The organism is Pasteurellaceae bacterium RH1A (genome assembly GCA_012221805.1).
Lineage (GTDB): Bacteria > Pseudomonadota > Gammaproteobacteria > Enterobacterales > Pasteurellaceae > RH1A.
In genome coordinates, this window is the sequence record CP015195.1 from 457,799 (window position 1) to 688,484 (window position 230,686).

Below are 230,686 nucleotides of genomic sequence, written 5' to 3' on the forward strand. Positions count from 1 at the left end.
GCTCGTTCATTGAGGGCCTCGAAGCCCTTTTGGGGCATAAATACCTCGCCCCGCACTTCTAAGCGTGCAGGCGGGGTGGCGGTATTAAGTTTCAGCGGAATATTGCGAATGGTACGAATATTTGCCGTGATGTCCTCGCCGGTTGTGCCATCGCCCCGGGTGGCAGCCTGGGTCAGGATGCCATCTACATAAAGAATACTGACCGCCAGCCCGTCTAGCTTGGGTTCACAGCAAAATTCCACTTCCTCCAGTTTGACCAGGGCCCGCTCGTTAATGCGGCGTAGGAAGCCGTCCAAGTCCTCATCGGAAAAGGCATTATCCAGCGACAGCATGGGGATTTCGTGGGTAATCTGGGCAAAGCCGTCAAGCGGTTTGGCCCCTACCCGCTGGGTCGGTGAATCAGGAGTAATGAGCTCAGGATGCTGCCATTCCAGGCTCTTGAGCTCGTTCATCAAACGGTCGTATTCGGCATCGGGCACCAGGGGATTGTCTAGCACATGGTAGTGATATTCATAGGTCCGCAGGCTTTCCCGCAGGTTGGCGATTTGCTCTTCAATCATCCTAAGCCTCTAACACACGTTCAAGCAGGTTGATACTGAGGAAGGCCAGGCTGAATTTCTGCTCATCAGCCACCGACCAAAATTGCAGGGCATTCTCGTTATGGCTTAAAAGTTGGCTGATTTGCAGGCTATTGTCCTCCTCAGCCTCGCCATTTTTAACTGGGGTAATGACCTCATTTTCGTTGAACTTGACCCAGTCTTGAGCCTGCCAGGCCTGGCTGAGGGCTTCTAGATCGAGAGGGTATTCACTCTGGACCGAAACCATCTGCGATACACCATAAAAAACCGGCACCTGTACCGCATGGAAGCGGGTGCAAGCGGCCAGATTTGGCAGGATTTTTGCAAATTGTAGCTCGAACATTCTAGAGAAAGGCAGATTTTTTTCATCGCCCTGAACATTGGCTGGCACAGCGTCAAAGGCCACCCGAGGCTTGTCACTGTCTAGCGGAATGCCGTTTAAAAGTTGGGCGGTTTGGCCGGCCAGTTCCCGCACCTTTTCATCGCCAAAATAGGCCGATGGCAGAAGCGATGTGACAAAAATCTGTTGGATAGGTTGCTCCAAAAGCGGCTTGAGGGCCAGGGCCAACTGGCTGATTTGCGGGTTGGCCAGGGCCACGATATTGTGTTCCCGCAGGTTGGCCAGGGCTTCATCATTGATGCCCGGTACCACCACAGGCACATTGCCGATCAGGGCGGTAATGCCGTAGAGATCCAGCACCACACAGCCGGCCTGCACGGCCTGGGCCAGGACTTCTGCCTGGGCCATCTTGCCAGCGAAGAGAACATGGCTAAAGTTAGACCAATCCACCTCGTCTAAGGCGATTTGGGGTACAGCATGGCTACCAAACCGCAGGGAGTGCTCCTCCCCAAAACTTTCCAGCTCCACGGCTGAGATGTGATCGATTTGAAGCAGGCTCTGTTCCAGGGCTTCCAATAATTTTTCTGCCAATAAAAAATCAGCAGCGATTGCTAAATGAATATTTGCCATTGTAGGGTTTTCCTTTCAAAATAAACGCCTGAATTGTACTGATAAACCAAGGATAAAGCAAAATGGCATGGGGATTAAATTAGCCTGCTTATGTTTTATTGAACTTCATATAAAAGACAGTTACAATGTAATGTAAATTACTTAAGCGAGAGGTTTATGATGGACTACACCAATTTCAATATGCGTTTAGACAATAATTTGCGGGGGCGGGCCTACCCTATTTTAGAGCAATATGGCTTAACCCCTAGTCAGGCGGTAAGAATGTTCTTTAACCAGATTGCAAATACAGGCAAAATCCCCCTTTCTTTTGATTGGGCAGCAGAGCAGAATTTAGAGGTCTCGGATAGGGTTCAGGCTATTCTGGCTCAAAATCAAGCCGAACAAGCACAGGGCAAATCCACCAAGTATGCCAATTTAGATGAAATGATGGCGGATCTGGCCGATGACTAAACCCAGACAAATTGAAGTGTTTAACTCCTTCAAACGCAATGCCAAAAAGCATTTTGAACACTTAATTTCTGCGGAGTGGGCGGAGGTTATCACCTGCTTGGTTAATCGTGTGGCCTTGCCTGAAAAATATAAGGATCACCAATTAACGGGTAATCTCAAGGCCTTTCGAGATTGCCATATCAAAAACGATTTAGTCTTGCTCTATAAAATTTCAGAAGACGATGAAAGGTTAGAATTGCACTATTTGGATACCCATTCCGAAATTTTTAAAAATGCTGGGGCAAAATAAGTTATAACCCGCAACTCACTCAAGGACAAGCCAATGACACCCGCTATCAACCTCCTTAAAAAACAAAAAATCCCCTTCACCCTCCACCCCTACGAACACGACCCAAACAACCACAATTTCGGCCAAGAGGCTGTGGATAAGCTGGGCCTCAATGCCCAACAGGTCTTTAAAACCCTTTTGGTGGCAGAAAATGGCGATCAGAAAAAATTAGCCGTGATGGTTGTGCCGGTTTCCAACCAGCTTAATCTCAAGCAGGCTGCCCAGGCTTTGGGGGTGAAAAAGGTTGAGATGGCTGACAAGGAAATGGCTCAAAAGGTTACGGGTTATTTACTAGGCGGAATTAGTCCTTTGGGGCAGAAGAAGCTATTGCCAACTGTGATTGATGAACAGGCCTTGGGGTTTGAAACCATCTTTGTGTCAGGTGGCAAAAGAGGCCTGGATATTGAATTAAAGCCGCAGGATCTGGCAGCTTTGCTCAAGGCCAAGTTTGCGGAGATTAAGGATGGAAGCCAATAAAAACAAAAAAAAACCGCAGTAAAAACTGCGGTTTTGAATGCTTAAAGCAAGTCTTAAAGGGTTGATTGATCAACCGCAACACCTGCACCCATGGTGGTAGAGATGCTTACTTTCTTGATGAAGATACCTTTAGCTGTGGTTGGTTTAGCTTTAGTTAAAGCAGCCAATAAAGCGTTTAAGTTGTCTTTTAATTGCTCAGGAGAGAAGTCTGCCTTACCGATAGTGGTATGGATGATACCATTTTTATCGTTACGGTAGCGGATCTGACCTGATTTTGCATTTTTAACCGCTTCAGCAACGTTTGGCGTTACAGTACCCACTTTCGGGTTTGGCATTAAACCACGTGGGCCTAATACTTGACCTAACTGACCAACCACACGCATTGCATCTGGAGAAGCGATAACTACGTCAAAGTTCATTTCGCCTTTCTTGATTTGGTCTGCAAGATCTTCCATACCTACGAGGTCTGCACCAGCAGCTTTAGCAGCTTCTGCGTTAGCACCTTGGGTGAACACAGCAACACGGGCTGTACGGCCAGTACCGTGTGGAAGAACGGTTGCGCCACGCACGTTTTGGTCTGATTTACGAGGGTCGATACCGAGGTTTACGGCAACATCCACGCTTTCAACGAATTTAGCCGTTGCGAATTGTTTTAAAACGGCAATCGCTTCGTTGATTTCATAAGCCTTGGTAGAATCTACGCCAGCCTTGATTGCTTTCATTTTTTTAGTCAATTTAGCCATCGTATTATTCCTCCACCACTAAGCCCATTGAACGAGCAGTACCAGCGATTGATTTCATCTTAGTTTCGATAGTCGCACCAGTCATATCAGAGGCTTTAGTTTCAGCGATTTGACGGATTTGATCTAAGGTTACTTTACCCACTTTATCTTTGTTTGGTTTACCAGAACCAGACTTGATACCGGCAGCCTTCTTAAGAAGAACAGCAGCTGGTGGCGTTTTGGTAACGAAAGTGAATGAACGGTCTGCATAAACAGTGATAACAACTGGAATTGGTAAACCTTTTTCTAGGCTCTCAGTACGAGCGTTGAATGCTTTACAGAATTCCATGATGTTCACACCTTGCTGACCTAGAGCAGGACCAACTGGTGGTGATGGGTTAGCCATACCCGCTGCAACTTGCAACTTAACGTATGCTTGGACTTTTTTTGCCATTTTAGTTTCCTTTTATGGGTGATAACGCTGAACTTCAGCTCCCCGATTGATAAAAACAAGCACCATGTGCCTTCATAAAAATACGCACAGTTTAAGGTGCGTAAGAGGCGTGTATTCTATAGAAATAAGGCTGGCTTTTCAAGCTATCTTCTCGTCTTTTTGTGGTTAATCTTTATTCTTTTTATAAACCCATAATTTTTTTGTTGATTTAAGCCTGGGTTAGGGATAGGATAAGGTATAACCATTATAATTTTAAGGCTTTTTAAAAGGATGAAAAAAACAACCCTCTCTCTTGTGATTGCAGCCCTGATGGCCCAGGCTGCAAGGGCTTCAGAACAACTGGCCCCTGTTATTGTCTATGCCAACCTTCCCCAAAATGCCAGCCTGATTTCAGCTAAGCAGCTGCAAAATGCAGGCATCGGCAATAAGAATATCAATGAATTGCTGACCACCCTGCCCAGTGTCAGAACCTCATCTAGTAGTGGAAGCGGCCAAACATTGGGCGAAATTGCTCCGCAAAACCTGTCTTTCTACGGCGAGCGTTACTATAACAACAACTTTATGGTCAATGGTATTTCCACCAATGATAATATCAACCCCATTGGTTTGGGCGAAAATGGCGTGCTCAGCCGTGATAGAACCCTGACCATCGATCCTGAATGGCTGCCTTCAGGCCATCCGCAGGCCTTTTGGTTAAACCCAGATCTGCTTAAGCAGGTAAAAGTCTTTGACTCTAACGTGCCAAGCCGCTATGGCTACTTTACGGGTGGCGTGGTGGATGCTGAATTAGATGATCCTGATTTTTCCCGCCCATCGGGCTTTATTTCTTATCGTACAACCCGCTCCGCCTGGGTGAAATTCCACCTAGATGGCCAATACCGTGATGCCTTCCATCAGGCTCACTCGCCGCTCATGCAGCCTAAGTTTGTAAAGCATCAATACAGCCTCAAACTCAACCAACCCTTGAGCAACCATTCGGCCTTGCTCTTTGCCTATGAACGCCAAACAGCAGAGATTCCCCAGCATCATCAATACCTCAAATATTGGGTGGATCAGAAACGCCGCAATGAAACCTTTTTAGTCCGTTATAAAAATGATTGGAATGACAATAACACCCTCTTGGCCACCCTTATGTATTCACCGCATATAGGCGATTACCATATGGATAATGTCAAAAATGGCGGCTTTCGGGAAAGCGGTGGAGGCTTTTTAGGTTCGCTTAACTGGAAGAACTACAATAGTTTGGGCTTATTGAGTACTGAGCTGGCCTATCGTCAGACCAAAAACCAAACCAAATATGCAGCCAATTTACTGGAAAACTATGCCCTGACCCCAAGCATTGACTGGGTTAGCGATCCTGATCCTGACTACGGCTTTGCCCGCCGAGGTGGCATTGGTAAGCGTTATACCACCCAAGAAAATGTGCTTTTGAAACAGGAATTGGCTTTCAACGCCCTACAGTTGGGCAATCATCGGCATAAATTTACCCTGGGTTGGGAATATCACCATAATCGTTCAGCCTTAAAACAGCCTGAAATGGCCATTCAGTATTCAGGTGCAAGACAATATTATGGCCAAGATGAGCATTATCGCCCCTTTGATCTGGCCGATTGCACAGACTGTATTCCTAAAGAACAATACGCAACGGGTAAAACCATCTATCATCCGCTGACAGGCAAGGTAAAACATAATAAGTTTGCCCTTTATCTTGAAGATGAATGGAAATGGAAGGACTTAACCCTCACCCCAGGCCTGCGGTTGGATTATGGGCAATTTTTAAACCAATTTAACCTGGCCCCTCGCTTCCATCTGGACTATGACCTAAAAGGCCAAGATAAAACCCATTTTATAGCCGGCCTAAACCGCTATTATGCCGATGATTTGTTGGACTATCAGCTGCGTTCCAGCTTTAATTTCTATGATGAATATAACCGCTATGACTATGAAGATGGCTGGAGCCACAGTGAGTCCAAGTTAAACATCAAATATAAGGGTGCCAAACTCAAAACCCCTTACAGTGATGAGGTCAATCTAGGCCTTAGCCACAAAATAGCCAATAGCCTGTGGAAGCTCAAATGGGTGCAGCGTCAAAGTAAGCAACAGTTTATGACCCGCATTGATTATGAGGCCAGCCCACAGCAGCGTTGGCTAAGTAATGGCGGCCGAACCACTACCAACAATGTGAGCTTATCGGCCCAAAGCCTGACTCCTTGGAAGACCCGCTGGGCAGAGCTGGGTTGGGAATTTGCCATCTCTTATCAAAAGAGCAAGTCTAATCAAACCGTGGATTACACCCAACGGGATTGGCAGGACTATGACATCGAAAAAATGCTCTACAAGGGCAAACTTCAGCCTATTAGCCAAATGCCTGCCCAACGCTTTAACCAACCTTGGACGGCAGCCCTGAAAATCAACACCTACTTCCCAGGGCTCAATCTGGCTTGGCTCCATGTGGTAAATTACCAATCAGGCTCCCGCCATTTTTCTCGCACTGGCACACGTTGTAGCGCAGACATTGCTGCCTGCGGCGACTATCGGGGCCTGGTGGCCAGAGTGACGGAGGTCAAATACCCACGGGAAATTACCCTAGACTGGAATTTTATCTGGAAAAAACGCCTAACCGACACCCAAGCCCTTTCGCTTAATCTTTCTGTCTTAAACGTCCTAAACCATGTGGCCAAGGCTGAAAGGGTGACAGAAGATGCTGGCGACAGCTACTACCAAACCTACAAACCCGGCAGACAATTCTGGCTGGGGGCGAAGTATGAGTGGTAGGTTAGCTTAAGCAGAATGCAAGCGGTCAAATCTGGCCTGATTTTTGCAAAAATCAGAGAGGTTTTGGCCGCTTGTATGCCCTTATGAACATAAAAACTAACCTATTTATTGCCTAGCACGGCAGAGTCGTACTAGGTTACGCATAGTTCAGCCCCTTTGGGGCTGGGAAATCAAGAGCAGCAAAGCTCCTCAAGATGCTTAACTTAGTAGGCTTGACGTGCTGAGGATAGGGGAGTAAAAAAGATCACTGTACAATAAGTGCTTTAATTGAGGCACTTTATTTGGCTAGAAAAAAGGGGCTTACGCCCCTTAATATCTATCTGATTACATCGCTTAAGTAAAATGTGATGGCTTTATTTAAACCGTCTCATCATACTGCAAGTAAACCACGTGGGTTTGGAGATATTCTTCCAAGCCGTGTTTGCCGTCTGCCCCACCAATACCTGACTTCCGCCAGCCAGCGTGGAAGCCCTGCATAGCTTCAAAGTTTTCACGGTTGATATAGGTTTCACCAAACTTGAGGCGGGAGACCAGCTTCATCGCCTTGTTGATATTTTGGGTGTAAACCGAAGAGGTCAGGCCGTATTCGCAGTCGTTGGCCAAGCTGATGACCTCATCAATGGTATCGAAGGTGGCCACTGGAATCACTGGGGCGAAGATTTCAGAGCGGAGGATATCCATCTCGTTGGTCACGTTATCAATCACGGTTGGCTCAAAGTAGAAGCCCTTGCCCGCCACCTTGTTGCCGCCTAAAAGCAAACGACCACCCGCTTGAAGGGCGGCATCCACCATTGCCTTGGCGTGATCCTGGCCCTGTTGATTGACCATCGGCCCCATATCCACGGTTTCATCTTCCAGCGGGTTGCCCGATCTGACAGCCTTCATTCTTTCCACCAATTTGGCTACAAAGGCCTCTTTGACCTCACGTTGCACATAGACCCGTTCGGCACAGTTACAAACCTGGCCTGAGTTAATCACACGGGAAGCCACAATGGCCTTGGCCGCCAGATCTAAATCAGCATCAGCTAGGACAATGGCTGGAGCCTTACCGCCTAACTCCAAATTGACCTTGGTGATATTTTGGCTAGCAGCCTCCATCACCTTGCGGCCGGCAGGTTCGCTGCCTGTGAGGGATACCAAACCGACTTTCGGGTTGGAAGCCAATTCCTGGCCAATTTCCCCGCCTGAGCCGTGTACCAGGTTAAAGACCCCTTTCGGCAGGCCAACTTGGTGGACAACTTCTGCAAAGAGCACGGCATTGATAGGTGAGTCCACACTTGGCTTAATCACGATGGTGTTGCCCGTGACCAGGGCTGGAGCCATCTTGCGGGCGATGAGGAAGAAGGGGAAGTTCCAAGGCAGGATGCCGGTAGTCACGCCAATGGCCTTTTTGTAGAGGAAGATATGTTCATTGGGGCGGTCGCTCTGGATAATTTCGCCCTCATAACGGCGGGCCCATTCGGCCATATAGTCCATATAATCAGCGGTAAAATTCACTTCCACACGGGCCAGCGGCAGCACCTTGCCCATTTCAGCCGAAATGGTGCGGGCAATTTCTTCACTCCGCTCCCGAATGCCCTGGGCAATACGACGCAGATAGCCTGCCCGCTCAATGGCTGGCAGCTGCTCCCAGGCCTCCTGGGCTGCCTCGGCCGCATCAATGGCAGCCCGGGTTTCTTCCACCGTACCCTTGGTGACGCTGGCAATGACTTCTTCAGTGGCAGGGTTGAGCACCTCAAAGGTTTTGCCGCTGCTAGAGGTCAGGAATTGTCCGTTGATGTACATTTGTAGGGTTTGCATAGCCTTCTCCTTGTGTAAATTTAGCCCAAAAACCAACCGCTTGTAGGTTGGCGTTCAGGTTTATTTTTGAACAAAAACGGGCAAAAGGGTAGGGATTTCGTGTTAATTGTTAAATATTTGTGAAATAGATCACAGAAAGGTTTGCTGAGGAGGAGAAAAACCTGCCCGATTAGGCTGTTTTAGCGCCAAATCGGGCAGACAAGCGGGGGAATTTTGCAGATTTTTTGCAAATTCTCCCCGCTTGTGAGTGAGAAACTACCACCGATAACCAACTTTAACACTAGCCAGTTTTTGGTTGCCGATTTCGTTCCCTTCTAGGTAGCCCAGGCCTAGGCTGGCCTGCCAGTTGCCAAGCTGGGTGGTGATACCTGCTTCATAGTGGCCATAGCGGCCAAATTTTTGGCTAAGATGGGCCACTTGGTTGAGCGTGATGCCTTGTTGCTTGTGGGAAGCATCGACATAGTGGGCGGACACACTTGGGCGAAGGGTGATGCCATCTAAGTCAAACCTATAAGCTGCCTTCACGCCTGCTTGGTAGCTGACCAAATCAAGGCTATCTGCTCGCACGGCCGTGTCTGCCAGATGATAGTCCACGCCAGATAAGCGGTGGTATCTTACCCCCACTTGCGGCTGGAGTTCTAGCCCCTGCCAGTCCCAGCTTTTGCCAAGATTTGCCCCAAGGCTTGCCACGGTGCGGTCAAAACGCTCGGTTGTACCTTCTAGGCTAATCTTGCTCTTGGCCTTGCCTAGGCTGCCATCTAAGCTGACAAAAGCACCGTTTTGCCACTCATGTTTGCCAAAGACGGTCAGGCTGGTCAGCTTGCTGTCATTTTTGCCGCCTTGGTCGAAATCACTCTCGCCCTTGTTGTAGCTAAGGATCAGCCCCAATCTGCTATTTGCACCGACGTCCATCTCCGCCCCCACTTGTTGCAAGCGGTTATCTTGCTCATAGTGGCGGTAGCGATCTGACTGGTTTTGGGTGCGTTTGATTTCGCTGCTTGCCCAGACATTTGGTCTTTGGGTGTTTTTATTCGCCAGATGGCGGCTGATGCTGCTGCCAATTTGTTCTAGGCTGTTGAACTGGCCAGAAAGCTCAGACAAAGCAAGGTTGGCACGCTGGCTGACCCAAGCTGCTTGGGTGTTTGGCAGATCAAGCAATAAAGTGGCTGTATCTGCTTGAGCATCTGGGTTATCAGCCGTTACTGGCAGGGCGGTATCAAAGGCGCTATCATAGGCCAAGCCATTGCTGTCATAGCTGCTGATGCTGGCAGGTTCAGCATTATTGATCGGCAGTTTTACCAGCCCTGTATAAGGGTTGGCCTGTGCCAGAGGCTGGCTTGTGGTGTTGGCAGCACGGTAGCTACTTGGCATGGCATTATCCCGCACCAAGTTATTATAAAGGCGATAACCCCTTGCATCTTGCACCAAGGTATAGCGATAGGCCCCTAAATCCACATAGTTGGCCCCATTTAAGCTAACATTCACCGCATAATTGGCCTGATTTGGGTGATTTAGCCCAAACAGATAGTAGGATAAGCCCTGTCTGCCCAGCTCTTGACCGCTGTTTTGAATATGCAGGCGATGATTGCCCGTGGCGATGCCGTCCACCTGCACGCTGTCGCCTTGGTTTTGGGCCAGATTGGTGCGGTAGTAGAAATTACCTTGACCTGATAGGTTGCCCTTGATACGCAAGGTTTGATAAGGCGAATGCGCTTGGCTAAGCCAAATTTGTCCGTTATTGATGGACAAATGCCCCAGTTGGCTGTTGCCTGTCATCGTCCAGCCACTGTGCTGGCTTAGGCTAACTTGCGTATTATCCCCTGCCTGAATATGGCCTGTCAGATGTGCCTTGCCCAGTGTGAATTGGGCTTGGTCATATAGGGCGACATTGCCCTGCATTTGGGTGGTTGGCAGGCTGGCCAAGGTGCTGGCGGCAACTGCGTTGGTGCAAGTGGTTGTGCCAAAATCCAGCGAATAGCGGCAGGTTGGCGTAAACCCATTGATAAAGCCCACATTGACATTAGCCTGATGGTAAGCGGTCAGATTGGCCTTAAAATTTGCAACATTACGGCTGACGGTGAACTTAGCTTGATTTTTAACTTCCACATCATTGAAGGCAAAATCACGGCTGATCCAGTCATTTTCCACCACCACTTCCTTATCATTGATGTAATCATAGGCGTGTGGGGTCGGCAGGCCTGATAGCACCACCGAACCGCCATTGATGCTAAACTTACCATTAAGATTGGCACCACCATTTAAGAGCCACAAGGAACGGTTATCATTAGGGGAGAAATTGACATTCAGCTCGCCATTGCGTTTGGCGTTTTCTCTTGCCAAGATGGTCTGAACTGCCCTTGCCCTATCACTGCCCAAGAACTCCCAGCTGTTGCTGCTGTTTTGATCCAGCGGATAAAACTCCCAAGGGTTGCCGCCTGCTTTTAGCACAAAATAATCAGTGCGGTTGTTACGATGGGTGTTAATATACTCATAAATGGTGCCTGTGCTGCTGCCCCATCTGCCCCAGACCAAATCGCTTTCAGTCAGCGCCTTGGCATCTGGCACATTGCGATGGTAATCGGCATTGGCGGCCACACGCTCGGCATTGAGCCGAGATAGCACGGTTTTAACCGCCTTAGCCTTATCGCTGCCCAGATATTCCCAGCTGTAGTTGTGGTTGGCATAGGCTGGGAAAAAGTGCTCTGGGTTGCCATCTGCCTTGAGCACAAAGTAGTCTTTGCGGTTGTTTTGGTAGATATTGACGTATTCATAGATATGGCCGCCAGCTTGTCCCCATCTGCCCCAGCTTAGGTCTTTTTCTTCCAAAAGCGGGGTGTAGCTTGGGTTGCCCACGCTTGCCAGATGGTTTTGTAGGATTTGCTCATTTTGGCGGGCCAGCACAGTTTTGACTGCCATTTCTTTATCACTGCCCAAAAACTCCCAGCTGTTGCTGCTGTTTTGATCCAGCGGATAAAACTCCCAAGGGTTGCCGCCTGCTTTTAGCACAAAATAATCGGTGCGGTTGTTACGATGGGTGTTGATGTACTCATAAATCGTACCAGCATTGCTGCCCCATCTGCCCCAGACCAGCTGATCTGCCGTCTTAAGCGAAACCTGCCCACCAGCCCCCTTTTCGCCCAAAAAGCCGTTAAAGGTTTGGTTTAAGCCTTGCTCATTTGCAAGATTTAGCGCAGTTTGCACCGCTTGTTGGCGGCCTGAACCGATGTATTGCCAACTGTTGCTGCTGTTTTGATCTAGCGGGAAGAACTCCCAAGGGTTGCCGTCTGGCTTGAGCATAAAGTAATCAGTGCGGTTGCCCCTGTGGGTGTTGATGTATTCATAAATATGGCCACCAGCCTGCCCCCACCTGCCCCAGATCATCTCACTCTCACCCAAGGTTTTGTTGTTGGTAACGGTAATGCTGGCAGGACTAATACCGTGATTGACGATGCTTGCCCCATCATCAAGGTTGCGAATGCGGTTGAAGGTGAGATCGTTGCCGTTTAGCTCCAAACGCCCGCCCCGATAGCCAAAAGAAAGCCTGTCGGTGTTGATTTGCTTATTATCGGCCAGCACCACAGTTGGGCGACCGCTGACAATGCTTAGGTTATTAAAGGCCTGCACATCGGCATTGTTGGCGTTGCTGGCCTTTTGAGCCAGCACGGTTACGCCATCGCCAAGGCTGGCATCGCCTAGGTTCACACCCTTGCCACTGACCACGAGCGTGCCTTGCCCCAGTCTTGAGAGCCTGTCGCCCTGTGGGTTTTTGACCTGCCAATGAACCGTCTTGCCCTTATCAACAGAAATGCCGCCGCCCACCCAGGTCTGATCTGCCTGCGGTTTGACCGTGAAATCTGTGGCGAAATTTAAGATCCCCGCCCCTTGGTTGATGTTGTTATTCAGTACCAAAGTGCCAGGGCGACCAATCACATTAAAGCCCTGACCTGCCGCCAAGGACGGACGTTCAAGATTGCTATCATTTAGGCTAGGATTGGCCAGATTGACGTTCAAGCCGTTATTGCCGCTGCTAATGCGGCTGGTTTGGTTATTGGCATTCCAAGTAAACGTCGCCCCTTGGGTTGGGTTGTACAGATGCCCTGCCACGGTGCTGTTAATCAGCGACTGCACCCAGCTTGGGCGAACATTGGTAAAGTAACTGGTGGTGTCAGAGCGGGCGTGATAGATACTGGCCAAGACCCATTTGCCCTGCTGGGCATCGTAGGCAAATAAGGGGGAGCCGCTGTCGCCTGAATAACCCACTGTTGCCATCGGTCCATAGGTGGTGTCAAAGACCTGCCGAGGGCTGGCCAGAGCATTTTCAGGCTGGGAAGAAATGCGGGGAATATTGCCGCCTGTCATATAAAAGTACGCACCTGCCACATTGTTTGAATTGCCAGGCAAGACATAATCTTGGCTGTCGGTAACAAACTGCGTGCCCGATCCCATACGCACAAACATCGGGAAACGGGTTCTGTCGGCATAGACATTGGCCTGATGCCCCACTTGCGACATGGCAGCAGGGGCAACTTCAGTGACCATCTTATGCAGGCGTGGGGCGTGGTAGTCAGCACCATCAAAGTTATTGCGAGCGGTGATAAGATAATCAAAGGCGGCAGCATCAGGATTTTTGCGGGTGCGATGGCCAAAGGAAACTGCGCCATAATGGCTGTTGTGGGTAACGCTGTTGATGTATTGGGGATTAACGAGGGTGGTGATGCCATCACGAGAAACGGCACTAAAATCAGGCATGGATTGGGCGGTAAATAAGGTGCCTAGGTGCTGATTTGATTTATTATAAATGGGAATATGGCTGGCTCCTGCCACAAATATCCCCTTATTTTCGGCGAAATCTCGAAAATATTGGTAGTCTATATCATTGCGGACAAAAGAAGCATGTGCAGGAGGAGGTAAGCCAAGGGCGACGAGTACCGCAAGGGCGGAAAGTTTTAAGTGAGACATAAGCAGCTCCGAAAAAGCGTAAAAAACACAACAAGATCAATTAGCTATCCATACTCAATTTAATTCCATATGATGTAAATCACCTCTTTTATAACCGATCTTTATATGAAAAACTACTCATATAAAATGAAAAACACTCTTTCCTTTTAGTAAATAAAAGAGGTTATTTTTTGATCATTACCTTCATAAATCACAATAACTTAATCTACATCATAAAAAACAAAAAAAGCACGCCACCTTGGTGCAAAATTTGCTACACTTAGCCCGTTATTTTTTCAATTTCTTATAGGAGAAACACTATGGCACGTCGTCCCCTCGTAATGGGTAACTGGAAATTAAACGGCAGCAAGGCCTTTACCAAAGAATTAATCGCAGGCTTAAAAGCAGAGTTAAGCTGTGTGGAAAACTGTGATGTGGCCATCGCCCCGCCGGTTATGTACTTAGCGGAAGCGGAAGCCGCCCTGCAAGGCTGTGGCTGTATCGCCCTGGGTGCACAAAATGTGGATGTGAATGTGCAAGGCGCTTTCACAGGCGATATTTCAACTGCCATGCTCAAGGACTTTGGCGCCAAATACATCATCATCGGCCACTCAGAACGCCGTACCTACCATAAGGAAAGCGATGAGTTCGTCGCTCAAAAATTTGGTGCCTTAAAAGAAGCGGGTTTAGTGCCTGTGCTTTGCATTGGTGAAAGCGAAGCAGAAAACGAAGCAGGCAAAACTGAAGAAGTTTGTGCCCGCCAAATTGATGCCATCATCAAGGCCCATGGTGTAGAAGCCTTTAATGGTGCAGTGATTGCCTATGAACCAATCTGGGCTATCGGCACTGGCAAATCTGCCACCCCAGCCCAAGCTCAAGCAGTTCACGCCTTTATCCGTGGCCACATTGCTAAGCAATCCCAAGCGGTTGCTGATCAGGTTATCATCCAATACGGCGGTTCTGTAAACGATGCCAATGCGGCAGAACTCTTTACCCAGCCAGACATTGATGGTGCCCTAGTTGGTGGTGCTTCCCTCAAAGCCCCTGCCTTTGCAGTGATTGTGAAAGCGGCAGCAGCGGCCAAGGCTTAATTCCCTTTCTTCCTCCCAAGCACACCCTTCAAGGTGTGCTTTTTTTGTGTCTCAAACAATATCCATAAAAAAATTATAGCCTTTTTGCGAAAAATCATTAAAATTGACCCGCTTGTATTGATTCATCCTAGGAGACAAGAATGTTACGCAAAACCGCACTCGCACTTACTGTGCTTTCCGCCACCAGCCTGGCCAACGCTGATGTACTCACTTCCATCAAACCTTTGGGCTTTATCGCCTCGGCCATTACTGATGGCGTAACTCAAACCCAGGTCTTACTGCCGGCCAGTGCCTCACCGCACGACTATGCCCTCAAACCGTCTGATGTCAGCAAGATCAACCAGGCCGATTTAGTGATTTGGGTGGGCGAAGATATGGAGGCCTTTTTAGAGAAAAGCCTTGAGGGCAAATTGCCGAAAGAGAAGGTCTTAACCCTGCAAGAGGTACCTGCCCTAGAGGAACTGGTGGAAGCTGCCGAAGAGGCCCACGATCACGATGATGATCATAAGCACGGCCACAAACATGCTCATAAACACGAGCATAAGCACGAACACAAACACGATCATAAACATGAACATAAACACGCTCACAGCCATGATCACGACCACGATCACCACGGCCATAGCCACGATGAAGACTGGCATATCTGGCTCTCGCCACAGGCAGCAGGCATTATTGCTGAACAAATTGCTGACCGCCTAGGCCAACAGCTGCCAGATCAAAAGGCCAAAATTGCCGACAATCTAGCCCAATTCAAAACGGCCTTGGCTGCCAAGAACGAGGAAATCAGCCAACAATTAGCCAGCGTGAAAAACAAGGGCTACTACACCTTCCACGATGCCTATGGCCATTTTGAAAGCGCCTATGGTTTGAAATCTTTGGGTTCTTTCACCATCAACCCAACGGTCGCCCCGGGTGCAAAAACTCTGGATAAAATCAAGCGTGACATCAGCAAAAACCAGGCCGCCTGCCTCTTTGCCGAGCCGCAATTCACCCCGAAAGTGATTGAGAGCTTGAGCAAAAATACCAAGGTCGGCGTGGGCCAGTTAGACCCGCTAGGCGAAAAGGTCGAGTTGGGCAAAAATGCCTATCCTGAGTTTTTGCAGGGCTTGGCAAACGACTTCCGTGCTTGTTTAGCTAAGTAGCTCTTGAGGGTTGTTGATAATTCAAGAAAAGTGCTTGTTGGAGAAGAAAGAGGAAAGTGAAAACCTTTGAGATCTACTCCCCTCTTTAGCAAAGAGGGGCAGGGGGAGATTTGGCAGAAGATATAGCAAAGAGAGGGCTATTTTCGGAGAAAAACAAACAAGATAATTTTTGGCTAATCACTCTCTCACTTCGTTGTCACTTCTGCCAAATCTCCCCTAACCCCTCTTTGCTAAAGAGGGGAACCACATCTCTAGGTCATCAAAGATCGCGACAACCGCAAATGTTTCCGAATTATCACCCCAATAATTCTTGCAAAAAAAGTGCCTGATTGCCCCGCTTGTCGGTATAATATCAGGCACTTTTTCTTTTTTAAGGACTTCTCATTATGCAATTTGTCACCGCCAATTTCCCAGCCCGCCGTCTGCGCCGCCTGCGTAAACACGACTTTTCCCGCCGCTTGGTGGCTGAACATAAACTAACCGCCGATGATCTCATCTACCCTGTCTTTGTGATTGAGGGCCAAAATCAGCGTGAAACTGTGCCTTCCATGCCTGGGGTGGAGCGTTTAACCATCGACCAACTCTTGCTTGAAGCAGAACTCCTAGTCAAATACGGCGTGCCTGCTGTGGCCCTTTTCCCAGTGGTAGGCCAGGCCAAAAAATCCCTGATGGCTGAAGAGGCCTACAATCCCCAAGGCCTGGCCCAACGTGCCGTGCGAGCCTTAAAAGCGGCCTATCCTGAATTAGGTGTGATCACCGATGTGGCCCTAGACCCCTTCACCACCCACGGCCAAGACGGCATTATTGATGAAGAAGGTTATGTGCTTAACGACATCACCACAGAAGTCCTCGTGAAACAAGCCCTGTCCCATGCAGAAGCGGGGGCAGACATTGTGGCCCCGAGTGATATGATGGATGGCCGGATTGGTGCTATTCGTACTGCTCTAGAAGAAAAAGGCTTTATCAACACCCAAATCATGGCCTATTCAGCCAAATACGCCTCCAACTACTACGGCCCCTTCCGTGATGCGGTCGGCTCGGCCGGCAACCTCAAGGGCGGCAACAAAAAGACCTACCAACTAGACCCTGCCAATAGCAACGAAGGCCTGCATGAAGTCGCCTTGGACATCCAAGAAGGAGCAGATATGGTTATGGTTAAACCGGGTATGCCTTACTTGGATTTGGTGTATCGGGTCAAACAAACCTTCGGCGTACCAACCTTCGCCTACCAGGTTTCAGGCGAATACGCCATGCACATGGCCGCCATTCAAAACGGCTGGCTCAAAGAAAAAGAGTGCATTATAGAATCCCTGCTCTGCTTTAAACGGGCAGGGGCAGATGGGATCTTAACCTACTTCGCCAAGCAAGTGGCCCAGTGGTTGTATGAAGAAAAGCGAGCTTAGAAGGAAAGCCTATGTCCATCACCCTCTACCACAACCCCAAATGCAGCAAATCCCGAGAAACCTTGGCCCTGATTCGGGCTAAGGGGCTGGAGCCTCTTATTGTTGAATACCTAAAAGATCCGCTTTCAGTCAGCCAAGTGGAGCATCTTTATCGGGCCAGTGGCATGAGCCTTGACGACCTCCTGCGTAAGGAGCAAGAGGCCTATCAAACCCATATTGCAGGCAAAAACCTCAGCGAGGCGGAGATTTTCGATCTTATAGCTCAATTCCCAAGCCTACTTAACCGCCCCTTTGTGGAAAGCGACAAGGGCGTGCGTTTCTGCCGGCCACCTGAATTAGTTTATGAAATCCTGTGAGGCAAGATGAAAAAGATCCTTCTCCTAAACGGCCCCAACCTCAATATGTTGGGCAAGCGGGAACCGCAAATTTATGGTTCCCAAACCCTGGCAGACATTGAGCAGGGCCTGCAAAAACTGGCCCTCGCTAGAGGTTATGAATTAGATTACTTCCAATCCAATAGCGAAGAGGCCTTGATCAACCGCATCCACCAGGCCTTCGGGCAGGTGGATTTTATCCTGATTAACCCCGCCGCCTTTACCCACACCAGCGTGGCCCTAAGAGATGCCTTGCTTGCCGTGGCCATTCCCTTTGTGGAAATTCACCTGTCCAACGTGCATGCCCGTGAACCCTTCCGCCATCATTCTTACTTGAGCGATGTGGCCAAGGGCGTGATTTGCGGCCTGGGGGCCAAGGGCTATGAATATGGGCTGGACTTTGCCATCTCCCAGCTAGAACAGTAGGGTGGCCTTATGATTTTTGTTACCGCAGGCCACGTTGATCACGGCAAAACCGCCCTCCTTCAAGCCCTCACAGGCACCCATACCGCCCACCTGCCCGAGGAAAAAAAACGGGGGCTGACCATCGACTTGGGCTATGCCTACCTGCCCCTTGAAGATGAGGTCTTGGGCTTTATTGATGTGCCTGGCCACCAGCGTTTTCTGTCTAATATGCTGGCCGGCCTGGGCGGGATTGAGCACGCCCTTTTGGTGGTTTCCAGCGAAGAGGGCATTAAGCCCCAAACGGTTGAGCATTTAACCCTTCTCAACCTGCTTAAGATCAAAAACATCATCCTGGTGCTGACCAAGGCCGACCGTGTTGAAGCCGAGGCCATTCAGGCCTTGCTTGGCCAAATCCAGCAGCAGTTTCCTGCCCTCCAAACCGCTCCAAGCTTTGTTACTTCCGCCCATACTGGCCAGGGGATTGAGGACTTAAAAGCCTACTTGATTAGCCTCAACCAAGCCCAGACCACCAACCAGCCCTTCCGCTATGCCATCGACCGTGTGTTTAACATCAAGGGATCGGGCTTGGTGGTCACGGGTACTGCTCTGGCAGGCAGGGTGGCTGTGGGCGATGAATATTACTTATCCACAGGCAAGAAGGTGCGGGTTAAGGGCATTCACGCCCAAAATCGGCCGGCTCAAGAAGGCCTGCGGGGTCAGCGTTTGGCCCTGAACCTAGCCAGTGTAAATAAAGCAGAGCTGGAGCGGGGCGATTGGATCACCGCCCTCCCACCCCAGGCCTGCGATCGGATTACAGTCGAACTTGAGACCCATCAAGCCCTCAAGGAAAATAATGCCGTCCATCTCTACCACTTTGCTCGCCATATTACTGGCAAGCTCAACCTCTTGACTACCCAACAAGCGGGGCAAAAAGGCCCAGTTTTTGCAGAAATCCTGTTAGATGATGCCCTGTATATGGCCGTAAACGACCGCCTGATTATCCGCAGCGGCGATGACAGCCAAACCCTGGCAGGGGCAAGGGTGCTAGAAATCCATTCGCCTAAACGCCACAAGCGGACAGAAGCCCGCTTAAATTATGTGGATAAGTTGGCCCAAACCGCAGATTATACACAGCGTCTTCCCCTTTATCTGGCAGACAAGGCCTTATTGTTAGACGATCTCTGCTGGGCCGAGCAAGTTTTCCCGCAAGATCTGGATAATCTTGGCCTCAACCAAAGGGGCGACTGGCGCTATCAGGCCGATTTTCAGGCCAAGGTGGAAGCACGGATTTTAGACAAACTGGGCCAGTACCATGCCGAGCATAATGATCAGCTGGGCGTCACCAAGGCCAGGCTTTACCGTATGGCCTGCCTCGACCTGCCCCAAGCCCTGGCCTATGGCCTGATTGATGAGCTGGTGGCCAGCCAGAAATTGGCCCAAACCCGAGGCTGGATCCACCTGCCTGATCACCGCATTGAACTCAATGCCGCCGAGTTGCAAATTTGGACGCAAATCCGACCGCTTTTTGAGCGTACCAACCAGGCCCTTTGGGTGCGGGATGTGGCGTCAGAACTGGCCGTGGACGAAGGCCAAATGCGGAATTTGATGTATAAGATTGGAAAACTGGGCTATCTGGTGCCTATTGTCAAAGACCGTTTCTTGCTCAACGAACAAATCGAGGCCTTTGCCCAGCTGATTAAGGACTTTATTGAAAAAGAGGGGGAGATCTCGGTCAATCAGCTGCGAGATCAGATCCAATACGGCCGAAAATTGACGGTTCAGCTGATTGAATACTTTGACCGCATTGGCTTCCTCCGCCGCAAGGGCAATGTGCATTTGCTCCGAGATCAGGGGGTTTTTTAGGGGAAAGGCACTGGGATCAGTGCCTTTTTCTTAGATAGCCTGGCCACTAAACAAGGCCACGCCCGTCCGCTTGCTCATGTCTTCCACATAAGCCTGAAGTTTGGCAGGGAAGCTCAAGCCCTTGACGGCCGTGAGGCTACGCAGGGTTGGGAAGACCAAAATATCTTCAAGGGAAAGGCCTTGGTTGAGGCTGCCCTGGCCCAGCATCAGGCCTTCCAGCTCGGCCAAGTCTTGGTCTACTTGCGCTACCAATTCAGGGGTTTGGGCCATAAGGCCTGCAAAATCGCCGAACCGCTCTGTCTTGCTTTCAATATAGTAGCGTTTGGCCGATGGGCTTTGGTGTTCTGGCAGGTTGAGTTCGACCGAACGAGGAATATAGAGCTGGAAGACATAGCCCATTTTATCAGCCCAGGCCTGGACAGCTGGGCGAACCTGGTCAGTCAAGAGGGGCTGGCCGGACAAGCCATCAACATAAGACACAATATCCAAACTTTCAGGCATAACTTGCCCATGGTCAGTTTCTAAAATCGGCACAGTTTTCTTGCCTACCAGCTTGACAGGCAAATCATCATCTTGCTGCAAGATAACCAATTCCACCGGCAGGTTTTTCAGGCCAAAAATCATTCTGGCCCGCACGCAGAAGGGGCAGCCTTCGTAAATATAGAGTTTCATATAAGCTCCTTGGTTTTGCAAAAAATGGGCGGTTTTCCCCGCTTGTCGGTCGCCATCATAGGCCGAGCAGGCGGGAAAGGCAAGCCACCATAATGACAAGCCCGCCCAGCTTGGGTAGAATGAGGCAAAAACAAGAGGAGTAGCCATGAGCATTTCTATCCAGCAAGCACAATTTCCCCTGAAACAGAAGGCCTTTCAAATCGAGAGCCTCCAAATCAACCCCCAAGACTACTGGGTGGTGGTTGGCTCCAACGGCTCGGGCAAGTCCCTCCTGGCCCAGATTTTACAGGGCAAGATCCCGCCTGCAAGCGGGCAGTTTTCCTCTACTTTTTGCAAGATTGCCTCGCTAACCTTTGAGCACCAGCAAAAGATGCTGGAGGCCATTTTTAATGATCGCAATAACGATGCCGTCAGCCCTGATGATTTCGGTTGGACAGCCGAGCAGGTTATTCTCCACCTCAATCCCCAGCTAGACCTGGCCCGTTTTTATGCCCAAGAGTTAGGCATTGAACACCTGCTCAATCGCCCCTTTATGCAGCTTTCCACCGGCGAGAGCCGCAAGGTACTCTTCTGCCAGCTCTTGGTCAGCCAGCCCGATTTACTGATTTTAGATGAGCCCTTTGAGGGCTTGGATCAGGCCTCTGTCGCCAAGTGGCAGGCACTTTTTGCCCAACTTTCCCAGAAGATGGCCTTAGTGCTGATCGTGAATCGCATGGGTGATATTCCCCCAGAGGCCAGCCACCTGGCCCTCTTGGACAATCTCCAGATTATCCTCCACGGGGAGCGGGAGGCGGTGCTGCAGGACAGCCTCTTCCAACAGCTGCAATATGCCGAAGAAGCAGTGAATGTGCCCCTGCCCCAGGCGGCCGCCCCCCTTATCCAACTGCCTGCGGGCCAGGCTCCCTTTGAGCTTAAGGACGTGACCATTCAATATGGCGACAAGAAGATTATTGACGGCCTGTCCTGGCGGGTGGAGGCCGGCCAGCACTGGTGGATCAAGGGGCCTAACGGGGCGGGCAAGTCCACCCTGCTGTCTATTTTAAGTGGCGATCACCCCCAGGCCTTTGCCAACCATGTAGTCCTTTTCGGCCGACAACGGGGGTCGGGCGAAACCATTTGGGACATCAAAAAGCATATCGGCTATGTCAGCAGCCAGCTCCACATGGACTATCGGGTCAATTGCTCGGCCTTAGATGTGATTATTTCCGGCTTTTTGGACTCCATCGGGGTCTATCAAAAAGTGCCTGAAGCCCTGCAAATCAAGGCTCGGGAATGGTTGGCTCGTTTAGGCCTAGAAGCCCTGGTCAAGAAGCCCTTCCGCTCCCTCTCTTGGGGCCAACAACGCCTGCTACTCATTACCCGGGCCATGGTCAAACATCCGCCTATTCTGATCTTGGACGAACCCCTACAGGGCTTGGATGGCCTCAACCGCAAGGTGGTCAAGCAGTTTATCGCCCAGTTAGTTGAAAATTCCCAAACCCAGCTGCTCTTTGTTTCCCACCAGGATCAGGACGCTCCAAGTTGCATTACCCACCTCTTTGAGTTTGTCAAAGCAGGGGAAGGCTATGTCTATCAGCAGTCGGAATGGAAAAATCATGTCTAAGGGCTTTCAGTTCAAGCAGTTTTTTGTGGCCCACGACCAAACGGCCATGAAGGTCAATACTGATGGGATCTTGTTGGGAGCGATTGCGGATATTCGAGAGGCCAAGCAGATCATTGATATGGGTACCGGCACGGGCCTGATTGCCCTGATGCTGGCCCAGCGTTCAGCAGACGATTGCCAAATCACCGCCCTGGAACTAGAACCCAAGGCCTATAAGCAAGCGGTGGAAAATGTGGCAAATTTTGCAAAGGGTAGGCAGAAGATAAGGGTGATTCAGACCGATGTTTTGAATTTTGAGCCTGAGCAAAAGGCGGACTTGGTGGTGGCTAACCCGCCCTATTTTGCCCATTCACCCAAGAGCCGAAGCCTAGAGAGAGACCTGGCCAGACAGGCCTGCCAAAGCCATTTGGACTGGCTCAATCAAGCCCAAGGCTGGCTTAAGCCCAATGGCAAAATCAGTCTGATCTTACCTTATGAGGCGGGAGAGAACCTCTTGGCCCAAACGGATTTGGCTTGTATTGAGCGTTGGGAAATCAGCACCAAGGCCGGCCAAGCCCCCAAGCGTTTGGTCCTGACCTTTAGCCCCCAGCCACAGGCCCTTGCTATCCGGCAACTGACTATTTATGACCAAGCCAATCAATATACGCCCCAGTTTAGAGCCTTGACCAAGGATTTTTATCTGAATATGTAATTTGACCTGGCCTAGTCAAATTTACCTTTGATGGCGCCAGCCTCCAGGCTGGTGCCTGAATATTGATGAGTTATCAGCACCAGCCTAGAGGCTGGCACTATCAATACTTACACAATCAAAGGCAAGGTAACCGCAAAACAAGAACCCTTGCCCACTTCACTTTCAATTTCCAATTCCGCATTGTATTTGGCTAGGGCGAACTTTGTGATGGCCAGGCCTAGGCCGGTGCCGCCGTTTTGGCGGGAGCGGCTGTTGTCCACTCGGTAGAAGCGTTCGGTCAGCCTTGGGATATGTTCAGGGGCGATGCCGACACCGGTGTCTTGCACGCTGAAACGGGCTTGTTTGTCGCCTTGGCGTTCTAAGCGAATGGTGATTTTGCCTTGTTCAGGTGTGTAGCGAATGGCGTTGAAGACCAAGTTACTCAGGGCGCTGTGTAGCTCATTTTGAATGCCGTAGAAGGTCAGGTCTGGGGCGATGGTAATCTCAAAAATATGCTGTTCCTTGGAGAGATTGCGGCCTTCCTGGGCAATTTCTTTAACCAATTCAGATAAATTAAAGGATTCAAAGGGCTGAACACCACCCTTTTCCAGGCGGGAGAGCATGAGCAGATCAGACAGGACGCTGAGCATTCTCTGCCCTTCTTGACGCATCAGGCTGATAAATTGTTGCTGCTGGGCCGCAGGCAGGTGCGGATTGTCGGCCAGGGTTTCTAGGAAGCCGTTGACCACCGTTAGGGGCGTGCGGAGTTCGTGGGAAACGTTGGCCACAAAGGCCACTTGGTTGGCGTCAATCTGGCGTTTTTCACTGATGTCTTGGGTGACTAAAAGTTCGTTTCGGTTTTCAAACTTAAAGCGTTCCACCCGAATGGTACGGGGCATAAAGCCACCATTGGGCAGGGAGATTTCCACTACAAGCGGGGCAGATGGCCCTCTTTTTTGCAAAAATCGCTGGAAGTCGGGCTGGCGAACCAGGTTCTGCAAAATGCCGTTTTGGTCGTCTTGCACATTGAGATTAAGGTGCTTGGCGGCCAGTTTGTTAAACCATTCCAGGCGGCCTTCTTGATTGAGAATCAGCAAGCCATCAGGCACGGCTTCGGCAATGCGGTTGAAGCGGTCTAGGCTGGCGCTGATCTTAAATTTCTGCTTCTTGCTTTCCTTGGTTTGGGCCAGGAGTTGGCTGAAGATATGATCCCACACGCCCACGCCTTCTAGGCTCTGTTTAGGGTCTTTAAGCCACTTGATAAGCTGGGCCAGATAGCGCAGTTGCAGGCCAATCCAGCCGGCTAGGGTCAGGCTGATGGCTACCCACATAGCGTAAGCACCCGAGGCCAGATAGGCAATGCCGCCCACAAAAACTAGGGCCAGCCCTAAGCGGAGCAGAACAGACAACAAAATAGACATAGGCATTCCTTATTCTTTGGCGCTGAAGCGGTAGCCCGATCCTCGCACTGTTTGCACCCACTTGTCCAGCCCGCAGACTTCAAGGGCCTGACGCAGGCGGCGGATATGCACGTCCACCGTGCGTTCTTCCATAAAAACGTGATCGCCCCAAACTAAGTCTAAGAGCTGCTGGCGGCTGTAAACCCTGTCGCTGTGGGTCATAAAAAAATGGAGCAGCTTAAATTCGGTCGGGCCAATGCTGATGGGTTGCAGATCATATTGGAGGAACTTGTTTTCAGGGTCAAGCTGCAAGCCCTCAAAGCTGATGGCCTGTTGAGTTTTGTGGGGGGAATGGCGGCGTAGCAGGGCCTTAATGCGGGCGACCAGCTCCCTTGGTGAGAAGGGCTTGGTCACATAATCGTCAGCCCCGATATTTAGCCCCTGTTCCTTGTCTAGCTCCTCCGAACGGGCGGTCAGCAGAATGATGGGCAGGTCTTGGGTGCGTTTATCATTCCTCAAGTGCTTGGTTAGCTGCACGCCTGACATATTCGGCAGCATCCAGTCTAGAAGTGCCAGGGTCGGTAATTCTTGCTGAATTAGGGTCAGGGCCTGCTCGGCACTCTCGGCCGTTTTTACCTCAAAGCCTGCTTGCTCTAGGGTAAATTGAAGCAGCATGGTGATGGCGACTTCGTCTTCAACAACTAAGATGGTGGCTTTGGTCATTTTATTCTCCTTATACTTCGCTCCCCCGCTTGCGGGGGAGCTGCCGAAGGCTGAGGGGGGATTGTAGCGAAGCTACAAGAATACAAGCGGTAAAATTTTTAAGAAAATTTGCAAATTTCTAAATATTTTGCCCCGCTTGCTGCTAGCTTTCCCCCACCCTAACCCTCCCCCGCAAGCGGGGGAGGGGATCAGATTAGTTTAGCCAAACTTCCCAGTAATATAATCTTCGGTTTCCTTGCGGCTTGGTTTGGTGAAGATCTGTTTGGTTTTGCCGATTTCGACCAGCTCGCCCAGGTACATATAGGCCGTGAAGTCGGACACACGGGCGGCCTGTTGCATATTGTGGGTCACAATGGCGATGGTGTAGTCGTTTTTCAGCTCAGTGATCAGCTCTTCAATATAGGCGGTTGAAATCGGGTCTAGGGCGGAGGTCGGTTCGTCCAAGAGCAAGACTTCGGGCTGGTTGGCAATGGCTCGGGCAATGCAGAGCCGCTGTTGCTGGCCGCCTGAAAGGGAGTTGCCCGATTGCTTGAGCTTGTCCTTGACCTCGTTCCAGAGGGCAGCTTTTTTCAAGGCCCATTCCACACGGTCGTCTAGCTCGCTGCGGCTGAGGTTCTCATAAAGTTTGACCCCGAAGGTCACGTTATCGTAAATGGACATAGGAAAAGGTGTCGGTTTTTGGAAAACCATGCCCACCTTAGCTCGTAGGAGGTTGAGATCCACATCGCTGTCTAAGAGGTTCTTGCCATCTAGCAGTAACTCGCCCTCGGCCCGCATACCAGGGTAGAGGTCGTACATACGGTTGAAGGTGCGAAGGAGGGTGGATTTACCACAGCCTGACGGGCCGATAAAGGCTGTCACGCTTTTTTCGGCGATGTCCACGTTGATGTTTTTCAGGGCGTGGAAGTCGCCGTAGTAGAAATTGAGTTGGCGGGCGGAAATTTTGCTATTCATCTTGTTTTCCTTTTCTAGTGTTTCTTGCGGCCTAAGATACGGGCGGCGATGTTGGCCAATAAAACGGTCAGGGCAATTAAGAGCGCACCTGTCCAGGCCAGGGACTGCCAGTCTTCATAAGGGCTCATGGCGAACTGGTAGATCACGTTAGGCAGGTTAGCCAGGGGCTGGTTCATGTCCGAGCTGAAGAACTGGTTGTTAAGGGCCGTAAAGAGCAGCGGGGCCGTTTCACCTGAAATGCGGGCAAAGGCTAGCAAGACACCAGTCAGCACGCCTGTTTTGGCCGACTTGAGCGAGACCATCATCACCATCTTCCACTTAGGCGTACCTAAAGCATAGGCGGCTTCCCGCAGGCTGTTTGGCACCAGTTTGAGCATATTTTCCGTGGTACGCACCACCACAGGAATCACCAGGAGGGAAAGGGCCAAGGAGCCTGCCCAGCCTGAGAAATGGCCCTGCTGCACCACGATAATGCCGTAGATAAAGAGGCCAATCACGATAGACGGTGCGGACAGCAAGATATCGTTCATAAAGCGAGTGAGTGCCGCCATCTTGCTTTTGCCGCCAAATTCGGCCAGGTAAATGCCGGTTAAGATTCCAATGGGCGTGCCGATAAAGAGGCCGAAGAAGGTGATCATGAGGCTGCCCCAAATGGCGTTACGCAGGCCGCCTTCCATACCTGATGGGAGAGTGTCGGCACGGAAAACCTGCATACTGAGGCCACTAAGCCCCTCACCAAAGAGGGTGTAGAAAATCCAGCCCAACCAAAAGAGGCCAAAGCCCATCATAACCCAGGCCAGGGTCAGGGAAATGCGGTTGGTCCACTTGCGGCGGCGGTATAAGGCCGCATTCATATTGTGTTTTTGCATCTTAACGCCCCTCTTTTTGGCCCATTTTGAGCAACATAAGTTTAGAAATACAGAGCACCACAAAGGTAATAATAAAGAGGATTAAACCTAGGTAAAGCAGGGAGGACAGGTGCATTGGATCGACCGCCTCGGCAAATTCATTGGCCAGGGCAGAGGTAATGGACACGCCCGAGTTGTTGAGGCTGGCACTGATGTTGAAGGTGTTGCCGATAATAAAGGTCACGGCCATGGTTTCGCCCAAGGCACGGCCCAGGCCTAAAATAATGCCGCCGACCACGCCCGCCTTGGTGTAAGGCAGAACGATATGGCGAATAACCTCCCAGCGGGTGCTGCCCAGGCCGTAAGCCGATTCTTTGAGCATTGGCGGGGTGACTTCAAACACATCCCGCATCACCGAGGCGATAAAAGGGATAATCATAATGGCCAAGATCAGGCCTGCTGGAAACAACCCAATCCCCATCGGAATGCCTTGGAAAAGCACGCCAATCAGCGGAATATGGCCGAATTGTTCAATCATAAAGGGCTGGATGGTTTCCGAGAAAATAGGCGCAAAAACGAACAAGCCCCACATACCGTAGATGATAGAAGGAATACCAGCCAAGAGTTCCACCGCAATACTAAGCGGGCGGCGCAGGAAGGTTGGGCAGAGTTCGGTTAAGAAAATGGCAATGCCAAAACTGACTGGCACGGCAATAAGCAGGGCGATGGCGGAGGTGACTAGTGTGCCGTAAATGGGCGCCAGCGCACCGTAATTACCCTGCACCGTGTCCCAATCGCTGGAGGTAAAAAAGCCAAAGCCGAACTGCTGCATACTTGGCATGGCCCCGATGATAAGCGAAACCAAGATGCCACTTAGGCTGATAAGCACTAAAAAGGCAAAGAGGCGGGTGGTGTTGATAAACAGCAGATCCCACAGGGCTTGGCGCTTTAGTTGATGATGAAGTTTGTCCATATTTGCAACTTTTTTGAAGAAACTAACCGCTTGTGATTAGCTGAACTTGATAGCGCCAGCGTCCTCGCTGGTGCTAATACGTTTGAGGCACCAGCGAGGACGCTGGCGCCATCTTTACAAGAACTTAATAAACCTTCTGCCCCTTGTCGTCGGCGATTTGTTTCCACTCATCACGCACAAGGTTTTTCACGCTGTCTGGCAGAGGTACATAGTCCAATTTCTGGGCTTGTTCGTTGCCCTTATTGTAGGCCCAATCGAAGAAGTTGAGCACGGTTTTGGTGTTTTCTGCCTTAATAGCGGTTTTCGGCACCAAGATAAAGGTGGCGGCGGCTAATGGCCAGGCCTCTTCAGCAGGTTGGTTGGTTAGCACCAGGCTAAAGCCCTTCACGCCCTTCCAGTCCACATTGGCAGCAGCCGCAAAGCTGGCTTGTGATGGTTGAACAAACTTGCCGGCCTTGTTTTGCAGTTGAACGTGGGACATGGCATTTTGTTTGGCATAGGCATATTCCACATAGCCGATGGAGTTTTTCACACGGTTTACATAAATAGACACACCCTCGTTACCCTTGCCTGCGGCACCCGTGGCAGAGGTGGCCCATTTCACCGTGTTGGCCGCACCTACTTGGTCTTTCCAAGCTGGGGAAACCTGGCTGAGATAGGTGGTGAAAATAAAAGTGGTGCCGGAGCCGTCAGAACGGAAAACGGTGGTGATTGGGGCATCTGGCAGTTTCAGATCTGGGTTGAGGGCGGCGATTTTGCCATCATTCCAGCGGGTGATCTTGCCCAGGTAAATTTCAGCCAAGAGTTCGCCGGTCAGCTTTAACTCGCCTGGCTTAATGCCTTCGACATTGACCACTGGCACCACGCCGCCAATCACGGTTGGGAATTGAACAAGGTTATTTTTCTCTAAATCTTCACTTTTCATTGGGGAGTCAGTCGCCCCGAAGTCCACAGTTTTGGAGACGATTTGCTTCACGCCACCTGATGAACCGATAGACTGATAATTCACACGATTGCCTGTTTCTGCTTGGAAGCTCTGCGCCCACTGGACATAAATCGGTTGTGGGAAAGAAGCACCCGCACCTGTGACATCAACTGCCTTGGCAGTGGTGGTAAGGGCAAGGCCTGCAAGGAAAGCAATACTTAATTGACGAAGTTTCATAGGTTTTCTCCTGATTGTTTGGCTGATTTTTCAGCCTCTACAAGATAACAAATCAATATTACAGAAAGATGACAGTTTGAAATATTTCTGTTTTAAGCCAAATCTTGTTTGAGCTGGTCTAACTGCTTGTGGCGAATATCCACGCCCCGCACCAGATAAACCACGTGCTCGGCCACGTTTTTGGCGTGATCGCCAATGCGTTCAATGGCCTTGTTGATCATCATTACATCAATCCAGGTGCTGATGCTGCGAGGATCTTCAATCATATAGCTGATGAGAATGCGGGCTTGGTTACGGTAGTCGGTGTCAAGTTTGTGATCGGCCTCGGCAATTTCCAGCACGGCGGTTTCGTCTAGGCGGGCAAAGGCATCCAAGGCACGGCGCAGCATTTGCACGGTCATCTCGATTAGGCGGTGGGTGTCGTAAAGGCCAGTGGTAGAAATGCGGTTGTTTTGCAGGAGATCGTGGAGGTATTGGGCGATTTTTTTCAGTTCATCGCCAATCCGCTCCAAGTCCACAATCACACGGCTGACCGCCAACACAAAACGCAAATCGCCTGCGGCAGGCTGGCGGCGGGCGATGATGGTTTGGCAATGGTCGTCAATTTGGACTTCAAAATCGTTGATGATACGGTCAGCCTCAATTACATCGGCTAAAAAACCGACTGAACCCTGGTTAAGGGACTGCTGAACCCGCTCTAATTGTTGCTCAACCAAGCCGCCCATTTGCATGACTTCGCTGCGGACACTTTCGAGTTCTTGGTTGAAATGAGATGAAATATGTTTTGCCATAAATGCTCCTTAAAAAGTAGGAGCAGTGTAGCAGATAAATGTGACAGAAATATGACAGAGTGAAATATATTGAGGTAGGGTGCGGTTTACCGCACCGTTTTACGCTTGATTAGCCAACCAGCCCTCAACCTCTTCCCGAATTTGTTGAGAAACCAGCCCAATGGGTTGTGCGGCATCAATCAAAATGGCCTTGGGATTGGCCTCAACCAAGGCCAAATAACGGGCTCGGGTGCGGTGGAAGAAATCGATATGCTGCTGTTCAATCCGATCCAGCGCCCCTCGGCCCTTGGCTCGTTCCAAACCAATAGCAGGATCTAAGTCCAAATAGAGGGTAAGATCAGGCTCAAAGCCATCTAGAATAACTGATCCAATTTGCTCTACCAAGGCTTGTAGCCCCCGTCCTCCGCCCTGATAGGCCTGGCTGGAGAGATCGTGCCTGTCGCCAATTACCCACTTGCCTGAAGCTAAAGCAGGTTGGATGACGGTTTCAACCAACTGAGTACGGGCAGCATACATCATCAGGACTTCAGCCTTGTCGGTGGTGTGTTCCCCATCCTTGCCCTCCTTCCAAAGGCTGCGAAGTACCTCCGCAATGGGCGTGCCGCCTGGTTCACGGGTGGTAATAAAGTCGATTTTGTGAGCTTCTAGCACCTGGCTAACCACTCGCACCGCATTGCTCTTGCCGGCCCCTTCCAGGCCCTCAATCGTGATAAATTTTCCCTTCATTATTTTGCCTTATTGTTTTCTCGGTACCATTTTAAATAGGCCTGCACCGCCCGATTATGTTCGGCCAAGGTGCGGCTAAACTTGTGCCCACCCGTGCCATCTGCCACAAAGTAGAGGAAGTCGGTTTGGGCAGGCTGGGCCACAGCCTGAATAGAAGCCGCACTAGGCATGGCAATAGGGGTTGGCGGCAGGCCGTCAATCACATAAGTGTTATAAGCCGTGGCCTCTTGTAAATCTTTTTTACGGATATTGCCATCATAGCGGTCGCCCATGCCATAAATAACTGTTGGATCGGTCTGTAATTTCATTTTGAGTCTCAAGCGGTTAATAAAAACTGAAGCCACCTGTGCCCGCTCGTGAGCCAAGCCTGTCTCCTTCTCCACAATGGAGGCCAGGATCAGCATTTCATAAGGGTTGGCCAGTGGCAGATTGTCTGCCCGCTTGGCCCAGGCCTCTTCTAGGGTTTTAAGTTGCTTTTGGTAGGCCCGTTTAAGCAGGGCCAGATCGCTGGTATGGGGCACATAGCTGTAGGTGTCAGGGGCTAGCCAACCTTCGATTTTTTCATGGGCAATGCCCAGGGCTTTTGCAAGTTCTGCCTCCGATCTGCCCGCTTGGGTTTGATCTAAATAAGGGGCCTTGGCCAGCTGTTCCTGCCAATTTTTGAAGGTTCTGCCTTCAATAAACTGGACGGACAGTTGCACTTCCTTGCCGCTGTTTAAATGCGCCAAGAGATCCTGGACGGTCTGGATATTGTCCAAGGAATAAACACCGGCACGGAACTTGCTGTATTCAGGTTTGAGGCGGATAAAGTAGGGCAACCAATCGCTATGTTCTTTAATAATGCCTTTTTCAGCTAGAAGATTGGCTAATTTAAGGCTGGATGTGCCTTTTTCGACCACAAGAAATTTATCTTCAGGAGGGTAAACTATTTGTTGGCCAAAGGCCTCAAGTTTTTGGTAGGCATAAAAACCAAATCCTGCAAGTAAGAGCAGCAGGGTAAAAAAGAAGGAAAGAAGTTTTTTTAGCATATAGGAAAAATCATTAGAAGATTAGGCTTTCACTATAACAAACAAGCGGGGAAATTTTTAGAATTTTTTACAAAATAAGGCTAGGGATTGAGCTGGTGGGTCGTGAAGGGCTCGAACCTTCGACCTACGGATTAAGAGTCCGCTACTCTACCAACTGAGTTAACGACCCGAGAGAGTAGTTTAAATGGTGGGTCGTGAAGGATTCGAACCTTCGACCAACGGATTAAAAGTCCGCTGCTCTACCGACTGAGCTAACGACCCTAAAAGGGAATTTCTAAAGTGGTGGGTCGTGAAGGATTCGAACCTTCGACCAACGGATTAAAAGTCCGCTGCTCTACCGACTGAGCTAACGACCCTTTAGAAAGGCTCGCAATTAAGTGGTGGGTCGTGAAGGATTCGAACCTTCGACCAACGGATTAAAAGTCCGCTGCTCTACCGACTGAGCTAACGACCCTTAATTGCGTAACGGAGGCATATAATACGGATTTTTAGGCCTTAAGCAACCTTTTTTTATGGAAATCCGTTTGATTGCATAGTTTGCAAGCGATTTGGTTGGATAAGAGGGTTTTCGTGCTATGGGGTATTTTGCCTCTAAACAAATTTTAGTCTATTCCTTGACTTTATAGGCTAATTTCAGTATTTTTAATCCCAGTGGAGATTCGCTACCAGAAGTGCGAGACTTAAAAGTGGAGATTCGCTGCCAGAAGTGCGAGACTTAAAAGAGGTGCTTCGCTGCCTTAATGCGAGCTTTAAAAATAACAAAAGAGAGCATAATGCTCTCTTTTGTCATATATAGAAATGAGAAAGAGAAATTTAAAGCTGTATCATATAAATGGAGATTATGTTAATTACCTCAAATCATTCGATAGTCATGTTCAACATAACTATGATAGTGAAAGGAATCAAAAACCTTATGTAGGTATTGTCTTAAGCGTGAACGGTAAGCACTATTTTGCTCCTCTTACTTCACCGAAAGAAAAACACCTTAAGATAAAAAACTCAGATCCTACAACCTTTAAAATTAAAGATAATACTAAATTTTATGGTTCAGTCTTGCTGAACAATATGATACCTGTGAAAACCTGCCATTTAATTGCCTTTGATATTTCTGAGATTAAGGACCTAAATTATAAGAATCTTCTCAACAGAGAATACCAAATTATTTCAAAAAATGAAACTCTTATTAGAGCTAAAGCAAACACGTTATACAATTCCGTGATTTCTAAATCTAATGCTTATTTTTGCAAGGTTTCGTGTGATTTTCAGCAATTAGAAATCGCTTGTGATCATTATTCAGAGTAAGTTCTAGAAAAGCCTCTGCCTCGCTATAGTGGAATATCTATGATTAAAAATAAGGCGCACAATATCAGGGGGAGTATGAAATTAGTTTTTGACTGTTATCTTAAAGATAACAATTTGGAACCAACTTGTTATTCTTTAGAAGAAAACGAACTTAATCCTTTAACTGGCTATCTGACAGATACCACAGGGGGAAGCTATGGAGAGTATTTGAAGTTTCTAAAAAAATCTTTAGATATATTAAATGATGATGAAAAAGATATTGACATCTCATCAAACTCATGGGGAGTTAATGTCTTTGATACATATGTGGAAATATATTTTTTGTACGATGAAAACAATGAAAACTATAAATTAAAGATGAACAAATTCGCTTTTTCAAGCATTATAAATGAATGGATTTTATTTTTACAAGAAAAAGGATTTGATACTAATCCCATCCAAGATTAAAAAGGGGCGAATATAATTCGCCCCTACAAATTACTCATCAATCGAACGTAAAAGTTCGTTAATGCCCACCTTACCACGGGTTTTGGCATCCACTTTTTTCACGATAACCGCACAGTAGAGGTTGTACTTACCGCATTTAGACGGCAGGCTGCCTGATACCACAACCGATCCCGCTGGCACACGGCCGTAGTGGATTTCGCCGGTTTCACGGTCGTAGATCTTGGTGGATTGGCCGATGAACACGCCCATGGAAATGACCGAACCTTCTTCTACGATCACGCCTTCCACGATTTCAGAACGGGCGCCGATAAAGCAGTTGTCTTCGATAATGGTCGGGTTGGCCTGGAGTGGCTCTAAAACGCCACCGATGCCCACGCCGCCTGAAAGGTGAACGTTTTTACCGATTTGAGCACAAGAACCCACGGTGGCCCAGGTGTCCACCATGGTGCCTTCGTCCACATAGGCACCAATGTTGACATAAGATGGCATAAGCACGGTATTTTTGGCAATGTAGGCCCCTTGGCGAACTGTGGCAGATGGCACGACACGGAAGCCTTCTTCTTTGAAACGGGCTTCATCGTAGGCAGCAAATTTAAGCGGAACCTTGTCGTAGTAGTTGGTTTCTGCCCCATCAATGATTTGGTTGTCACGGATACGGAAGGAGAGCAGCACCGCCTTTTTCAGCCATTGGTGAACCACCCAGTCGCCACCCACTTTTTCGGCCACACGCAGCTCGCCGCTGTCTAGTTTGAGCACGGCTTCTTCAATGGCAGCTTTGGTCGCAGCATCAACCGTATTTGGAGTAATGTCTGCACGGATTTCCCATGCAGCTTCGATGATAGATTGTAAAGACATTTGAACTTCCTTTTGGGTATAAAAAAATGATGGACTTTTTAACACACAACAGCGATCATTTCTAGCTATTTATGCAAGCGGTAGATTTTGTCAGAAAATTTGCAAAAAAACGACTAATTTATACCCCTTGTTGAGCTGATAGAGAGAAAAACATGACAACAAAATTAACTCCCGATGAAGCCATTGATCTGGCTTACGATATTTTCTTAGAAATGGCCGGCGAAAATCTGGATCCTGCCGATATTTTGCTCTTTAACCTGCAATTTGAAGACCGTGGTGCGGTGGAAATGGTGGAAACCAGTGAGGACTGGGATCAGGAAATCGGCACCCTGATTGACCCTGAGGCCTTCGCCGAGGTTTGGGTGGGCTTGGTTAATGATGAGGATGTGATGGACGATGTCTTCGCCCGCTTCCTTATCTCCCACGAGGCGGAAAACCGTGAATATCATGTAATTTGGAAGGAGTAAGTGATGGCTGAAATCAATCAATTCGCCCAAGATTTTCGCAATGCCATGGCTCATTTGTCTTCGGCGGTCAGCATTGTGACCAGCCAAGGCCCTGCCGGCAAGGTGGGCCTGACGGTTTCCTCGGTCTGTTCGGTGACCGATTCGCCGCCAGCCCTGCTCTTTTGCGTGAACCAGTCCAGCGATCTGCACGACATCATCAAGACCAATGGCAAGGTCTGCATTAACGTGCTTAACCATGAGCAAGAGGAACTGGCCAAGCACTTTGCTGCCATGCTCAATTCCAGCATGGACGAGCGTTTTTCCTGGGATATCTGGAATGAGGGAAAGGACGGCCAGCCCGTTTTAAGAGAAGCGATTTCCGCCCTAGAAGGCCAGATTATCGACAGCCACACAGTGGGCAGCCACAGCATTTTTATCGTGCGATTAAGCCAAATTGATGTCGCCCCTAAGCCTGGCTTGGTTTATTTTGGCCGGCAGTTTAAGGCGCTTGAGATCTAGCAAGCGGGTTGGAAAAGCGGATTTTTTGCAAAAAAGAAGCTGGAAGATGATTGGTGAGCTTGTCGAACCATAAATCTTCCAGCTTTTTGTTTAGTTATTCCTCTACTCTAAAATGTCGCTGGCTCTTGGTTTCACTGCGGCTTTCAATCAAGCGATGGTAGTTTTCAAAACGGACGGGATCAATCTTGCCCTGCTCCACAGCCTCCCGCAGGGCGCAGCCCGGATCGGCCTTGTGTTTGCAGTCACGGAATTTGCAGGTGCCCAGCACGGCTTGGAATTCCCGATAGCCCTGAGTGATTTGCTCGGCCTCCAAATGCCAGAGGCCAAATTCCCGAATGCCTGGGGAATCAATCAGGTTCCCGCCTTGGGGCAAATGATAAAGACGAGAGGCTGTGGTGGTGTGTTGGCCCAAGCCTGAGTTATCGCTCACTGCCCCCGTCAGGGCATTGACGTCAGGCAGGAGCTGATTGATGAGGCTAGACTTACCCACCCCAGATTGGCCGACAAAAATTGAGGTGCCTTGGGATAAATAACGGTCTAACTCGGCCATATTTTCGCCCGTATTGGCGGATAAGCACAGGGTTTGATAGCCGATTTTTTGGTAAATAGCTAATTGTTCTTCAGCCGCCAAACGCTCGGCTTCATTCAGCAAATCAATTTTATTGAGCACGATCAGGGCTGGAATGCCAGCGTTTTCGCAGATGACCAAGTAACGATCGATAATATTAAGCGACAGGGTAGGCAGGACGGCAGAGACGATAATAATCTGGTCAATATTGGCCGCCATAACCTTAATGCCATCATAATAATCGGGGCGAGATAGCTCATTCTGGCGGGGATAAACCGCCTCAATCACGCCACTAATCCCTTGTAACTGTTCGTTGCCCTGACGCCAAGACACCAAATCCCCCACCACCACATTTTTCAGGGTACGGCGAAGATTGCAACGCACGATTTCCCCGCCAGCAGCCTCCACATCCGCATGCTTGGCATGGCGGGTCACAACCACACCCTCTTGCGCCTCTCCCAACATCTCATCCTGCCATTCCAGCTCTTTTTTATGGATTTTCTTATGGTGGTTGGACTGGATCCGCCGCTTTTGGTTTTGGGTTAGTTTAGGTTTGCTCAAGGGCTTGTTCTCGTTGGCTAAAGCTAGATAAGAAAAAAGCCTTGAAATAATTTCAAAGCCTTTAGAATTTGGTGGAGCTGGGGGGAGTTGAACCCCCGTCCGAAATCACTCAACCTTCAGTACTACACGTTTAGTCAGTCTTTAATTTCACCTAAGCATGCGGACAGACACGCTAAACTTAGGCTAGTTTGATTCAATTTAGTGCTTCGATCCTCAAACAGCGGCTTCCACACGATCTCGTTTGGGTTTGACTCCGCTTGATCCCCGTCTTACGAGCGAAAGCTGGGGAGCGAAGGCGATGAGCAGGTTATTAAGCTGCTAAAGCGTATTGTTCGTCGTTTGCGACTATTGTTTTGCGGTTTGTTTACGAGGCCTACCGCACCTCGACGTGCACCTTGGGCATCATTAATCCCGTCGAATCCAGAATCAGCCCCAAAAAGTCCTGCGATCCTACTACAAGCGGCTGGCTTTGTAAACTTTTTTGCAAATTTGTACTCTATCTAAATTAGTGTTATAAAGAGCGAATTTTGAGAAGATGAGATAGCCCATGAAAGAAAATCACGATGATGAGATTGAAATCATCGAGCCAGATGAAGTGGAATTGATTGAGACAGACCCGCTAGAACATAAGGCCCTGGCAGCCAATACCCTGCCCATGCCCCAAGGCGGCAACCTGGAAAGCTATATCCGCATGGCCAATCAGTACCCGATTTTAACCCCAGAGCGGGAAAAAGAGCTGGCCGAGCGTTTGTATTATGATGAGGACATTGAGGCAGCTAAAGAGCTGATTATGTCGCATTTACGCTTCGTCATTCACATCGCCCGAGGCTACATGGGCTATGGCCTGCCACTGGCAGATCTTATTCAGGAGGGCAATATCGGCCTGATGAAGGCGGTTAAACGCTTTAATCCTGAAGTGGGCGTGCGGCTGGTTTCCTTTGCGGTCCACTGGGTTAAGGCGGAGATCCACGAATATGTGCTGAAAAACTGGCGGATCGTTAAGGTGGCCACCACCAAGGCTCAACGCAAGCTCTTCTTTAATTTGCGGAAAAATAAACAGCGTTTGGCCTGGTTTAATGAGGAAGAAATCCAGCAGGTGGCCAAGGACTTGGGCGTGTCGCCTGAAGAGGTTAAGGAGATGGAGTCCCGCATGACTGGCCAGGATATGGGCTACGACCTGCCTGTGGGCGATGATGGTGACGATGCCTATGTGCCGTCCATGTACCTGGAGGACAATGGCTCCAACTTTGCTGAAGAAATTGAGGACGAGCAGTACAACGGCCAGGCCACGGCCCAGTTAGCCTACGCCTTGGCTACCTTGGATGAGCGCAGCCAGGACATAATCAAGACCCGCTGGTTAGATGAAGAGAAGGCCACCCTGCAAGACCTGGCCGACAAGTACGGCATTTCGGCCGAACGAGTACGGCAGTTGGAAAATCAGGCACTTAAGAAGATTAAAGAAGCCATTACACTTGAATAAGATCAAGGGGTTGAAATCTTGCAAAAATCTGCAAATTTTCAGGCATATAGGACAAAATAGTTGGTAAAAAGTGGCTTAAAGCCTTATAGTACAAGGCTTTAAGCCCTCTTTTTGAAATATGCACAAAAAACTGTCCTTTCTGCCAACATTCCCCGATCCAGAAGTATGGCAAACAAAATAATGTACAGCGTTACAAATGTCTTAGCTGTAATAAAACATTTACCTTTAAGAATAAATTAGATCCTGAAAAAAATTGGCTTGATTATTCATCTGGAAAACAAACACAAGTACAGTTAGCAGAAAAATATTCTTGCTCTTCTCGAACTATTCGAAGATATTTAGAGAAGCACCCTAAATCCTCCTTAAATAAACCTCAAAATACATACTTGAACTTAATTATTGATACAACATTCTTTCACCGAGATTTTGGTGTAATGGTGTTTATTGATAGCTCTACAAAAAAGGTGGTTTATCACCAAATAGTCAAAACAGAAAAAGATATCTATTACAAGAAGGCCATGAACCGTTTAAGGGAAAGAAATTATATTATTCAATCAGTTACCTGTGATGGGCGTAGAGGCCTCTTAAAAGATTTGTTCAATACACCAACACAGATGTGTCAGTTTCATCTTGTAGCAATCGTAATGAGGGCATTGAGAAAGAAACATCAATCACATGCAGGAAGAGAATTAAAAAGTATTATTAAGACGCTTAAAACCAGCTCTAAAAATGAATTTTATTTAAAAATATATGAATGGAAGAGAAAACACCAGGAGTTTTTAAGTGAACGGTCAGATAAACCAAATGAAAAAGGGAAATACCCTTATAAACATCGAAGTGTAAGAAGTGCTGCTGCGAGTATTAAGCGTTATTATGAATATATTTTTACTTATGAGAAATATCCTGAATTAAATATTGAAAAGACAACAAATAGGATTGAAGGTTTATTTAAGGAACTAAAAGACAAATTACGTCCGCACAGCGGTTTAACAAGAAAGCATAAGATCTTGTTTATACAGGACTTTTTGAACAAAAAGAGTTGGTAAGGATCTGTTAAAATAATCTTTACCAACTTTTTTGTCCTATAGAGGCATAAAGTGCAAAAAGACCAACTATTTTGTCCTATATGCCAATTTTCAACCCCTTGTCTTTTAGATCTTGGCCAGCTCCTGCCGCATTTGGTCGATGACAGCCTTGTAATCTGGCTGGTCAAAAATGGCCGAGCCTGCCACAAACATATCAGCCCCTGCCTGGGCAATCTGGGCAATATTATTGACCTTGACCCCGCCGTCCACTTCTAAGCGGATATTATAGCCGCTCGCATCAATCCGCTTGCGGGCTTCTTTGAGCTTGTCCAAGGTGCTTGGAATAAAGGACTGGCCGCCAAAGCCAGGATTGACTGACATGAGCAAAATCACATCCACCTTGTCCATCACATAGTCTAAATAGGTCAGTGGCGTGGCTGGGTTGAAGACCAGGCCAGACTTACAGCCCTGATCCCGAATAAGCTGGAGGGTGCGGTCGATATGTTCAGTCGCCTCTGGGTGGAAGGTGATGTAATCCGCCCCTGCCTTGGCGAAATCAGGGATTAAACGTTCCACAGGCTTGGCCATAAGATGCACGTCAATGGGGCAGGTGATGCCACAATCCCGTAGGGCCTGGCAGATGGCTGGGCCAAAGGTCAGATTAGGCACATAGTGGTTGTCCATCACATCAAAATGAATCAGATCTGCACCTGCCTCCAGCACCTTTTGGACATCATCGCCCAGGCGGGCAAGGTCGGCAGATAGAATGGAAGGAGCAATTAAAAAGGGTTGTTTCATAGGGCCTCACAACTGAATTCAACACAAAAGGATCGCGCCAGCGTCCACGCTGGTGCGGATAAGCTCTTGATTTATAAGGCACCAGCGTGGAGGCTGGCGCTATCATATTTTAGTGCATACCGTAACACAAATTACTTTTTCAAACTGCGACCTAGATCACGGTTTTGACTAATTTTGCATAGAAGAAACCATCGCCGCCCAGCTCGCTTGGCAAGAATTGTTTTTCCAGCACCTTTTCACCCCCAAAATCCATCTCAACCAGTCGGGCAGTTGGCTCAACCTCCAAAAAACGGGCGATTTGTTGGCTGTTTTCTTCTGGCAAGATGGAGCAAGTGGCATAAAGCAGCACCCCGTTTGGCTTGAGCCTTTGCCAGAGAGCCTTGAGGATCTTGGCTTGCAGGGCGGCCAGCTCGGCAATATCTTCTTCCTTGCGTAGCCATTTAATATCTGGGTGGCGGCGGATCACGCCCGTAGCGGAACAAGGAGCATCCAGCAAAATGCGGTCAAAGAGCAGGCCTTCTTCTAACCATTGGTCAGGCCTTGAGGCATCGCCACAAATGACTTGTGCCTGCTGGCCCAAACGAGCCAGGTTTTCTTCCACCCGCTTGAGGCGGTTAGCCTCAATATCCAGGGCAATCACACGGGCCTGGGGGGCATTTTCCAGAATGTGGGTGGTTTTGCCGCCAGGAGCAGCACAAGCATCTAAAATCAGCTCGCCATTTTGGGCCTCAAGCAGCTTGGCCGACCACTGGGCATGGGCATCCTGCACCGTGGCCCAGCCCTCTGCAAAATGGGGCAGTTGGCTGACGGCCAAGGGTTTTTCCAAAAGCAGGGCGCAATCTGGCAGGCAAGCGGTCAAATCTTGTGGATTTTTTGCAAGTCCCTCTCCCAACAGGGCCTGATAGCCGGCCACCGAACTATGCTGGGGATTAACCCGAATCCACATAGGCGGCTTTTGGTTATTGGCGGCAATAATCTCCCGCCAGTTGGGGTAAACCTTCTTAATCTTGTTCACAAACCAGTCTGGGTGCAGGGTCAGCCAATGTTTATCTGCCACCGCCAGTAGAGCCTCTTTTTCCCGCAGGAAACGGCGCAGCACCCCATTGACCAGGGCCTTGAACTTATCCACCTTTAGGCTATGTGTCGCCTTGACGGCCTCATCCACCACCGCAAAGTCAGGAGAGCGCAGGTAAATCAACTGATAGAGGCTGACCAAGAGCAGACAATGCACCAGGCGGGTCTTGCCCTTAAGCGGCTTTTCTAAGAGCCTCCCCAGCACCTTTTCCAAGCGGGGAAGGACACGGCAGACCCCAAAGGTAATTTCTTGAAGCAGGGGCAGATCCTTGGCTTCCAGCTGGTTTTGGGCCTCGGGCAGGAGGCTGGACAGGGACTTACCCCCATCTAAGACCTCAAGCATAATCTGTGCCGAAAGGGCACGGGCAGAAAGTTTTTTCATTATTTATGTGCTAAAACATTGAGTGATAAAGTAATTTCAGGTAATTTAACAACATTTCCTGCTTAAAAGCAAAGACTAAGGAGCCTCCCATGAATATTCCACTCTGCTTACCTGAAAACATCACGCCTGAACAATTCCTGCGTGACTACTGGCAGAAAAAGCCCCTGCTCATTCGCAATGGCCTGCCGCAGATTGTCGGCCAGTTCACCCCTGAAGACATCATTGACTTAGCTCAGGAAGAGGAGGTAACCGCCCGTTTAATCCAAACCCAACAAACGGCCGAGGGCGAGAAATGGGCGTTGAAACGTAGTCCCTTGGCGGCAGAAGATTTTGAAAACCTGCCTGAACAGTGGTCGGTTTTGGTGCAGAACTTGGAGCAATGGTCGCCTGAATTGGGCGAGCTGTGGCAGGCCTTTAACTACATTCCCCAATGGCAGCGGGACGACATTATGGTCTCCTTCGCCCCAGAAGGCGGCTCGGTTGGCCGCCACTATGATGAATATGATGTCTTCTTAGTTCAGGGCTATGGCCACCGCCGCTGGCAGCTGGGCAAGTGGTGCGATGCCAGCACGGAATTTAAGCCTAATCAGCCAATTCGCATTTTTGATGATATGGGCGAGATCATTTTTGATGAAATCTTAGCCCCAGGCGATGTGCTTTATGTGCCATCCCGCCTTTCTCATTACGGCGTAGCCCAAGATGATTGCTTGACCTTCTCTTTCGGCCTACGCTTCCCCAATGCGGCCGATCTCTTGGAAAATCTTTGCAAGACCCTTGAGCACCAAGGCGAAGTGTTTGAAACCAGCCACTTTCACCTGCCTTTCCGCCTCTCACCAAGCGAGCAACCTAACGCCCTGTTAGACCCTGCTATGGTGGCCAGCTTCAAGGCACGACTGATTGAACTTTTGCAACATTCCGACCAATTTGACCCGCTTTTCACCCACAGTGTGGCAACAGCGGCCAGCACCCGCCGTTATGAACAACTGGAAGTTGAGGGCGAAAATTATCCTGATGAAGTCCAAGAGATCTTAGAAGAAGGCGGTTGGGTACAACAAGATGCCAATGTGAAGATCCTCTACACCGAAAACCCTCTGAAGGTTTATGTCAATGGCCAATGGATTGATGAACTCAACGAGGCCGAGGCCAATCTTCTGGTTCGCATTGCCAATGGCGATGCCATTTCTTGGAACAAGCTGGCCTCCAAGGCTGCCAGCCAAGATGAGTTGGAACTCCTCTTAGACGTGCTGTGCGACTGGCTAGACAGCGGCTGGGTCATTTTAAGAGAAGCAGAGTAATTTCTTTGCTTTTGGCTTGCCTTTTGATTTACAAGCTGTTAGAATTGCGTCCTCTTTTTATGGCTCTTATTTGGTTCTTGAAACCAAGCAATATTTTTAGGTAATAACGATGAAACGTACATTTCAACCTTCTGTATTAAAACGTGCTCGTACACACGGCTTCCGTGCTCGTATGGCAACAAAAAATGGCCGTCAAGTATTAGCACGCCGTCGTGCTAAAGGTCGTAAAAGTTTATCAGCTTAATTTGCATTAAGTGAATAAGCAAAACTTTTCTCGGGAGCTACGTTTGTTAGCTCCCGTTCAATTTAAAGCTGTCTTTGAACAGCCCCTTCGTGCTAGCACGCCCCAACTCTCACTGCTTTCTCGCCCTAATCAACTCAACCACCCTCGTTTAGGTTTAACCGTGGCCAAGAAAAATCTTAAAAGAGCCCACGACAGAAATCGCATCAAACGCATTGTGCGTGAAAGTTTCCGCCAGAAGCAACATGAATTGCCTGCCCACGATTTTGTCTTCCTCACCCGCCCAGGCATTGGCAAATTAGACAACAAAACCCTGTTTGAAACCCTGGAAAAACTATGGCAACGCCACATTCGCCTAAGCAAACAAGAGAACAGCCCAAGATCAGCCTAATGGCTAGACTGGTACTGCTGCCCATTTATTTTTACCGCTATTTCATCAGCCCCCTAATCGGCCCCCGCTGCCGTTTTTATCCCACTTGCTCAACCTACGCTGTCCAAGCTATCCAGATCCATGGGGCTTTTAAAGGCTCTTATTTGGCGCTTAAGCGTATTTTACGCTGTAATCCACTAAGCGAAGGTGGGGAAGACCCGGTACCGCCTAGGTGTGGTTGTCAGGCACCTCAAAAAGAAAAAGGGAAATAACAAGCGGTTATTTCCCCTTAAAAATTTGCAAAAAAGATCTATTTTAGACCCGCTTGTTGTAAATTTCTACCAATCAAACTCCAACAAAATCGGTGTATGATCCTGACGAGGGCCTGAGCTAATCATTTCTGACCGCTTAACCTGATGGGCAACTCGGTTGCTGGTTAGCCAGTAGTCAATTCTCCAGCCCGTGTTTTTGATCTTACTGGTGCGGCTACGCTGTGCCCACCAGCTATACTGATCGGGAATATCGCCGTGAATATGGCGGAAGGTATCGGTAAAACCCTTGGCCAAGAGATTGGTAAAGCCTTCTCGTTCCTCATCGGTAAAACCTGGTGAAAAACGGTTGCTGGCAGGGTTGGCCAGGTCGATTTCCTTGTGGGCAACGTTGTAGTCGCCTGTGGCCAAAACAGGCTTGATCTTATCCAGTTCCGCCAAATAGTTAGCATATTGAATATCCCAAAGTTGGCGGTCAGCCAGGCGTTTAAGCTCATCGCCCGCATTAGGGGTGTAAACTTGGGTCACGAAATAGTGTTCAAACTCCAAGGTAATCATCCGCCCCTCGCTGTCCATGGTGGATGGCGCCCCAATTTCAGGGTAGGTGATGATAGGGTTCAAGTATTTTTTATAGAGGAACATGGTGCCGGCATAGCCCTTGCGAGCCGGCTCAACGGAAGAACGCCAGGTGTTGAGATGATCAGGGAAAAGCTCCTCTAAGATCTCAAGGTGCTTCTTGGTCGGCCCAGTGCTGGCCAGCTTGGTTTCTTGAATGGCGATAATGTCGGCATCTTCTGCGACCAAGGTTTGCAGCACCTGACGGGAAAGCAGAGCGCGGTCGGAATCGCTGGTTAGAGCCGCGTTGAGGGAATCAATATTCCACGAAATTAACTTCATATTTTTCCTTTGTTATCAATCAATCGGGGCGCAGTTTACCCATTCTCAGGCCTGCTTGCTAGGAAAAGTTTTCACTTGCAAAAATAGGGAAAAGTTTTACCGCTTGCTATCTTCCAAGCACTTAATTTGCCCTTGATCTACTTTGAACATCTTGTCCTCTTCGCCCCCCTGCAACCACTGCATTTGGTTAAGTTGCTCGGGGTGATGGCGGTGACAAAAACCTGGGAGCCACTTTGGCGTAGGCGGTGGGCCAAAAGCTCCCGCTTGGTTGGGTCGAGTTCAGAGGCAAAGTCGTCCACCAGAAAGAGGCACTGGCGTTGCTTTTCCTGCATGAGGTATTCGCCCTGAGCCAGCCTTAGGGCGCACATGAGCAGTTTAAGCTGGCCTCGGGAGAGGACATCTTCGACTGGCAGGCCCTGGGCCTTGAAGCGGAAGTCGGCCTTTTGCGGGCCAATCATGGTGTAGCCCATGGCTCGATCTCGCTCAAAGCCCTGGGCTAAAATCTCGGCATAATCTGCCCCTTTTTCCCAGCCTTGATGGAAGCTGACCCCAATTTCTAATTCTGGCAGAAAGAAGCGGCAGGTTTTTTCGATTTCAGGCCGTAGATCCTCAGCATAGGCTGATCTGAGATCACTGACCACTTGGGCCAGGCGGGCCAGTTCCAGATCCCAGGGTTTGAGTCCGGCATAGGTTCTAACTTGATTAAGCGCCGCATTACGCTGCTTGAGCAGGCGTTTGAGGTTGGCCCAGTGGAGGAAAAATTCCTTGTGCTGGTGGAAGAGGCCCCAGTCTAAAAAGGCCCGGCGGTAGGTCGGCCCGCCGTTGAGCAGGGTTAGGCCTTCAGGGGTAATCACCTGCATAGGCAGAAGTTGGGCCAGGTCGGCAATTTTATTACCATCTTCCCCATTGATTTTCAACACCGTATCACCCTGGCGTTTCTTCTGAATGCCCACCGACCAGCTATGCTGGCCCTCGTCAATCTTACCGTGCAGGACAAAATCGTCCTTGTCGTAATGAATAATCCGATTGCTGATATGGCTTTTGAAGGAACGGCCGTGGCCCAGGTAGAAGATGGCTTCCAGCAGGCTGGTCTTGCCACTGCCGTTGTCGCCTACCAAAAAGTTAAACTTGGGGCTGAGATCCAAATCGACATCAGTCAGGTTGCGGAAGTTTTGTATGATCAGGCGGGAAAGGGACATAGGAAATCAGGGTGGGCAATCGCCCACCATTGGAAAAAGACCGATTATAAACGCATTGGCATAATCACATATTCTGCGGTGGAATTGTCGCAGTCCTCAATCAGACAACTGGAGGAGGCATCCACCAGACTGATACGAACCCGCTCACAACGTAGGGTGTTGAGCACATCCAGCAGGTAGCTAACGTTAAAGCCCACTTCCATATCAATGTTTTGGTAGGCCACATCCACGATTTCCTCAGCCTCTTCCTGCTCTGGGTTGTTGGCGGTGATCTTAAGTTGGTTTTGGCTTAAGGCCAAACGCACCCCACGGAAGCGTTCATTGGAAAGAATGGCCGCCCGCACCAAGGCCCGTTTGAGGACTTCGGCTTCGGCCTCAACAATGCGATCGGCATTGCGAGGTAAAACACGGCGGTAGTCTGGGAAGCGGCCGTCAATGAGTTTGGAGGTAAAGACAATCCCGTTCATAGAGACCCGCAGGTTGCTGGTGCCGATTTCTAAACGCACACCTTCATCGCCATTGCCCAAGAGGCGGGCCAGTTCCAGCACGGCCTTGCGGGGCACAATGACTGAATGGCTTGGCAGTTCCTGGCTAAGTGCCATGGTGCAGACCGCTAAACGGTGACCATCGGTAGCCACAGTGCGGAGTAGGTTACCCTCGGTTTCAAACTTCATCCCGTTGAGGAAGTAGCGGGCATCCTGGTTGGCCATGGAGAACTGGGTGGCGTCAATCAGGCGGGCCAGGGTGGCTTGATCCAGATTGAAATCCACTTCAGGCGACCAGTCCATCAAATTTGGATAGTCCTCGGCCGGCAGGGTGGCTAGGGTAAATTTACTGCGGGAGGCCTTGATGAGAGCCTTGTCCTGCTCAAATTGAACCGAAATCAGGCTGTCGTCTGGCAGGCTCTTACAAATATCTAAGAACTTCTTGGCAGGTATTGTAAATTTTCCTGAAAAATCAACCGCTTGTACCAATTCTGCCTGGGTGGTCAGTTCCACTTCCAAGTCTGTTCCTGTGAGGAAAACACGATCGTTTTGCACTTCCACCAAGATATTGCTGATAACCGGCAAGGTCGGGCGGCTACTTAATACGCCACACACCTGTTGGAGGGGTTTGAGCAACTGCTCACGGCTAATAGTAAATTGCATAGGGCTTCCTTAGGACGATAGTTTTCGGGTTAATAAGACGTAATCTTCTTGGGTGGCGCTGTCGCTGTCCCGTAATTTGTTGATGGCCTTGCAGGCGTGCATGACCGTGGTGTGATCCCGCCCGCCAAATTCACGGCCGATTTCTGGCAGGCTGTGGCTGGTCAGCTCCTTGGCCAGAGCCATGGCCATTTGGCGAGGACGGGCAATGGAGCGGGTACGGGTTTTGGATTTAAGATCCGCAGGCTTAATATGGTAGAACTCGGCCACCACATTTTGAATATTCTCAATGGTAATGAGCTTGTCGTAGGAGTCTAGCAAGTCCTTAAGCGACTCTCGGGCCATATCAATGGTAATTTCTCGGCCAGTAAATTTGCGAAAGGCCACCAAGCGGTTCAGCGCCCCTTCAAGCTCCCGCACATTGGTGCGTAATTTTTGCCCCAGGAAGAAGGCCACATCCTCATTAAGGGCCTCACCCCGTTCTTCAGCCTTTTTGATCAGGATCTTAACCCGAGTTTCTAACTCAGGCGGCTCAATGCCAGCGTTGATCCCCCAGGTTAAGCGGGATTTGATCCGATCTTCAATATTATCTATATCTTTGGGGAAACGATCCGAGGCCACAATGACCTGCTTACCCTTTTCAAAGAGGGCGTTAAAGGTGTGGAAAAACTCTTCTTGGGAGGCCACCTTATTGGAGAAAAATTGAATATCATCCACCATCAGCACATCTAGCGAACGGTAGAATTTCTTGAAATGATCGATGGTATTATTTTTAAGCGCCTTGACCATCTCCTGCACCAGGTTTTCCGAGGTCTTATAGACCACCCGTGCCTTGGGGTTTTTGCTCACAATGGCATTGCCGATGGCGTGCAAAAGGTGGGTTTTGCCCAGGCCTGTGCTGCCATAGAGGGAAAAGGGGTTGCAGTGGCTATCGCCTGGATTTTCAGCGATTTGCTGGGCAACCACCTTGGCCAGCTGGTTGGATTTGCCCTGCACGAAATTATCAAAGTTCCAGGCAGGGTTGAGGGTGTTGCGGATCTGGCTTGCAAATTTTTCTACTTTTTGGCCCGCTTGTTGCGGATCCTGGGCTTCCGCTGGCTTATCTTCAGGCTTGCTGCCCACCCGCACCATAACCTTCAAACCATCATCCTTGCCTAAAAAGCGAGCAAGGCCGACAATTTCCGCCAAGAACTTATCCTGCACCCAGTTGGCGACAAATTGGTTTTGAGCATAAAGGGTCAATTCCCCATTGGCAAAAGCGGCCTGAAGAGGGCGCAGCCAGGTATTGTAGTCTGCTGACGACACTTTTGTTTGTAGATGATTTAAACAATCAGACCAAAGGGAAGACACAGGTTGCTCCAAAATAGACAAGTCAAAAAAGGCTTTTATGATACCCGAATTTAAGGCAGATTTCTAAGGATTTTCAGAGGATCTTGGGGAAAAAATGTGGATAGGTTCTTTGTTATACAGACAAAAAAGATCGGGCCTAAACCCGATCTTTTCTTATGCTGGCCTCACCGACAGGAATCGAACCTGTATCTTACGCTTAGGAGGCATACGTTCTATCCGTTGAACTACGGCGAGGTAAATGTTCTCTTATTTATTCTCTTCTTGTGCCTTAACCGCTGCATAGGCCACCATATTGATGATACGGCGTACCGATGAGACTGGGTTGAGAATGTGGGCCGACTTGTTAATCCCCATCAGGATTGGGCCAACGGTGATGGCTGTGGTGGTCGCACGTAGGAGGTTGTAGCTGATACGGGCAGACTCTAAGTTTGGCATCACAAGGAGGTTGGCTGAACCCTTGAGCGGGCTGTCTGGCATCACATCTAGGCGGCGGGCTTCGTTAAGGGCCAGGTCGCCGTGCATTTCGCCGTCAATCATAAGGGCAGGATCACGTTCATTAACCAAGGCCAAGGTTTCACGCATTTTCGGCGCACCCAAGGCATCAGAAGCCCCGAAGTTGGAATGGGAAACCAGGGCAACCGCAGGCTCCATACCGAAGCGGCGGATTTCGCTGGCGGCCATTAGGGTGATTTCGGCCAGTTCTTCAGCACTTGGATCTGGATTAACATAGGTGTCGGTCATAAAGACGTTACCCGTTGGCAGCACTAGGCTATTGAGAGCCGCCGGGGTCTTAATACCTGGTTTGAGACCCAAGACTTCCTTAATTGGCGCCAAGTGCTTGCTGTAGGTGCCAAAGAGGCCGCAAACCAAGCCATCGGCCAGGCCTAATTCCACCAAGACAGAGGCAATGGCGGTAGTGTTAGACACCAGCACCCGTTTGGCAATGGCCTCGGTAATGCCGCGGCGTTTCATGATTTCATAATAACGCTTCCAGCACTGCTCGTAGTATGGGTTGTGTTCGTTGTCGATAAGGTCGAAGTCCTTGCCCACTTCTAGGCGTAGGCCTAATTTCTTGATCTTGGCCTCAATGATATTTGGGCGGCCAATTAAGATCGGGTAGGCCAGGTTCATAGACACAATTTCTTGGGTGGCGTGCAGCACCTTGTCCTCTTCGCCTTCAGCCAAGACAATGCGTTGCTTGTTGGCCTTGGCCTGGTTGAAGATCGGACGCATAAAGAGGTTGGTTTTGTAAACGAACTGGGTCAGTTGCTCGTTGTAGGCCTCCCAGTCCTCAATCGGACGGGTTGCCACACCAGACTCCATAGCTGCCTTGGCCACGGCTGGGGCAATACGCACGATAAGACGTGGGTCGAACGGGCGTGGAATCACATAATCAGGCCCGAAGGTTGCCCCCTCGCCGCCGTAGGCAGAGGTCACCACATCGCTTTGTTCAGCCAGGGCTAGATCCGCAATGGCATAAACCGCCGCCCGCTTCATTTCTTCGTTAATGGTGGTTGCGCCTACATCCAAGGCACCCCGGAAGATGAATGGGAAGCAAAGCACGTTGTTTACTTGGTTCGGGTAGTCAGAACGGCCGGTACAAACAATGGCATCAGGGCGAACCGCCTTGGCTTCTGGTGGCGTGATTTCAGGATTTGGGTTGGCTAAGGCCAAAATAAGTGGGTGAGCCGCCATGGATTTAACCATCTCTTGGGTCAGCACACCAGCAGAAGAACAGCCTAAGAAGATGTCAGCATTCGGAATGGCATCGCCCAGGGTCCGCCAGCCCTTATCGACAATGGCATAGTCTTTTTTGGTCTGATCCATCTTGTCGTCACGGTCTTTGTAGATCACACCCTTAGAGTCGCAAACCACGATATTTTCCCGCTTCATACCTAAAGAAACTAAGAGGTTAAGACAGGCAATGGAAGCCGCCCCAGCACCCGAGGCCACTAAACGCACATCTTCAATTTTCTTGTTCATAATGCGTAGGGCGTTGATAACCGCTGCTGCACTGATAATGGCTGTGCCGTGTTGATCGTCGTGGAAGACAGGAATCTTCATGCGTTCACGCAGTTTTTGCTCAATATAGAAGCACTCTGGAGCCTTGATGTCTTCCAAGTTTACCCCGCCAAAGGTTGGTTCAAGGGCGGCGATAATCTCAACTAATTTATCTGGATCACGCTCATCAATTTCAATGTCGAAGACGTTAATGCCCGCAAATTTTTTGAAGAGCACGCCCTTTCCTTCCATAACCGGCTTGCCGGCGAGGGCACCGATGTTGCCCAAGCCTAAGACGGCAGAACCATTGGAAATGACCGCAACCAGGTTGCCACGGGCGGTATATTTGTAGGAGTTTTGTGGATCTTTGGCAATTTCTAGGCAGGGTTCAGCCACACCTGGAGAGTAGGCCAGGGCCAGGTCTCGTTGGGTGGCAAGCGATTTGGTTGGGGTCACTTCAATCTTGCCCGGGATGGGAAATTCATGGAAATCCAAGGCGGCTTTGCGTAATTGTTCGCTCATACAACAGTCCTTCTAAATAAGTGTAATCAAGGGTTAAACGGAAACATTCTACTCTAAATTGATTTCTTTTTTTGTGAACTAGCTAACGATTTTGAAAATTTCTTGAAAAAATTTTGCCTAAAGGCTGATTAAGCCCACAAAGTCCTCCCCACAAAAAATCAGCGGAGTACGATCCCGCAGCCAAACGGGTAGGCTGTGGGATTGGAAGATCTTTTTAAGATCTTCCCGCTGAGTTTTGCCATAGACCTGAACCTTGCCAGACCAACCCAGTTTAAGGGAAAGGGGCTGGTGGCTGAGAGCCTGAGGCAAGATCAAGCGGGGAGTATCAGGCGATTTTTTGCAAAAAATCTGATTTTTTGACCGCTTGATCTTCCCTAAGTTAGCAGGTAATTCCAGCCATTCATCGTCTTTCAAGTCAGCCGAAAAAGGCTCAATGGCCTCAAGGGGAGCAGTTAAGTAAAGGCAGGCCTGATAGCGGCGGATTAGCTTGTCGCCTAACTTAAATTGCGGGTTTTTATCGGCCTGGGCAAAAAGGACATCTTTGATTATCTGCTCCAACTGGACTTGTGAGGGCATGGCCTGCCCCTGCTGGGCCAGCCAGAGACGAAGCAGGGCTTGCTGCTTGGCCGGGGAAAAATGGCCAAAGCCCTCAATTTGCAAATTTCCGCTTAAATCCAACCGCTTGTTGAGTTCCTCAGCCAGCAACTCTTCCAGCAGGGCCTGATCTTGGCGGCAGAGCTGGGCGGAACGGGCTACCATTTGGCTAAAATGGGGCCAGCGTTGGGTCAGTTGGGGCAGGATCTGGTTACGCAGGAAGTTGCGATCAAAGCGATCAGACTGGTTGCTTTCATCGCTGATCCAGTTGAGATTATGGGCTTGAGCATAGGCCAAAAGCTCCGTCTTACTCACATTTAAGAGCGGGCGAATAAGCGGGAAACCGTGGCTTTGGCTCTGTTCAGCCATGGCAGATAAGCCCTTAAGGCCACTGCCCCGCTTAAGGGCCAAGAAAAAGGTTTCGGCCTGGTCGTCTTGGTGATGGGCGGTGACCAGGCTTTCATCAGGCCAAATAACCTCTCGAACGGCCTGATAGCGGGCCTCTCTGGCCTGGGCTTCAAGATTAGCTGAGGAGCTTAACTGCACCTTTTTTAGTAGAAAGGGAATTTGATGGGTTTGGCAAAGTTCCCGGCAAAAATCGGCCCAATCATCGGCATGGGGGCTAAGGCCATGATGGACGTGAATGGCCCGAAAGGGGCGTTTGAGGCCCAGCAAGAGATGAAAAAGCACCACCGAGTCCAGCCCGCCACTGAGGGCAAGAAGGAGCTTGGATTGATGGTTTAGATGGGTTTTAAGCTGTTCAGGAAAAATCATCTATCTTCATATTAATGGTGCCAGCCTCCTGGCTGGTGCCTGATCTATCGCAGGATCAGCACCAGCCAGGAGGCTGGCGCTATCCTAGGCTCTATTAGAGCTAACGGAATTTGCTTTCTTTTAGTTCTTTTTGATAGGCCTTGTTGAGGAGCGGGTTAAGCTCTTGCCACATAAAGTCTAATTCAATTTCCCCTTCGGCAAAGGAGCCTAGCTCATAGACTGAATAGACAAAGTGAATGCCTGTATCGCTAAAATAGAAGTTATCAGGCACACGGAACTCGGCTTTTTCAACCCAGGTATTATGCATTTGCCCATTGTCATCGCGGCTGCGAGCTTCATAACTTTCCCATAAACGTTCCTTCAGCTTGGCCTGATTGTCCTTGGTAAACAAATCATCTAGGCTGATTTTCTTCTTATTCTTGAGATCCACCACGATGTAGTTGGTCGAATAAACCCCGTGGGCACCGCCTGCATAAGTGTGGCTGAAGAGAGTAAAGGTGGCCATGTTCTCTTTTTGGTGGAGGAAGTTCAGATCCAAATCGAAGGTTTGGCCGATGGAGCGAAAGGCCTTAGCCTCTTCCACGGCATTGGCCACCCATTTGTCTAAGAGGCTGGTGAGTTGCTGCTTATTTTGGATCTTGACCTCAGGGTTGCCCTCTGATCCTGCCACAGAAAAATAGTCAAAAACCTGATCGATTAAGAGCTTATCCAGCCAGTCAATCCCCGTTGTGAGGCTGGAAACCTGGTATTCAATCGGGGTCTGGGTTTGCCATTTCCAGTCATCGCTGTTTTTATCCGTAATTTCCTTCTCTAATTCGGCCAGTTGTTCCTTATCCTCCAAGAGGCCCACGACGCTCTTTTCAAAAAGGATCTGCTCCTTTACAAAAATGGCAGAAAGGTTGTCGGCTGCCGCCAGTTGATTGGCCTTGAGTTCAGCCTTGAGCTTTTCCACCTCACTTTTCAGGGCAGTCAGCTCACTGTTTAATTTGGTGATGGTTTGGTCTTTTTGGCTGATTTCTTGGCTTAGTTGTGTATTTTGGGCTTGAACTGCCTTGTCATCACAGGCCGAGAGGGCCAGGCTTGAGGCAATCAGCAGGGTGAGCAGGGATTTTTTCATGGGTGTCTCCTTAAAGGGAACTCCCCCAAAAATGAGGGGGAGGAAGGGCTGGGCCTAGTTCATGTAGAGGCCGCCATTAACGTGCAGGGTTTCGCCGTTAATGTAGCCCGCATCGTCAGAAGCCAAGAAGGCAACCGCCTTGGCAATGTCTTGCGGAGAGCCTAATTGGCCGGCTGGGATCTGGCTTAAGATAGCCTCTTTTTGGGTGTCGGTCAGCTCATCGGTCATATCTGTTGCGATAAAGCCTGGGGCGACCACGTTTACGGTAATGCCACGGGAAGCGACTTCCTTGGCTAGAGATTTAGAAAAGCCAATTAAGCCAGCTTTGGCAGCACAGTAGTTGGTCTGGCCTGGATTGCCTGAAGAACCGACCACAGAACCGATGGTAATAATGCGGCCACCTTTTTTCATCATAGGGCGCAGGACGGCTTTAGAGAGGCGGTAAACAGAGGTCAGGTTGGTTTGGATAATGTCGAACCAGTCGCTGTCCTTCATCCGCATGAGCAGGCCATCACGGGTGATGCCAGCGTTGTTTACTAGGATGTCCACATCGCCAAAGTCGGCCTTGATTTGGGCTAAAACTGAGTCAATGGATTCGGCTTCAGTAACGTTGAGAACCAGGCCCTTGCCATTCTCACCTAGATAGGCAGAAATAGCTTCTGCCCCTTTTTCAGAGGTGGCTGTGCCGATAACAAAATTGCCACGGGCGACTAATTCTTCTGCAATGGCGCGGCCAATTCCACGGCTGGCGCCAGTAACTAATGCGATTTTTTTGGTCATGATTGTCTCCTAAAATCTAAATTTGATAGCGCCAGCGTCCTCGCTGGTGCTGATGAGTTATTGAAATATGGCACAAGCGAGGACGCTTGCGCCATCAAACCAGAGGGTTATGATTAAGCAAGAACAGCCCCAAGGCTGGCCACATCATTCACAGCCTGTGCCTTCACCTCTTTCACAATACGGCTAGCCAAGCCCGTTAAAACCTTATTCGGTCCGATTTCATAAAGCTGGCTTACGCCCTCTTGGGCCATTTTCTCGACTGTTTCTGTCCAGCGTACTGGGCTGTAGAGCTGGCGAACCAGAGCCAAACGAATACGGGCTGCATCAGTTTCCACTTCCACATCCACGTTATTAATAACCGGCACTTGTGGAGCGAAAAATTCGACTTTCACCAAGGCTTCGGCCAACTTATCGGCCGCAGGTTTCATGAGAGCACAGTGGGATGGCACGCTGACAGGCAAAGGCAGGGCACGTTTAGCACCCGCTTCTTTACATAAAGCACCTGCACGTTCCACGGCCGCTTTGGAGCCAGCAATCACCACCTGGCCAGGTGAGTTGAAGTTCACGGCTGAAACAATTTCTCCCTCAGCCGCTTCACTTTGGGCCTGTTCGCAGGCCTTGATAATGGCCTCATTGTCTAGGCCGATAATGGCATACATGGCCCCAGTGCCTGCTGGCACGGCTTCTTGCATAAGCTGGCCACGCAGTTCGACTAGCTTAACCGCATCCTTAAAGCCCATCACGCCTGCACACACCAGGGCAGAGTATTCACCCAGGCTGTGGCCGGCCATCACGCTTGGTTTGAGTTCAGGGTGCTTTTCCTGCCAAACCCGGTAGATGGCAACGGAGGCGGTTAAAAGAGCAGGCTGGGTGCGTTGGGTCTGGCCTAGATCTTCGGCTGTGCCGTTTTGAACCAGATCCCAAAGATCATAACCTAAAGCTTCTGAGGCTTCTTTAAAGGTGGCTTCCACCACAGGATAGGCACTTGCAAGATCGGCCAACATACCAACCGCTTGCGAACCCTGACCTGGGAAAACCATGGCGAATTTTGTCATTGTCTTCTTCCTTATTGGCGTTAAAAGTGGGGCCATTATACTGTAAGAGCCTGGTTTTACTAAGAAAAACTGCTCCTACCTTTCTTTAGACGCAAGGCATTGGCCAAAACTGACACCGAACTTAAGGCCATGGCTGCCCCTGCAATCACAGGGCTAAGTAGGCCAAAGGCTGCCAGAGGAATGCCGATCACATTATAAATCAGGGCAAAAAAGAGGTTTTGCTTGATGTTGGTTAGTGTTGCTCGAGCCAGATTGAGCCCTGTTACCAGTTGGCTGACCGAGGCCTGCATGAGGGTGGCGGAGGCGGTCTGTTCGGCCACATGGGCCCCGTTTTTCATGGCAAAGCTGACATCTGCTTGAGCCAGGGCCGGGGCATCGTTAATCCCATCGCCCACCATGGCGACAACCCTGCCACTGGCCTGGAGCTGGGCGATTTTCTCGGCCTTGTCCCGGGGGCTAAGCTTGCAGTAGGCCTGTTTGATCCCTAAATCCTGGGCGATGAAATCGACAACACTTTGCTGATCACCACTGAATACCTGCACCTCAATTCCCATCTTTTGCAGGGCTTGGACGGCCTTGAGGCTATCGGGCTTGAGGCTATCGACCAGAGCAAAGGCACCGATTGGCTCATCGTTCACTGCAACTGCAACAATCGAGCCTAGCTGCCAGGCAGGATCCAGCTTATCCGGCAAGACCAACCCACAATAGGCCGCTTGGCCAACCTTAACTCGGCCCAGATCTGGAATGTCCCCTTCAAGCCCCTGGCCGGCCTGGCTTTCCACCCCGCAAGCGGTCAATAAGGGCAGATTTTTTGCAAGGGCTTCCGCCACTAAGGCCTGGGCTAAGGGATGATTAGCGTGTTGTTCCAGGCTGGCAGTGATTTGTAGGAGCTGGTTTTCATCATAAAGTTTAGAAAGCACCAGGCTGGCTGCCACTTGGGGCTTGCCCTCGGTCAAGGTGCCGGTCTTGTCTAAAATCACCGTATCAACCTGGGCGGAACGCTCTAGGGCAGCAGCATCCTTAAACCAGATCCCAGCCCGGCTGGCCCGGCCCATGCCCACCATAATGGAAGCGGGCGTGGCTAATCCTAAGGCACAGGGGCAGGCAATCACCAGCACGGCCACGCTATGCACCAGGGCCTGGACAGGGTCGGCTGCCAGCCACCAGGTCAAAATAAAGGTCAGGAAGGAAAGGCTCATCACCACCGGCACAAAGACCCCTGCCACCTTGTCGGCAAAGCGGGCAATGGGGGCCTTGGAACCTTGGGCCTGGGCCAAGGCCTGGGTCAGGTCGCCCAAGAGGGTTTGGCTGCCCAGGCCCTGGGCTTGATAGGTAAGGGAGCCATCGCTCACCAGGGAACCGGCCAAGACCCGGCTGCCAGCCAGCTTGTTTTCAGGCCGGGATTCGCCAGTTAAATGGCTCTCATCTGTCCAGCCTGAACCGCTTAAGACCAGCCCATCGGCACAGATCCGCTCCCCCGTATTGGCCCGCAGTACATCACCGATTTTAACCTCATTCAAGGCCACTTCCTGCCAGGTTTCGCCGACTTGTTTGCTCACCTTCTGTGGGGTCAGTTCCAGCAGGAGGCCGATACTGTTAAGGCTCTGACGCTTGGTGCGGGCCTCCAAAAACTTGCCCAGGCTGACAAAGCCAATCACCATCACCGAGGCCTCAAAATAGATATGGTGCAGGGCCTGTTCCCCATGGAGGAAGAGCATGGCGGTGGAATAGAGGTAGATAATCAGCGTGCCGGAACTGACCAAGACGTCCATATTGGCCAGGCCGCCCTTGATGCTGGCGATAGCACTGCGATAAAAAGGCAGGGCCAACCAAAGCTGAACCAGGCTGGCCAGGCCAAACTGCCAGAGGGGCGGGAGCATAAGGGCATGGGAGTTGAAGAGCATTCCTAACATGCCAATGAGGAAGGGAATATTGATGGTCAAAAGCAGGATCAGCCGCCAATTTGCAGCTTTTTCAGGTTTTTGAACCGCTTGCTCTTGGAGCAGGCTGGCCGAGAAGCCAGTTTTTTCAATGATTTCAATCAGTTGCTGGCTAGAGGCCTGCTCAGAATTAAAGCTAATCTGAGCCTGTTCCGTAGCAAAATTGACACTGGCTGTTTCCACAAAGGGCTTTTTATTTAGTACCTTCTCAATCCGGCTGGCACAGGCCTGGCAGTGCATGCCAGCAATATTTAGGGTGATGTTTTGCATAGTTTTCTCTGATGGCGCCAGCGCCCTCGCTGGTGCCTTAGTTTATTTAGAAATCTAAGGCTAAAAAGCAGCACCAGCCTGGAGGCTGGCGCTATCTTAGGGGCAAACCTTCCTTAGGCTATTATTTGTTATGTTGGTGGAAAAACTCCCATTCTTCTACTACACGGCCATCTGGCAGGTGGCAGAGGGCGTATTCATTGCCTTGGGCATCTTTTTTGACTTCCGATTTGCCGCCCTGCTGCTGGCAAAAGACAGAAGCAGGATTGGCCATGCCGACTATAGGCGCTGAGTTTTCTTGGTTGGAACAGGCCGCTAAAGTTAGGCTGCTTAGAGCAGCCGCCGTGAGGGTTCTTTTCATGCTTTTTCCTCCAGTTTGTTGAGGAGTTTTTGGTGGATTCCCCCAAAGGCCCCGTTACTCATAACCAAAATATGATCGCCTGCCTGGGCGGCTTCTGCCACTTTTTCCACCAGCTCCTCTAAATTGGCCGACCAGTAGGCTGGCTGGCTGAGGCTGTTGGTAATCTGGCTGACCTGCCAAGGAATGGTATCAGGCTGGTAAACAAAGACCTGATCGGCATCAGCCAAGGACGGGGCAATTTCGTCCTTATGTACGCCCATCTTCATAGTATTAGAGCGAGGCTCAAGTACGGCTAAAATGCGGCTATCTGGGCCAACCTTGCCCCGAAGTGCGTCAATTGTGGCCAAAATGGCGGTTGGATGGTGGGCAAAATCATCGTAAACCGTAATGCCCTTCACTTCACCTTTCACCTCCAAACGGCGGTTGGCGTTAATAAAGGATCCTAAAGCCTCACAAGCACCTGCAACCTCCACGCTCGCATGGTGGGCAGCCGCAATGGCCATAAGGGCATTGTGCATATTATGGGCACCGACCAGGTTCCAACGCACTTCGCCGGCCTTTTCCTGCTGGTGGAAAACGGCAAAATGGCTGCAATCTGCCGACAGTGGCTGGGCATACCATTCCTTATCCTGGCCGATAAATTGTAGGTCGCTATAGGTGCCTAACTTGAGGGTATCTTGCACGTTCTGGTCAGATTCTGCTGATAAAATGCAGCCATTTTGTGGAATGGTGCGAATGAGGTGGTGGAACTGGCGTTGAATGGCCTTGAGATCGTCAAAAATATCGGCATGGTCGAAATCAATATTGTTGATAATCAGGGTTTTTGGTGAATAATGGACAAATTTTGACCGCTTGTCAAAGAAGGCTGAGTCGTATTCATCTGCCTCAATAGCAAAGAAAGGGCTGGAACCGAGACGAGCGGAAACCCCAAAATTACCGGCCACCCCCCCAATCAGGAAGCCAGTATCCAGACCGTTTTGGTCTAAAATCCAGGCCAACATGCCAGTCGTGGTGGTTTTGCCATGGGTGCCGGAAACGGCCAAGACCCAGCGATCCTTAAGCAAGTGATCGTGCAACCATTGGGGGCCTGAGGTGTAGGGCAGCTGGTTGTTGAGCACATACTCTACACAAGGGTTGCCCCGGCTCATGGCATTACCAATCACCACCAAATCGGGGGCTGGTTGCAGTTGGGCCACATCGTAGTTGGGGATAATCTCAATGCCAGATTTCTCTAAAAAGGTGCTCATAGGCGGGTAAACATTGGTGTCTGAGCCCGTAACCTTATAGCCCATCTCACGGGCAAGAATGGCCACGCCTCCCATAAAGGTGCCGCAAATGCCTAAAATATGAATGTGTTTTTGTGTCATGGTGTTCCTTATGAAGCAAGGCTTATTTGAAACCTAGTCTAGCGAATTTTATTAAAAACTCAATGCTTTATTTCCCCTTAAACTCCCTTCAAAACCTGAGATTTTAATAGCCAAAATCCCTCAAGATCGCTATACTTGCACGCCCGCTTGAAAGTGGGGGATTTTTTATTTGACCCTTTAATGAGGAATAAGAAATTGACCAAATTCGGCAAACTTTTTGCAAAAATGGCGGTAGTCGCCACCGCTTGTTCCGCGGTGATGGCAGCGGCCGCAGAAAAACTCTATGTCTATAACTGGACAGAATATGTGCCTTCCTCCTTGTTAGAACAATTTACCAAGGAAACTGGTATTCAGGTCATTTACTCGACCTTTGAAAGCAATGAGGAAATGTACTCCAAGCTCAAACTGGCCAATGGGGCGGGTTACGATATTGTTTTCCCCTCCAGCTACTATGTAGGCAAGATGGCCAAAGAGGGCATGCTGGCCGAGTTAGATAAGGCTAAGCTCAGCAACCTAAAAAATGTTTCAACAGAATTGATGGGCAAACCTTTTGACCCAGAAAACAAGTATTCCCTGCCCTATGTTTATGGCCTAACAGGTTTGGGCATAAACAAGAGCGAAATCGACCCAGCCAGCCTCACCAGCTGGGGCGACTTGTGGAAAAGCGAATTCAAAGGCAAGGTCTTGCTGATGAATGACTCTCGTGAGGTCTTCCATATGGCTCTCTTGTTGGACGGCAAATCGCCCAACACACAGAATCCAGAGGAAATCAAGGCCGCCTACGAGCGTTTATTAACCCTTAAGCCGAATGTGCTGGTCTTTAATTCCGACTCACCAGAAATGCCTTATTTGCAGGGCGAGGTGGCTGTTGGCATGCAATGGACTGGCTCGGCCCACCGTGCGAAGAGCGAGAATCCAGACATTGATTTCATCTTCCCCAAAGAAGGTGCCATTATTTGGATGGATAACTACGTGATTCCTAAAAATGCGGCCAATAAGGAAGCAGCACATAAATTTATTGATTTCTTGCTGCGTCCTGAATCGGCCAAAGAGGTGATCGAAACCATGGGCTTCTCCATGCCAAACGAGGGGGTAAAAGCAATTTTAAGCCCTGAATTGGCCAGCGACCCCTTGATTTTTCCACCTTTAGAAGAACTTGAAAAAGGTATTTTGCAGGAGGACGTGGGCGATGCCACCGAAATCTATGAAAAATACTGGACTGAACTAAAAACACGTTAATTTGAGGTTTGACTACAATGTCTCATTCTACATCTTTAACCGCCAACCCAGCCCCGCTTGGCCTGTGCGGTTTTGCTTTAACCACCTGGCTTTTAAGCCTTATCAATAACGGCACCTTTAGTGGTGACAATGTCGGCCTGGTGTTGGCCATGGGCTTTGCCTTTGGCGGTACGGCACAAATGATCGCCGGTATGTTTGAATTTTCTAAGGGCAACACCTTTGGCTTTACGGCTTTCACCAGCTACGGTGCCTTCTGGTGGTCTTTCGCCCTCTTCAAAGTTTTCTTTGCTGACAAGGTTTCGCCAGAATTTATCGGCTGGTATCTCGTGGTTTGGGGTACCTTTACCCTTATGATGTTTATCGGCACCCTGGCCAAGGCCCGTGCCCTACAGGCCATTTTCTTAAGCCTAACCATCACCTTCTACTTATTAGCCATCGGTGATTTCACAGGTAACCATTCTATTACCCATATCGGCGGTAACTTTGGTTTATTAACTGCCCTTTTAGCCTTCTACTTGGCTGCGGCAGATATCATCAACGACAGCTTCGGCCGTACTGTTCTGCCAATTGGTGAGCCTAAGGCCTAACAAGCGGTCAAAAATCCGCATTTTTTCGCAAAAAAATAGCCCCTCCAGCAGGGGCTATTTGTTTACTCAACCAGACTTTTTTACTCAATTCAATCTTAATTAATTACACCACAAGCCATACGAGGGCCGCCACCGCCTAATGGGGCTGGGTGGTCAGAGTGGTTGTCGCCACCTGCGTGGATCATCAAAGAACGGCCTTTGACATCTTCTAATTTTTTCAAGCGAGGTGCCAGCACAGGGTATTCAGCCTTGCCATCATGATCAACGACCAGGGCTGGCAAATCGCCTAAGTGGGCTTCATCAGACCACGGGAAGCCGTGTTTGCCTGCCTTGGTTGGATCCCAGTGGCCGCCTGCACCTAGGCCTGCAACTAACTTACCGTCTTTTTCTTTCGGCTCACAGCTTGGGTTTTCATGAATATGGAAGCCGTGCATACCATGAGCCAGGCTGTGTAGGTTTGGGGTGAAGACCAAACCATAGGCTGATTCAGTAATCACCACGGTTCCCACATCCTTATTGCCATTGGCCGGGTCAAGCTGTTGAACTTTGACCTCGATTTGTTTAGGCATCTCTGTTTGGGCCATTGCTGGTGCAGCAAGCAGGCTGCTCAAGGCAGCAAGGGCAAAGATTTGTTTTTTCATAAGATCTCCTTTGGGGTTGAAAAACAGGTCCATTGTAAAGTTTTTCATTGTTTATGCAATAAATAAGCATAAACAATGTGACTTAGGTCACATTTTGCAGTGGCTAACCCAGCTATTGACAAACCACAATCTTTACATTTTTGCTGACAAAGTTTATAGTAGTTCAACTTTTAGTCGGGGTGCTTGCCTGCAAGCTGAGAAATACCCGTGAACCTGATACAGTTAGCACTGACGTAGGGAACTAAAAAATAGCCCAAACTGCCGCTATTTCCTCTTTTTCGTTTGTGTTGGCTCGACTTTTCAACCCAATGAGGAAATGACGATGACCATCAGCACTCAACTTATCCAACATGCCGCCCCCTTCTGGCAGGCCTATACCCAGCACGAATTTGTCCGCCAATTAGGCGCCGGCACCTTGCCCAAGGCCTGTTTTCAACACTATCTCAAGCAGGACTACCTCTATCTCTTTCACTATTCCCGTGCCCTTGCCCTGGCTATTTACAAGGCCGAAAACTTCGCCCAAATGGACTATTCCCGCCGGGCCTTGGAGGTGATTTTATCCGAAGTCCAGCTCCATATTGCCTTCTGTAAGCAGTGGGGGATTTCCGAGAGCGAATTGCAGGCCCTGCCTGAATCGGCTGCCTGTGTGGCCTACACCCGCTATGTCCTAGACTGCGGTGCCAACGGCAGCCTGGCCGAACTCTATGCCGCCATCGCCCCTTGTGCCATTGGCTATGCCCATATCGGTAAACGTTTGGCTCAAACTGGCGTGGAGAATAATCCCTATCAAGCCTGGATCGACACCTATGCCAGCCCTGAATTTCAGGCGGGCGTGGCAGAATTAGAGGCCTTTTTAGACCAGCTCTGCCAAGGCTTGAGCGAGCAACAGCTGGCCAAAATCCAGACTATTTTTAACACCGCCACTCGTATGGAAGCGGCCTTTTGGCAGATGGGCTTGGACCTAAGCGAGTAGCCCGATGAAAGTCCAATTTTTGCAAAAAATCCGCCAAACCAACCCGCTTGTGCATAACCTAACCAACATTGTAGCCGCCAATTTTTCGGCCAATGGCCTGCTGGCTTTGGGGGCTTCTCCCATTATGTCGGCCTGTGTGGAGGAAATGGAGGAAGTGCCTGCGCTGAGCCAGGCGGTGGTCATTAACATCGGCACCCTTATGGGCAAGGACTTGGCGGCTATGCGTTTGGCTGGCCAAACGGCTAATCGCCTAGGCTTGCCTGTAGTGCTGGATCCTGTCGGCGTGGGGGCAACTAGCTTTCGCCGTGCCACGGTGGAAGCCCTCTTAAAAGATGTGCAATTTAGTGCCATTCGGGGCAATGCGGGGGAATTGGCCGTCTTAGCGGGGGCTGATTGGCAGGCCAAGGGGGTAGATGCAGGCCAGGGTTCAGCAGATTTGGCCAGCATTGCCCAAACCGTGGCTCGCAAATACCAAACCATTGCAGTCATCAGCGGGGAAACTGATTGGCTAAGTGATGGAAAACAAACCGTCAGCCTGCATAACGGCACGCCCCTTTTCCCTAAAATCACCGCTTCGGGCTGCCTGCTTAGTGCCGTCTGTGGGGCTTTTTTGGCAGTTGCAGAAAAAGGGGATTATTTGGCCGCTTTAATCGAGGCTTGCACAGCCTATGCCGTGGCTGGAGAGTTAGCCGCCCAAGGCCTGCAAGCCTACCAACACAGCCAGTTTATGATCTGCCTGCTGGATGAGCTGGCCGGCCTAACCCCAGAAGCCGTTGAGGCCTTGGCCAGGGTGAATTATGTCTAATCTTTCGCCTGCAAAAGTGGCCACTGCATCCATGGTCGGCACGGCCATTGAGTATTTTGATAACTATATCTACACCATGGCAACGGTCTTGGTCTTTAACCTTCAGTTTTTCAACAGCCAAGATCCCGTTTCCAACCAACTGATGTCCCTGTCGGTGCTGGCCCTGGCCTTTTTCACTCGGCCTATGGGCGCCATTCTCTTCGGCCATTTTGGCGATAGGTTCGGCCGCAAGCAGACCCTGATTGCCTCCCTGCTCTTGATGGGCTTTTCGACCGTCGCCATCGGCCTCCTGCCCACCTATGCCTCCATCGGTATTTGGGCAACCGCCTTGCTCTGCCTCTGCCGAATTGGCCAGGGCCTAGGTCTGGGTGGCGAATGGGGCGGAGCCGCCTTGGTGGCAACCGAACACGCCCCCGCCCACAAGCGGGCCTGGTACGGCATTTTTCCGCAACTGGGTGCGCCTATTGGCCTGCTTCTGGCCAACGGATCCTTTTTTGCTGTGTCCACCCTTTTTGGCGAGCAGGCCTTTTTAGACTGGGCCTGGCGTATCCCCTTTTTGGCTTCTATCGTGATGATTGCCATCGGCCTCTATATTCGCCTGAAAATCAGCGAAAGCCCGGTTTTCCTCAAAGCCCAAGAAAAGGGCAAGAACCGCCACACCCCGCTCAAAACCCTGCTGACCCAGCACTTCAAGCCCTTTGTACTGGGTGTCTTGATTGCCACCGCAGGCTATGTGCTTTTTTACATTTTAGTGGCCTTTACCCCCATTTTCGTCAAAAGCCCAGCCGCCCTCTCGGCCCAAGGCCACCCAACCGGCCTAGGCCTGCCCGCCAATCTCTACACGGGTTATTTACTCATTACCTCGGTCATCTTCGGCCTGGCCATCGCCCTGTCAGGCTACGGGTCAGACAAAATCGGTCGCCGCAAGCTCCTGCTTATCGCCACGGGCTTAACCGTACTTTACGGCCTGTCTATGCCCCTTTTTTTACTGAACGGCACACCCCTGTCCATTTTTCTCTTTTTAACCATCGGTATGATCCTGATTGGCCTGAGCTTCGGCCCTATGGCTGTGATCCTGCCTGAACTTTTCCCAACCGAGGTTCGCTACACCGGTGCTTCTTTGGCCTATACCACGGCTGGCATTTTAGGCGCCAGCGTCTTTACCATTATTGCGGTTAGGATCAACGAGCATTGGGGGCTTTTGGGCGTGGGCGGCTATTTGTCGGTGGCTTCACTTTTGAGCTTTTGGGCACTTTGGCAGGTGGAAGAAACCAGGGGCGTGAATTTGGAGGAGATTTAGGGATAAGAAGCAGCTAAATTGGGCAGAGAATTTGCAAAAAACTTTCTCAATTTGGCCGCTTGTAGAGTGTGATTTACCGTACTATTTAGCCTAACGATGCCCAATAAACATACTGCAAACCCTTTATCCCCATATAAGTCCGCTCAAGTTTGGTATAGCCTGCGGCTTCATAAACTGCTTGGGCATGGGTGTTTTTGTGATTGACCCCAAACACGATACTCTTTGCCATCGGCAAATGTTGGCGGCAAAAATTGGCCAAGGAGGCATGTGCCATCACAGCCTTAGCATAACCACGGCCCTGATAAGCGGGGTTGATGGAAAGGGAGCGGAGCAATACGGCATTGGGATCATCCGTGTAGTCAAATTTATCCTGCCCTTGGTCTAAGATAAAGAAACCAATCGCCTGTTCCCCCGCTAAAATCACTACCCTCATGGCCCCTGATTGGTCGTCAAACCAGTGCTTGGGCAGGGTGGTGAATTGGGCTTGTTCTTCATCTAAATCGTAGTTTAAATCAGCCTGATATTGGGCCTCATAGAGTCTTAATGTCAGCATAGGGTCTCCTTTTTTGGTCTATTTTCTCATATTTTCCCAACAAAAACGCCAACCTTGTTGTAAAATAGGCCCACGTCTTATTTTCAAAGGAATTATTATGAGCAAACCGATTGTATTTAGTGGCGTGCAGCCATCGGGCGAATTGACCTTGGGCAACTACCTGGGTGCCCTGCGCCAGTGGGCCAAGATGCAGGACGATTACGACTGCCTTTACTGCATTGTCGATCTCCACGCCATCACCGTGCGTCAAGACCCTGAAGCCCTGCGTAAGGCCAGCCTAGATGTGCTGGCCCTCTACTTGGCCTGCGGGATTGACCCCAACAAAAGCACCATCTTCATCCAATCCCATGTACCTGAACACACTCAACTGGCCTGGGTGCTCAACTGCTACACCTACTTCGGCGAAATGGGCCGCATGACCCAGTTTAAGGATAAGTCTGCCCGTTATGAAGAAAACGTAAACGTGGGCCTTTTCACCTACCCAGTCTTGATGGCGGCCGATATTCTGCTCTACCAGGCCAACCAAGTGCCAGTGGGCGATGACCAAAAACAGCACCTTGAAATCACCCGTGATATTGCCAACCGCTTCAACGCCCTCTACGGCCAAAAAGATGCGGATGGCAATGTGGTCTCACCGATTTTCGCTGTACCTGAAGTCTTTATCGCCAAGACTGGCGCAAGGGTGATGTCCCTGCTTGAGCCAACCAAGAAGATGTCCAAGTCGGACGACAACCGCAATAATGTGATTGGCCTCTTAGAAGATCCAAAATCGGTGGCCAAGAAGATCAAGCGGGCCATGACAGACGGCGATGAACCGCCTGTGGTCAAATACGATGTGCAAAACAAGGCCGGCGTGTCCAACCTCTTGGATATTCTAGCCAGCGTAACAGGCAAGTCCATTGCCGAGCTTGAAGCTGAATTTGAGGGCAAGATGTACGGCCACCTTAAAACTGCCGTGGCCGATGAGGTGTCTGCCCTTCTTACCCAACTCCAAGAACGTTATCACCACTACCGCAACAACGAAGCCCTGCTTGAACAGATCTTCCGTGACGGGGCGGCCAAGGCTCGTGCCAAGGCTCAAGAAACCCTAAAAGCGGTTTATCAAGCGGTGGGTTTTGTGGCATAAGTTGCAAAAGTCGAAAAAGAAAAAGGCCTTGAGTTTTCTCAAGGCCTTTGTTTTTAGCTTGGTTCCAAGACTTATGGATAAACTGGCAAGCGAGCGCAGATGTCTAAGACCTTGGCCTTGGTGGCGGCGATCACTTCTTCGTGGTTGTCCTTGTTGATGCTGTCTAACACATCACACATCCAGCCTGCAAGCTGCTCCACTTCTGCTTCCTTAAAGCCACGGCGGGTGACGGATGGGGTGCCAACACGGATGCCTGACGTAATGAACGGTTTTTGTGGGTCGTTTGGCACGGCATTTTTGTTTACGGTGATATTGGCACGGCCTAGGGCAGCATCAGCAGCCTTACCCGTTAAACCGTGGCTGACCAAGTCCACCAAGAAGAGGTGGTTTTCAGTGCCTTTAGACACCACATTGTAGCCACGCTCGTTAAAGACCTTAACCATGGCCTTGGCGTTTTTGACCACTTGTTGTTGATAAACCTTGTACTCTGGCTCGAGGGCTTCTTTAAAGCAAACGGCTTTGGCAGCAATCACATGCACCAATGGGCCGCCTTGGCCGGCTGGGAAAACGGCACTTTGGAGTTTTTTGTAGAGTTCTTCGTCTTTGGCATTAGACAAGATCAAACCACCACGTGGGCCTGCAAGGGTTTTGTGGGTAGTTGTGGTCACGATGTGGGCGTGTGGCACTGGGCTTGGGTAAACGCCTGCGGCAATCAAGCCTGCAACGTGGGCCATATCAACGAAGAGATAAGCACCGACTTCGTCTGCGATTTCACGCATTTTGGCCCAATCCACCACTTGTGAATAGGCCGAGAAGCCTGCCACGATCATTTTTGGCTTGCACTCAAGGGCTTTTTGACGCACGTCTTCATAGTCAATAAAGCCTTCAGCCGTGATACCGTATTGCACCGCATTATAGATCTTGCCTGAGAAGCTGACCGATGCTCCGTGGGTTAAGTGGCCGCCGTGGGCCAGGCTCATGCCTAAAATGGTATCGTGTGGTTGAAGTAGGGCCATATACACGGCTGCATTAGCTTGAGAGCCTGAGTGCGGCTGCACATTGGCGTAGTCGGCACCGAATAATTCTTTGGCACGGTCGATGGCTAATTGCTCAACGATGTCGGCATATTCACAACCACCATAGTAACGCTTGCCTGGGTAGCCTTCGGCATATTTATTGGTGAGTTGAGAGCCCTGGGCTTCCATCACACGTGGGCTGGCATAGTTTTCAGAGGCGATAAGCTCAATATGCTCTTCTTGGCGACGGTTTTCGTCTTGAATGGCCTGCCACAAAACAGGATCGAAATCTTTGATGTTCATGTCACGTCTTAACATGGAAACTCCTTCATAAGTAATCGTTTGCGTAAAAGAAAAACCCCTGCATTTTACGCATTTTTCGGCCCGATAGATAGCCCTTTTTTCAGAAAAACGGTGCATAAAGATTCATCTTTAAATGAAAATTTTTAATATAAATAGCATCAGCCCCACAAGCGGTAGAAATTGGAAACAAATTTACAAAAAATTTTGTGAGCGACTTCAAACTTTTGGCAAGAAGTTCAGGCAGAAAAACCTGAACGTGGTAGGATGGGTCAATCATTCATTAGCAGTAAGGAGTAAGGTATGTTCCCAGAATTTCGTGATTTAATTACTGAACTAAAAACCGAAGATGCGCATTTTGCCCGTTTGTTTGATAAACACAACGAGCTTGATCAACGCATTAAAAATATGGAAGCCAACCTGGAGCTTGCCACTCCAACCGAGGTTGAGGTCTTAAAGAAAGAAAAATTACACTTGAAAGATGAGCTTTATACCATCTTGAAGAAAAAGGCAGGTTAGATATTCAAAATCCCAGCACAGGCTGGGATTTTTTGTTTCTACAAGTTGGCCAGAAAATTCGGCAGCCATTCTTCAGCTGTCGCATCGTTGTCGAAATTATTGACTACATCAATGCGGCAGGATGGGCAAACCAAGGTCGCCCCCTTGGCTTGGAGGGTTTGTTCGATGATATTGACCGCATTGCAGAAGGTGTCGTAGTCCGAACTGCCCAGGCCCACCACGCCAAATTTGAGGGCAGAGAAGTCTAGCTCGCCTTGTTCAATTTGAGCAAAGAGGGGCTGGATATTATCAGGCAGCTCGCCCGCGCCATGGGTGGAGCTAACCACAATCAACGGAGTTTGCGGGTCAATGTCCGCCAGGCTGGCATTGTTGTGGAGTTCGGTTTCAAAGCCCTGTTGGCCTAAGACTTCAACCAGGTGATCGGCCACATATTCGGCACCGCCCAGGGTGGAGCCAGTGATAAGGCAAATTTTGTTCATATATTTTCCTTTTGCAAATTTTCAGGCATTTTAATCCGCTTGTACCAGGCCAAAATGCCCATAGGTTCGGCTGGTGGCAATTCGGCCCCGAGGGGTGCGTTGTAGGAAGCCTTGTTGGATAAGATAAGGCTCCAACACATCTTCAATGGTATCCCGTTCTTCCCCAATGGCAGCGGCCAGATTGTCTAGGCCGACCGGGCCGCCGTCAAAGCGTTCAATCACGGCCAAGAGCAGTTTTCTGTCCATAAAGTCAAAACCTTCGTGATCAACATCTAGCATGGTCAGGGCAGCTTGGGCGATGGCGGAGGAAATCACGCCGTTATTACGCACATCGGCATAGTCCCGCACCCGGCGCAGGAGGCGGTTGGCAATGCGGGGCGTGCCACGGGAGCGGCGGGCGATTTCATTGGCCCCTTCTGGCGAAAGTTCTAGCCCCAAGCAGGCGGCACTGCGGCTGACGATGGAGGTCAGGTCGGCCACCGAATAAAATTCCAGGCGTTGGACAATACCGAACCGATCTCGCAGTGGCGAGGTCAGGGATCCTACACGGGTGGTGGCCCCGATCAGGGTAAAGGGTGGCAGATCCAGCTTGATGGAGCGGGCCGCTGGGCCTTCACCGATCATAATATCCAGCTGGTAGTCTTCCATGGCGGGGTAAAGCACTTCTTCAATGGCCGGTGAGAGGCGGTGGATCTCATCAATAAAGAGCACATCGTAAGGTTCAAGATTGGTCAGCATGGCCGCCAGGTCGCCCGCTTTCTCTAGCACAGGGCCGGAGGTGGTGCGGATATTGACCCCCATTTCATTGGCCACGATATTGGCCAAGGTAGTTTTGCCCAGGCCTGGCGGGCCGAAGATGAGGAGATGATCCAGAGCGTCCTGACGCTTGCGGGCAGCCTCGATAAAGATAGCCATTTGCTCCCGCACGGAGGGCTGGCCCACATAGTCGGCCAGCATTTTGGGGCGGATGGCTCGGTCGATGGCTTCATCTTCCCGCTTAGCTGTGCCACTGATAATTCTGTCTGCTTCGATCACGCTAAACCCTATTGAATATAGGAGAAGGCCGTGATAACACGGGTTACGCCGCTAATGTTACGCACATTGTTGGAGGCAGCTTCCGCAGCCGTGCGGGTGACATTGCCCATGAGGAAGACCTCGCCATTCTCGGTGATCACCTTAACATCAGTGGTTTTGACTTCACTGCTGATAAGCAGCTTGGACTTGGCTTGAGTAGTTATCCAACTGTCCTTGCTGATTTGGGCAAAGCCAATGGGCTGGCCAATACGAATTTCGTTATAGACATTATTGACCCCTTCCACGCCTGCGGCGATATTGCGCGCACTTTCTTTGGCTCCCTCGCTTGGCACCTGGCCAATCAAGAGCACATTGCCATTATAAGCCACTACATTGATACGGCCAGACTGGCTGAGTTCCGCATCCTTACCCAGGTTGAAGGAAACCTTTTCTTCCAGGGTTTCATCATCAATCTGACGGCCAGCCGAACGTGGGTCGGTCGCAACCTTGGTGGCCACGGCGGCAGTGGTCACAACGGCCGTAGTAATACAGCCCTGGAGGGCAACTAGGCTAAGCACTAGGATCATTTTCTTTAACATGGTTTCTTCCTCTTGGTGGTAAGTAAGCCGAAATTATTGGGAGAATAGCAGATGATCGACCAATTCGCATAGTAAATTTAAGCTAAATTGGTGGCCTTCGATGATCCGCATCTCACTACTAGAGGGAATGGCAATTTCAATATCGCCCTCCCGAAGCAGGCCTGAGGTGTGATCATTATGGCTACTGGTAAAGGCAAGCACGCCCAATTCTTCATCCACGGCGGCATGTAGGGTGCTGAGTACGGCCTCTTCATTGCCGAAGGGGGAAAAAACCACCAGCAGATCGCCAGTTTTGGCCACAGCCTGGAGCTGTTTTTTATAGATGGCATGCAGCTCATCAGAGAGGCCGTCTTGTACTACACTGGTGGCCAAGACCCCATCAAAGTTGAGCAAGATAGCTGCAAAACTTGGGCGGGCCAGATCGTATCGGTAGGCCAAGTGGCTGACCAAGAGCTGGGCATTGGCATAGGAACGGCCATGCCCACAAACCAGGATCTTATTGCCCCCCAAGAGGCAGGCCACCATTTTTTCGGCCGCCTGGCTTAGGGACTTGGGCAGCATTTCTGCGGAGGCAATTTGAATTTGAATGCTCTCGGCAAAGCGGTTTTGGATTTTTTCTAACATACAAGCGGTTGAATTTTTGGGGAAATTTGCAAATTTAGCTAAGGGCTGTTGATAATTGGCAACGATAGCGCCAGCCTCCAGGCTGGTGCTTGATATAAAGGCCTTGATAAAGGCACCAGCCTGGAGGCTGGCGCCATCAAAGTGCCATCAAGGCCATCAAAGTAACGTAATTAGCCTAAAAAATTAGGAATCCAAACAGGCGGCTTATCACCATCAAAAGCCACCACATCAAAACGGCAATCGGCTGTATCCAGGCTTTGTTGCTGGCGGGCCAACCAGAGGTTAGCCGCCTTAAGCCACTTCTGCTGCTTGGCATAACTGATGCTTTCCACGGCCGAACCAAAGCGGGCCGACTTACGCTGGCGTACCTCAACAAAGACCCAGGTGCGGCCAGCCTGCATGATGAGATCTAGCTCGCCACACTTAAAAGTTTGATTAGCAGCCACAAAACGCAGGCCTTGAGCTTCTAAAAACTGGCGAGCCTTGGCCTCAAAAACCGCCCCCTGACTACGCATTAAGGGGCAACCTGGACTGAACCACCACGATATTCCAACCAGGTCATGGTACGCTCAATATTGCAGTTGGTGCCTGCGGTCAGGATACCCGTGAGGCCAGATACCTTATAGCCTGGAATTTGGCGGAACTCGTTAAAGTTGCGCGCCAAGGCCCAGGCGTCCGATCCCATGGCATAGAGACGCATCATGGAATAGTCGCCCTGGGCATTGCTTTCAGCTTTTTGGTAGGTTTCTGAGTCCTTGTCAGCCAAGAGCGGGATTTCACTGAACTTGACCCCTTCCATGGTGGTGAAGAAGTCAATGCCGCTGTTTGGCGAGTGGCTGCGAGAGGAGGAGTAAATGGCTAATTGGCCTGCTAATTCTGAATTATCCAGGGTTTGTTTGGCTTCTAAGACCTGATTAGCATTGCCCAATAAATAGACCGCTGTTCCCTGTTTGGCTCCACCATTTTGCAGGTGAGTGACCACCTCAAAGGCTTCATTATAGAAGCGGACTTCGGCATCGTTATTGGTTAGCTGGCGCCAGCGGTTGGCAAAGGCTTCAGATGAACGCTGGCCAAAATCACCATTCGGGGCAATCACAATCACATGGTTGCGGTTTTCTTGGAAAATCCGCTCTGCCCCGGCCTTGGCTTCGGCTTCAGGTGAAAGACCATAGTAGCAAACTTGGGCAATGGCTCGCACGTTCGGGGTGGAGTTAAGGGCTAAGATATTGATGTTATTGACCTCTGGGCTGGCCAACATTTCATCAATGCGTGGCTTAAAGAGTGGCCCAACAATGGCTTGTGCGCCTTGTTGCTTGGCCTGGGCAAGCAGGGATGGCACAGGGGCGGAGTCAGTATCAAAGAACTGAATGGCTGTGCTGTCATCGCCCTTGGCATCGTTAAAGCCTTGCTTGATGATGTCACTTAAGATCTTGCCATCGCCACTGAGGGGCAGGAGCAGGGCCATGGAATTCACATTGGTCTGCTGGAAGCTAGAGGCGTTTTGCAGTTCAGTTGGCAGTAAAATGGCTGCACTGTGGTTAGGGTATTGGCCCTTCCAGGTTTGGATGGCCTGAGGAATTTGAGCTGGGTTGGACAGGTGATTATTGTAAGTGCTAATCAGAGCCAGCCAACCTGCCAAGGCTACTTCGCCTGCACGAGGTTGGGTACCGGCCAGCATACCACGGTTGGCATTACGCAAGAGGGCCCAAATTTGGTCGTTGTTTTCCTGGCGAGCACGGGTGTCAGTCAGGAAATTATCCATCATACTTCTGGCCCGCACGGCCTCAATCACATCTTTTTTGAGTTCAGCCAACTTGGCTTGGGTTTGGTAAAAACGGGCCTGTTGGGCCTGGCTAAGTTGAGCCAGATTAACCTGCTTGAGCAAGCCTTCTGCTCGGCTAACCTGCTTTTTGGCCACGGCTAATTGGGCGGAAAGTAAATCATATTCGGTCTTTTGGATTAGGTTTTTCTGAAGTTCTGCTAGGTTTGGCGAGAGTTCCTCAAACATAAACTGGGCTTCTTGCAGCTTGTTTTCGTCTAAGAGCTTACGAATAGCTAAGAGACGGTAGCTTTGCTGATCTTCTAATTTGGTCGCCTGATTGGCCTTATTAACATAGAACTCAGAGGTAGCATAGGCCTCGTTTTTGAGGCTCTCAGTGATTTCATTTTTAAAGAAGCTGGAGGTGTCCACACAGGCAGATAAAAACAAGGCCAGGGCAGACGGGAGAAAAACGGTTTTCAACTTACGAGAAGTTTGTACTACAATAGACGGATTCTTTGACATATTTTTTAACATAGTCGCCTCAACAGAAGAATGAAAATTTAAGCGATCTTACTTAGCTCAAGAGTGAAAAGCAATGATAAACGGACAAAATGCAACCAAACAAGGCAAATTATACATCGTGGCCACCCCCATCGGTAACCTGGCTGACCTGAGCCAACGGGCCTTAGACACCCTGGCCCAAGTGGATTTAATCGCCGCCGAAGACACCCGCCACAGCGGCCTTTTACTTAGCCACTACGGCCTGAAAAAGCCCTTTTTTGCCCTGCACGATCACAATGAACAGCAGCGGGCAGCCCATTTGGTGGAAAAGTTAGCCGCTGGCCAAAATATTGCCTTGATTTCCGATGCCGGCACCCCGCTTATCAGCGACCCAGGCTTCCACCTAGTCCGCCACTGCCGCCAGGCCGGCCTCAAGGTGGTACCCATTCCTGGTGCCTGTGCGGCCATCACCGCCCTTTGTGCTTCGGGTATAGCTTCAGACCGCTTTTGCTTTGAAGGGTTCTTGCCAGCCAAAACAAAAGCCCGTTTGGACAAGTTAAACAACTTGGCCAACGAACCTCGCACCCTGATTTTTTACGAGTCCACCCACCGCATTTTAGACACCCTTGAGGATATGCAAACCGCCCTAGGGGCAGATCGCTATGTGGTCATGGCCCGGGAGCTGACCAAAACCTGGGAAACCATTCACGGCGATGAATTGGGCAATTTAATTGACTGGCTCAAGGCCGATCACAACCGCATCAAGGGCGAGATTGTCTTAGTGGTGGAGGGCAAGCCTGAAACAGACGAGGAAGGTTTCAGCCCACAAGCGGTTAAATTATTGCAACTTTTAACAAATGACCTGCCCCTGAAAAAAGCCGCCACCATTGTGGCCGAAACCTTTGGCTATAAGAAAAATGCTCTTTATCAGTATGGGCTTGAGCATTTAAGTGATTGATTGCCTAGAAAAAAACCCACCAAGCGGTGGGTTTTCTTTTGTTTTTTACAATTAGGCAGCTAATTTTTTGATTTGAGCTACTAATTTAGATTTGTGGTTTGCTGCTTTGTTTGCGTGGATCAAACCTTTAGACGCCATACGGTCTACCACTTTTTGCATTTCAACGAATGCAGTTTGGGCTGCTGCCTTATCACCTTTTGCTACAGCTGCGTAAACTTTTTTGATGTAAGTACGCATCATTGAGCGTTGGCTTGCGTTGTGTTGACGGCGTTTTTCAGATTGAACCGCGCGTTTTTTTGCTGACTTGATATTAGCCAAGGTCAAACTCCTAAAAAATTCTATGTGAAATAAAAAAACATAAAAGAAACTTTTATGTGCTATCGATAGTTAAGTTTTTTATTTTCAAAGAGACACGGGCTTGAAAATAACATCGTTTCACGCAAGAAAATTCTTGACGAAAAAGATAGGGGCAGATTTTAGCAGTTTTTTTCTGATTTTCCTACCATAAACTGCTAAAATTCCTGCTAATTTTTGCCATGAGGATTTGTTTTGAGTAAGAAACTTTTAAAATCAGGGATCTTAGTCAGTGGCCTGACCCTGGTTTCTCGTATTTTAGGCCTGGTGCGGGATGTGGTGGTGGCCACGCTCTTGGGCACCAGCTTTGCCGCCGATGTCTTTTTATTTGCCAACCGCATTCCCAACTTCCTCCGCCGCCTCTTTGCCGAAGGGGCCTTTTCCAAGGCCTTTGTGCCGGTCTTGGCCGAATACAATGCCGATAACGACCTCAACAAGACCCGGGAATTTATCGCCAAGGTATCCGGCACCCTGGGCGGTTTAGTGACCATCGTCACCCTGATTGGGGTAGTCGGTTCGCCCATTGTGGCCGCCCTCTTTGGCACGGGTTGGTTTGTGGACTGGCTCAAGGACGGCCCCGATGCCCAGAAGTTTGAACAGGCCTCCTTCCTGCTTAAAATTACCTTCCCCTACCTATGGTTTATCACCTTTGTGGCCCTGGCTGGGGCAGTGCTTAATACCATTGGTAAATTCGGGGTCATGGCCTTTTCGCCTGTGCTACTCAATGTCGCCATCATTGCCGTGGCCATTTGGGGCTCTCCCTATGTGTCCTCGCCGGATGTGGCCCTAGCGGCGGGTGTTTTCTTGGGCGGCCTGCTTCAGTTCCTCTTCCAAATTCCCTTTATGAAGAAAGAGGGGTTGCTGGTTAAGCCTCAATGGGCCTGGCGGGATGAGGGGGTAGCCAAGGTACGGAAACTCATGATCCCGGCCCTTTTTGGTGTGTCAGTCACCCAGCTCAACCTGCTGATTAACCAGATTATTGCCTCTTTCCTGGTCACAGGCTCCATCAGCTGGCTCTACTATGCCGACCGCCTGATTGAATTCCCCCTCGGCCTCTTTGGCATTGCCATTTCAACCGTGGTGCTGCCAAGTTTGGCCCGTATTGCCAAACAGAAGGATTTAGACGATCTAGCCCGAGCCAACCACTTCCGCCAAACCATGGACTGGGGCGTACGCATGGTGCTACTCCTAGGCATTCCAGCCATGGTGGGCATTGCCGTGCTGGCCGAACCCCTGGTCATGACCATGTTTATGCGGGGCAAATTCCAGCTGACCGATGTGGTGGCCTCGGCCCAGGCCCTCTTTATTATGTGTTTTGGCCTCAATTCCTATATGTTGATTAGCATTTTGGCCAACGGCTTCTATGCCCGCCAAAACACCAAAACCCCGGTCAAGATCGGGATTATCGCCACCATCAGCAATATCTGCTTTGGGGTGCTGGCTATCCCCTTTGGCTATTTGGGCCTGGCCATGGCCTCAGCCCTGTCAGCCCTGGTCAATGCCAGCCTGCTCTACCGCCAGTTGGCCAAGGAGCAGGTTTATGTGGTGACTAGCAAAACGGCCATTTTCGTCCTCAAACTCCTGATTGCCGCCTGCCTTATGGGGGCCCTGGTGTCTTATTTCTCGCCTGATTTGGCAGGCTGGGCCAGCTTGAGCCTGTGGGGCAAGATCCACTGGCTGATCTGGTTAATTGTGGTGGCAGCTGTTTCCTATTTTGGTTCGCTGGCCGCCCTTGGTATTCGCAAAAGAGATTTTAGTGCAGCATGAAAACCCTGATTTTATACCTCAGCCGTGATGGGCAAACGGCCAAGATTGCCCAGCGTTTAAGCCAGCAGATTGACCATGAAACCGAAGTATTATCGCTGCGGGAACAAGCGGTTGATTTTGGCCAAAAACTTGCAAGTGCCGATCAGATTGTGATCGGGGCTTCCATCCGCTATGGCCATTTCGACCCTATTTTAGAGGCCTTTATCAAGCAATATCACGAAGTCTTAAACAGCAAGCCCTCGGCCTTTTTTAGCGTTAATCTCACCGCCCGCAAGGCCAACCGCAACACGCCTCAAACCAATGTTTACACCCGTAAACTTCTGGCTCGGATTGCCTGGAAGCCCGATTTAGTGGAAGTGATAGCAGGGGCCCTTTTCTACCCCCGCTACAGCTTCTTTGACCGCTTTATGATCCGCTTTATTATGAAGATTACCGGCGGGGAAACAGATACCAGCAAGGAAGTGGAATATACCGATTGGGAACAAGTGGCCCGGTTTGCCACCCGTTTAAATGATCTTAGGCCAAATGATCTTGCTGATTAAAGGCCACCAGCTCAATTTTCCCCGCCTCAACCCGAGCTACATTGATGGCCGTGTTGGCCACAAAGGCATGGCGTTCAGGATCCCGAAAATCCTGCCAAGGCAGGCCTTTCAGCACGGCTGTCAGCAGGGTTAAGGTCATGCCATGGGAAACAATCAAAATATTGGCATTTTCTTGGTGTTGATGAAGGCGGATAATTTCCTCCAAGGCCTTGGTCGCCTGTTTGTAGAGATCTTCCACCCGCTGGCCCTGGCTGGCCTTGGCCTCATAAAGGGCAGGTTGGGTTTTGAACAAAATGTATTCAGGGTGATCCACCAAATCAACTGACTTCTTGCCCTCCCACAGGCCAAAGTGAAATTCGTTCAGGCCCTTGTGGTGAAAATGGGGAATATCTCGCCCGCCAATAATGTAGTTAGCCGTGTCCTGGGCCCGCTTCATGAGGCTGGAATAGCAGGCCACAAAAGGAATATCGGCCAGGGCCTGGCCTGTGCGTTTAGCACCCTCGATCCCTTCTTCCACCAAGGGCGAATCGCCCGTGCCCTGTAGCCGGCCTTCCAAGTTCCATTCTGTACGGCCGTGACGAATTAAATAAAGCTGCAATGCCATGGTATTTTCCTGTTAAAATGATTGAAACTTCCCTGATTATAGCAAAATATGAACCAAACTTTTACGATCTGCTTTCAGCACCCTGATTTTATCATCCTCAACAAGCCTGCGGGCCTCAGTGTGCATAAGGACGATCAAGATCAAGGCCTGACCCAGCTTGTCGCCCAAGCGCTAGGCCGAGAACAGGTCTGGTTGGTTCACCGTTTGGACAAGGTAACTTCTGGCCTGCTGATTTTGGCCCTCAACCAAGAGGCTGCTCGTACTTTTTGTTGCTTATTTGAAAGCCATCAGATCCAAAAAACCTATCTGGCCCTGTCCGACAGCAAGCCCAAGAAGAAACAGGGCAAGATTGTGGGCGATATGAAAAAGGCCCGCAACGGGGCCTGGAAGCTTTGTCACAGCCAAGAAAACCCGGCCATCACCCGCTTTTGCTCCCAGTCCCTTGCCCCCAACCTCCGCCTCTTTGAACTTAAGCCCCAAACAGGCAAAACCCACCAACTGAGAGTAGCCATGAAAAGCCTAGGCAGCCCCATTTTGGGTGATAACTTATACGGTGGAAAAAAAGCCGACAGGGTCTATTTACACGCCTATCGGCTGGAATTTGTCTATCAGGGCCAAGCCATCAGGGTAGAGGCCTGGCCTGAAGCAGGGGAATATTGGCCGCCACAAGCGGGGTGATTTTGCAAAAAAACTGCAAATTTTGGCCGCTTGTTGGTTTATCAAGATAGCGCCAGCCTCCAGGCTGGTGCTGATAAGTCCTTGATAGATAGGGCACCAGCCTGGAGGCTGGCGCCATCATAGGTAAGAAGAGAAACTAATAAAGCACCCTTGCCCGAATGGTGCCATCAATGGCTTTGAGGCGTTCCAAGGCTTCCTTGGTGCTTTCGGCTTCCACATCAATCACCACATAACCAATGGCTGAATCGGTTTGTAGGAACTGGGCGGCGATATTGACATCGGCATCCACAAAGACCTGGTTGATCTTGTTAAGGATACCTGGCTTGTTGTGGTGGATGTGCAGCAAGCGTTTGGTGTGGGTGTGGATTGGCAGGGACACTTCTGGGAAATTGACCGCAGACAGGGTGGAACCGTTGTCAGAATATTTGACAAATTTTTGGGCCACTTCCGTGCCGATATTGGCCTGAGCTTCAGAGGTTGAGCCGCCGATATGCGGGGTCAAAATCACATTGTCGAACTTGCAGAGCGGGGAAACAAAAGGCTCGTCAATGGAGGCAGGTTCCACAGGGAAAACGTCCACCGCCGCGCCACGCAAGTTGCCTTGCTCAATGGCTTCGGCCAAGGCATCTAAATCCATCACCGTGCCACGGGCGGCATTGATAACCACGGCCCCGTGCTTGATTTGGGCCAGGCGCTGGGCGCTCATTAGGTTCTTAGTGGAATCATTTTCAGGCACATGCAGGGAAACGGCATCTGACAGGGCCAAAAGCTCGTCTAGGCTGCCAACCTGTTGGGCATTGCCCAGGGGCAGTTTGTTTTCGATGTCGTAGAAATAGACATTCAGGCCGATGGATTCGGCCAAAATCCCCAGCTGCATCCCAATATGGCCGTAGCCGATAATGCCTAAATTCTTGCCCCGTACTTCGTTGGAACCGGCCGCAGACTTGTTCCACAAGCCACGGTGAACCTCCGCATTGGCCTTAGGTACTTGACGCATAAGCAGGATAATCTCGCCTAAAACCAATTCCGCAACCGAGCGGGTGTTGGAGAAAGGTGCGTTAAAGACAGGGATACCCCGGCGTTTGGCGGCCTCTAAATCCACCTGGTTGGTGCCGATGCAGAAGCAGCCTATGGCGATAAGTTTTTGGGCGTGAGCCAGGACTTCTTCGGTTAAGAAGGTGCGGGAGCGAATGCCGATAAAATGGGCATCCTTGATGGCATCCAACAAGGCCTGGCCATCCAAGGCCCCCTTGTGGAATTCGATGTTGGTGTAGCCCGCAGCCTTGAGCACATCAATGGCATTTTGGTGTACGCCTTCAACAAGAAGGAATTTGATTTTAGATTTATCTAATGAAACTTTATTGGTCATAGGGTTTCCTGTATTTGTGTTTTTTATGATGAATGCTAAGGATAGCGCCAGCCTCCAGGCTGGTGCTGATAACTCATTGATATATAAGGCACCAGCCTGGAGGCTGGCGCCATCAATGTGTTAAAAGAGATTACTCAATAATCTTCGCCCCATCTGGCGTACCCACGATGGTGACATTGGCAAAACGCTGGGCGAAGATGCCGTTGGTGACCACGCCTGCAATATTGTTGATTTTTTGCTCTATAACAAGCGGTTCAACAATCTTAAAATTATACACATCTAAGATAACATTGCCGTTGTCGGTCACCACACCCTCACGGTATTCAGGCGAGCCGCCCAGGGCCACCAGCTGGCGGGCAACGTAGGAGCGAGCCATTGGGATCACTTCCACAGGCAGGGCGAAAGTAGAGCCTAACACATCCACCTGCTTGGAGGAATCCACAATGCAGATGAATTTTTTTGCCAGTGAACTCACAATTTTTTCACGGGTCAGCGCTGCACCGCCACCCTTGATCATATAGCCTTGCGGGGTGATTTCATCTGCCCCGTCAATATAAACGCCCAACTGGCTAACCTGGTTGGCGTCAAAGACCTCAATACCCAAATCACGCAGGCGGCGTTCAGACTCTTTAGAGGCAGCAACCGCCCCCTTAATTTTATCAGCCATGCTGCCCAGTTCTTCAATAAAGCAGTTCACGGTGGAGCCACTGCCCACGCCGACAATGCTGTCTTCTTCCACATATTTTAGGGCAGCCTTGGCCGCTAGTCTTTTCATTTCGAGTTGATCCATTTTTCTTCCTTAGCTTAAGCAAACGTTTGCTTTGTCTATCTAAAAATAGACACTTTTTTAAAGTGTCCAATAATCTCTTATGATAGCGCCAGCCTCTAGGCTGGTGCTTTGAGATATTGGCACCAGCCTGGAGGCTGGCGCCATCGGCGCTTCTTCTTGAATGTTAATTGCGCTTAACCGCCTCAACAATCTCTTCTGCCGCACTTTGGGCCAAGGCAGCATCTTCACACTCTACCATGACCCGAATAAGTGGCTCGGTGCCGGATTTACGCAGTAAAATCCGGCCCTTGCCTGCCAAGCGTGCTTCTACGCTGGCCGCCAGTGCTTTGACTTCTTCGCTCTCAAGCGGATTGGCCCCGCCGGCAAAACGCACGTTAAGCAAGACCTGCGGGAAGAGGGTCACGGCCTTAGCCAACTCATGTAGGCTCAAGCCGGAATTGACCATAGCACTTAAAACCTCAAGCGAGGCCACGATGCCATCGCCCGTGGTGTTTTTATCCAAAAGAATGATATGGCCAGAGTTTTCTGCACCCAACTTCCAGCCACGGGCTTTAAGCTGTTCTAGCACATAGCGGTCGCCCACATTGGCACGGGCAAAGGGAATGGCCAGCTCTTTGAGGGCCAGTTCCAAACGCATATTGCTCATCAGGGTGCCGACCACACCGCCCTTGAGTTTTCCTGCACGCAAGGCTTCACGGGCAATGATAAAGATAATTTGGTCGCCGTCCACCTTGTTGCCCAGGTGATCGACCATAATCAAACGGTCGCCATCGCCATCATAGGCCAGGCCGACATTTGCCCCCACTTCGACAACCTTTTCCTGCAAGGCCTTGATGTCGGTTGCCCCCACGCCTGCGTTGATGTTAAGGCCGTTTGGCTTGGTGCCGATTTCAATCACCTCAGCCCCTAATTCCCGCATCACATTTGGTGCGATATGGTAGGTTGCCCCGTGGGCGCAATCGACTACGATTTTATAGCCTTCAAGGCTGAGTTCAGAAGGGAAGGTGCTTTTACAAAATTCGATATAACGGCCGGCAGCATCGTTAATCCGGCTGGCGATCCCAAGTTTAGCCGAATCCACGCAGTCCATAGGTTGATCCAGCATGGCCTCGATGGCCTCTTCCACTTCATCAGGCAATTTTTCGCCATTTGAGGAGAAGAACTTGATGCCGTTGTCATCATAAGGGTTGTGGGAGGCGGAAATCACAATGCCGGCTTCAGCTCGGAAAGTGCGGGTTAAATAGGCAATAGCCGGGGTTGGCATGGGGCCTGTGAAGGCAACCGACAGGCCTGCGGCGGCCAAGCCTGCCTCAAGGGCAGACTCAAGCATATAGCCTGAAATCCGAGTGTCCTTACCAATTAAGACCTTTTGCGAACCTTGGGTTGCTAGCACCTTGCCTGCTGCCCAGCCCAATTTGAGGGCGAAATCTGGAGTAATTGGGTATTGACCCACCTTGCCACGCACACCATCGGTGCCGAAATATTTACGTTCTGCCATACTTTTAGCTCTAATTAAAAAAATTGTGCCTATTCTACCAAAAGCCAGCCAACAAATAACCCTCTTTTTCACTCTTTTTAAGGAGTTACAAGCGGGCAAAATCTGCCTAAAATGTGCAAATTTAAGCCATCAAGGAAGCCTATGAACCCCATCCCAGCCCTTATCCAAGATTTCTTGCATAAACATCATGTGGTCAGCCTGGCCACCTATGCCAACCATCAAGTTTGGGCAGCCAGTTGTTTTTATGTTTTTGATGAAGCCAATCAGCGCCTTTTAATCATGACCGCCAAGAAAACCCTGCACGCCCAAAATATGCTAGCCAACCCCGAAATTGCCGGCACCATCGCAGGCCAGCCCAAAAAATTTGGCGAGATTGCGGGCCTGCAATTTTCCGCCCTGGCCGAATGTTTGGAAGAGCCAACAGCCCGCCAAGCCGCCCTTGACTTATACAGCGCCAAGCACCCCATTGCCAAACTGGCCAAGTTCGCCAGCACAGAAATTTGGGCCTTGCATTTAACCAAACTCAAGCACACCGAAAATAAAACCGTCTTTTCACAAAAAACCGTTTGGGAGCGGAGCTAGGGCTTCCAGAAAGCTCGAAATATAGTGTATAATCATACAGTTTATATTTAATGGAAGCCCAACCCTATGGAACTAGCCCACTGGCCCTATGTTGCCCTGGCAGCGGCCCTGCTGCTGATTATCTACCTCTTTTTTGTTCAAGCCCGTTATCAGCGAGATGTGGCGGAATTAAGCCAAGATCTGGACAAATTGTCGCAAGATCAGGCCCGTTTAAGCCAGGCCCACCAAGAATTGACTGAGCAGAAAAACCAGCTCGATCGCTGGGCGGTGCAGCAGCAAACCCAAATGCAGGGGGCGCTGGAACGCTTGAGCGAGCGGGATAGCTACATTCAAAAATTAGAAGGCAAGGTGGAGGCGGCTGAAAAGCAAGAAGATGAGCTGGAAAGCTACATCAACCAACTCAAGGAACGGGTGGGTTCGGCTCAGGCCAAAAGCGAGGGTTTGGAAGAGCAACTGGCCGACCGTCAGCATAATTTAGAGGGCTACAAGGCCGAGTGCCAAAGGCTGACCCAGCACTTGCAGGCCAGCCAGCAGGAACTAGCGGAACTCAAAACCAGCCTGAGCGAGAAACAGGCCAATTTTGAGGAGCAGCAACGCAATTTTCTGGCGGTGAAGCAGCAATTAAATGCCGACTTCCAGCACCTGGCCCAGCAGATTTTGGACGAAAAAAGCAAGACCTTTGCCCAGGCAAATCAAACCAATTTGGATCTCCTGCTCAAGCCCTTTAAGGAGCAGATTGAAGGTTTTCAAAAGCGGGTCAATGAGGTGCATTCCGAGGCCCTTAAGGGCAATGCCAATTTGGAGGCTGAAATCAAGCGGGTCTTGGAAGTTGGCCTGTCTATGTCCCAGGAGGCCAATAATTTAACCACCGCCCTCAAGGGCAACAATAAACTGGCCGGCAACTGGGGGAAATTCAGCTTGAAAGCGCCCTCCAGTCAGCAGGGCTTTTGGCCAATGAGCATTACTTGGCCCAAGAAAGTTACCGTGATAATGAAGGCAAGCGTTTTGCCCCCGACTTTGTGGTGAAATTGCCAGATGATAAGCACTTGGTGCTAGACAGCAAGGTCTCGCTTTTGGCCTATGAACAAGCGGTGCGGGCTGAGGAAAATCTTGCAATTAAGCAGGCCTTAGACGAGCATTGCCGTTCTCTCAAGGCCCATATTGACGGCCTTTCCAAGAAAAACTACAGCAATCTTTTGGGCATCAAAAGCCCTGATTTTGTGCTCATGTTTGTGCCGGTGGAGCCAGCCTATATTGAGGCCATGAAGCACGACCCAAGCCTCTTTAACTACGGCTATGAACGCAATGTGATTTTGGTTTCCTACACCACCCTTATGCCTATTTTACGCACGGTGGCCAACCTCTGGCGGATTGAGCGGGGCAACAAGGAGGCGCGGGAAATCAGCGAACGGGCGGGCGATATCTACAACCAGGTCTGCACCGTGGCCGAGCGGCTTAATAATCTAGGCAAGAGCCTAGGGACGCTTAACAACCACTACAACCAAACTGTTACCTCGCTGGTGGGCAAGCAGGGCTTGGTGGGCAAGGTGGAGCGCTTCCAAAAACTCTCGGCCAAGGCCCAGCAAACCAGCCCGCAGGTAGAGTTGATCGAAGGCGAAGTGGACAGGCTCAAGCTAGAACTTTTGGTTGAAAAGGCAGGCGACTAATGGTCTTAATTATTGATAATCACGACTCTTTCACCTTTAACCTGGTCGATCTCTTCCGCAAGATTGGGGTGCAGCCGACTGTGGTGGATGTGGATGATTTGGATTTAGATGAAGTGGAAGCCTTCAGCCATATCCTGATTTCTCCTGGCCCTGATGTGCCTCGAGCCTATCCGCAACTTTTTGCTATGTTAGAGCGTTACCACACCCGCAAATCCATCTTGGGCGTTTGCCTGGGTCACCAAACCCTGTGCGAATTTTTTGGCGGAGCGCTTTATAACCTCAACCAAGTCCGCCACGGTAAGCAGGGAAACTTGGTTCAACTTGCTCCCAACCCACTTTTCCAAGGCCTACCAGAAGATTTTAAGATCGGCCTTTACCACTCCTGGGCCATTTTGCAAAAATCGCTTCAAAACACCCCGCTTGTCGCCACCAGTGTCTGCGATGAGGGCGTCTTGATGGCGGTGAAGCATAAAAGCCTGCCCCTTTACGGGGTGCAGTTCCACCCTGAGTCTTTTATTAGTGAGTTTGGGGAGGCTATCTTGAAAAACTGGCTTGGGTAAGCGCTTGAAAAACCAGATTTTTTTACAATTTTCTTGAAGACAATAAGAGGCCAAATTCCACCAGCAAAAGCGGCAGGCTGACCCAAAGTGGAAGCACCTCAAACTTCCAAAGAGTGCTGAAAATAGCAATCCCCAATACCCCCATCTTCATAAACTGGCCATTGCCTGCCGAATTTTGGGCTTGCAGGCTTTGGTTGATTTCCTGAAGTCGCAGGTTAATCTGCTTTTGCTGACGCAGGGCATCAAAAACCGCCTCGGGCACCTGGGCCAAATGCTCCCGCATATAGGGCAGCTGGTTCTTGACCTGGCGGAGCATGGCCTTTATGCCCATCTGTTCGTCCAGCCAATTTTGCAGAAAAGGCTTGGCCGTTTGCCACAGATCCAGCTGTGGATAAACCTGACGGCCCAGGCCCTCAATATAGAGCAGGGTTTTCTGGAGGAGAACCAGTTGGGGTTGAACCTCCATATTAAATTCTCTTGCCACCGAAAAGAGGTTGAGCAGGACATTGCCAAAGGAAATTTCGGACAGCGGCTTGGCGAAAATAGGTTCGCAGACCTGGCGGAAGGCCTCTTCAAAGGCATCAATGTCGGTGTTTTCCGGTGTCCAGCCAGAATCCACGTGCATTTGGGCCACTCGGCGATAGTCTCGGTTAAAGAAGGCCACAAAACTTTCGGCCAAATAGCGTTTGTCGTTGGCGTTAAGGGTACCGACAATCCCGCAGTCAATCCCGATATACTGAGGGTTTTCAGGGTGGTTGGGATTGACGAAAATATTGCCCGGGTGCATGTCAGCATGAAAGAAACTGTCCCGAAAGACCTGGGTGAAGAAAACCTGAACCCCCCGTTCAGCCAGGAGTTTCATATCCGTGCCATTGGCCCGCAGTTCCTCCACATTGGCCACGGGTATGCCGTAAATCCGCTCCATCACCAGCAAATTCTTGCGGCAGAAATCGGGGTACATTTGCGGCACATAGAGCTTTTCATCATTGTCAAAATTGGCTCGCAAGCGGATGGCGTTGGACATTTCCTTGCAAAGATCCAGTTCGTCTTGCAGGGTCTTTTCATACTCCCGCACCACTTCCACCGCCCGTAGTCGCTTGCCTTCGGGCGAAACCTTTGGCACTAATCCCGCTAATTTATACATCAGCTCTAAATCTGCCTTGATAATGGGCTCAATCTCAGGCCGAATGACCTTAAGCACCACCTCTTGGCCGGCCAGGGGCTGATCGGCCTTAAAGCGAGCGGTATGCACCTGGGCGATGGAGGCTGAGGCCAGGGCAGTTTCATCAAAGTCCTCAAACCAGGTTTCAATCGGCCCGCCCAGAGCTTCTTCAATAATTTGCCGAGCCAGTTTGCCGTCAAAGGGTTCGACATTATCCTGTAAGAGGGCCAGCTGATCGGCCAGGTCTGGGGCGAACATATCCCGGCGGGTGGAGAGCATTTGTCCCAGCTTGATCCAGACCGGGCCTAACTCCTGTAAGGCCAGGCGTAAACGTAGGCCAAAGGGCTTGTCGGTATGTTGGTTCTTGACCCAAAAGAGAGCCTTGCGGGCCAGCTTAATCTTGTGGGTCACCGGCATATCCGGCAGGGCTTCATCAATGCCGTAACGCAGGAAGGTATGCAGAATGTGGAGCAGGTGGCGGAGGTTTTTTAGGTTCATTGTTCTTAAATAAGGGTTTATGATTTTGCAAAGTTTAACGCATTTAAGACCGCTTGGGGGGAAATTTCTGCCATGGAAGAAGCCTTAAGATAGTGCTGGTTTTGGCCGTAGGCCCCGATAAGTTTCGGGTCAGTCGCCCCATAGAGAATAATATTGGGCTTATTGAGGGCTGCAGTAAGGTGGCTTAGGCCGGTATCTACCGAAATCACGGCTTTTGCCCCTGCGATCTCTTGAGCCAGTTGAGTGAGGGTCAGCTTAGGCAGAACCTTGATGAGGGGAGACTGGGCGGCTAAACCTTCAGCTCTAGCTTTTTCGGCTGAATTCCCCCAGGGCAGGCGAATTTCCAGGCCTTGGGCGCTTAGGCTGGTGAGTAAGGTTTGCCAGTGGGTTTCGGGCCAGTGTTTATCTGCTCGGGTGGTGGCGTGGATGGCCAGAAGGTAAGGATTTTCCCCCCACCCTAACCCTTCCTCGCAAGCAGGGGAGGGGATAGAACAAGCGGGTGAAAAACGGGCAGAATTTGCAAGGCCGTAATCTCCCTTTTCAGTCGGCAGGGCATAACCCAGGGCTTGGGCTAAAAGTTGGCGGATACGTTCGACAGCATGTTGTTGGTAGGGAATGGCGTAGGTTTGGTCGTAAAAGAGGCTGCTCAAGCCCTCACGGGCAGAGTTTTTATCATAGCCGTGCTTGGTGCCTCGGGCCAAACGAGTGGCAAAGAGGGCACTTTTAAGCAGGCCTTGGGCATCAATCACAGCATCATAGGGTTGAGCTTGTAGGGCTTGTTTGTAGGCCTGCCACTCCTGCCAGGTTTGGGGCTTGAGCAGGTTTTTCCGCCAGCGGCGAATGGCCACAGGAATAACCTGATTAACGGCTGAATGCCAGCGGGGAATTTCAGCGAAATTCTCTTCCACCACCCAGTCCACCTGCACATTTGGGATAGCCCTTTGGGCATCAGTCAGAGCCGGCAGGGTGTGGATCACATCCCCCATGGAGGAGGTTTTAATTAGGCAGACTTTCATCTTGGACAACACTTGCAGAATAATGCAGCTTTTCCACCGCTTGGATCAGGGCTTGATTGGTTACCTCAGACTTGGCCACGACTTTAACCGTCCGGTCCTTGATGGAAGCTTTGGTGCTGGCTACACCCTCCACTTCCCGCAGTTCCTTATTAACCAAGTAGGCACAGAGCTGGCAGGTCATTTCCGGCACTTTGAGCACAAGGCTTTTTTCGCCAGAAGCGGTTGGATTTTGGCTCTTTTCTGCAAGGGCTAAAGCAGGAATAAGAGTTAAAAGAATAAGAAGTTTTTTTAACATAAGTTTTCCATATTGGGATGGCTCCAACATCTACGTTGCTGCCTTATCTTCAGCACCAGCGTGGACGCTGGCGCTATCATATCTAGGGTTATTCCAAGAACCAAGGCAAAACATAAGGATAGCTCAAAAAGAACAAGATAACCACGGCAACCAGTCCGTATAAAACCCTCAAGGTCCGCAGGGAAAGGTAGCGGCTACAGATGATCTTATTGGAGAAAAACAAGAGCCAAAAGCCGTAACCGAAGGTTGCAAGCGATAGGATCAGCATGGGAATTTGCAAAAATTCCAGTTCGCTCAAGGACATAAGCCAGGGGGACGACACGCCAAAGAGCAGATAAATCAGCGGGGCGATGCAGCAGAGGGTCGAGGCAACCGCCGCCGACAGGGCAGCGGTGCAAATGGCCCAAAAGCGTCCTAGGTTAGTTGAGCTTTTTGGAGATGTAGTCATACTTAAAGGCTTTTGGATCAAATGAGTTAAGCGGGTCGCCACCAATTTCAGCATAAGGATAGCCGAAGTTGTTAAGCGGGGTTAGCTCAGGTTGCGGGTAGAGATCGAAATCTCGGCCGTGGTTGAAGCCCACCCAGTTGGCCTCCCAGTTGCCAAAGAGGTATTTGGCGGTTTCCTGGACGGCTGGGTCAGCCACTTCCTTCTTCTCGGTTAAACGCATTTTGGTCACATCGGCCGAATCGACTGGCACCCAGCCAAAACCGGCCAAGTAGAATTCTGCCCGGCAGTGTTGGCCACCGCTTACGTTAGCCACTCCTTGCTCATCGGCCGAACCAAAGGCTGTTTTGGAGAGATGGGCTAGCTTGTCTGTGCCGCCTAGGCGTAAACCGAAAATTTCACGGGCTGGAATGCCAGCCGCACGAGCCAGGGCCACAAAGACGGAATTGATGTCGGTACATTTGCCCTTGAGCACACCGGTGGTCAGGATTTTTTCCACATCGCCTTCACCACAACCTAAAACGGAATTATCCCGCTCCATATTGGTTACAATCCACTGATGGATGAGTTCGGCTTGTTTAAGGGGATTGGTTTCCTTGCCTACAATTTTGTCAGCAAATTCTTTAACAATGCCGTCTGTTTTAATATGGGCAGTTGGTTTGAGGTATTCCAAGACATCCACCGAATAAATGATTTTTTCAGGCGGTACATAACCCTCCAAGGCCTTTTGGGCCATTGGCTCACGATCCTTGGTTTCAATCACCAGCTTTAATTTCAGATTACGGCTAACCGCTTCTTTATCCCATTTGGCAAAGAGGGTTTTGGCTCCGTAGGCATTGTTTTCAGTGATATAGGCCTGTTGGAAGTTGCCGTCAAATTCTAGGGATTTTACGTCCTGATAGTCGTTATTGAAGGGCAGGGGAATCCACAGATTGGTTTCGCCACTTGAGCCTTTTGGCACTTCAAGCGTGTAGGTTTGGGTCAGTTCATAGGTGTGAACCGTGGTGTTATGGGCTGGAAGATTGGCTGCAAAAGCTGGTACAGTAAAACCCGCAACCAGGGCGGCGAGGAGGTGTTTTTTCATTGGAATGTCCTTTGATAGTTAAACTTAACATATAGGGAGGCCATATCTTAGCCAATAATGCCGCCTAATTCAAACCCTCTTTTTCGGCTTTTTAAGAGAAAGCAATCGGTTTCCTGATTTTCTATGTGAAGTGGATCAAAATTTTTGGTTTTTGTCGTTTTCATTTGCAGGCTTTTGGGCTAGTCTTATACCATTATTTCACCTCTATAAGGAAGATCCTATGACAACCCTTTTCGATATTGCCCAAAACTGGCTTAACCAAGACCCTGATGCTGAAACCCGTGCAGAATTAGAAGCCCTCTTAAAGGCCGCCCAGGCGGGTGATGAAGCCGCCCACAAGGAATTAGCCGGCCGTTTTGATGGTCGCTTACAGTTTGGTACAGCAGGCCTGCGTGGCCGCCTCCAGGCGGGTTCTATGGGGATGAACCGTGTGCTTGTGGCCCAAGCTGCGGGTGGTTTGGCTGACTTCTTAAAAGGCTATGATAAAGAACCGTCTATCGTGATTGGCTATGACGGCCGTAAGAACTCAGATGTCTTCGCCCGTGATACGGCTGAAATTATGGCGGCGGCCGGCATCAAGGCCTATTTGTTGCCACGCAAACTGCCAACCCCAGTTCTGGCCTATGCCATCAAGTACTTCGACACCACAGCTGGTGTCATGGTCACCGCCAGCCACAACCCGCCAGAAGATAACGGCTATAAGGTTTATTTAGGCAAGGCCAACGGTGGCGGCCAGATCGTTTCACCTGCCGACCAAGAAATCGCTGCCTGTATCGACAAGGTGGCCGCAGGCAGTATCAACGATCTAGCACGCAGCCAAGACTTCACTGTGTTAGATGATGAAGTGGTTGATGCCTACATCGCCAAAACCGCTAGCCTTGCCAAGGAGCCAGAGGCCGACATCAACTATGTTTACACCGCTATGCACGGCGTAGGTTATGAAGTACTAAGCAAGACCCTAGCCAAGGCTGGCTTGCCACAACCGCACCTGGTGAATGAGCAAATCCAGCCAGACGGCAACTTCCCAACCGTAAACTTCCCCAACCCTGAAGAAAAAGGCGCTTTAGACCTGGCTATTAAACTGGCCCAAGAGAAAAATGCTGAATTTATCATCGCCAACGACCCAGATGCAGACCGCCTGGCTGTGGCTGTGCCAGATGCAGCAGGCAACTGGAAGGCCTTACACGGCAATGTAGTGGGCTGCTTCTTAGGCTGGTACTTGGCCAAACAATATCATGCTCAGGGTAAGCAAGGTATCTTGGCCTGCTCCTTAGTGTCTTCACCAGCCCTGGCCGAAATCGCCAAGAAATACGGCTTCCAATCAGAAGAAACCTTAACTGGCTTTAAGTATATCGGTAAGGTTCAAGGGCTCCTCTTCGGTTTTGAAGAAGCCCTCGGCTATCTGGTAGATCCAGACAAGGTGCGGGATAAGGACGGTATTTCTGCGGCCATCGTCTTCTTAGATATGGTGCGTGGCCTCAAAAAAGAGGGCAAGACCTTGGCAGACCTGGCCCAAGAATTTACCGCTGAATTCGGTGCCTATGTGAGTGGCCAAATCTCCATTCGTGTGGACGACCTTGCAGAAATCGGCAAATTAATGACCGCTTTACGCACCAACCCACCAAGCCAAATCGGCGGCTTTAAGGTCGCAACCTTTATCGACCACACCAAGACCGACCGCCAAAGCGACATTTTGGTCTTTGTGTTAGAGAACGGCAGCCGCCTCATCGCCCGCCCATCAGGTACAGAGCCGAAGATCAAGTTCTACTTGGATGCCAAGGGTAAGGATCCGCAAGATGCCGACAGCGTTCTAGCTCAATTTGACGAAAGTGTCCGCCAAATCCTCCGCCAAGAGGCTTATGGCAAGCAGGATTGCTAATCGCTTAAAGATCCTTTATTCTTAATCCTATTTAAGCACGGTTTTTTGCCGTGCTTTCTTTTTCTTTGAGGAGAATATATGTCCGCTTGGGGATTACTTGCAGGCGCTATTGCCCTAGAGGTGGTGGCGACCAATTTATTGAAATTAAGTGACGGCTTTACCAAATGGTTGCCAACGGTGGCGGCCTTGGCCCTCTATGGTCTGTCTTTTTACTTGCTCTCTATCATCTTCCGCAGCCTGCCTGTGGGGATTGTTTATGCCATTTGGTCGGGCGTAGGGATTGTTTTGGCCACCCTTGTGGCCTACTTTGCCTTTGGACAGAAGATTGACTTGGCCGGGATGTTGGGGATGGGCTTGATTATTTCGGGCGTGGTGGTGATTAATCTTTTTTCCAATACCTCCCATTAACAAGCGGCCTAAAAGGGCCAAAATCTTGCAAATCTAAGCCCGACAAAGCGCCCAAACCTGAATGTCCTCCACGCCCTGTTTGCGTAATTCAGCACAAATGGTATTAAGGGTCGAACCCGTTGTCACTACATCATCCACTAGGGCCACCCGTTTATAGGCCTTGAGGGGCTGATAGGCAAAAGCCCCTCTTAAATTACGCCGCCTGTCCTTGCCAGAGAGCTCCCTTTGGGGGCGGGTGGCTCGGGTTCGTTTCAGGCTTTGGGTATCCAGCGGAATTTGCAGCCACTTGGCCAAGGGTTGAGCTAAAAGCTCTGCCTGATTGTAGCCCCTCTGCCAGTGGCGCTGCCAAAAAAGCGGCACGGGCATAATGACCTCGGGCAGGGTAAGGCCGTGTTCCCGTTGGGCATTTTTAATGGCCAAGAGCAGGAGGCGAGCCAGGGTTCTATCCAGCCAATAGGCCTGCTGGAATTTGAAACGGCTGATCCAGTCGGTCAAGGGTGGTTTGAACCAGCCGACATGCACAAAATGCTGCCACTTGGGTTCATCCCTCAGGCAGTTGCCGCAGTGGCGGTGATATTCAGGTAAGACCGCTCCACAACCGCCACAATAGGGCGTACGTTCAATGCTGCGGTTACAAGGGCTACAGATGCCGTGTTGGGCCAGGGCCAGCCTGCCCTTACAGTGAAAACAAGAAAATTGCCACAGGTTCATAGTGCCTCCTTGCCCTTATCATGGCAAATTTTTCCGCCCAGCGCGCAAGAATTTTTGTGATGTGGATCGAAAAACGCTAAAATACTTTTATTTTTGGAGGCCTCATGACCCAGCCGACACACCCTATCAAGATTGCCTTTTTCGACATTGACGACACCCTCTACTACAAGGCAGCCCAAATTATTCCTGCTTCAGTGACTGAAAAAGTCCTGCCTGCCCTCAAGGCCCAAGGTATTATCCCAGCCATTGCCACAGGCCGCTGTTATGGCGCCTTTCCAGATGCCCTCAAGCCCTTGGTGGAAGCTGGCCAATTTGAGTTTTTTGTCACCATCAACGGCCAACACAACCGCTACCAAGACCAGCTCATCAGCCACTATCCCCTTTCCAAGGAGAGAATAGAGCAGGTGATTGCTGGCCTTAAATCACTTGGTATTGCCTATGCCTTCGTGTGCAATGATGAAATCGCCGTGTCCGAAATCACCCCACAAATTGATGAGGCGCTTAAGCCCATTAAGGCCGACTATATCTGCGATCCGCTCTACTATCAGGCACATACCGTTATCCAAATGCTGGCCTTTTATTCTCAAGAAGAGAATGAAAAAGTCCTAGCCTCAGGCCTTTTAGGGGATGATCTCAAGGAAGTCCGCTGGCACGCCTATTCTGTAGATATTTTAAATAAGCACAACTCCAAGGCTCGGGGCATTGCTGATGTCCTCGCCCATTTTGGCTGGGGGCCGGAAGATGCCGTAGCCTTTGGCGATGGTTTAAATGATATTGAAATGATGCAGGGCGTGGGCCTAAGTGTGGCTATGGGCAATGCGGACGAGAAGGTCAAGGCCTTGGCTAGTATGGTGACTGACCCAGTATGGGAGGATGGGATCTACACCGCCTGCAAGCGGTTGGGGATTTGTTAGAATTTGCAAACTTTGGAGCCTTCCCCCTTTGAAAGAGCAGGGTTGTCAAGTTCTATTGTAGGGACGCATTGCATGCGTCCGTTGCGATATAAAAATCAAGATAAAATAGAGGCATAGTAGACAAAATAGTTGCTGATTCGTCAAAAACTATGCCAAGTGGACAAAATAGTTGCTAATGTTTATTTTCTAAAATGTTAGCAGCTATTTTTATTCAAAAAATCCTTTATAAACATGGCTTTATGTTTTTTGCTTAATCCATTATGATTATTTAACTGTCGCTTCATATGTTTAAATAGCCCTTCAAGCCTATTTGTTGTCCTTTCTATATTTAAATCTGACCGTTCTTCAAAAGTAAATAAATATTTCATATACCATTTAAGGCTTGCATAAGCCCCTCTAACACTACGATGCTTATAAGGTAAATATCCCTTTTCATTTGGCTTATCACTTCTTTCTTTTAAATACTCTTCATGTTTTAAATACCAATAATGAAGGCGTTTGTAAAATTCATTTTTTGAACTCTCCACCAGTGTTTTTACGATAACTTTTAATTCTTTTCCCGCTTGTGATTGATGCTTTTTTCTGAGTTTTCTCATCACTATTGCAACCATATGAAACTGACACATCTGCACAGGTGCATTGAACAAGTCCTTCATCAGACCTCGCCTACCATCACAGGTAATGGATTGTATTATATAGCTTTTTTCTCTCAATCTATTAAGTGCCAGCTTATAGTAAACGTCTTTTTCTGTTCTTACAAAACAGTGAAATACCACTTTCTTTGTATGAGAGTCCATTAACACTAATACGCCGAAATTACGCTTAAAAAAGGTAGTGTCCATAATTATATTAAGCGATGTGCTTTGAGGTGGATGTAATAATGTTTTAGGAGCTTTATCAATATATCTTTGGATAGTTCTAACCGAACAATGATACTTATTGGCAAGCTGTTGATAAGTTTGTTTTCCTGAAGTGTAATCATCCCAGATCTGTATTGGGTCTAATTTCTTTTGATGGGTAAAGGTTTTATGGCATTGATTACAATAATAACGCTGAATGTTATTTTGTTTACCATGTTTCTTGATATTCGCACTTTGGCAGAAAAGGCAGTTTTTTGTTCATTTTTCAAAAAGAGGGCTTAAAGCCTTGTACTATAAGGCTTTAAGCCACTTTTTAGCAACTATTTTGTCTATTATGCCAAAATAGAATTTATTTCGTTTATGGACGCATGCAATGCGTCCCTACCAATCAGATTGAATTGCTTATTTAGAACTTGACAACCCTGCTTTGAAAGAGGGGGGCTAGGGGGATTTAGCTAACCTTAATTAAGTTATCCCCCACCTTTTCTCTTACCAAGAATAACGATAAGCCACTTTGAGGGCAAAAGGCTGCTTGAGGTTCTTGCCTTGAGTGGTGCTAGCTTCCAAGCCTAGGCGGTGATTGCCTAAGCCAGCATTAAAGCCCAGGGCTGTTTCCACTCGTCCGCCACTTTTCTTAACATCAAACTCATATTGATTGACCCCAACCTTGCCCTTGCCGGTGGACAAGATGCCATTGGCTTCCAAATAAGGCTGTAGGTTCCAGCCACTGGCAAATTGCAGAGCCTTGGCAACCCGCACACCTGCTCGGCCATAAAGCGAAGAGAGGCTTTCTTCATCTTCCTGGGCGGAGAGTTTGGTCCAGGCTGCTTGGATTTGCGGGGTGATTGTCCAGCTGCCATTTAAGCTGTGAATCCGCCCAATTTCGGTGGAAAGGGTGTTAGCATGGTAGCGGCGGTTGTCGGTGGCGGCAGACTCGGTCTTGAGGCGCTCATACTTATAGACATTATCCCAATAAAAGCCGTTATCCGCCAACCAAGTGGCATAAGCCCCTAGGGCTTGGCTGCGGATCTTGCCTGTGCCGTATTCTTCCTTAAAGTCCACATTTGCACGGCTTTGGCCGACAAAGCCACCCACTCTTAGGCCTTGGCTTAGGGTAACATCCGCCCCCACTTGTAGATTGTGATAATCCTGCTCGAAGCCTGAAGCACGGCTGTTATGGGCGGTGGCCAGGCCGTCTAGCTCCTGTTTGCCATTTTCATTACGTAACCAGACATTTCCTCTTTCGGTCGCTTTAAGCTCACCTAAACGATGGTGGAGGCTTGGTAGGTTTTGCTCGACTTGGAGCAGTTGTGCCTGGCGTAGGGAGACCAGGGCATTGGATTTTTCACTGAGGCTAACCAAAGCAGGCTGACTTGGTGTGCTTGGCTGGGTTGGTGTCGCAGGTTGAGCTGGGCTTGTTGGTTGCGTTGGTGTCACAGGCGGTTGGTCTGGGACTGTTGGTTGAGTCGGTGCGACAGGCTGGCCAGCTTGATCAGATGTTGCTGGTGGTGTTGTCTGGCTTGATGCTTCAGCTGTAAGATTGGATAAGACCCAATCGTTACCCTCTTTACGGAGGCGGTATCGATAGGCCCCGGCATCGACAAAGTCACGGTCAGCCAAACTGAAAGCAGCACTATTGGCCTTGTCCATTTGAACTAATGTTACTTGACCATTGGCTGCATTGGGTTCATTGCCACTATCATTTACGGCTAAGGTAAAGGTGCCTTCTGCTGAGTTAGTTACATGAATTTTATCTGCCTGCTGGCTGGCCAAATCGCTGTTAAGGGTAAACTTGCCCTGGCCTGACAGATCGTTAATGGTTAAGGTTTGGAAGCCACTATTGGCTTGAGCAGGGCTTAAAATAACATGGCCTTTGTTCATTCTTAGGCTGGAAACACCTGGCGTAAAGGTGAAACTTTGGTTGGTTTCCTCATCCACACCTGTAAATGTGGAGGTTGTCCAAGTTGAATCATTAAGTTTTAAATTATAAGTGGCTTGGCTTTTTGGCGTAATCGCATTTTGGATGCTAATGGTGCCAGATAGGGTTGAATTATTGGCTTCTAGTTCCAGCTTTTCGACTAAAGTCGTTTGGCTGTCCTCTTCATTATCAAAGGCGGAGACAGGTACAATAATAACAGGAGATACCAGTGAGCTGTTATTGAGGGTAAATAGGAGATGGCTTTCTTCCCGCTCACTGACGACTGGCCAAGATAAGCCGATGGCAGTATCATCAGCCGTTAAGCGAGAATTATTGACTACAATGGTTGAGTTATTCAGGCTTTTGCCAACTTCTACTATTGGTTCAAAAATCGTGGCATTATTCGTTGCGTTTAAGGTTACATTCTCTAACGTCACACGAGAAGCATTTTCAAGGCTAATAATATTAAGTGAATCACCTGAAGCACTTAGATTAGCATTCTTAACATTTAAAGTTGAGTTTCTTAAATCAATGGTGCTGCCAGCAATAAATGGATCTTTCTCGGTGCTTGTATAAGAACCACCATCAATAGATAGGGTTGAATTACTGGCAGATAAGGCATAAAGATTTCCTAAGCCATTCTTTACGCTCACATTATTATTGATCAAGGTGACGGAAGAATTATAGATATAAAGGCCATTTAGCCCTCTAGGGCCTTGACTATCTATCTCATCATTTTCAGCTGTAATTTGGTTATTGGTAAGATTGACATTTTTGCTATTTTCAATCGTCACTGCACCAAGAGAGAGCCAATCCGTTTTTTGAGATGATTTATAGTCAATCTGACAGCCCGTCAGGCTTTCATTATCGCCCTTAATTGTTATTCCTGTTGAAGCACACTCCACCGCTAAGGCCGAATGAGCTAGCCCTAATGCCATCACAGCCAAACTTAGCTTAGGCAAGCGGTTCAAATTTCTTGATTTTTTACACATTTTCTCTTCCTTAAATATTTGTAATAAAAAAGCCAGCTCATGGCTGAACTGGCTTATTTTAGAGGGTTATGGCTTATCTGTCTGTGATCTGGGTCACAAAACCTTAGCCCGCCACCGCAATGCGTTTCATATCGGTCATATAGCCACGAAGCTCTTGACCGATTAGCTCAACTGGGTGGTTACGAATAGCGTCATTCACATCACGGAGTTGGACGTTGTCGATTTCCACCGCTGGGGTTGGTTCACCCAGGTCGCCTTTTTGCAGGGCTGGGATGATTTTTTCCGCCAGGATTGGAGTCGCCACGTGGGAGAAGAGGTAGTTGCCGTATTCTGCGGTGTCGGAAATTACTACGTTCATTTCGTATAAACGCTTACGAGCGATGGTGTTGGCGATAAGTGGCAACTCGTGGAGCGACTCGTAGTAGGCAGACTCTTCGTAGATACCGCTTTCTACCATTGCGTCAAAGGCAAGTTCTACACCGGCTTTCACCATAGCGACCATCAAGACGCCATTGTCGAAGTATTCCTGTTCAGAAATTTTAATGCCGTCGGCTTTTGGTGCGTTTTCAAAGGCGGTTTTGCCGGTTTCTTCACGCCATTTAAGCAGGTTGGCATCGCCGTTGGCCCAGTCTGCCATCATAGTTGATGAGAATTCACCGCTGATGATGTCGTCCATATGTTTGTAGTAGAGGAAGCCTAGCTCTTCTTTGATTTGCTCGGAAAGCTCGAAGGCACGCAGTTTGGCTGAGTTGGACAGTCTGTCCATCATCAGCGTAATACCGCCTTGTTTAAGGGCTTCGGTGATGGTTTCCCAACCGTATTGAACTAATTTGCCTGCGTAGGCTGGGTCTTTGCCGTCGGCCACTAATTTGTTGTAGCACACGATTGAACCTGCTTGCAGCATACCGCACAGAATGGTTTGCTCACCCATTAGGTCAGACTTCACTTCTGCCACGAAAGAAGACTCTAACACGCCCGCACGGTGGCCGCCTGTGGCTGCTGCCCAGGCTTTCGCAATGGCCAGGCCTTCGCCTTTCGGGTCGTTTTCTGGGTGAACTGCAATTAAAGTAGGCACGCCGAAGCCACGTTTGTATTCTTCACGCACTTCTGTGCCCGGGCATTTTGGTGCAACCATTACCACAGTTAAGTCTGGGCGGATTTGTTGGCCTTCTTCCACCACGTTAAAGCCGTGGGAATAACCAAAGGCCGCACCTTGCTTCATAAGAGGCATTACGTCAGCCACAACTTTTGAGTGCTGTTTGTCTGGGGTGAGGTTTACGACTAAGTCAGCCGTTGGGATGAGTTCTTGATAAGTGCCAACCACAAAGCCATTTTCGCTGGCACGTTGGAAGGAAGCACGTTTTTCAGCAATGGCTTCAGGGCGAAGGGCGTAGCTGATGTCTAGGCCTGAATCACGCATATTTAAGCCCTGGTTAAGGCCTTGGGCACCACAGCCTACGATCACGATTTTCTTGCCTTTTAAGAAATTCGCTTCATCAGCAAATTCGTTACGATCCATAAAACGGCAGCGACCTAACTGGTCTAATTGCTGGCGGAGGTTAAGTGTGTTGAAATAGTTAGCCATTTGATAATCCTTCTATAAGTCAATGGGAATGAACGCAGTCACTATAGCACAAAGCAGATGATTGCTGAAATTGATATTATCAAGATTTATATTTGCAAAAAATGCAATTATATCCACCAATTGTTGAGAATTATTCTTATTTGTAAGTTTTGTAAATCTTGTTGCCAAGATAATTGGGAATTATTATCATCTAGCCACTTCAAAAATAATAGGTAATCACTCCAACTCTTTACGCCTTATTCCCCCACAAGATAAGGCGTTTTTTTTCGCCTAAAGAACGAGAAAAGGGCGAAACTCACGGTTCGCCCTTTGTAGTGCTTAGCTTGCCTAGACTACCACCAGCCCAGTAACTTCATCCAAGCGCCCCCAATCCCAAACCAAATGATGAGAGAGAAGAGGGAAATAATAAAGCTTACGCTCCACCATTGGCCGACACTGTTATAGCCTGAACCAAAGAGGGCCGGGCCTGGGCCGCCTGCATATTGGGTTAGGCTCATAGAGAGGGTAGAAGTATAGCCCAGCCCGATGGCGGCGATCATCGGCGGGGTGCCAATGGCAATGGCCGCAGCCAAGAAGGCCAGATACATGGCAGAAATATGAGCCATGGCAGAGGCAAAGAAATAGCGGGTATAGAAATAAACCAGCACCAAAATACTAAAGCCAATATACCAGTCAAAGCCGCCCACATAGGAAGAAATATGGCTGGAAATCCAGTCGATGGTGCCGTATTTGTTGAGGGCATTGGCCATCATCACCAAGACAGCAAACCAGAACATGGTGTCCCAGGCGGTGGTTTCTTCAACAATGTTTTTCCAGGTCATGATATTGGTAAAGAGCAAGATAATGAGGCCGATAAAGGCAGAAATGGTGGCTGGAATGCCGAACATCAAATCGCCTACTGTCCAGAGAATAAGGAGCAAGACAAAGTCGGCCGCAAGGATTAACTCAGCTTTGGACATGGGCCCCATATTTTGCAGTTCTTGCTTGGCCATTTCAGCCATTTTAGGCGTGTCTTTTAGCTCAGGTGGGTAAACCAGATAGACCAAATAAGGCAGGACAACCAAGCAAACAAGGCCAGGTACGATAGCGCCTAGGAACCAGGTCATCCACGTAATATCCACGCCCTGACCCTTGGCAAGTTCGGCTATAAGCGGGTTGCCGGCCATGGCGGTTAAGAACATGGTACAAACAATGGTGTCAATTTGTGATACCACAATGGCCAAGAAAGCGCCTGCACGGCGGGCTGTTGGGCCAGGTTTGGACTCATAGGCATCAGCAATAGATTGCATAATCGGATACATAATGCCACCGCCCCGTGCAGAAGCAGAGGGAATACCTGGGGCAATAATTAAATCGGCCAAGGCAATACCGTAGGCCACGCCCATCATTCGCTTACCAAATTTAGCCACAAAATAGAGGGCGATACGCTTACCCAAGCCTGTTTTGATCACGGCACGGGATAAGAACATGGCAATTCCAATTAACCAAATGGTTGCATTGGCAAAGCCCGAAAGCATGGCCACATCTTCCTTGCCTGCCTTAATGGGGGTTAAGCCTGTTAGGCCACTGATAACCAGGGCAACCAGTGTGGCTGCCCCCATGGGCATGGCCTTGGCAATCACAGACACAATGGTGGCCACAAAGAGGGCGAACATACCCCAGGCTCGGGGGTTAGGCCTTCAGGGGTGGGAATCAGCCAGATCCCCAACCCAACCAAGACAGAAAGGAGCAGGCCCTTCCAATTAAATCCTAGCTTAACTTGTAGGCCAGGAGACGATTTTACTTCAGACATAGTAAGCTTCCCTAATTAATCAAAACTGGGTATAGGATACTCTATTTTGTGATCTAGCTCACAAAAAAATCAGTTAAAATTTGAACTAGATCAATTTTTGCACAGCCTGATTTTTCAAATGAAGTAAAACCTGTGCCCACCAAAGGAATAAGATGATTATGCGTGCTTTTTTTCCCTTTTTCTGCTGAACTCGCTATAATACGAGCATTTTTCGCTTTATTGAAAGGAACCCTTATGTCTCAATCCATTGAAACCATCATCGCTGAACTCAAGCGGGGTGTGGAAAACATTTACTCTGAAGAAGATTTAATTGAAAAACTCAAGGAAAACCGCCCGCTCCGCATTAAGCTAGGGGCAGACCCAACTGCGCCAGACATCCACCTAGGCCACACCGTGGTGCTTAACAAGCTCCGCCAATTTCAGGAGCTGGGTCATGAGGTTTACTTCCTGATTGGCGACTTTACTGGCATGGTGGGCGACCCATCAGGCAAGAACACCACCCGTCCGCCGCTGACCCGTGAAGACGTGCTGCGTAATGCCGAAACCTACAAGGAACAGATCTTCAAAATCCTAGACCCAGCCAAAACCCAGATCGTGTTTAACTCCCACTGGTTGGGTGAGCTGGGTACAGAAGGCATGATCCGCCTAGCCTCCAACTACACCGTGGCCCGCATGCTGGAGCGTGACGACTTCAAAAAACGCTTTGGCAACAATCAGCCGATTGCTATCCATGAGTTTATTTACCCGCTTCTACAGGGCCACGACTCCGTCCACCTCAAGGCAGATGTGGAGCTGGGCGGTACGGACCAAACCTTCAACCTACTTGTGGGCCGTGAACTGCAAAAATCCGCTGGCCAAAAACAACAAGTGGCCATTACCATGCCACTTTTGGTGGGCTTAGATGGCGAAAAGAAGATGTCCAAGTCCCTGGGCAACTACATCGGCGTAACCGATGCTCCAAACGATATGTTCGGTAAGATCATGTCCATTTCTGATGATCTGATGTGGGATTGGTATAACCTGCTTTCCTTCCGCTCCTTGGAAGACATTGCCCAGCTCAAGGCCGATGTTGAGGCCGGCAAAAACCCACGTGATGTGAAGATCTTGCTGGCCAAAGAAATTATTGCCCGCTTCCATACAGAAGCTGACGCAGAAGCGGCTGAACAAGAATTTATCAATCGCTTCCAAAAGGGTGCTATGCCAGATGAAATGCCAGAATTCACCTTTGAAGGGGAATTTGGTATTGCCGCTCTCCTCAAAGAAGCCGGCTTGGTGCCATCAACCTCTGAAGCCATCCGCTCTGCCCAGCAAGGCGGGGTCAAGATTGATGGCGAAAAAGTGGACGATGTGAAGCAAAACGCCCAAAAAGGCACCTTTGTTTACCAGGTGGGTAAACGCAAATTTGCTCGGATTACCCTCAACTAATTGACTTGGTGGGCCTAGGCCCACCTTGTTTTTCTAGCCTACTGCACATCTCAAAACCATGATCGACTTTCGCCCCTTTTACCAACAAATCGCCACCAGCAACCTGTCTGCCTGGCTGGAAACCCTACCCCTGCAACTCAAACAATGGGAAAAACAAACCCACGGCGACTATGCCAAGTGGGCCAAAATTGTGAATTTTTTGCCTGAACAGACCGCTTGTATTAACCTCAAAGACCGAGTGGAAGCCCTGGCGGAGCAGCCCTTGAGTGCAGGTGAAAGCCAGCGTTTGGTTTACCACCTCAAACAGCTTATGCCTTGGCGTAAGGGGCCTTATCACCTCCTGGGCGTCCATATTGACACCGAATGGCGGTCTGATTTCAAATGGGATCGGGTCCTGCCTCACCTTGCCCCGCTGGCTGGCCGTACGGTTTTAGATGTGGGCTGCGGCAGCGGTTATCATATGTGGCGAATGGTGGGTGAAGGCGCCAAAATGGTGGTGGGCATTGACCCAACCGAGCTTTTCTTGTGCCAATTTGAAGCCGTGCGTAAACTGCTCAATAACGACCGCCGAGCCAACCTTATTCCGCTGGGCATTGAACAAATGCAGCCCCTAGAGGCCTTTGATACGGTCTTTTCCATGGGCGTGCTTTACCACCGCAAGTCCCCGCTTGATCACCTCTCCCAGCTTAAAAATCAACTGGTTAAGGGCGGGGAGTTGGTCTTAGAAACTCTGGTGATTGATGGGGATGTCAATGATGTCCTGGTGCCTGCCGATCGCTATGCCAAGATGAAGAATGTCTATTTCATCCCCTCTGTGGCTGCCTTGATTAACTGGCTGGAAAAGGTGGGCTTTGTGAATGTTCGCTGTGTGGATGAGGCCGTGACGACCCTTGAGGAACAACGCAAGACCGACTGGCTGGAAAACGAATCGCTGGTGGATTTCTTAGACCCGTTAGATCAGACCAAAACCATCGAAGGCTATCCCGCCCCTAAACGGGCTGTGATTTTGGCTAATCGGCCTTAAAAAGACAAGCGGCCAGAAACTTGCAAAATCCTGCAAATTTCTGGCCGCTTGTTATGTTTTTGAAATTAGAAACGGTAGGTTGCGTTTACGCCAAAGGTATTGCCCTTGAGGGTCTCACCATCAAATTTGATACGGGTATGTAAATACTCTGCCCCTAATTCTACATTAGAAGAAACAGCATATTTAGCACCAACACCAAGACCTAAACCTCCTTTGGTTTCAGATACTGATTCTGAAGAGCGATGAATGACAGTTCCATCTTCAAAAACAACATTGGATGAGCTTGAACCTTCAAGTTTTGTTGCCACATAGGCTGCTTTTACATATGGAAGGAAAGCTGGAGTCACACGGTAGCCTTGTAAATAGCCAACACTTGCACGGAATTTCTCTTTTATTTGAGCATGTCCAGTAGCATCATTTTCATTCAGTAATGTTGAACTATTTAGTTTAACCTTACCTTCAATAATCCCTACCCAGTTATTACCATAGTCAATGCCATAATCAACAACAACTCCAACACCAGTTGCTTGTTTAAGATCAGTATATTTAGTTGAAGTCACATCAAGACCCGCCCCCCAACCTGTAAAAGTTGAGCCAACAGGTGCAGCCATAGCTGCTGTTGAGAATAAGCCTGCAAGAGCAAGAACGGTTAATTTTTTCATGGATAACTCCTTATGTTGTGATGAAAATCTACTTTCCGCTATCGAACCAACCTCGGATAAATTGGAGGCCGAGGAAGAAGGTTAAGGCAAAAAAGGCGTAAAGGATGTAGCTGACGATAGGCAGCGATTTGCTGTCGCCCTCGTTAAAGGCTTGAACAGACACCAATTTACGTTCTTCGTTGAACATGGGGGCGTTCCAGCCATAGTATTTGATTTGGACGGTCTGTTTTTTCTCGGCAAAGGCCATGGCTCTGGCTTGGATTTCGCCTGAGTTAAATTTGAAGTAGAAAGGATAACCCCAGCCCGTGTTGTCGTTGCGATATTGGATGGCTTTTTCGGTGGCGTTGTTGGAGGTAAAGAGATAATACACGTCACGGATTTCGCCATCGGCTGGGTTGCTGGCACTGATGACCCCGTCCTTATCGACACGGCGGACATCGCCCGAGGTGATGTTGGTCACATCATAGCTCGGGAAGGAGTAATTGACCACGCCCACCAGCACAATGTGCAGGGAAAGCAGGACCAACATTAAAAACCATTTGATTACTGTACGCATAAATGCTCCTAGATCTTAAATAAATGTTTCACATTTTGGGTGGAAACTGCGGCCATTTCTTCAACGGAAACGCCCTTGAGGCTGGCCAAATACTCACAAACCTCCCGTACATAGGCAGGCTGGTTGGGCTTGCCCCGATAGGGAATAGGCGCCAAATAAGGCGAATCGGTTTCTACCAAGAGCCTGTCAAGCGGGACTTTTCGCACCACTTCTCGCAAGTCTTCGGCATTGCGGAAGGTAATAATACCTGAAATGGAGATATAAAAACCAATATCCAAGGCCCGTTTGGCCATGTCCCAATCTTCAGTGAAGCAGTGTAACACGCCTCCGCAGTCTTGTGCAGAACCTTTTTCAAGAAAATCCATGGTATCTTGCCGGGCCGAACGGGTGTGAATGACCAGGGGCTTGCCTAAAAGCTTGGCCGCTTCAATATGTTGGACGAAGAGTTCCTGCTGCAAAGCCTTGGTTTCAGGCGTGTAGTGGTAGTCCAAGCCAGTTTCACCAATGGCCACCACACGGGGATCTTTACCTAGCTCCAGCAGTTTATCATAGTCAAAGGGTTCTTCTTCCACATTGAGCGGGTGTACCCCGCAAGAGAGAGACACTTCGGGCCGGTGGGCAGTGAGCTGCTTCATGGCCTCAAACCGGCCCAGGGTGGTGCAGATGGACACCAGCTGCTGCACGCCTCGGGCTTTGGCAGCATCAATCACCTCGTCCACATTCTTGTGGCGGGTTTCGTAGTCCAGAGCGTCTAGGTGGCAGTGGGAGTCGATAATATATAGGTCTTTCATTTGTTTCCTTTTTTACTATGTTTTGATGGTGGACGCATGCAATGCGTCCCTACCAATCACGTTGAATTGGTTTTCGTGATCTATTTAATCATATTTTGTAGGGACACATTGCATGTGTCCGTGCAATATTTCCGCTTGCACAAAGGTTTTTTTACAACTGATTAAGCCAATCCAAAAATTCCCCAGCCTGCATAAAGCCCGTCACCCTTTGCTGGGTTAGCTCCCTGCCCTCTTCATCAAAAAAGAGAATGGTCGGCAGGCCTAGCACTTGAAAGTGTTTCATCAGCTCATCATTCTGGGCAGAATTTTTGGTCATATCAATTTGTAGCACAGCCATCTGATCAAGCCTAGCTTTAACTTGTGGATCAGTAAAGGTGTACTTCTCAAACTCCTTGCAGGCCACACACCAGTCGGCATAGAGTTCCAGCATAACCTTCTTGCCCTTGTAAGCGGTCAGTTTTTGCTCTAAATCTGCAAGGCTTGCAATCCGCTCAAAATGTTGGCTTTGTGTCACTTGGCTGCTTGGAGAGCCAGGCCAGACCAAATCGGCAAAGGGCTTGGCGGCTACTACCAAAAGAGCCAGCAAGGCGATGCGTAACCCTCTCTTTAGCCAGCCAGTCGGTTTGATTTGTTCGCTCAACCAAACCAAGAAAGCAATCGCTAAGGCCGACCAGAGATAGGCTTCCCATTGCCCAAAGACCCGACTTAACAAGAATACAGGCAGGGCCAGCATGACAAAACCAAAGGCGGTTTTAACCAAGAGGAGCCAATCGCCTGATTTAGGCAGGATACGGTTGCCAAAGAGGGTAATCAAAATTAACGGTAAGCCCATACCCAGGGCCAGTAAATAAAGGGCCAGGCCGCCTGTGATCAGGTCACCACTTTGGGCTACATAGAGTAAAGCACCTGATAGCGGGGCCGAGGTGCAAGGCGAAGCGACTAGGCCCGCAATCATGCCCATCACAAAGACTGAACCCAGGGCGCCGCCCTCCTGTTTTTGGCTGAGAGCATTGAGTTTTTGCTGCCAGCTGTTGGGCAGTTTAATCTCAAAAAGGCCAAACATCGACAGGGCCAGAACCGTGAATAAGACTGCCAAGCCAATCAGCACCGGAGGGCTTTGCAGGGCAATCTGGAAGGGCAGGCCGATGGCAGCCACAATCAGGCCAAGCAGGGTATAGGTCAGGGCCATGCCTTGCACATAGGTAAAACTTAGAAGCAAAGCTTTGGCTGTGCTAGGTCGCTTGCTCTTGCCAATCACAATGGCTGATAGGAGCGGCAACATGGGCAGAACACAAGGGGTAAAGGCCAGGCCTAGCCCCAAGACAAAGAACCAAAAAATCGAAAAGCGGTTTTGGGAGAGGGTTTGGGCCAAGACTTCTTGCTGGGCCTGGGGGGCAGGATTTGCAAGATTTGGCGGATTTTGCCCCGCTTGTTGGGGGTTTAAGTCCACCGTTACCCGTTCAGGCGGGTAGCAAAAGCCCTTGGTGCAGCCCTGGTAAAAGACCTCTAACTGGGCCGCCTCTTGGGCAGCTTGAAAGGGAACCGTGACAGAAAGCTGGTTGCGGAAGATATTGACCAGGCCGAAAAATTCGTCCTCGTGTTGCTCGGCTTCAGGAAAGACAGGCTGGCTGGCTTCTACATTGAGGCCATTGACTTTGATTTCCTTTTGGTAGAGATAATAACCCTCGGCAATCTGCCAGTTGAGCTGGGCCGCTTGGCTGCCCACCTGGGCTGAAAAGGCAAAGGCCTGTTCAGGTGGCAGAAAGGCAGGTTTCTTATCAAAGAGGCCGGCTTGAGCAGTTAGGCTCCAGAGGCTTAAAAAGAAAATCAAAAACCGAGTAAACATTATCTTCCTTACATTTACAATAACTTACACTCCCTCCCCCGCTTGCGGGGAGGGCTGGGGTGGGGGGATTGAGCGAAGCTCAAAATACAAGCAGGTTAAACATGGCGGAAATTTGCAAATTTAGTTTCATTTCATATCGCTTGTTGCCCTAAGTTAGCTCCCCCCACCCTAACCCTCCCCCGCAAGCGGGGGAGGGAATTTTTGCATGGAAGCACTCTAGATAAGTGAGTGGAGGGAGGTTTGTTGCCTTGGATTATAACGCAAAACTTTACTTTTTTCGGCAAAATGTTACATTGAAGGCAGTTTTTTGATGATTGGTATGCTTGTGAAATCCCTATCCACCCCCTATCCACAAAACCGCACCTTTTCTGAACAACTGGCCTTTGCCCGTGAGCAATTCGACCAGCTAGACCGCCTGCGGATCAACCGTACCCTGGCCTCAAACAGTTTAGAATACCAGCATATCTTTCAGCTTATTCCCCTTTTACTCCATTATAACCACCCCTTCTTGCCCACCTATGTGGAATACGCCCCCTCAAGCATTTGGGGTTTTGAACTCTCCTCCTTTCAAGACAAGTACCTGAAAATCCACGGCCTGCAAGAAGAATTTGCTGCCTACCACAGCAAGCCAGCCTTTGACGGTCTTTATGTCATGGGCAGCACGGGTTCTATCAGCCAAACCAGCCAGTCGGATATGGATCTCTGGCTCTGTTCCACTCAGGCCTTTACCAGCGTTCAGCGTAAATACTTAGACAAAAAATTTGAGAAGATCCGCCAGTGGGCCAGTTATTTTGGGGTGGAGGTCAATCTCTTTTTGATGAACCCTGAAGAATTCAAGGCCCAGCAATACCATAATGAGATGACCGAGGAGCACAGCGGCTCGGCCCAACATTTTTTTCTCTTAGATGAGTTCTACCGCTCGGCCATCCGCCTGGCAGGCAAGCGGCTGCTTTGGCTCCACCTGCTCAAGGTGGACGGGCAGGACTACCAAACCAGCATCGATCAAGCGGTCGCCAGAGGCGAATTATTTACAAATGAGTGGATAGATTTTGGCGATTTTGCTGAGTTATCCACAGGGGAATATTTTGGTGCCAGTTTGTGGCAGCTCTACAAGGGCATTGAGTCGCCTTATAAGTCCACCATCAAGATCATTTTATTAGAAAGCTATTCACAGACTTATCCACAAACCAAGCTCATCTCCAAGCTCTTTAAAAAACGCCTGCACAAGCAGGACTTTGGCGACTACCATTTCGATCCCTATTTGGCCATGTTAGACAAGGTGAGCCAGTACTTAACCGAGCGGGGCGAGTTGGAGCGGCTGGAATGTGTCCGCCAGTGCTTTTACCTCAAGGTCACCGAGGGCAAGCCCAGCCAAAATTGGCGGAGTGAAACCTTGGCAGGCCTTGTGGCCGACTGGGGCTGGGGGGCAGATCAGCTAGAGGTGCTGAATAATCGCTCAGCTTGGAAGGTCAAACAGGCCATCAAGCACCACAGTATGCTGGTAAATCAGCTGCTCAAGAGCTATCACAATTTAATCAATTTTGCCCGCAAGTTGCATATCGAACCCAGCATTTTATCGCACGATAGCGACATTTTAATGCGTAAGCTCTATTCCGTCTTTGAGGTGGTGCCTGGCAAAATTCCCCTTATTCCTACCCAGGTGGCCAAAAACCTGGCCGAGGACCATTTAACCTTTATTGAGGTCACAGAAGGCTCGGCGGTGGAGAAGGGCTGGTATCTCATCAACCAATCACCCAAGGCGGGCTATCCTTCCCAGCTCCGTCACACCCAATTTAATGCCTCGCTCAACAAGCTGGTGGCCTGGGCCTATTTTAACGGTCTGATGACCGAAAACACGCAAATCCACCTCTTGAGCAAGAGCGTCAAGCTCCCTACCCTGCGCCAGTTTATTGCCGATCTGCGTTTAAGTATGCCCTTTAACCCGCCGGCCATCACCACCGAGGAGCTTTATCACCCTGATGAACTGCGCAATTTGGTCTTTGTGATTAACCTGACCAAGGACCCAACCAAGGATCTGCAAAATGATCGGGTGGAGCTGTCCAAGCGGGACTTATTTAACATTAGCTCCTCCCAACAGAACCTGATTGGCAGCGTGGATCTGATCTACCGCAATATGTGGAACGAAATCCGAACCCACCATTTTGAGGGCGCCAATGCCACCATGAATGCCCTTAAGGTCTTGTCCAACAAGATTTACCTGACCCTGTCGCCGCTTAACTCGGTCAGCGTGCTTTGCTACAGCCAAAAATTACAGGAAGAACTGCACGGCTTTTTTGCCGAGCTGGTCAGCCGCTGCATTGCCATTCAAACGGGCAAGAGTGTGTCTAAACAGCACTTCCACGCCCCCAATGGGGTTAGGAAAAAATGGCGGGGGGTCTTTGGCGAACAAAAAGAGAAACAAGGCCATCAACAAGCGGTCGGTTCTGCCCCAAAAGTTGCAAATATGCCCAGCCTCATTGAGCAATTTGCCAGCGATGGCTTCCTGCAATTCTTCTTTGAAGACAACCCTGACGGCAGCTTCAACGTTTATGTGCTAGACGAACGCAACAGCCTCGAGGCCTATATGCACTGCCGTGACAAGAAGGAAGACAGCATCAAGCAAATCAAACGGATTTATGCCGAAAGCCTCTCCCAAAAAGAGAGCTTTAACTTTCCACAATTTTATCAATTAATCGGCGAGCGCATTGTGCCCTTCCAAAGCCAGGCCCATCGGGCTTATTTGGAAAGCCTACTCGGTGCCTAGCCCTATTTTATGGGGGAAATATGTCAAATTTAGCCAATCCTGAACTGGTCAAGGTGGTCGCCCTCTTGGCCACCAGCATTACCATTGTGCCGCTCTTTAAACGTATCGGCCTGGGCAGCGTGCTGGGCTATTTGGTGGCTGGCTGCCTGATTGGGCCGTCTGTTTTTGGCCTCTTCCAAGATCCGTCTGCTGTGGTTCACATGGCTGAGCTGGGCGTGGTTATGTTCCTTTTTATCATCGGGCTGGAAATGCACCCCGAACGCCTCTGGGCCATGCGTAAGGCCATCTTCGGCCGAGGCCTGCTACAAGTGGCTGGCTGCGGCGCTCTCTTGACCTTTGCCGGCATTTATCTCCTGGGCCTGCCAAGAGAGGTGGCCTTTATTGCCGGCATGGGCTTTACCCTCTCTTCCACCGCCATTGTGATGCAGGTCTTGGAAGAGCGGGGTGTCAGCACCACGCCCAAGGGGCAGAGAATTGTGTCCACCCTGCTTTTTGAAGACCTAGCCATTGTGCCACTCTTGGCCTCGGTCGCCTTTCTCGCCCCACAACATGAAAGCAGCGAACCCACCAACTGGATGACCATCGCCATTCCACTGGTGATGATTGTAGGCCTAGTGGTGGCAGGCAAATGGCTTATGAACCCCATCTTCCGTATGATTTCCAAGGCTCGAATTCGGGAAATGATGACCGCTGCCGCCCTCCTAGTGGTTTTAGGGGCAGCCCTGGCCATGGAATTTGGCGGCCTGTCCATGGCTATGGGCGCCTTTGTGGCCGGCGTGATGCTCTCCGAGTCCGCCTTCCGCCACCAGCTAGAAGCCGATATTGAACCCTTCCGAGGCCTGCTCTTGGGGCTTTTCTTTATGGGCGTGGGTATGTCGCTGGATCTGAGTTTGGTCTTTAACAACTGGCTTTGGCTTCTGGGCATTGTGGCCCTTTATGTAACGGGCAAGGCCCTGGCCATTTATGTGATTGCTCGCATCACTCTCTTAACCCACAAGGAAGCCGTGGCTCGCATGGCCATTATGGCCCACGGCGGCGAATTCGCCTTTGTGCTTTTCTCCTCAGCCGCCACCGCTAATGTGATGAGCAAGGATATGCACGCCACCTTCACGGCCGCGGTTATCCTCTCCATGCTCTTCTCGCCCCTGATTATCTTGGCCGTACGTAAGCTCACCAATTTGCGTAAGCCTAAAAATACCGAGGAAGAAATTAACTTAGATGGCATTGATTTAGCTGAAGGCATCAGCAGCCCCGTGCTGGTGATTGGCTTTGGCCGCTTCAGCCAGATTGTCTGCCAAACCCTCCTGGCTCGGGGCTTGAGCGTGGCGGTTATCGACCGTGAGATTGGCAATATCCGTGCCGCAGCCAAGTTCGGTTTTAAGGTCTATTATGGGGACGGAGTCAGAATGGACGTGCTGCGAGCCAGCGGGATTGAACAGGCCAGCTGCGTGATTATCGGCCTGGCCGAGCCTGAACGCACGGCGAAAATTGTCGAACTCATCAAACACGAGTATCCGCTCACCCCCGTTTTTGCCCGCACCTTCGACCGCCAATCCGCCATTAAACTGATGGAGCATAAGGTGGATTATCAAGTGCGTGAAACCTTTGAATCAGCCATCACCCTCAGCCGAGCGGCCCTTATGAAGTTGGGTTCTAACGAGGTGGAAGCCGATGAAGTGATTGCCTATGTCCGTCAGCTAGACCAAGAACGCCTGCACGAGGAATTCCTCCATGGCGGCACGTCTGAAGAAATCGTCAAAAAATACTGGCGCCCAACCCCTTTTGTTCCACCTCATCATGAGGCCGAGGCCTTGACCGAAGAAACGGCGGGGATTTTGGCGGAAGAAGTAGAGGTAAATCCAGTAGAAGAAAAAATGGATAAGGAAGAAAAAGAGAAGCGTTAGAGATAAAGATAAGCGGTCAAATTTGCAAAAAATCCTGCAAACCCAACCGCTTGTAGCCTATTGGCTGGCCCACAGCTCCCGCATAAGGGCGATGTCGATATGGCAATAGCCCGTTGGGTTCTTATCAAGGTATTCCTGATGGTATTCCTCGGCTGGAAAATACTGCTCTAAAGGCTCATTTTCCAAGGCAAGTGGCTGCTCATATTGGGTTTGCAGGTCTGCCAAGGCCTGATTGATAACAGGAATATCGGCAGGATCGACATAGTAAATCCCCGTGCGGTACTGAATACCCTTGTCGTGGCCCTGCTGGTTGATGCTAACAGGGTCGATAACCTTAAAGAAGAAGCCCAAAATGGTGGCTAGGTTGGTTTGATTGGCATCATAAACCACCTTAACCACTTCCGCATGGCCGCTGCCCTGGCAGACCTCTTGATAGCTTGGGTTGAGGCTATTGCCATTGGCATAGCCAGACTGGGCAGATACCACCCCATTGAGGCGTTTTAAGAAGGCTTCTAGGCCCCAAAAACAGCCGCCTGCTAGATAAATTTCACGCAAATTCTGCATTATTTACTCCTTTTTTACTTAAAGTTCGCCCCTAAAGTGTGATCTAAATCTTATTTTTGTCAATTAGTCTTTGCAAAATTTAAAAAATTGAAGATTTTGCCCCAAAAAATCGGTATAGTAGCGCAACTTTTTCTCTATCTATTTTTTAGTACTTTTCTTGAGGTATTCACAATGGAAACTTTAAATAGCCTTTTGGGTATCGTGGTTTTGTTGGCGATTGCATTCGTGTTTTCGAGCAACAAAAAAGCGATTAACCTGCGTGTTGTATTGGGCGCACTTGCCATTCAAATTGGTATCGGTGCCTTGATCTTATATGTGCCAGCTGGCCGTGACGCCCTAGGCGCCACCGCAGACGGCGTAGGCAAGGTTATCTCTTACGGTAACGAAGGGATTTCCTTCCTCTTTGGTGGCTTGGTCAGTGACAAAATGTTTGAAGTCTTCGGTGGCGGCGGTTTCGTCTTTGCCTTCCGTGTGCTTCCAACCATCGTCTTCTTCTCAGCTCTTATCTCTTTACTCTACTACATCGGCGTGATGCAGTGGGTTATCCGCATCATCGGTGGGGGCTTGCAAAAACTCTTGGGCACCTCTAAACCTGAATCCATGTCAGCGGCTGCTAACATCTTCGTTGGCCAAACCGAAGCCCCGCTTATCGTAAAACCTTACATCGGCAAAATGACCGAGTCTGAACTCTTTGCCATTATGGCTGGTGGTTTAGCCTCTATCGCAGGTTCGGTGATGGCAGGTTATGCTGGCATGGGCGTGCCATTGGCCTACTTGATTGCAGCGTCTTTCATGGCAGCGCCAGGTGGTCTTTTATTCGCCAAAATCCTTGTGCCACAAACCGAACAATTCCGTGATGAATTAGAAGAGGTTGATTTAGACAAACCAGCCAACGTGTTAGATGCCGTGGCCGCAGGTGCGGGCGCAGGTATGCAACTTGCCCTTAACGTGGGTGCGATGTTGATTGCTTTTGTGGCCTTGATTGCCCTTATCAACGGTATCTTAGGCGGCGTAGGTGGCTGGTTCGGCTATGGCGACCTCAACCTAGGCCAAATCTTAGGTTGGATCTTCAAACCGCTTGCCTGGGCCATTGGTGTGCCTTGGAACGAGGCTGAAGTGGCTGGCCAAATGATTGGTTTAAAACTGGCCATTAACGAGTTCGTCGGTTACTTAGAATTCGCCAAATACCTAGGCCCTGAAGCCCCAATGGTACTAACTGAAAAAACCAAGGCCATTATCAGCTTCGCCCTTTGTGGTTTTGCTAACTTCAGCTCCATTGCTATCTTAATTGGCGGCCTGGGTGCCATGGCGCCAAACCGCCGCGGCGACATTGCCCGCCTTGGTATGAAAGCCGTGCTTGCAGGTTCCCTCTCTAACCTTATGAGTGCAACCATTGCAGGATTATTTATCGGTATCGGCGGAGCTGTGTTATAATCGCCCCGCTTATCATGCAACACCACAGGAAACTGTGGTGTTGTCGTTTATGGCTCACGCAAACGATTTCGGAGGAAATATGACCATAAAACAAATTGCTCAACAAGCCCTGTCCTTAATGGACTTAACCACCCTCAACGATAACGACACAGACGAAAAAGTTATCGCCCTCTGCCAGCAAGGCAAGACGGACTTCGGCACACCTGCCGCTGTTTGTGTTTACCCCCGCTTCGTGCCAATCGCCCGCAAGGCCCTGAAAGCCCAAGGCACCGAGCAGGTAAAAATCGCCACCGTCACCAACTTCCCGCATGGCAATGACGACCTTGAAATCGCAGTAAGTGAAACCAAGGCCGCTGTGGCCTACGGGGCGGACGAAGTGGATGTGGTTTTCCCTTATCGTGCCCTGATGGCTGGCAATGAACAAGTTGGCTTTGACTTGGTCAAACAATGCAAGGCCGTTTGTGCAGAAGCAGGTGTTTTATTGAAAGTTATCATCGAAACTGGTGAGCTAAAAACTGCTGAACTCATCCGCAAGGCCAGCCAAATCAGCATTGAGGCAGGGGCAGATTTTATCAAAACCTCCACAGGTAAAGTGCCTGTCAATGCCACCCTGGAATCCGCTCAAATTATGCTGGAAACCATTCGGGACTTAGGCGTGGCTGATAAGGTGGGCTTTAAGGCCGCAGGCGGGGTAAAAACCTCTGAAGAAGCCCAAGCCTATTTGGCCTTAGCGGCTCAAATTCTCGGCCAAGATTGGGTTAATGCTCAACACTTCCGCTTCGGTGCTTCAAGTCTCTTAGGCAACCTGCTTGCGACCTTGAATGACCAAGAGGCCAAAGCGGTAACGGGTTATTAAACCTAATAAAAGATAGCGCCAGCCTCCAGGCTGGTGCTGATAGCAAAAAAGGCACAAGCGTGGACGCTTGCGCCATCACTTCAACTTCATAAACAGATAAAACGAGGAAACCAAAATGACTCCACACATTAACGCACCTGAAGGTGCATTTGCTGATGTCGTCCTAATGCCAGGCGACCCACTTCGTGCCAAATATATCGCCGAAACCTTCCTAGAAAACGCCGAACAAGTCACCAATGTGCGTAATATGTTCGGTTACACCGGCACCTACAAGGGTCGCCGTATTTCCGTTATGGGCCACGGCATGGGCATTCCATCTTGCTCTATTTATGCTAAAGAACTCATCACCGAATACGGTGTGAAAAAAATCATCCGTGTCGGCTCTTGCGGCGCCGTGCGCCCTGATGTGAAATTGCGTGAAGTGATCATCGGCGTGGGCGCTTGTACTGACTCCAAAGTGAACCGTATTCGCTTCAAAGACAACGACTTCTCTGCCATTGCCGACTTTGATATGACCCTAGCCGCCGTTGAAGCTGCCAAACAAAAGGGCGTAAACGTGCGTGTGGGTAACATTTTCTCAGCCGACCTTTTCTACACCCCAGATGTAGAAATGTTTGATGTGATGGAAAAATACGGCATCTTAGGCGTGGAAATGGAAGCGGCAGGTATCTACGGCGTGGCTGCTGAATACGGCGCCAAAGCCCTAACCATCTGCACCGTGTCAGACCACATCCGCACCCACGAACAAACCACAGCCGAAGAGCGTCAATCCACCTTCAACGAGATGATTGAAATTGCTCTTGAGTCTGTTTTAATTGGCGATAAAGCCTAAGATCTTCTTCTAAACAAGCGGGGCAGATTTGCAAATTTCTTGCAAGCCTGCCCCGCTTGCTCATCTAAAAAGGCGACTGACAAGACCTCACCAACAAATCCCTCACCCACTTATGCCCCTGGCTGTGATGAGTGCGTTCGTGCCAGGCCAGTAGTTTGGTAAAGCCCTTTACCTCCAGCGGTGGGCGACGGAGAGCCAGGCCCTCACCCTGTACCAAACGGCTAGGCACGGTGGCAATCAGATCTGTCGTTTTTAAAATTTCTGGCAGAATCAAAAAGCTGGAGACCGAAAGATCTACCTGACGGCTCTTCCCTAAGCCAGCTAACATCTCATCTACCACTCCTGCAAACTGTCCTCCTTGGTAGGAAATCAGGGCGTGTCTAGCCTGACAAAAACTCTCCAAAGACCAATTCGCCAAGAGAGGATGATCAGCGCGCATTGCACAGACATAATGTTCATCATAAAGGGGCTTGACCCGAAAATCAGGGGCGGTTTCACCTTGGGTAATAAGGGCCAGATCCAGCTCGCCCTTGTGTAGGCGATTTGCTACATTGCCTGACTGAATGGGCAGCAGGGCCACCTTAATCTTAGGGGCAAGTTGGTTGAGCTGTTGTAGGAAGGGCACAATTACCGCCCGAAAGGCATAGTCGGTTGCCCCGATTTTGACAGTAAATTCGGCCTGGGCTGGGATAAATTCAGGCGGTTGTAAGAGAGATTCAATTTGCGACAGGATTTGCTTAACAGGGGCTTGCAGGCCCAAGGCCCGTTCGGTGGGCAGCATTCCATACTGGGCACGGACAAAAAGCGGCTCATTCAAGCTTTCTCGTAGTCTGGCTAGCATTCCGCTCATTGCTGATTGAGTTACCGACAAACGCTCTGCCGCTCGGCTGACATTTTGTTCATCCAATAAAGCATCCAAGGCTTTGAGTAAATTCAGATCTAATTGGTGCAGTTGCATTACCTTCTCCAGATATTTTCTTTTTAAATATCTTATATCATAATTATCAATTAGCCAAATAATACTAGCCTGCCTATAATTCCCCCATCGCAAGCAGAAAGGCTGCTTGCTTGGTTTAATGATTTAAGAGGATTTATGATGACAACCCAATATAGCCAACCTGCCATTATCTGGCCTGAACTTTATACCCCAGGGGAAACCGATAACTACTGCTCAAATGAAGTGATTGTGAAGGGCTTGCAGCTTGCCGATGTGTGGCAATATCTGGCCGACACCGCCCAATGGGAAAGTTACTATGAAAACTGTTCCAACATTATAGTGGGTGATGGTACAACCAGCCTCTTATCCGCAGGAGCAGACTTTGTCTTTACCACCTTCGGCTTTTTAGTGAAGGCAAAAGTAGAAGAATTTGAAATCTCCACAGACGGCAATGTGGGCAGAATGGCCTGGTCGGGCGAGTTCGGCGAAGGCAAGGATTTTTGCCAAGTCTATCACGCCTGGCTCTTTGAAAACCTACCAAATAACCGTGTGCGTATTTTGACCGAAGAAAGCCAAATCGGCGAGCCAGCCAATGTCTTGGCAGAGACCCTGCCAAATCCGATGATCAACGGCCACCAGGCCTGGCTAACTGGTTTAGTAAAGAAGGCGAAGGGGCAAATTTAGAAAAAGATAAGGAAACACACAATGAACATTCTATTACTAGACGGCGGCAAAACCTTTGCCCATTCCCAAGGGCTGCTTAACCATACCCTCCACCAAGTGGCCAAGGAAGTATTAACTGAACTTAATCACTCCCTTCGAGAATGCGTGATTGATGAAGGTTATGATATTGAAGCACAAGTGGAAAACTGGCTCTGGGCAGATGTGGTGATTTGGCAAATGCCTGGCTGGTGGATGGGCGAGCCCTGGACGGTTAAAAAATACATTGATGAAGTCTTTACCGCAGGCCACGGCAAACTTTATACCAGCGATGGAAGACATCGTACCAACCCAAGCGAGGGTTACGGCACGGGCGGACTTTGCCAAGACAAAAAAGTGATGTTATCGCTAACCTGGAACGCCCCCATTGAGGCCTTTGACCGAGTGGGCGATTTCTTTGAAGGCCGGGGCGTGGACGGGCTGTATATGCACTTCTTCAAGGCCCATCAGTTTATGGGCATGGGAAAATTGCCAACCTATATCTGCAATGATGTGATGAAAAATCCGCAGGTGGAGCAGTATAAGGCAGACTATAGCACTCATTTAAAGGCGGTACTTGGCTAAAGGCAAGCGGAGCTGAATTTGCAAAAACCTGCAAATTTTAGCCCGCTTGTTATCGCTATTAGCTTCAACTTCAAGGAAACTCAAATGAAAAAACTTTTTTCCCTGCTTTCTCTTGCCCTACTTGGCACTCAGGCCAGTGCTCAAACGGCTCTCCAACCCCAATTAGCTGCACTGGGCGGTGGCGTAGTGGGGGCTTATTATCAAGCTCAAACCCCTTCAGCAAAATCGGCAATTGGCATTATGGTAATGCACGCCGAGGGTGATTATTTAAAATTTAATGCCTGTACCGAGTTGTCAGAACGGGGCTTTAACGTGCTGTGTGTCAATAATTCTTTCAGCAAAAACCTGGCTACCAGTGGTGTAGATTTTGAACAATTTATGATTGATGCAGGCAAGGCGGTTTCTTATCTCAAGGAACAAGCAGGCATTAAGAAAGTCGTGTTATTAGGGCATAGTGGCGGTGGAGCCATGTTGTCGGCCTATCAAAATATTGCCGAAAACGGGCTGGCAGCCTGCAATGGGGTGGAAAAAATTGCCCCTTGCTCATCAGAAAAACTGGCTAATTTACCCAAGGCTGACGGCATTATTTTGCTAGACGCAAATTACGGGCTGTCCACAATGACCCTTTTAAGCCTCAATCCTGCCATTTTGGACGAAAATCAACCACAAAAACGAGACGAAAGCTTAAGCCTTTTTAAGCCACAAAACGGCTTTAGCCCAACAGGGGCGACTTATACGGCGGACTTTACCCAGCGTTTTCAACAGGGCATTTCAGCCAGAATGAACCGCTTAATCGCTCAGGCTCAACGTCGTCAAGCCGCCATCGCCAAGGGCGAAGGATTGTATAAGGGCAATGAGCCGATGATTATTGCAGACGCACATTATTTGGGCATGAACAACCGTTTTTACAGCCAAGATCCACGCTTCCTCTCTCGCACTGAGCAGGAATGGGACTTGCTCAAGGCAGACGGCAGCAAGGTCAAGCAGATTATCCACACCGTTCGCCCTGCCAAGAATCTCAAAGATCGTGATGGCGATTTTAACACCAGTGCCTTAAAAACCAGCGTAAACAGCTTTTTAACGACCTTTGCTATTCGTACAGATGAAAAAACCTTCGGCTACAACCAAAGTGGTTTTACTGGCGTGGACTGGGATTCCACCCAAACCAGCCCGATTTCAGCGGTCAAGGGCATTCGTGTGCCGCTACTCACAATGGGTATGACAGGCAACTGGGAATTTTTAGCGGCAGAGAAAATCTACCAAAATGCGGCCAGTCAGGATAAAACCCTTGTCTTTGTAGAAGGGGCAAGCCACCTTATTACCCCTTGTAAGGAATGTGAAAACGTGGCTGGAGAATTTGGTGATACCGTTAAAACCACCTATGATTTTATTGGGGACTGGTTGGGGCGATTCCATTAAGAAAACGAGATCTTGCTATAGCAAAAAGCCTTGGTTTCCCAAGGCTTTTTTTACATTTACATTATGCCGCAGCCAATGCGCCGGCGGCTTCCACCACCACCTTGATGGCACGGATTTCGGTGTCCTTGATGGTTTCCTCATTTGGGATTTCTTGCTGGGTGCGGTTTACGATCACGCCTGATACCATACCCGCCTTAAGGCCTAGGGCTGAACACATGGTAAAGAGCGTGCCGGATTCCATTTCAAAGTTCATCACATTCAGTTCTTGCCATTGTTTGAGGCTGCCTTGGTAGTGTTTCCACACCTTGCCTGAGTAGGTGTCGTAGCGCTCTTGGCCTGGGTAGAAAGTATCAGATGAAGCAGTAATGCCCACATAAGGGGTGATGCCTTGGTTTTGGGCGGCGGCATAAAGGGCGTTGGTGGCGGTGAAGTCGGCCACGGCTGGGTATTCCAGCGGAGCGAAGTGGCGGCTGGCGCCATCTAGGCGGACAGCGCCTGTGGTGACTAACACATCACCTACATTGATATGCGGCTGAATCGCGCCAGTGGTGCCGATGCGGAGGAAGCTACGCACGCCTAATTGGGCCAATTCTTCCACACAGATAGAGACAGACGGGCCGCCGATACCAGTTGAGCAAACCACAATCGGTTGGCCGTTTACATAGCCCAACCAGGAGGTAAACTCACGGGTGGACACAAGAAATTCTGGATTATCCATTTGACGGGCGATGCGTTCAGAACGGGCAGGATCGCCTGGGACGATGGCGACTTTAGCGCCTTTTAACATGGCTTTGGTTAAACCTAAGTGAAATACTTCAGACATAATGCTCTCCTTAATTTAGGGGTTGTTTTGGTTTATTTTACCTATGATGGCGGCCAACAAGCGATGATTTTCACTTAAAAATGTGCAAATTTGTGAAGTGGATCAACTGAAAACGTTTGCGTCATTTCAGATTTGCAGATTTTGGTGCTTTTTTGGCCGCTTGTTGGAGTGAATTGACGGCGGTTCGACTAATGCTTCGACCAGCTCAGCAAGCATCTCACCGACCGCCTTATCTAGGGCCTTATATCCCGCAAAATTGGGTTTTGCATGGAGATCAGGGTTTCGGTGGATTGGATCTCGTCAATCAGCTGGATCTTGGTGGCCAGCACGCTGTGCAGTTCTTCGATGGTATGGGTCATGACCTTGAGGAAGATGGAGTAGTTGCCCGTGGTGTAGTAGGCCTCGACCACCTCCTCAAAGGCATTAAGTTTGGCGATAACCTGCTCGTAATCCTTGGCGGATTTCAAAATCACCCCGATAAAGCAGCAGACATCATAGCCCAGCTTGCGTTGGTTGAGGCGGATTTTTGTGCCTTCAATAATGCCCGACTGACGCATTTTTTCCACCCGCACATGAATGGTGCCTGCACTGACCCCAAAATTTTTGGCCATTTCGGCATAGGGGGTGCGGGCATCATCAATTAAGGCCCGCAAAATTTGCCGATCAAGCGGGTCCAGTTGTTGATTTATTTGCAAATGCTTGTTCAAAATTAGCCCACCTTTTTGATTTTGTTAATGAATACATAAAATATAGCACACTTAATTAGATAATATCTAATCATATTGCTTTTTTGTTTGATGAACCTTGCATTTTTTTGAGATTTCTTTAAATTAAGCTCATCTTTTTTGAATAAACACATTTACTTTAAGGACAAACCATGAAAAAGTCATTTATCTTACAACAACAAGAAATCAGCTTTGTGAAGAACACCTTTACCCAAAACCTCATTGAGCAATTAGGCATTGTGGAAGTGCAAGGCCCAATCTTAAGCCAGGTGGGCAACGGTATGCAGGACAACCTGTCAGGCATTGAAAAGGCGGTACAAGTAAACGTTAAACAAATTCCTAATGCCACCTTTGAGATCGTCCACTCTCTAGCTAAATGGAAACGCCATACCCTGGCCCGCTTCCACTTTGCCGAAGGCGAAGGCCTCTTTGTTCACATGAAGGCGCTGCGCCCTGATGAAGACTCGCTCGATCCAACCCACTCGGTTTATGTGGATCAGTGGGACTGGGAAAAGGTTATTCCTGAAGGCCGCCGCAACTTTGACTACCTCAAAGAAACCGTGCGTTCCATCTACAAGGCCATTCGCTTAACCGAAATTGCAGTGGAAGCCCGCTTTGATATTCCATCTGTTTTGCCAAAAGAAATCACCTTTGTACACAGCGAAGACTTGGTCAAACGCTACCCAGACATGACAGGCAAGCAGCGTGAAAATGCTATTTGTAAGGAATATGGTGCGGTATTCTTAATCGGGATTGGTGGAAAGCTTTCTGATGGCAAACCGCACGATGGCCGCGCCCCAGACTACGATGACTGGACAACCGAATCCGAAAAGGGCTACAAGGGCCTCAACGGCGATATTTTGGTTTGGAACGAAGAATTAGGCACAGCCTTTGAACTCTCTTCCATGGGCATTCGGGTGGATGAAAAGGCCCTACGCCTACAGGTGGAACTAACAGGCGACCAAGACCGCCTAAAAATGGACTGGCACAAGGACTTGCTAGCAGGCCGCCTGCCGCTGTCTATCGGTGGTGGTATCGGCCAATCCCGCCTAGCCATGTTCCTTCTGCACAAAAAACATATCGGCGAGGTGCAATCCAGCGTGTGGCCGAAAGAAATGTTGGAGCAGTTTGATAATATTCTTTAAGATTGTAGGGGCAAATTATATTTGCCCCTCATCTCTCTGATGGCGCCAGCGTCTTCGCTGGTGCCTTTTTTATTTGGCATTCGGCACCAGCCTGGAGGCTGGCGCCAGCGAGTGCTAAAGCCCACGCTACGCAATTTTAGCCTCAATCAAACCCACCAAAGCCCGAATATGATCGTCACTGGCGTTCAAGGCTGGAATATAGCGGTAACTCTCCCCGCCTGCCTGTTCAAAGTATTCACGGTTTTCTTCGGCAATTTCTTCCAAGGTTTCTAAGCAGTCTGCCGAAAAGCCTGGGCAGATAACCGCCACCTTTTTCACGCCCTTTTGTGGGAAGTTTTGTAGGGTTTCATCTGTGTAAGGCTTAAGCCATTCTTCATCGCCAAAGCGGGATTGGAAGCTCAAGAACCATTGGTTTTCCTGCAAGCCTAATTTTTCGGCCACCAAACGGGCCGTTTCTCGGCAGTGGCTGGCGTAAAAATCGCCCTCGGTTTCATAGCGTTTTGGAATGCCGTGGAAGGAAAAGAGCAGCAGTTCATCTTCCTCCAATTTAACGGTGTTGGCCAAAGCCTGGATATAAAGGGGATCGTTGTGGTAGTTATGGATAAAATCAAAGGCCACCATGCCCTTTTGGGTGCTCAGGCCACGGGCGAAGGCATCAAAGACTGAAGCCGTGGTGGTGGAGCTGTATTGGGGGTAGAGGGGCAGGACGATGATCTTGCTCACGCCCTGCTTGAGCAGGCTGTCCACCGCCCCTTCAATGCTAGGGTTGCCGTAGCTCATGCCCAGTTCAACCACCACATTTTGATTTGTAAGTTTAAAGTGATTGGCCACCGCTTGCTGCTGCTGGCGGGAGATGGCTAGGAGCGGCGAGCCTGCTTCCGTCCAAATACTCTGGTAGGCTTCGGCCACCTTGGGGGAGCGTTTAGGCAAGACCATGGTGTTGAGAATAAGCTGCCACTTCCATTTGGGCAGGTCGATAACCCGCTGGTCGCTTAAAAATTGACGGAGGTAGCGTTTTACCGCAGGCGTAGTCGGTTCATCTGGGGTGCCGAGGTTGGCCAAGAGCACGCCGATTTTGGCTTGGGACATAGGTTTTCCTTACTAAAATATCAAATGGGCAAAATTATGCCACAACTTGGCACAAAGGCCATAAATCAATTCAATCGTTGGGGATAAAAATCGGTATTATGCTGGCAATCGCACTACACAAAACGGTTGCTGAGCTTGTCGAAGCATAAGTTTTGTGCAAAAAACAGGCTGAAAGACTAATGGTTCGACAAGCTCACCAACCGTCTTTCAGCTTTATATTCATACTACATAATACTGAAAATTATGGCTGATTTTATGGTATAACGTGGTAAAATCAGCCCACTTTTTGATTTAGGTAAAGATTATGAAAAAATTCCTCTTTATTGCCCTTGTGGCTAGCCTTGGCTTAAGCGCCTGTGGCGTGAAAGGCCCGCTTTATTTCCCTGATAACCCACCTCCACACGAACAAAAGGCCCAGTAAGGACACGTTTAATGGATCATTTTAACTATCACAACCAGCAGCTTATGGCCGAAGACGTGCCTGTGGCGGAAATCATCAAACAATACGGCAGCCCGGCCTATATCTATTCCCGTGCCACCTTGGAACGCCACTGGAAGGCTTTCGATCAAGCCTTTGGCAGCCACCCGCATTTGATTTGTTTTGCGGTCAAATCCAACTCCAACATTGGCTTGCTCAACCTGATGGCCCGTCTGGGCTCGGGCTTTGACATTGTCTCCCAAGGGGAGCTGGAACGGGTCTTGGCAGCAGGTGGGGAGGCCAGCAAGGTCATTTTCTCGGGCGTGGCCAAGTCCCACCAAGAAATTGAACGGGCCTTGGAGGTCGGCATTCGCTGCTTTAACGTGGAATCTGTGGCCGAACTTCACCGCATTAATGAGGTAGCCGGCCAAATGGGCAAGACTGCCCCCATTTCGCTGCGGGTTAATCCTGATGTGGACGCCAAAACCCACCCCTATATTTCCACTGGCCTCAAGGAAAACAAGTTCGGCATTAGCGTGAAAGAAGCCCGCCAGGTCTATAACCTGGCCAAGGGTCTGCCTCATGTACAAATCACTGGTATGGACTGCCACATCGGCTCTCAACTGACCGAGCTGCAACCCTTCTTAGACGCGGCTGAACGGGTGATTGTGCTGATGGAGCAGCTCAAGGAAGATGGGATTGAGCTTCACCACTTGGATTTAGGCGGCGGCCTGGGCGTGCCTTATAATGGCGAAACCCCACCGCAGCCCAGCCAATACGTGGCCGCCCTCTTGGATAAGCTTGCAGCCTATCCCAACCTTGAAATTATCCTAGAACCCGGCCGGGCCATTACCGCCAATGCCGGCATTTTGGTGACCAAGGTGGAATATCTCAAGCAAAATGAAGACCGCAACTTCGCCATTGTCGATACGGGCATGAACGATATGATCCGCCCTGCCCTCTATGAGGCCTATATGCAGATCATTGAGGTGGACAGAAACCTTGAGCGGGAAAAAGCCCTTTATGATGTGGTCGGGCCGATTTGTGAAACCTCGGATTTCCTAGGCAAGCAGCGGGAATTGGCCATCGACCAGGGCGATTTAATCGCTGTGCGTTCGGCCGGTGCTTATGGCGCGACCATGTCCTCCCACTACAACTCCCGCCCACGAGCCATTGAGGTTATGGTGGACGGCGCAACCGCCTACCTGATTAAGCAGCGGGAACGCTTTGAAGATCTGTGGCAGTTGGAGCGTTTATTGCCTTAGGTTTCCTCTTAATCCCCTCCCCCGCTTGCGGGGAGGGTTAGGGTGGGGGGATTGCCGTCAGGCAACAAGCAGTTAGATTTTCATGAAAATTTGCAAATTTTTGTGATTTTTGCCCCGCTTGTCTCTTGAGCTTCGCTCAATCCCCCCTCCCCTGCCCTCCCCCGCAAGCGGGGGAGGGAGAATTTACCGCTTGATAGCCAGCACCAACACACCCGCCGCCACCAATCCAATCCCCAGCCAATCCTGTCCACTTGGCCGTTCACCCAAAAAGACCACCGCAAAAATGGCCACCAGCACCAGGCTCAGCTTATCAATGGGGGCGACTTGAGAGGCTTTGCCCATTTGCAGGGCCTTAAAATAGGCCAGCCAGGAAATTCCTGTGGCCAGGCCTGACAGAATGAGGAAGATCCAGTTACGGGTGCTAAGTGAACTCAAGGGCTGCCACTTGCCTGTGTAGGTTAAAAAAGCCCCCAGGGCCAGAAAAATCACGATAATGCGGATAAAGGTGGCGAAATCCGAGTCAATGCCCTGCAAGCCTACCTTGGCAAAGATGGCGGTTAGGGCAGCAAAAAGGGCGGAGGCCAAGGCCCAGTAGAGCCATTCTTGGGTCATAAGACACCTCTTCTATCTACTTGATGGCGCCAGCCTCCAGGCTGGTGCCTTGTATTTCTTCGCACCAGCCTGGAGGCTGGCGCTATCTTTTGAATAAAAGCAAAAAACCTGCACCGCAGGGCGGTACAGGCTCTATTTTAAACCAAGTGACTTATTTTTTCTTGGCATATTTAAGGGAGTCAATGGCCACGGCCAAGATGATGATGCTGCCCTTGATGATGTATTGCCAGTATGGGTTTACGCCGATGTAGGTGAGGCCGTAGTTGATAACGGTAAAGATAAGCACCCCTGTTACCACGCCTAAAACTGTACCCACACCACCTGCGAAGGAGACACCACCCACCACACAGGCTGCGATGGCATCAAGCTCATACATAAAGCCCAGGTTGTTGGTGGCAGAGCCGATACGGCCGGCCTCTAACATACCGCCGAAGGCGTAGAAGATACCTGCAATCATATAAATGGCTACTAGGTTGCGGGCCACGTTTACGCCTGACACCTTGGCTGCTTCTGGGTTGCCGCCGATGGCGAAGATGTTTTTACCAAAGCGGGTCTTGTTCCACATCACCCAAACCAAGAAGGCACACACTGCCGCATAAATGGTGATGTAGGACAGCTTGAAGGTGCCGAAGCGGAAGAAGCCCTGGGCAAAGTTGGTAAAGTTTTCGTTAAAACCGGCAATTGGGGAGCCGCCCACTGCATCATAGTAGAGGGAGTTGAAACCATACACGATGATCATGGTACCCATGGTGGCGATAAATGGCGTGACGTTGAGGTAGGCGATAACAAAGCCGTTAATCAAGCCAATCACCGCACCCACTGCACACACGATAAGAATCACTACAGGGATTGGAATTTCGCCCAGGTCTGGGAAAACTCGGTTCATATTGTCCATGGCCTGCAAGAGGGTGGCGGAAATCACCGCTGCCAAGCCCACTTGACGACCGGCGGATAAGTCAGTCCCTTGGGTCACCAACAGGCCTGCCACACCCAGGGCGATAATCAAACGCACCGAAGACTGGGTTAAGATGTTACTGAAGTTGGTTAAACTTAAGAATGAGGTATCCTGGGCAATGATGATGCCAAGCAGGATAAGCAAGACGAAGTAGATCGCATTTTGCTTTAAAAACTCAAGGGTTTTATTTTGTTGTAAGGCTGCCATAATTCACTTCCTTTTTTAGAGATATTTTGCTGCAAGTTGTAGGATTTCTTCTTGCGAGGTTTTTGCGGTTTCCACAATGCCGGCCACCCGTCCATTGCTCATCACGAGAATGCGGTCGGTGACCCCCAGCAATTCAGGCATTTCGGAGGAAATCATAATGATGCCCTTGTCCTTTTTAGCCAGTTCGAGAATGAGTTGGTAGATCTCAAATTTGGCCCCGATGTCGATGCCTCGGGTTGGCTCGTCTAGCATAAGGATTTCAGGCTGGGTCAAGAGCCAGCGGCCGATAATGACCTTTTGCTGGTTACCGCCTGAAAGCGATCCAATATTGGTTTTATGGCTTGGGGTTTTGACGTTCATGGCATCAATCACCCACTGGGTATCGCTCTTCATTTTCTTGTTGCTAAGCAGGCCCAAACTGCCAATATAGGATTTCATATTAGAAACCAGGGAGTTGAACTCAATGCTGAGATTGGCGTAAATCCCCGTGGAACGGCGTTCTTCCGTCACCAGGGCAAAGCCGTTGTTGATGGCCTCAAGGGCGGTGTGGTTGTTCATTTCCTTGCCGTGGAGCTTGATAGTGCCAGATGCCTTTTCCCGCACCCCGAAGATGGTTTCCACGATGTCCGTCCGTTTCGCCCCCACCAGGCCCGCAATGCCTAGCACCTCGCCCTTACGCAGCTCAAAGCTGACATCTTGAATAGAAGGCTGGTTCTTGGCGGTCAGGTGTTCCACCTGCAAGATGGTTTCTTTGGGTTGGTTGGTTTTTTCAGGGAAGCGTTGGGTCAGTTCACGGCCAACCATCATAGACACAATTTCATCCATGGTGGTGGTTGGCACGGCCACGGTGTTGATCCACTTGCCGTCCCGCAGGATGGTGATTTCATCGCAGATCTTGAAGATCTCGTCCATCTTATGCGAAATATAAATAATGCCGCAGCCCTTGTTTTTGAGCTTCTCAATGATTTTAAAAAGGTGATCGACTTCCTTTTCAGAGAGCGAAGAAGTCGGCTCGTCCATGATCACGATTTTGGCGTTGTAGGAGAAGGCCTTGGCGATTTCGATCATCTGCATTTGCGAAACCGAGAGCTTGGCCACTTTTTCTCTTGGGTCGATGTTAATGTCTAATTCATCAAAAATGGCCTTGGTTTCACGGTACATCTTAGCGTGATCGACAAAGACGCCCTTGAGCGGGTAGCGACCCAGCCAAAGGTTGTCCATTACCGAGCATTGTTTAACCAGATTTAGCTCTTGATGCACCATGGAAATCCCGTTCTCAAGTGCCTCTTTGGAGGTCTTAAAATTCACAGGCTTGCCCAGAAAGAGGATTTCCCCTTCATCTTTGGCATAAATACCGAACAGACATTTTAACAGCGTGGACTTGCCCGCCCCGTTTTCACCCATAAGGGCGTGGACAGAGTAGGAACGCACGGTTAAATTGGCTTTATCTAAGGCTTTCACTCCAGGAAAGGACTTACTCACATTACTCATGGTGAGCAGCACTTGGCTATCTTGGCTTTCGTTTTGAATTGTTCTTGTCATATTCAGCCTCACAGAAAAAAGGGGAGCAAGCCCCCCTAGTATGTTGTGGGATAAATGCGTCTAAGCCATCAGGAGGAGGCAACAAGCGGGGAAATTTTGCCTATTTTTTGCAAATTTTCTTACCTTTTCCACCGCTTGTTCTGGCTTAGGGCAGTTAGCCGACAATCTTATTTTAAGAATTCAGATAGGTTGTCTTTGTCCACCCCAACATAAGGCACACGCACAACACGGTTTTCTAATTTCCAGTTGGTGCCTTCAGTGGCTGGTTTGCCTTTTGCAAGATTGTTAGAGAGTTGAACAACGGCTTTACCTTGGTTCACACCATCGTTAAGCACTGTACCAGCCAATTCACCTTTTTGGATTAACTGAAGGGCTTCAGGCAGGGCATCCACACCGAAGATAGGCAGTTTTTTGCCGTGAGCTTTAGTGGCTTCAAGTGCACCTAGGGCCATACCATCGTTGTTAGAAATGATGACTTCGATTTGGTTGGCTTTAGAGCTAGATAACCAAGCATCGGTTTTGTCCTTGGCCATGGCCGCATCCCACATACCGGTGTCGATAAAGAGCTGTTCTGTGCCAATGCCTTGGTTGTTGAGTTCTTCCACAACATATTTGGTACGGGCTTCGGCATCTGGGTGGCCTGGTTCACCTTTTAAGAGCACATATTGGATCTTGCCATCTTTGTTAAGGTCAAGGGCTGGGTTGGCCTTCCATTGTTTGGCAATCAAATTACCTTGGATTAGGCCAGACTCTTTCGGGTCTGTACCCACATAGTAGGCGTTTTCGTATTTGGCCAGAGCCGCTTCACCTGGGTCTTTATTGAAGAACACGATTGGGAGGTTGTCTGGTTTGGCTTTGCCAATCACGGTTGGAGCGGCAGATGGATCCACCAAGTTAATGGCCAGGGCTTTCACGCCTTTAGAAATCAACACATCCACTTGGTCGTTTTGGATAGATTGGGCATTTTGAGAGTCGTTCATTAAAAGTTGAACGTCTTTTAAAGGTTCAGCTTCTTTTTGGATTTCTTTACGCATTAATGACATAAAGTTGTCATCGTATTTGTAAATGGTGACCCCAATTTTGGTGTTGGCTTGAGCAAGAGTGCTAAGGCCTAGGCCTACAGCAAGCGCAGCAGCAGTTAAGATCGTTTTTTTCATAAGAAAGCTCCTTTTGGATGTTGAATAGATATTCACTCAAACAGCGTGAATGTGCTTAAGGGAAAATGTCGGGCGCAAGGATACCGTTTTTTGAACAAAAAAAATGTGATCTCATTCACAGAATAGAAAATAAACGATTGAATGATGGAATTTTGCTCAATTTTGGCGGCGAGTTTTGATGGCTACACTCCAAGAATCTTGGGTTTGATTGACGGTGATGTTTACGTTAGACTGGCCCCGATAGTACCAGCCTCCAGGCTGGTGATGGGATATTTATAATTACAAGCGGGGAGTTATGTTTAATATGTTGCAAAAAATAGCCTTAGGTTTACCGCTTGTGTTTGTCACCAGCCTGGAGGCTGGCGACATCGGGGGCGGGATAGTTGCCGCTTGTGTTTGTTACCAGCCTAGAGGCTGGTGACATCGGGGATTAAATTTAATTAAGGTTATTTAATATGGCAGAAACAGATATTTATTCTTGGTCAAATGATGAAGCTGCGGACTGGTTTCACCTCTTTTGGAAAAATAATGATTTTAGTTTGGTTGTTGAAACCATTCTAAATTTTAATTTAGATGATGAAGAGTTTGATAGCTTTCGTGCAGCTGTCCATGTATTATGCTGTTTTGGTTCGGCTTATGCCTTTCCTGTTAGATATATTGAACAAAGAAAAGTGCTGATTTTAAAATCCATTGAAATTTTGAATAATATGGTAAATCCTCAATCTGAAAAGTGGAATTTTCTTGAAAATTGGGATTATGATGAACGAGTTATCAAGGATATAAAACGACAGATTGAATACTTAAATTTTATTCTATCACAGTAAAAAATCAGGGATATGTATGCTACAAGCGGTGATCTGCCCCCCAAAAATTGGACCCCGATAGCGCCAGCCTCCAGGCTGGTGCTGCTTTCCTACCCCCAGATTTCAAATAAACCACGGCACCAGCGAGGACGCTGGCGCCATCAGAGAATGCTGGAGCAAGATGGCTAAATTTTAGTTATGGCTATCGGGGCAAGAAAAGAGTAAAATATCGCCCATTTTTCCTTGATTAACCCTTTGATTACCTAAGATTATAAAGATGACCCAAAAACTCCATATTAAAACCTGGGGCTGCCAGATGAACGAGTACGATTCATCCAAGATGGCTGACCTCCTCAATTCTACCCACGGCTTTGAACTAACTGACAATGCAGAAGAAGCCGATGTGCTCTTGCTTAACACCTGTTCTATTCGTGAAAAGGCCCAGGAAAAGGTCTTCCACCAGCTAGGCCGTTGGAAGCTGCTCAAGAAAACCAACCCAGATTTAGTGATTGGCGTGGGCGGCTGTGTGGCCTCCCAAGAGGGGGAGCATATCCGTGACCGTGCCCCTTTTGTGGACATCGTGTTCGGCCCGCAAACCCTGCACCGTTTGCCTGAAATGATCAACCGCCTGCGGGGCGACCGCAGCCCGATTGTGGATATTTCCTTCCCTGAAATCGAAAAATTCGACCGCCTGCCAGAACCACGAGCCGAAGGCCCAACTGCCTTTGTTTCCATTATGGAAGGCTGTAACAAGTACTGCTCCTTCTGTGTCGTGCCTTATACCCGTGGGGAAGAGGTCAGCCGCCCAGTGGACGATGTGCTGTTTGAAATCGCCCAACTGGCCGACCAGGGCGTGCGTGAGGTCAATTTGCTTGGCCAAAACGTAAACGCCTATCGGGGCGACACCTTTGACGGCGGGATTTGCACCTTCGCCGAACTCTTGCGTTTAGTGGCCGCCATTGACGGCATTGACCGTGTACGTTACACCACCAGCCACCCGATTGAATTTACCGATGATATTATCGAAGTGTATCGGGACACACCTGAGTTGGTCAGCTTCCTCCACCTGCCAATTCAAAGTGGTTCAGACCGTGTCTTGACCATGATGAAGCGTAACCACACGGCCCTAGAATACAAGGCCATTATCCGCAAACTGCGTGAAGCCCGCCCAGATATTACCATCAGCTCCGACTTTATCGTGGGCTTCCCAGGTGAAACAGCGGAAGACTTCGAGCAAACCATGAAGGTGATTGAGCAGGTCAATTTCGATATGAGCTTTAGCTTTATCTACTCGGCCCGACCAGGCACGCCAGCCGCCGATCTGCCGGATGATGTCACGGAAGACGAGAAAAAAGAACGCCTCTACCGCCTGCAACAACGCATCAACAACCAGGCCCAACAGATCAGCCGCACCATGTTAGGCACGGAGCAACGGATCTTGGTAGAAGGCCCGTCTAAGAAAGATTTGATGGAGCTGACAGGCCGCACCGAAAACAACCGTGTGGTCAATTTTGAAGGAACACCTGATATGATCGGCAAGTTTGTTGATGTGCTGATTACCGATGTTTACACCAACTCCCTACGGGGCAAGGTGGTTCGCACCGAAGATGAGATGGGCCTACGGGTCATCGAGTCTGCCCAAAGCGTGATTAACCGCACCCGCAAGGAAGATGAGCTGGGTGTGGGTAAGTTTGTGGTGAATCTCTAAGCCCTAAACGCCAAGTTTTACTCAACTTGGCGTTTTTTCTTATGAAAGGGGAATTTATCGCCTCTTTTTCAGTCTAAACTCCCATTAACCCCATTTATTGAAAAAAGGAACAAGTATGAGCTTAAATAAAATTTTTGACCAAGTATTAGGTGCTGTTAATAAGAATGCCAACGGCACAGGCAACAACATTCTCAATCAAGTCTTGGGGCGGTAACAGGCTCTAGCCAGTCAGGCCAATCAGGTGCCAGTGATATCTTAAACCAAGTCTTGGGCGCGGTGAAAAACTCTACCCAATCCACAGGCGGCACGGCAGACACCATCACCAAAGTGGGTGGCGGAGCGGCTGTGGCCGGGATTTTGTCCATGATCTTGGGTCGCAATGGTGGTTCAAACCTGGCCAAATTAGGCTCACTGGCCGCCCTAGGCAGCTTGGCTTACAAGGCTTATCAGAACTACCAACAAAATAACGGCCAAGCCCAAAACCTGCCTGCCGAAAATTTTGAAGAGGCCAATGTCAGCCAAGAAGCTGGTGTGATCATTCTGCGTACCATGATTGCAGCCGCTGCCTGCGATGGCGAAATTGACGAGCAAGAATACGCCACCATCGCCAAAGAGGCCCAACAGTCGCCAGAACTGGAACAATGGCTCCATCAAGAAATCCAGCAGCCGATTTCTACCGCAGAAATCGCCCAAACCGTTGGCCACAACCCAGCCCTAGCCGCCCAAGTTTACCTGGCAGCCCGTTTGGTTTGTGGAGCAGATTTATCACGCAAGGAAATCGTCTTCCTCGCCCAGCTTTCCACCGCCTTAAACCTAGATGACAGCCTGGTTGAACAGCTAGAAAAACAGGCTGGTTTCTAAGCCCTTGAACACCAACAAGCGGGGCTAATTTGCAGATTTCTTGCAAATTGGCCCCGCTTGCTTATCCCTTAAATCGCATTCCTCAAGGCCTCACGAATAAGCTGTTCGCTGGTCATCTCTGGCTTGTTGAGTTTCTTGATCATCTTCTCGGCATCGGCTGGTTTGTAGCCCAAGGCAATTAAGGCATCACGGGCTTCATCGCTTGGGTCTGGGCTGTTTGAAGCCACGATCTGATCGGCTGAATGTTCCACAAAGAAATCACTCTGGGCCATGCCCTTAAACTTGCCCTTAAGCTCCACCAACAAGCGTTCCGCCGTTTTGCGGCCAATGCCGGGGATTTTGGTTAGCTTGGCCAGTTCTTCCTGCTCCACGGCGGTGGCAAACTGGGCAACCGACATGGCCGATAAGATGGCCAGAGCCAGTTTTGGCCCGACGCCGTTGGTCTTAATCAGCTCCCGAAACAGGGTTCTGTCTTGTTTTTGGGCGAAGCCAAAGAGCAGATGGGCATCTTCCCGCACCACCAAATGGGTAAAAAGCGTGGTTTTTTCGCCCACCTGGGGTAGGCTATAAAAGCTGGTCATGGGCAGCAAAAGCTCATAGCCCACACCCTGTACATCCAGCACCATTTCGGGTGGCGATTTTTCTAAAATTTTTCCCTCAAGTCGTCCAATCATGGCTGTATTTCCTCTTAAAAATCATCTTCTTATACTACACAAAAGCTGTATAAAATAACAGATTTCTTTTATTTTTTCGTTGAGTGGTTCAAAAAGCCTTAAAACTGTGTTATCAATAGCAACTTTATGTGAGAACAACAAGAAAATAGGACACAATATCATGAATGGTGCAAAATTAGTCATTGAAAGTCTCAAAGCACAGGGAGTGACGACACTATTTGGCTACCCAGGCGGGGCCATTATGCCAACCTACGATGCCCTCTATGACTCGGGCTTGGATCACTTACTTTGCCGTAACGAACAAGGTGCGGCCATTGCTGCCATCGGTTATGCCCGCTCAACTGGCAAGGTGGGCGTTTGCCTGGCCACGTCAGGGCCTGGGGCGACCAACCTAGTAACAGGCCTAGCCGATGCCCTCTTGGACTCTGTGCCTATTGTGGCGGTAACAGGCCAGGTGGCTTCGCATTTAATCGGCACCGATGCCTTCCAAGAAACCGATGTATTGGGCCTTTCACTTGCCTGCACCAAGCATAGTTTTATTGTCCAAAATATTGACGAGCTGCCGCATATTATGGCCCTGGCCTTCCAAATTGCCCAAAGTGGCCGGCCTGGCCCGGTTTTGGTGGATGTACCACGGGATGTACAGGTGGCCGAAACCGATTTACAGCCCTTGGTTTACCCCAAAGAAGCCCCTGAAGCCCAAAATCCATCAGCCCTGGCGGAGGCCTATGAGCTGGTCAAGGCTGCCCAGAAGCCAGTCCTCTATGTGGGCGGTGGTGTAGGCATGGCTGGTGGCGTGCAAGCGGTGCGGGATTTCCTAAAAGTCACAAATATGCCCTCTGTCTCCACCATCAAGGGCTTGGGGACGATTGAGCCGACCGATCCGCTCCACATGGGCATGATTGGTATGCACGGCACCAAGGCGGCCAACTTTGCTGTGCAAGAATGCGATCTCTTAATTGCCTGCGGCGCCCGTTTTGACGACCGTGTAACTGGCAAGTTAGACACCTTTGCCCCCAATGCCCAAGTTATTCATATTGATATTGATGCAGCGGAAATCCACAAGCTCCGCCGTGCCAACGTGGCACTTAAGGGCGATTTAATTGAGGCAGTAAATGCCCTGGCTCAACCGCTTGAAATCGACCCATGGCGGGAGCGGGTGCGTGAACTCAAGGCAGAACACGATTTCCGCTATCAAGATAACGCCGGCCAGGGGCCGATTGATGCCTGGGCCTTGCTCAACACTCTTTCCCAGCGTAAGCCCCACAATGCCATTATCACGACCGATGTTGGCCAGCACCAGATGTGGTCTGCCCAACATTTACAGCATTTCGCCCCAGAAAACTACATCACCTCAGCCGGCCTGGGCACTATGGGCTTTGGCCTGCCGGCGGCAGTTGGTGCGGTCAAGGCTCGGCCTCATGATCCAGTGATTTTAATTACGGGCGATGGTTCTTTGATGATGAACATTCAAGAATTCGGCACCATTAAACGGGGCGGCAACCTGCCGGTCAAAATCGTCCTGCTAGACAACCAACGCCTGGGCATGGTGCGCCAGTGGCAGGATCTCTTCTGGAACAAACGCCGCAGCGAAACCATCTTAGACGACAACCCAGATTTCGTGATGCTAGCCAAGGCCTTTGATATTGAGGGCGAAAAAATTGAACGTGCAGACCAAGTCTCTGCGGCACTCGACCGTTTGCTCAATGCCAAGGGCGCTTATTTACTGCATATCTGCATTCCGTCCAGCGAAAGCGTCTGGCCGCTGGTGCCACCTGGCGCCTGTAATGCCGATATGTTAGAGGAGGACATCTAATGCAAAATAATACTCTGGTCATCAAGGCCACCAAACGCCCTGAAACCCTAGAACGCCTGCTTCGGGTCATCCGCCACCGTGGCTTTGAGGTCTTATCCCTCAACACCGAAAACAAGGACGGCGAAATTACCTTTAACGTGACCGTCCAAAGTATTCGAGAAATTAGTTTATTAATCAATCAGTTGGAAAAACTGCCTGATGTGAAATCACTTAGGCAGTTGATGTAGCCCACAAGCGGGAGGATTTTTGCAAGAATTTGCAAAGATTGAACCGCTTGTCAGCCTTTTTCACCTAGCACGAGCCGTGCTAGGTTTCTTAACTGAGCCACGCTGTGGCTCTTTGACACAGATTTAAAATTAAAGATTTGGAGAATTTATGCCTATTTTACGTTCAGCGACCAGCACTCAAGGTCGCAATATGGCCGGTGCCCGGGCCTTATGGCGGGCGACAGGGATGAAGGAAAACGACTTTGGCAAGCCTATTATTGCGGTGGTCAATTCCTTCACCCAATTTGTACCTGGCCACGTCCACCTTAAGGATATGGGCCAGCTGGTTGCGGCCGAAATTGAAAAAGCCGGTGCGGTTGCCAAGGAATTTAACACCATTGCGGTGGACGATGGGATCGCCATGGGCCACGGGGGTATGCTCTACTCCCTGCCTAGCCGTGATCTGATTGCCGACAGCGTGGAATATATGGTCAATGCCCACTGTGCCGATGCCATGGTCTGTATTTCCAACTGCGACAAGATCACCCCTGGCATGCTGATGGCCGCCCTGCGCCTTAACATTCCAACCATCTTTGTTTCAGGCGGCCCGATGGAAGCGGGTAAGACCAAACTATCCGACCAGCTTATTCGCTTGGACTTGGTCGATGCCATGATTGAAAGTGCCGACCCGAATGTCTCGGATGAGCGAGTAGAAGCCATTGAACGTTCTGCCTGCCCAACCTGTGGCTCTTGTTCGGGTATGTTTACCGCCAACTCCATGAACTGTTTGACCGAAGCCCTAGGCCTCAGCCTGCCAGGCAACGGTTCTATGCTGGCCACCCACGCCGACCGCAAGGAACTCTTCTTACAAGCGGGTCGCCAAATTGTGGAACTTTGCAAAAAATACTACCAAGAAGATGATGAAAGCGTGCTGCCACGCTCCATTGCCAACTTTGATGCCTTTGAAAATGCCATGAGCCTGGACATTGCCATGGGCGGTTCTAGTAACACGGTTCTCCACCTCCTAGCCGCTGCCCAAGAAGCCGGCGTGGATTTCCAAATGGCCGATATCGACCGCCTTTCCCGTGTTGTGCCTTGCTTGAGCAAGATCGCACCAAACACCAACAAGTACCATATGGAAGACGTCCACCGTGCGGGCGGAATTATGGGCCTGGTGGGCGAATTAGACCGAGCCGGCCTCATTCACCGCCACACCCGCACTGTATTGGGCATGAGTTTAGAAGAACAGCTCAACCAATACGACATTATCCGCAACCAGGACGAGAACCTTCACAAGTTCTTCCGTGCCGGCCCGGCCGGCATCCGTACCACCCAAGCCTTCTCACAAGACTGCCGCTGGGATACGGTGGACAACGACCGTGAAAACGGCTGTATCCGCTCCAAGGAATTCGCCATCAGCCAAGAGGGCGGTTTGGCCGTGCTCTTCGGTAACATTGCTTTAGATGGTTGTATCGTTAAAACCGCTGGTGTAGATGAGTCTATCTGGAAATTTACCGGCACGGCTATCGTGTTTGAAAGCCAGGAAGATGCGGTAGCCGGCATTTTGGGTGGCAAGGTCAAAGAAGGCCATATCGTGATTATCCGCTACGAAGGCCCGAAGGGCGGCCCAGGTATGCAGGAAATGCTCTACCCAACCAGCTACCTCAAGTCCATGGGCTTGGGCAAGAAATGCGCCCTTTTGACAGACGGCCGTTTCTCAGGCGGGACATCGGGGCTGTCCATCGGCCACGCTTCTCCAGAAGCGGCTTCAGGCGGAGCTATTGGTCTGGTGCGTGATGGCGATATTATCGACATTGACATTCCAAACCGTGCCATTAACCTGCGAGTGTCTGATGAGGAGTTGAGCCAACGCCGTGCCGAGCAAGATGTCAAAGGCTGGCAGCCTGCCAACCGCCAGCGGGAAGTGTCCTTTGCCCTCAAAGTCTTCGGGCATTTTGCCACATCGGCTGACAAGGGTGCGGTGCGGGATAAGTCTTTATTGAAATAATCGCCCGCTCAACCGATGGCGCAAGCTTCCTCGCTTGTGCCTATAAATAATAAGGCACCAGCCTAGGGGCTGGCGCCATCAGGTTACAAGAACAACTGTATTATGAACCTATTTCAAGCCCTCTTCTCCTTCCAAGGCCGCCTTAATCGTAAGGGATTTTGGCAGGCTCTGGGCCTTCATTTTGCCCTGCTTTTTATCGTGGCTAATTTTGTTTATCAGCAAACCTTTTCGGCTTGGCTGCTTCTGCCCCTGCTGGTCTCGGGCTACAGCTTTTTGGCCGTGGCCGCCAAACGCCTGCACGATCGCAACCGTTCGGCCAAGGCCCTGTCTATCTTGTTGGTGCCTATCATTTGCTACTTAACTTCCTTAAAGGCAGAGGGCACCATGGCTTGGATCTTGGGTGTATCGCTGCCGCTCTTTATTGGCACCATGCTCCTGCTCGAATGGGGCTGCTTTGCAGGCCATCCTGAGCCAAATCAATACGGCGAAAAAGGCCAGTCCCTTCGCTTTAAATAGGAAAGAATGATGAAACTCAACTACCACAAAACCCATTTTCTGACCAGTGCGGCCAACATCCGCCAGTTGCCAGAACCAGTCGGTGTAGAAATAGCCTTTGCAGGCCGCTCCAATGCTGGCAAGTCCACGGCCCTTAATGCCCTGACCAACCAGAAAAGCCTGGCCCGTACCTCCAAAACCCCAGGCCGTACCCAGCTTATCAACCTTTTTGAAGTTGAGCCTAACTGCAAGCTGGTGGATTTACCTGGCTATGGCTATGCGGCCGTGCCCGAGCAAATGAAGCTCCAATGGCAGAAATCCCTGGCCGAATACCTGCAAGATCGTGAATGCCTGCGAGGTGTGGTCATCCTCATGGATATCCGCCATCCGCTGAAGGATCTAGATCAGCAGATGATCGAATGGGCAGTTTCCTCTGAATTGCCTGTGATGCTGCTGCTTACCAAGGCCGATAAACTCAGCCAAAGCGAGCGTGCCAAGCAGGTCAAAATGGTGCGTGAGGCCATTCTCCCCTTCCAAGGGGACATTCAGGTTGAGGCCTACTCCGCCCTAAATAAGATCGGCATTGATAAGTTAGCCGCCAAACTAGACAGCTGGTTTGCCGAAGTTTTTGACACTCAAGAAGGAGAATAAGATGAACGAATTACGCCAAGAAACCGACCAAATCATCGCCGATCTGCTCAAAGACGGCAGCGATCCTGATGCCCTTTATATTATTGAGCACCACGTTGCCCACCGTGATTTTGATAAGCTGGAGAAATTAGTGGTCGATGCCTACAAGTTAGGTTATGAAATTTCTGAAGCCGAAGAATTTGAAGACGAAAACGGCAAGACCTTTTTCTGCTGTGATATTGTCAGCGAAATCAAGCTCGATGCCGAGCTTATCAGCGCCCAGCAAAAAGAGCTGCTGCCCCTGATTGAAAAGGCCGGCGGCGAATACGAGGGCTGGGGGACTTATTTTGAAGACCCTAATGCCGAGGACGATGAATACGGCGAAGACGGTGAATTCTTTGACGAAGATGAAGATGATTTCGATGAGGACGATGAGCATCGTTAGGATTTGTAGATCATTCAATTAAACTTACAAAGTTGATCTCATTTTCTTCACAATTATGGTAGGGGCGGGTCCTGTGCCCGCCCATATTTACAAAGGTTTTTCGGGCGGGCACAGGACCCGCCCCTACAAAGGCCCAAAATACCAATGGCGACAAGCGGTCAAATTTTTGCAGATTTTTGCAAATATCCAACTGCTTGCCCTATAGCCCCTTCTTCACCCAATAACGATAAGGTTTGGCTGCGGATTCACTGGCCAAGAGAGTGTGATCCATAAACTGGCAGAAACTCGGAATATCCCGAGTGGTGGCAGGGTCGTCAGCAATAATGAGCAAGACTTCGCCTTCCTGCATATGGCGAATGGCCTTGCGGGTCAGCATTACAGGTTCTGGGCAGCGCAGGCCCAGGGTGTCTAAGGTTTTATTTACAGTTAATTCAGTCATTTTATCTAAGGAAATCTATGCAAGGGTTATTTACACAACATATAACACGTTTACAAGCGGTTTTTCAACAGGCACTGGAACAGGCTCGTCTTGATGGCATCTGGATTTATGCGGGTCAGGCCCATCCCCGTTTCTTGGACGACTCCTTCTACCCCTTCAAAATCAACCCGCATTTTAACTGGGTCTTGCCCTGCCCCGAAGCGGAAAAGAGCTGGATCTTTGTCGATGGCAAAAATAAGCCGCAGGTTTATTTTTATGCCCCGCAGGACTACTGGCACGTTAGCCCAAGACTGCCCAAAGAGGCCTTTTTTGCTGGGGAATTTGATTGGCATGTCTTAGGCCAGGCTGGCGACATCGCTCAATATATCCAAAATCCGCAATATTGTGCCTTCTTGGGAGAGGATGAAGCCCTGGCTCAAGGCCTGGGTTTTGGCCAGATCAACCCTCAAAAGGTGCTGAATATACTCCATTTTGAACGTTCAATCAAAAGCGAATTTGAAATTGCCTGCATTGGGCAAGCACAGATCTCCGCCCTACGAGGCCATGAGGCGGCCAAAGAGGCCTTTTTTGCGGGCTTGAGCGAGTTTGAAATCAACCTGGCCTACCTCAAGGCCACCCAGCAGTCTGACACCAATGTGCCTTACGGCAATATTGTGGCCATCAATGAACATGCGGCCGTGCTCCACTATACGGCCCTTGACCACAGCCAGCCCACCCAGCGCCACAGCTTCTTGCTGGATGCAGGCACCACTTTTTTGGGCTATGCTTCGGATCTAACCCGCACCTATGCCTTTGATGAAAAAAGCGAATTTGCCGAGATCCTTGCAAAATTAGAGGGTTTCAAAGCCGCTTGTATCAGTAATTTGCAGGTCGGCATCAACTACCTCCACTACCACACCCAAATGCACCAGTGGATCAGCGAGCTTTTGGCCGAGCACAAGATCATCAATCTATCAGCGGCCGATATTTTTGAAGAGGGCTACAGCCGCCTCTTCTTCCCACACGGCCTGGGCCATTCACTAGGCTTGCAGGTTCACGATGTGGCAGGCTTCCAACAAAACCCTCGTGGCACCCGCAAGGCTCCGCCAGAGGTTTATCCAAGCCTGCGTTGCACCCGTGATCTAGCTGAAAATATGGTGCTGACCATCGAGCCAGGCTTCTACTTTATTGATATGCTCCTCGAACCTCACCGCCACAACCACCACTTTAACTGGAGCAAAATCGAGGCCTTGCGGCCTTATGGCGGCATCCGCACCGAGGATAATATCGTTATGCGGGCAAATGGTGCGGAGAACTTAACCCTTAAGGCGACAGTTTAAGGCTATTTGCACTCGCAATTAAAGCGGTATCCTGTATGGTCGAGGGTGAGAATGGAGGTTTTGTCCTTGTGCCAGTCGCCTAGGACGATACGCAGGCACTCCCCCCTCCGCCTTCGGCACCTCCCCCCGCAAGCGGGTGGAGGGAAATAAGATGCACATCCTGCCGATGGGTATGGCCATGAATAAGCCAGTCCGCCCCAAACTTCTCCATAATTTGAGCGGTAAACTCAGGATTGACATCCATAATCTGAGCCGATTTATGCTGCTTGTCCTGCTTGCTCTTGGCCCGAATTTTCTGGGCAATAAAGAGCCGCCACCAAAGGGGCAGGCAGAGAAAAAGCTTCTGCCGCCATTTTTGGTGAACTTTTTTGCGAAAGGCCTGGTATTTGACATCATCAATGCAGAGGGTATCGCCATGGCAGATGAGGATCTTTTTGCCATATAAATCCAGCAGATGATAATCAGGCAAGAGCATCATGCCTGTTTCTCGGGCAAAGCGTTTGCCAATCAGAAAATCCCGATTGCCACAGATAAAATAGCAGGGGGTTCCGCCTGCGGTCAGGTTTTTAAGGGCTTGTTTCACACTGGCTATCAGGTCGGACTGCTCATCATCGCCGATCCAAAAGTCAAAGAGATCGCCTAGAATATAAACCGCCTTGGCAAGCGGGGCATCTTGGGCTAAAAATTGCAAAAAATGGGCCGTGATTTCAGGCTCATTTTCGCTGAGATGGAGATCGGCGATAAAGTAATACATAGTGGTTACATCAAATAAAGTGAGAAAATTTGCAGGATTTTTTGAAAATCTGACCGCTTGCAGGCTTTCTTTGTTAGAATAGCCGCAAAAGATTATAGCAAATTGAGGGCAAAAAATGACAATCGCTCGTTATCATTCTTATGAATCCTGTGGCACGGTGGACGGCCCAGGCATTCGTTTTATCTTATTCTTGCAGGGCTGCCTGATGCGTTGCAAATATTGCCATAACCGGGATACCTGGGACTTGGATGGGGGCAAGGAAATTTCCGTTGAAGACCTGATGAAGGAAGTGGTGACCTACAAGCACTTTATGAAGGCCACGGGTGGCGGTGTAACCGCTTCAGGCGGGGAAGCCGTGCTGCAAATGGAATTTGTGCGGGATTGGTTCCGGGCCTGCAAGGAAGAGGGCATTAACACCTGCTTGGACACCAACGGCTTTGTGCGTAACTACAGTGCGGTGGTGGATGAAATGTTGGATGTCACCGACCTGGTTATGCTGGATCTCAAACAACTCAACGATGAAATCCACCAAAACCTGATTGGCGTGCCCAACAAACGCACCCTAGACTTTGCCCGCTACCTGCATAAACGCAACCAAAAAACCTGGATCCGTTATGTAGTCGTGCCGGGCTATACTGACGATGATGATTCGGTGCATAAGCTGGGCCAGTTTATTGAGGGCATGACCAATATTGAGAAGGTGGAACTCCTGCCTTATCATCGCCTAGGCGCTCATAAGTGGAAGACCTTGGGGGTGGAATACGAGCTGGAAGATGTCGCCCCTCCAACTAAGGAATCCCTGGAGCATATCAAGGGGATTTTGGAAGGTTATGGCCACGTTGTGAAATATTAACCTTGAACCTGATAAAAAATAAAGCAGCCTAGGGCTGCTTTGTTTTTTGCCTTACGAGCGTTTCATAATCTCGAAAAATTCATCGTTGGTTTTGGCCACCATCAATTTATCAATAAGGAATTCCATGGCCTCGACCTCGCCCATTGGGTTGAGGATTTTGCGCAAAATCCACATTTTTTGCAGCTCTTCAGGTGTGGTAAGCAGATCTTCCTTACGAGTACCTGAACGGTTAAAGTCGATGGCTGGGAAGACACGGCGTTCGGCAATTTTGCGAGAAAGGTGGAGTTCCATATTACCGGTTCCCTTAAACTCTTCAAAAATCACCTCATCCATTTTGGAGCCAGTATCGACTAGAGCCGTCGCAATAATGGTTAAGCTGCCACCTTCTTCCACATTACGGGCTGCACCAAAGAAGCGTTTTGGACGGTGCAGGGCATTGGCATCCACACCACCCGAGAGGATCTTACCCGAGGCCGGGGTCACGGTGTTGTAGGCACGAGCTAAACGAGTGATGGAGTCTAAGAGAATCACCACATCTTTTTTGTGTTCAACCGAACGCTTGGCCTTTTCAATCACCATTTCAGCCACTTGAACGTGGCGGGTGGCTGGCTCATCAAAGGTGGAAGCAATCACTTCGCCCTTGACTGAACGCTGCATTTCGGTTACCTCTTCAGGCCGTTCATCAATCAAGAGAACAATCAACTCACACTCAGGGTAGTTGTGGGTAATGCTTTGGGCGATATTTTGCAGTAAAACGGTTTTACCGGCCTTTGGCGGGGCTACAATCAAGCCACGCTGGCCCTTACCGATTGGGGAGGCAAGGTCTAAGATACGGGCGGTTAAGTCTTCAGTTGAGCCATTGCCACGTTCCATACGCAGGCGGGAGTTGGCATGTAGGGGGGTTAGGTTTTCAAAAAGGATTTTACTGCGAGAGACTTCAGGACGGTCGTCATTGACTTCATCAACCTTGAGGAGGGCAAAATAGCGTTCTCCTTCTTTAGGTGGGCGAATCTTGCCCTCGATCTTGTCGCCTGTTTGCAGGTTGAAACGGCGAATTTGGCTAGGCGAAACATAGATGTCATCTGGGCCAGCTAAATAAGAGCTGTCTGCTGAACGCAGGAAGCCGAAACCGTCTGGCAAAATTTCTAATACGCCACCGCCGAAGATGTCTTCGCCGCTCTTGGCGTGATGTTTAAGGATGGCAAAAATAATGTCTTGTTTACGTTGGCGGGCTAAATTTTCCAAGCCCATTTGGCCTTCACCGATTTCAACCAAGGTCGAAACTGGCGTATTTTTCAGTTCTGTAAGATGCATAGGAAGGGTATTTCTTTGTTGTAAAAATGAGAAAAGTGTTCTAAGACAAGTGTTGTCAGAATTGTGATGGCGAAGAATACAGCAAATGCAGGGTTTTTGCAAATTTTTTATCGTTTTCAACCGCTTGCAAGGTCTTTTGGAGGGAACTTGAGCAAATAACCCAAACAAATGTGAGCTAAATCACATTTTTATGATGAGAGCAGGATTATTGGGGGATTGGTTGCTATAATTCTTGCCCTTTTTTCTTATCGGCACCAGCCTAGAGGCTGGCGCCATCCGTATTTGCTGATTAACAAGCGGATAAAAAAACCTTATTTTTTACAAGTCATCAAGGATTTCCTATGAACAGAAGACGTTTTATTCAACTGGGCGCCAGTGCCATGCTGGTCTTGTCTGCCCCTAAATTTGCCTGGGCTAACGGTGCTCAAAAGGTGGATTTGCGTGTGATTGCCACCACCGACCTACACGGTTTCTTAACCGATTTTGACTACTACAAGGACGCTCCAACCGAAAAATTCGGCTTTACCCGCACGGCTTCTCTCATTAAGCAGGCCCGGGAAGAGGTCAAAAACAGTGTCTTGGTGGATAACGGCGACCTGATTCAGGGCAACCCGATTTCTGACTACCAGGCAGCCAAAGGCTCCAAAGAGGGCAAGCCTGAGCCGTCAATTCTAGCCCTTAATGCCATGAATTATGATGTGGGTACACTCGGTAACCATGAATTTAACTATGGTTTGGACTATTTAGATACTGCCCTCAAACAGGCCAAGTTCCCGATTATCAATGCCAATATTGTGCGGGCCGATAATGGCGAGCCAATGTACCAGCCTTACTTGATCCAAGAAAAAGAGGTGGTGGACAGCAGCGGCAAGAAAGAGACGGTCAAAATCGGCTATATCGGTTTTGTGCCGCCGCAGGTCATGGTTTGGGACAAGGCCAACCTAGAAGGCAAGGTTCAGGCTCATGATATTGTGAAAACCGCTGAAAAATATGTGCCAATCGTCAAGGCTGCTGGAGCCGATATTATCGTGGCCTTAGCCCATACTGGCCCGTCTGATGAACCTTACAAGGAAGGAGCGGAAAACTCGGCCTTCTACTTGGCCGATGTCAAGGGCATTGATGCGGTGATTTTCGGCCACTCCCACCGTCTTTTCCCGAATAAGGAATTTGCCCAATCGCCAAATGCTGATATTGAAAAAGGCACTTATAAGGGCGTGCCAGAATCCATGGCTGGCTACTGGGGCAACCACATCAGCGTGGTGGATCTGAGCCTGGCCAAAGAGGGCGATAAGTGGGCTGTGGTGGACGGAAAGGCCGCATTACGCCCAATTTATGATAACGAGAAAAAGGCCGCTGCCGTTGAGCCACATGCTCAAATTGTCGAACTCTTAGCCCCAATCCACACCGCTACCCGTGAGTTTGTTTCCCAACCGATTGGCACAGCGACCGACAATATGTACAGCTACCTGGCCCTGATTCAAGACGACCCGACTATTCAAATCGTCAATCAGGCCCAAAAGGCCTATGTGGAAAATGTGGTCAAGGGCCTGCCAGAATTGGCCGGTATTCCGATTTTGAGTGCCGGCGCCCCATTTAAGGCGGGTGGCCGTAAGAACGATCCGAACGGCTTTACCGAAGTGGACAAGGGCCAGCTGACCTTCCGCAATGCGGCCGATCTCTACCTCTATCCAAATACCCTGGTTGTGGTCAAGGTAACTGGCGAGCAGCTCAAGGAATGGTTGGAGTGCAGTGCGGGGATGTTCAAGCAAATTGATCCAGCAAGCTCAGAGCCACAAGCCCTCTTAGACTGGACAGGATTCCGCACCTATAACTTTGACGTGATCGATGGGGTTAATTACCAATACGACATCACCCAGCCAGCCCGCTATGATGGGGATTGCAAGCTGATTAACCCGAATTCTCACCGAGTGGTTAATCTAACCTTTGAAGGCAAGCCAGTCGATCCAAAAGCGGAATTCTTGATTGCCACCAACAACTACCGGGCCTACGGCGGCAAGTTCCCTGGCACAGGTGGGGAGCAGGTGGTCTTTGCTGCCCCTGATGAAAACCGTCAAGTGCTGGCCAACTACATCAGCAGCGAAAGCCAGGCCAAGAGCAGTGTCAATCCAGCAGCCGACAATAACTGGCGGATCGCCCCGATTGCAGCCAAGGCCAAGTTAGATGTTCGGGTGGAAACCTCCCCAAGCGACAAGGCCAAGGCCTTTATCAAGGACAAGGCCCAGTATCCGATGGAATATCTCAACAATGATGAAGTAGGCTTTGCGGTTTATCGGGTGGATTTGACCAAATAATCTAACTCACTCAAATGAACAAGGGGTGGAAATTTGCAAGTTTTCTGCAAATCTCCACCCCTTGCTTTTAAGCCTATCTCAAATCAAAGAGCAAGAACTCCACACTACCTTGTGTGGCCAACTCCAGCAGGCTTTCTTGACGAATGCCCAGGGCATCGCCTGCCTCAAGTGGTTGGCCATTCACCGTCAATTCTCCCTTAACCATTTGCAGCCAATAGCGGCGGTTGGGGGCAAGTGCCAGCGTCTGGTTTTGGGCTGTGCTGAACTGATAACGCCAGAGCTTCATATCTTGATAGACCTTGAAAGACCCAGCCTCTTCATTTGGGGAGAGAATGAGGGTACCGCCCTCTTGGTCGGCAAAGGCCCCCTGGGCATAGCGTGGAGTAATGCCCTTTTGGCTTGGGATAATCCAAATCTGGAGCAGGTGCAAGACCTCATCAGGGCTAGGATTAACCTCCGAGTGCATAATGCCCGTGCCGGCCGACATAATTTGAAACTCGCCGGCCTTGACCTCCGTTTGGTTGCCCATGCTGTCCTTGTGGGCCACACGGCCTTTTAGGACGTAGGTCAGGATTTCCATATCGTGGTGGGGGTGCATGCCAAAGCCGTAGCCTTGGGCGATCCAGTCTTCATTGATAACCCGCAGATCGGAAAAATGGATATGGGCGGGGTCGTAATAATCAGCAAAAGAGAAGCTGTGGCGGCTTTCCAGCCAAGAGGTTTGGCCGAGGCCACGTTCATTGGATTTTCTAACTTGTAACATAAGTGTTCCTTATTCTGTATTTTTGATGGCTCTAGTTTACCCTTTTCTTAAAATAGATAAAGATGAATATTATTAATTTATTCTTTACTATTAGTAAACATACAAGGGGTTTGAATTTGCACAAAATTTGCAAAAGGCAGAATTTGATAAAAAGGTTATTTTCTCTTTGACTAACTTGCCCACAGTCTGTAATATACGCACCCTATGCAAAAGGTAAAACTACCCCTTACAATTCAACCCCATAAAGACGCCCAGCGTCGAATGGACTATGATGGCTATCTTTCTCAAAGCCTTTTTAGCCGTTTGGGAGAATTTGTAGGACAGGTGCAAAGCGATGCACAAGTTACACTCTCGTTATATGTCGATCCACAGAAACTGACCGTGCTCAAGGGCACAGCCAGGATTGAGGTGGAGCTAGAATGTCAACGTTGTAGTAACCCATTTACGCAAACGCTCGACTGCACATTTTGTTTCAGTCCAGTGTCAAATATGAATCAGGTGGACGATTTGCCCGAAATCTATGAACCCGTTGAACTCAACGAATTTGGTGAAGTAGATTTATTAGCCTTGATTGAAGATGAATTTATCCTCAATTTACCGCTGATCCCGATGCATAATGCTGAACACTGTGAAGTGTCCGTGGCAGAACAGGTTTTCGGTGAGCTTCCCCAAGAAGCAGAAAAGCCAAACCCGTTCGCTGTATTAGCTAATTTAAAGCAAAAGTAATTTAGGAGTATAGCCAATGGCTGTTCAACAGAACCGTAAAACTCGTTCTAAACGTGGTATGCGTCGTTCACACGATGCCTTAACAACTGCCGCAGTATCAGTAGATGCACGTGGTGAAACTCACTTACGCCACCATGTAAGTGCTGACGGTTTCTACAAGGGTCGTAAAATCAAGTAAGTTACGCACTTGAAGTAGAATGGAAAATGGGAGCTTTCAGGCTCCCATTTTGTTTTCCGGCTTTTCTTCTTTTTTAGGCCATAAGCGTGTAAAATTACCGCCATATCGTAAATATTGAGAAAGATTATGTACAGTAAAATTTTAGCCACAGGCAGCTACTTACCTGCTCAAATCCGCACCAATGCCGATTTAGAAAAAATGGTGGATACCTCTGATGAATGGATTTTCACCCGTTCTGGCATGAAGGAACGCCGCATTGCCGGGGCTGACGAAACCGTGGCCAGTATGGGGGCAGAAGCTGCCAAACGCAGCCTAGAACAGGCGGGGATTGACCCGAACGAAATTGATCTGATTGTCGTGGGCACGACTACCAACTCCCACGCCTACCCTAGTGCCGCCTGCCAAATTCAGGGTTTATTAGGTATTCAAGATGCCATTTCCTTTGATGTGGCCGCAGCCTGTACTGGCTTTGTTTATGCGCTGGGCGTGGCAGATAAGTTTATTCGGGCGGGATCGGTCAAAAAGGCCCTGGTGATTGGGGCAGATCTGAATTCCCGTGTTTTAGATGAAACTGACCGTAGCACCGTGGTGCTTTTCGGTGACGGGGCAGGCGCTGTTATTCTTGAGGCTAGTGAAGAAGCTGGTATTCTTTCAACGCATTTACATTCATCCTCTGATACCGACTATATGTTGGCCCTGCCGGCTCAACAGAGAGGCGATGAAAAATCGGGTTTTATCCAAATGCAGGGCAATGCTACCTTCAAACTTGCAGTAGGCCAGCTTTCCAGCGTGGTGGAAGAAACCCTGGAAGCCAACAACCTACAAAAATCAGACATTGACTGGCTGGTACCCCATCAGGCCAATATCCGCATTATTGCTGCAACCGCCAAAAAACTGGAAATGGATATGTCGCAAGTCGTACTGACGGTTGAAAAATACGGCAATAACAGTGCAGCCACCGTGCCTGTTGCCCTAGATGAAGCCGTGCGTGATGGCCGCATCCAACGAGGTCAGCTCCTCCTGCTCGAAGCCTTCGGCGGCGGCTGGACCTGGGGATCGGCCCTGGTTCGATTCTAACTCTACAAGCGGTGGCGATTTGCAAAAAATGTGCAAATTTGAGCCGCTTGCAACTGATATAAAAACAATAAAAACATGGAACAAATAACTTTCGCAGATAAAAAACGCAAAACTGTAGAACGGGCTGAATTTACCCAAGATGGCCGCTACCTCCGCAAGGTACGGAGCTTCGTGCTGAGAACAGGCCGGTTGAGCGACTATCAGCGTGATATGATGAATAATAACTGGGCGACACTAGGCCTAGACTATCAGGCCCAACCCTTTGATTTTGCCCAGATTTTTGGGAACTCCAACCCGGTTATTTTGGAAATTGGCTTTGGTATGGGCAAGTCTTTGGTTGAAATGGCTGCAACCAATCCTGATCGCAACTATATCGGCATTGAAGTCCACACCCCGGGTGTGGGTGCCTGTATTGCCTATGCCAAGGAAAAGAATGTCACCAACCTGAGGGTTATCTGCCACGATGCCACTGAAATCCTGCGGGATGCCATTGCAGATAGCTCGCTAGGTGGCCTCCAGCTCTACTTCCCCGATCCTTGGCAGAAGGCCAAGCACCACAAACGCCGGATTGTTCAGCCTGTGTTTGTGGAAAAGGTCTTGGCTAAGCTGACTACAGGTGGCTTTATCCACTTTGCCACAGACTGGGAAAACTATGCCGAATGGATGCTAGAAACCCTGCAAGGTTTTGGGGCGGAATTGGAAAATACCTCAGCCACTAATGATTTTATCCCCCGCCCGGATTTCCGCCCCCTGACCAAGTTTGAAGAACGTGGGCAGAAGCTGGGGCACGGCGTGTGGGATCTTTACTTTGTGAAAAAGGCATAAAAAAACCGCCTGTTGAGGCGGTTTCTTATGATAAAATAATCAACGGACATTTCGTCTAGGTGGGTCTGCTAACAGTCCCACCAGTAGCCGCTAGTGGGGCTGTTTTGCAGATCTTGTGATTAACTTTCACAAGGAGCGAGAAATGAAACGTTTTATCATGTTTCTCATCGTCTTTCTGCTATGCCTACTACTAAAAGGTAGTACAGCGTCTATTGGAATTTAGCAGATTAACCTTAAAGGGTCGAGTTGTCGCTCGACCCTTTTAAATATATGCCTTTTTCGCTTAAAAATCAAGGCAAGTATTCACACCTCATGGGAGAAAAAATGAAACCTTTAATTACAGCTGGTATGCTTGCCCTATTGGCCAGTAGCCTAGCAGGTGCCGCAGAAACCCGAGTAATTGGTTCAGTTGATACCAATTTCAAGCTCCTGGGCCGAGATGATCATATCGAAATTGCTACCTTTAATGATGAAAAGATCCCCAATGTTTCTTGCTATATTTCTTATGCCAAGAAAGGTGGGTTGAAAGGGGCAATCGGGATTGCAACCGACAGCTCAGACGCCTCTATTCACTGCATTTCCAATAGCCCAGTGGATCAGGCCCTATTTGATAAATTGCCCCAAAAAGAGCGGGTATGGAGAAAACGTTCAGACCTATTTTTCAAAACCATGCAAGTGGTTCGTTTTAAAGATGCCCAAAACAAGGCCCTTGTCTATTTAACCTACAGCGACAAATTAGTGGACGGCAGCCCTAAAAATGCCATTACTGTCGTTCCCATCACTTTTAAATAACACTCAAAGGAGTAACTTATGATTCAACGTAACCGCAGACAACGCAAAAAAATGCACTTGGCTGAATTCCAAGAATTGGGCTTTTTAGTCAAATTCCAATTTGCTGAAGGCACAGGCATTGACCAAATCGACAGTACAGTAGATCGCTTTATTGATGAAGTCATCAAAGCCAACGGTTTAGCCTATGAAGGCAATGGCTATTTGCATTGGGAAGGCTTGGTCTGCCTAGAACAACTTGGCAAATGTGACGAATCCCACCGCCAACTGGTCAAAACTTGGTTAGAAAACAATGGCCTAACCCAAATTGAAGTCAGCGAATTGTTCGACATCTGGTGGGATTTCCCGACAGATTTATAAGATTCAAATCCACCTTAATGGGTGGATTTTTTGTTTAAGAGCCTTTTCCACCAGGTTTGATTCTCCAAGTACCACAATACTGTTTTACGCATACCCGACTCAAAACTCTCTTGGGGTTTCCAACCTAATTCTTGCTCAATTTTAGTGCTATCAATAGCATAACGAACATCGTGTCCTGGCCTGTCCTGAACGTGTTGGATTAAATCTGAATATTTTTTTACGCCATAAGGTTTATTAAGCACCCGTTCTTCTAATAAATCACAAATAAGGAGTATGACTTCCAGGTTGGTTGTTTGATTATTGCCACCAATATTATAGGTTTGGCCAGCTTTTCCTTGGATAAGTACCTTATACAAGGCAGCAGCATGATCTTCTACAAATAACCAATCCCGAATCTGTTGGCCATTCCCATAAACAGGTAAGGGTTTTCCCGCCAAAGCATGGGTAATCATAAGTGGAATGAGCTTTTCAGGGAATTGATATGGACCGTAGTTATTAGAGCAGTTAGTAATTATGGTCGGTAAACCATAAGTGCGTTGCCAAGCTCTAACCAAGTGATCACTAGAAGCCTTTGAGGCGGAATAAGGACTACTTGGGGCATAAGGCGTGGTTTCTAAGGCAGGAAGGCCTTCAATACCTAAATCTCCATAGACTTCATCGGTAGAAATATGGTGGAAGCGGAAGGTTGATTTCCTTTCTTGGCTCAAGCCATCCCAATAAGTTCTCGCTGCTTCCAGTAAAACGTAGGTTCCAACAATATTGGTTTGGATAAAGGCGGATGGGCCATTGATTGAGCGATCCACATGGCTTTCGGCGGCCAAGTGCATGACGCAGTCGGGTTGGTATTGCTTAAAAACCCTATCAAGATTTTGCGCATCACAAATATCCACCTGCTCAAAGATATAACGTGGGTTATTTACTATGGATTCAAGGGATTCAAGATTACCTGCATAGGTAAGTTTATCAACATTGATGACCTTATCTTGGGTCTTATGAATGATATGACGAACGACTGCGGAGCCGATAAAGCCGGCGCCGCCTGTGATTAGGATGGTTTTCATGGGACTATCTTGCTCCAAACCCAGTTAGCATTGTTTTCAGAGTCTTAAAAATAATAAGAATATCTAGCCATAAGGAAAAATGCTTAATATAATAAAAATCGTGTTCAATTTTAATTTTTGTATCATCCACATCAGCGGCATACCCATGAACAACCTGAGCCCAGCCAGAAATACCAGGTTTAACAATGTGTCGATAATTATAAAAAGGAATTTGTTTTTCAAATTCATCAACAAATGCTTTTTGTTCAGGACGAGGGCCAATAAGACTCATATCTCCTTTTAATACATTAAAAAATTGGGGTAACTCATCAATTCGAGTTGTACGGATAAATCTCCCAATGCGTGTAACACGCATATCTTCGGTAGATGCAAATTTTGCACCATCTTTTTCAGAATCTTTACACATACTTCTAAACTTGTAGATATTAAACTCTTTACCGCCTTGCCCTACACGCTTTTGAATAAACATAGCTCCTCCTTCACTCTCTAATCGAATAGCAAGTGCCGTAATCAACATAATAGGAAGTGTAATTGGGAGTGTGGCTAATATAAGTATAATATCAATTATTCTCTTAACAAGCGAATAAACAGGTGAGGGTAATAATGACCCTAAATCGTTTTCGTACATATGTTGAATTTTTACTCTACCTGTCAAAGATTCTTCTAATTGCCTTACATTATAAACGGGAATACTGTTTAATACACAAGAGGCCAAAAATGTTTGCCATTCATTGGATAGTTCTTTAGAGTGAAGGTCTGCAACAATCGCATTAATTCTTCTTTGAGGAAGCTCCGGCTTAATTAGCTCAATCCACTCAACATTAGAAATTCTATCAATATTTATAGCTTTTCCTAAAGCAACAAAAGCAATTTTAGGAATAATCCATCTTCTTGCTAAGAAATAGCCAATAAAACAGAATGTTAATGTTGAAAAGAAATTAACTAATAAAAATTGGACTGAATATTCTAAACGAAATAAGGTTAATACACCTAAAACTATGAAGTACCAAGAAAACACAGTAGATAAAATAAAGCTACTTGATTTGTTTCCTGGATATTTCATCAATGCTCTGAGTGTTATTGCTATACCAACAAAAGATATGCTGGTTGCAACAATCGAATTTGAGCGAGTATCCAATATCCAAGGTTTATTTTCCCATAAGAAAAAAGCAGGCATAAAAACTGTAAAACAAATGCCTAAAATAGAAAGCACTGTTGTGCTGAATAGCAATCTCTCATACCAAAGAGAATGGCGTTTAGGTTGTTTTCTAAACATAAATAAATGCTCCAATATCACTATAGTGCTTCATTAGTATGCGAAATAATAGATAAAATTTTCTGATTGATTTTATTTGCATCAAAATATTTTTCAGCCATCTCTCGAGAATGTTTCCCCATTGAAATCAACGAATCAGGGTTTTCAATTAAATAAAGCATTTTTTCAGCTAATAGATCTGGCTTCCATTTCGGAATCAGAAAACCATTTTTTCCCTGAATCACCGTTTCTCGACATCCTGGAACATCTGTGGTAATGATGGCACGGCCTGCTGCCATCGCCTCTTGAGTGCTAAATGGCATTCCTTCTCTATAAGAAGGCAATACAAATGCAGAGCTTCCTGAAACCCACTCCATTACATTATCAACAAAGCCAGGATAAATAATATACTCGTTTTCAATATAAAAATTTAACTCTTGTTCTGATAACGATCCTGGATTTTCCTTGTCAAGGCCACCTAGAACCTTAAATTGTACCTCAGGGTATTTTTCTTTAACAATTTTTGCTGCATTTAAATATTCGTGGATGCCTTTTTCTTTTAGTAAGCGTCCTACAAATATAAAAGAAATTGGCTGAATTGGAACAGGGGTTGCTGGGAAATGCGTTAAATCGACCCCTATTCCTCCAAGAACATCATATTTCTGGGTTTTGATTTGGTATCGCTCAAGCAAATCTTTAGGGTCATCCTTATTTAGGAATAAGACCAAATCTGCCTTAGGCAGTGCTAATTTATATAAAAAAACTTGAACATTTCGGATAATTTTGGTTTTGAGAGGCTCTTTTCCTGGCTGTTCAGTAAAGAAAAAGCCTAACCCTTCAATCATTGCGATAATTTTGGGTACTTTGGCTTGACTAGCAGCTAAGGTGCCATAAATAGCAGGCTTAGTAAAGCTAGAAATGACGACATCAGGAGAGATTTCCTTAAATATGGCACTTAAGGCTTTTATGCTCTTAAAATCAGCAAAGGGGTTCATCCCTCCACGGCTTAAGGCATAATCAAGGGGAATCGCTCCTAGCTTTTCGACTTCTTTTTTTGTTTCTTTCGTAAAGTCTGTTGCCATCGCATAGACTTGATAACCATGTTTTACCAGAAATTTGATTAAGTGCCGGCGGAAGCCTAAAACTGAATGTGCAATATTATTTAATAAAATGATTTTTTTCATAGTTGCTACTTAGGTTCTTTGTTATTGAGATTTTTTGTTGTAGATTTCCAACCATTTATTTACCACAGTTTCTAAAGAATAGTGTTCTTTAATATGCTTTCTTGCATGTTTCCCTAAATATTCTCGTTTTTCTAATGGCAAATGTATTGTCTCTAACATTTTTGTTGCAAGTGCTTGGCTATCTTGAATAGGAACAAGAAAACCATATTCTCCAATCACCTCTAGTGTTCCTCCGCAATCTGTTGCAACAATCACATTTTCACATGCCATTGCCTCACCAATAACTAGCGGTAATCCTTCATAATGTGAAGACATCACATAGGTATCTGCACTATTCATGATGGCTGGAATATCACGTCTTAAACCTAAAAACCTTACACTGTCTGCAATCCCTAGGTCAATCGCCTTCTGTTTCAATGTTGGCTCTAATTCACCAGTTCCAACAATGCATAGGTGACAATCTTGTGCCGCTTGTTTTACAATAGAAAAGGCCTGCAATAGGTTAGGATAATCTTTTTGAGGGGTTAAGCGCCCTACTGCGACAAAAAGCTGAGTTGAGTCAGAAATTTGAAGTTCTTTTCTGGTGGCTATACGAGCATCATTATCCTTATAAAAAAGAGCAATATCAATACCATTTGGTATTGCTAACATTTGCCCTTTCTTAACTGCTTTTTTTTCGATAAAGGCCTCTACTGCATCTTGACTTACATTTGTATTTAAATCCGATAAAAAATTAGTCAGCCTATAGGCTAACATTCTTAATCTTCCTCCTTCATTAGTATTATGAGCTGTATTAATCATCATTGGTGTTTTGGTTGTAAATTTTAATAATCTTGCCATTATATTGGCATGAAACATATGCGAATGAATAATATCTGGATTATACTGCCTAACTTCTTTTCTTAAAGCTAAATAGGCCTTAACGAAACCAATTGGATTTTTAGTCATATTTAAGAAGAATACATTTACCTTTTTATCTCTTGGATAAATGACTGAGCTAGGTTTTTCTGTTAGGGAAATAATTTTAATCTCATGCCCTTTAGCTGACATCATGTCAGCTAAATCACAGACTTGCTTTTCTGCACCACCTGTACCAAGGCCGGTTATAATAAAGAGAATTTTCATGATAAATTGAACCGTCTATTTCTATGTAAAACAAACAAAAACATCACAAAGAAGTTAAAAAATAGGAAGGTTGGTCCTGATAGTTTAACCAGTGCAAAGGATATAAGAGCTTTTTCTTTAAAAGAGAAGCTAGAATGTAGAATTAAGCATAAAGAAATAAGTAAAACCAAACTTCCTATGAAAATGCCATACTGAATAAACGGTGTGAAATAATATGTCATGTCGTATAAGGCTTCATAAAAAGCAGGAGCATTGCTGTCTTTTCCTACAAATCCCAATCCAGTTAGAAATATATTTGAATTGGATAGAAAGTAGTCTAAGATTGCAAGTTTAACATTGTTGCTTCCATCGTTTCCTGAAGAGAAAGACTCTATTCTTTGAAGGAGGTAATCTTGAAAAAGAAATCCTAGTAAGATTAATATAATGATACCTAATAAGAATTTTGAGAAAGAGCTTGTATATGTTATTAATATATAAGTAAAAGCCAATAATACACCTAATGTTGAAAAGGTTAATAGTATACTTATTATGCCTAATAGTACAGACCAATCTATATTCTTATTAAGAATATAATACAAGGTTAAAAGCCCAAACATAATTCCTGAATGAATGGCAGGTTCACTGGTTAAGCCTGTAGGTCTATACGAGATTTCTGAATAGCCTGAATAAAGGCTTCTTACGCCTGTGCCTCCCAATAATTTTGATAAGTCTAGTTCAAGGTCAAGCACATAAAAGGAGATAAACTGTAAAATGACCATAAATGCAGAAAGGATTATGGCTATTTTTAATATGTTTTTAAGGCTACTTATATTTAACTTCTTACTTATATAGTCATACATTAGTATGGCACAGCCCACCCAAAATAAGGTTCTTAATGTGTTTAGCCAAAATATTTGACGATATTCAAGATGGGAATATTGTCCTATGCTCAGTAAAGCCATCAAAGCAAGGATTAAAAAGAAAAATAAAAATACAGATATAGAAATTTTTGGGTGAGTCATATAGGCAGAAAGAATGATAAGCCCAAAACCTAGTATTTGAGAACCATAAGCTATGATCGGTGCATTAATTTCTACTATAGAAAAAATCAGTAAGAAAAATGCTACAAAAACAGGCTTATAACGATAAGATTTACTGTTCACAGAATATTTATCCATTTTTCAATTATACTTTCCAGATTAAATTTTGTTTTTACCTGCTCCTTCGCACATACACTCATTTGGTAATATTCATCCTCAGGCAAGGACATCATTTTTACTAGCCCTTGCACTAAATTACCAATCTGCTCTGGTTTGCAAAGAAAACCATTTTTACTCTGTTCAATAATTTCACTTGGTCCAGTAATACAATCAAAGGCTACCACAGGCAAACCAAAAGATTGTGCTTCAAGTAATACCATAGGCAGCCCCTCAAATAGAGAACTTAAACAAAAGACAGATGCTTGTTGATAATATTGTTCTATTTTGTTAGAAAAAGGATAAATAGTTACTGAGTTTACTAAATTTAGTGATGTAATTAACTCTTCCAATTTTGCCTTATCTTCCCCTTCTCCCACAATTTGCAGCTGCCAGCCTTCACTTATAGTGTGTTTTTTGGCTTCTGCCCAAGCCTGTAATAATAAATCAAAGCCTTTTTGATGGGTTAAGCGCCCTACAGCCAGCACAGTTTTATAAGCTAATGAGGGTTGATTAGCACTTACTGCATAAGGAGAAGGGTTGGGGATAGCAATAAGCTCCGCCCTACCGTAAGTTTTATCTAACCAAATTGTCTTATCTTTTTCAGTTAAGGTAACAATTGTATCAGAAAACAAACGAGATGTGTGGCGGGCAAGGCGTCGTAACCGTTTACCCAGATCAACATTATAATTAAAATGTTCCCAAGTAATATGCTTGATTTTGAGGCCAAACACCGCTGGCAAAGAAAAAAGTGAAAGCATTGATTCTACAACGATGAGCGTATCAATTTTATGCTGTATCAAAAAAGATCTTAACTGACTAACAGTTGAAAAATAACTTTTAGTAGCCGAAACAGGCTGAGCGTGCAGCTGGTAATTTTCAATACTTGGATGTAAAGCAAAGAAAGGTGATAAGCCTTGGGATAAATTCAGCATAATGACAGGATACCCTTTTTCTGCTAAGGCATTTGCAATGGAGGTAGAAACACGTTCTGTTCCTCCCGAGTGGTTTAGGTTACCACCAAAAAAACAAATTTTTTTCATTATTTGTTCCTTTTTGAAAAAGGTGTAAAAAGAAAGCTTAACAGTGTAAATAGGGTATTGGTTGCTTCTCTTCTTTCTGAAAAAGACTTAGATAAATGGTTTGCCATTTGGGAAAAACGAATGACTGTTTTAATTAGAGCCATAGGATTTTTTAACCATACATAGGTTGGTATTTCTTTTAGCATAACACTTCTAGATATATAATGTCCTTGTGCATGCTTAAACAAGCTACTTTTACTTAATCTATTTTCAGTTTCATCATCAAAAAATAGGCTCAATGCATCAGGGGAATAGATAAACTCATAGCCTGCTGAAGCCGTTTTAACATAAAACCAGATTTCTGGAATAAATTTTATATCTGAGGCTATTGGGTAAAGAATTTTTTTAATCAGGTCTGTTTTTAAAATATCAATTCTTTCGCCAAAATTCCCAGAAGAGGAAAATTCATCAAACCAGCTTTGCTCAATGGAATTATCTGAAATTTTTCTCCCACTAGGTTTTTGAGTAATGTTACTCAGAGCCAAACACCTTAGCCCAATAATATTCTCTTTTTCTAAGAAATTAATGTTTGCATTTAATATGTTAAATAGGCTCTTAGGTTGTAATGCATCATCAGAATCTAGCCCAATAAAATATTGCCCTTTTGCGTTCAAAACAGCCCGATTCCAGGTGGCTTGTTTCCCTTTATTTTCTTGAGAAAGATAAACAATATTTAATCTTTTTTCATTGAGAATCTCTTGGACAAGCACTTCGGTATTGTCTGTTGAACCATCATTAATCAAGATCCATTCAATATTATTTAAGTTGTCTTGTTTTAAAATACTTTCATAACAACGTCTTAAAGTGTGCTCTCGATTGTAACTTGGTGTAAATATGCTGACTTTAATTTCATCCATGGTTTAATTTTCTCCGTAAAACAAAAACTGAAAACATCATCATAATAAAATAATTTAAAATATAAATTAAAGAAAGTGAGTCTATCTGTAAAATATCAAAAGCAATATAATAACTAATGCTCATTATTAAGGTTAGCAATGCCCACTTAAAAAGAATGTAATTGGCTAGTTTTTCTCGGTATAGATATTGCATAACCACTGTGTCAATACTAAAGAACACCAAGACAATAATCATCTGTTGAGCAATGGTAATAGCAAGGGTATAGTTGCTACCGTAAACAAAAGTTATAAAATATGGTAGTAAAAAATACCCAATAGAGCCACATAGCATTGCTAAACAAGATGTTATCCCTATAAACCTTATTAAGTTTTGCTTAATTATCTTTTTCTCTGCCTTAATATAGACTAGCTTTGGTGCGATAGATTGTACTACTATTCCTAGCAGTAAAAAACCTTGTTCCATAAGTTGAACTGCAATGCCATACTGGCTTAATGTTTCATAAGAATAATAGTGTTCTACAAAAAATCTATCTAGCCGTTGAAACAAATACATAAATAGTAAGGCAGGCCAAAATCTCAACCCTCTAAAAAATAAAATTTTAAATATCTTAGTGTTAAATTTAATTTTTAACTGTTCTTTAGATAAATAAACAAGAACTAAAAAACAAATAGCAATAAAAGCAGATTCTATCGTTCTTGCTAATGGAATAAGTATGTTGTTATATTCTATTAGAAAGTGAAAACATAAGAGAACTATTGAGACTCGGGTAACTAGTCCGAATAATCTAACTAAAGAAACTTTTAAAATTTTTACTTTTGCCTGGTAGTAATTAGCTACAACACCAAATGGCTCAGCAAAAATCAAAAAAAAGGAAAGAATAAATATATATGATTTTACAGTTTCACTTTCTATAATAAATATTGCGTACAATATAGAAACAAGAAAAGAAAGAAATGAAAAAAAATTCTAATGATGAAAACAGCGGAGATTATTTCTCCTGTAATTAATTTATTTCTTGCTAAGGCAACTACACTAACTTCTGAACTGATAATTAGTGTTAAAGCACTTAGCAAGAGAATGAAATTGACACTATATATCCATTGTCCATATTCTTCTGGAGATAGAATTCTAGCGATCATAGCCTCAGAATAGAAAATTAGACAAATAGTAAATATTTTTTCTATTACCAATACTAAAATATTCTTGATAATATCATTTTTCATTTTTTAACCAAATCTCTTCTTGAATAAGTATGGGAGGGTGAATAGAACACAGCCAAATAATAATCCTGAAATAAAGCCAGTTAATATGATTAAGATTTTTTTAGGTTTGTCTTTGCCTAAAGGATAATTTGGGGATGACAGGTAATGATAAGTTTTAGTTTTTTCCAAGTTGTCAGCCTTTTTGTTCAATAACTCTAACTGCGTAATTTCTCTATCTGCCCAATAATATTCTAATGGGTAAACATCCTTGGCGTTTTTAATGAAATTAATTTTTTCCTGAAGATGTTCTTCATCAAGTGTAAGTAAATAGGTACTAGTTGCTGGTTTAGTATCTATTGCGTTTAGCATGGTGTCATTTATAAGATATTCAGAATTTATGAGGTGGTTATTTTTGGGACCTGCTTTTTTCACAATGTTCAGCGCTTGAGTTAAATTATCAATTTGGATTTTTTTGGTTTCTGTAAGGCTGGATAAGATCTTCTGCTTAGTAAAATTCAGCCTATCTAAACGTAAGCTAATTGCTAATTTTAGTTCATTTGAGATCTGTGTTGCAGTATAATAATTAATGAAGTCAATATATTGGTTTAGCAGATCTTGTGCGAGAGCAGGTCTTTCTTCGGAAAGACTAATTTTGGTATTAATATCATCTTCATCTAGCTTTGCTTTATTTCTATTTATTGCATCTAATTGTTTAACGACTAATGCTTGAGAGATAAAGTGTGAGATGTAAGCCTGTTTTTCATTTTCCTTCATCTTATCTAGATGTTTTTTTCCCCATTCACTTTGAGTTAAAAATTGGCGCTTTAAATTTGTGGAATGTAAGAACTGGCGAAACTGTTTATGCAGGACTTCGGCTTCTTTATCTGGCGAGAATTGACTATCTCCAGTAATCCAAGCATATTCGGCCTTTAAGGATAAAATATCCCCTAAATCAGTAGAACGTGGTGTGGTAACGGTTGCTGTCGAGGTCCATTGCTCTTTAGCTGTGAAAGCATAAACGCCTGCAAGAGCCGTAAATAGCATTGCAGATAAGGCAATCCACCACTTCTTCTTCCATAATGTTTGAAATAAGTCAATTAAATCAATCTCATCAGGGTGTGTTGCATCCATTTAGAATCTCTATGTCACAGATAGTTTTCTCCGATTATATTAGGTTTGATATAGGGATTCAACACAATATGTAAATTACTTTAAATTCATTAGCAAAGCTTAAGATTTAGCTTATAATTCGCCTTTCGCTAAAGATCAGCGAAGAATGATAGTTATTTTTATATAAGGGAAACCCTAATGAGCATTTTAAAAGAATTCCGTGAATTTGCGGTGAAAGGTAATGTTGTTGATATGGCTGTCGGTGTGGTGATCGGTGGTGCATTTGGTAAGATCGTTAGCTCTTTAGTGAGCGATGTGATTATGCCACCTATCGGTTTACTCATCGGTGGGGTAGATTTCAAGGATCTGGCTGTCACCTTAAAAGCAGCAGAAGGTGAAGTTGCGGCTGTTACTTTAAACTACGGTGCTTTCTTACAAAACATTTTTGATTTCTTAATCATTGCTTTTGCCATCTTCATGGTTGTGAAAGGCATCAATAAGGCCAAGAGCCAATTTGAGAAACCAGCCGAGCCAGAAGCACCAGCAGGCCCAACTCAAGAAGAGCTTTTAGCTGAAATTCGTGATTTATTAAAAAATCAGAAATAAGCTAACATTTGATTTTAAAAATATAAAGGCATTTTCAATATTTCTTTGAAAATGCCTTTTTTATTCCATCTTCTTTTTATTTAAAGATTATTTCTAACGTTGCACTCGTGCTTTCATAACCAATTTATTATCCTTGGCAATTTGCACATTTACGCCTGTTACAGGGCGAACAACCTTGTTTTTCAGTTCAGTGGTGGCTTGAACTTTTACTCGGGCCTTTTTGCCTTGGGCAAGTTTTGGATCAAGGCGGGTTCTGCCTTTTTGGGCCACAACCTTGTCTTTTTTGGCATTAAGGCCAGCACTGGCAAGGCTTTGGGTCTTATTGACATCCACTTCTACCTTGGCATCGGCTTTTACGCCGGCGAGCGTGCCGTTTTCCCAGTCTTTTTTGGCACTTTCTGCCCATTTATCCACACTTGGGAGACTGAGTTTGCCACTGCCGTTGGCTGAAAGGCTGACACTGGTTTCGTTGATCTTATTGACCAAAGATTGGCTGTGAAGCTTGCCTGCAACTGTGCCGCTGGCTTGGTTGGCATTGATTTGGCTGCCAACAAGATTGGCGTTGCCGCCTGCGTTCACTTGAGCTTGGTTGGTGTCTAAAACTGTGCCGATATGGGTTTCATTACGCACCACGTTCACATCAAGGCTGGCTCCGCCTGCTGATGGCGTCCACTTGTTATCGGCTACGCCGCCACTGAGGTTGAGGCTGGCTGCCACATTGGTTTTATTAACCTGATCCTGGGCGGCATTGAGGTTAAGATTGCCCTTGCCAGCATCCACGTTGAGTTGGTTGGATTGAGAGCTTACGCCTGTTAAGCTCACGCCATTTTGGCCTTGAATGGTCACTTTTTTGCCGTTTACCTGCACACCTGAATGGGTTTGGCTATTTTCCTTTTGCACCCCAACTTGGGCATTAAAGCCTGCACTGGAAAGCTTGTCGCCAATGTTCACCTCCGCTCCAGCATTCACTGCTAAATTATTAACATGGTTTTTGCCAGCTGAAATATTGACGGTGTTGCCTGAAATATGGGCGCTTTCTGTTGCCTGCACGTTAGTGCCTTGTAGGTTGATTGCGCCATTGCTATGGATGTTTACCTGCTTGCCTGAAAGCGTGTTGGCCACAGTCTGGCTGCTGTCGCCCTTGTTGCCGTGCGCTGATACACTGACATCGATAGATGGCAGGGCAGCGCCTGCTGCTGGAACAACAATGGCACCGAGCCCTAGCTTGGCATCAAAACCGCCACCTGACTGGCTTTGGCTATTACTGGCTGGGGTAAAGTTGGCTGACTGGCTGGCCTGAATATTCACACTTTCGCTGCCATGAATATTGGCTTGGCTATTTAATTTGCCTGTCTTGATCTCTACCTCTTTGGCATTGATAGAACCAGGCAGGGCCGTGCTGGTTTGGGATTGGGACTTCTCGAAGTTGGCTCCCACGTTCACGCCCACATTGTATTTTTGGAAGTCAGCCGTGCTGGCAGACACGCCCACACTGGCTCCACCCTTGACCTTGTCTTTAAAGAGGCGTTCAAAGGCGGCGATAAAGTTGTGGACTTGTGAATCTAACTTGGCCTTTTCACCTGCCGTGTACTGGGTAGAAACATCAGTTAGGCGATCAGCTTTTACAGAAATATCCTTGCCTGCGCTTAATTTAGTCGCCGTATGAGTGGTTTGGTTGCTGTTTTCACGGCCGCCTGAGGCGGACACCTGAGCAGACATATCAAAGGCCTTGTCCTTGTCAATGCTGGCGGTAATAGATGCACCGGCATTCACCTGTTTGCCAAAGGTGGTTTTGGTGTCTTGTGCGGTGGTATGTACAATCTCTTTTGCAGATTCTGTGATATTTCCACCCGCTTGCACCTGAGTGCCTTGGTGCTCAATCCGCTTATTGGCCGCCAAATTCACATCTTTTTTGGCAGAGAGCTTGCTAACCTGGGCGGTTTCAGCAGTGTTGGTTTGATGATCGTGGGAAACGTCCACACCCAGTGTGCCAGTCAGTTTGCTGTTGGTGACCACTCCCGTAAAGCCCACATTAACCTGGTTGTTTACGCTGTTAGTGAAGGCATAGTCCTTATCCGCCTTGGTGGTGATGGTATCGGCTTTGATGTTGAGATCGCCCTTGGTGGCACTAACCTGGCTGCCTGATACTTCAACTTTCTTGGCATTCAAGGCCACGCTGCTGCCGCTAACACTGGAACCTGTGTGGGTCAGCGCCTGACTTTCTTGGCTCTTATTATAGACATTGAGGCCAACATTAAACTTGGCTTCTGCATTGACAGCAGCAGGTTTTTTGTCCTTAGAAAGGGTCACATCGCTGCTGACACTTGGCTTGCCGCTGCTGTTGTCGATGGCAAGGTTGGCTGTGATGTGATCTTTTTGCAGGCTGGCCTTAAAGCTGTCAAAGCTGGCGCCTAAATTAAAGCCTGCTTCGCTGGTTTTAGTGTAGGCTTTGTTGGTTGCTCCCTTAATCTCAATACCGCTTTTAGACACAATGTCCAAGAGGCCAGCTGCTTCGACCTTGGAGCCAACAATGCTGACGGTTTTATCAGCAGAAAGCTGGAGGTTAGACTGGGATTTGAGGCTGGAACCTTGAGCGGTTGAGGTTTGAGAATAGCTGCTTGAACGCGCTTTGGTAATGTCAAAAATGGTGCCTTGGCGAGCGTGATCTAGGCTGGTTGTTGTGGCCTGCACGCTGTCGATGGTTAAAGCGCCTTTATTGCCTTTGACCACACCATTACCGCCCGATAAAACTCGGCTGCCCGAAACGGTTACGCCCTTGGCAGCATCAATGAGGCTCTCGCCCTTGACGGTTACATCCGAACCATGTACCACTTGGGCATTGCGGCCAGAACCCAGGGTTTTGGAGCCACCAATGCCACCCCAGAATTTCATATCATCCCTGATACCATAGCCTTCTTGAGTTTTTTCTGCGGTGAAGCTAAAGCTGCCAGCATTCTTGGCCAGGAAATCGCCATCGACCTTGGCCGTTACCCCTGCTAAACGCACATTGCCATTACCACCCAAGACCAGGCTGTCTTTCACATTCAATTCAGTGGCGGTGTAATGCTGAACGGTGGACTCTTGACTGCTTTTGCCTGTTTTGAGCTTGGCGGTTTCATTTTTAAAATCGGCCGAAGCACTTTGGGTCACCGTGGCCTTGGCGCCACGCAGATCGATACCTTGTTCCCCATAAATACCACCATTGGTCAGGCTGATTTTGGCCCCGTCTGCGGTCACCTTGCCTTGAGTAGCAATCAGGTTCACATTTTCACCGGCCACAGTGGTGCGGTGAGTGGTTTCGACATGGCTTTTTTCGGTTTCATTACGGTGCCAGCCACCCTTGGTTTGGTTTTTGGTATGGGTGCTGGTGTTAAGGGTTTTTTCTGCCCCTAAATGGACAGAACCACCCACCACGTTGGTGGTTTTGGCCTGAATATCTGCCCCTGAAATATCCACCTTGCCCGCTGCATGAACAAGGAAGTTGTCAGCTTTTACCTTGGTGGCTTGGTAACTTTCGCTGGAGCCATTTTTGCTTTCAAAGACATTAACCGAGCCTTCACGTCTGTTTGTGCCACGGTTGCGATCGTTTTTACGGGTGACCTTGCCCTTGAAGCTGGCATTTTGAGCCGTGACCTCCACGCTCTTGGCTTGGAAATCGGCCGCTTGGGCGGTGATGGTGGCACGGTCGTCAGCAGAATGAATGCGGATACGGCCAGCCTGAATACTGCCAACCACCTTTCCGTCTAAGACCTGGCCGGTTTTTTGGGTGGTGGTAATGGTGAGGCTGCCCTTATCATCACGGGCGATCTTGTTTTTCCCCATAACCACATTAACGGCCTCGCTGGTGGTAATGCTGCCGCCTACATGAACTTGCGGGGCAATCAAATCCAAGTCGCCTGATGTGGTGATTTTGCCGGAAGTGGTGAGTTTCTTATCGCCTGTAACATCATAGCCTGTCAGCTTGCCCTGGGCGACCGTTGGTTTACCCACCACAAGAGAGGCTCGAGAGGTGTTGATAAATCCACCACCTTCTACACTGATGCCATTGGGATTGGCCAGCACATAATCGGCTTTTTGCCCGAAGACTTCTTGCTTGCCTGCTAATTTTGAAGGATGCTTGCTGACCACTTCATTTAAAATAACCTTGGCAGCGCCTTGTTTAAGATTGGGGTTGGCTTTGAGATCGCCTGCCAGTTGGGATTGGCCATTTTGACGGGCGTTGTTGAGAACAGCCCCCTGCTTATCCACATTAAACTTATTGTACTTATTATGCGACAGGCCAGCGGCACTGGGGCTGGCGATATTGACAATTTCGATGCCATTTTTCTTGGCAACTTGGGTGCGGCCATCTGCGGCGCTGATGTCTGCCCAGGCAGATGAGCCTGCACAGCATAGGGAAACGGCCAAGGCCAGTTTGGTTAAGGCGTGGGATTTAGACATAGGGCTACCTCATCATATCAATATGACATCACAAGCGGTCAGCACTATTCATTTTTTTGCAAATTTCGCTCAAATCGGAACCGCTTGCGACTCCAAAAGAGGCCGTATTAAAACAAAATGCAAGACCTTAGACCAGTGCTTTTTCTGACAAAACTGTGATCTTCTTCACAAAACTCACAATTTCTTAACGAAAACTGACAGATTTTCCCCGCTTTAGGCCAAATGAAGTCGCTCAAAAAGGAGCAAAAAGCCTTAAAAACGATAATTTAAACTAAATTGCACCAGGCTTTCTTGTTCAATACCAGATGATTTTGTATATAGCCGGCCTCTAGCCCACTCCAGTTTGGCCTGCAAGCCCTTGTATTCTGCCTCAAGGCCAAGGGCATAGGCCCAGGCTCGCTCTGTTCTTGCATCGGCTAAATTGGATTTTTGCAGGCCTAGGTCAAAGCCCAGATAAGGGGAAATTGTGCCGTATGAGGTCTGCTTGATCCAGGCCAGATTATTGTGCAGAACCAGGCTTTTCTCGGCCGATAAGCCCAGATCATTTAAGCCCCGAACACGGTAACGGCCAGTCAAATCCTCCTGCTTAACCGCAGGCAGGAGCCTGTCGCTATACTGGCCGGTCAGCTGGTGGCTAAAGTGGAAGAGCTGTTGGCCCCAGTGTTGGTAGTGGTTGAAGTGCAGTTCGGCATTCCAACGCTCAATGCGGCTTTCAGGCTGGTTTTGGCCTCGATTTCTGCCCTGTTCGTAGCGCAGGTCTGCAATCAGCGAGCCTTGCTCTAAGATCTGTAAATGATTGAGGCCAAGTGAAAGCGTGATTAGCTTCGGGCTTTGTAGCTCCAAAACCACATCTTCCAAACGGTTCTTGCTGTCTGTTCGCTCCAGCTGAAGAGACCACTTGGAAATATGATTGGCTCCACGGTGGAAGACCTGATCGGCTCCCAAGCCTGCCTGCACGGTTCTGCCCCGCTGTTCTAGCTCGCTGTTGGCCAGGGACAGTTTGTTTTTAAATTGGGAAAAAGAGGCAAAGCCGTTAAAGGTCCAATAGCCGTAGGGTAGGCTGTAATAGAGAAGGGCAGAGCGGCTAAAGTGCTTGGCGGATTTTAGGCTGTGGGCGGCATTAAGATAGAGGCTGTCAGACAAGCCCAATGGGTTGCCGATTTGCAGCCCCGCCTTGGCCTGCCAGCGATTATAGGATTTAGATGCATAATTATCCAAGCCAATCGAGCCTGCAAACCTTGAACTGGCTTGGTTGGTGAAGGCCAGGGCGACCTCACCATTTTGGGCAGGCAGAACATCGACACTAACCTGGTTGCCTGGAATGCGGTTGGCCTGATCGAGAGCCTGATCCAGGTCTTGAATTTTTAGGGGCTTGCCCACGGCCTTAGGTAAAACTTGCTCCAAACGAAAGCCCTTGCTGTCGCTAGAGACCTGAGCCACCTTGCCTTCAAAGACCCGCAGGGTCAAAAAGCCAGATTGATCATCTTCAAACTGAAAGGGGTTATGCACATAGCCTTGGTCTAAATAGGCCTGGGTTAGCTGCTGACTGAGCTGGTTTAAACGCACCTCATTTAAGCATTCGCCCGCCTGCGGGGCAAGGGCGGCAGGATCAATCAGGCTGATGCCGGCAAAACGCAGGCCTTGGTAGTCTAGGCAGACCTGTGAAAAATCGCCTTCACTGGCCACTTTTTCTTCTGCCTGATATTGGCGTTGCTTGAGCAAACGAGCCTGACTTTCCTGTGCAAGCTCGGCCTGTTGTTGCCGGGTTTGTTGAAGAGATTGGCTGATTTCATCCGCCCACAAGAGCGGAGAAGAAAACAGTAAAGCAAGGGAGAGGGTTTTATGCATCATCGTTTGCCCCAAAAATGAGAAATGAGGCATTGTAAGGAATTTTCCCCTGCTTGACAAAGGTTTACACTTGGTACTTGCTTTTATCGCCTATATCAAAATGCAGGGGCATACGCCATTTTTGAAAGGCTAGGAGGGCCAATAAAAGGCCGCATACCAGCGAGAGGATCTGCACCATAAGCGTGAGTTGCAAGGCAAAGGCTGCCCATAAGAGTGCCAGCAAAAGAGGCTGAAAGTTAAGGCCAAAGACCCGAAAGCAGAAATATTCCTTGTAGCATAAGCCCCCAATCACTAGGAAAGCAGCACCCAGAGCTAGGAGCGGCAGGTTAAAAATAAAACAAAGCAGGCCAATCCACATGGCAAACTGGAAAATCAGGCGGAAGTGCTTGAGATAAAGATGGAGGCTAGAGGCCAACATGGTGCCTGCAATCAGGGCAGCTAGGCTGGCTTCATGAGGAAAATAAGGCAGGGCAAACAGGGCCAAGGCCGCCAAAACAAAGCCTGAACGATAAATGATCACCGTGAGATAGTCCCAAAAATCCATGGGGGATTTGATGTGCGGATCTGCCATAGATACTCCTTTTTGCAGAAAATGCCAGAAAATAAACCGCTTGTATCATAGAAGATTTTGCCTGTGAGCGAAACAAAAAACGGCTCTGAAGAGCCGTTTTAAGATTAAAGAGTGGTGATGCGTTTGACCTCGATTTCGGTCTTGCCCCAATCGCTGTCAATCTTGCCTTCAATTTTGATTTTATCCGCAGGGGTAATGGTTTTGCCCTGCCAAGCTCGTTTGCTGACTTCTACTTCGTGCTCGTTGCCTTGCAAGTCTTTGAAGATAAAATCATTTTTGCCCACTTGCTTGATGATGTGGCCTTCAATGATAAAAGGCGTATTGTCCTTGGCGTTCTTGGCATCAGCCAGGTTTTTTGCCGCCAAACTCTCATCAAAGAAACCGCCTTGTGGGCCCTTAGTTTCTTTTCTGTCCTTACGATCTTTGCGGTCTTTGTGATCTCTGCTCTCACGGTCAAAGCGTTTTTCCTTGCCCTCGTGTTTGCGGCCATCACGCTCGCCTCGTTCAAAGCCACCTTTTGGGCCAAAACTTGGGGCGGCTGGGCTTGCAATCACGCTGGCGGCTTGATTGGCGGTTTCTACCGCAGAGGTGTTGGCAAAAGCCGCGCCTGAAAGGGCAAGGATTGAGGTTAAAGCAATTAATTTTTTCATAGAAATCTCCGTTTGTTTTAAATTTAAGCTATATCGAATCATTTTCGATGCGCTCATTAAAACAAGGGGATCTTAATGAAATCTTAATGCTTTACTGGTTGATTGAATTTTCATCAATATCACCCAGCAAAATGGCATAACGGGCCGTTTTTGGGCTAGATTCTAGGGCGATTTTAAGGGCCATGGTCAGTGGCACCGACAGCAACATCCCCACCGTACCCAGTAGCCAGCCCCAAAAGAGCAAGGATAAAAATACCACCAGCGTAGAAAGCCCCAAGGTCTTACCCATCAGGCGGGGTTCAATCATATTGCCAATCACGGTATTGACCCCGATCACCGCCGCCATGACGCCCAGGCCAATGGGGAAACCATTGAGCAAGAAGGCCTGAATGACCACAGGAATAGCTGCAATGACCGAGCCAATATTGGGAATGTAGTTGAGCAAGAAGCTGACCGTGGCCCAAAGCACTGCATATTGCACGCCCAAGAGCTTGAGGGCGATAAAGACACAAATGCCCGTGGCAATACTCATGAGGGACTTCACGCCTAGATAGGTGATGATGCCCTTAAGCATTCGCTCCAGCGGGTTTTCCTGTTCATCTTCGGTGTGAGGAATTTTGAGCACCACTTCAAGACGGTGCTTGATGGTTGGGATTTCCAAAAGCATAAAAATCACCACCAAAATCAGCACAAAAATATTGCTGACCGCCCCCGAAAAACTCAGCAGGGAACCGCTGACAAAGTTCATGATGACACTTGGGTCTAACTGGTTCAGCACATCATTGGGCGAAAATTCTAGGGGAATATGGGCCTTTTGCAGCAGGGCTTGAATGTCGGTCAAACGTTGGGCGAAAATTCCCCGATATTGCGGAATGGATTGGCTAAATTCCCGTACCGTGCTGTTAATCAGCCCGATAAGGAAGACCGACACCACGCCAATCAGGATAAAGAGCAGGATAATGGCCAGCCAAAGCGGCACACGGCGTTTGGTCATAAAATTAACCAAGGGCGAGCAAACAATGGCGATAAAAAGGGCCAATAAAAAGGGCACGACAATTTCGCTGGCCAGTTTTACACCGGCTAAAATAATGATAATGGCGGCAAAGGCCAGCAAAAAGCGTAAGAGGGAAGCGTTTTGTTGCATAAGGTTCCTTGTCAAAAAATCGAAAAATTAAACCGCTTGTATGAACGATCTCAAGGCTATTTTGCTTGATTTGCCTTGGTATGACAAATCAAATTTTAAGCCTTGCAGGCCTGCTGCCATGATTTAATTTATAAGCAAACGCCTTCTTTCCCCTGCGATTGAAGCCCAAAATCAGGTAAAATACCCCTAATTTTTTGCCAAGATGTTGAGGGTAATATGAGTTTTGTAATCGGACAACGCTGGATCAGCGAAAGTGAAAATAATTTAGGGCTGGGGATGGTGACAGCAGTCGATCTCCGCACCGTGACCATTGATTTCCCGGCCTCGGGCGAACAGCGGGTTTACGCCACGGCGGTTGCCCCCTTGACGAGGGTGGTCTTTGCCAAGGGCGATCAGGTGAACAGCCAAGCGGGCTGGGCCTTGACGGTCAGCGAGGTGGTGGAAAACCAGGGCATTGCCCTTTATTTGGGCACCCGCACCGACACGGGCGAGGAAGCCGTTTTGCCAGAAATGCAGTTGGATCACAAGGTCAGCTTTAGCAAGCCGCAAGACCGCCTCTTTTCGGCCCAGATCGACCGCAGCGATCGTTTCGCCCTGCGTTATCAGGCCTTTAAACACCAGCAGGCCCAGTTCCAATCGCCCCTGCGTGGCCTACGGGGCATTCGGGCCAGCCTGATTCCCCACCAGTTACATATCGCCAAGGAAGTGGGCCAACGGTTGGCTCCCCGGGTACTTTTAGCCGATGAAGTGGGCCTGGGGAAAACCATCGAAGCCGGTATGATCCTGCAACAACAGCTCTTTTCCGGCCGGGTGGAGCGGGTCTTGGTGCTGGTGCCTGAAAGCCTGCAACACCAGTGGCTGGTGGAAATGCTCCGCCGTTTTAACCTGCATTTTTCCCTCTTTGATGAGGAGCGTTGTGCCGACTTCGCCCCCAAGGATGAGGATAGCCAAGAGCCGGCCCAGAACCCTTTTGAAACCGAATCCCTGGTCATCTGTTCGCTAGACTGGCTGGAAACCAGTCCACAGCGGGCCAAGCAGGTCTTGGCTGCCGACTGGGATATGCTGATTGTGGATGAGGCCCACCACTTGGAATGGAATGAAAGTGAGCCCAGCATTGGCTATGAGTTTGTTGCCCAGCTTAGCAAGCAAATTGCCTCCGTCCTACTGCTTACGGCCACGCCCGAACAGCTTGGCCAGGCCAGCCACTTTGCCCGCTTGGCTCTCTTGGATCCTGATCGCTTCTACGACTATCAGGCCTTTGTGGACGAACAAAAGCATTATCAGCCGGTGGCCGATGCGGTAGCGACCCTACTTAGCGATAAGCCTCTCAATGCCAAGGAACAATCCAGCATTAGCGACCTCTTGGCTGAGCAGGATGTGGAACCTATGTTACGCATTATCAACGCCCCAGAAATTGATGCAGAACAGCGTTTGGCCGTGCGACAAGAGCTGATTAGCGAGCTGATTGACCGCCACGGCACCAGCCGGGTGCTTTTCCGTAATACCCGCCAAGGGGTCAAGGGCTTCCCGCATCGTGAATTCCACCAGGTGACCTTAGACATGCCTAGCCAATATGCCAATGCCCTCAAGGTTATGGGGCTGATGGGCAAGAACAGCCTGGAAAACCTGCTCTATCCTGAACGCCTCTTCCAACGCATGAACCCGGATGCCAAGTGGTGGGACTTCGACCCTCGAATTGAGTGGCTGATTACCTTCCTCAAGAACCACCGGGATGAGAAGATCTTGGTTATCTGCAAGCAGGCCGAAACGGCCATTCAGTTGGAACAAATCCTGCGGGAGAAAGAAGCCATTCGCTCGGCTGTCTTCCATGAAAGAATGTCTATTGTCGAACGGGATCGGGCCTCAGCCTACTTTGCCCAAGAGGAAGAAGGAGCTCAGGTACTCATTAGTTCCAGCATCGGTTCCGAGGGGCGGAACTTCCAATTTGCCCGCTCCCTGGTGCTCTTCAACCTGCCAGACAACCCAGACTTATTGGAGCAAAGTATCGGTCGCCTAGACCGTATCGGCCAGAAGCACGACATCCAAATTTATGTGCCCTGCTTTGGCCAATCCAGCCAGCAAATGCTCTGCGAGTGGTACCACAAGGGCCTCAATGCCTTTGAAGAAACCTGCCCAATGGGGGCCAGCCTCTTTAGTGAACTGGGGGCAGAACTGCGGGACTTTATGCTCAACCCTCAACAAGCGGGTCAATTTGAGGACTTTTTAGCAAGAACCCACAAACGCCAGCAGGCCCTTAAAATGGAACTGGAAAAGGGCCGAGATCGGCTCTTGGAGCTCAATTCCAACGGTGGCGAGGCCGCTCAAGACCTGGCCAGCCAAATTGCCGATCAGGACAGCAACCCGCAACTGGTCAATTTCGCCCTCAATCTCTTTGATGTGATCGGGTTAGAGCAGGAAGACCTGGGCGAGCAGAGCATTGTGATTAGCCCAACCGGCCATATGCTGGTGCCAGACTTCCCAGGCCTAAGCGAGGAAGGTTCCACCGTGACCTTTGACCGCCAGCTGGCCCTCATGCGGGAGGAAGTGGAATTTCTGACCTGGGATCACCCTATGATCCGCAACGGGATTGATCTGATTACCTCGGGCGACATCGGCAAATCGGCCGTTTCCCTCCTCATTAATAAGAACCTGCCGGCCGGCACCCTCTTACTGGAGGCCATTTACATTGTCGAAGCCCAGGCTCCAAAAGGCCTGCAACTAACCCGCTTCCTGCCGCCAACACCGGTGCGGATTTTATTGGACGGTAAGGGCAACGATCTGGCCTCCCAAGTCTCGGTTGCAGGTTTAGAAAAACAGCTCAAGCCGGTTAATAAGCAAATGGCCAATAAGATCGTTAAAATGGCCAGGGCCGAAATTGAAAAGCTGATTGCCGTCAGCCAGCAAAAAATTGCTCCACAGGCCCAGGCCATTATTGAGCAGGCCAAACAAACGGCCGACCAGACCCTGAGTGCCGAACTGCACCGCCTAACCTCACTACAGGCGGTCAATAAGAATATCCGGGCCGATGAGATCGAGGCGCTGGAGGCCATTCGTGAGCAATCCCTCCAGCAGCTAGAGCAGGCCAATTTCCGCCTAGACAGCCTGCGGGTGATTGTGAGTAACCAGGCCTAGTATGAACCGCAAACTGGCTTATAGCACACTTTGTTATAAGCCAGTCTTTTTTATTATTTCAGCTCTCTTGTCCTTCCTTATACATTATTGGCCTCTGTAATATTAAAGGAATGACTTATGCGATTACTCCCTCTTGCTCTTGGTTTAAGCCTGACTGCTTTTTCTGGCCTCAGTATTGCGGCTCCAGCGAATACCCTTGTGAACTGCATTGCTACCCCTCCCATGAAATTAAGCCCGGCCATTATTAATGATGCCAATGATTTTAACGCCAGCTCTCAACAGGTTTATAACCGTTTGGTTGAGTTTAAAGCAGGTAAAATTGAGGTTGAACCAGGCTTGGCAGAGCGCTGGGAAGTCAGTGAAGATGGGCTTACCTATCTCTTTCATTTGCGTAAGGGAGTAAAATTTCATTCCAGCAAAACCTTTAAGCCTAGCCGAGATTTTAATGCAGATGATGTGATTTTTTCTTTTCAGCGGCAGGCAGATAAAGAGCATCCTTACCATCTTGTATCGGCTGGCACCTACTTTTACTTTAATTGGATGAATTTGCCAAAAATCTTAAAAAGCGTGGAGAAAGTGGATGATTACACCATTAAAATCACCCTAAATCAACCGAATACGCCTTTCATTACAACCTTGGCCATGGATTTTCTGTCTATTTATTCTCAAGAATATGCTGAACAATTATTGGCTGCTGGCAAGCCCGAGGTGCTAGATCAACATCCTATTGGGACAGGCCCTTTCATTTTTCAAACCTATCAAACCGACCATGCAGTACGTTTTCAGGCAAATCCCGACTATTGGAAGGGTAAAGCCAGCATTGAACGCCTGATCTTTAGTATTACGCCCGATGCAGGTACACGCTATGCTAAGCTCAAGGCCAATGAATGTGATGTAATTGATTTTCCAAATATTGCCGATATTGCTCAAATGAAACAGGATAAAGAGATTACCTTATTAGAACGTGAAGGACTAAATCTCGCCTATATTGGCTTAAATAGCTTAAAACCTGCTCTAAATAACCCAAAGGTTCGCCAAGCACTGCATCATGCAACAGATAAACAAGCCATTGTTGAGGCGGTTTATCAAGGCGGTGGAAAAGTGGCATATAATCCCTTCCCGGATGCGGTGTTGGGCTATAATGCTGACCTCCCACAATATGGTTTTGATCTTGAAAAAGCCAAAGCCTTATTGGCAGAAGCAGGTTTTCCTGATGGGTTTGAAACAGAAATTTGGGTACAACCTGTTGTGCGACCGTCCAATCCCAATCCTCGCCGTACGGCTGAAATTATTCAAGCAGACTGGGCCAAAATTGGCGTGAAAGCTAAATTGGTGACCCATGACTGGGCAGATTTTAACAAGCGTACACGTGAGGGTGAGTTTTCAGCAGGAACCTATGGCTGGACAAGCCGTAATGGTGATCCAGATAACTTCTTATTCCCCTTGTTTAGTCGTGAGAATATCCCTGGTACAAATTATGCCCGCTGGACAGATGATACTTTAGAAGCCTTATTGCGCAGTGCTGTGCAAACCCAAGACCAAGATGAACGGGCTAAGCAGTACCGAGAAGCTGTTGCGATTGTGCAAGAAAATAGCCCAATTATACCGCTTGCTCATGCCATCAATTATGTTCCCCTTCATAAGCGGGTGAAGGGTTTTGTGCAAAGCCCCTTTGGCTATACTGCCTTTTATGGGGTGAGGTTAGAAGATTAGAGTATGTGTTCAATTTGAAGGGCTAGTTAGATAATAAAGGCGGATATTCTCCGCCTTTGTTGTTTTTATTGCTTGAGCCTTATAACTTGGCTGCCAGCATAGCTTCCAATTTCTCTTGGTCCACCGCAAATTTACGGATACCTTCGGCTAGTTTTTCAACCGCCATTGGGTCTTGGTTGTGCTGCCAGTAGAATTCGGCTTCGGTTAGGGCGTCTGGGCGGGTTTTTACTTCACCTTCATAGGCCAATTTACGCACGAGCGGCTCGTTGCTTTCGCTTAATTCTTTTAAGAGGGCTGGGGCGATGGTCAAACGGTCGCAGCCGGCAAGTTCGGTGATTTCGCCTGCATTACGGAAGCTGGCGCCCATCACGATGGTTTTGTAGCCGTGTTCCTTGTAGTAGTTGTAGATGGAGGTCACAGAAATCACGCCTGGATCTTCCGCTGGGGCGTATTCTTTCTTGTCGCTGTTGGCCTTGTACCAGTCTAGGATACGGCCTACGAATGGAGAAATCAGGTAAACACCTGCTTCAGCACAGGCACGGGCTTGAGCTTGGGAGAAGAGGAGGGTCAGGTTACAGTTGATGCCTTCTTTTTCTAGGATTTCAGCCGCCTTAATCCCCTGCCAGGTGGAGGCGATTTTAATTAAAATACGGTCTTTGCTGATGCCTGCTGCTTCGTAGAGGCCGATTAATTTGCGGGCCTTTTTCACGGTATTTTCTGTGTCGTAGGAGAAGCGGGCATCTACTTCGGTTGAAATGCGACCCTTGACCACTTTGAGAATTTCTAGGCCGATATTGACGGCTAATTTATCGCCTGCGTCCACTAATTGGCGGTTCTTGCAGTCGCTTTGGGCCTTGGCATAGGCCACGGCTTCATCAATTAAAGGAGCATATTGCGGCAGGGCAGAGGCACTTAAGATAAGTGATGGGTTGGTGGTGGCATCTTCAGGCTGGTATTGTTTGATGGCGTCAATGTCGCCTGTGTCGGCAACCACAACAGTCATGGCTCTTAAAGCGTCTAATTGGTTCATAATAAGTCCTCGAGTTAGGGAAAATGAAGAAAAAGTTTGCATATCATAACAGCTAACGCACAAAAAGTAGGACAAAAATTGTGAGTCAGATCACATTTTTGCCATAAAAACATACGATTTGAGCAGAAATGATTTTTTGCCGGCCGACAAGCGGGCAAAATAGGCCTCTTTTTTGCAAAGAGGCTTGAAAGTGGGGCTGAAGGTCGCCACATTGGCTGGGTATTGATAACCAAAAGGAGTGAAAATGCCACTATTAATTTTTCTTGTTGGCCTGTTTTTCTATGTTTATTGTGAGATTTCCTTGCTGGTGGCCATTGGTTCGTCTATCGGTGTGCTGCCCCTGATTTTACTTATGATCGCCATTTCTGTGGCGGGCTTATGGCTGATTAAATTGCGGGGCCTCTTTACCATTATGCAGATTCGTGCCGATATTAGCAGGGGAAAGGTGCCAACGGACGCCTTAATTTCCTCCCTCTTGTTTGTGGTGGCGGGGATCTTGTTACTTATTCCGGGCATTATTAGCGATATTTTGGCTGTGCTTATGGTCTTGCCCATTACTCGAACGTTTATCAAGGCCTACCTGCTCAAGTATTTTTCCAGCAAAATGACCTTCGCCCGTTTTGGCAATTTTCAGCAGCAGGCGGGGCAGAACCCCAATACCTTTGATGCGGAATTTGAGCGTAAGCAAGACGAAGATAGATGGATTAAGTAAAGAAGATTGTATAACTAAACCGTTTTAGCTAAAATTCGGCCAGTTACATTAACCAAAGAGAGAAGACGATGAGTAAGATTTGGGTGCTAGGCGATGCCGTGGTGGACTTAATCCCCGATGGCGAAAACCATTATTTACGCTGTGCCGGCGGCGCACCAGCCAATGTGGCGGTGGGCGTTTCCCGCTTGGATGTGTCAGCAGGCTTTATTGGCCGAGTGGGTAATGATCCCTTAGGCCGTTTTATGCAAGAGACCTTGCAGGCCGAGGGGGTGGATACCCAGCAGATGATTCTCGACCCGAAACAACGCACTTCCACGGTGGTAGTGGGCTTGGATCAGGGCGAACGTAGCTTTACTTTTATGGTCAATCCAAGTGCCGATCAGTTCTTAGAAACAGGCGATCTGCCAAGTTTTGAGGCCGGCGATTGGCTACATTGCTGCTCCATTGCTCTGATTAATGAGCCGTCCCGCTCTTCCACCCTTGAGGCCATTCGGCGTATTAAGGCCGCAGGCGGTTTTGTCTCCTTCGACCCTAATTTACGGGAATCCCTCTGGGCCAGCCTGGAGGAAATGAAAAACGTGGTCAATCAGGTAGTGGGCCTGGCCCATGTGCTGAAATTCTCGGAAGAGGAACTGACCCTATTAACCGACACAGCCTCCTTAAAAGAGGCCACCGAGGCCATTGTGGCCCAGTACCCTGAAAAACTGATTATCATCACCTTGGGCAAGGACGGCGCTTACTACCATTTCCAAGGCCAAAGCCAAATTGTTGCTGGCAAACCTGTTCAGCCAGTGGACACCACAGGGGCGGGCGATGCCTTTGTCAGCGGTTTGCTGGCGGGGCTTTATCAGGCCCAAGATTGGCAAAATGGGGGAAGTTTGGTGCAAATTATCCGCCAGGCCAATGCCTCTGGGGCGCTTGCCACCACAGCCAAGGGGGCCATGTCGGCCCTGCCAAATCGGGCGGAACTTGAGGCCTATTTAGCCAATTAAAAAAGCAAACGGACGCAAGTAGCGTCCGTTTTGTTAAGCCTTTTTCAGAAATTCAGACTTGAGCATAATCTTACCACAATCCACATTGTGATCGCCTCGGGCCAGGCGAATGCCCTTGAACTTAGTCCCCTTCTTCAAAACCTCAGATGATCCCTTGAGCTTGAGATCCTTGATAAGGATAACATCATCACCCTCGTTTAAGAGGTTGCCATTGCTGTCCTTAACAATAAGTTGATCTTCGTCCTCTTCAACAACCTCTTGGCCTGTCCACTCATGGGCACAGTCTGGGCAAACAAATTGGATGGAATCGTGGTAGGTGTTTTCGCCCTTACAGGCCGGGCAAATTGGGAAATCCATAAAAAATCCTTCTAGTCCTAAAAAGCAGATATTGTATAATGATTTGCAAATTTTTCCAAAAAACAGACCGCTTGCTAAACATTAGGATCAACAAAGAACCAGCAGTCTTTCTGCTTGATAAAGAGGGAAAGTTCATGATGTACCTGTTCTCCCCTTTCAGCCACAAAGCGTGCCTTAAATTCCACCGTGGCTCGGTTTTTTCCGGCCTTGGGATTATGATGTAACACCTCTAGGCCCAGCCATTGGGTTTGATCAGCCCAGTCCTGCATGGCCTGAATATCCAAGTGCTTCTGTTGGCTGGGCAGGGTGGTGGCCACCACATAATCAATCTTTTTTAGAACATAGGCCGAGTAGCGGGATCGCATCAGGCTTTCCGCACTGGGGGCGATTTTTCCCGCATGCAGGGGGCCACAGCATTGGGTATAGTCTAGGCCCGATTGGCAGGGGCAGGCTGGATTGTTCATTTTCTCTCTCCAAAAATAAACGGCTCAGATGAGCCGTTTGTTGATTTAAGCATAGTACATCTCAAATTCCACTGGGTGTGGGGTCATATTGAGACGTTCCACTTCCTTGCGTTTCACGCCGATGTAGGCTTCGATAAAGTCCTTGGCAAAGACCCCTCCTTTAGTGAGGAACTCGTAGTCTTTTTCTAAGGCATTCAAGGCCTCTTCAAGAGAGCCAGCTACGGCAGGAATATCTTTCAATTCTTCCGGTGGCAAATCGTAGAGGTTCTTATCCATGGCATCGCCTGGGTGGATTTTATTGAGCACACCGTCTAAGCCTGCCATCAAGAGGGCGGCAAAGGCTAAGTATGGGTTGGCCAATGGGTCTGGGAAGCGGGCTTCCACACGGGTAGCTTTCGGGCTGGTGACCGCTGGAATGCGGATAGAGGCCGAACGGTTGCTGGCAGAATAGGCCAGTAGAACTGGCGCTTCAAAACCAGGTACAAGACGTTTATAAGAGTTGGTTGACGGATTGGTAAAGGCGTTCAGAGCCTTGGCGTGTTTGATGATGCCACCAATGTAGTAGAGGGCCGTTTCAGACAGGCCTGCATACTTATCGCCCATAAAGACGTTTTTGCCATCCTTGCTCAAGGACATATTACAGTGCATACCCGAGCCGTTATCCCCAGTGATTGGTTTTGGCATAAAGCAGGCGGTTTTGCCGTGTTCAGCAGCCACATTTTGCACGATGTATTTGTAGATTTGGGTTTCGTCCGCCTTTTTAACCAAGGTGTTAAAGCGGGTAGCAATCTCGTTTTGGCCGGCAGTGGCGACTTCATGGTGGTGGGCTTCAATCACTAGGCCCATTTCTTCCATGAGTAAACACATTTCAGAGCGGATGTCGTGGGCGGTATCATTCGGCGCAACGGCACAGTAGCCGCCTTTTTTCAGTGGGCGATAGCCGCTGTTGCCTTCTTCATAGCGCTTACCACTGTTCCAGGCGGCTTCAATGTCGTCCACCTGGAAGAAGTTGCCGTTCATCTGGGTGTCAAAACGGACATCATCAAAGAGGAAAAACTCTGGCTCCGGCCCGAAGAGGACGCTGTCGGCAATGCCGGTGGATTTCAAATAATTTTCTGCACGGCTTGCAATGGAGCGTGGGTCACGATCGTAGCTTTGCATGGTGCTAGGTTCATAAATGGAGCAGCGGATGGAGAGGGTAGGGATTTGGGCGAAGGGGTCAACAACAGCAGTTTCGGGGATGGGCATAAGCAGCATATCAGCCTTATTGATGGTGCGCCAGCCCTCAACCGATGAGCCATCGAACATCTTGCCTTCTTCAAACAGGTCTTCATCGACCAAACTTGCCGGCAAAGATACACCGTGTTCCTTACCCTTAATATCGGTAAAGCGAAGCAGGACGAACTTGATGTCGTTCTCTTCAATTAAATCAAAAACCTTATCAACAGCGTTAGACATAGGGGGATTCCTCAGGAGTTAAAGTGAAGTATGAAAACGCTGTATTCTATGCTAAGGCAAACGATTATTCAAATAACAAGCGGGCTATTTTTGGGAAAATTTTGCAACTGTCATTTAGGCGGAAAGGAGATGAAGACAAGTTAGACACAGACCGGGTGGGATTTGCGCAACTTGGTTCAAATCCAATCAAAGTCGCAATTTTTTAAGAAAAATTTCAAAAATTTTACAAAAACCACTTGCAAGGTTTTCCAAAATCTCTATAATACGCCCCATCGCAACGACGCACAGTTGCAAATCAGTTTTCTGCAAGTGCGTCGTTCTTTTTTGCTCTTTAAAAAGATATCAGACAATCTGTGTGGGCACTTGTTGATTGACTTGTTAAAATATTTTTAATTTTGATTAAAGTCTTAATAGGTGCTTAAACTAGAAATTCATTTTTACTTAATAAGTAATATGTAAACTTTAGCTAAGCAGTTTATTGAGCGATTAAACTTTTTGAATTGAAGAGTTTGATCATGGCTCAGATTGAACGCTGGCGGCAGGCTTAACACATGCAAGTCGAACGGTAGCACAAGAGAGCTTGCTCTCTGGGTGACGAGTGGCGGACGGGTGAGTAATGCTTGGGAATCTGGCTTATGGAGGGGGATAACGACGGGAAACTGTCGCTAATACCGCGTAGTCTCTTAGGAGTAAAGTGTGGGACCTTCGGGCCACATGCCATAAGATGAGCCCAAGTGGGATTAGGTAGTTGGTGGGGTAAAGGCCTACCAAGCCGACGATCTCTAGCTGGTCTGAGAGGATGACCAGCCACACTGGAACTGAGACACGGTCCAGACTCCTACGGGAGGCAGCAGTGGGGAATATTGCACAATGGGCGGAAGCCTGATGCAGCCATGCCGCGTGAATGAAGAAGGCCTTCGGGTTGTAAAGTTCTTTCGGTGATGAGGAAGGTGTTGTGTTTAATAGACATAGCAATTGACGTTAGTCACAGAAGAAGCACCGGCTAACTCCGTGCCAGCAGCCGCGGTAATACGGAGGGTGCGAGCGTTAATCGGAATAACTGGGCGTAAAGGGCATGTAGGCGGTTACTTAAGTGAGATGTGAAAGCCCCGGGCTTAACCTGGGAATTGCATTTCATACTGGGTAGCTAGAGTATGTTAGGGAGGGGTAGAATTCCACGTGTAGCGGTGAAATGCGTAGAGATGTGGAGGAATACCGAAGGCGAAGGCAGCCCCTTGGGACAATACTGACGCTGAGATGCGAAAGCGTGGGGAGCAAACAGGATTAGATACCCTGGTAGTCCACGCTGTAAACGCTGTCGATTTGGGGATTGGGGTTTAACCTTGGTGCCCGAAGCTAACGTGATAAATCGACCGCCTGGGGAGTACGGCCGCAAGGTTAAAACTCAAATGAATTGACGGGGGCCCGCACAAGCGGTGGAGCATGTGGTTTAATTCGATGCAACGCGAAGAACCTTACCTACTCTTGACATCCTCAGAAGAATTTAGAGATAAATTTGTGCCTTCGGGAACTGAGAGACAGGTGCTGCATGGCTGTCGTCAGCTCGTGTTGTGAAATGTTGGGTTAAGTCCCGCAACGAGCGCAACCCTTATCCTTTGTTGCCAGCATGTAAAGATGGGAACTCAAAGGAGACTGCCAGTGATAAACTGGAGGAAGGTGGGGATGACGTCAAGTCATCATGGCCCTTACGAGTAGGGCTACACACGTGCTACAATGGTGCATACAGAGGGCTGCGAGACGGCGACGTTGAGCGAATCTCAGAAAGTGCATCTAAGTCCGGATTGGAGTCTGCAACTCGACTCCATGAAGTCGGAATCGCTAGTAATCGCAAATCAGAATGTTGCGGTGAATACGTTCCCGGGCCTTGTACACACCGCCCGTCACACCATGGGAGTGGGTTGTACCAGAAGTAGATAGCTTAACCTTCGGGAGGGCGTTTACCACGGTATGATTCATGACTGGGGTGAAGTCGTAACAAGGTAACCGTAGGGGAACCTGCGGTTGGATCACCTCCTTACCGAAACAAGAACGACTGCAAGTGTTCACACAGATTGTTTGATAATGTTGATATAATGGCAGGAAGGACATCTTTAAATGTTGTCCCCATCGTCTAGAGGCCTAGGACATCGCCCTTTCACGGCGGTAACCGGGGTTCGAATCCCCGTGGGGACGCCATTTAAAGATGACTTTGGTTGTCTAAATTGTTCTTTAAAAATTTGTAAACAAGCTGAAAAACTGAAGAGACTTTCAAGTCCGATATGAAGAGAAATCGACATATCAAAAAGGATAAGAAAAAGTCTGAGTAGTTAAAAATCTTGAACGAACAAAAGCGTTCAAGTCTAGTTGTTAATTAGACCTAAGTGTTTGAAAAAGTAAAGCTAAGGTAAAACGAAGCGAACTTAGAAGAACGTTTGAGGTTGTATAGTTAAGTGACTAAGCGTACACGGTGGATGCCTTGGCAATCAGAGGCGAAGAAGGACGTGCTAATCTGCGATAAGCTTGGGTGAGTTGATAAGAAGCGTTTAACCCAAGATTTCCGAATGGGGAAACCCAGTAGGTGAAGAACCTACTATCATTAGTTGAATACATAGGCTAATGAGGCAAACCGGGAGAACTGAAACATCTAAGTACCCCGAGGAAAAGAAATCAACCGAGATTCCGTGAGTAGCGGCGAGCGAAAGTGGAAGAGCCAGTAAGTTATAGCAGAGGTTTTAGGAGAATGAGCTGGGAAGCTCAATCGTAGAGGGTGATAATCCCGTATCTGAAAAAGCCTTTGTGGAACTAAGCTTACGACAAGTAGGGCGGGACACGTGATATCCTGTCTGAAGATGGGGGGACCATCCTCCAAGGCTAAATACTCCTGATTGACCGATAGTGAACCAGTACTGTGAAGGAAAGGCGAAAAGAACCCCAGCGAGGGGAGTGAAATAGAACCTGAAACCGTGTACGTACAAGCAGTGGGAGCAAGAGTAATCTTGTGACTGCGTACCTTTTGTATAATGGGTCAGCGACTTATATTTTGTAGCGAGGTTAACTGAATAAGGGAGCCGTAGGGAAACCGAGTCTTAACTGGGCGTCTAGTTGCAAGGTATAGACCCGAAACCCGGTGATCTAGCCATGGGCAGGTTGAAGGTTGGGTAACACTAACTGGAGGACCGAACCGACTAATGTTGAAAAATTAGCGGATGACTTGTGGCTGGGGGTGAAAGGCCAATCAAACCGGGAGATAGCTGGTTCTCCCCGAAATCTATTTAGGTAGAGCCTTGAGCGGACACCTTCGGGGGTAGAGCACTGTTTCGGCTAGGGGTCCATCCCGGATTACCAACCCGATGCAAACTGCGAATACCGAAGAGTGATACTCAGGAGACACACGGTGGGTGCTAACGTCCATCGTGAAGAGGGAAACAACCCAGACCGCCAGCTAAGGTCCCCAAGTCTATATTAAGTGGGAAACGAAGTGGGAAGGCTTAGACAGCTAGGATGTTGGCTTAGAAGCAGCCACCATTTAAAGAAAGCGTAATAGCTCACTAGTCGAGTCGGCCTGCGCGGAAGATGTAACGGGGCTCAAATATAGCACCGAAGCTGCGGCATCAATGGAAACATTGTTGGGTAGGGGAGCGTCGTGTAAGCGGATGAAGGTGAGTCGAGAGGCTTGCTGGACGTATCACGAGTGCGAATGCTGACATAAGTAACGATAAAACGAGTGAAAAACTCGTTCGCCGGAAGACCAAGGGTTCCTGTCCAACGTTAATCGGGGCAGGGTGAGTCGGCCCCTAAGGCGAGGCTGAAAAGCGTAGTCGATGGGAAACGGGTTAATATTCCCGTACTTGGATAAACTGCGATGTGGGGACGGAGAAGGTTAGGTTAGCAGACTGTTGGATGTCTGTTTAAGGCGGTAGGTGGAGAGTTTAGGCAAATCCGGACTCTCTTAACACCGAGAACTGATGACGAGGTGCTACGGCACTGAAGTAACTGATACCACGCTTCCAGGAAAAGCCACTAAGCTTCAGGTTTATCTAAACCGTACTGAAAACCGACACAGGTGGTCAGGTAGAGAATACTCAGGCGCTTGAGAGAACTCGGGTGAAGGAACTAGGCAAAATAGCACCGTAACTTCGGGAGAAGGTGCGCCGGCGTAGATTGTAGTCCCTCGCGGATGAAGGTTGAACCGGTCGAAGATACCAGCTGGCTGCAACTGTTTATTAAAAACACAGCACTCTGCAAACACGAAAGTGGACGTATAGGGTGTGATGCCTGCCCGGTGCTGGAAGGTTAATTGATGGTGTTATCTTTTAAAGAGAAGCTCCTGATCGAAGCCCCAGTAAACGGCGGCCGTAACTATAACGGTCCTAAGGTAGCGAAATTCCTTGTCGGGTAAGTTCCGACCTGCACGAATGGCATAATGATGGCCAGGCTGTCTCCACCCGAGACTCAGTGAAATTGAAATCGCCGTGAAGATGCGGTGTACCCGCGGCTAGACGGAAAGACCCCGTGAACCTTTACTATAGCTTGACACTGAACATTGAATTTTGATGTGTAGGATAGGTGGGAGCCTTAGAAGCAGTCACGCCAGTGATTGTGGAGGCGTCCTTGAAATACCACCCTTTAACGTTTGATGTTCTAACGAAGTATGGAAACACGTACTCGGACAGTGTCTGGTGGGTAGTTTGACTGGGGCGGTCTCCTCCCAAAGCGTAACGGAGGAGCACGAAGGTTTGCTAATGACGGTCGGACATCGTCAGGTTAGTGCAATGGTATAAGCAAGCTTAACTGCGAGACAGACAAGTCGAGCAGGTGCGAAAGCAGGTCATAGTGATCCGGTGGTTCTGAATGGAAGGGCCATCGCTCAACGGATAAAAGGTACTCCGGGGATAACAGGCTGATACCGCCCAAGAGTTCATATCGACGGCGGTGTTTGGCACCTCGATGTCGGCTCATCACATCCTGGGGCTGAAGTAGGTCCCAAGGGTATGGCTGTTCGCCATTTAAAGTGGTACGCGAGCTGGGTTTAGAACGTCGTGAGACAGTTCGGTCCCTATCTGCCGTGGGCGTTGGAGAATTGAGAGGGGTTGCTCCTAGTACGAGAGGACCGGAGTGAACGCACCGCTGGTGTTTCGGTTGTGTCGCCAGACGCATTGCCGAGTAGCTAAGTGCGGAAGAGATAAGTGCTGAAAGCATCTAAGCACGAAACTTGCCTTAAGATGAGTTCTCCCTGACTATAAGTCAGTAAGGGTTGTTGAAGACTACGACGTAGATAGGTCAGATGTGTAAGTGGTGTGAGCCATTGAGCTAACTGATACTAATTGCCCGAGAGGCTTAACTATACAACGCTCAAGCGTTTTTAGAAACGAAGAAGCAAAAACGAAGAAACAACGAATAACAAAGACTACTAGGTTTTCAGCTTGATTACAAAAAAGAACAAAAACAAAAAACAACAGAGAAAAGAATTTTCCTGATGGCCATAGTGCTGTGGCACCACCTGACCCCATACCGAACTCAGAAGTGAAACGCAGTCACGCCGATGGTAGTGTGGGGTTTCCCCATGTGAGAGTAGGACACCATCAGGGTTTTATTAAGAAGAACCGCTAGAGTGAAAGCTTTAGCGGTTTTTTGCTATCTAGACTTAAGACAAGCGGTTGAGATTTGCAAGAAAATTGCAAAAAAGATCCGCTTGTAAAAACTTGTACTTTCTATTTCTCAAAGAGGGCAGAACAGAGTACAATGCAAGACCTTTTCCCCTTTTAAAAACATAAGGATTATTGAATGAAAATTACCAAAAACGTTGTACCAAGCATTGCCTATCAAGTGCGTACCCAAGATGGCGTATTAGTGGATGAAGCACCAGCCAATCAACCCCTTGAATACCTACATGGCCATAACAACCTTGTTATCGGTTTAGAAAATGCTCTTGAAGGCAAGAGTGTGGGCGATAAGTTAGAAGTACGCGTACAGCCTGAAGAAGCCTACGGCGAATACAACGAAAATATGGTACAACGTGTGCCAAAAGAAGTCTTCCAAGGTGTGGATGAATTAGAAGTGGGCATGCGTTTTATCGCAGACACCGACATCGGTCCATTACCGGTGGTTATCACTGAAGTAGATGGTGATGAAGTGGTAGTGGATGGCAACCACATGTTGGCAGGCCAAGAACTACATTTTGTTGTTGAAGTAGTTGCCACCCGTGAAGCGACATTAGAAGAAATCGCCCACGGCCATATCCATTCAGGCGGCGGTTGCTGCGGTGGTCACGACAGCGATGAAGAAGGCCACGGCTGTGGTTGCGGCTCTCATCACGATCACCACCACGATCACGACCATCATCACGGACACGGCGGTTGTGGTTGCAATCACTAATTAGGTGTGACCAGATGGAAAACTCCCTCCTATCAGGCACGGATTACCTCCGTGCCGTTTTAAGTTCAAATATCTACGATCTGGCCCAAACCACCCCCTTACAAAAAATGGAAAAGCTCTCGGAGCGTTTGGGTAATAGCATCTTTATTAAGCGTGAAGATCGTCAGCCTGTCCACAGCTTTAAGCTGCGTGGGGCCTATGCCATGATTGCCTCCCTCTCTCCTGCACAAAAGGCGGCGGGTGTGATTGCGGCCTCGGCCGGCAACCATGCTCAAGGCGTTGCCCTCTCTGCTAACCATTTGGGCTTGCGGGCCCTTATCGTTATGCCTCAAAGCACCCCTTCTATCAAGGTTGATGCTGTTAAGGGCTTTGGTGGTGAGGTGCTTTTACACGGTGCTAATTTCGATGAAGCCAAGGCCAAGGCCATTGCTTTATCCCAAGAATTGGGCATGACCTTTATTCACCCCTTCGATCACCCCAAGGTTATCGCAGGCCAGGGCACCATTGGCCTAGAGTTGCTCCAGCAAAATGCCCATTTAGACCGTATTTTTCTGCCGGTTGGCGGTGGCGGTTTGGCAGCGGGTGTGGCTGTCTTTATCAAGCAAATGTTGCCGGATGTTAAGGTTATCGGGGTAGAATCTGAGGACTCAGCCTGCCTTTACGCTGCATTAAAAGCAGGACAACCGACCGATTTAGACCGTGTTGGCCTCTTTGCTGATGGTGTGGCTGTCAAACGGATTGGCGATGAAACCTTCCGTCTCTTGCAGCAGTATATTGATGATGTAGTCTTGGTGGATGCCGATGAAATCTGTGCGGCCATGAAGGACGTTTTTGAAAACGTGCGTGCCGTATCTGAGCCATCGGGTGCTTTGTCCTTGGCGGGCTTGAAAAAATATGCCGCCCAACATGATCTACAAGGCGAAAATTTAGCCTGTGTTCTGTCGGGTGCCAATCTCAATTTCCATACCCTACGTTATGTGTCTGAACGCTGTGAGCTGGGCGAAAAACACGAAGCCTTGCTGGCCGTGACCATTCCTGAACAAAAGGGCAGCTTCCTTAAATTCTGTCAAATCTTGGGAGACCGAGCCGTGACCGAATTTAACTACCGTCACGCTGATGATCACCAAGCCTGTGTTTTTGTTGGAGTTCGCATTGCAGGGGAAAAAGAGAAGGCCGATATTATCGACAACCTCCAGCAGCATGGCTATGAGGTAAGCGATCTGTCTGATGACGACATTGCCAAAACCCATGTGCGTTATATGATCGGCGGCCACTGCCCAAGCATTGAGAATGAAAGCCTCTACAGCTTTGAATTCCCAGAGCAAAAGGGCGCCTTGCTTAAATTCCTCCAAACCTTAGGCAACCATTGGGATATTTCCCTTTTCCACTACCGTGCCCACGGCGTGGATTATGGTGATATTCTCGTAGCCTTTGATCTAGATGAGAACGACAAGGTCTTATTTAACCAGCACCTAAAAGTCCTGGGCTATAGCTACCAAAATGTCAGTGAAAGTCGGGCCTATCAACAATTTTTACGCTAGGCCACAAGCGGTCAAAACTTGCGAGAAATTTGCAAAAATAGGCCGCTTGTGTGAGTAAAAAGACTTGACAATCTTGACGGCTTAAGCCATTCTCTCACCTGTTTTTGACAAGCCAAGGGCCAAGCAATGAAACAATTTGCAAGCATTACCACCACCATGACGACCATTATGCAAAAGCCATAGTGCGGGTGGATTTGGCTCAAACTAACAGAACAACTGAACCCGCCCACAAGCGGGTTTTTTTATACCTATTTTTACAAATACAAACTATTCAGGAGAAACTATGCGAGTTCTAAAATTTGGAGGCACTTCTTTAGCCAACCCAGAACGCTTTATGCAGGCGGCTGACCTTATTGAACAGGCCCACCTCAAGAGCCAGGCGGCCGGTGTGCTGTCTGCTCCGGCCAAGATCACCAACCACCTAGTCGCCATTGTCGATAAGGCCATTTTAGGCGAATCCTTTGAAAGCCACCTCTCTGAAGCTACTGAAATCTTCCACAACATCATCAACGGTTTACATCAAGCCAATAATAAGTTCGACCGTGAGGGCTTACTGGCCTTGGTTGCGGCGGAATTAGAGCAAATTCAGGGCGTGGCCAGAGAGGCAGCGGTCAGCAAGTCCCTTTCTGACAAGGTGGCGGCCACCATTCACTGTCGAGGCGAAAAACTCTCCATTGCCATGATGCAGGCCTGGTTTGAGGCCAAGGGCTACGAGGTTACTCGGATTGATCCCGTTGAAAAACTTCTAGCCCACGGTTCCTATTTAGAATCTTCAGTAGATATTGCAGAATCCACCAAGCGGGTTGATGCCGCCTCCATTCCAGCTAAAAATGTAGTGCTCATGGCCGGCTTTACTGCCGGCAATGAAGAGGGTGAATTGGTCTTATTAGGCCGTAATGGTTCAGACTATTCTGCTGCCTGCTTAGCCGCCTGCTTAAAGGCTGAATGCTGTGAAATCTGGACAGATGTGGACGGGGTCTTTACCTGCGATCCACGTTTAGTGCCGGATGCTATTTGCTTGGAAAAAATGTCCTACCAAGAAGCCATGGAGCTGGCCTATTTCGGTGCTAAAGTTATCCACCCTCGCACTATCGGGCCTTTGGTGCCGCTCAATATTCCTTGCCTCATCAAAAACACTGGCAACCCAGAGGCGGCAGGCACCATTATTGATGGCAATGTAGCCACCGACAACCTCAAGGTGAAAGGTATTACCAACCTAGACAACGTGGCCATGTTTAACGTATCTGGTTCAGGCGTGCCGGGCATGGTCGGTATGGCGGCCCGAGTTTTCTCCACCATTTCGAAAGCGGGCATTTCCGTTATTCTGATTACCCAATCTTCTTCTGAATATAGCATCAGTTTCTGTGTACCAGCTAAGGTGGCGGATCGGGCTTTAAATGTCTTAAATGCGGAATTTAGTGCCGAACTGGCTGACAATTCGCTCGATCCAATCGAAGTGATTAAAGATCTTTCTGTGGTGTCAGTGGTGGGCGATGGTATGCGTTCTTCTAAGGGGATCGCCGCCCGCTTCTTCGGTGCCTTGGCCCAAGCCAATATCAGCATTGTGGCCATTGCCCAAGGCTCATCTGAACGTTCCATCTCCGCTGTGGTGCCGATGAACAAGGCCATCGAAGCGGTCAAGGCCACCCACCAAAACCTCTTTAACAACAAAAAAGTAGTCGATATGTTCTTAGTCGGGGTGGGAGGCGTAGGGGGCGCACTGATTGAACAGGTAAAAAAGCAGAAGGAATTTCTGGCTAAAAAAGACATCGAAATCCGGGTCTGTGCCCTGGCCAATGCCAATAAAATGCTCCTAGACGAACGTGGCCTCAACCTGGATAACTGGAAGGCGGATCTGGCCAATGCCACCCAGCCGTCAGACTTTGATGTGCTGCTTTCCTTCATTAAATTGCACCATGTGGTCAATCCAGTCTTTGTGGACTGCACCTCGGCCCAGTCGGTAGCCAACCTCTATGCTCGCGCCCTCAAAGAAGGCTTCCACGTAGTGACACCAAACAAGAAGGCCAACACCTCCAGCTATGCCTACTACCAAGAAATGCGGGAAAACGGCCGGGCCAGCCAGCATAAGTTCCTCTACGAAACCAACGTGGGGGCAGGCCTGCCAGTGATTGAGAACCTGCAAAACCTCTTGGCTGCTGGTGATGAAGTGGAGAAATTCGAGGGGATTTTATCGGGGTCGCTGTCCTTTATTTTCGGTAAATTGGAAGAAGGCTTAACCCTCTCCCAAGCCACCCTCTTGGCCAAGGAAAAGGGCTATACCGAACCCGATCCTCGTGACGATCTATCTGGCCAAGACGTAGCCCGTAAGCTCTTGATTTTGGCTCGTGAAACAGGCCTGCCACTGGAGCTAGACGACATTGAAGTGGAAGGCGTATTACCGAAAGGCTTTGCTGAAGACCTGCCAACTGCCGACTTCCTCAAGGTCCTGTCAGAGCTGGATGCGGAATTTGCAAAAAAAGTGGACGAAGCCGCCGCTTGTGGCAAGGTGCTCCGCTATGTTGGCTCCATCACCAACGGCAAGTGCCGAGTGGCCATTGAAGCAGTTGAGGCCGATCATCCGCTCTACAAGGTCAAAAACGGTGAAAATGCCCTGGCCTTCCTCACCCGCTACTACAACCCAATTCCACTCCTACTTCGGGGCTATGGGGCTGGTAATGAAGTGACGGCTGCCGGTGTCTTTGCCGACATCCTCCGCACCCTACACGGGGGGGCCAACTAATGAGCGTCTTACGGATTTATGCCCCGGCCTCCAGTGCCAATTTAAGCGTAGGCTTTGACAGCCTGGGCACGGCCATTTCCCCGATTGATGGCTCACTCTTGGGCGATGTGGTGCAGATTGAAGACTGCGACAGCCCCTTTGAGCTAGAAAGTGCCGGCTATTTTGTTCGGAAACTGCCTAAAGAGCCGCAAAAAAATATCGTCTATCAGGCCTATGTGCTCTTTAGCGAACGCCTTAAATTACGGGGCGGCGTGGTCAAAAATCTACGCCTGACGCTTGAAAAAAATATGCCGATTGGTTCCGGCCTAGGTTCCAGTGCCTGTTCGATTGTGGCGGCCCTGGTTGCCCTCAATAAATTCCATGCAGAGCCTTTTTCTAAGATGGAACTCTTGGAAATGATGGGCGAACTCGAGGGCAGAATTTCAGGCTCCATCCACTACGACAACGTTGCCCCTTGCTACTTGGGCGGCCTGCAACTCATGACCCAGTCCCTAGGCAATATCTGCCAGCCTATCCCATTTTTTGATGAATGGTACTGGGTGCTGGCCTACCCAGGCATTGAGGTTTCGACGGCTGAAGCCCGAGCCATTTTGCCGAAAAGCTACACCAGAGCAGAGATGATCCAACAGGCTCGTTACCTAGGCTCCTTCGTCCACGCCTGCCACACCCACCAGGATGTGCTGGCTGCCGTGATGATGAAGGACTTAATCGCCGAGCCTTACCGTGAAAACCTCCTACCCAACTTCCCAGAAGTCCGCCAGGGCTGTAAGGATTTGGGGGCCTTAGCGGTCGGTATTTCAGGCTCCGGCCCAACCATGTTTGCCATCGCACCAGACCTGGAGCACGCCCAAAAACTGGTGGCCTACCTTGAGAAGCACTACTTACAAAATAATGAAGGCTTTATTCATATTTGTAAGGTGGATAATCAAGGGGCAAGAGAGATTAGCTAGGCCTTACAAGCGGTCAGGATTTGCAAAAAATCTGCAAAGTCTGGCCGCTTGTTCTTTGGAGGAAGGATGGACTTACACAACATTCGTGATGATTACCGCAAGCAGGCTCTGTCCCTAGGAGCTTGTGCCCAAGATCCCTTGGTTCAGTTTGAAAAATGGCTGGCAGAAGCCCTGCAAAGCAGGGTTAATGAAGCGACAGCCATGAACCTGGCCACCGTCAAGCCTGATGGCCGGCCTTCTAGCCGTATGGTGCTGCTCAAAGAGGTCAATCAGCAGGGCTTTGTCTTTTTTACCAACTACCAAAGCCACAAGGGCCAAGCCCTGGCCGCCCACCCCTTTGCTGCCCTCACCTTCTTCTGGCCAGAATTAGAACGCCAGGTGCGGGTTGAAGGGAGGGTAGAAAAACTACCTGAAGGCCAGTCTGATCAATATTTTGCTAGCCGCCCCTACACCAGCCGTATTGGGGCCTGGGCCAGCCAGCAGAGCCAGGTGATCGAGGGCTACCGCACTCTTCTAAGCCGAGCGGCCTCCTTTACCCTCAAATACCCTCTGAACGTCCCCCGCCCAGCCCATTGGGGTGGCTATGTGGTAGTGCCTGAACGGATTGAGTTTTGGCAGGGCAGAACCAGCCGCCTGCATGACAGGATTTGTTATCGTCTGTCAGAGGGGGAGTGGGTAAGGGAGCGTTTGTCGCCTTAGGGCAGTAAACTATTGATAGCGCCAGCGTCCACGCTGGTGCTGATAACTCATTGATATAAAAGACACCAGCGAGGGCGCTAGCGCCATCTGAGCCATCCAAGGTTACCATTTACCGCCCAAAATCCCCACCAAGATGGCCACAAAAATCCCCATTCCCACATAATTATTGTTCAAAAAAGCCTTGAAACAGGCCATTCTTTCCCGTTTTTTGGTTAGCCAGCATTGGTAGATAAAGAGTGTGGCGGTCAGTGCAAGCACGACAAAATAGCCCAGGTTGAAATCCTTGAGATAGCCTAGCCAAACCAGTAGGCCCAAGGTGGTAAATTGCAGGAGGGCGATGATCTTGTTGTCGTATTGGGCGAAGAGAATGGCGGTAGATTTTACCCCGATGCGCAGATCATCATCCCTGTCCACCATGGCATATTGGGTGTCGTAGGCCACCGTCCAGGCTAGATTGGCCAAGAAGAGCAGCCAGCATTCCAATGGTAAACTTTCGCTCACCGCCCCAAAGGCCATGGGGATAGACCAGCCAAAGGCCATGCCCAGCACCAATTGGGGCAGGTGGGTGTAGCGTTTCATAAAGGGATAGACCACGGCCAGGCCTGCTGCAATAAAGGACAGCAAAATGGTGTAGGTGTTGAGTTGCAGCACCAAGCAAAAGGCCATGAGGAGCAGGCCGCCAAAGAGGATCTTGGCCTCGGTTTCGGTCACTCGGCCAGTGGCCAGGGGGCGTTGGTTGGTGCGTTTGACCTGGCCGTCAATATGACGGTCGGCATAGTCGTTAATCACACAGCCTGCCGCCCGCATAACAATCACGCCCAGCACAAAAATCAGGAAAATATTGATGGGCGGAAAGCCATCGGCGGCCATAAAAAGCGCCCAGAGGGTTGGGTGGAGCAGGAGCAGGGTGCCGATGGGCTTGTCCAGCCGCATAAGCTGGGTTAGAGCCTGCCACTTGTCTTTGGAAAAAATCTTAGTCATGACAAATATAAACCGCCACATCATGGTGGCTCAAGTGTTGTTGGAGGTTGGCGGGCAGCTCACGGTTGGTAAAGAGGCCGTTGAGTTCGCTGATATTGCCCAGTTTAACAATGGCCTTGCGGCTGAACTTGGAATGGTCGGTCACCAGCCAAACCTGGCGGGAACTTTGCATCAAGGCCCGTTTGACCTGCACCTCATGGTAGTCATAGTCTAGCATGGAACCATCGCTGTCCACCGCACTGATGCCCAGAATGCCGAAATCCAGGCGGAATTGCTCAATAAACTGCACTGTGGCCTCGCCAATTAAGCCACCATCTGTGCGCAAATTGCCACCTGCCACCGTGATATTAAAATCTTCCTTCTGCATAAGAATGTGGGCAGCATTGAGGTTGTTGGTGACGATATTGAGCTCCTGGTGGTTGAGCAGGGCGTGGGCCACGGCCTCGGAGGTGGTGCCGATGTCTAAAAAGAGAGAAGAGCCATTGGGAATACGGCTGGCCACGGCCTGGCCGATGGCATTTTTTTCACTGGAAAAGAAGAGCTTGCGTTCACTGTAATCACTGTTTTCACTGCTAGACGGCACGCCCGCCCCGCCGTGGTGGCGGCGAATGAGGTTGCTTTCGGCCAGCTCATTGAGATCACGCCGAATGGTTTGGGAGCTGACCCCAAGTTCAGCCACCAGTTCTTCCGTGCTGACGTAGCCCTGATGATTGACCATTTCAATGATTTTTTTGTGTCGAATGGATTGTTTCATTTGCCCTCCTAACAAGCGGTCAATTTGGGCGGATTTTTTGCAAATTTTGCTAAAAATCGCTCCGCTTGTATGCCCTTAATGCTGGCGCCAGGGTCTTCGCTGGTGCCTTTTTCCGAAAATTATCAGCACCAGCCTGGAGGCTGGCGCTATCTTTTCTATCTTTTTATCTAGGCTTTTTAACCTAGTTTACACAAGCACATTTTCAACTTTTACCCCTGATTTTTCAACCTTTTTCGGTGCTTTTGTGCTATAATCTGGCCAATTTTTTGCCCCCTGGGCAACCCTTTATTTTCAGATTAGGAAATTTCAATGAGCGAATTAGCCAAAGATATTACCCCCGTCAGCATTGAGGATGAATTAAAAACCTCCTACCTTGACTACGCCATGTCCGTGATTGTGGGCCGTGCCCTGCCAGATGTGCGTGATGGTTTAAAACCCGTCCACCGCCGTGTGCTGTTCTCCATGCACGAAAACGGCAATACAGCCTCTAAAAAATACGTTAAATCGGCCCGTATTGTCGGTGATGTGATCGGTAAATACCACCCGCATGGCGACTCGGCGGTTTACGACACCATTGTACGGATGGCCCAGCCCTTCTCCCTGCGTTATATGCTGGTGGACGGCCAGGGGAACTTTGGCTCGATTGACGGCGATGCCCCTGCGGCCATGCGTTATACCGAAGCCCGTATGCAACGCATCACCCAGGAGCTTTTGACGGACTTAGATAAAGACACGGTCGATCACTCGCCTAACTATGATGGCGAGCTCATGATCCCAGATGTGCTGCCAACCAAGATCCCAACCCTCTTGGTCAATGGTTCATCAGGCATTGCGGTGGGTATGGCCACCAACATTCCGCCCCACAACCTCAACGAAGTCCTAGACGGCTGCCTAGCCTATATTGATAACAACGACATCAGCATTGATGAGCTTATGCGTTATATCCCTGGCCCAGACTTCCCAACCGCAGCCATCATCAACGGCCGTAAGGGCATTGAAGATGCCTACAAAACAGGCCGGGGCAAGGTTTATGTGCGGGCCAAGGCCACCATTGAAACCCATGACAAGGGCGGTGAACTCATTGTCGTGACCGAGCTGCCTTATCAGGTTAATAAGGCTGAATTGGTTAAGAAGATTGCCGAATTGTCTGACGAGAAGAAGATCGAAGGCATCAGCGATGTGGATGATCTCTCCAATGACGAGGGCATTCGGATTGAAATCAAGGTCAAAAAAGATGCGGTGGCGGAAATTGTTCTCAACCACCTCTATTCTTTAACCCAAATGCAGGTCACCTTCGGGGTCAATATGATTGCTCTGGACAACGGCCAGCCGAAACTCTTCAACCTCAAACAAATTGTTGAAGCCTTTGTCTCCCACCGCCGTGAGGTGGTGACCCGCCGTTCTATTTTTGAACTGCGCAAGGCCCGTGCCCGTGCCCATATTTTAGAGGGCTTGGCCGTGGCCATTTCCAATATTGATGAGATTATTGAGCTGATTCGTAGTGCTAAGGATCGCCCAGAGGCGGCAGAAAACCTCCGCTCTCGCACTTGGGATCTCAACAGTGCCATGACAGCCCTCTTGGATGTCAGCTCCCGTCCAGAAGATCTGGAGCCAGAATACGGCATTCAGGGCAGCCACTACCGCCTATCTGAAGCTCAAATCAACGCAATTTTAGATCTTCGCCTACACCGCCTAACCGGCCTGGCCTTTGATGAAATCATCAATGAATACAAGGAATTACTTGCTGAAATTGCCGAGTTGCTCCATATTCTCAACAGCTCAGAACGCCTGATGGAAGTGATCCGTGAAGAATTGGTCTTGGTTAAAGAACGCTTTGGCGATGAACGCCGCACGGAAATCACCACCAGTTCAGCCGACATCAACCTAGAAGATCTGATCGCCCAAGAAGATGTGGTGGTGACCCTTTCCCACGCTGGTTATGTGAAATACCAGCCGCTGACTGAATACGAAGCCCAACGCCGAGGCGGCAAGGGCAAATCTGCCACCAAAATGAAGGAAGACGACTTTATTGAACGCCTCTTGGTGGCCAACACCCACGACACCATTCTCTGCTTCTCCACCCGTGGCCGCTTATACCAATTAAAAGTTTACCAGCTACCACAGGCCAGCCGTGGCGCCCGTGGCACGCCGATTGTGAATATCCTGCCATTGGTTAAGGAAGAAAACGAACGTATCACCGCCATTCTGCCAATTCCAAATGGCGAATTCAGTGCCGATAAGTTTATCTTTATGGCCACGGCCAGCGGCATTGTGAAAAAAGTTTCGCTTGATGCCTTTGGCAACGTCCGTTCCAGCGGCCTGATTGCCCTGAAACTGCGTGAGGGCGATGAGCTGATTGGCGTGGACATCACCGACGGCGACAGCGAAATCATGCTCTTCTCCGCCCAAGGCCGTGTGGTTCGCTTTAATGAAAAAGGCGTGCGGGGCATGGGCCGGATCGCCACCGGTGTGCGAGGCATGAAACTGGCCACCAGCGATATGCTTGAGGAGCTAGAAGAAGCCGATATCGAGCCAATTGAAAACGAAGAGGCCGAGGACGGCAGTGTGGATCTGAACACCGACAAGGTGGTTTCCCTGGTGATTCCAAAAACCGAGGGCGAAATCTTAACCGTGACCCAAAACGGCTACGGCAAACGCACCAAGTTAGACGAATACCCAGTTAAATCCCGTAATACCAAGGGCGTAGTTTCCATCAAGGTCAATGACCGCAACGGCAAAGTGGTGGCTGCTGTTCAAGTGGAAGAAACAGACCAAATCATGCTGATTACCGATGCCGGCACCCTGGTTCGCACCCGAGTAAACGAAGTCAGCCTGGTTGGCCGCAACACCCAAGGGGTCAGGATCATCCGAACGGCTGAAGACGAACAAGTGGTCAGCCTCGAGAAGATTTGTGAAATCGAAGAGGATGAGCTTGCAGAGGCGGAAGCTGAAGAATAAGCACAAGGCACAGGCGTTTCGTCTGTGCCTTTATTTTAAAGAGGATTATTTATGTTAAGTGAAAATTTTATTGAACATTTAAACGAAAGCCTTGGTCGTATCTTTTTTCAAGAGTCTCAAAATTATATCAAGCTCTTACAAGACTTGGGTTTAAGCCAAGAAAAGAATGAAGATTTTATTTATTTTTGGTCCACCTATAGTGATGAAATATACGGGAAATTTGGCTATTTAATGGACTTCTGCATGGATATAGAAGATCTTGAAACGAGTGAAACCTTCCGTTTAAGGCAAGCATATAACCTGCCCCATCAATATCTTTCTTTCATGGGCGAGGATATAGAAGACTATCTTTTTTATGATATAAAATCTGATAAGGTCTATTTGGTTGAGGCAGATGGCCTAAATGATTTTATTGAACATCAGCAGGCTGAAAAAGAATGGGAAAGTTTTTTAGCCTTTATTCAAGATTTTTTAGGCTATATAGAGCCTTAATAAGAAGGGATAAGGGAAGATAAAATGTGTCAAATAAATGAAATTTTTAACCATATTTCCCAAGCACTTGAGCAGCTCCTGCAAAATGAAGAATGGGAAGATCATATCGACACCTATTTAGAGAGACGGGAACAAGCTGATTTTGATAAAAGCTGGGCCAGTGCGGATAAAAGCCTTGAGGCCATGAAAACCCAAGGGATAGATGACTTTAACCAGAGTGAACAAAAGCTGCGAGAGCAGGTGTTTAAAAGGGTGGCTGTTTTAACCAAAAATTATGACCTGGCTGCCTATCTTTCAGATGATGCTGGGCTTATTTATACCAATCTCGTTTTTGAGGGCAATAATCCTTTTGTTAATCAACTTTATGGTGCTTATAAGTTGGTGCAGTTGCCTTGAATTTTTGAACCCACGCACGGCAAGCCGTACGTGGTTAAGCATGATTGAGAGGCTTTGCCTCTCGGAGAGATGATTTTTACAAGCGGTTGATTTTGCCTAAAAATTTGCAAGCCCTCTTAAATCTTGAAGTTTATTCATCAAATGAAGCGCAAGCGGTAAAAAATTTGTGAAATATTACACATTTTTTACCGCTTGTTTTGTTAGAAAATTGTTATCAAATTTCGGTTTTTCATCGGTTATGCCTTAGGTAAATGGGCCTTTTCAGAAAAATTTGTGATCTACTTCACACATGTTTACAAAAAATTACGTTATAATAGCCAAGTTTTGATTTTGTAAATTTTCCTCAATAAGGAGCTTTTAATGAGTATTGCTATTATTGTAGCAACCCACGGTGTCGCAGCCGAGCAGTTGCTCAAGACAACAGAAATGTTGATCGGTGAGCAAGACGATGTCGTTTCTATCGACTTCGTAGCAGGCGAAAATGCGGAAACCATTATGGGCAAATATCAGGCCAAACTCGACAATGAGCTTGCCCATTGTGATCAGGTACTCTTCTTGGTTGATATGTGGGGCGGCAGCCCATTTAATGCCGCCAACCGTGTCCAAGAAGGCAAGCCTAATATGGATGTGGTGGCTGGGGTCAATATCCCGATGCTGGTCAACACCTGTATGGCCCGTGATGATGTCGAAACCTTGCAAGAGCTAGTCGAAGTGGCCTTGGAAGCAGGTTCAACCGGCATTCGTTCCCTTAACCATCAACCTGCGGCAGCCGCTGCTCCAGCCCCTGCGGCACCCGCCCAGGCTGCAGCTGCTCCAGCTCCGCAAGTGGTGGATAAGGGCAAACGTATGACCATCGGTTTGGTTCGGATTGACGACCGTTTAATCCACGGCCAAGTGGCAACCCGCTGGACTAAGGAAAGCCGGGTCAGTCGCATTATTGTGGTTAATGATGATGTGGCCAAGGACAAGGTGCGTTCAACCATGCTTAAAAGCGTTGCACCACCAGGGGTAACAGCTCACGTGGTGGATGTGGCCAAGATGATCCGGGTCTATAACAATCCAGAATATGGTGATGATCGGGTTATGTTGCTCTTCACCAACCCAAGCGATGTGCTTACCCTGCTTGAAGGTGGTGTGAAGATGGATTCCATCAACATCGGGGGCATGGCCTATCGTGACGGCAAGAAGATGATCACCTCTGCCGTGGCCGTAGATGATAAAGATATTGAAGCCTTCAAGGCCATTGATGCCATGAAGATTGAGCTTGATGTGCGTAAGGTTTCAAATGATAGCCGTCAATATATGATGGATTTATTAAAGAAAAATAACTTAATCTAAGGAAATCGTATGGAAATTTCTACTTTACAAATTGTACTTGTCTTTCTTGTTGCCTGTATTTCAGGTATGGGATCGATTCTTGATGAATGGCAAACCCACCGCCCGCTAATTGCCTGTACCCTTATCGGCTTGGTGTTAGGCGATATTAAAACCGGCATTATGGTTGGCGGTGCCTTAGAGTTGCTCGCCCTTGGCTGGATGAACATCGGTGCGGCCCTTGCCCCTGATGCGGCCTTGGCTTCGGTGGTTTCTACCATCCTAGTTATCGTAGGTGGTCAGGACATCGCAACCGGTATCTCCCTTGCCATTCCACTTGCTGCCGCCGGCCAGGTGCTAACCTATGTAGTGCGTGCCATTACCGTGGGCTTCCAACACGCAGCCGACAAGTCGGTTGAAACAGGTGACTTAAACCGCCTTGACTGGATCCACCGTGGTGCCTTATTACTTCAAGCCATGCGGATTGCCATTCCAGCCCTCATTGTTGCCTTAACGGCTGGCACGGATGTGGTGCAATCACTTCTTAACGCTATTCCAGCTGTGGTAACCACCGGCTTAAAAATCGCAGGGGGCTTTATCGCCATCGTCGGTTATGCCATGGTGATCAATATGATGCGGGCCGGCCACCTTATGCCATTCTTCTACCTCGGTTTCGTGGTAGCTGGTTTCACCGACTTCAACCTGGTAGCCTTAGGTGTGCTAGGTGCAGTGGCGGCCGTGGTTTATATCCAACTCCATCCAAAATATAACAAAAGCAATGTTGTGGTTGCCGCAGCGGCACAAGACAACGGTTTAGATAACAGACTTGACTAAGAAGGGCAGAAAAATGACAACAGAAATCAAAAAAGTAACCCAAGGCGACTTAAATGCCGTGGTTCGCCGTTCAAACCTTTTCCAAGGTTCATGGAACTTTGAGCGTATGCAGGCACTGGGCTTTATGTATTCCATCTCGCCGGTTATCAAACGCCTCTACCCAGATCCAAACTCCCAAGAGCGTAAAGATGCCATCAAACGCCATCTTGAGTTCTTCAATACCCAACCCTTCGTAGCAGCCCCTGTCTTGGGTGTGACTATCGCCATGGAAGAGGAGCGTGCTAACGGTAAGGAAATTGACGATGCGGCCATTAACGGGATCAAGGTTGGTCTCATGGGGCCGTTGGCAGGTGTGGGTGACCCAATCTACTGGGGAACTGCCCGCCCAATCTTCGCTGCCCTGGGTGCAAGCTTGGCGGTTAGCGGTAATATTTTAGGCCCTATCCTCTTCTTCGTGCTCTTTAACCTTGTGCGTTTAGCCACCCGTTACTTCGGTGTAACCTACGGCTATAAGAAGGGTTTAGACGTGGTGGGCGATATGAGCGGTGGCTTATTGCAAAAACTGACCGAAGGCTCATCCATCCTGGGTCTCTTTATCATGGGGGCCTTGGTACAGAAATGGACCAGCATTAACGTGCCGCTGGAAGTGGCCACCATCCAAATGCAGGACGGCACAACCAAGGTGGAAACGGTGCAAACCATCTTAGATAGCCTCATGCCAGGCCTCTTACCACTCTTGCTGACCTTCGCCTGTATGTGGCTCCTGCGTAACCGTGTCAATGCCTTGTGGATTATCATCGGCTTCTTCGCCATCGGTATCTTCGGGGCCTGGACAGGTATTCTAGCCTAATCAGCCCACCCACAAGCGGGGCAGTTTTGCAAAAAATCTGCAAAAGGGCCCCGCTTGATCTAGATGACTTATCTCTTATGACCAATTTCATCCTCCTCCTCGGCATCCTTCTCTTCCTTGCCTATGCCTTTTACGATCAATTCCTGATGGACAAGCTCAAGGGCAAGACCCGATTAAGCCTTTTCCTCAAGCCCCAGGCCAAGGCGGATGGCCTTATCCTTATTGGCCTTATCATTATTACCATCTACCAGGGCCTGCAAAACCAAATTGAAGCCCTTCCCCTCTTTTTGCTCAGCTTCTGTATTATCTTGGCCATTTATGCGGTCTTTATCCGCCGGCCCCGCCTGCTCTTAAAAGAAGAGGGTTTCTTCTTTGGGAATGTTTATTTCCGCTATCAGGCCATTGAGCAAATTAACCTGGCAGAAGGCAATATCTTGGTTATCGACCTGAAAGGGGGCAGACGGCTCCTGGCCAGGCTGGCCCAGGCCCAAGATCTGGAGCAAGCCGTGAATTTCTTTGGGGGTTACAAACAAGCAAATAAGGAGAACCCATGATTTACCCACTTTCTGGCACTCTTCAACACTATGCCTGGGGCGGCTTTGACTACCTACCCCAGCTACTAAAATTGGAAAACACAGCCAATCAACCCTATGCAGAATGGTGGCTGGGGGCCCATCCTTCTTCGCCTTCAGCCATTGAAGTTAATCAACAAGCGGTCTCCTTGGCTGAATTTTTTGCAAAAAATCCTTCAGCCCTAGGGGCCAATATGGGCCAGGACTTGCCCTATCTCTTAAAGATCTTGGATGTGAGATTGCCCCTTTCCATCCAGATCCACCCAACTAGAGCACAGGCAGAGGAGGGCTTTGTCCGGGAAAATGCACTAGGCATTGCTTTAGATTCGCCTAAGCGAATCTACAAGGATAAGAACCACAAGCCTGAAATGATGATTGCCCTGTCGGACTTCTGGCTCCTGCACGGCTTTAAGACCAAGGCTAAGATTATGGCTACCCTGGCCCAACGCCCGTCCTTGGCTGGTCTGGCCCAAGCCTTAGCAAACCAAGATCTGCCCAGTATTTATGCCCAGATTATGCAGGCTCCACAGGCCCAGCTTAGCCAATGGCTGATGCCCATTATTGAACAGCACCGCCAGGATTATCACAGGCTTTCGCTGGATAACCCAGATTACTGGGTGCTTTATAGCCTAGAGGCCATGGGCATAAGTGAAGATAAGCTGGATCCAGGCCTCATGTCCTTCTACCTCTTCAATATTGTTGAAGTCAAACCAGGCCAGGGAATTTTCCAAGATGCAGGCATTCCGCACGCCTATTTACGGGGCCAAAATATTGAACTGATGGCCTGTTCAGATAACGTTATTCGTGGCGGCCTCACCTCTAAGCATGTTGATATTGCGGAGTTATTGAAGGTGATTGATTATCAGGAAATTGAGCCAGCGCTTATCCAGCCAGCCCCAGAAGAGGGTGAACATCTCTACCCCACACCAGCACAAGACTTTGCCTTAGAGCACCTTGCTTATCAAGCGGGCCAGGTTTTGAGTAAAAGGGCAGATAGCGCCATGATTTTGTTGGTGATGGAAGGAGAGCTTATCTTACAAGAGGGGGAAACTAAACTAGGTTTGAAGCAAGGCCAGGCCAGTTTGATTACGGCCAATAGCCAGGTTGAAATCCAGGCCCAACAAGCAGGTTATGCGGTTTTGGCCAGGTTGCCTGAGATAAAAAAATAAAAGACAGGCACCGAGAGGGAGGCTCTCGGTGCTTTTGGGGCTTATTTGCCCTTTACATCAATAATCATTACTTCTGATTGCGAACCTAAACGCATAGGAATGCCCCAGAAGCCGTAGCCTGAGGTGACGAAAAAATGGGTCTTGTTGATTTCTTCATAGCCATAGTCCAGGCGGTACATGAGCTTGGTAATGATGCTGGCTGGGAAGATTTGCCCCTTGTGGGCATGGCCTGAAACCTGAATATCTATCGGCAGTTGGGCGTGCTGCTCAATCTCGGTTGGGCGGTGATCCATAAGGAAAATCGGAAGTTGTGTGTCCACCTTGCTTAAGATCTGCTGGGCACTTGGGCGGGCCTTGTGCAAATCATCGTTACGGCCAACAATCACAAACTGGTTGTTAATGGTTTCGGCCTCATCCCATAGCACCTTAATGCCGGCCTTGGTTAGCTCCTCATAAATGGAATGCTCCGCCCCGAAAAAGTCGTGGTTGCCCAGGGTGGCATAAACGCCCAGAGGCGCGCGAAGTTTGGCTAAATGCGGCTGCATATTTTCGGCCACATAGGCTTCCACATTATCGTCCATAATGTCGCCCGGCATTAAAATCAGATCCACCTTTTCTTGGTTCATAATGTCAGCCAGTTTGTCCAACTGCTTGGCACCAAAATACTTGCCTAAATGCAGATCGCTGGCCATACCAATGCGTAGTGGCTGGGCCAAGGGCTTATCCAGTGTAACCGAATAACGCACCACGGTTGGGGTGTAGGCATTATAGATGCTCAAGCCCACCAGGCCACAAAAGGCCAGGGGATAAAAGACCTTGAGGCCGGTGTTGAGCTTGTTTTTATCCATAATATGCTGGCCCAGTTTGTAAAGGCAAGCGGTCAAAATGGAGATAAAAAAAGCAAAAAGCAGGAGGGCCAGCATCAGGGCTACGGCTCGGAAGGCGTGCAAAGTGCGGGTTAGGTGCAGGATAATCAGGGCATTAGCACTGACATAAAAAAGAGCACCTAAGAGAAATTTGGGTGTGCGTTTAAGACTAAAAAGCCAGCTAATCGTTTTGGTAAAGGAAAAAAGAAAGATTTGCAGGGCCAGAAAGGCGATGGCTGAGGTAATAATGTAACGATATTCCAAGTGAAATCCTTAATAAAAAATCAAAATCGGCAGCATTCTACAAGGAAAAGGCTGCCGATTTGATGGATTTGCAAAAATTTACGCTAATTTAACCGCTTGCGATTAGGCGATATGTTCCTCATAGGCCTGAAGGGTATTGTGCATCAGCATGGCCACGGTCATAGGCCCCACGCCGCCTGGCACAGGGGTGATGAAGCCTGCCCGTTGGGCGGCGACCTCGTATTCCACATCGCCCACCAGCTTGCCTTCTAAGCGGTTAATGCCCACATCAATAACCACCGCGCCTTCTTTAATCCATTCACCTGGAATAAACTGCGGCTTGCCAACGGCAACCACCAAAATATCGGCCTGTTTAACATGGCTGGCCAGGTCTTGGGTGAAGCGGTGAGTAACGGTTACGGTGCAGCCCCCCAAGAGAAGCTCAAGTGCCATCGGGCGACCAACAATGTTGGAGGCGCCTACAATCACAGCGTGCTTGCCGTAGAGGTCAAGGCCGGTTTGTTCCAAGAGCTTCATCACACCATAAGGGGTGCAGGCTCGCAGGGTTGGAATGCGTTGGCAGAGGCGGCCGACATTGTAGGGGTGGAAGCCGTCCACATCTTTGTGTGGGGCAATAGCTTCAATCACCTTGGTGGAATCAATCTGTTTAGGTAAAGGTAGTTGCACCAAAATGCCATCAACTGCTTCATCTTGGTTGAGTTCTTCAATCAGGGCCAAGAGTTCCGCTTCTGAGGTGCTTTCAGGCAAATCGTAAGACTTGGATTGAATGCCGATTTCGGCACAGGTTTTGCGTTTGCTATTCACATAAACTTGCGAGGCAGGATCAGCTCCCACCAAGACCACAGCCAGCCCCGCAGGGCGTTTTCCAGCTTCTAGATGGCTGGCTAATTTTTGGGCCACCTCAGCCTTAATATTTGCAGCCAAGGCCGTTCCTGAAATCACTTGAGCAGGCATTCACTTCTCCTAAAGACGAGTAAAAAAGAAAACGTTTGCTATTTTCTCAAAAAATTGACTGCTTGTAAGCAAGAATTTCAATAACGCATAAACTTCAAGCGGATGGGGGCAAAAATGTAGAAAAACCTTGAAAAATGAGCTGAAAAAACTATAATGCACCACATCTTGTCGGCGAGTAGCGCAGCTTGGTAGCGCAACTGGTTTGGGACCAGTGGGTCGTAGGTTCAAATCCTATCTCGCCGACCACTTCTTTTTTCCTCCTTATTCAACGCGCCCTTAGCTCAGCTGGATAGAGCAACGCCCTTCTAAGGCGTGGGTCAAAGGTTCGAATCCTTTAGGGCGTGCCATTTTATTTTTTCCTGTTTCTTTAATTTAGCAAGCTGAATTTCCTTATTTGCAATATTACAAAGTAGTACATATAATATTCCTGCTTAGGGAGAAATTATGTACACCATTATTGAACATATCAAATTTCAGCAGAAGGCTAGAGCTATTTGGACAGAGGATGAACGTCTGGCATTTTTCAGTTATATTGCTCAATATCCTTTAGCAGGCGATGTGATTCCCCATGCTGAGGGATTACGCAAGATCCGTTGGCAAGCCAATGGTAAAGGAAAGCGAGGTGGTGTTCGTGTGATTTACTTTAATTTGCTGGAAGATGGCGTAATCATAATGATGGATATTTATGCTAAAAATGAAAAAGAAAATCTCTCTAGCCAAGATGTGAAAAAACTGAAAGGAGCAAGAAATGGATAAGATCTATCAAAAAATTGAGGAGAAAACCAAGCATTGGAATATTGATGCCATTGTACAAGCGGTTATTGATGATGATCCTGAAATGCTTGAGCATGCAGACGACTTAAGGGAAACATTGAGCCAAGTAAAAGGTGGCGATTTTACTCAGGCAAAAATTACTCAAATTCCCCTTTCTCCTATTGTTGAAATGCGCCATAAGGTACAACTTTCACAGCCAAAATTTGCAGCCTGTTTGGGTATTTCTGTTGCAACCTTACGTTCTTGGGAGCAGGGCTTACGCAAGCCAAGTGGTGCGGCTAAAACTTTGTTAGACTTGCTCTACCGTAAACCAGAGCTGATTCATGAGTTGCATGCCTAATGTTTTCTTTAAGCTGGCCGCTTCTGACCAGCTTTGTTTTTCTAGGCTCGATGAAACGCATCCCTTTTCTCCTTTCCCCGCAAAAAATCACATTTCCCCTTGAGTTCTGCCTAACAATCCCCATAATAGACAAATTGCATTTTAAGAAGTAAGAGAGCGCTTTATGGCTAGAAAGAAAAAAAGTATTGAATTACCCCTCCTCGCCCTGCGTGATGTGGTGGTTTTTCCCTTTATGGTGATGCCACTTTTTGTTGGGCGTGAAAAATCGGTCAAGGCCCTGCGTACGGCCATGGACAGCAATAAGCAACTGTTTTTAGTGGCGCAAAAAGATTCCAGTAATGAAGATCCAAGCGTGGCGGATGTCTATGCCTATGGCGTGGTGGCCAATATTATCCAAATGCTTAACCTGCCTGATGGCACGGTCAAGGTGCTGGTTGAAGGCATTCAACGGGCCAAGGCCGAGCATATTGCTGATGATGAAAACGGCTTCTGGGCCAGCGTGGTGCCGCAGGTGTCTGATTATGAGCAGGACGATGAGGAACTCAAGGCCCTAGCCAAAACCACCTTGGTGGAGTTTGAAGGCTATGTGAAAAATAACAAGAAAATTCCTGCCGAAATCCTGCCTAAACTCAATAAAATTGTGGGCGAAGATCGCCTGGCCGACACCATCGCTGCCAACCTGATTGCCCCTGTTAAGCAGAAGCAATCCCTCTTGGAAGAAACGGATCTGCACAAGCGTTTTGAGGCTCTGCTTCTGGCCATGGCAACCGAAATGGACACCCTGGAAACCGAAAGCCGCATCCGCAATCGGGTCAAGCAGCAGATGGAAAAGAACCAGCGGGATTACTATTTGAATGAGCAAATCAAGGCCATTCAAAAAGAGTTGGGCAATGGTGAAGATCAGGAGCAAAGCGAACTAGACAAGCTCAAGGCCAAGATTGAAGAGGCCAAACTGCCGGCTGAAGTCAAGGAAAAGATGGACTTGGAGTTCAACAAGCTCAAGGCCATGCCGCAAAGCTCTTCCGAAGCCACCGTGGTGCGGGGCTATATTGACTGGATCCTGCAAATGCCTTGGCACAAGCGGTCTGTGGTTAAGAAAAACTTGCAAAAGGCCCAAGAGGTCTTGGACAAGGATCACTATGGCCTTGAGCGGGTCAAGGAGCGGATCTTGGAATACCTAGCCGTACAAAGCCGCCTGAATAAACTGAAAGGCCCGATCCTTTGCTTGGTTGGCCCGCCTGGTGTGGGGAAAACCTCGCTGGGTCAGTCCATTGCCAATGCGACAGGTCGTAAATATGTTCGCATGGCTTTGGGTGGGGTGCGGGATGAAGCCGAAATCCGTGGCCACCGCCGCACCTATATTGGTTCTATGCCAGGATCGCTAATGCAGAAAATGGCCAAGGTGGGTGTGAAGAACCCGCTCTTCCTCTTGGATGAAATCGACAAGATGGCCCAGGATATGCGGGGCGACCCAGCATCCGCCCTCTTGGAAGTGTTAGACCCTGAACAAAACAAGGCCTTTAACGACCACTATTTAGAGGTGGATTACGACCTGTCTGATGTGATGTTTGTGGCCACGTCCAACTCCATGAACATCCCACCCGCCCTGCTAGATCGGATGGAGGTTATTCGCTTATCTGGCTATACCGAAGACGAAAAAATGCACATCGCCAAGGAGCATTTGATTGCCAAGCAGCAGGAGAACAACGGTCTCAAGGCTAATGAGCTGACCATTGAAGACTCGGCCATTCTCGGTATTACCCGCTACTACACCCGTGAAGCGGGCGTGCGTAATCTGGAGCGGGAAATCGCCAAAATCTGCCGTAAGGCGGTTAAGGCCTTGGTGATGGACAAGAAACTCAAGTCCATTACCGTTGATGAAAGCAACCTGCACGACTACCTAGGCGTTCGCCGTTTTGACTACGGCAAGATGGACAGCCAAAACCGGGTGGGCGAGGTAACAGGCCTGGCCTGGACAGAAGTGGGCGGCGACCTGCTGACCATCGAAACTGCTTCTGTGGTGGGCAAGGGCAAGCTGAGCTACACAGGTTCCTTGGGTGATGTGATGAAGGAATCCATCCAGGCCGCCATGACCGTAGTACGTGCTCGTGCCGAGAAACTGGGCATTGCCGATGATTTCCACGAAAAACGGGATATTCACGTCCATGTGCCAGATGGAGCCACACCGAAAGACGGCCCAAGTGCGGGTATTGCCATGTGTACCGCCCTGATTTCTAGCTTAACAGGCAACCCTGTACGCAAAGAAGTGGCTATGACTGGCGAAATCAGCCTGCGGGGCAAGGTGCTGCCAATCGGTGGCTTGAAAGAAAAATTACTGGCAGCCCACCGGGGCGGGATTACGACTGTAATTATTCCAAAAGAGAATGAAAAAGACCTGGAAGAGATCCCAGACAATGCCAAGGCAGCCCTTAGCATTCACCCTGTGGAAACCATTGATGAGGTACTGGCCCTAGCACTGGAAAATCCGCCTATGGGGATTGAGTTTTCGCCGGCCCTTTCAGCCAGCATTAAGGTCAAAAAACCGAGATCCAAGCCTGCGGTGCAGTAGGAGAATACAGAAACAGCCTCACTTGAGGCTGTTTTTTTATGCCATTTTTTCAGCTTTCACCACCGAGGTTGGTTCTTGATGGATGATGATTTCGGACAGGGGAAAGGCTTCACGCAGTTTTTCTTCCAGGCTGTCGCTGATGTCGTGGGCCTCAAAGAAGGGCAGGTGATCGTCTAGCTCCAAATGCAGCTGGATAAAGCGGGTGGAGCCTGAGCGGCGGGTTTTGACATCGTGAATGCCCAAAATGCGTGGGTGATTGAGGGCAATGCACCAGATTTGGTCGATTTCTGCCTGGGGTAGGGCCTTGTCTAGGAGGGATTGGACGGCCTCCCACATCATTTTAGCCGCATTAAGCACAATGTATAGGGCAATCCCGATAGCAAAGAGGGCATCGGCATAGATAAAGCCCCACATATTGAGCAACATGGCTACTAAAATGGCCCCGTTCATCAGGAGATCGGTTTGATAATGCAGGGAGTCGGCCTCAATGGCCGGGCTTTGGGTAAGCTTGACCACCTTGCGTTGGTAGAGCACCAGGAGAGCGGTCAGGGCAATGGAAATCAAGCTGATAGCAATACCTAGTTCAGTTTCCACAATCAGCTGTGGCTCGGTCAGCCGTTGAATGCCTTGCAGGAGCAAGAAGGCAGCCGAACCCGTGATAAAGGCGCTCTGGGCCAGGGCGGCCAAGGATTCGGCCTTGCCGTGGCCGAAGCTATGTTCTTCATCGGCAGGTTGCAGGGCGAAACGCAGCACCACAATGTTGGTTAGCGAGGCGAAGAGATCGACCAAAGAGTCGGTCATGGCCGCTAAAATGGCCATGGATCCCGTTTTCCACCAGGCAAAGGCCTTGACCAAGATCAGGCTGGCCGCCACCACAATGGCAAAGCTTGCTGCCCGTTTAACCAGTTTTTCATAATCAGCTTGCATGAGCACACCCAATCAGCCAGGCCATTTGGGCTAACTCCTTGGCCAGGCCCTTTAGTTCGGCTTGTAAAGCGGTCAGATTTTGCAGGTTTTTTGCAAATCCTAACCGCTTGTCGGAAAACTGCATTTGCCCGAAGCCGCAGGCCAAATCCCGCCCTCGGGAAACTTCCAGCTGATAGTTGGGCTGGCGTTCAATGGGCGGGTAGAGGACTTGGCTGCGTAATTCGCCGTCTTCAATTTTAAGATCAGCCTGTGTGCTAGCCTGTTGGGCAAAGGCCTTTTGGCGTAGGGTTAGACGCTCTTGCAGGCTTTTTTGGGCTGAATTTTTGTCGGTAAAGAGCAAGAAGCCCCTTTGCCAGTCTTCGGGGTTTTGGCTGCTATTTTGAGGTAGGTAGAGCAACTGCTGCATTTCATCAATTTGGCTGTGGGAGGCCACCACATAGTCCTCGCCCTTGAAGTGAATTTGCTCGGGCAAGACAAAGTGGCGGCTGCTACAAGCGGCTAAAATCAGGCAGAAACTTGCAAATAGGAGGCTTCTCATGAGGTGGCCTCTCCTTCATTGCGTTTGAAAACCCACTCATTTTCAGACGAACTGGCCTCATCAAACCAATAGCCACCCAGGTTGAAATCTTTAAGGGCTTCAGGTTCAGTCAGTTGATTTTGCAGGAAGAAGCGCACCATGAGCCCTCGTGCCTTTTTGGCATAGAAGCTGATGATTTTGAACTTGCCGTTTTTTTCATCCAGGAAAACAGGCTTGATAATGCGAGCCTGCAAATGGCTAGGCTTGACGGCATCGAAATATTCATCAGAGGCTAGATTGATAAGGATATTATCGCCCTGCTTATCTAGGGTTTTCTGGATCTGATCGGTAATAACTTTGCCCCAAAATTCATAGAGGTTCTTGCCCCGAGGGTTGGCTAGTTTGGTGCCCATTTCCAAGCGGTAGGGCTGCATCAAATCCAGCGGCCGAAGCAGGCCGTAGAGGCCAGAGAGAATGCCCAAGTGGTTTTGGGCGAATTCGACTTGTTCGGCGGTTAAACTTTCCGCATCAAGGCCAGTATAAACATCGCCCTTAAAGGCAAAGAGGGCCTGCTTGGCATTGGCCTCGGTATGCTCCCGTGTCCACTGGCCAAAACGGGCGGCATTGAGGCTGGCCAGTTTGTCGCTGATTTTCATGAGGCTGGCCAGGTCAGCAGGCGACAGGGTTTGGCAGATCTCAATCAGTTCTTGGCTGTAAGCGGTCAATTCTGGCTGGGTTTTTGCAAATTGGGGAAAATCTTGGTCAAAATCCAGGGTTTTGGCAGGGGAAATTAGGGCAAGCATAGGGCCTCTTTAAGGTCAAAAATCATTATAGGGCAAATTATAAGGCCATTTATTCTTGACTTGTATCAATTCAAATAAAAATTTTGGCAAATTTGACATAAATTTGTAATTTGGGCAAAAAATAGGCTTCCCAAAGGCCCAAAAAATGCGTATTATACGCCACCCAAAATCAAGAAAAACGCTTGATGATGAAAGGAGAAAGTACGGTTTAACACCGTACTTTTTATTTGGAGGAAGTGATTTCTGGAATTGTGTAATCTATAAACAAAGTGGCTAAATAAAATGCAAATAGGATCTTATCAGCTGACTAGCCCCGTGCTGCTCGCACCCATGGCTGGCATCACCGATCAGCCCTTTCGCCGTTTATGTCGCCAATTTGGTGCAGGTTTAACCTTTTCAGAAATGATGTCCACCAATCCCGAGGTATGGCATACCGAAAAATCACGATTGCGCCTAGCGCACCATCATGAAATTGGCATCAATGCCGTACAAATTGCAGGGTCTGATCCCGCAGAAATGGCGCAGGCTGCGCAAGTAAATGTGGCTTATGGGGCAGAAATTATTGATATCAATATGGGCTGCCCGGCCAAGAAGGTGAACAAAAAAATGGCAGGATCTGCCCTTTTGCGTGAGCCTGATTTGGTTGCCCGCATTCTTGACAGTGTGGTAAAAGCCGTTGATGTACCTGTGACACTAAAAATTAGAACGGGTTGGGATCCTGAACATCGAAACTGTGTGGAAATTGCCCAAATTGCCCAGCAAGCAGGCATTTCAGCCTTGAGCGTGCATGGTCGTACACGGGCCTGCCTTTTTGAAGGTCAGGCTGAATATGACAGCGTGAAAGCGGTTAAACAAGCAGTTTCAATGCCCGTGATTGCCAATGGAGACATTACTTCGCCTGAGCAGGCAAAATTTGTGCTGGATTATACTGGCGCAGATGCAGTAATGATCGGACGAGGCAGTTATGGTTGCCCTTGGATTTTCAAGGAAGTAACGGACTTCTTAGGCAAGGGTAGTTACACAACGCTTCCTTTGGAAGAAAAATGCCACTTCATGTTCAAGCATATCGAAGACCTCCACCATTTTTATGGTGAACAAAAAGGTTATCGAATTGCCCGCAAACATGTTGGTTGGTATGTTGATAAGCTCATGCCAAATACTGAATTTAAACGTACTTTTAATGTCTTAGACTCCTGCTTGGAGCAGCTTAAGGCACTGGAAGATTTAATCAACACGATTCGACAAGAATCTTCTTTAGTTGGATAGAGGAACATGTTAGAACAGCCTACACAAAACCCATTAACGGTATCAATGCTTAACGCACAAGCTCAACAAGTGCAAAAACCACTGCGTGACAATGTAAAATATGCAGTGAAAAACTATTTAGCGCAATTAAACGGTGAAGATCCAACAGAATTATACGAACTCGTATTATCTGAAATCGAACACCCAATGTTAGACATCGTCATGCAGTACACCCGTGGTAACCAAACCCGTGCTGCGACCATGCTAGGCATTAACCGTGGTACATTACGCAAAAAATTGAAAAAATACGGTATGGGCTAATTCTAACCGAATGAATAAACAAAAACCCTGTGAAGAGCGATTTTCACAGGGTTTTTCCTTTTTCTTATTTGTTCAATAATTGACTTAATTTCTCCGCCCTTGCCTTATCTAATTTTGCCAAGGCTTGCAAGGCCTCGGCTTTTTTAGCGGAATTGTTCTCTAAGTCCGCACACAAGGCCATATTCTCAAGCGTATCAGCCTGATGATAATAGGGCAATTTACTCTCAAGTGCCTGCTCAAAATGCTGGTGAGCGGCTGCAAACTTGCCCTGCTTGCACAAGAAGGTGCCGTAATTATTGAGTACATCAGGGTGGGATTGGCTGAGTTTCAAGGCCCTTTGGTAGGATTTTTCAGCTTCGTCTTGGTTGCCGATTTGCTGGAAATAATAGGCCTGAACTGAATGGGGCAGGTAGTCCTTCTCATCATGGACTAGGGCCTTGTCGATGTTTTCCTTGGCCTTGGGAAAGTCCTTCTGCTCCAAATAGGCTAGGGCCAGATTGAGCCGGGCCTTGGCGGCTTCAGAGCGGTCGAAGTCGGCCTCTTGGGGGAGGTGACACAGGCGGCCAGTGTTAAAGCCAGGCTACAAGCGGTCAGGTTTTTTAAAAATCTTGCAAGTTTCATGTGGTCACCTTTGAAGAAAGATGGCGCCAGCCTCCAGGCTGGTGCCTGATATATCAAGCTCTTACAACACCAGCCTGGAGGCTGGCGCTATCCTTAGAGGCAAGTGGATGATTAATGTGCCTTAACCTCAATCCCCTGGCCAAACTTACGTTTTTCCATGGTGCGTTTGGTGCGGTCGATCACATCACCAGCCAACTGGCCACAGGCCGCATCAATATCATCGCCCCGGGTTTTCCGCACGGTTACGGTAAAACCGTATTCCATCAGGGTTTTCTGGAAGCGGTCTGTCCGAGTGTTGGAGCTCTTGGCATAAGGGGCTTCTGGGAACGGGTTCCATGGAATCAGGTTAATCTTACACGGCGTGTTTTTGAGCACATCGGCCAGCTGGTGGGCGTGTTCCACCGAGTCATTCACTTGGTTGAGCATAACATACTCAATGGTCACCTTGCCATGGTTGGCATTGGACACTTCCAGATACTTATTGACCGAATCCATCAACATTTTGATATTGTATTTCTTGTTGATTGGCACGATCTCATCCCGCAATTCATCGTTAGGGGCGTGTAGGGAAATGGCCAGGGCCACGTCAATTTGCTCCCGCATTTTGTCGAGGGCTGGCACTACGCCCGAGGTGGACAGGGTAACACGGCGTTTGGACAGGCCATAGGCGAAGTCGTCCAACATAATTTCCATAGCAGGAATCACATTATTCATATTGAGCAAGGGCTCACCCATGCCCATCATCACCACATTAGTAATAGGCCGCACGCCAGTAACACCAAAGTTACCAATCACCTTAGAAGCCCGCCAGACCTGGCCGATAATTTCCGCCACGCTCAGGTTACGGTTAAAGCCCTGCTGGGCTGTTGAACAGAAGGTACAGGCCAGGGCACAGCCCACTTGAGATGAAACACACAAGGTAGCACGGTCAGCTTCTGGAATATAGACCGTTTCAATCTGCTGCTCGCCCACCTGCATGGCCCACTTGATAGTGCCGTCAGATGACCGCTGTTCCACTGCGATTTCAGGGGCCTTGATTTCTGACACGGCCTTAAGTTTTTCCCGCAGGGCCTTGTTGATATTGGTCATATTGTCGAAATTATCTTCACCAAAGTGATAAATCCACTTCATCAACTGATCGGCTCGAAAAGGTTTTTCGCCCAAGGAAGCCAAAAACTCCCGCATTTCCTGGCGGTTCATATTCATTAAATTAATTTTTTCAGATTTTGGTTGTACGCTTACAACCTGCGATTGACAGTTTTGTTCTGACATAAAGATTAAGCCTCGTTATTACACGGTTTGTGGCAAATGTTAGGAAATAGCTAAGATTTGCAATAAAAAAGATAAAGAAAAAAGACCGTGAATTGTACTGATGTCAGTGGCCTTAGGCTAGTGATTTTTATGGTTTGAGGGAAGTTTCTTGGTTTAATTTCTCGATCCAGATCACAAAATTAAAGCTAGGGAGATTAAACAAGCGGTTCAATTCTTGCAAAAATCTGCAAATTTTGAACCGCTTGTTCTTTATGAGAAAGAGGAAAAGATTAGATATACTTCACATCAATCACATCAAATTCCACCTTGCCGCCTGGGGTTTGGATAACGGCATTGTCGTCAATTTCCTTGCCGATTAGGCCACGGGCAATGGGGGAATTAACCGAAATCAGGCCTTCTTTGATGTTGGCTTCATCGTCACCTACAATGCGGTAGGTCACTTCTTCATCGCTTTCGACATTGACCAAGACCACGGTCGCCCCAAAAATAACCTTGCCGGTTTGTGGCATTTTGGTCACATCAATCACCTGGGCATTGCCTAGCTTGCCTTCAATTTCCTGAATTCGCCCTTCGCAGAAGCCCTGTTGCTCACGGGCGGCGTGGTATTCGGCGTTTTCTTTTAGGTCGCCGTGCTCACGGGCTTCGGCGATGGCGTTGATGATTTGCGGGCGGCGCACATTTTTGAGGTAATCTAATTCTTCTTTTAATAATTCTGCCCCACGGACAGTCATTGGAATTTGTTTCATTGGTTATCCTTACAGGGAAATAAACATTTACGAAAGAAAAACAAGGGGCTATTATTCATTGTCTTTTCAAAAATAGCAACATTGAAATAGGGCGAATTGCCCCCATTTAGGGGCAGTATTTTTCGATTTTGAGAGAACAGAATGAAAAACCAAGAAAGTAGCGGTGATGTCCGCCTAGACAAATGGCTGTGGGCGGCCCGTTTTTATAAGACCCGCTCCCTTGCCAAGGCCATGATTGAAGGCGGCAAGGTGCACTATAACGGGGTGCGGGCCAAGGTTAGCAAAACGGTAGAAGTTGGGGCCAAGATCAAACTTCGCCAGGGCAATGAGGAAAAAGAAGTGGTGGTGATGGCCTTAAGCGATCAACGCCGTGGCGCCCCTGAAGCCCAGTTGCTCTACCAGGAAACCAGTCAAAGCATTGAAAGCCGTGAACAAATGGCTCTGGCCCGCAAGGCCAATGCCATGCCCCATCCAGACCGTCGCCCAAATAAGAAGGAGCGGCGGGAATTAGTCAACTTTAAACAACATTTCTCGGAGAATTTATGACCTACAAACAAGATAACGACAAGCTCTATCGCTACCTTTTCCAAAACCGTGCGGTGCGTGGCGAATGGGTGCGGCTTAACAGCACCTTTACCGAAACCCTCAATACTCACCAATACCCAAAAGCCGTGCAAAACCTCCTGGGCGAAATGCTGGTGGCCAGCAGTCTTTTAACAGCGACCATGAAGTTTGATGGCTCGATTACCGTGCAAATCCAGGGCGATGGCGCCTTGAAACTGGCCGTGGTCAATGGCAACGATCAGCAGCAATTTCGTGCCCTGGCCCGGGTGCAGGGGGAGATTGCTGACGATGCCAGTTTGAGTGAGATGGTAGGCAATGGGGTGCTGGTGATTTCCATTATTCCTAACCAGGGCGAACGCTATCAGGGCGTGATTAGCCTGGATAAGCCGACCATCAGCGAGTGCCTGGAAGACTACTTTGCCCGCTCTGAACAGCTGGCGACTCAATTAACGATTCGAGTTGGCGAATTTGAGGGGCAGGCCGTGGCAGGGGGCTTGTTGCTCCAAATTATGCCAGATGGCACGGGCACGCCTGAAGACTTTGAGCACTTGGCCACCTTGACGGCTACTGTGAAAGAAGAAGAGTTATTCGGATTGAGCGCAGAAGAACTGCTTTTCCGCCTCTACCATGAGGAGCAGGTGGAGGTTTACCCACCACAAGCCACCGAATTTAAGTGCGGCTGTTCCCGTGAGCGTTCAGGTGCAGCCATTATGCTAGTGCCGGACGAAGAAATTGCTGAAATGCTGGCTGAGAAACAGGGTGTGATCGATATGCAGTGCGAATGCTGTGGCACCCAATATTTCTTTGATGAAAAGGCCATTGAGCAGCTTAAGGCAGAGGCCAAGTAAAAGGCTTGACGGTGTAGAGAAGATCTATACCGTTCTTATTTGTAAAAAATGCAAATAAATCGCCCGCTTGCTGGCCTGTCGCTTCACACTGCCCCTTAAATCCTTTAAAATATTGCGATTTTTTTAAACCCTGAGAGGAAGATTATGAGCCAACCAATCTATAAACGCATTTTACTTAAATTAAGTGGTGAAGCCTTACAAGGCGACGAGGGCTTTGGGATCGACCCGTCCATTCTAGACAGAATGGCGATTGAAATCAAAGAGCTGATCGAAATGGGCGTGGAAGTGGGTGTCGTGTTAGGTGGTGGCAACCTCTTCCGTGGGGCCAAACTGGCCAAGGCAGGCATGAACCGAGTTGTTGGCGACCACATGGGAATGTTGGCCACCGTGATGAATGGCCTGGCCATGCGTGACTCCCTCCACCGTGCCGATGTCAATGCTAAACTTATGTCCGCCTTCCAATTAAACGGCATCTGTGACACCTACAACTGGTCTGAAGCCATCAAAATGTTGCGTGAAGGCCGTGTGGTCATCTTCTCAGCAGGTACGGGCAGCCCCTTCTTTACCACCGATTCCGCTGCCTGCTTGCGTGGGATTGAGATCGAGGCTGATGTGGTCTTAAAAGCTACCAAAGTCGATGGTGTTTATGATTGCGATCCTGCCAAAAACCCAGAGGCCAAACTCTACAAGAACTTGACCTATGCAGAGGTGATTGACAAGGAATTACAGGTAATGGACTTGGCCGCCTTTACCCTAGCCCGTGACCACGGCATGCCAATTCGGGTCTTCAACATGGGTCGCCCAGGTGCCTTACGCAATGTCATTCTAGGCACAGAAGAAGGCACCACTATTGCTTAATTTTTTACTTAACTGATTAACCCTAAAGGATAGAGAATGATCAACCAAATCAAAAAGACGCTCAAGAGCGTATGGAAAAAAGCGTCGAAGCCCTTAAAGGCCACATTGCCAAAATCCGCACTGGCCGTGCCCAACCAAGCCTGCTTGATGCTATTCAAGTGGAATACTACGGCTCCCCAACCCCGCTTCGCCAAGTAGCCAACGTGGTGGCGGAAGATGCCCGTACTCTGGCTGTAACCGTCTTTGACCGCTCTTTAATCGGTGCGGTAGAAAAGGCCATCTTGACTTCAGACCTAGGCCTTAACCCATCATCAGCTGGCACCACCATTCGTGTCCCGCTTCCACCACTGACAGAAGAACGCCGCCGTGATCTGATCAAGATCGTCAAAAGCGAAGGCGAGCAGGGCAAGGTTGCCGTGCGTAACGTCCGTCGTGATGCCAACGACAAGATCAAGGCCCTCCTCAAAGACAAGGAAATCAGCGAAAACGAACAGCACAAGGCTGAAGAAGAAATCCAAAAATTAACCGACAGCTTTATCAAGAAAGTCGATGAAGTGCTTGCGGACAAAGAGAAAGAATTGTTGGATTTCTAAGATCTGATAATGGACAAGCGGGTTAATTTTCTCAAGATTTTGCAAATTTTGAGGTGAATTTGCCCGCTTGTTTTTTTGTGTAAACCTATACTCCCTCCCCCGCTTGCGGGGAGGGCTGGGGTGGGGGGATTGAGCGAAGCTCAAGATACAAGCGAGTTATTTTTCTTAAAAATTTGCAAATATTGCAAGAAATCCTACCGCTTGTTGCCTAACGGCAATCCCCCTCCCTCACCCTCCCCCGCAAGCGGGGGAGGGGATCTTGATCAAGTAAATATAACTTATGAAAAAACTCACCATTCTCGGCTCTACCGGTTCCATCGGCCAAAGCACCCTATCTGTGATAGAGCATAATCCAGACCAATATCAAGTCTTTGCCCTAGTCGGCGGCAAAAATGTGGCCCTTATGGCAGACCAATGCCAACGCTTTAACCCTCAATTTGCTGCCCTTGATGATGAAAAGGCCGCCAAAAGACTCGAAGAACAGCTCAAATCCCAGGGCCTTAAAACCCAGGTCTTAGCTGGGCAAAAGGCCATTTGTGAACTCAGTGCCCACCCTGACGTGGACATGGTTATGGCTGCCATCGTAGGGGCTGCCGGCCTCCTGCCCACCCTTTCAGCCGTACAGGCTGGCAAGCAGGTTCTGCTTGCCAATAAGGAATCCCTAGTTACCTGTGGCCAGATCTTTATTGATGAAGCCCGCAAATCAGGGGCCAAACTCTTGCCGGTGGACAGCGAACACAATGCCATCTTCCAATCCCTGCCGCCAGAAGCCCAAGGACAAATTGGTTTCTGTCCTCTGGCAGATCTAGGCATTAGCAAGATTATCCTGACCGGCTCAGGCGGCCCCTTCCGCACCAAACCTTTAGACGAATTCTCTTCGATTACACCGGAACAGGCTGTCGCCCACCCAAATTGGTCTATGGGCAAGAAGATTTCGGTCGATTCGGCCACCATGATGAACAAGGGCCTGGAATATATCGAAGCCCGCTGGCTCTTTAATGCCTCGGCCGAGGAGATGGAGATCATCATTCATCCCCAATCCATCATTCATTCCATGGTGCGTTATGTGGACGGTTCGGTCATCGCCCAAATGGGCAACCCCGATATGCGAACCCCCATTGCCCATACCATGGCTTATCCAGAGCGGATTAAGGCCGGCGTTGAGCCGCTGGATTTCTTCAAGCTCAAGGAGCTAACCTTTATCGAGCCTGATTTTAAGCGTTACCCTAATTTGAAGCTGGCCATTGATGCCTTTGCCCAGGGCCAGTATGCCACAACCGCGATGAATGCGGCCAATGAAGTGGCTGTCCAGGCCTTTTTGGATGGAAAAATTCGCTTTGTGGACATTGAGTACATCAACCGTAGCACAGTGGAAAACATTGCCCCTATAGCGATTGGTGAAATTGCGGATGTGCTGCATATCGACCGTTTGGCTCGGGAAGTGGCGGAGCAGGCCGTTTTGCAAATTTAAGCCATATTTGCCCCGCTTGTTGGCGTTTGCCATATAGAGCAGGGCAAGGTTTTATGCTATAGTAGTTCACTTTTTTAAGCCATAAATAGAGAAGATGACGGATTTAATCAGCCAACTTGACCCAGAGCAAATGCCTGCTCACGTTGCCATTATTATGGACGGCAACGGGCGCTGGGCCAAACAGCAGGGCAAATTGCGGGTCTTTGGCCACCAAAATGGCGTGAAGGCGGTACGCCGTGCGGTCAGTTTTGCCGCTCGCACTGGCATCAAGGTGCTGACCCTTTACGCCTTTAGCAGCGAAAACTGGTCACGGCCTGAGGCTGAGGTGTCTGCCCTGATGTCGCTCTTTATGCGGGCGCTTAATGGCGAGGTCAAGAAGCTGCATAAAAATAATATCCGCCTCAAAATTATTGGCAACAAGGCGGGCTTTAGTGCCAGTTTGCAGCAAAAGATCCAGGAATCTGAAGAACTTACCGCCCCAAATACTGGCCTGACCCTCAATATTGCGGCCAATTACGGCGGTTTTTGGGACATTACCCAGGCGGCTCAAGCCTTGGCAGAGCAAGTTAAACGGGGCGAACTAGCGCCTGAAGAGATTACCCCTGAATTATTGCAAGGCCACTTGGTCACCCAAGATCAGCCCCAGGTGGATCTGCTTATTCGGACCAGCGGCGAGCAGCGGATCAGCAACTTCCTGCTCTGGCAAACGGCCTATGCTGAATTTTATTTTACCCCTGTGCTTTGGCCGGATTTTGGCGATGAAGACTTTGCCCAAGCGGTACTGGCCTTCCAAGGGCGTGATCGGCGCTTTGGTGGGGTCTAACCCCCCTCAGCCCTTCGGGCAGCTCCCCCGCAAGCAGGGGGAGCGAAAGAACAAGATCTCCCTTCCCTCCACCCGCTTGCGGGGGAGGTGCTGAAGGCGGAGGGGGGATGTAATTAAAAGGAAACCCTATGTTAAAACAACGAGTTATCTCAGCGATTGTGATGATTGCGGCTGTACTGGCTGCCCTCTTTGGCCTGTCGCCATTGCCTTTTACGCTTGTCCTTTTTGGTGTGATCGTCCTCGGTATGTGGGAATGGGCCCAGTTTGCGGGCTTTAAAAGCCCCGTGGGCCGTGCCATAGTGGCCTTGGCCACCTTTGGCCTCCTGATTTTCCCTATTATGGCCAGCACGGACTACATCCGCTCCGCCCGTTTTTTAACCGATGAAACCACCCCGCTCCTCTTTGTAAGCTGCATTTGGTGGGCGCTGGCTCTTTATTTGGTGGTGACCTATCCAAGCTCTGCCAAGTGGTGGGAAAAATCGGTGGTAGCCAAGTTTGTCTTCGGTTTCTGCACCCTGATTCCCTTCTTTATTGCCACACTTGCCCTGCGTTTTTACCACTACCACCAGTCTGAATATGCGGGCCTCTGGGTCTTGCTCTATGTCTTCATCTTGGTTTGGGCGGCAGATTCAGGGGCTTATTTCTTTGGCAAGGCTTTTGGCAAACACAAGCTGGCGGCCAAGGTTTCGCCGGGCAAATCTATTGAAGGGGCCTTGGGTGGCCTTGTCACCGCAGGGCTTATCGCCTTTGCCTTCCTGCATGTTGCCCCAGAAAATGTCTTTGGCCGTGAACTTTCTCTCCTGCCCTTTATCTTACTGTCTATTGCAACGGTGGCCATTTCCATCTTGGGCGATCTAGCCGAAAGTATGTTTAAACGCCAGGCCGGCATTAAGGACAGCAGCCAGCTCATTCCTGGCCACGGTGGGATCTTAGACCGAATTGACAGCCTAACGGCAGCGGTTCCATTTTTCGCAACCTTCTTCTTTTTAGTTTTATAGGGTGAACCTTTGACCTCCATCTTAGCTTTTTTTGTCTTAATCTGCGTCCTCGTGGCGGTTCACGAGTACGGGCATTTCTGGGCGGCACGCAAGTGTGGCGTCAAGGTGCTGCGTTTTTCCATTGGCTTTGGCAAGGTGCTTTATAAGAAGGTGGACAAGCAGGGCACGGAATGGGTTTTTTCCCTGATTCCGCTGGGCGGCTACGTCAAAATGCTCAATGATGAACCAGAAGGCCAAGATCATGAACGCTATGACAACAAGAGTGTTTATCAGCGGATGTTTATTATCCTGGCAGGTCCTGTGGCCAACTTCCTCTTTGCCATTTTGGCCTATTGGGCGGTGTTTGTGGCAGGCGTGCCAACAGTAAAACCTGTGGTCGGAACAGTTGTGCCTCATAGCATTGCCGCAGTGGCGAAACTTCCTGACGATTTTGAAATCAAAAGCGTGGCAGGCCGACCAGTCCAGGACTGGGAAGAAACCGTGCTGGCCTTGGTGGGAGCTGTCGGCTCAAGCCGTGTGGAAGTCTCAGGCAACCTGATTGACGACCAGCGCCGCCAAGATTTTGTGCTGGACTTATCTGGCTGGAAGATTGACGGCAACCAGGAAAACCCGCTGACCCAGCTGGGCATCCGCCCCCAAAGTGGCAAGATTGAGCCGACCATTCGGGCGGTTAGCGAAGGTTCAGCCGCCCAGCAGGCCGGCCTCAAAGCAGGGGATAAGATCTTAAGCATCAATGGCCAACCCTTTGACTGGCTTTTCCTAACCCAAGAGATTAAAACAGGCCAGCCCTTGGATCTCAAGGTTGAACAGGCAGGCGAGCCAAGAGAGTTGGTGCTCAACCCTGTTTGGAATGAAAAGGAAGGTCGCTACTTGGTCGGCCTTAGCCCAACCTTCCAGCCCTTGGCTGAAAAGTATCGTACTGAGCTAAAATATGATATTCTTTCGGCATTTGGTAAAAGCCTAGAAAAAGTCGGTTCCCTGATCTATACCATCATCCAGTTTATTGGCAACCTGATCACGGGTGATCTGTCGCTCAAAAACATGGGCGGGCCGATTTCCATGGCCAAGGGGGCAGGCTCTACGGTTGAAATTGGCCTGGTCTATTACCTAAGTTATATGGCCCTTATCAGCGTGAACCTGGGCGTGATGAATTTATTCCCAATCGTGCCGCTAGACGGCGGCCGACTGGTTTTATTGGGTGTTGAGGCCGTGAGACGCAAGCCCGTTTCAGAAAAAATTCAGCTTGTTTTTCAACAGCTTGGAATGGCCTTTGTACTGGGGTTGATGGCCTTTGCCCTCTTTAATGACATAATTCGTTTTTAGGCTTGCTACAAGCGGTCTGATTTTTACAAAATTTTGCAAACAATAGGATGCGTTAAATGAAAAAACTCTTACTTTCCACTCTTTTACTGGCCAATGGCGTGGCCGTGGTTGCTGCGCCTTTCGTGGTAAAGGATATTCGTGTTGAAGGTGTTTCGGCAGAAACAGAGGCCTCTGTTATCCCGACCCTGCCTGTAAAAGTGGGGCAAAGGGCAACAGATGCGGACATCAGTAACTTGGTCAGACAGCTTTTTGTACAAGATCGCTTCGATAATATTTCTGCCCGCCGTGAAGGCAGCACCCTTGTGGTTCAAGTGGCCGAGCGTCCTGTCTTAAGCGAGGTAAAGGTGGAGGGCAATAAGGCCATTCCAACTGAGGCTTTAGAGCAAAACCTCAAGGCCAACCTGATTTCTAAGGGTGAAGTTTATAATGCTGATAAGGTCAAAGCCTTTGCAGACAGCTTGCTTGAGCACTATCACTCAACAGGCCGCTATAACGCTACAGTTGAGCCAGTCCTTACCCCAACGCCCGAGGGCGGCAACCAGCTGACCATCAAGATTGATGAAAATGACGTGACCTACGTTAAAAATATTCAGTTTGAAGGGTTAAGTGCCTTTAAAGAGAAAAAACTACTAAGTCAGCTTAATATTCAGCCAGATGTGCCTTGGTGGGATCTCTTTAACAGCAGCAAGTACGAAGGCCAGGCCCAGCAGCAGGACTTCGACATTTTACGCAGCTACTATATGGACAGGGGTTATGCCAAATACCGCCTGGCAAATTACGATGCCAAGTTCAGCGATGACAAAAAAGAAGTGGATTTAACCTATACCATCCACGAGGGCGATCAGTACCGTGTCAGCGAAATCCGCATTGTGGGCGACACCGCCAACCTGACCAATGAATTAACCGCCTTAACCAAGAACTATGAAATTGGCGATCTCTTCCGTGCCAATGAGCTACAAAAATTAGAAGAGGCCATCAAGGACAAGCTGGGCCAGTATGGCTACGGCTCGGCCAAGGTTGATCTCTACCCAAGTTTTGATGAAGAAAACAAAACTGTGCGGGTAAACTTTATTGTCGATGCCGGCAAACGCCTCTATGTGCGTAAGATTCGCTTTGAGGGCAATGATGTAACCGCCGACTCCACCCTACGCCGTGAAATGCGTCAGCAAGAAGGGGCTTGGCTCTCCACCACCGCAACTGCCCTGGGCAAGGCCCGTTTAGAACGGACAGGCTTCTATGAAACCGTGGATATGCAAACCCTTCCAGTGCAAAATTCAGTCGATCAGGTAGATGTGGTTTATAAAATCAAGGAACGTAACACAGGCAGCATCAACTTTGGTATCGGCTACGGCACAGAAAGCGGCTTTAGCTACCAGGCTGGGATCAAGCAGGATAACTTCTTGGGTATGGGTTCAACCATCAGCCTGAGCGGCACCCGTAATGACTACGGCACCAGCGTTAATCTAGGCTACACCGAACCCTACTTCACTAAAGACGGGGTCAGCTTAGGCGGTAACATCTTCTATGAAGATTATGACAACTCCAAAAACAACAGCTCGGCCAGCTATAAACGTAAAACCTACGGCATTGACGGTACCTTGGGCTTCCCAGTGGATGAATATAATTCATACTACCTAGGCCTGGGCGTGGTGCGGGATAAGTTAAGCAACGTCACCCGTGAGTTTAACCGTGAGATCTATGTAAATTCCATGGACTTTGACTATGACCGAGCAGGCGATGTTTACAGACGGATTAAAACCACCGACTTTAACTTCAGCTTTGGTTGGAACTACAACAGCCTCAACCGTGGTTTCTTGCCAACCCAGGGCTTACAGGCCAGCCTGGGCGGGCGTGTGACCATTCCGGGTTCAGACAACAAGTACTACAAACTGAGTGCAGGCTTCTCCCACTACTATCCGCTTAACCGTGAACACAAGTGGGTGGTCAATACCCGTGTGAACCTGGCCTATGCCAACGGCTTTGGCGGCAAGGGCTTGCCATTCTTCCAAACCTACAGTGCGGGCGGGATTGGCTCGGTGCGTGGCTTTAGCTATGGCGCCATTGGGCCAAGAGCCATTTATCTGGATCAAAATAAGCAATTTAATTCCCACAGCTATGATGTAGTAGGTGGTAATGCTATGGGCACAGCCAGCCTTGAGTTGATTATGCCAACCCCATTTGTCAGTGAAAAATACCAGCACAATGTGCGGACATCTGCCTTCTTTGATATTGGTTCTGTCTGGAATACAAAATGGAATAAGGATCTTTATCCAGCCCTACCTGATTTCGGTGACTACAAAAAATTCCGTTCATCAGCGGGTATTGCTTTCCAATGGAATTCACCGATTGGGCCTTTGGTCTTCTCTTACGCCAAACCAATTCGTAAGTACGATGGCGATGATATTGAGCAATTCCAATTCAGCATTGGTAGTTCATTCTAGTTAAGTTGGCGGTATGATTTGCAAAAAAAAGCCTAAAAACATACCGCTTGTTTCCTCATTTATTTGATTTATAAGGATTTTTAATGAAAAACGTATTTAAATTTGCAAGCCTTAGCGCAACCCTAGCCCTTGCTATGGGCGCTGCCCATGCAGCTGATAAGATCGGCTTTATCAGCCCTGAATTTATCATGGCCAACCACCCAGCCTTTGTTAATCCAGAGTCTGATTTTGTTAAAGCTGTGAAAAAAGAAGAAGAGGCTTTTGCGGAAGATGACAAAAAATTTGCTGATGAAGACAAGAAATTAGCCGAAGAAAACAAGGCCCTTGAAGCAGAAGGCAAAAAATTACAGACTGAACAGGCGGCTGTTGAAAAATCCATCAAACAAAAAGCGGCAGCTCTTGAAAAAGAAGCCCCACGTTTACGCAGTGCTGACATCAAAAAACGTCAAGATGCCATCAATGCGGAAGGCAAGGCCTTTGAGCGTAAAGTGACCGCTTTCCAGAAAAAAGAAGATGCCTTTAGAAAGAAAGTCGCTGACTTCCAAAAACGTGCGGCTGAATTCCAAGACAAGGTAAACCAATCACAACGTGCTTTAGCGGTTGAGCGTGCCAAGGTTCAAGAAGAAGTGATTGGCCAGGTGAATGATGCCATCAAGAAAGTGGCAGCCAACAAGGGTTACACCCTGGTGCTTGATGCCAAGGCGGTGATGTTCACCACCAGCGAAAATGACGATATTTCTGAAGAGGTCTTGAAAGAAGTAGGCGGCACCCTGCCTGTTGCACAGCCAACCGTTCCAGCGCCAGCAGAAGCAGCCCCTGCACAGCCAGCACCAGAGAGCAAATAATGGCAAGTTTCCGTTTAGATGACCTAGCGGAACAAATCGGCGGCACGCTTCGGGGTGCAGCCGATTTGGCCATTTCCAGCATTGCTGCCCTCGAGAAGGCAGATGGTTCGCAAATCACCTTTATCTCGAATGCAAAATTTCGGGAAAAATTGACCGCTTGTCAGGCAGGTGCCTTGATTGTCAGCCAGGCCGATGTGGAATTTTGCCGTGACGATCAGAACCTGATTATCGTCCCAGACCCTTATGTGGCCTATGCTATTTTGGCCCAATATATGGACAGCACACCAAAGGCAGCCGCTTTAGGTATTCACCCTTCTGCCAGTGTGTCGCCAGAAGCCAAGCTGGGCAGCAATGTCTCCATTGGGGCTAATGCCGTGATTGAAGCGGGGGCGAAACTGGGCGATGATGTGGTGATTGGCCCAGGTTGCTTTGTCGGCCAGAAGAGCCAAATCGGCGCCAGAACCCAGCTCTGGGCCAATGTGGCGGTTTACCACAATGTCCAAATCGGCACAGACTGCCTCATTCAATCCAGTGCAGTGATTGGTTCTGACGGTTTTGGCTATGCCAACGACAAGGGAAAATGGATCAAGATCCCGCAAACAGGCGGCGTGGTTATCGGCAACCGTGTGGAGATCGGGGCTTGCACCTGTATCGACCGTGGTGCTTTAGATCCAACCGTGATCGAGGATAATGTTATCATTGACAACCTCTGCCAAATTGCCCACAACGTACATATCGGCACGGGCACTGCGGTGGCCGGCGGTGTGATCATGGCCGGCAGCCTCAAGGTTGGTCGCTACTGCTTAATTGGTGGCGCTAGTGTTATCAATGGCCATATGGAAATTGCCGATGGTGTCACCATCACAGGCATGGGCATGGTGATGCGTCCGATTACCGAAAAAGGGGTTTACTCCTCTGGTATTCCGCTGCAAACCAACAAGGAATGGCGGAAAACCGCAGCCTTGACCCTCAATATTGACAAGATCAACGAACGCTTAAAAGCGATTGAGAAGCAGTTGAAGGCTTAAATAAATAGATCCCCTCCCCCGTTTACGGGGAGGGTTAGGGTGGGGGGATTGCCGCAAGGCAACAAGCGATTAGATTTTTACGAAAATTTGCAAATTTTTGCGATTTTTGTTCCGCTTGTCTCTTGAGCTTTGCTCAATCACCCGAGATGGCGCCAGCGTCCTCGCTGGTGCCTTAAGCATTATCAGCACCAGCCTAGAGGCTGGCGCTATCATAGAGATAAAAAACAACAAAATTATTTAACCTAGAGGAACTTATCGTGTCAGAAACGCGTGAATTGAAAGTTGTTGAAGTTGAAGAAATTATGAAGTTATTACCCCACCGCTATCCTTTCTTGTTAGTGGATCGGGTTTTAGATTTTGAAGAAGGCAAGTGGCTCACCGCTGTTAAAAATGTCAGCGTCAATGAGCCTTGCTTTACCGGCCACTTTCCAGGCAAGCCGATTTTCCCAGGCGTCTTGATTATGGAAGCCCTGGCTCAATCCATGGGGATCTTAGCCTTTAAAACCCATGAGTTAGAAGGTGGGGAGCTGTTTTACTTTGCAGGCATCGACAATGCCCGCTTTAAAAAGCCAGTTGTACCAGGCGATCAAATGAAATTACACGTCGAAGTTATCAAGGAAATGCGTGGCGTTACCCGCTTTACTGGGGTTGCAACGGTTGATGGCAAGGTAGTTTGTGAAGCCGAATTGATGTGTGCAAGAAGAAAATAAGAGAGGGTCTATGGAAGAGCGTATCCACCCAAGTGCCAAAATCAGCCCCCTAGCGGTGGTTGAAGAAGGGGCAAAAATCGGGCCTGATGTTGAAATCGGCGCCTTTTGTGTTATCGGCAAAGATGTTGAAATTGGTGCCAGAACCAAGCTACACAGCCACGTTGTGGTAAATGGCCACACCAGCATTGGTGAAGACAACCACATCTTCCAGTTTGCCAGCATTGGCGAGATCAACCAAGATCTCAAATACCAGGGTGAGCCAACCCGCACCGTGATCGGCAACCGCAACCGCATTCGTGAAAGCGTGACCATTCACCGTGGCACTACCCAGGGCGGCGGCGTGACCACCGTAGGCGATGATAACCTTTTTATGATCAACGCCCACATTGCCCACGACTGCCAAATCGGCAACCGCTGCATTCTGGCCAACAATGCCACCCTGGCAGGCCACGTTACCCTAGATGACTTTGTCATTGTGGGCGGTATGTCGGCCATTCACCAGTTTGTGGTCATTGGATCGCACGTGATGCTGGGTGGCGGCTCCATGGTTAGCCAAGATGTGCCGCCTTATGTGATGGCCCAGGGCAACCACGCCCAGCCTTTCGGGGTCAATTTGGAAGGGCTTAAACGCCGTGGCTTTGAAAAGGCCACCCTGCACGCCATCCGCAATGTCTATAAATTGATTTACCGCAGCGGCAAAACCCTAGAAGAAGCCATGCCAGAAATTGAGCATTATGCCAAAACCGAAGCGGCCGTCAGCCTCTTCTTGGACTTCTTCAAGCGTTCCACCCGTGGCATTATCCGTTAGTAGTCGAACAAGCGGTTTGATTTGGCCAATTTTTTGCAAATCAACCGCTTTCCTGGAGATAAGATGAAAAAACTCGTCCTCTTGTGGGCTTTTTTGCCTGCCTTGGTTTGGGCCAGAGACCCTTTTTTAAGCAATGAATTTAAGAACCTGCTAACCGCCGCTCACAATAATGATAGCCAAATGCAGTATGAAGTAGGCAAACGCTACTACACCGGCGAGGGCGTAGGAACGGATAAATTGCAGGGCATTGAGTGGCTGACCAAGGCCGCCAGCCAAGGCCATGTGATTGCCCAAAAGGCGCTGGGTATCTTATATCTTGATGGCGATGGCCCAAGCGTGCCAGCCGATGTGGCTGCCAGTATTCAATGGCTAGAGCGAGCGGCCTCGCAAAATGATTTGGATAGCCAAACCCTCCTAGCCCGTTTCTACAAGGACGGCCAAATTGTCACCCAAGACTATGCCAAGGCCGCCCAATGGGCAGAACTGGCCGCCCTGCAAGGCTCTGCGGCTGCCCGTTACTATTTGGGTAATATCTACCACTTCGGCCAAGGCCGAGAGGTCAATCTCAACCGTGCCTTTGAGCTTTACAAACAGTCGGCAGACCAAGGCTATCTGGATGCCTTCAACAACGCTGGCGGTATGCTCTTTGCCGGCCTCGGTACTCAAAAAGACCTTGTTGCAGGCTATGCTTACTGGATCGTGGGTAAGGCCTTGGGCAGTGAGTCGGCCAGCAAGAATATGGAAAACGAGGACAAAAAGAACAGCCTGACCGATGCACAAAAGGCCCAAGCCAATAAAATGGCCCAAGAGATGCTCAGAAAATTGGGTATTGGCAACCAAAACAGCACGCCAGCACCTAAGGCCAACACCAATAGCAACAAGAGCAATGCTAAAAGCACCAATACCAGCAAGAGCAATACGAGAAGTAGCAGCAATAAAACTAACAATAAAAGCAACAACAGCAAGAAATAAACCTCTTCTCTTCATCACTTAAATACGGGCTTAGGCCCGTATGTTTTATCATCAAGCCTATGTCACTACAACTTAACGCCATCGCCCTCCTCCTGGTCGCCCTTATCCTGCTTGGCCTTTTTAGCCAAAACAGCGCCGTGACCATTTCTGCTGCTGTCCTGCTGATTATGCAGCAAACCCTCTTATCCCAATACCTGCCCTGGGTGGACAAATACGGCCTCAAGATCGGCATTATTATCCTGACCATTGGCGTGCTTAGCCCCCTGGTGTCAGGCCGCATTGCCCTGCCGGATTACAAGATCTTTCTCAACTGGAAGATGGCCTTGGCCATCATCGCAGGCATTGCCGTGGCCTGGCTGGGCGGACGGGGCGTGAGCCTCATGTCTAGCCAGCCCGTGCTGGTTACAGGCCTCTTGATTGGCACCATTATCGGCGTAGCCTTTTTGAGCGGCGTACCTGTCGGCCCCTTGATTGCCGCCGGCATTTTGTCCCTGGTGATTGGTAAGATTTAGTGTGAGAACCGCTATGCAAAAAAATCCTAAAAATAAACCGCTTGTCAAAGCCGAATTTTCCCTCGCTCAAAAAGCTCTCTTAGAGCAACTGACCCAAACCACCACGGCTGATCATCGCCGCCTCTTTAGCCGTATTCGGGGCCTGGCCAGCATCAAATCTGCCACCGCCCAACAAGCCGTGATTGCAGAAATTGAAGCCGATCTCGCCGCTTGTCAGGCAAAATTTGCTGCCCGTCAGGCCCAGTTAGACAGCCTGGAGATCAGCTATCCTGACTTGCCCGTATCTGCCCGCCGTGAGGAAATCCTTAAGCTGATTTCGGAAAATCAGGTGGTGGTAATTGCGGGTGAAACAGGTTCGGGCAAGACCACCCAGCTGCCTAAAATGTGCCTGGAATTAGGGCGTGGGGTCAAGGGTTTAATCGGCCACACCCAGCCACGGCGGATTGCAGCCCGCTCGGTGGCCAACCGTGTGGCGGAGGAACTCAAGGGCGAACTGGGTGGCACGGTCGGTTACAAGGTGCGGTTTAATGATCAGGTGGGCGAAAACAGCCTGATCAAGCTGATGACTGACGGGATCTTGCTGGCGGAAATTCAACATGACCGCTACCTCAACCAGTACGATACCCTCATTATTGACGAGGCCCACGAACGCAGCCTTAACAACGATTTTATTCTGGGCTACCTCAAGCAGATCCTGCACAAACGCCCCGATCTCAAGGTCATCATTACCTCGGCAACCATTGATGTGGAACGCTTTTCCAAGCACTTCAACAATGCCCCGATTATTGAGGTGTCGGGCAGAACCTACCCGGTTGAGGTGCGTTATCGCCCAGTGGTTGAGGAAGAAGATCAGGATCAGCTTCAAGGCATTTTGAACGCTGTGGACGAGCTCCAAGCCGAGGGCCGGGGCGATATTTTGATCTTTATGAACGGGGAGCAGGAAATTCGGGACACGGCTGAAGCCCTGCAAAAGCAGAACCTCAAATTTACCGAAATCCTGCCCCTTTATGCCCGCTTGTCGGCTGCCGAACAGCAGCGGATCTTCCAGCCCAGCGGCTTAAATCGCATTATTTTGGCCACCAACGTGGCTGAAACCTCGCTGACCATTCCCAATATCAAGTATGTGATTGATACGGGAACGGCAAGAATTTCTCGTTACAGCTATCGCACCAAGGTGCAACGTTTGCCTATTGAGCCGATTTCACAGGCTTCCGCCAACCAACGCAAAGGGCGTTGTGGACGAACCAGTGAGGGGATCTGTATCCGCCTCTATTCAGAGGAGGACTTCAACAGCCGCCCAGAATTTACTGATCCTGAAATCCTGCGAACCAACCTGGCCTCGGTTATCTTGCAGATGACCTCCCTAGGCTTGAGTGATATTGCGGCTTTTCCTTTTGTGGATGCGCCTGATGGACGGCATATTCAGGATGGGCTTCGTTTATTGGAAGAATTAGAGGCCATCAAGCCAGACGATGGCGCCAGCGTCCACGCTGGTGCCAAAGGGCTGCAAGGCACGAGCGAGGACGCTCGCGCCAGCAAAAATCACAGAAAATTAACCAACATCGGCCGCCAGCTGGCTCAGCTTCCCATCGATCCCCGCCTGGGCCGTATGATCATCGCTGCCAGCCAGAATGGCTCCCTGCACGAGGTGATGATGATCGTCTCCGCCCTGTCCATTCAAGACCCACGGGAACGCCCGCAGGAAAAACAGCAGGCTTCAGACGAAAAACACCGCCGTTTCTTTGACAAGGAATCGGACTTCCTGGCCTTTGTCAATCTCTGGAACTACCTGCAAGAACAGCAAAAAGAACTGACTAAAAACCAGTTCCGCCGCCTCTGCCAGAAGGATTTTCTCAACTATGTGCGGGTGCGGGAGTGGCAGGATATTTACCACCAGCTCCGCCTCAGCGTACGGGAAATGGGCTTAAAAATTAACTCTGAACCCAGCACCTATCAGCAAATTCACACCGCCTTGCTGACGGGCTTGCTCTCGCATTTGGGTCTTAAAGAAGCGGAAAAAATGTCCTATTTGGGAGCCAGAAACGCTCATTTTGCCATCTTCCCTAACTCCTGTCTCTTTAAAAAACAGCCTAAGTGGGTGATGGTGGCCGAACTGGTGGAAACCTCCAAACTTTGGGGGCGAATGGCGGCACGGATTGAACCTGAATGGGTCGAGCCGCTGGCCCAGCACTTGGTTAAATCTTCTTACAGCGAACCGCACTGGGCCAAGTCCAAGGGGGCGGTGATGGCCTATGAAAAGGTCTCGCTCTTTGGCCTGCCGATTGTGGCCAACCGCTTGCAAAATTTCGGCAAAATTGACCCGCTTGCCAGCCGTGAAATCTTTATCCGTTCGGCCCTGGTGGAAGGCGAATGGATCACCAAGCACAAGTTCTTTCAGGAAAACAATCGCTTAATTAAGGAAGTGGAGGATTTAGAGCATAAGTCCCGCCGGCGAGATATTTTGGTGGACGAACAGGTGCTCTTTGATTTTTACGATCAGCGGATCGGCACGGAAGTGGTGTCCAGCCAGCATTTTGATACCTGGTGGAAAAAGGCCAGTGCCAAAGATCCTGACCTGCTCAACTTTGAAAAATCCTTCCTCATTAACGAGAATGCCAGCCTGGCCAGCGAGCTGGATTTTCCTAATTTCTGGTATCAAGGCTCACTCAAACTCAAGCTGACCTACCAGTTTGAAATCGGTTCTGAAGCGGACGGCGTAACCGTGCATATTCCCCTGCCCCTGCTCAATCAGGTGGAGCCAGAGGGCTTTGACTGGCAAATTCCAGGCCTCCGCCAGGAGCTGGTGGTTAGCCTAATTAAGTCCCTGCCCAAAGCCACACGGCGGAACTTTGTGCCAGCTCCTAACTATGCCGAGGCTTTTTTAGGCCGTGCCGAGCCCTTTGCCAAACCGCTCTTGGAAAGCCTGACCTACGAGCTACGCCGAATGACGGGCGTGACGGTCGAACCTGATTTGTGGGACTTGTCGCAACTTGCTCCT

General features: G+C 48.8%; 203 protein-coding genes, 8 tRNA genes, 3 rRNA genes, 1 other RNA gene, 6 pseudogenes and 1 other annotated feature (2 of these 222 cut by a window edge). Of the genes and pseudogenes, 112 read left to right on the forward strand and 109 right to left on the reverse strand.

The window, feature by feature from the left end:
- Both ligA and A4G20_02255 read right to left on the reverse strand, forming a co-directional pair.
- Positions 1 to 560, reverse strand: the start of a protein-coding gene (gene ligA, locus A4G20_02250; GenBank protein QIW15243.1) for a DNA ligase (NAD(+)) LigA. It extends 1,465 nt beyond the left edge of the window; 560 of the gene's 2,025 nt are visible here — the first part of the coding sequence; it begins with the start codon at positions 558 to 560; the stop codon falls past the left edge of the window.
- A 1-nt stretch (position 561) separates the two neighbouring features.
- The gene (locus A4G20_02255; GenBank protein ID QIW15244.1) at positions 562 to 1,548 is read right to left on the reverse strand and encodes an aspartate-semialdehyde dehydrogenase; all 987 of its coding nucleotides are present in this window, start codon (positions 1,546 to 1,548) and stop codon (positions 562 to 564) included.
- A gap of 159 nt (positions 1,549 to 1,707) precedes the next feature.
- Between A4G20_02255 and A4G20_02260 the strand changes: the two genes are divergently transcribed.
- The 3 genes from A4G20_02260 to A4G20_02270 are packed head-to-tail and all read left to right on the forward strand — an operon-like array spanning position 1,708 to position 2,803.
- On the forward strand, positions 1,708 to 1,998 hold the full coding sequence (locus A4G20_02260) for an addiction module antitoxin (protein ID QIW15245.1): 291 nt from the start codon (positions 1,708 to 1,710) through the stop codon (positions 1,996 to 1,998).
- The gene (locus A4G20_02265) at positions 1,991 to 2,287 is read left to right on the forward strand and encodes an addiction module toxin RelE (GenBank protein QIW15246.1); all 297 of its coding nucleotides are present in this window, start codon (positions 1,991 to 1,993) and stop codon (positions 2,285 to 2,287) included. The genes A4G20_02260 and A4G20_02265 overlap by 8 nt, the downstream gene beginning before the upstream one ends.
- A 33-nt stretch (positions 2,288 to 2,320) precedes the next feature.
- Positions 2,321 to 2,803: an aminoacyl-tRNA deacylase gene (locus A4G20_02270; GenBank protein ID QIW15247.1), complete on the forward strand. Its 483-nt coding sequence runs from the start codon at positions 2,321 to 2,323 to the stop codon at positions 2,801 to 2,803.
- 53 nt (positions 2,804 to 2,856) lie between these two features.
- On the opposite strand, the gene A4G20_02275 is transcribed toward A4G20_02270, so the two are convergent.
- Both A4G20_02275 and A4G20_02280 read right to left on the reverse strand, forming a co-directional pair.
- Entirely contained in the window at positions 2,857 to 3,546 is a 690-nt protein-coding gene (locus A4G20_02275) for a 50S ribosomal protein L1 (GenBank protein ID QIW15248.1), read from the reverse strand.
- A gap of 4 nt (positions 3,547 to 3,550) precedes the next feature.
- Positions 3,551 to 3,979, reverse strand: coding sequence for a 50S ribosomal protein L11 (locus A4G20_02280; GenBank protein QIW15249.1), 429 nt, complete (start codon positions 3,977 to 3,979; stop codon positions 3,551 to 3,553).
- A gap of 270 nt (positions 3,980 to 4,249) precedes the next feature.
- Between A4G20_02280 and A4G20_02285 the strand changes: the two genes are divergently transcribed.
- A complete protein-coding gene (locus A4G20_02285; GenBank protein ID QIW15250.1) occupies positions 4,250 to 6,754 on the forward strand; it encodes a hypothetical protein in 2,505 nt (834 codons plus the stop codon).
- Positions 6,755 to 7,111: 357 nt separating this feature from the next.
- On the opposite strand, the gene A4G20_02290 is transcribed toward A4G20_02285, so the two are convergent.
- Together A4G20_02290 and A4G20_02295 are read right to left on the reverse strand one after the other, a co-directional pair.
- The gene (locus A4G20_02290; GenBank protein ID QIW15251.1) at positions 7,112 to 8,554 is read right to left on the reverse strand and encodes an aldehyde dehydrogenase; all 1,443 of its coding nucleotides are present in this window, start codon (positions 8,552 to 8,554) and stop codon (positions 7,112 to 7,114) included.
- Between the two features lie 255 nt (positions 8,555 to 8,809).
- Positions 8,810 to 13,513 (reverse strand): hypothetical protein, encoded by a 4,704-nt coding sequence (locus A4G20_02295; protein ID QIW15252.1) that lies wholly within the window; start codon positions 13,511 to 13,513, stop codon positions 8,810 to 8,812.
- Positions 13,514 to 13,812: 299 nt separating this feature from the next.
- Here A4G20_02295 and A4G20_02300 point away from each other — a divergent pair, with 299 nt between their 5' ends.
- The 6 genes from A4G20_02300 (at position 13,813) to A4G20_02325 (ending at position 19,773) form a co-directional block, all read left to right on the forward strand.
- Positions 13,813 to 14,583: a triose-phosphate isomerase gene (locus A4G20_02300; GenBank protein QIW15253.1), complete on the forward strand. Its 771-nt coding sequence runs from the start codon at positions 13,813 to 13,815 to the stop codon at positions 14,581 to 14,583.
- A 140-nt stretch (positions 14,584 to 14,723) separates the two neighbouring features.
- Complete coding sequence (znuA, locus tag A4G20_02305) at positions 14,724 to 15,728, forward strand: zinc ABC transporter substrate-binding protein (GenBank protein QIW15254.1); 1,005 nt, start codon at positions 14,724 to 14,726, stop codon at positions 15,726 to 15,728.
- A 386-nt stretch (positions 15,729 to 16,114) separates the two neighbouring features.
- Positions 16,115 to 17,131: a delta-aminolevulinic acid dehydratase gene (locus A4G20_02310; GenBank protein QIW15255.1), complete on the forward strand. Its 1,017-nt coding sequence runs from the start codon at positions 16,115 to 16,117 to the stop codon at positions 17,129 to 17,131.
- Positions 17,132 to 17,142: 11 nt separating this feature from the next.
- Positions 17,143 to 17,487 (forward strand): arsenate reductase (glutaredoxin), encoded by a 345-nt coding sequence (locus A4G20_02315; protein ID QIW15256.1) that lies wholly within the window; start codon positions 17,143 to 17,145, stop codon positions 17,485 to 17,487.
- Positions 17,488 to 17,493: 6 nt separating this feature from the next.
- Positions 17,494 to 17,931, forward strand: a complete 438-nt coding sequence (locus A4G20_02320) for a type II 3-dehydroquinate dehydratase (protein ID QIW15257.1) — start codon at positions 17,494 to 17,496, stop codon at positions 17,929 to 17,931.
- 9 nt (positions 17,932 to 17,940) lie between these two features.
- Positions 17,941 to 19,773, forward strand: coding sequence for a selenocysteine-specific translation elongation factor (locus A4G20_02325; protein QIW15258.1), 1,833 nt, complete (start codon positions 17,941 to 17,943; stop codon positions 19,771 to 19,773).
- Between the two features lie 30 nt (positions 19,774 to 19,803).
- On the opposite strand, the gene A4G20_02330 is transcribed toward A4G20_02325, so the two are convergent.
- On the reverse strand, positions 19,804 to 20,445 hold the full coding sequence (locus A4G20_02330; GenBank protein ID QIW16831.1) for a glutaredoxin, GrxB family: 642 nt from the start codon (positions 20,443 to 20,445) through the stop codon (positions 19,804 to 19,806).
- Between the two features lie 145 nt (positions 20,446 to 20,590).
- On the opposite strand from A4G20_02330, the gene A4G20_02335 reads away from it, so the two are divergent.
- Both A4G20_02335 and A4G20_02340 read left to right on the forward strand, forming a co-directional pair.
- Positions 20,591 to 22,048, forward strand: coding sequence for a molybdate ABC transporter ATP-binding protein ModF (locus A4G20_02335; GenBank protein ID QIW15259.1), 1,458 nt, complete (start codon positions 20,591 to 20,593; stop codon positions 22,046 to 22,048).
- Entirely contained in the window at positions 22,041 to 22,739 is a 699-nt protein-coding gene (locus A4G20_02340; protein ID QIW15260.1) for a tRNA (adenosine(37)-N6)-methyltransferase TrmM, read from the forward strand. The genes A4G20_02335 and A4G20_02340 overlap by 8 nt, the downstream gene beginning before the upstream one ends.
- Positions 22,740 to 22,846: 107 nt before the next feature.
- On the opposite strand, the gene A4G20_02345 is transcribed toward A4G20_02340, so the two are convergent.
- From A4G20_02345 to A4G20_02405, 13 genes are all read right to left on the reverse strand, one after another.
- Complete coding sequence (locus A4G20_02345; protein ID QIW15261.1) at positions 22,847 to 24,139, reverse strand: phosphate regulon sensor histidine kinase PhoR; 1,293 nt, start codon at positions 24,137 to 24,139, stop codon at positions 22,847 to 22,849.
- A 9-nt stretch (positions 24,140 to 24,148) separates the two neighbouring features.
- Positions 24,149 to 24,841, reverse strand: coding sequence for a phosphate regulon transcriptional regulatory protein PhoB (locus tag A4G20_02350; GenBank protein ID QIW15262.1), 693 nt, complete (start codon positions 24,839 to 24,841; stop codon positions 24,149 to 24,151).
- Positions 24,842 to 25,039: 198 nt separating this feature from the next.
- Complete coding sequence (locus tag A4G20_02355) at positions 25,040 to 25,795, reverse strand: phosphate ABC transporter ATP-binding protein (protein ID QIW15263.1); 756 nt, start codon at positions 25,793 to 25,795, stop codon at positions 25,040 to 25,042.
- A 14-nt stretch (positions 25,796 to 25,809) separates the two neighbouring features.
- Positions 25,810 to 26,664: a phosphate ABC transporter, permease protein PstA gene (locus tag A4G20_02360; protein ID QIW15264.1), complete on the reverse strand. Its 855-nt coding sequence runs from the start codon at positions 26,662 to 26,664 to the stop codon at positions 25,810 to 25,812.
- A 1-nt stretch (position 26,665) separates the two neighbouring features.
- Complete coding sequence (locus tag A4G20_02365; protein ID QIW15265.1) at positions 26,666 to 27,616, reverse strand: phosphate ABC transporter permease subunit PstC; 951 nt, start codon at positions 27,614 to 27,616, stop codon at positions 26,666 to 26,668.
- A 124-nt stretch (positions 27,617 to 27,740) separates the two neighbouring features.
- Positions 27,741 to 28,778 carry a phosphate ABC transporter substrate-binding protein PstS gene (locus A4G20_02370; GenBank protein ID QIW15266.1) on the reverse strand — a complete coding sequence of 346 codons (1,038 nt, stop codon included), beginning with the start codon at positions 28,776 to 28,778 and terminating at the stop codon, positions 27,741 to 27,743.
- Positions 28,779 to 28,870: 92 nt separating this feature from the next.
- Positions 28,871 to 29,569, reverse strand: coding sequence for a phosphate transport system regulatory protein PhoU (locus A4G20_02375; protein QIW15267.1), 699 nt, complete (start codon positions 29,567 to 29,569; stop codon positions 28,871 to 28,873).
- A 99-nt stretch (positions 29,570 to 29,668) separates the two neighbouring features.
- Entirely contained in the window at positions 29,669 to 30,295 is a 627-nt protein-coding gene (locus A4G20_02380; protein ID QIW15268.1) for a dTMP kinase, read from the reverse strand.
- Positions 30,295 to 31,323, reverse strand: a complete 1,029-nt coding sequence (locus A4G20_02385; protein ID QIW15269.1) for a cell division protein YceG — start codon at positions 31,321 to 31,323, stop codon at positions 30,295 to 30,297. Before A4G20_02385 ends, A4G20_02380 begins: the two co-directional genes overlap by 1 nt.
- Positions 31,324 to 31,416: 93 nt before the next feature.
- Positions 31,417 to 31,492: transfer RNA gene (locus A4G20_02390), tRNA-Lys, on the reverse strand.
- Positions 31,493 to 31,508: 16 nt separating this feature from the next.
- Positions 31,509 to 31,584 (reverse strand) — tRNA-Lys (locus A4G20_02395).
- Positions 31,585 to 31,603: 19 nt separating this feature from the next.
- Positions 31,604 to 31,679, reverse strand: a tRNA-Lys gene (locus tag A4G20_02400).
- Positions 31,680 to 31,701: 22 nt separating this feature from the next.
- Positions 31,702 to 31,777: transfer RNA gene (locus A4G20_02405), tRNA-Lys, on the reverse strand.
- A 344-nt stretch (positions 31,778 to 32,121) separates the two neighbouring features.
- Here A4G20_02405 and A4G20_02410 point away from each other — a divergent pair.
- The gene (locus tag A4G20_02410; GenBank protein QIW15270.1) at positions 32,122 to 32,625 is read left to right on the forward strand and encodes a hypothetical protein; all 504 of its coding nucleotides are present in this window, start codon (positions 32,122 to 32,124) and stop codon (positions 32,623 to 32,625) included.
- Between the two features lie 39 nt (positions 32,626 to 32,664).
- Positions 32,665 to 33,072 (forward strand): hypothetical protein, encoded by a 408-nt coding sequence (locus A4G20_02415; GenBank protein QIW15271.1) that lies wholly within the window; start codon positions 32,665 to 32,667, stop codon positions 33,070 to 33,072.
- Positions 33,073 to 33,102: 30 nt separating this feature from the next.
- Here A4G20_02415 and A4G20_02420 read toward each other — a convergent pair whose 3' ends face one another.
- Positions 33,103 to 33,927 carry a 2,3,4,5-tetrahydropyridine-2,6-dicarboxylate N-succinyltransferase gene (locus tag A4G20_02420; GenBank protein QIW15272.1) on the reverse strand — a complete coding sequence of 275 codons (825 nt, stop codon included), beginning with the start codon at positions 33,925 to 33,927 and terminating at the stop codon, positions 33,103 to 33,105.
- A 152-nt stretch (positions 33,928 to 34,079) separates the two neighbouring features.
- Between A4G20_02420 and A4G20_02425 the strand changes: the two genes are divergently transcribed.
- Entirely contained in the window at positions 34,080 to 34,394 is a 315-nt protein-coding gene (locus A4G20_02425) for a hypothetical protein (protein ID QIW15273.1), read from the forward strand.
- A 3-nt stretch (positions 34,395 to 34,397) separates the two neighbouring features.
- Positions 34,398 to 34,892 (forward strand): 4-hydroxyphenylacetate 3-monooxygenase, reductase component, encoded by a 495-nt coding sequence (locus A4G20_02430; GenBank protein ID QIW15274.1) that lies wholly within the window; start codon positions 34,398 to 34,400, stop codon positions 34,890 to 34,892.
- A 94-nt stretch (positions 34,893 to 34,986) separates the two neighbouring features.
- Here A4G20_02430 and A4G20_02435 read toward each other — a convergent pair whose 3' ends face one another.
- Entirely contained in the window at positions 34,987 to 36,021 is a 1,035-nt protein-coding gene (locus A4G20_02435) for a ribosome biogenesis GTPase RsgA (GenBank protein ID QIW16832.1), read from the reverse strand.
- Positions 36,022 to 36,090: 69 nt separating this feature from the next.
- Positions 36,091 to 36,455, reverse strand: a transfer-messenger RNA (tmRNA) gene (ssrA, locus tag A4G20_02440).
- 113 nt (positions 36,456 to 36,568) lie between these two features.
- Here ssrA and A4G20_02445 point away from each other — a divergent pair.
- Positions 36,569 to 37,501, forward strand: a complete 933-nt coding sequence (locus A4G20_02445) for an RNA polymerase factor sigma-32 (GenBank protein QIW15275.1) — start codon at positions 36,569 to 36,571, stop codon at positions 37,499 to 37,501.
- 434 nt (positions 37,502 to 37,935) lie between these two features.
- Positions 37,936 to 38,547 (forward strand): transposase, encoded by a 612-nt coding sequence (locus A4G20_02450; GenBank protein ID QIW15276.1) that lies wholly within the window; start codon positions 37,936 to 37,938, stop codon positions 38,545 to 38,547.
- 105 nt (positions 38,548 to 38,652) lie between these two features.
- On the opposite strand, the gene A4G20_02455 is transcribed toward A4G20_02450, so the two are convergent.
- Together A4G20_02455 and A4G20_02460 are read right to left on the reverse strand one after the other, a co-directional pair.
- Positions 38,653 to 39,324 (reverse strand): ribulose-phosphate 3-epimerase, encoded by a 672-nt coding sequence (locus A4G20_02455; GenBank protein ID QIW15277.1) that lies wholly within the window; start codon positions 39,322 to 39,324, stop codon positions 38,653 to 38,655.
- A gap of 151 nt (positions 39,325 to 39,475) precedes the next feature.
- A complete protein-coding gene (locus tag A4G20_02460; GenBank protein ID QIW15278.1) occupies positions 39,476 to 40,780 on the reverse strand; it encodes a 16S rRNA (cytosine(967)-C(5))-methyltransferase in 1,305 nt (434 codons plus the stop codon).
- 89 nt (positions 40,781 to 40,869) lie between these two features.
- On the opposite strand from A4G20_02460, the gene A4G20_02465 reads away from it, so the two are divergent.
- Both A4G20_02465 and A4G20_02470 read left to right on the forward strand, forming a co-directional pair.
- Entirely contained in the window at positions 40,870 to 42,075 is a 1,206-nt protein-coding gene (locus tag A4G20_02465; protein QIW15279.1) for a ribosomal oxygenase, read from the forward strand.
- Positions 42,076 to 42,329: 254 nt separating this feature from the next.
- Complete coding sequence (locus tag A4G20_02470; GenBank protein ID QIW15280.1) at positions 42,330 to 42,707, forward strand: ribonuclease P protein component; 378 nt, start codon at positions 42,330 to 42,332, stop codon at positions 42,705 to 42,707.
- A gap of 317 nt (positions 42,708 to 43,024) precedes the next feature.
- Here the strand turns inward: A4G20_02470 and A4G20_02475 are convergent, their stop codons facing one another.
- The 13 genes and pseudogenes from A4G20_02475 to A4G20_02535 all read right to left on the reverse strand — a co-directional run bounded on the left by A4G20_02475 (position 43,025) and on the right by A4G20_02535 (position 58,324).
- Entirely contained in the window at positions 43,025 to 43,852 is an 828-nt protein-coding gene (locus A4G20_02475; GenBank protein QIW15281.1) for an exodeoxyribonuclease, read from the reverse strand.
- A gap of 96 nt (positions 43,853 to 43,948) precedes the next feature.
- Positions 43,949 to 45,051: pseudogene (locus tag A4G20_02480) on the reverse strand (DNA replication/repair protein RecF).
- A gap of 44 nt (positions 45,052 to 45,095) precedes the next feature.
- Positions 45,096 to 46,199, reverse strand: a complete 1,104-nt coding sequence (locus A4G20_02485) for a DNA polymerase III subunit beta (protein ID QIW15282.1) — start codon at positions 46,197 to 46,199, stop codon at positions 45,096 to 45,098.
- Between the two features lie 9 nt (positions 46,200 to 46,208).
- Entirely contained in the window at positions 46,209 to 47,546 is a 1,338-nt protein-coding gene (dnaA, locus tag A4G20_02490) for a chromosomal replication initiation protein DnaA (protein ID QIW15283.1), read from the reverse strand.
- Positions 47,547 to 47,705: 159 nt separating this feature from the next.
- Positions 47,706 to 47,780, reverse strand: a tRNA-Arg gene (locus tag A4G20_02495).
- Between the two features lie 12 nt (positions 47,781 to 47,792).
- Entirely contained in the window at positions 47,793 to 50,069 is a 2,277-nt protein-coding gene (locus A4G20_02500) for a malic enzyme (GenBank protein ID QIW15284.1), read from the reverse strand.
- A gap of 117 nt (positions 50,070 to 50,186) precedes the next feature.
- The gene (locus A4G20_02505; GenBank protein QIW15285.1) at positions 50,187 to 51,437 is read right to left on the reverse strand and encodes a tRNA lysidine(34) synthetase TilS; all 1,251 of its coding nucleotides are present in this window, start codon (positions 51,435 to 51,437) and stop codon (positions 50,187 to 50,189) included.
- 100 nt (positions 51,438 to 51,537) lie between these two features.
- Complete coding sequence (locus A4G20_02510) at positions 51,538 to 52,554, reverse strand: hypothetical protein (GenBank protein ID QIW15286.1); 1,017 nt, start codon at positions 52,552 to 52,554, stop codon at positions 51,538 to 51,540.
- A gap of 54 nt (positions 52,555 to 52,608) precedes the next feature.
- The gene (gene fabG / locus A4G20_02515) at positions 52,609 to 53,334 is read right to left on the reverse strand and encodes a 3-oxoacyl-ACP reductase (GenBank protein ID QIW15287.1); all 726 of its coding nucleotides are present in this window, start codon (positions 53,332 to 53,334) and stop codon (positions 52,609 to 52,611) included.
- A gap of 113 nt (positions 53,335 to 53,447) precedes the next feature.
- Complete coding sequence (locus tag A4G20_02520; GenBank protein QIW15288.1) at positions 53,448 to 54,389, reverse strand: malonyl CoA-acyl carrier protein transacylase; 942 nt, start codon at positions 54,387 to 54,389, stop codon at positions 53,448 to 53,450.
- 59 nt (positions 54,390 to 54,448) lie between these two features.
- A complete protein-coding gene (locus A4G20_02525) occupies positions 54,449 to 56,599 on the reverse strand; it encodes a copper-translocating P-type ATPase (GenBank protein QIW15289.1) in 2,151 nt (716 codons plus the stop codon).
- Positions 56,600 to 56,720: 121 nt separating this feature from the next.
- On the reverse strand, positions 56,721 to 56,957 hold the full coding sequence (locus A4G20_02530; GenBank protein ID QIW15290.1) for a hemolysin: 237 nt from the start codon (positions 56,955 to 56,957) through the stop codon (positions 56,721 to 56,723).
- Complete coding sequence (locus tag A4G20_02535) at positions 56,954 to 58,324, reverse strand: UDP-N-acetylmuramate:L-alanyl-gamma-D-glutamyl-meso-diaminopimelate ligase (GenBank protein QIW15291.1); 1,371 nt, start codon at positions 58,322 to 58,324, stop codon at positions 56,954 to 56,956. The genes A4G20_02530 and A4G20_02535 overlap by 4 nt, the downstream gene beginning before the upstream one ends.
- A 180-nt stretch (positions 58,325 to 58,504) precedes the next feature.
- Between A4G20_02535 and A4G20_02540 the strand changes: the two genes are divergently transcribed.
- A complete protein-coding gene (locus tag A4G20_02540; protein ID QIW16833.1) occupies positions 58,505 to 59,563 on the forward strand; it encodes a spermidine/putrescine ABC transporter substrate-binding protein in 1,059 nt (352 codons plus the stop codon).
- A 17-nt stretch (positions 59,564 to 59,580) separates the two neighbouring features.
- Entirely contained in the window at positions 59,581 to 60,150 is a 570-nt protein-coding gene (locus tag A4G20_02545; protein ID QIW15292.1) for a transcriptional regulator, read from the forward strand.
- A 95-nt stretch (positions 60,151 to 60,245) separates the two neighbouring features.
- Here the strand turns inward: A4G20_02545 and A4G20_02550 are convergent, their stop codons facing one another.
- Complete coding sequence (locus tag A4G20_02550) at positions 60,246 to 60,761, reverse strand: superoxide dismutase (GenBank protein QIW16834.1); 516 nt, start codon at positions 60,759 to 60,761, stop codon at positions 60,246 to 60,248.
- Positions 60,762 to 60,956: 195 nt separating this feature from the next.
- Positions 60,957 to 61,048 (forward strand) — a binding site (TPP riboswitch).
- Positions 61,049 to 61,113: 65 nt separating this feature from the next.
- Here A4G20_02550 and A4G20_02555 point away from each other — a divergent pair.
- From A4G20_02555 to A4G20_02565, 3 genes are read left to right on the forward strand one after another with little or no spacing between them, the layout of a single operon-like run.
- A complete protein-coding gene (locus A4G20_02555) occupies positions 61,114 to 61,764 on the forward strand; it encodes a thiaminase II (GenBank protein ID QIW15293.1) in 651 nt (216 codons plus the stop codon).
- Between the two features lie 4 nt (positions 61,765 to 61,768).
- Positions 61,769 to 62,569, forward strand: a complete 801-nt coding sequence (locus tag A4G20_02560) for a hydroxyethylthiazole kinase (GenBank protein ID QIW15294.1) — start codon at positions 61,769 to 61,771, stop codon at positions 62,567 to 62,569.
- Positions 62,562 to 63,869: a transporter gene (locus A4G20_02565; GenBank protein ID QIW15295.1), complete on the forward strand. Its 1,308-nt coding sequence runs from the start codon at positions 62,562 to 62,564 to the stop codon at positions 63,867 to 63,869. The genes A4G20_02560 and A4G20_02565 overlap by 8 nt, the downstream gene beginning before the upstream one ends.
- A gap of 85 nt (positions 63,870 to 63,954) precedes the next feature.
- On the opposite strand, the gene A4G20_02570 is transcribed toward A4G20_02565, so the two are convergent.
- Entirely contained in the window at positions 63,955 to 64,422 is a 468-nt protein-coding gene (locus A4G20_02570) for a hypothetical protein (protein QIW15296.1), read from the reverse strand.
- A 97-nt stretch (positions 64,423 to 64,519) separates the two neighbouring features.
- On the opposite strand from A4G20_02570, the gene A4G20_02575 reads away from it, so the two are divergent.
- Complete coding sequence (locus A4G20_02575) at positions 64,520 to 65,548, forward strand: tryptophan--tRNA ligase (protein ID QIW15297.1); 1,029 nt, start codon at positions 64,520 to 64,522, stop codon at positions 65,546 to 65,548.
- Positions 65,549 to 65,619: 71 nt separating this feature from the next.
- On the opposite strand, the gene glyA is transcribed toward A4G20_02575, so the two are convergent.
- The gene (glyA, locus tag A4G20_02580) at positions 65,620 to 66,882 is read right to left on the reverse strand and encodes a serine hydroxymethyltransferase (protein QIW15298.1); all 1,263 of its coding nucleotides are present in this window, start codon (positions 66,880 to 66,882) and stop codon (positions 65,620 to 65,622) included.
- Between the two features lie 285 nt (positions 66,883 to 67,167).
- Here glyA and A4G20_02585 point away from each other — a divergent pair, with 285 nt between their 5' ends.
- Complete coding sequence (locus A4G20_02585; GenBank protein ID QIW15299.1) at positions 67,168 to 67,383, forward strand: hypothetical protein; 216 nt, start codon at positions 67,168 to 67,170, stop codon at positions 67,381 to 67,383.
- 38 nt (positions 67,384 to 67,421) lie between these two features.
- Here A4G20_02585 and A4G20_02590 read toward each other — a convergent pair whose 3' ends face one another.
- The 6 genes from A4G20_02590 to A4G20_02615 all read right to left on the reverse strand — a co-directional run bounded on the left by A4G20_02590 (position 67,422) and on the right by A4G20_02615 (position 72,383).
- The gene (locus tag A4G20_02590; GenBank protein ID QIW15300.1) at positions 67,422 to 67,862 is read right to left on the reverse strand and encodes an FMN-binding protein MioC; all 441 of its coding nucleotides are present in this window, start codon (positions 67,860 to 67,862) and stop codon (positions 67,422 to 67,424) included.
- Positions 67,863 to 67,892: 30 nt separating this feature from the next.
- On the reverse strand, positions 67,893 to 68,897 hold the full coding sequence (locus tag A4G20_02595; GenBank protein QIW15301.1) for a Holliday junction DNA helicase RuvB: 1,005 nt from the start codon (positions 68,895 to 68,897) through the stop codon (positions 67,893 to 67,895).
- Positions 68,898 to 68,905: 8 nt separating this feature from the next.
- Complete coding sequence (locus A4G20_02600; GenBank protein QIW15302.1) at positions 68,906 to 69,475, reverse strand: osmotically-inducible protein OsmY; 570 nt, start codon at positions 69,473 to 69,475, stop codon at positions 68,906 to 68,908.
- A gap of 33 nt (positions 69,476 to 69,508) precedes the next feature.
- A complete protein-coding gene (locus A4G20_02605; GenBank protein ID QIW15303.1) occupies positions 69,509 to 70,099 on the reverse strand; it encodes an SIS domain-containing protein in 591 nt (196 codons plus the stop codon).
- A gap of 170 nt (positions 70,100 to 70,269) precedes the next feature.
- On the reverse strand, positions 70,270 to 70,614 hold the full coding sequence (locus tag A4G20_02610; protein ID QIW15304.1) for a YraN family protein: 345 nt from the start codon (positions 70,612 to 70,614) through the stop codon (positions 70,270 to 70,272).
- Complete coding sequence (locus A4G20_02615; protein QIW16835.1) at positions 70,614 to 72,383, reverse strand: penicillin-binding protein; 1,770 nt, start codon at positions 72,381 to 72,383, stop codon at positions 70,614 to 70,616. Before A4G20_02615 ends, A4G20_02610 begins: the two co-directional genes overlap by 1 nt.
- Positions 72,384 to 72,456: 73 nt before the next feature.
- Here A4G20_02615 and A4G20_02620 point away from each other — a divergent pair, with 73 nt between their 5' ends.
- The gene (locus A4G20_02620) at positions 72,457 to 73,320 is read left to right on the forward strand and encodes a 16S rRNA (cytidine(1402)-2'-O)-methyltransferase (GenBank protein ID QIW15305.1); all 864 of its coding nucleotides are present in this window, start codon (positions 72,457 to 72,459) and stop codon (positions 73,318 to 73,320) included.
- A gap of 51 nt (positions 73,321 to 73,371) precedes the next feature.
- Here the strand turns inward: A4G20_02620 and A4G20_02625 are convergent, their stop codons facing one another.
- Positions 73,372 to 73,638, reverse strand: a complete 267-nt coding sequence (locus A4G20_02625; protein ID QIW15306.1) for a 30S ribosomal protein S20 — start codon at positions 73,636 to 73,638, stop codon at positions 73,372 to 73,374.
- 231 nt (positions 73,639 to 73,869) lie between these two features.
- Here A4G20_02625 and A4G20_02630 point away from each other — a divergent pair, with 231 nt between their 5' ends.
- Positions 73,870 to 75,441: a murein biosynthesis integral membrane protein MurJ gene (locus A4G20_02630; GenBank protein ID QIW15307.1), complete on the forward strand. Its 1,572-nt coding sequence runs from the start codon at positions 73,870 to 73,872 to the stop codon at positions 75,439 to 75,441.
- On the forward strand, positions 75,438 to 75,983 hold the full coding sequence (locus tag A4G20_02635; protein ID QIW15308.1) for a protoporphyrinogen oxidase: 546 nt from the start codon (positions 75,438 to 75,440) through the stop codon (positions 75,981 to 75,983). The genes A4G20_02630 and A4G20_02635 overlap by 4 nt, the downstream gene beginning before the upstream one ends.
- Here A4G20_02635 and A4G20_02640 read toward each other — a convergent pair.
- Complete coding sequence (locus tag A4G20_02640) at positions 75,958 to 76,587, reverse strand: phosphoglycerate mutase (GenBank protein ID QIW15309.1); 630 nt, start codon at positions 76,585 to 76,587, stop codon at positions 75,958 to 75,960. The two genes, A4G20_02635 and A4G20_02640, sit on opposite strands and share 26 nt — an antisense overlap.
- Before the next feature lie 48 nt (positions 76,588 to 76,635).
- Here A4G20_02640 and A4G20_02645 point away from each other — a divergent pair, with 48 nt between their 5' ends.
- A complete protein-coding gene (locus A4G20_02645; GenBank protein QIW15310.1) occupies positions 76,636 to 77,265 on the forward strand; it encodes an RNA pseudouridine synthase in 630 nt (209 codons plus the stop codon).
- A 136-nt stretch (positions 77,266 to 77,401) separates the two neighbouring features.
- Here A4G20_02645 and A4G20_02650 read toward each other — a convergent pair whose 3' ends face one another.
- From A4G20_02650 to A4G20_02660, 3 genes are all read right to left on the reverse strand, one after another.
- Positions 77,402 to 78,634: a D-3-phosphoglycerate dehydrogenase gene (locus A4G20_02650; protein QIW15311.1), complete on the reverse strand. Its 1,233-nt coding sequence runs from the start codon at positions 78,632 to 78,634 to the stop codon at positions 77,402 to 77,404.
- Positions 78,635 to 78,764: 130 nt separating this feature from the next.
- Entirely contained in the window at positions 78,765 to 79,424 is a 660-nt protein-coding gene (locus tag A4G20_02655) for a ribose 5-phosphate isomerase A (GenBank protein QIW15312.1), read from the reverse strand.
- A gap of 163 nt (positions 79,425 to 79,587) precedes the next feature.
- Positions 79,588 to 80,922, reverse strand: coding sequence for a phosphoglucosamine mutase (locus A4G20_02660; protein ID QIW15313.1), 1,335 nt, complete (start codon positions 80,920 to 80,922; stop codon positions 79,588 to 79,590).
- A gap of 141 nt (positions 80,923 to 81,063) precedes the next feature.
- Between A4G20_02660 and A4G20_02665 the strand changes: the two genes are divergently transcribed.
- From A4G20_02665 to A4G20_02675, 3 genes and pseudogenes are all read left to right on the forward strand, one after another.
- On the forward strand, positions 81,064 to 81,504 hold the full coding sequence (locus A4G20_02665; protein ID QIW15314.1) for a hypothetical protein: 441 nt from the start codon (positions 81,064 to 81,066) through the stop codon (positions 81,502 to 81,504).
- 66 nt (positions 81,505 to 81,570) lie between these two features.
- Positions 81,571 to 83,171: pseudogene (locus tag A4G20_02670) on the forward strand (recombinase RmuC).
- Positions 83,171 to 83,731, forward strand: coding sequence for an anthranilate synthase component II (locus tag A4G20_02675; protein ID QIW15315.1), 561 nt, complete (start codon positions 83,171 to 83,173; stop codon positions 83,729 to 83,731). Before A4G20_02670 ends, A4G20_02675 begins: the two are co-directional and overlap by 1 nt.
- 22 nt (positions 83,732 to 83,753) lie before the next feature.
- On the opposite strand, the gene ubiB is transcribed toward A4G20_02675, so the two are convergent.
- The 5 genes from ubiB to A4G20_02700 form a co-directional block, all read right to left on the reverse strand.
- Positions 83,754 to 85,391: a ubiquinone biosynthesis regulatory protein kinase UbiB gene (gene ubiB / locus A4G20_02680; GenBank protein QIW15316.1), complete on the reverse strand. Its 1,638-nt coding sequence runs from the start codon at positions 85,389 to 85,391 to the stop codon at positions 83,754 to 83,756.
- Positions 85,392 to 85,408: 17 nt separating this feature from the next.
- Positions 85,409 to 86,407, reverse strand: coding sequence for a lipopolysaccharide heptosyltransferase 1 (locus A4G20_02685; protein ID QIW15317.1), 999 nt, complete (start codon positions 86,405 to 86,407; stop codon positions 85,409 to 85,411).
- Positions 86,388 to 86,702, reverse strand: a complete 315-nt coding sequence (locus tag A4G20_02690; GenBank protein ID QIW15318.1) for a mercuric reductase — start codon at positions 86,700 to 86,702, stop codon at positions 86,388 to 86,390. The genes A4G20_02685 and A4G20_02690 overlap by 20 nt, the downstream gene beginning before the upstream one ends.
- Positions 86,703 to 86,790: 88 nt before the next feature.
- Entirely contained in the window at positions 86,791 to 87,150 is a 360-nt protein-coding gene (locus tag A4G20_02695) for a hypothetical protein (protein ID QIW15319.1), read from the reverse strand.
- On the reverse strand, positions 87,122 to 88,231 hold the full coding sequence (locus tag A4G20_02700) for a hypothetical protein (protein QIW15320.1): 1,110 nt from the start codon (positions 88,229 to 88,231) through the stop codon (positions 87,122 to 87,124). Before A4G20_02700 ends, A4G20_02695 begins: the two co-directional genes overlap by 29 nt.
- 220 nt (positions 88,232 to 88,451) lie before the next feature.
- Here A4G20_02700 and A4G20_02705 point away from each other — a divergent pair, with 220 nt between their 5' ends.
- Together A4G20_02705 and A4G20_02710 are read left to right on the forward strand one after the other, a co-directional pair.
- Positions 88,452 to 90,110 (forward strand): alpha-D-phosphohexomutase, encoded by a 1,659-nt coding sequence (locus tag A4G20_02705; GenBank protein ID QIW15321.1) that lies wholly within the window; start codon positions 88,452 to 88,454, stop codon positions 90,108 to 90,110.
- Positions 90,111 to 90,188: 78 nt separating this feature from the next.
- Entirely contained in the window at positions 90,189 to 90,518 is a 330-nt protein-coding gene (locus A4G20_02710; protein ID QIW15322.1) for a multidrug transporter, read from the forward strand.
- A gap of 33 nt (positions 90,519 to 90,551) precedes the next feature.
- On the opposite strand, the gene A4G20_02715 is transcribed toward A4G20_02710, so the two are convergent.
- Positions 90,552 to 91,229: an amidophosphoribosyltransferase gene (locus A4G20_02715; GenBank protein QIW15323.1), complete on the reverse strand. Its 678-nt coding sequence runs from the start codon at positions 91,227 to 91,229 to the stop codon at positions 90,552 to 90,554.
- Positions 91,230 to 91,333: 104 nt separating this feature from the next.
- Between A4G20_02715 and A4G20_02720 the strand changes: the two genes are divergently transcribed.
- The gene (locus A4G20_02720) at positions 91,334 to 92,143 is read left to right on the forward strand and encodes a hydrolase (protein ID QIW15324.1); all 810 of its coding nucleotides are present in this window, start codon (positions 91,334 to 91,336) and stop codon (positions 92,141 to 92,143) included.
- A 194-nt stretch (positions 92,144 to 92,337) separates the two neighbouring features.
- On the opposite strand, the gene A4G20_02725 is transcribed toward A4G20_02720, so the two are convergent.
- From A4G20_02725 to A4G20_02740, 4 genes and pseudogenes are all read right to left on the reverse strand, one after another.
- A complete protein-coding gene (locus tag A4G20_02725; protein QIW16836.1) occupies positions 92,338 to 92,940 on the reverse strand; it encodes a transposase in 603 nt (200 codons plus the stop codon).
- Between the two features lie 552 nt (positions 92,941 to 93,492).
- The gene (locus A4G20_02730) at positions 93,493 to 95,883 is read right to left on the reverse strand and encodes a hypothetical protein (GenBank protein QIW16837.1); all 2,391 of its coding nucleotides are present in this window, start codon (positions 95,881 to 95,883) and stop codon (positions 93,493 to 93,495) included.
- A 133-nt stretch (positions 95,884 to 96,016) separates the two neighbouring features.
- The gene (locus tag A4G20_02735; GenBank protein ID QIW15325.1) at positions 96,017 to 97,498 is read right to left on the reverse strand and encodes a ketol-acid reductoisomerase; all 1,482 of its coding nucleotides are present in this window, start codon (positions 97,496 to 97,498) and stop codon (positions 96,017 to 96,019) included.
- A 332-nt stretch (positions 97,499 to 97,830) separates the two neighbouring features.
- Positions 97,831 to 99,290, reverse strand: a pseudogene (locus tag A4G20_02740) (permease).
- A gap of 234 nt (positions 99,291 to 99,524) precedes the next feature.
- Between A4G20_02740 and A4G20_02745 the strand changes: the two are divergent.
- Both A4G20_02745 and A4G20_02750 read left to right on the forward strand, forming a co-directional pair.
- Positions 99,525 to 100,715 carry a tyrosine--tRNA ligase gene (locus tag A4G20_02745; GenBank protein ID QIW15326.1) on the forward strand — a complete coding sequence of 397 codons (1,191 nt, stop codon included), beginning with the start codon at positions 99,525 to 99,527 and terminating at the stop codon, positions 100,713 to 100,715.
- Positions 100,716 to 100,773: 58 nt separating this feature from the next.
- Positions 100,774 to 101,739, forward strand: a complete 966-nt coding sequence (locus A4G20_02750) for a tRNA 5-methoxyuridine(34) synthase CmoB (GenBank protein ID QIW15327.1) — start codon at positions 100,774 to 100,776, stop codon at positions 101,737 to 101,739.
- 65 nt (positions 101,740 to 101,804) lie between these two features.
- Here A4G20_02750 and A4G20_02755 read toward each other — a convergent pair whose 3' ends face one another.
- The 4 genes from A4G20_02755 to A4G20_02770 form a co-directional block, all read right to left on the reverse strand.
- The gene (locus A4G20_02755; GenBank protein ID QIW15328.1) at positions 101,805 to 102,401 is read right to left on the reverse strand and encodes a hypothetical protein; all 597 of its coding nucleotides are present in this window, start codon (positions 102,399 to 102,401) and stop codon (positions 101,805 to 101,807) included.
- Positions 102,402 to 102,429: 28 nt separating this feature from the next.
- Positions 102,430 to 102,957 carry a hypothetical protein gene (locus A4G20_02760; protein ID QIW15329.1) on the reverse strand — a complete coding sequence of 176 codons (528 nt, stop codon included), beginning with the start codon at positions 102,955 to 102,957 and terminating at the stop codon, positions 102,430 to 102,432.
- Between the two features lie 8 nt (positions 102,958 to 102,965).
- The gene (locus A4G20_02765) at positions 102,966 to 103,748 is read right to left on the reverse strand and encodes a metal-dependent hydrolase (protein ID QIW15330.1); all 783 of its coding nucleotides are present in this window, start codon (positions 103,746 to 103,748) and stop codon (positions 102,966 to 102,968) included.
- A gap of 151 nt (positions 103,749 to 103,899) precedes the next feature.
- Positions 103,900 to 105,594: a protein-disulfide reductase DsbD gene (locus tag A4G20_02770; protein QIW15331.1), complete on the reverse strand. Its 1,695-nt coding sequence runs from the start codon at positions 105,592 to 105,594 to the stop codon at positions 103,900 to 103,902.
- 319 nt (positions 105,595 to 105,913) lie between these two features.
- On the opposite strand from A4G20_02770, the gene A4G20_02775 reads away from it, so the two are divergent.
- Positions 105,914 to 108,358 carry an adenylate cyclase gene (locus A4G20_02775; GenBank protein ID QIW16838.1) on the forward strand — a complete coding sequence of 815 codons (2,445 nt, stop codon included), beginning with the start codon at positions 105,914 to 105,916 and terminating at the stop codon, positions 108,356 to 108,358.
- Between the two features lie 20 nt (positions 108,359 to 108,378).
- Positions 108,379 to 110,262 (forward strand): potassium transporter, encoded by a 1,884-nt coding sequence (locus A4G20_02780; GenBank protein QIW15332.1) that lies wholly within the window; start codon positions 108,379 to 108,381, stop codon positions 110,260 to 110,262.
- Positions 110,263 to 110,319: 57 nt separating this feature from the next.
- Here A4G20_02780 and A4G20_02785 read toward each other — a convergent pair whose 3' ends face one another.
- Positions 110,320 to 110,826, reverse strand: coding sequence for a peptide-methionine (S)-S-oxide reductase (locus tag A4G20_02785; protein QIW15333.1), 507 nt, complete (start codon positions 110,824 to 110,826; stop codon positions 110,320 to 110,322).
- Positions 110,827 to 110,997: 171 nt separating this feature from the next.
- Between A4G20_02785 and A4G20_02790 the strand changes: the two genes are divergently transcribed.
- The 3 genes from A4G20_02790 (at position 110,998) to A4G20_02800 (ending at position 113,948) form a co-directional block, all read left to right on the forward strand.
- Entirely contained in the window at positions 110,998 to 112,260 is a 1,263-nt protein-coding gene (locus A4G20_02790) for a nucleoside transporter NupC (GenBank protein ID QIW15334.1), read from the forward strand.
- Between the two features lie 79 nt (positions 112,261 to 112,339).
- Positions 112,340 to 113,116: a deoxyribose-phosphate aldolase gene (locus tag A4G20_02795; protein QIW15335.1), complete on the forward strand. Its 777-nt coding sequence runs from the start codon at positions 112,340 to 112,342 to the stop codon at positions 113,114 to 113,116.
- Positions 113,117 to 113,231: 115 nt separating this feature from the next.
- A complete protein-coding gene (locus A4G20_02800; protein ID QIW15336.1) occupies positions 113,232 to 113,948 on the forward strand; it encodes a purine-nucleoside phosphorylase in 717 nt (238 codons plus the stop codon).
- A 64-nt stretch (positions 113,949 to 114,012) separates the two neighbouring features.
- Here A4G20_02800 and A4G20_02805 read toward each other — a convergent pair whose 3' ends face one another.
- Positions 114,013 to 114,906: a transcriptional regulator gene (locus A4G20_02805; protein ID QIW15337.1), complete on the reverse strand. Its 894-nt coding sequence runs from the start codon at positions 114,904 to 114,906 to the stop codon at positions 114,013 to 114,015.
- 138 nt (positions 114,907 to 115,044) lie between these two features.
- Here A4G20_02805 and A4G20_02810 point away from each other — a divergent pair, with 138 nt between their 5' ends.
- The 3 genes from A4G20_02810 to A4G20_02820 all read left to right on the forward strand — a co-directional run bounded on the left by A4G20_02810 (position 115,045) and on the right by A4G20_02820 (position 117,588).
- Positions 115,045 to 115,569, forward strand: a complete 525-nt coding sequence (locus A4G20_02810) for a polyketide cyclase (protein ID QIW15338.1) — start codon at positions 115,045 to 115,047, stop codon at positions 115,567 to 115,569.
- 21 nt (positions 115,570 to 115,590) lie between these two features.
- On the forward strand, positions 115,591 to 116,169 hold the full coding sequence (locus A4G20_02815) for an NADPH quinone reductase MdaB (GenBank protein ID QIW15339.1): 579 nt from the start codon (positions 115,591 to 115,593) through the stop codon (positions 116,167 to 116,169).
- A gap of 171 nt (positions 116,170 to 116,340) precedes the next feature.
- Entirely contained in the window at positions 116,341 to 117,588 is a 1,248-nt protein-coding gene (locus tag A4G20_02820) for a hypothetical protein (protein QIW16839.1), read from the forward strand.
- A gap of 61 nt (positions 117,589 to 117,649) precedes the next feature.
- On the opposite strand, the gene A4G20_02825 is transcribed toward A4G20_02820, so the two are convergent.
- A complete protein-coding gene (locus tag A4G20_02825) occupies positions 117,650 to 118,411 on the reverse strand; it encodes a uridine phosphorylase (GenBank protein QIW15340.1) in 762 nt (253 codons plus the stop codon).
- Between the two features lie 233 nt (positions 118,412 to 118,644).
- Positions 118,645 to 119,118, reverse strand: a complete 474-nt coding sequence (locus A4G20_02830) for a transcriptional regulator AsnC (protein QIW15341.1) — start codon at positions 119,116 to 119,118, stop codon at positions 118,645 to 118,647.
- Between the two features lie 170 nt (positions 119,119 to 119,288).
- Here A4G20_02830 and A4G20_02835 point away from each other — a divergent pair, with 170 nt between their 5' ends.
- A complete protein-coding gene (locus tag A4G20_02835) occupies positions 119,289 to 120,281 on the forward strand; it encodes an aspartate--ammonia ligase (GenBank protein QIW15342.1) in 993 nt (330 codons plus the stop codon).
- A 126-nt stretch (positions 120,282 to 120,407) separates the two neighbouring features.
- Here the strand turns inward: A4G20_02835 and A4G20_02840 are convergent, their stop codons facing one another.
- The gene (locus A4G20_02840; protein ID QIW15343.1) at positions 120,408 to 121,370 is read right to left on the reverse strand and encodes a ferrochelatase; all 963 of its coding nucleotides are present in this window, start codon (positions 121,368 to 121,370) and stop codon (positions 120,408 to 120,410) included.
- A 432-nt stretch (positions 121,371 to 121,802) separates the two neighbouring features.
- Here A4G20_02840 and A4G20_02845 point away from each other — a divergent pair, with 432 nt between their 5' ends.
- Positions 121,803 to 123,053 (forward strand): diaminopimelate decarboxylase, encoded by a 1,251-nt coding sequence (locus A4G20_02845; GenBank protein QIW15344.1) that lies wholly within the window; start codon positions 121,803 to 121,805, stop codon positions 123,051 to 123,053.
- Between the two features lie 183 nt (positions 123,054 to 123,236).
- Here A4G20_02845 and A4G20_02850 read toward each other — a convergent pair whose 3' ends face one another.
- From A4G20_02850 to A4G20_02865, 4 genes are all read right to left on the reverse strand, one after another.
- Positions 123,237 to 123,665: a hypothetical protein gene (locus tag A4G20_02850; protein QIW15345.1), complete on the reverse strand. Its 429-nt coding sequence runs from the start codon at positions 123,663 to 123,665 to the stop codon at positions 123,237 to 123,239.
- Positions 123,666 to 123,816: 151 nt separating this feature from the next.
- The gene (locus A4G20_02855; GenBank protein QIW15346.1) at positions 123,817 to 124,827 is read right to left on the reverse strand and encodes a galactoside ABC transporter permease MglC; all 1,011 of its coding nucleotides are present in this window, start codon (positions 124,825 to 124,827) and stop codon (positions 123,817 to 123,819) included.
- A 15-nt stretch (positions 124,828 to 124,842) separates the two neighbouring features.
- Entirely contained in the window at positions 124,843 to 126,369 is a 1,527-nt protein-coding gene (locus A4G20_02860) for a galactose/methyl galactoside ABC transporter ATP-binding protein MglA (GenBank protein QIW15347.1), read from the reverse strand.
- Between the two features lie 167 nt (positions 126,370 to 126,536).
- A complete protein-coding gene (locus tag A4G20_02865; GenBank protein ID QIW15348.1) occupies positions 126,537 to 127,526 on the reverse strand; it encodes a methyl-galactoside ABC transporter substrate-binding protein in 990 nt (329 codons plus the stop codon).
- Positions 127,527 to 127,981: 455 nt separating this feature from the next.
- On the opposite strand from A4G20_02865, the gene A4G20_02870 reads away from it, so the two are divergent.
- The 3 genes from A4G20_02870 (at position 127,982) to A4G20_02880 (ending at position 130,898) form a co-directional block, all read left to right on the forward strand.
- Entirely contained in the window at positions 127,982 to 128,350 is a 369-nt protein-coding gene (locus tag A4G20_02870) for a hypothetical protein (GenBank protein ID QIW15349.1), read from the forward strand.
- A 256-nt stretch (positions 128,351 to 128,606) separates the two neighbouring features.
- Entirely contained in the window at positions 128,607 to 130,037 is a 1,431-nt protein-coding gene (locus tag A4G20_02875) for a tRNA (N6-isopentenyl adenosine(37)-C2)-methylthiotransferase MiaB (GenBank protein ID QIW15350.1), read from the forward strand.
- A 252-nt stretch (positions 130,038 to 130,289) separates the two neighbouring features.
- Positions 130,290 to 130,898, forward strand: coding sequence for a 3-hydroxyisobutyrate dehydrogenase (locus A4G20_02880; GenBank protein ID QIW15351.1), 609 nt, complete (start codon positions 130,290 to 130,292; stop codon positions 130,896 to 130,898).
- Positions 130,899 to 130,966: 68 nt separating this feature from the next.
- Here the strand turns inward: A4G20_02880 and A4G20_02885 are convergent, their stop codons facing one another.
- Positions 130,967 to 131,572 carry a Holliday junction DNA helicase RuvA gene (locus tag A4G20_02885; protein ID QIW15352.1) on the reverse strand — a complete coding sequence of 202 codons (606 nt, stop codon included), beginning with the start codon at positions 131,570 to 131,572 and terminating at the stop codon, positions 130,967 to 130,969.
- Between the two features lie 160 nt (positions 131,573 to 131,732).
- Here A4G20_02885 and A4G20_02890 point away from each other — a divergent pair, with 160 nt between their 5' ends.
- From A4G20_02890 to A4G20_02915, 6 genes are all read left to right on the forward strand, one after another.
- Complete coding sequence (locus tag A4G20_02890) at positions 131,733 to 133,388, forward strand: acetolactate synthase 2 catalytic subunit (protein ID QIW15353.1); 1,656 nt, start codon at positions 131,733 to 131,735, stop codon at positions 133,386 to 133,388.
- Positions 133,388 to 133,615: an acetolactate synthase gene (locus tag A4G20_02895; protein QIW15354.1), complete on the forward strand. Its 228-nt coding sequence runs from the start codon at positions 133,388 to 133,390 to the stop codon at positions 133,613 to 133,615. Before A4G20_02890 ends, A4G20_02895 begins: the two co-directional genes overlap by 1 nt.
- A 148-nt stretch (positions 133,616 to 133,763) precedes the next feature.
- A complete protein-coding gene (locus tag A4G20_02900; GenBank protein QIW15355.1) occupies positions 133,764 to 135,602 on the forward strand; it encodes a dihydroxy-acid dehydratase in 1,839 nt (612 codons plus the stop codon).
- A gap of 102 nt (positions 135,603 to 135,704) precedes the next feature.
- Positions 135,705 to 136,118, forward strand: coding sequence for a hypothetical protein (locus tag A4G20_02905; GenBank protein ID QIW15356.1), 414 nt, complete (start codon positions 135,705 to 135,707; stop codon positions 136,116 to 136,118).
- 6 nt (positions 136,119 to 136,124) lie between these two features.
- The gene (locus tag A4G20_02910; GenBank protein QIW15357.1) at positions 136,125 to 136,748 is read left to right on the forward strand and encodes a YihA family ribosome biogenesis GTP-binding protein; all 624 of its coding nucleotides are present in this window, start codon (positions 136,125 to 136,127) and stop codon (positions 136,746 to 136,748) included.
- A 1-nt stretch (position 136,749) separates the two neighbouring features.
- On the forward strand, positions 136,750 to 137,172 hold the full coding sequence (locus A4G20_02915; GenBank protein ID QIW15358.1) for a ribonuclease E inhibitor B: 423 nt from the start codon (positions 136,750 to 136,752) through the stop codon (positions 137,170 to 137,172).
- 10 nt (positions 137,173 to 137,182) lie between these two features.
- Here the strand turns inward: A4G20_02915 and A4G20_02920 are convergent, their stop codons facing one another.
- Together A4G20_02920 and A4G20_02925 are read right to left on the reverse strand one after the other, a co-directional pair.
- Positions 137,183 to 137,362 (reverse strand): hypothetical protein, encoded by a 180-nt coding sequence (locus A4G20_02920; protein QIW15359.1) that lies wholly within the window; start codon positions 137,360 to 137,362, stop codon positions 137,183 to 137,185.
- 9 nt (positions 137,363 to 137,371) lie between these two features.
- Positions 137,372 to 137,611, reverse strand: a complete 240-nt coding sequence (locus tag A4G20_02925; GenBank protein QIW15360.1) for a tRNA 2-thiouridine(34) synthase TusA — start codon at positions 137,609 to 137,611, stop codon at positions 137,372 to 137,374.
- 17 nt (positions 137,612 to 137,628) lie between these two features.
- Here A4G20_02925 and A4G20_02930 point away from each other — a divergent pair, with 17 nt between their 5' ends.
- Positions 137,629 to 138,930, forward strand: coding sequence for a Xaa-Pro dipeptidase (locus A4G20_02930; protein QIW15361.1), 1,302 nt, complete (start codon positions 137,629 to 137,631; stop codon positions 138,928 to 138,930).
- A gap of 2 nt (positions 138,931 to 138,932) precedes the next feature.
- Here the strand turns inward: A4G20_02930 and A4G20_02935 are convergent.
- Positions 138,933 to 139,684: pseudogene (locus tag A4G20_02935) on the reverse strand (UDP-2,3-diacylglucosamine diphosphatase).
- 115 nt (positions 139,685 to 139,799) lie between these two features.
- Between A4G20_02935 and A4G20_02940 the strand changes: the two are divergent.
- Positions 139,800 to 140,537: a pyruvate formate-lyase 1-activating enzyme gene (locus tag A4G20_02940; protein ID QIW15362.1), complete on the forward strand. Its 738-nt coding sequence runs from the start codon at positions 139,800 to 139,802 to the stop codon at positions 140,535 to 140,537.
- A 51-nt stretch (positions 140,538 to 140,588) separates the two neighbouring features.
- On the opposite strand, the gene A4G20_02945 is transcribed toward A4G20_02940, so the two are convergent.
- Positions 140,589 to 141,851 (reverse strand): transcription termination factor Rho, encoded by a 1,263-nt coding sequence (locus tag A4G20_02945; protein ID QIW15363.1) that lies wholly within the window; start codon positions 141,849 to 141,851, stop codon positions 140,589 to 140,591.
- A 341-nt stretch (positions 141,852 to 142,192) separates the two neighbouring features.
- Here A4G20_02945 and A4G20_02950 point away from each other — a divergent pair, with 341 nt between their 5' ends.
- The gene (locus A4G20_02950) at positions 142,193 to 144,163 is read left to right on the forward strand and encodes a 2',3'-cyclic-nucleotide 2'-phosphodiesterase (GenBank protein ID QIW15364.1); all 1,971 of its coding nucleotides are present in this window, start codon (positions 142,193 to 142,195) and stop codon (positions 144,161 to 144,163) included.
- Between the two features lie 73 nt (positions 144,164 to 144,236).
- Here A4G20_02950 and A4G20_02955 read toward each other — a convergent pair whose 3' ends face one another.
- Positions 144,237 to 144,926 (reverse strand): quercetin 2,3-dioxygenase, encoded by a 690-nt coding sequence (locus tag A4G20_02955; protein ID QIW15365.1) that lies wholly within the window; start codon positions 144,924 to 144,926, stop codon positions 144,237 to 144,239.
- A 204-nt stretch (positions 144,927 to 145,130) separates the two neighbouring features.
- Between A4G20_02955 and A4G20_02960 the strand changes: the two genes are divergently transcribed.
- The 5 genes from A4G20_02960 (at position 145,131) to A4G20_02980 (ending at position 148,881) form a co-directional block, all read left to right on the forward strand.
- Complete coding sequence (locus A4G20_02960) at positions 145,131 to 145,652, forward strand: hypothetical protein (protein QIW15366.1); 522 nt, start codon at positions 145,131 to 145,133, stop codon at positions 145,650 to 145,652.
- Positions 145,653 to 145,956: 304 nt separating this feature from the next.
- Positions 145,957 to 146,907, forward strand: coding sequence for a 3-oxoacyl-ACP synthase (locus A4G20_02965; GenBank protein QIW15367.1), 951 nt, complete (start codon positions 145,957 to 145,959; stop codon positions 146,905 to 146,907).
- A gap of 75 nt (positions 146,908 to 146,982) precedes the next feature.
- The gene (locus A4G20_02970) at positions 146,983 to 147,732 is read left to right on the forward strand and encodes a tRNA (guanosine(46)-N7)-methyltransferase TrmB (GenBank protein ID QIW15368.1); all 750 of its coding nucleotides are present in this window, start codon (positions 146,983 to 146,985) and stop codon (positions 147,730 to 147,732) included.
- Positions 147,733 to 148,044: 312 nt separating this feature from the next.
- Positions 148,045 to 148,524, forward strand: a complete 480-nt coding sequence (locus A4G20_02975; GenBank protein ID QIW16840.1) for a hypothetical protein — start codon at positions 148,045 to 148,047, stop codon at positions 148,522 to 148,524.
- 18 nt (positions 148,525 to 148,542) lie between these two features.
- Positions 148,543 to 148,881 (forward strand): hypothetical protein, encoded by a 339-nt coding sequence (locus A4G20_02980; protein QIW15369.1) that lies wholly within the window; start codon positions 148,543 to 148,545, stop codon positions 148,879 to 148,881.
- Positions 148,882 to 148,895: 14 nt separating this feature from the next.
- Here the strand turns inward: A4G20_02980 and A4G20_02985 are convergent, their stop codons facing one another.
- From A4G20_02985 to A4G20_03025, 9 genes and pseudogenes are all read right to left on the reverse strand, one after another.
- A complete protein-coding gene (locus A4G20_02985; protein ID QIW15370.1) occupies positions 148,896 to 149,942 on the reverse strand; it encodes a dTDP-glucose 4,6-dehydratase in 1,047 nt (348 codons plus the stop codon).
- A 4-nt stretch (positions 149,943 to 149,946) separates the two neighbouring features.
- Positions 149,947 to 151,218: a hypothetical protein gene (locus tag A4G20_02990; GenBank protein QIW15371.1), complete on the reverse strand. Its 1,272-nt coding sequence runs from the start codon at positions 151,216 to 151,218 to the stop codon at positions 149,947 to 149,949.
- Positions 151,219 to 151,238: 20 nt separating this feature from the next.
- Entirely contained in the window at positions 151,239 to 152,381 is a 1,143-nt protein-coding gene (locus tag A4G20_02995) for a glycosyl transferase family 1 (protein QIW15372.1), read from the reverse strand.
- Positions 152,382 to 152,402: 21 nt separating this feature from the next.
- Complete coding sequence (locus A4G20_03000) at positions 152,403 to 153,506, reverse strand: hypothetical protein (protein QIW15373.1); 1,104 nt, start codon at positions 153,504 to 153,506, stop codon at positions 152,403 to 152,405.
- Positions 153,503 to 154,663 carry a hypothetical protein gene (locus A4G20_03005; GenBank protein ID QIW15374.1) on the reverse strand — a complete coding sequence of 387 codons (1,161 nt, stop codon included), beginning with the start codon at positions 154,661 to 154,663 and terminating at the stop codon, positions 153,503 to 153,505. The genes A4G20_03000 and A4G20_03005 overlap by 4 nt, the downstream gene beginning before the upstream one ends.
- Entirely contained in the window at positions 154,645 to 155,724 is a 1,080-nt protein-coding gene (locus A4G20_03010; protein ID QIW15375.1) for a glycosyl transferase family 1, read from the reverse strand. Before A4G20_03010 ends, A4G20_03005 begins: the two co-directional genes overlap by 19 nt.
- Entirely contained in the window at positions 155,724 to 156,620 is an 897-nt protein-coding gene (locus tag A4G20_03015; protein ID QIW15376.1) for a glycosyl transferase family 2, read from the reverse strand. The genes A4G20_03010 and A4G20_03015 overlap by 1 nt, the downstream gene beginning before the upstream one ends.
- Positions 156,613 to 157,844: pseudogene (locus A4G20_03020) on the reverse strand (polysaccharide biosynthesis protein). The gene A4G20_03015 and the pseudogene A4G20_03020 overlap by 8 nt, the downstream one beginning before the upstream one ends.
- Before the next feature lie 3 nt (positions 157,845 to 157,847).
- Positions 157,848 to 158,954, reverse strand: a complete 1,107-nt coding sequence (locus tag A4G20_03025; protein QIW15377.1) for a hypothetical protein — start codon at positions 158,952 to 158,954, stop codon at positions 157,848 to 157,850.
- Between the two features lie 177 nt (positions 158,955 to 159,131).
- Between A4G20_03025 and A4G20_03030 the strand changes: the two genes are divergently transcribed.
- The gene (locus A4G20_03030) at positions 159,132 to 159,539 is read left to right on the forward strand and encodes a hypothetical protein (protein QIW15378.1); all 408 of its coding nucleotides are present in this window, start codon (positions 159,132 to 159,134) and stop codon (positions 159,537 to 159,539) included.
- A 93-nt stretch (positions 159,540 to 159,632) separates the two neighbouring features.
- Here the strand turns inward: A4G20_03030 and A4G20_03035 are convergent, their stop codons facing one another.
- The 5 genes from A4G20_03035 to A4G20_03055 all read right to left on the reverse strand — a co-directional run bounded on the left by A4G20_03035 (position 159,633) and on the right by A4G20_03055 (position 168,192).
- Positions 159,633 to 163,979 carry a hemolysin gene (locus A4G20_03035; GenBank protein ID QIW15379.1) on the reverse strand — a complete coding sequence of 1,449 codons (4,347 nt, stop codon included), beginning with the start codon at positions 163,977 to 163,979 and terminating at the stop codon, positions 159,633 to 159,635.
- 252 nt (positions 163,980 to 164,231) lie between these two features.
- Entirely contained in the window at positions 164,232 to 165,830 is a 1,599-nt protein-coding gene (locus tag A4G20_03040) for a hemin-binding protein (protein ID QIW15380.1), read from the reverse strand.
- Positions 165,831 to 165,891: 61 nt separating this feature from the next.
- Positions 165,892 to 166,398, reverse strand: coding sequence for a hypothetical protein (locus A4G20_03045; GenBank protein QIW15381.1), 507 nt, complete (start codon positions 166,396 to 166,398; stop codon positions 165,892 to 165,894).
- Positions 166,399 to 166,502: 104 nt separating this feature from the next.
- Entirely contained in the window at positions 166,503 to 167,048 is a 546-nt protein-coding gene (locus tag A4G20_03050) for a hypothetical protein (GenBank protein QIW15382.1), read from the reverse strand.
- Between the two features lie 91 nt (positions 167,049 to 167,139).
- On the reverse strand, positions 167,140 to 168,192 hold the full coding sequence (locus A4G20_03055; protein ID QIW15383.1) for a hypothetical protein: 1,053 nt from the start codon (positions 168,190 to 168,192) through the stop codon (positions 167,140 to 167,142).
- A 216-nt stretch (positions 168,193 to 168,408) separates the two neighbouring features.
- Here A4G20_03055 and A4G20_03060 point away from each other — a divergent pair, with 216 nt between their 5' ends.
- Together A4G20_03060 and A4G20_03065 are read left to right on the forward strand one after the other, a co-directional pair.
- Positions 168,409 to 171,324 carry an RNA polymerase-binding ATPase gene (locus A4G20_03060; protein ID QIW15384.1) on the forward strand — a complete coding sequence of 972 codons (2,916 nt, stop codon included), beginning with the start codon at positions 168,409 to 168,411 and terminating at the stop codon, positions 171,322 to 171,324.
- A 117-nt stretch (positions 171,325 to 171,441) separates the two neighbouring features.
- A complete protein-coding gene (locus tag A4G20_03065) occupies positions 171,442 to 173,037 on the forward strand; it encodes a peptide transporter (protein QIW15385.1) in 1,596 nt (531 codons plus the stop codon).
- 79 nt (positions 173,038 to 173,116) lie between these two features.
- Here the strand turns inward: A4G20_03065 and A4G20_03070 are convergent, their stop codons facing one another.
- A complete protein-coding gene (locus A4G20_03070; protein QIW15386.1) occupies positions 173,117 to 174,067 on the reverse strand; it encodes a transaldolase in 951 nt (316 codons plus the stop codon).
- 244 nt (positions 174,068 to 174,311) lie between these two features.
- On the opposite strand from A4G20_03070, the gene A4G20_03075 reads away from it, so the two are divergent.
- Both A4G20_03075 and A4G20_03080 read left to right on the forward strand, forming a co-directional pair.
- The gene (locus A4G20_03075) at positions 174,312 to 174,779 is read left to right on the forward strand and encodes a hypothetical protein (GenBank protein QIW15387.1); all 468 of its coding nucleotides are present in this window, start codon (positions 174,312 to 174,314) and stop codon (positions 174,777 to 174,779) included.
- 68 nt (positions 174,780 to 174,847) lie between these two features.
- Positions 174,848 to 175,771 carry an aminoimidazole riboside kinase gene (locus A4G20_03080; protein ID QIW15388.1) on the forward strand — a complete coding sequence of 308 codons (924 nt, stop codon included), beginning with the start codon at positions 174,848 to 174,850 and terminating at the stop codon, positions 175,769 to 175,771.
- Between the two features lie 33 nt (positions 175,772 to 175,804).
- On the opposite strand, the gene A4G20_03085 is transcribed toward A4G20_03080, so the two are convergent.
- From A4G20_03085 to A4G20_03095, 3 genes are all read right to left on the reverse strand, one after another.
- Positions 175,805 to 176,128 (reverse strand): hypothetical protein, encoded by a 324-nt coding sequence (locus A4G20_03085; protein ID QIW15389.1) that lies wholly within the window; start codon positions 176,126 to 176,128, stop codon positions 175,805 to 175,807.
- Positions 176,129 to 176,202: 74 nt separating this feature from the next.
- On the reverse strand, positions 176,203 to 176,592 hold the full coding sequence (locus A4G20_03090; GenBank protein QIW15390.1) for a hypothetical protein: 390 nt from the start codon (positions 176,590 to 176,592) through the stop codon (positions 176,203 to 176,205).
- 45 nt (positions 176,593 to 176,637) lie between these two features.
- Positions 176,638 to 178,050 carry a type I glutamate--ammonia ligase gene (locus A4G20_03095; GenBank protein QIW15391.1) on the reverse strand — a complete coding sequence of 471 codons (1,413 nt, stop codon included), beginning with the start codon at positions 178,048 to 178,050 and terminating at the stop codon, positions 176,638 to 176,640.
- 23 nt (positions 178,051 to 178,073) lie between these two features.
- On the opposite strand from A4G20_03095, the gene A4G20_03100 reads away from it, so the two are divergent.
- The 10 genes from A4G20_03100 (at position 178,074) to A4G20_03145 (ending at position 190,355) form a co-directional block, all read left to right on the forward strand.
- On the forward strand, positions 178,074 to 178,256 hold the full coding sequence (locus A4G20_03100; protein ID QIW15392.1) for a hypothetical protein: 183 nt from the start codon (positions 178,074 to 178,076) through the stop codon (positions 178,254 to 178,256).
- A 289-nt stretch (positions 178,257 to 178,545) separates the two neighbouring features.
- Positions 178,546 to 180,090, forward strand: a 16S ribosomal RNA gene (locus A4G20_03105).
- Between the two features lie 80 nt (positions 180,091 to 180,170).
- Positions 180,171 to 180,246: transfer RNA gene (locus A4G20_03110), tRNA-Glu, on the forward strand.
- A gap of 241 nt (positions 180,247 to 180,487) precedes the next feature.
- Positions 180,488 to 183,411: ribosomal RNA gene (locus A4G20_03115) — 23S ribosomal RNA — on the forward strand.
- A 111-nt stretch (positions 183,412 to 183,522) separates the two neighbouring features.
- A 5S ribosomal RNA gene (rrf, locus tag A4G20_03120) occupies positions 183,523 to 183,638 on the forward strand.
- The 16S, 23S and 5S rRNA genes sit together here with 1 tRNA gene alongside, the layout of an rRNA operon.
- A 196-nt stretch (positions 183,639 to 183,834) precedes the next feature.
- A complete protein-coding gene (locus A4G20_03125) occupies positions 183,835 to 184,425 on the forward strand; it encodes a peptidylprolyl isomerase (GenBank protein QIW15393.1) in 591 nt (196 codons plus the stop codon).
- A gap of 14 nt (positions 184,426 to 184,439) precedes the next feature.
- Positions 184,440 to 185,966 carry a PLP-dependent threonine dehydratase gene (locus tag A4G20_03130; protein ID QIW15394.1) on the forward strand — a complete coding sequence of 509 codons (1,527 nt, stop codon included), beginning with the start codon at positions 184,440 to 184,442 and terminating at the stop codon, positions 185,964 to 185,966.
- Between the two features lie 283 nt (positions 185,967 to 186,249).
- Positions 186,250 to 188,706 carry a bifunctional aspartate kinase/homoserine dehydrogenase I gene (locus A4G20_03135; GenBank protein QIW15395.1) on the forward strand — a complete coding sequence of 819 codons (2,457 nt, stop codon included), beginning with the start codon at positions 186,250 to 186,252 and terminating at the stop codon, positions 188,704 to 188,706.
- Positions 188,706 to 189,656 carry a homoserine kinase gene (locus tag A4G20_03140; protein QIW15396.1) on the forward strand — a complete coding sequence of 317 codons (951 nt, stop codon included), beginning with the start codon at positions 188,706 to 188,708 and terminating at the stop codon, positions 189,654 to 189,656. Before A4G20_03135 ends, A4G20_03140 begins: the two co-directional genes overlap by 1 nt.
- Before the next feature lie 66 nt (positions 189,657 to 189,722).
- On the forward strand, positions 189,723 to 190,355 hold the full coding sequence (locus tag A4G20_03145; protein ID QIW15397.1) for a pyridoxamine 5'-phosphate oxidase: 633 nt from the start codon (positions 189,723 to 189,725) through the stop codon (positions 190,353 to 190,355).
- Between the two features lie 102 nt (positions 190,356 to 190,457).
- Here A4G20_03145 and A4G20_03150 read toward each other — a convergent pair whose 3' ends face one another.
- Both A4G20_03150 and A4G20_03155 read right to left on the reverse strand, forming a co-directional pair.
- Complete coding sequence (locus A4G20_03150) at positions 190,458 to 191,336, reverse strand: 4-hydroxybenzoate polyprenyltransferase (protein QIW15398.1); 879 nt, start codon at positions 191,334 to 191,336, stop codon at positions 190,458 to 190,460.
- On the reverse strand, positions 191,329 to 192,090 hold the full coding sequence (locus tag A4G20_03155; GenBank protein QIW15399.1) for a transcriptional regulator: 762 nt from the start codon (positions 192,088 to 192,090) through the stop codon (positions 191,329 to 191,331). The genes A4G20_03150 and A4G20_03155 overlap by 8 nt, the downstream gene beginning before the upstream one ends.
- Positions 192,091 to 192,399: 309 nt before the next feature.
- Between A4G20_03155 and A4G20_03160 the strand changes: the two genes are divergently transcribed.
- From A4G20_03160 to A4G20_03195, 8 genes are all read left to right on the forward strand, one after another.
- Positions 192,400 to 195,048: a DNA gyrase subunit A gene (locus tag A4G20_03160; GenBank protein ID QIW15400.1), complete on the forward strand. Its 2,649-nt coding sequence runs from the start codon at positions 192,400 to 192,402 to the stop codon at positions 195,046 to 195,048.
- Between the two features lie 51 nt (positions 195,049 to 195,099).
- Positions 195,100 to 195,540, forward strand: a complete 441-nt coding sequence (locus tag A4G20_03165; GenBank protein ID QIW15401.1) for a hypothetical protein — start codon at positions 195,100 to 195,102, stop codon at positions 195,538 to 195,540.
- Positions 195,541 to 195,564: 24 nt separating this feature from the next.
- The gene (locus tag A4G20_03170) at positions 195,565 to 195,936 is read left to right on the forward strand and encodes a hypothetical protein (GenBank protein ID QIW15402.1); all 372 of its coding nucleotides are present in this window, start codon (positions 195,565 to 195,567) and stop codon (positions 195,934 to 195,936) included.
- Positions 195,937 to 196,296: 360 nt separating this feature from the next.
- Positions 196,297 to 197,274 (forward strand): PTS mannose transporter subunit IIAB, encoded by a 978-nt coding sequence (locus A4G20_03175; protein QIW15403.1) that lies wholly within the window; start codon positions 196,297 to 196,299, stop codon positions 197,272 to 197,274.
- A gap of 9 nt (positions 197,275 to 197,283) precedes the next feature.
- A complete protein-coding gene (locus A4G20_03180; protein QIW15404.1) occupies positions 197,284 to 198,084 on the forward strand; it encodes a PTS mannose/fructose/sorbose transporter subunit IIC in 801 nt (266 codons plus the stop codon).
- Positions 198,085 to 198,097: 13 nt separating this feature from the next.
- Positions 198,098 to 198,934 (forward strand): PTS N-acetylgalactosamine transporter subunit IIC, encoded by an 837-nt coding sequence (locus tag A4G20_03185; protein QIW15405.1) that lies wholly within the window; start codon positions 198,098 to 198,100, stop codon positions 198,932 to 198,934.
- Positions 198,935 to 199,011: 77 nt separating this feature from the next.
- On the forward strand, positions 199,012 to 199,488 hold the full coding sequence (locus A4G20_03190) for a hypothetical protein (GenBank protein QIW15406.1): 477 nt from the start codon (positions 199,012 to 199,014) through the stop codon (positions 199,486 to 199,488).
- Positions 199,485 to 200,675: a mannose-6-phosphate isomerase, class I gene (locus tag A4G20_03195; protein QIW15407.1), complete on the forward strand. Its 1,191-nt coding sequence runs from the start codon at positions 199,485 to 199,487 to the stop codon at positions 200,673 to 200,675. The genes A4G20_03190 and A4G20_03195 overlap by 4 nt, the downstream gene beginning before the upstream one ends.
- Positions 200,676 to 200,716: 41 nt before the next feature.
- Here A4G20_03195 and A4G20_03200 read toward each other — a convergent pair whose 3' ends face one another.
- Positions 200,717 to 201,805: a metallophosphoesterase gene (locus tag A4G20_03200; protein ID QIW15408.1), complete on the reverse strand. Its 1,089-nt coding sequence runs from the start codon at positions 201,803 to 201,805 to the stop codon at positions 200,717 to 200,719.
- Between the two features lie 102 nt (positions 201,806 to 201,907).
- On the reverse strand, positions 201,908 to 202,759 hold the full coding sequence (locus A4G20_03205; GenBank protein ID QIW15409.1) for a bifunctional methylenetetrahydrofolate dehydrogenase/methenyltetrahydrofolate cyclohydrolase: 852 nt from the start codon (positions 202,757 to 202,759) through the stop codon (positions 201,908 to 201,910).
- Between the two features lie 169 nt (positions 202,760 to 202,928).
- Here A4G20_03205 and A4G20_03210 point away from each other — a divergent pair.
- The 5 genes from A4G20_03210 (at position 202,929) to A4G20_03230 (ending at position 206,442) form a co-directional block, all read left to right on the forward strand.
- Positions 202,929 to 203,005, forward strand: a tRNA-Pro gene (locus A4G20_03210).
- Positions 203,006 to 203,029: 24 nt separating this feature from the next.
- Positions 203,030 to 203,106: transfer RNA gene (locus A4G20_03215), tRNA-Arg, on the forward strand.
- 97 nt (positions 203,107 to 203,203) lie between these two features.
- The gene (locus tag A4G20_03220) at positions 203,204 to 203,515 is read left to right on the forward strand and encodes a hypothetical protein (GenBank protein QIW15410.1); all 312 of its coding nucleotides are present in this window, start codon (positions 203,204 to 203,206) and stop codon (positions 203,513 to 203,515) included.
- A gap of 82 nt (positions 203,516 to 203,597) precedes the next feature.
- The gene (locus A4G20_03225; GenBank protein QIW16841.1) at positions 203,598 to 203,873 is read left to right on the forward strand and encodes a hypothetical protein; all 276 of its coding nucleotides are present in this window, start codon (positions 203,598 to 203,600) and stop codon (positions 203,871 to 203,873) included.
- Positions 203,874 to 204,036: 163 nt separating this feature from the next.
- The gene (locus A4G20_03230) at positions 204,037 to 206,442 is read left to right on the forward strand and encodes an endopeptidase La (protein ID QIW15411.1); all 2,406 of its coding nucleotides are present in this window, start codon (positions 204,037 to 204,039) and stop codon (positions 206,440 to 206,442) included.
- A 36-nt stretch (positions 206,443 to 206,478) separates the two neighbouring features.
- Here A4G20_03230 and fieF read toward each other — a convergent pair whose 3' ends face one another.
- From fieF to A4G20_03245, 3 genes are read right to left on the reverse strand one after another with little or no spacing between them, the layout of a single operon-like run.
- A complete protein-coding gene (gene fieF, locus A4G20_03235) occupies positions 206,479 to 207,369 on the reverse strand; it encodes a divalent metal cation transporter FieF (GenBank protein ID QIW15412.1) in 891 nt (296 codons plus the stop codon).
- Complete coding sequence (locus A4G20_03240) at positions 207,359 to 207,907, reverse strand: ABC transporter ATPase (protein QIW15413.1); 549 nt, start codon at positions 207,905 to 207,907, stop codon at positions 207,359 to 207,361. Before A4G20_03240 ends, fieF begins: the two co-directional genes overlap by 11 nt.
- Positions 207,904 to 208,689 (reverse strand): hypothetical protein, encoded by a 786-nt coding sequence (locus A4G20_03245; protein ID QIW15414.1) that lies wholly within the window; start codon positions 208,687 to 208,689, stop codon positions 207,904 to 207,906. Before A4G20_03245 ends, A4G20_03240 begins: the two co-directional genes overlap by 4 nt.
- A 282-nt stretch (positions 208,690 to 208,971) precedes the next feature.
- On the opposite strand from A4G20_03245, the gene A4G20_03250 reads away from it, so the two are divergent.
- Both A4G20_03250 and fis read left to right on the forward strand, forming a co-directional pair.
- Positions 208,972 to 209,955, forward strand: coding sequence for a tRNA dihydrouridine synthase DusB (locus A4G20_03250; protein ID QIW15415.1), 984 nt, complete (start codon positions 208,972 to 208,974; stop codon positions 209,953 to 209,955).
- 6 nt (positions 209,956 to 209,961) lie between these two features.
- Positions 209,962 to 210,255: a Fis family transcriptional regulator gene (fis, locus tag A4G20_03255; protein ID QIW15416.1), complete on the forward strand. Its 294-nt coding sequence runs from the start codon at positions 209,962 to 209,964 to the stop codon at positions 210,253 to 210,255.
- Positions 210,256 to 210,319: 64 nt separating this feature from the next.
- Here the strand turns inward: fis and A4G20_03260 are convergent.
- The 3 genes and pseudogenes from A4G20_03260 to A4G20_03270 all read right to left on the reverse strand — a co-directional run bounded on the left by A4G20_03260 (position 210,320) and on the right by A4G20_03270 (position 212,894).
- Positions 210,320 to 210,876, reverse strand: a pseudogene (locus tag A4G20_03260) (type IV pilus biogenesis/stability protein PilW).
- A gap of 111 nt (positions 210,877 to 210,987) precedes the next feature.
- Positions 210,988 to 212,148, reverse strand: coding sequence for a bifunctional tRNA (adenosine(37)-C2)-methyltransferase TrmG/ribosomal RNA large subunit methyltransferase RlmN (locus A4G20_03265; GenBank protein ID QIW15417.1), 1,161 nt, complete (start codon positions 212,146 to 212,148; stop codon positions 210,988 to 210,990).
- A 269-nt stretch (positions 212,149 to 212,417) separates the two neighbouring features.
- Complete coding sequence (locus A4G20_03270) at positions 212,418 to 212,894, reverse strand: transcription elongation factor GreA (GenBank protein ID QIW15418.1); 477 nt, start codon at positions 212,892 to 212,894, stop codon at positions 212,418 to 212,420.
- Positions 212,895 to 213,035: 141 nt separating this feature from the next.
- On the opposite strand from A4G20_03270, the gene A4G20_03275 reads away from it, so the two are divergent.
- From A4G20_03275 to A4G20_03350, 16 genes are all read left to right on the forward strand, one after another.
- Positions 213,036 to 213,440 (forward strand): heat-shock protein, encoded by a 405-nt coding sequence (locus A4G20_03275; protein ID QIW15419.1) that lies wholly within the window; start codon positions 213,036 to 213,038, stop codon positions 213,438 to 213,440.
- The gene (locus tag A4G20_03280) at positions 213,437 to 214,306 is read left to right on the forward strand and encodes an Hsp33 family molecular chaperone (GenBank protein QIW15420.1); all 870 of its coding nucleotides are present in this window, start codon (positions 213,437 to 213,439) and stop codon (positions 214,304 to 214,306) included. The genes A4G20_03275 and A4G20_03280 overlap by 4 nt, the downstream gene beginning before the upstream one ends.
- A 144-nt stretch (positions 214,307 to 214,450) precedes the next feature.
- Positions 214,451 to 215,164 (forward strand): UMP kinase, encoded by a 714-nt coding sequence (locus A4G20_03285; GenBank protein ID QIW15421.1) that lies wholly within the window; start codon positions 214,451 to 214,453, stop codon positions 215,162 to 215,164.
- A gap of 71 nt (positions 215,165 to 215,235) precedes the next feature.
- Positions 215,236 to 215,757, forward strand: coding sequence for a ribosome recycling factor (locus tag A4G20_03290; protein QIW15422.1), 522 nt, complete (start codon positions 215,236 to 215,238; stop codon positions 215,755 to 215,757).
- A 280-nt stretch (positions 215,758 to 216,037) separates the two neighbouring features.
- Positions 216,038 to 217,228: a 1-deoxy-D-xylulose-5-phosphate reductoisomerase gene (locus tag A4G20_03295; GenBank protein ID QIW15423.1), complete on the forward strand. Its 1,191-nt coding sequence runs from the start codon at positions 216,038 to 216,040 to the stop codon at positions 217,226 to 217,228.
- A gap of 154 nt (positions 217,229 to 217,382) precedes the next feature.
- Positions 217,383 to 218,051, forward strand: a complete 669-nt coding sequence (locus tag A4G20_03300; GenBank protein QIW16842.1) for a di-trans,poly-cis-decaprenylcistransferase — start codon at positions 217,383 to 217,385, stop codon at positions 218,049 to 218,051.
- A 128-nt stretch (positions 218,052 to 218,179) separates the two neighbouring features.
- Positions 218,180 to 219,049 carry a phosphatidate cytidylyltransferase gene (locus tag A4G20_03305; GenBank protein QIW15424.1) on the forward strand — a complete coding sequence of 290 codons (870 nt, stop codon included), beginning with the start codon at positions 218,180 to 218,182 and terminating at the stop codon, positions 219,047 to 219,049.
- 9 nt (positions 219,050 to 219,058) lie between these two features.
- A complete protein-coding gene (locus A4G20_03310; GenBank protein ID QIW15425.1) occupies positions 219,059 to 220,372 on the forward strand; it encodes an RIP metalloprotease RseP in 1,314 nt (437 codons plus the stop codon).
- A gap of 56 nt (positions 220,373 to 220,428) precedes the next feature.
- On the forward strand, positions 220,429 to 222,813 hold the full coding sequence (locus A4G20_03315) for an outer membrane protein assembly factor BamA (GenBank protein QIW15426.1): 2,385 nt from the start codon (positions 220,429 to 220,431) through the stop codon (positions 222,811 to 222,813).
- A gap of 83 nt (positions 222,814 to 222,896) precedes the next feature.
- Entirely contained in the window at positions 222,897 to 223,658 is a 762-nt protein-coding gene (locus tag A4G20_03320) for a hypothetical protein (protein ID QIW15427.1), read from the forward strand.
- Positions 223,658 to 224,686 carry a UDP-3-O-(3-hydroxymyristoyl)glucosamine N-acyltransferase gene (locus tag A4G20_03325; protein QIW15428.1) on the forward strand — a complete coding sequence of 343 codons (1,029 nt, stop codon included), beginning with the start codon at positions 223,658 to 223,660 and terminating at the stop codon, positions 224,684 to 224,686. Before A4G20_03320 ends, A4G20_03325 begins: the two co-directional genes overlap by 1 nt.
- Positions 224,687 to 224,988: 302 nt before the next feature.
- Positions 224,989 to 225,396, forward strand: coding sequence for a 3-hydroxyacyl-[acyl-carrier-protein] dehydratase FabZ (locus A4G20_03330; protein ID QIW16843.1), 408 nt, complete (start codon positions 224,989 to 224,991; stop codon positions 225,394 to 225,396).
- Between the two features lie 10 nt (positions 225,397 to 225,406).
- On the forward strand, positions 225,407 to 226,204 hold the full coding sequence (locus tag A4G20_03335; GenBank protein QIW15429.1) for an acyl-[acyl-carrier-protein]--UDP-N-acetylglucosamine O-acyltransferase: 798 nt from the start codon (positions 225,407 to 225,409) through the stop codon (positions 226,202 to 226,204).
- 21 nt (positions 226,205 to 226,225) lie between these two features.
- Entirely contained in the window at positions 226,226 to 227,176 is a 951-nt protein-coding gene (locus A4G20_03340; GenBank protein ID QIW15430.1) for a hypothetical protein, read from the forward strand.
- 59 nt (positions 227,177 to 227,235) lie between these two features.
- Positions 227,236 to 227,688 carry a hypothetical protein gene (locus tag A4G20_03345; GenBank protein ID QIW15431.1) on the forward strand — a complete coding sequence of 151 codons (453 nt, stop codon included), beginning with the start codon at positions 227,236 to 227,238 and terminating at the stop codon, positions 227,686 to 227,688.
- A 13-nt stretch (positions 227,689 to 227,701) separates the two neighbouring features.
- Positions 227,702 to 230,686, forward strand: partial view of an ATP-dependent RNA helicase HrpA gene (locus A4G20_03350; protein ID QIW15432.1) — the 5' portion only. The gene runs 996 nt beyond the window's last position; only the first 2,985 of its 3,981 coding nucleotides appear in the window; its start codon is at positions 227,702 to 227,704; the stop codon falls past the right edge of the window.

Coding starts and splice junctions, on each gene's coding strand:
- A4G20_02255 (QIW15244.1), bottom strand. CDS start 1,548: ATGGCAAATATTCATTTAGCAATCGCTGCTGATTTTTTATTGGCAGAA.
- A4G20_02260 (QIW15245.1), top strand. CDS start 1,708: ATGGACTACACCAATTTCAATATGCGTTTAGACAATAATTTGCGGGGG.
- A4G20_02265 (QIW15246.1), top strand. CDS start 1,991: ATGACTAAACCCAGACAAATTGAAGTGTTTAACTCCTTCAAACGCAAT.
- A4G20_02270 (QIW15247.1), top strand. CDS start 2,321: ATGACACCCGCTATCAACCTCCTTAAAAAACAAAAAATCCCCTTCACC.
- A4G20_02275 (QIW15248.1), bottom strand. CDS start 3,546: ATGGCTAAATTGACTAAAAAAATGAAAGCAATCAAGGCTGGCGTAGAT.
- A4G20_02280 (QIW15249.1), bottom strand. CDS start 3,979: ATGGCAAAAAAAGTCCAAGCATACGTTAAGTTGCAAGTTGCAGCGGGT.
- A4G20_02285 (QIW15250.1), top strand. CDS start 4,250: ATGAAAAAAACAACCCTCTCTCTTGTGATTGCAGCCCTGATGGCCCAG.
- A4G20_02290 (QIW15251.1), bottom strand. CDS start 8,554: ATGCAAACCCTACAAATGTACATCAACGGACAATTCCTGACCTCTAGC.
- A4G20_02295 (QIW15252.1), bottom strand. CDS start 13,513: ATGTCTCACTTAAAACTTTCCGCCCTTGCGGTACTCGTCGCCCTTGGC.
- A4G20_02300 (QIW15253.1), top strand. CDS start 13,813: ATGGCACGTCGTCCCCTCGTAATGGGTAACTGGAAATTAAACGGCAGC.
- znuA (QIW15254.1), top strand. CDS start 14,724: ATGTTACGCAAAACCGCACTCGCACTTACTGTGCTTTCCGCCACCAGC.
- A4G20_02310 (QIW15255.1), top strand. CDS start 16,115: ATGCAATTTGTCACCGCCAATTTCCCAGCCCGCCGTCTGCGCCGCCTG.
- A4G20_02315 (QIW15256.1), top strand. CDS start 17,143: ATGTCCATCACCCTCTACCACAACCCCAAATGCAGCAAATCCCGAGAA.
- A4G20_02320 (QIW15257.1), top strand. CDS start 17,494: ATGAAAAAGATCCTTCTCCTAAACGGCCCCAACCTCAATATGTTGGGC.
- A4G20_02325 (QIW15258.1), top strand. CDS start 17,941: ATGATTTTTGTTACCGCAGGCCACGTTGATCACGGCAAAACCGCCCTC.
- A4G20_02330 (QIW16831.1), bottom strand. CDS start 20,445: ATGAAACTCTATATTTACGAAGGCTGCCCCTTCTGCGTGCGGGCCAGA.
- A4G20_02335 (QIW15259.1), top strand. CDS start 20,591: ATGAGCATTTCTATCCAGCAAGCACAATTTCCCCTGAAACAGAAGGCC.
- A4G20_02340 (QIW15260.1), top strand. CDS start 22,041: ATGTCTAAGGGCTTTCAGTTCAAGCAGTTTTTTGTGGCCCACGACCAA.
- A4G20_02345 (QIW15261.1), bottom strand. CDS start 24,139: ATGTCTATTTTGTTGTCTGTTCTGCTCCGCTTAGGGCTGGCCCTAGTT.
- A4G20_02350 (QIW15262.1), bottom strand. CDS start 24,841: ATGACCAAAGCCACCATCTTAGTTGTTGAAGACGAAGTCGCCATCACC.
- A4G20_02355 (QIW15263.1), bottom strand. CDS start 25,795: ATGAATAGCAAAATTTCCGCCCGCCAACTCAATTTCTACTACGGCGAC.
- A4G20_02360 (QIW15264.1), bottom strand. CDS start 26,664: ATGCAAAAACACAATATGAATGCGGCCTTATACCGCCGCCGCAAGTGG.
- A4G20_02365 (QIW15265.1), bottom strand. CDS start 27,616: ATGGACAAACTTCATCATCAACTAAAGCGCCAAGCCCTGTGGGATCTG.
- A4G20_02370 (QIW15266.1), bottom strand. CDS start 28,778: ATGAAACTTCGTCAATTAAGTATTGCTTTCCTTGCAGGCCTTGCCCTT.
- A4G20_02375 (QIW15267.1), bottom strand. CDS start 29,569: ATGGCAAAACATATTTCATCTCATTTCAACCAAGAACTCGAAAGTGTC.
- A4G20_02380 (QIW15268.1), bottom strand. CDS start 30,295: ATGAAGGGAAAATTTATCACGATTGAGGGCCTGGAAGGGGCCGGCAAG.
- A4G20_02385 (QIW15269.1), bottom strand. CDS start 31,323: ATGCTAAAAAAACTTCTTTCCTTCTTTTTTACCCTGCTGCTCTTACTT.
- A4G20_02410 (QIW15270.1), top strand. CDS start 32,122: ATGAGAAAGAGAAATTTAAAGCTGTATCATATAAATGGAGATTATGTT.
- A4G20_02415 (QIW15271.1), top strand. CDS start 32,665: ATGATTAAAAATAAGGCGCACAATATCAGGGGGAGTATGAAATTAGTT.
- A4G20_02420 (QIW15272.1), bottom strand. CDS start 33,927: ATGTCTTTACAATCTATCATCGAAGCTGCATGGGAAATCCGTGCAGAC.
- A4G20_02425 (QIW15273.1), top strand. CDS start 34,080: ATGACAACAAAATTAACTCCCGATGAAGCCATTGATCTGGCTTACGAT.
- A4G20_02430 (QIW15274.1), top strand. CDS start 34,398: ATGGCTGAAATCAATCAATTCGCCCAAGATTTTCGCAATGCCATGGCT.
- A4G20_02445 (QIW15275.1), top strand. CDS start 36,569: ATGAAAGAAAATCACGATGATGAGATTGAAATCATCGAGCCAGATGAA.
- A4G20_02450 (QIW15276.1), top strand. CDS start 37,936: ATGGTGTTTATTGATAGCTCTACAAAAAAGGTGGTTTATCACCAAATA.
- A4G20_02455 (QIW15277.1), bottom strand. CDS start 39,324: ATGAAACAACCCTTTTTAATTGCTCCTTCCATTCTATCTGCCGACCTT.
- A4G20_02460 (QIW15278.1), bottom strand. CDS start 40,780: ATGAAAAAACTTTCTGCCCGTGCCCTTTCGGCACAGATTATGCTTGAG.
- A4G20_02465 (QIW15279.1), top strand. CDS start 40,870: ATGAATATTCCACTCTGCTTACCTGAAAACATCACGCCTGAACAATTC.
- A4G20_02475 (QIW15281.1), bottom strand. CDS start 43,852: ATGAAGTTAATTTCGTGGAATATTGATTCCCTCAACGCGGCTCTAACC.
- A4G20_02485 (QIW15282.1), bottom strand. CDS start 46,199: ATGCAATTTACTATTAGCCGTGAGCAGTTGCTCAAACCCCTCCAACAG.
- A4G20_02500 (QIW15284.1), bottom strand. CDS start 50,069: ATGAGCGAACAATTACGCAAAGCCGCCTTGGATTTCCATGAATTTCCC.
- A4G20_02505 (QIW15285.1), bottom strand. CDS start 51,437: ATGATTTTTCCTGAACAGCTTAAAACCCATCTAAACCATCAATCCAAG.
- A4G20_02510 (QIW15286.1), bottom strand. CDS start 52,554: ATGAAAAAATCCCTGCTCACCCTGCTGATTGCCTCAAGCCTGGCCCTC.
- fabG (QIW15287.1), bottom strand. CDS start 53,334: ATGACCAAAAAAATCGCATTAGTTACTGGCGCCAGCCGTGGAATTGGC.
- A4G20_02520 (QIW15288.1), bottom strand. CDS start 54,389: ATGACAAAATTCGCCATGGTTTTCCCAGGTCAGGGTTCGCAAGCGGTT.
- A4G20_02525 (QIW15289.1), bottom strand. CDS start 56,599: ATGCAAAACATCACCCTAAATATTGCTGGCATGCACTGCCAGGCCTGT.
- A4G20_02530 (QIW15290.1), bottom strand. CDS start 56,957: ATGAAAAGAACCCTCACGGCGGCTGCTCTAAGCAGCCTAACTTTAGCG.
- A4G20_02535 (QIW15291.1), bottom strand. CDS start 58,324: ATGACACAAAAACACATTCATATTTTAGGCATTTGCGGCACCTTTATG.
- A4G20_02540 (QIW16833.1), top strand. CDS start 58,505: ATGAGGAATAAGAAATTGACCAAATTCGGCAAACTTTTTGCAAAAATG.
- A4G20_02545 (QIW15292.1), top strand. CDS start 59,581: ATGTCTCATTCTACATCTTTAACCGCCAACCCAGCCCCGCTTGGCCTG.
- A4G20_02555 (QIW15293.1), top strand. CDS start 61,114: ATGACCATCAGCACTCAACTTATCCAACATGCCGCCCCCTTCTGGCAG.
- A4G20_02560 (QIW15294.1), top strand. CDS start 61,769: ATGAAAGTCCAATTTTTGCAAAAAATCCGCCAAACCAACCCGCTTGTG.
- A4G20_02565 (QIW15295.1), top strand. CDS start 62,562: ATGTCTAATCTTTCGCCTGCAAAAGTGGCCACTGCATCCATGGTCGGC.
- A4G20_02570 (QIW15296.1), bottom strand. CDS start 64,422: ATGCTGACATTAAGACTCTATGAGGCCCAATATCAGGCTGATTTAAAC.
- A4G20_02575 (QIW15297.1), top strand. CDS start 64,520: ATGAGCAAACCGATTGTATTTAGTGGCGTGCAGCCATCGGGCGAATTG.
- glyA (QIW15298.1), bottom strand. CDS start 66,882: ATGTTAAGACGTGACATGAACATCAAAGATTTCGATCCTGTTTTGTGG.
- A4G20_02585 (QIW15299.1), top strand. CDS start 67,168: ATGTTCCCAGAATTTCGTGATTTAATTACTGAACTAAAAACCGAAGAT.
- A4G20_02590 (QIW15300.1), bottom strand. CDS start 67,862: ATGAACAAAATTTGCCTTATCACTGGCTCCACCCTGGGCGGTGCCGAA.
- A4G20_02600 (QIW15302.1), bottom strand. CDS start 69,475: ATGTTAAAGAAAATGATCCTAGTGCTTAGCCTAGTTGCCCTCCAGGGC.
- A4G20_02605 (QIW15303.1), bottom strand. CDS start 70,099: ATGTTAGAAAAAATCCAAAACCGCTTTGCCGAGAGCATTCAAATTCAA.
- A4G20_02610 (QIW15304.1), bottom strand. CDS start 70,614: ATGCGTAGTCAGGGGGCGGTTTTTGAGGCCAAGGCTCGCCAGTTTTTA.
- A4G20_02615 (QIW16835.1), bottom strand. CDS start 72,383: ATGTCAAAGAATCCGTCTATTGTAGTACAAACTTCTCGTAAGTTGAAA.
- A4G20_02620 (QIW15305.1), top strand. CDS start 72,457: ATGATAAACGGACAAAATGCAACCAAACAAGGCAAATTATACATCGTG.
- A4G20_02635 (QIW15308.1), top strand. CDS start 75,438: ATGAAAACCCTGATTTTATACCTCAGCCGTGATGGGCAAACGGCCAAG.
- A4G20_02640 (QIW15309.1), bottom strand. CDS start 76,587: ATGGCATTGCAGCTTTATTTAATTCGTCACGGCCGTACAGAATGGAAC.
- A4G20_02645 (QIW15310.1), top strand. CDS start 76,636: ATGAACCAAACTTTTACGATCTGCTTTCAGCACCCTGATTTTATCATC.
- A4G20_02650 (QIW15311.1), bottom strand. CDS start 78,634: ATGACCAATAAAGTTTCATTAGATAAATCTAAAATCAAATTCCTTCTT.
- A4G20_02655 (QIW15312.1), bottom strand. CDS start 79,424: ATGGATCAACTCGAAATGAAAAGACTAGCGGCCAAGGCTGCCCTAAAA.
- A4G20_02660 (QIW15313.1), bottom strand. CDS start 80,922: ATGGCAGAACGTAAATATTTCGGCACCGATGGTGTGCGTGGCAAGGTG.
- A4G20_02665 (QIW15314.1), top strand. CDS start 81,064: ATGAACCCCATCCCAGCCCTTATCCAAGATTTCTTGCATAAACATCAT.
- A4G20_02675 (QIW15315.1), top strand. CDS start 83,171: ATGGTCTTAATTATTGATAATCACGACTCTTTCACCTTTAACCTGGTC.
- ubiB (QIW15316.1), bottom strand. CDS start 85,391: ATGAACCTAAAAAACCTCCGCCACCTGCTCCACATTCTGCATACCTTC.
- A4G20_02685 (QIW15317.1), bottom strand. CDS start 86,407: ATGAAAGTCTGCCTAATTAAAACCTCCTCCATGGGGGATGTGATCCAC.
- A4G20_02690 (QIW15318.1), bottom strand. CDS start 86,702: ATGTTAAAAAAACTTCTTATTCTTTTAACTCTTATTCCTGCTTTAGCC.
- A4G20_02695 (QIW15319.1), bottom strand. CDS start 87,150: ATGACTACATCTCCAAAAAGCTCAACTAACCTAGGACGCTTTTGGGCC.
- A4G20_02700 (QIW15320.1), bottom strand. CDS start 88,231: ATGAAAAAACACCTCCTCGCCGCCCTGGTTGCGGGTTTTACTGTACCA.
- A4G20_02705 (QIW15321.1), top strand. CDS start 88,452: ATGACAACCCTTTTCGATATTGCCCAAAACTGGCTTAACCAAGACCCT.
- A4G20_02710 (QIW15322.1), top strand. CDS start 90,189: ATGTCCGCTTGGGGATTACTTGCAGGCGCTATTGCCCTAGAGGTGGTG.
- A4G20_02715 (QIW15323.1), bottom strand. CDS start 91,229: ATGAACCTGTGGCAATTTTCTTGTTTTCACTGTAAGGGCAGGCTGGCC.
- A4G20_02720 (QIW15324.1), top strand. CDS start 91,334: ATGACCCAGCCGACACACCCTATCAAGATTGCCTTTTTCGACATTGAC.
- A4G20_02725 (QIW16836.1), bottom strand. CDS start 92,940: ATGGACTCTCATACAAAGAAAGTGGTATTTCACTGTTTTGTAAGAACA.
- A4G20_02735 (QIW15325.1), bottom strand. CDS start 97,498: ATGGCTAACTATTTCAACACACTTAACCTCCGCCAGCAATTAGACCAG.
- A4G20_02745 (QIW15326.1), top strand. CDS start 99,525: ATGTCTCAATCCATTGAAACCATCATCGCTGAACTCAAGCGGGGTGTG.
- A4G20_02750 (QIW15327.1), top strand. CDS start 100,774: ATGATCGACTTTCGCCCCTTTTACCAACAAATCGCCACCAGCAACCTG.
- A4G20_02755 (QIW15328.1), bottom strand. CDS start 102,401: ATGAAAAAATTAACCGTTCTTGCTCTTGCAGGCTTATTCTCAACAGCA.
- A4G20_02760 (QIW15329.1), bottom strand. CDS start 102,957: ATGCGTACAGTAATCAAATGGTTTTTAATGTTGGTCCTGCTTTCCCTG.
- A4G20_02765 (QIW15330.1), bottom strand. CDS start 103,748: ATGAAAGACCTATATATTATCGACTCCCACTGCCACCTAGACGCTCTG.
- A4G20_02770 (QIW15331.1), bottom strand. CDS start 105,594: ATGTTTACTCGGTTTTTGATTTTCTTTTTAAGCCTCTGGAGCCTAACT.
- A4G20_02775 (QIW16838.1), top strand. CDS start 105,914: ATGCTTGTGAAATCCCTATCCACCCCCTATCCACAAAACCGCACCTTT.
- A4G20_02780 (QIW15332.1), top strand. CDS start 108,379: ATGTCAAATTTAGCCAATCCTGAACTGGTCAAGGTGGTCGCCCTCTTG.
- A4G20_02785 (QIW15333.1), bottom strand. CDS start 110,826: ATGCAGAATTTGCGTGAAATTTATCTAGCAGGCGGCTGTTTTTGGGGC.
- A4G20_02790 (QIW15334.1), top strand. CDS start 110,998: ATGGAAACTTTAAATAGCCTTTTGGGTATCGTGGTTTTGTTGGCGATT.
- A4G20_02795 (QIW15335.1), top strand. CDS start 112,340: ATGACCATAAAACAAATTGCTCAACAAGCCCTGTCCTTAATGGACTTA.
- A4G20_02800 (QIW15336.1), top strand. CDS start 113,232: ATGACTCCACACATTAACGCACCTGAAGGTGCATTTGCTGATGTCGTC.
- A4G20_02805 (QIW15337.1), bottom strand. CDS start 114,906: ATGCAACTGCACCAATTAGATCTGAATTTACTCAAAGCCTTGGATGCT.
- A4G20_02810 (QIW15338.1), top strand. CDS start 115,045: ATGACAACCCAATATAGCCAACCTGCCATTATCTGGCCTGAACTTTAT.
- A4G20_02815 (QIW15339.1), top strand. CDS start 115,591: ATGAACATTCTATTACTAGACGGCGGCAAAACCTTTGCCCATTCCCAA.
- A4G20_02825 (QIW15340.1), bottom strand. CDS start 118,411: ATGTCTGAAGTATTTCACTTAGGTTTAACCAAAGCCATGTTAAAAGGC.
- A4G20_02835 (QIW15342.1), top strand. CDS start 119,289: ATGAAAAAGTCATTTATCTTACAACAACAAGAAATCAGCTTTGTGAAG.
- A4G20_02840 (QIW15343.1), bottom strand. CDS start 121,370: ATGTCCCAAGCCAAAATCGGCGTGCTCTTGGCCAACCTCGGCACCCCA.
- A4G20_02845 (QIW15344.1), top strand. CDS start 121,803: ATGGATCATTTTAACTATCACAACCAGCAGCTTATGGCCGAAGACGTG.
- A4G20_02850 (QIW15345.1), bottom strand. CDS start 123,665: ATGACCCAAGAATGGCTCTACTGGGCCTTGGCCTCCGCCCTTTTTGCT.
- A4G20_02855 (QIW15346.1), bottom strand. CDS start 124,827: ATGGCAGCCTTACAACAAAATAAAACCCTTGAGTTTTTAAAGCAAAAT.
- A4G20_02860 (QIW15347.1), bottom strand. CDS start 126,369: ATGACAAGAACAATTCAAAACGAAAGCCAAGATAGCCAAGTGCTGCTC.
- A4G20_02865 (QIW15348.1), bottom strand. CDS start 127,526: ATGAAAAAAACGATCTTAACTGCTGCTGCGCTTGCTGTAGGCCTAGGC.
- A4G20_02870 (QIW15349.1), top strand. CDS start 127,982: ATGGCAGAAACAGATATTTATTCTTGGTCAAATGATGAAGCTGCGGAC.
- A4G20_02875 (QIW15350.1), top strand. CDS start 128,607: ATGACCCAAAAACTCCATATTAAAACCTGGGGCTGCCAGATGAACGAG.
- A4G20_02885 (QIW15352.1), bottom strand. CDS start 131,572: ATGATTGGACGACTTGAGGGAAAAATTTTAGAAAAATCGCCACCCGAA.
- A4G20_02890 (QIW15353.1), top strand. CDS start 131,733: ATGAATGGTGCAAAATTAGTCATTGAAAGTCTCAAAGCACAGGGAGTG.
- A4G20_02895 (QIW15354.1), top strand. CDS start 133,388: ATGCAAAATAATACTCTGGTCATCAAGGCCACCAAACGCCCTGAAACC.
- A4G20_02900 (QIW15355.1), top strand. CDS start 133,764: ATGCCTATTTTACGTTCAGCGACCAGCACTCAAGGTCGCAATATGGCC.
- A4G20_02905 (QIW15356.1), top strand. CDS start 135,705: ATGAACCTATTTCAAGCCCTCTTCTCCTTCCAAGGCCGCCTTAATCGT.
- A4G20_02910 (QIW15357.1), top strand. CDS start 136,125: ATGATGAAACTCAACTACCACAAAACCCATTTTCTGACCAGTGCGGCC.
- A4G20_02915 (QIW15358.1), top strand. CDS start 136,750: ATGAACGAATTACGCCAAGAAACCGACCAAATCATCGCCGATCTGCTC.
- A4G20_02925 (QIW15360.1), bottom strand. CDS start 137,611: ATGACTGAATTAACTGTAAATAAAACCTTAGACACCCTGGGCCTGCGC.
- A4G20_02930 (QIW15361.1), top strand. CDS start 137,629: ATGCAAGGGTTATTTACACAACATATAACACGTTTACAAGCGGTTTTT.
- A4G20_02940 (QIW15362.1), top strand. CDS start 139,800: ATGACAATCGCTCGTTATCATTCTTATGAATCCTGTGGCACGGTGGAC.
- A4G20_02945 (QIW15363.1), bottom strand. CDS start 141,851: ATGCATCTTACAGAACTGAAAAATACGCCAGTTTCGACCTTGGTTGAA.
- A4G20_02950 (QIW15364.1), top strand. CDS start 142,193: ATGAACAGAAGACGTTTTATTCAACTGGGCGCCAGTGCCATGCTGGTC.
- A4G20_02955 (QIW15365.1), bottom strand. CDS start 144,926: ATGTTACAAGTTAGAAAATCCAATGAACGTGGCCTCGGCCAAACCTCT.
- A4G20_02960 (QIW15366.1), top strand. CDS start 145,131: ATGCAAAAGGTAAAACTACCCCTTACAATTCAACCCCATAAAGACGCC.
- A4G20_02965 (QIW15367.1), top strand. CDS start 145,957: ATGTACAGTAAAATTTTAGCCACAGGCAGCTACTTACCTGCTCAAATC.
- A4G20_02970 (QIW15368.1), top strand. CDS start 146,983: ATGGAACAAATAACTTTCGCAGATAAAAAACGCAAAACTGTAGAACGG.
- A4G20_02975 (QIW16840.1), top strand. CDS start 148,045: ATGGGAGAAAAAATGAAACCTTTAATTACAGCTGGTATGCTTGCCCTA.
- A4G20_02980 (QIW15369.1), top strand. CDS start 148,543: ATGATTCAACGTAACCGCAGACAACGCAAAAAAATGCACTTGGCTGAA.
- A4G20_02985 (QIW15370.1), bottom strand. CDS start 149,942: ATGAAAACCATCCTAATCACAGGCGGCGCCGGCTTTATCGGCTCCGCA.
- A4G20_02990 (QIW15371.1), bottom strand. CDS start 151,218: ATGTTTAGAAAACAACCTAAACGCCATTCTCTTTGGTATGAGAGATTG.
- A4G20_02995 (QIW15372.1), bottom strand. CDS start 152,381: ATGAAAAAAATCATTTTATTAAATAATATTGCACATTCAGTTTTAGGC.
- A4G20_03000 (QIW15373.1), bottom strand. CDS start 153,506: ATGAAAATTCTCTTTATTATAACCGGCCTTGGTACAGGTGGTGCAGAA.
- A4G20_03005 (QIW15374.1), bottom strand. CDS start 154,663: ATGGATAAATATTCTGTGAACAGTAAATCTTATCGTTATAAGCCTGTT.
- A4G20_03010 (QIW15375.1), bottom strand. CDS start 155,724: ATGAAAAAAATTTGTTTTTTTGGTGGTAACCTAAACCACTCGGGAGGA.
- A4G20_03015 (QIW15376.1), bottom strand. CDS start 156,620: ATGGATGAAATTAAAGTCAGCATATTTACACCAAGTTACAATCGAGAG.
- A4G20_03025 (QIW15377.1), bottom strand. CDS start 158,954: ATGGATGCAACACACCCTGATGAGATTGATTTAATTGACTTATTTCAA.
- A4G20_03030 (QIW15378.1), top strand. CDS start 159,132: ATGAGCATTTTAAAAGAATTCCGTGAATTTGCGGTGAAAGGTAATGTT.
- A4G20_03035 (QIW15379.1), bottom strand. CDS start 163,979: ATGTCTAAATCCCACGCCTTAACCAAACTGGCCTTGGCCGTTTCCCTA.
- A4G20_03040 (QIW15380.1), bottom strand. CDS start 165,830: ATGATGCATAAAACCCTCTCCCTTGCTTTACTGTTTTCTTCTCCGCTC.
- A4G20_03045 (QIW15381.1), bottom strand. CDS start 166,398: ATGGCAGATCCGCACATCAAATCCCCCATGGATTTTTGGGACTATCTC.
- A4G20_03050 (QIW15382.1), bottom strand. CDS start 167,048: ATGAAAAAATTAATTGCTTTAACCTCAATCCTTGCCCTTTCAGGCGCG.
- A4G20_03055 (QIW15383.1), bottom strand. CDS start 168,192: ATGCAACAAAACGCTTCCCTCTTACGCTTTTTGCTGGCCTTTGCCGCC.
- A4G20_03060 (QIW15384.1), top strand. CDS start 168,409: ATGAGTTTTGTAATCGGACAACGCTGGATCAGCGAAAGTGAAAATAAT.
- A4G20_03065 (QIW15385.1), top strand. CDS start 171,442: ATGCGATTACTCCCTCTTGCTCTTGGTTTAAGCCTGACTGCTTTTTCT.
- A4G20_03070 (QIW15386.1), bottom strand. CDS start 174,067: ATGAACCAATTAGACGCTTTAAGAGCCATGACTGTTGTGGTTGCCGAC.
- A4G20_03075 (QIW15387.1), top strand. CDS start 174,312: ATGCCACTATTAATTTTTCTTGTTGGCCTGTTTTTCTATGTTTATTGT.
- A4G20_03080 (QIW15388.1), top strand. CDS start 174,848: ATGAGTAAGATTTGGGTGCTAGGCGATGCCGTGGTGGACTTAATCCCC.
- A4G20_03085 (QIW15389.1), bottom strand. CDS start 176,128: ATGGATTTCCCAATTTGCCCGGCCTGTAAGGGCGAAAACACCTACCAC.
- A4G20_03090 (QIW15390.1), bottom strand. CDS start 176,592: ATGAACAATCCAGCCTGCCCCTGCCAATCGGGCCTAGACTATACCCAA.
- A4G20_03095 (QIW15391.1), bottom strand. CDS start 178,050: ATGTCTAACGCTGTTGATAAGGTTTTTGATTTAATTGAAGAGAACGAC.
- A4G20_03125 (QIW15393.1), top strand. CDS start 183,835: ATGAAAATTACCAAAAACGTTGTACCAAGCATTGCCTATCAAGTGCGT.
- A4G20_03130 (QIW15394.1), top strand. CDS start 184,440: ATGGAAAACTCCCTCCTATCAGGCACGGATTACCTCCGTGCCGTTTTA.
- A4G20_03135 (QIW15395.1), top strand. CDS start 186,250: ATGCGAGTTCTAAAATTTGGAGGCACTTCTTTAGCCAACCCAGAACGC.
- A4G20_03140 (QIW15396.1), top strand. CDS start 188,706: ATGAGCGTCTTACGGATTTATGCCCCGGCCTCCAGTGCCAATTTAAGC.
- A4G20_03145 (QIW15397.1), top strand. CDS start 189,723: ATGGACTTACACAACATTCGTGATGATTACCGCAAGCAGGCTCTGTCC.
- A4G20_03150 (QIW15398.1), bottom strand. CDS start 191,336: ATGACTAAGATTTTTTCCAAAGACAAGTGGCAGGCTCTAACCCAGCTT.
- A4G20_03155 (QIW15399.1), bottom strand. CDS start 192,090: ATGAAACAATCCATTCGACACAAAAAAATCATTGAAATGGTCAATCAT.
- A4G20_03160 (QIW15400.1), top strand. CDS start 192,400: ATGAGCGAATTAGCCAAAGATATTACCCCCGTCAGCATTGAGGATGAA.
- A4G20_03165 (QIW15401.1), top strand. CDS start 195,100: ATGTTAAGTGAAAATTTTATTGAACATTTAAACGAAAGCCTTGGTCGT.
- A4G20_03170 (QIW15402.1), top strand. CDS start 195,565: ATGTGTCAAATAAATGAAATTTTTAACCATATTTCCCAAGCACTTGAG.
- A4G20_03175 (QIW15403.1), top strand. CDS start 196,297: ATGAGTATTGCTATTATTGTAGCAACCCACGGTGTCGCAGCCGAGCAG.
- A4G20_03180 (QIW15404.1), top strand. CDS start 197,284: ATGGAAATTTCTACTTTACAAATTGTACTTGTCTTTCTTGTTGCCTGT.
- A4G20_03185 (QIW15405.1), top strand. CDS start 198,098: ATGACAACAGAAATCAAAAAAGTAACCCAAGGCGACTTAAATGCCGTG.
- A4G20_03190 (QIW15406.1), top strand. CDS start 199,012: ATGACCAATTTCATCCTCCTCCTCGGCATCCTTCTCTTCCTTGCCTAT.
- A4G20_03195 (QIW15407.1), top strand. CDS start 199,485: ATGATTTACCCACTTTCTGGCACTCTTCAACACTATGCCTGGGGCGGC.
- A4G20_03205 (QIW15409.1), bottom strand. CDS start 202,759: ATGCCTGCTCAAGTGATTTCAGGAACGGCCTTGGCTGCAAATATTAAG.
- A4G20_03220 (QIW15410.1), top strand. CDS start 203,204: ATGTACACCATTATTGAACATATCAAATTTCAGCAGAAGGCTAGAGCT.
- A4G20_03225 (QIW16841.1), top strand. CDS start 203,598: ATGCTTGAGCATGCAGACGACTTAAGGGAAACATTGAGCCAAGTAAAA.
- A4G20_03230 (QIW15411.1), top strand. CDS start 204,037: ATGGCTAGAAAGAAAAAAAGTATTGAATTACCCCTCCTCGCCCTGCGT.
- fieF (QIW15412.1), bottom strand. CDS start 207,369: ATGCAAGCTGATTATGAAAAACTGGTTAAACGGGCAGCAAGCTTTGCC.
- A4G20_03240 (QIW15413.1), bottom strand. CDS start 207,907: ATGAGAAGCCTCCTATTTGCAAGTTTCTGCCTGATTTTAGCCGCTTGT.
- A4G20_03245 (QIW15414.1), bottom strand. CDS start 208,689: ATGCTTGCCCTAATTTCCCCTGCCAAAACCCTGGATTTTGACCAAGAT.
- A4G20_03250 (QIW15415.1), top strand. CDS start 208,972: ATGCAAATAGGATCTTATCAGCTGACTAGCCCCGTGCTGCTCGCACCC.
- fis (QIW15416.1), top strand. CDS start 209,962: ATGTTAGAACAGCCTACACAAAACCCATTAACGGTATCAATGCTTAAC.
- A4G20_03265 (QIW15417.1), bottom strand. CDS start 212,148: ATGTCAGAACAAAACTGTCAATCGCAGGTTGTAAGCGTACAACCAAAA.
- A4G20_03270 (QIW15418.1), bottom strand. CDS start 212,894: ATGAAACAAATTCCAATGACTGTCCGTGGGGCAGAATTATTAAAAGAA.
- A4G20_03275 (QIW15419.1), top strand. CDS start 213,036: ATGAAAAACCAAGAAAGTAGCGGTGATGTCCGCCTAGACAAATGGCTG.
- A4G20_03280 (QIW15420.1), top strand. CDS start 213,437: ATGACCTACAAACAAGATAACGACAAGCTCTATCGCTACCTTTTCCAA.
- A4G20_03285 (QIW15421.1), top strand. CDS start 214,451: ATGAGCCAACCAATCTATAAACGCATTTTACTTAAATTAAGTGGTGAA.
- A4G20_03290 (QIW15422.1), top strand. CDS start 215,236: ATGGAAAAAAGCGTCGAAGCCCTTAAAGGCCACATTGCCAAAATCCGC.
- A4G20_03295 (QIW15423.1), top strand. CDS start 216,038: ATGAAAAAACTCACCATTCTCGGCTCTACCGGTTCCATCGGCCAAAGC.
- A4G20_03300 (QIW16842.1), top strand. CDS start 217,383: ATGGACGGCAACGGGCGCTGGGCCAAACAGCAGGGCAAATTGCGGGTC.
- A4G20_03305 (QIW15424.1), top strand. CDS start 218,180: ATGTTAAAACAACGAGTTATCTCAGCGATTGTGATGATTGCGGCTGTA.
- A4G20_03315 (QIW15426.1), top strand. CDS start 220,429: ATGAAAAAACTCTTACTTTCCACTCTTTTACTGGCCAATGGCGTGGCC.
- A4G20_03320 (QIW15427.1), top strand. CDS start 222,897: ATGAAAAACGTATTTAAATTTGCAAGCCTTAGCGCAACCCTAGCCCTT.
- A4G20_03325 (QIW15428.1), top strand. CDS start 223,658: ATGGCAAGTTTCCGTTTAGATGACCTAGCGGAACAAATCGGCGGCACG.
- A4G20_03330 (QIW16843.1), top strand. CDS start 224,989: ATGAAGTTATTACCCCACCGCTATCCTTTCTTGTTAGTGGATCGGGTT.
- A4G20_03335 (QIW15429.1), top strand. CDS start 225,407: ATGGAAGAGCGTATCCACCCAAGTGCCAAAATCAGCCCCCTAGCGGTG.
- A4G20_03345 (QIW15431.1), top strand. CDS start 227,236: ATGTCACTACAACTTAACGCCATCGCCCTCCTCCTGGTCGCCCTTATC.